This is a genomic window from Shewanella spartinae, from assembly GCF_019457555.1.
GTDB lineage: Bacteria > Pseudomonadota > Gammaproteobacteria > Enterobacterales > Shewanellaceae > Shewanella > Shewanella loihica.
Map to the genome: position 1 here is coordinate 689,615 of NZ_CP080418.1, position 230,686 is coordinate 920,300.

At 55.1% G+C, this 230,686-nt stretch carries 199 protein-coding genes and 2 riboswitches (1 of these 201 only partly in view); of the genes, 93 read left to right on the forward strand and 106 right to left on the reverse strand.

Annotated features, from left to right (window positions below):
• The first annotated feature begins 98 nt into the window (after positions 1-98).
• Together cydD and cydC are read left to right on the forward strand one after the other, a co-directional pair.
• A complete protein-coding gene (gene cydD / locus K0I31_RS03125; protein ID WP_220079864.1) occupies positions 99-1,862 on the forward strand; it encodes a heme ABC transporter permease/ATP-binding protein CydD in 1,764 nt (587 codons plus the stop codon).
• The gene (cydC, locus tag K0I31_RS03130) at positions 1,862-3,637 is read left to right on the forward strand and encodes a heme ABC transporter ATP-binding protein/permease CydC (RefSeq protein WP_220079865.1); all 1,776 of its coding nucleotides are present in this window, start codon (positions 1,862-1,864) and stop codon (positions 3,635-3,637) included. The genes cydD and cydC overlap by 1 nt, the downstream gene beginning before the upstream one ends.
• Before the next feature lie 116 nt (positions 3,638-3,753).
• On the opposite strand, the gene putA is transcribed toward cydC, so the two are convergent.
• From putA to K0I31_RS03150, 4 genes are all read right to left on the reverse strand, one after another.
• Entirely contained in the window at positions 3,754-6,933 is a 3,180-nt protein-coding gene (putA, locus tag K0I31_RS03135; protein ID WP_220079866.1) for a bifunctional proline dehydrogenase/L-glutamate gamma-semialdehyde dehydrogenase PutA, read from the reverse strand.
• 331 nt (positions 6,934-7,264) lie between these two features.
• Positions 7,265-7,813, reverse strand: a complete 549-nt coding sequence (locus tag K0I31_RS03140; protein ID WP_011864422.1) for a TIGR04211 family SH3 domain-containing protein — start codon at positions 7,811-7,813, stop codon at positions 7,265-7,267.
• Between the two features lie 256 nt (positions 7,814-8,069).
• A complete protein-coding gene (locus tag K0I31_RS03145) occupies positions 8,070-9,338 on the reverse strand; it encodes an inorganic phosphate transporter (RefSeq protein WP_220079867.1) in 1,269 nt (422 codons plus the stop codon).
• A gap of 24 nt (positions 9,339-9,362) precedes the next feature.
• On the reverse strand, positions 9,363-10,043 hold the full coding sequence (locus tag K0I31_RS03150; RefSeq protein ID WP_011864424.1) for a TIGR00153 family protein: 681 nt from the start codon (positions 10,041-10,043) through the stop codon (positions 9,363-9,365).
• A gap of 253 nt (positions 10,044-10,296) precedes the next feature.
• Between K0I31_RS03150 and K0I31_RS03155 the strand changes: the two genes are divergently transcribed.
• Positions 10,297-11,784 carry a CYTH domain-containing protein gene (locus K0I31_RS03155; protein WP_220079868.1) on the forward strand — a complete coding sequence of 496 codons (1,488 nt, stop codon included), beginning with the start codon at positions 10,297-10,299 and terminating at the stop codon, positions 11,782-11,784.
• Positions 11,785-11,904: 120 nt separating this feature from the next.
• Here K0I31_RS03155 and K0I31_RS03160 read toward each other — a convergent pair whose 3' ends face one another.
• The 8 genes from K0I31_RS03160 to K0I31_RS03195 all read right to left on the reverse strand — a co-directional run bounded on the left by K0I31_RS03160 (position 11,905) and on the right by K0I31_RS03195 (position 18,906).
• On the reverse strand, positions 11,905-12,708 hold the full coding sequence (locus K0I31_RS03160) for an ion transporter (RefSeq protein WP_220079869.1): 804 nt from the start codon (positions 12,706-12,708) through the stop codon (positions 11,905-11,907).
• An 80-nt stretch (positions 12,709-12,788) separates the two neighbouring features.
• Positions 12,789-13,121, reverse strand: a complete 333-nt coding sequence (locus K0I31_RS03165) for a hypothetical protein (RefSeq protein WP_220044206.1) — start codon at positions 13,119-13,121, stop codon at positions 12,789-12,791.
• A gap of 60 nt (positions 13,122-13,181) precedes the next feature.
• Entirely contained in the window at positions 13,182-13,826 is a 645-nt protein-coding gene (locus tag K0I31_RS03170) for a DUF4178 domain-containing protein (RefSeq protein WP_220079870.1), read from the reverse strand.
• Positions 13,827-14,037: 211 nt separating this feature from the next.
• The gene (locus K0I31_RS03175) at positions 14,038-14,724 is read right to left on the reverse strand and encodes a PspA/IM30 family protein (RefSeq protein ID WP_011864429.1); all 687 of its coding nucleotides are present in this window, start codon (positions 14,722-14,724) and stop codon (positions 14,038-14,040) included.
• Positions 14,725-14,794: 70 nt separating this feature from the next.
• Positions 14,795-15,208, reverse strand: coding sequence for a YjfI family protein (locus K0I31_RS03180; protein ID WP_041508415.1), 414 nt, complete (start codon positions 15,206-15,208; stop codon positions 14,795-14,797).
• 89 nt (positions 15,209-15,297) lie between these two features.
• Entirely contained in the window at positions 15,298-17,025 is a 1,728-nt protein-coding gene (locus K0I31_RS03185; protein ID WP_220079871.1) for a polyamine aminopropyltransferase, read from the reverse strand.
• Between the two features lie 13 nt (positions 17,026-17,038).
• Complete coding sequence (locus K0I31_RS03190) at positions 17,039-17,938, reverse strand: DUF350 domain-containing protein (protein WP_220079872.1); 900 nt, start codon at positions 17,936-17,938, stop codon at positions 17,039-17,041.
• Positions 17,939-17,949: 11 nt separating this feature from the next.
• A complete protein-coding gene (locus K0I31_RS03195) occupies positions 17,950-18,906 on the reverse strand; it encodes a hypothetical protein (RefSeq protein ID WP_011864433.1) in 957 nt (318 codons plus the stop codon).
• Between the two features lie 265 nt (positions 18,907-19,171).
• On the opposite strand from K0I31_RS03195, the gene glnE reads away from it, so the two are divergent.
• Positions 19,172-22,042 (forward strand): bifunctional [glutamate--ammonia ligase]-adenylyl-L-tyrosine phosphorylase/[glutamate--ammonia-ligase] adenylyltransferase, encoded by a 2,871-nt coding sequence (gene glnE / locus K0I31_RS03200; protein WP_434086909.1) that lies wholly within the window; start codon positions 19,172-19,174, stop codon positions 22,040-22,042.
• 47 nt (positions 22,043-22,089) lie between these two features.
• Positions 22,090-22,863, forward strand: coding sequence for a substrate-binding periplasmic protein (locus tag K0I31_RS03205; protein ID WP_220079873.1), 774 nt, complete (start codon positions 22,090-22,092; stop codon positions 22,861-22,863).
• Here the strand turns inward: K0I31_RS03205 and K0I31_RS03210 are convergent.
• The 29 genes from K0I31_RS03210 to K0I31_RS03350 form a co-directional block, all read right to left on the reverse strand.
• Positions 22,860-23,678: an ABC transporter permease gene (locus K0I31_RS03210; RefSeq protein ID WP_258406562.1), complete on the reverse strand. Its 819-nt coding sequence runs from the start codon at positions 23,676-23,678 to the stop codon at positions 22,860-22,862. The genes K0I31_RS03205 and K0I31_RS03210 overlap by 4 nt on opposite strands.
• Before the next feature lie 3 nt (positions 23,679-23,681).
• Positions 23,682-24,848, reverse strand: a complete 1,167-nt coding sequence (gene zapE / locus K0I31_RS03215) for a cell division protein ZapE (protein WP_220079874.1) — start codon at positions 24,846-24,848, stop codon at positions 23,682-23,684.
• Positions 24,849-24,934: 86 nt separating this feature from the next.
• A complete protein-coding gene (locus K0I31_RS03220) occupies positions 24,935-26,380 on the reverse strand; it encodes an OmpA family protein (RefSeq protein WP_220079875.1) in 1,446 nt (481 codons plus the stop codon).
• A gap of 67 nt (positions 26,381-26,447) precedes the next feature.
• A complete protein-coding gene (locus tag K0I31_RS03225) occupies positions 26,448-27,854 on the reverse strand; it encodes a hypothetical protein (protein WP_220079876.1) in 1,407 nt (468 codons plus the stop codon).
• Between the two features lie 97 nt (positions 27,855-27,951).
• Positions 27,952-28,353 (reverse strand): hypothetical protein, encoded by a 402-nt coding sequence (locus K0I31_RS03230; protein WP_220079877.1) that lies wholly within the window; start codon positions 28,351-28,353, stop codon positions 27,952-27,954.
• Between the two features lie 233 nt (positions 28,354-28,586).
• A complete protein-coding gene (locus tag K0I31_RS03235; protein ID WP_220079878.1) occupies positions 28,587-29,282 on the reverse strand; it encodes a hypothetical protein in 696 nt (231 codons plus the stop codon).
• A gap of 137 nt (positions 29,283-29,419) precedes the next feature.
• Positions 29,420-29,890: a hypothetical protein gene (locus K0I31_RS03240; protein WP_220079879.1), complete on the reverse strand. Its 471-nt coding sequence runs from the start codon at positions 29,888-29,890 to the stop codon at positions 29,420-29,422.
• A gap of 29 nt (positions 29,891-29,919) precedes the next feature.
• A complete protein-coding gene (locus K0I31_RS03245; protein ID WP_220073070.1) occupies positions 29,920-30,597 on the reverse strand; it encodes a hypothetical protein in 678 nt (225 codons plus the stop codon).
• A gap of 182 nt (positions 30,598-30,779) precedes the next feature.
• Positions 30,780-35,003 carry an IPT/TIG domain-containing protein gene (locus K0I31_RS03250; RefSeq protein WP_220079880.1) on the reverse strand — a complete coding sequence of 1,408 codons (4,224 nt, stop codon included), beginning with the start codon at positions 35,001-35,003 and terminating at the stop codon, positions 30,780-30,782.
• A gap of 78 nt (positions 35,004-35,081) precedes the next feature.
• The gene (locus K0I31_RS03255) at positions 35,082-35,729 is read right to left on the reverse strand and encodes a pilus assembly protein (RefSeq protein ID WP_220079881.1); all 648 of its coding nucleotides are present in this window, start codon (positions 35,727-35,729) and stop codon (positions 35,082-35,084) included.
• Positions 35,730-35,761: 32 nt separating this feature from the next.
• Complete coding sequence (locus K0I31_RS03260; RefSeq protein WP_220079882.1) at positions 35,762-36,244, reverse strand: tetratricopeptide repeat protein; 483 nt, start codon at positions 36,242-36,244, stop codon at positions 35,762-35,764.
• On the reverse strand, positions 36,232-36,576 hold the full coding sequence (locus K0I31_RS03265; protein WP_220079883.1) for a DUF192 domain-containing protein: 345 nt from the start codon (positions 36,574-36,576) through the stop codon (positions 36,232-36,234). Before K0I31_RS03265 ends, K0I31_RS03260 begins: the two co-directional genes overlap by 13 nt.
• Position 36,577: 1 nt before the next feature.
• Positions 36,578-37,441: a type II secretion system F family protein gene (locus K0I31_RS03270; protein ID WP_220079884.1), complete on the reverse strand. Its 864-nt coding sequence runs from the start codon at positions 37,439-37,441 to the stop codon at positions 36,578-36,580.
• A gap of 8 nt (positions 37,442-37,449) precedes the next feature.
• Entirely contained in the window at positions 37,450-38,301 is an 852-nt protein-coding gene (locus K0I31_RS03275; RefSeq protein ID WP_220073074.1) for a type II secretion system F family protein, read from the reverse strand.
• The gene (locus tag K0I31_RS03280; protein ID WP_220079885.1) at positions 38,294-40,006 is read right to left on the reverse strand and encodes a TadA family conjugal transfer-associated ATPase; all 1,713 of its coding nucleotides are present in this window, start codon (positions 40,004-40,006) and stop codon (positions 38,294-38,296) included. The genes K0I31_RS03275 and K0I31_RS03280 overlap by 8 nt, the downstream gene beginning before the upstream one ends.
• Before the next feature lie 9 nt (positions 40,007-40,015).
• Entirely contained in the window at positions 40,016-41,266 is a 1,251-nt protein-coding gene (locus K0I31_RS03285) for a type II and III secretion system protein family protein (protein ID WP_258406563.1), read from the reverse strand.
• A 56-nt stretch (positions 41,267-41,322) separates the two neighbouring features.
• Complete coding sequence (gene cpaB / locus K0I31_RS03290; RefSeq protein ID WP_220079886.1) at positions 41,323-42,219, reverse strand: Flp pilus assembly protein CpaB; 897 nt, start codon at positions 42,217-42,219, stop codon at positions 41,323-41,325.
• A 14-nt stretch (positions 42,220-42,233) separates the two neighbouring features.
• Positions 42,234-42,425, reverse strand: a complete 192-nt coding sequence (locus K0I31_RS03295; protein WP_011864453.1) for a hypothetical protein — start codon at positions 42,423-42,425, stop codon at positions 42,234-42,236.
• Between the two features lie 7 nt (positions 42,426-42,432).
• Positions 42,433-43,104, reverse strand: a complete 672-nt coding sequence (locus K0I31_RS03300) for a hypothetical protein (protein WP_220079887.1) — start codon at positions 43,102-43,104, stop codon at positions 42,433-42,435.
• Positions 43,105-43,108: 4 nt separating this feature from the next.
• Positions 43,109-43,969: a hypothetical protein gene (locus K0I31_RS03305; protein ID WP_220079888.1), complete on the reverse strand. Its 861-nt coding sequence runs from the start codon at positions 43,967-43,969 to the stop codon at positions 43,109-43,111.
• A complete protein-coding gene (locus tag K0I31_RS03310; RefSeq protein WP_223294758.1) occupies positions 43,969-45,369 on the reverse strand; it encodes a hypothetical protein in 1,401 nt (466 codons plus the stop codon). Before K0I31_RS03310 ends, K0I31_RS03305 begins: the two co-directional genes overlap by 1 nt.
• A gap of 32 nt (positions 45,370-45,401) precedes the next feature.
• Complete coding sequence (locus K0I31_RS03315; protein WP_220044236.1) at positions 45,402-45,710, reverse strand: Flp family type IVb pilin; 309 nt, start codon at positions 45,708-45,710, stop codon at positions 45,402-45,404.
• 102 nt (positions 45,711-45,812) lie between these two features.
• Complete coding sequence (locus K0I31_RS03320) at positions 45,813-46,088, reverse strand: Flp family type IVb pilin (RefSeq protein WP_011864458.1); 276 nt, start codon at positions 46,086-46,088, stop codon at positions 45,813-45,815.
• 123 nt (positions 46,089-46,211) lie between these two features.
• Positions 46,212-46,832 (reverse strand): helix-turn-helix transcriptional regulator, encoded by a 621-nt coding sequence (locus K0I31_RS03325; protein ID WP_011864459.1) that lies wholly within the window; start codon positions 46,830-46,832, stop codon positions 46,212-46,214.
• Between the two features lie 361 nt (positions 46,833-47,193).
• Positions 47,194-48,636 (reverse strand): M16 family metallopeptidase, encoded by a 1,443-nt coding sequence (locus K0I31_RS03330; protein ID WP_220079889.1) that lies wholly within the window; start codon positions 48,634-48,636, stop codon positions 47,194-47,196.
• A complete protein-coding gene (locus tag K0I31_RS03335; protein ID WP_220079890.1) occupies positions 48,633-50,063 on the reverse strand; it encodes a M16 family metallopeptidase in 1,431 nt (476 codons plus the stop codon). The genes K0I31_RS03330 and K0I31_RS03335 overlap by 4 nt, the downstream gene beginning before the upstream one ends.
• A gap of 24 nt (positions 50,064-50,087) precedes the next feature.
• Positions 50,088-51,623: a nitric oxide reductase transcriptional regulator NorR gene (gene norR / locus K0I31_RS03340; RefSeq protein ID WP_220079891.1), complete on the reverse strand. Its 1,536-nt coding sequence runs from the start codon at positions 51,621-51,623 to the stop codon at positions 50,088-50,090.
• Positions 51,624-51,797: 174 nt separating this feature from the next.
• A complete protein-coding gene (locus K0I31_RS03345) occupies positions 51,798-54,089 on the reverse strand; it encodes a nitric-oxide reductase large subunit (protein ID WP_220079892.1) in 2,292 nt (763 codons plus the stop codon).
• A gap of 291 nt (positions 54,090-54,380) precedes the next feature.
• Positions 54,381-55,307, reverse strand: a complete 927-nt coding sequence (locus K0I31_RS03350; RefSeq protein ID WP_220079893.1) for an LpxL/LpxP family Kdo(2)-lipid IV(A) lauroyl/palmitoleoyl acyltransferase — start codon at positions 55,305-55,307, stop codon at positions 54,381-54,383.
• A gap of 105 nt (positions 55,308-55,412) precedes the next feature.
• Between K0I31_RS03350 and hldE the strand changes: the two genes are divergently transcribed.
• Positions 55,413-56,843, forward strand: coding sequence for a bifunctional D-glycero-beta-D-manno-heptose-7-phosphate kinase/D-glycero-beta-D-manno-heptose 1-phosphate adenylyltransferase HldE (hldE, locus tag K0I31_RS03355; protein ID WP_220079894.1), 1,431 nt, complete (start codon positions 55,413-55,415; stop codon positions 56,841-56,843).
• Positions 56,840-57,676 carry a hypothetical protein gene (locus K0I31_RS03360; protein WP_220079895.1) on the forward strand — a complete coding sequence of 279 codons (837 nt, stop codon included), beginning with the start codon at positions 56,840-56,842 and terminating at the stop codon, positions 57,674-57,676. The genes hldE and K0I31_RS03360 overlap by 4 nt, the downstream gene beginning before the upstream one ends.
• A 70-nt stretch (positions 57,677-57,746) precedes the next feature.
• On the opposite strand, the gene K0I31_RS03365 is transcribed toward K0I31_RS03360, so the two are convergent.
• From K0I31_RS03365 to K0I31_RS03380, 4 genes are all read right to left on the reverse strand, one after another.
• Complete coding sequence (locus K0I31_RS03365; protein WP_049766562.1) at positions 57,747-58,031, reverse strand: hypothetical protein; 285 nt, start codon at positions 58,029-58,031, stop codon at positions 57,747-57,749.
• Between the two features lie 264 nt (positions 58,032-58,295).
• Positions 58,296-59,678 (reverse strand): NAD(P)(+) transhydrogenase (Re/Si-specific) subunit beta, encoded by a 1,383-nt coding sequence (locus tag K0I31_RS03370; protein ID WP_220079896.1) that lies wholly within the window; start codon positions 59,676-59,678, stop codon positions 58,296-58,298.
• 6 nt (positions 59,679-59,684) lie between these two features.
• Positions 59,685-59,960, reverse strand: a complete 276-nt coding sequence (locus K0I31_RS03375) for an NAD(P) transhydrogenase subunit alpha part 2 (protein ID WP_220073088.1) — start codon at positions 59,958-59,960, stop codon at positions 59,685-59,687.
• Positions 59,960-61,129 carry a Re/Si-specific NAD(P)(+) transhydrogenase subunit alpha gene (locus tag K0I31_RS03380; protein ID WP_220079897.1) on the reverse strand — a complete coding sequence of 390 codons (1,170 nt, stop codon included), beginning with the start codon at positions 61,127-61,129 and terminating at the stop codon, positions 59,960-59,962. The genes K0I31_RS03375 and K0I31_RS03380 overlap by 1 nt, the downstream gene beginning before the upstream one ends.
• A gap of 331 nt (positions 61,130-61,460) precedes the next feature.
• Between K0I31_RS03380 and K0I31_RS03385 the strand changes: the two genes are divergently transcribed.
• The 4 genes from K0I31_RS03385 (at position 61,461) to K0I31_RS03400 (ending at position 67,962) form a co-directional block, all read left to right on the forward strand.
• Positions 61,461-63,245 (forward strand): assimilatory sulfite reductase (NADPH) flavoprotein subunit, encoded by a 1,785-nt coding sequence (locus K0I31_RS03385; RefSeq protein WP_220079898.1) that lies wholly within the window; start codon positions 61,461-61,463, stop codon positions 63,243-63,245.
• Between the two features lie 77 nt (positions 63,246-63,322).
• The gene (gene cysI, locus K0I31_RS03390; protein WP_220073091.1) at positions 63,323-65,020 is read left to right on the forward strand and encodes an assimilatory sulfite reductase (NADPH) hemoprotein subunit; all 1,698 of its coding nucleotides are present in this window, start codon (positions 63,323-63,325) and stop codon (positions 65,018-65,020) included.
• The gene (locus tag K0I31_RS03395) at positions 65,013-65,765 is read left to right on the forward strand and encodes a phosphoadenylyl-sulfate reductase (RefSeq protein WP_258406164.1); all 753 of its coding nucleotides are present in this window, start codon (positions 65,013-65,015) and stop codon (positions 65,763-65,765) included. Before cysI ends, K0I31_RS03395 begins: the two co-directional genes overlap by 8 nt.
• Before the next feature lie 481 nt (positions 65,766-66,246).
• Positions 66,247-67,962: a hypothetical protein gene (locus K0I31_RS03400; protein WP_220079899.1), complete on the forward strand. Its 1,716-nt coding sequence runs from the start codon at positions 66,247-66,249 to the stop codon at positions 67,960-67,962.
• A 115-nt stretch (positions 67,963-68,077) separates the two neighbouring features.
• Here K0I31_RS03400 and K0I31_RS03405 read toward each other — a convergent pair whose 3' ends face one another.
• The 3 genes from K0I31_RS03405 to K0I31_RS03415 all read right to left on the reverse strand — a co-directional run bounded on the left by K0I31_RS03405 (position 68,078) and on the right by K0I31_RS03415 (position 71,123).
• Positions 68,078-68,608, reverse strand: a complete 531-nt coding sequence (locus tag K0I31_RS03405; protein ID WP_220079900.1) for a peroxiredoxin — start codon at positions 68,606-68,608, stop codon at positions 68,078-68,080.
• Between the two features lie 77 nt (positions 68,609-68,685).
• On the reverse strand, positions 68,686-70,152 hold the full coding sequence (locus K0I31_RS03410; protein ID WP_220079901.1) for a S41 family peptidase: 1,467 nt from the start codon (positions 70,150-70,152) through the stop codon (positions 68,686-68,688).
• Positions 70,153-70,196: 44 nt separating this feature from the next.
• Positions 70,197-71,123: a phospholipase A gene (locus K0I31_RS03415; protein WP_220079902.1), complete on the reverse strand. Its 927-nt coding sequence runs from the start codon at positions 71,121-71,123 to the stop codon at positions 70,197-70,199.
• 232 nt (positions 71,124-71,355) lie between these two features.
• Here K0I31_RS03415 and cobA point away from each other — a divergent pair, with 232 nt between their 5' ends.
• Positions 71,356-72,177, forward strand: a complete 822-nt coding sequence (cobA, locus tag K0I31_RS03420; protein ID WP_220079903.1) for a uroporphyrinogen-III C-methyltransferase — start codon at positions 71,356-71,358, stop codon at positions 72,175-72,177.
• A 38-nt stretch (positions 72,178-72,215) separates the two neighbouring features.
• Here cobA and K0I31_RS03425 read toward each other — a convergent pair whose 3' ends face one another.
• Positions 72,216-73,052, reverse strand: coding sequence for a TIGR03899 family protein (locus tag K0I31_RS03425; protein WP_011864479.1), 837 nt, complete (start codon positions 73,050-73,052; stop codon positions 72,216-72,218).
• Between the two features lie 110 nt (positions 73,053-73,162).
• A complete protein-coding gene (locus tag K0I31_RS03430; protein WP_220044251.1) occupies positions 73,163-74,329 on the reverse strand; it encodes an MFS transporter in 1,167 nt (388 codons plus the stop codon).
• Positions 74,330-74,531: 202 nt separating this feature from the next.
• Here K0I31_RS03430 and K0I31_RS03435 point away from each other — a divergent pair, with 202 nt between their 5' ends.
• From K0I31_RS03435 to K0I31_RS03455, 5 genes are all read left to right on the forward strand, one after another.
• Positions 74,532-75,977, forward strand: a complete 1,446-nt coding sequence (locus K0I31_RS03435) for a hypothetical protein (protein ID WP_220079904.1) — start codon at positions 74,532-74,534, stop codon at positions 75,975-75,977.
• Positions 75,978-76,010: 33 nt separating this feature from the next.
• A complete protein-coding gene (locus K0I31_RS03440; RefSeq protein ID WP_220079905.1) occupies positions 76,011-77,159 on the forward strand; it encodes an imelysin family protein in 1,149 nt (382 codons plus the stop codon).
• Positions 77,160-77,273: 114 nt separating this feature from the next.
• Positions 77,274-78,905 (forward strand): di-heme oxidoredictase family protein, encoded by a 1,632-nt coding sequence (locus tag K0I31_RS03445; RefSeq protein WP_220079906.1) that lies wholly within the window; start codon positions 77,274-77,276, stop codon positions 78,903-78,905.
• Between the two features lie 194 nt (positions 78,906-79,099).
• Positions 79,100-79,621: a menaquinone-dependent protoporphyrinogen IX dehydrogenase gene (hemG, locus tag K0I31_RS03450; RefSeq protein ID WP_220079907.1), complete on the forward strand. Its 522-nt coding sequence runs from the start codon at positions 79,100-79,102 to the stop codon at positions 79,619-79,621.
• A 64-nt stretch (positions 79,622-79,685) separates the two neighbouring features.
• Entirely contained in the window at positions 79,686-80,210 is a 525-nt protein-coding gene (locus tag K0I31_RS03455) for a cytochrome b/b6 domain-containing protein (RefSeq protein ID WP_220079908.1), read from the forward strand.
• A 76-nt stretch (positions 80,211-80,286) separates the two neighbouring features.
• On the opposite strand, the gene K0I31_RS03460 is transcribed toward K0I31_RS03455, so the two are convergent.
• A complete protein-coding gene (locus tag K0I31_RS03460; RefSeq protein ID WP_220079909.1) occupies positions 80,287-81,159 on the reverse strand; it encodes a LysR family transcriptional regulator in 873 nt (290 codons plus the stop codon).
• 109 nt (positions 81,160-81,268) lie between these two features.
• Here K0I31_RS03460 and K0I31_RS03465 point away from each other — a divergent pair, with 109 nt between their 5' ends.
• Positions 81,269-82,348, forward strand: coding sequence for a linear amide C-N hydrolase (locus tag K0I31_RS03465; RefSeq protein WP_220079910.1), 1,080 nt, complete (start codon positions 81,269-81,271; stop codon positions 82,346-82,348).
• A 75-nt stretch (positions 82,349-82,423) separates the two neighbouring features.
• Here the strand turns inward: K0I31_RS03465 and K0I31_RS03470 are convergent, their stop codons facing one another.
• Positions 82,424-83,527: a DUF2955 domain-containing protein gene (locus K0I31_RS03470; RefSeq protein ID WP_220079911.1), complete on the reverse strand. Its 1,104-nt coding sequence runs from the start codon at positions 83,525-83,527 to the stop codon at positions 82,424-82,426.
• A complete protein-coding gene (locus K0I31_RS03475; RefSeq protein ID WP_258406165.1) occupies positions 83,517-84,551 on the reverse strand; it encodes an HlyD family secretion protein in 1,035 nt (344 codons plus the stop codon). Before K0I31_RS03475 ends, K0I31_RS03470 begins: the two co-directional genes overlap by 11 nt.
• A 426-nt stretch (positions 84,552-84,977) precedes the next feature.
• Between K0I31_RS03475 and K0I31_RS03480 the strand changes: the two genes are divergently transcribed.
• Both K0I31_RS03480 and K0I31_RS03485 read left to right on the forward strand, forming a co-directional pair.
• On the forward strand, positions 84,978-85,385 hold the full coding sequence (locus K0I31_RS03480) for a hypothetical protein (protein ID WP_220079912.1): 408 nt from the start codon (positions 84,978-84,980) through the stop codon (positions 85,383-85,385).
• A gap of 177 nt (positions 85,386-85,562) precedes the next feature.
• A complete protein-coding gene (locus K0I31_RS03485) occupies positions 85,563-86,159 on the forward strand; it encodes a DUF4328 domain-containing protein (protein WP_258406564.1) in 597 nt (198 codons plus the stop codon).
• Positions 86,160-86,247: 88 nt separating this feature from the next.
• On the opposite strand, the gene K0I31_RS03490 is transcribed toward K0I31_RS03485, so the two are convergent.
• The 3 genes from K0I31_RS03490 to nfsB all read right to left on the reverse strand — a co-directional run bounded on the left by K0I31_RS03490 (position 86,248) and on the right by nfsB (position 88,570).
• Positions 86,248-86,910 carry a thiol:disulfide interchange protein DsbA/DsbL gene (locus K0I31_RS03490; protein WP_220079914.1) on the reverse strand — a complete coding sequence of 221 codons (663 nt, stop codon included), beginning with the start codon at positions 86,908-86,910 and terminating at the stop codon, positions 86,248-86,250.
• A gap of 184 nt (positions 86,911-87,094) precedes the next feature.
• The gene (locus K0I31_RS03495) at positions 87,095-87,754 is read right to left on the reverse strand and encodes a DNA-J related domain-containing protein (protein WP_220079915.1); all 660 of its coding nucleotides are present in this window, start codon (positions 87,752-87,754) and stop codon (positions 87,095-87,097) included.
• 162 nt (positions 87,755-87,916) lie between these two features.
• Positions 87,917-88,570: an oxygen-insensitive NAD(P)H nitroreductase gene (nfsB, locus tag K0I31_RS03500; protein WP_220079916.1), complete on the reverse strand. Its 654-nt coding sequence runs from the start codon at positions 88,568-88,570 to the stop codon at positions 87,917-87,919.
• Between the two features lie 318 nt (positions 88,571-88,888).
• On the opposite strand from nfsB, the gene K0I31_RS03505 reads away from it, so the two are divergent.
• From K0I31_RS03505 to K0I31_RS03525, 5 genes are all read left to right on the forward strand, one after another.
• Complete coding sequence (locus K0I31_RS03505; protein ID WP_220079917.1) at positions 88,889-89,719, forward strand: hypothetical protein; 831 nt, start codon at positions 88,889-88,891, stop codon at positions 89,717-89,719.
• 174 nt (positions 89,720-89,893) lie between these two features.
• Positions 89,894-90,973: an endonuclease/exonuclease/phosphatase family protein gene (locus tag K0I31_RS03510; RefSeq protein ID WP_220079918.1), complete on the forward strand. Its 1,080-nt coding sequence runs from the start codon at positions 89,894-89,896 to the stop codon at positions 90,971-90,973.
• A gap of 189 nt (positions 90,974-91,162) precedes the next feature.
• A complete protein-coding gene (locus K0I31_RS03515) occupies positions 91,163-92,296 on the forward strand; it encodes an AI-2E family transporter (RefSeq protein WP_220079919.1) in 1,134 nt (377 codons plus the stop codon).
• Positions 92,297-92,300: 4 nt separating this feature from the next.
• Complete coding sequence (locus tag K0I31_RS03520) at positions 92,301-93,221, forward strand: hypothetical protein (RefSeq protein WP_220079920.1); 921 nt, start codon at positions 92,301-92,303, stop codon at positions 93,219-93,221.
• 191 nt (positions 93,222-93,412) lie between these two features.
• Entirely contained in the window at positions 93,413-93,616 is a 204-nt protein-coding gene (locus K0I31_RS03525) for a hypothetical protein (RefSeq protein ID WP_220079921.1), read from the forward strand.
• Here K0I31_RS03525 and K0I31_RS03530 read toward each other — a convergent pair.
• The 4 genes from K0I31_RS03530 to rihA form a co-directional block, all read right to left on the reverse strand.
• Entirely contained in the window at positions 93,613-94,554 is a 942-nt protein-coding gene (locus K0I31_RS03530) for a DMT family transporter (RefSeq protein ID WP_220079922.1), read from the reverse strand. The genes K0I31_RS03525 and K0I31_RS03530 overlap by 4 nt on opposite strands.
• A 181-nt stretch (positions 94,555-94,735) precedes the next feature.
• Entirely contained in the window at positions 94,736-94,951 is a 216-nt protein-coding gene (locus K0I31_RS03535) for a ribosome alternative rescue factor ArfA (RefSeq protein WP_220044274.1), read from the reverse strand.
• A 225-nt stretch (positions 94,952-95,176) separates the two neighbouring features.
• Complete coding sequence (gene rbsK / locus K0I31_RS03540; RefSeq protein WP_220079923.1) at positions 95,177-96,091, reverse strand: ribokinase; 915 nt, start codon at positions 96,089-96,091, stop codon at positions 95,177-95,179.
• 43 nt (positions 96,092-96,134) lie between these two features.
• Positions 96,135-97,142 carry a pyrimidine-specific ribonucleoside hydrolase RihA gene (rihA, locus tag K0I31_RS03545; RefSeq protein ID WP_258406565.1) on the reverse strand — a complete coding sequence of 336 codons (1,008 nt, stop codon included), beginning with the start codon at positions 97,140-97,142 and terminating at the stop codon, positions 96,135-96,137.
• 628 nt (positions 97,143-97,770) lie between these two features.
• Here rihA and K0I31_RS03550 point away from each other — a divergent pair.
• Complete coding sequence (locus tag K0I31_RS03550; protein WP_144199540.1) at positions 97,771-99,153, forward strand: Na+/H+ antiporter NhaC family protein; 1,383 nt, start codon at positions 97,771-97,773, stop codon at positions 99,151-99,153.
• Positions 99,154-99,288: 135 nt separating this feature from the next.
• Here the strand turns inward: K0I31_RS03550 and nhaD are convergent, their stop codons facing one another.
• Together nhaD and K0I31_RS03560 are read right to left on the reverse strand one after the other, a co-directional pair.
• A complete protein-coding gene (gene nhaD, locus K0I31_RS03555; RefSeq protein WP_220079924.1) occupies positions 99,289-100,764 on the reverse strand; it encodes a sodium:proton antiporter NhaD in 1,476 nt (491 codons plus the stop codon).
• 306 nt (positions 100,765-101,070) lie between these two features.
• On the reverse strand, positions 101,071-101,931 hold the full coding sequence (locus K0I31_RS03560) for a pirin family protein (protein ID WP_220079925.1): 861 nt from the start codon (positions 101,929-101,931) through the stop codon (positions 101,071-101,073).
• A gap of 358 nt (positions 101,932-102,289) precedes the next feature.
• Here K0I31_RS03560 and K0I31_RS03565 point away from each other — a divergent pair, with 358 nt between their 5' ends.
• The 5 genes from K0I31_RS03565 (at position 102,290) to K0I31_RS03585 (ending at position 106,558) form a co-directional block, all read left to right on the forward strand.
• Complete coding sequence (locus K0I31_RS03565; RefSeq protein ID WP_220079926.1) at positions 102,290-102,871, forward strand: hypothetical protein; 582 nt, start codon at positions 102,290-102,292, stop codon at positions 102,869-102,871.
• A 14-nt stretch (positions 102,872-102,885) separates the two neighbouring features.
• Positions 102,886-103,968: a rhomboid family intramembrane serine protease gene (locus K0I31_RS03570; RefSeq protein ID WP_220079927.1), complete on the forward strand. Its 1,083-nt coding sequence runs from the start codon at positions 102,886-102,888 to the stop codon at positions 103,966-103,968.
• A gap of 183 nt (positions 103,969-104,151) precedes the next feature.
• Positions 104,152-104,514: a response regulator gene (locus K0I31_RS03575; RefSeq protein WP_220079928.1), complete on the forward strand. Its 363-nt coding sequence runs from the start codon at positions 104,152-104,154 to the stop codon at positions 104,512-104,514.
• 186 nt (positions 104,515-104,700) lie between these two features.
• On the forward strand, positions 104,701-105,297 hold the full coding sequence (locus K0I31_RS03580; protein ID WP_220079929.1) for a hypothetical protein: 597 nt from the start codon (positions 104,701-104,703) through the stop codon (positions 105,295-105,297).
• 304 nt (positions 105,298-105,601) lie between these two features.
• On the forward strand, positions 105,602-106,558 hold the full coding sequence (locus K0I31_RS03585; protein WP_220079930.1) for a hypothetical protein: 957 nt from the start codon (positions 105,602-105,604) through the stop codon (positions 106,556-106,558).
• 83 nt (positions 106,559-106,641) lie between these two features.
• Here the strand turns inward: K0I31_RS03585 and K0I31_RS03590 are convergent, their stop codons facing one another.
• From K0I31_RS03590 to K0I31_RS03600, 3 genes are all read right to left on the reverse strand, one after another.
• Entirely contained in the window at positions 106,642-107,319 is a 678-nt protein-coding gene (locus K0I31_RS03590; protein WP_220079931.1) for an SDR family NAD(P)-dependent oxidoreductase, read from the reverse strand.
• A 143-nt stretch (positions 107,320-107,462) separates the two neighbouring features.
• Positions 107,463-107,942: a YbaK/EbsC family protein gene (locus K0I31_RS03595; protein WP_011864513.1), complete on the reverse strand. Its 480-nt coding sequence runs from the start codon at positions 107,940-107,942 to the stop codon at positions 107,463-107,465.
• Positions 107,943-108,106: 164 nt separating this feature from the next.
• Positions 108,107-108,934, reverse strand: coding sequence for an SseB family protein (locus K0I31_RS03600; RefSeq protein ID WP_220079932.1), 828 nt, complete (start codon positions 108,932-108,934; stop codon positions 108,107-108,109).
• Between the two features lie 844 nt (positions 108,935-109,778).
• On the opposite strand from K0I31_RS03600, the gene katG reads away from it, so the two are divergent.
• Both katG and K0I31_RS03610 read left to right on the forward strand, forming a co-directional pair.
• Positions 109,779-112,049, forward strand: a complete 2,271-nt coding sequence (gene katG, locus K0I31_RS03605; protein ID WP_286670329.1) for a catalase/peroxidase HPI — start codon at positions 109,779-109,781, stop codon at positions 112,047-112,049.
• A gap of 651 nt (positions 112,050-112,700) precedes the next feature.
• A complete protein-coding gene (locus K0I31_RS03610) occupies positions 112,701-114,545 on the forward strand; it encodes a hypothetical protein (protein WP_220079933.1) in 1,845 nt (614 codons plus the stop codon).
• Between the two features lie 473 nt (positions 114,546-115,018).
• On the opposite strand, the gene metH is transcribed toward K0I31_RS03610, so the two are convergent.
• A complete protein-coding gene (gene metH, locus K0I31_RS03615) occupies positions 115,019-118,741 on the reverse strand; it encodes a methionine synthase (protein ID WP_220079934.1) in 3,723 nt (1,240 codons plus the stop codon).
• 596 nt (positions 118,742-119,337) lie between these two features.
• Here metH and K0I31_RS03620 point away from each other — a divergent pair.
• The 18 genes from K0I31_RS03620 (at position 119,338) to K0I31_RS03705 (ending at position 138,691) form a co-directional block, all read left to right on the forward strand.
• The gene (locus K0I31_RS03620) at positions 119,338-119,949 is read left to right on the forward strand and encodes a histidine phosphatase family protein (protein ID WP_220079935.1); all 612 of its coding nucleotides are present in this window, start codon (positions 119,338-119,340) and stop codon (positions 119,947-119,949) included.
• Between the two features lie 51 nt (positions 119,950-120,000).
• Positions 120,001-120,179, forward strand: a riboswitch (cobalamin riboswitch).
• A gap of 203 nt (positions 120,180-120,382) precedes the next feature.
• On the forward strand, positions 120,383-121,264 hold the full coding sequence (locus K0I31_RS03625) for an ABC transporter ATP-binding protein (protein ID WP_434086915.1): 882 nt from the start codon (positions 120,383-120,385) through the stop codon (positions 121,262-121,264).
• Positions 121,251-122,294: a FecCD family ABC transporter permease gene (locus tag K0I31_RS03630; protein WP_220079937.1), complete on the forward strand. Its 1,044-nt coding sequence runs from the start codon at positions 121,251-121,253 to the stop codon at positions 122,292-122,294. Before K0I31_RS03625 ends, K0I31_RS03630 begins: the two co-directional genes overlap by 14 nt.
• Before the next feature lie 168 nt (positions 122,295-122,462).
• Positions 122,463-123,491 carry a nicotinate-nucleotide--dimethylbenzimidazole phosphoribosyltransferase gene (gene cobT, locus K0I31_RS03635; RefSeq protein ID WP_220079938.1) on the forward strand — a complete coding sequence of 343 codons (1,029 nt, stop codon included), beginning with the start codon at positions 122,463-122,465 and terminating at the stop codon, positions 123,489-123,491.
• 41 nt (positions 123,492-123,532) lie between these two features.
• Positions 123,533-124,300: an adenosylcobinamide-GDP ribazoletransferase gene (locus tag K0I31_RS03640; RefSeq protein WP_220079939.1), complete on the forward strand. Its 768-nt coding sequence runs from the start codon at positions 123,533-123,535 to the stop codon at positions 124,298-124,300.
• The gene (cobU, locus tag K0I31_RS03645) at positions 124,297-124,830 is read left to right on the forward strand and encodes a bifunctional adenosylcobinamide kinase/adenosylcobinamide-phosphate guanylyltransferase (protein WP_220079940.1); all 534 of its coding nucleotides are present in this window, start codon (positions 124,297-124,299) and stop codon (positions 124,828-124,830) included. Before K0I31_RS03640 ends, cobU begins: the two co-directional genes overlap by 4 nt.
• Before the next feature lie 26 nt (positions 124,831-124,856).
• Positions 124,857-126,461, forward strand: a complete 1,605-nt coding sequence (locus K0I31_RS03650) for a cobyric acid synthase (RefSeq protein WP_220079941.1) — start codon at positions 124,857-124,859, stop codon at positions 126,459-126,461.
• Positions 126,462-126,475: 14 nt separating this feature from the next.
• Positions 126,476-127,105 (forward strand): cob(I)yrinic acid a,c-diamide adenosyltransferase, encoded by a 630-nt coding sequence (gene cobO, locus K0I31_RS03655; RefSeq protein WP_220079942.1) that lies wholly within the window; start codon positions 126,476-126,478, stop codon positions 127,103-127,105.
• Between the two features lie 781 nt (positions 127,106-127,886).
• Complete coding sequence (locus K0I31_RS03660; RefSeq protein ID WP_220079943.1) at positions 127,887-128,534, forward strand: hypothetical protein; 648 nt, start codon at positions 127,887-127,889, stop codon at positions 128,532-128,534.
• Positions 128,535-129,274: 740 nt separating this feature from the next.
• Entirely contained in the window at positions 129,275-130,099 is an 825-nt protein-coding gene (locus K0I31_RS03665) for a cobalamin-binding protein (RefSeq protein ID WP_220079944.1), read from the forward strand.
• Between the two features lie 60 nt (positions 130,100-130,159).
• The gene (locus K0I31_RS03670) at positions 130,160-130,543 is read left to right on the forward strand and encodes an MAPEG family protein (protein ID WP_220080769.1); all 384 of its coding nucleotides are present in this window, start codon (positions 130,160-130,162) and stop codon (positions 130,541-130,543) included.
• A gap of 349 nt (positions 130,544-130,892) precedes the next feature.
• Positions 130,893-132,155, forward strand: coding sequence for an efflux RND transporter periplasmic adaptor subunit (locus tag K0I31_RS03675; RefSeq protein ID WP_220079945.1), 1,263 nt, complete (start codon positions 130,893-130,895; stop codon positions 132,153-132,155).
• Between the two features lie 11 nt (positions 132,156-132,166).
• Entirely contained in the window at positions 132,167-132,403 is a 237-nt protein-coding gene (locus K0I31_RS03680; RefSeq protein WP_220044297.1) for a hypothetical protein, read from the forward strand.
• A gap of 64 nt (positions 132,404-132,467) precedes the next feature.
• Entirely contained in the window at positions 132,468-133,190 is a 723-nt protein-coding gene (locus tag K0I31_RS03685) for an ABC transporter ATP-binding protein (protein WP_011864529.1), read from the forward strand.
• 11 nt (positions 133,191-133,201) lie between these two features.
• Complete coding sequence (locus K0I31_RS03690; RefSeq protein ID WP_220079946.1) at positions 133,202-134,512, forward strand: ABC transporter permease; 1,311 nt, start codon at positions 133,202-133,204, stop codon at positions 134,510-134,512.
• A gap of 10 nt (positions 134,513-134,522) precedes the next feature.
• Entirely contained in the window at positions 134,523-135,719 is a 1,197-nt protein-coding gene (locus K0I31_RS03695) for an ABC transporter permease (RefSeq protein ID WP_220079947.1), read from the forward strand.
• 114 nt (positions 135,720-135,833) lie between these two features.
• Positions 135,834-137,318 carry a sigma-54-dependent transcriptional regulator gene (locus K0I31_RS03700; protein WP_220079948.1) on the forward strand — a complete coding sequence of 495 codons (1,485 nt, stop codon included), beginning with the start codon at positions 135,834-135,836 and terminating at the stop codon, positions 137,316-137,318.
• Positions 137,318-138,691 (forward strand): sensor histidine kinase, encoded by a 1,374-nt coding sequence (locus tag K0I31_RS03705; protein WP_220079949.1) that lies wholly within the window; start codon positions 137,318-137,320, stop codon positions 138,689-138,691. The genes K0I31_RS03700 and K0I31_RS03705 overlap by 1 nt, the downstream gene beginning before the upstream one ends.
• Before the next feature lie 86 nt (positions 138,692-138,777).
• On the opposite strand, the gene pyrC is transcribed toward K0I31_RS03705, so the two are convergent.
• Positions 138,778-139,806, reverse strand: coding sequence for a dihydroorotase (gene pyrC, locus K0I31_RS03710; RefSeq protein ID WP_011864534.1), 1,029 nt, complete (start codon positions 139,804-139,806; stop codon positions 138,778-138,780).
• A gap of 248 nt (positions 139,807-140,054) precedes the next feature.
• Here pyrC and K0I31_RS03715 point away from each other — a divergent pair, with 248 nt between their 5' ends.
• From K0I31_RS03715 to K0I31_RS03730, 4 genes are all read left to right on the forward strand, one after another.
• The gene (locus tag K0I31_RS03715; protein ID WP_220079950.1) at positions 140,055-141,755 is read left to right on the forward strand and encodes an FAD-dependent oxidoreductase; all 1,701 of its coding nucleotides are present in this window, start codon (positions 140,055-140,057) and stop codon (positions 141,753-141,755) included.
• Positions 141,756-141,843: 88 nt separating this feature from the next.
• Positions 141,844-142,272, forward strand: a complete 429-nt coding sequence (locus K0I31_RS03720) for a YeeE/YedE family protein (protein WP_220079951.1) — start codon at positions 141,844-141,846, stop codon at positions 142,270-142,272.
• An 8-nt stretch (positions 142,273-142,280) separates the two neighbouring features.
• Positions 142,281-142,751, forward strand: a complete 471-nt coding sequence (locus K0I31_RS03725) for a YeeE/YedE family protein (protein ID WP_220079952.1) — start codon at positions 142,281-142,283, stop codon at positions 142,749-142,751.
• A 354-nt stretch (positions 142,752-143,105) separates the two neighbouring features.
• Positions 143,106-144,374: a diguanylate cyclase domain-containing protein gene (locus K0I31_RS03730; protein WP_220079953.1), complete on the forward strand. Its 1,269-nt coding sequence runs from the start codon at positions 143,106-143,108 to the stop codon at positions 144,372-144,374.
• Between the two features lie 21 nt (positions 144,375-144,395).
• Here the strand turns inward: K0I31_RS03730 and K0I31_RS03735 are convergent, their stop codons facing one another.
• From K0I31_RS03735 to yjjX, 6 genes are all read right to left on the reverse strand, one after another.
• Positions 144,396-145,151, reverse strand: coding sequence for a phosphatase PAP2 family protein (locus K0I31_RS03735; protein ID WP_220079954.1), 756 nt, complete (start codon positions 145,149-145,151; stop codon positions 144,396-144,398).
• Positions 145,152-145,346: 195 nt separating this feature from the next.
• Positions 145,347-145,799 (reverse strand): SufE family protein, encoded by a 453-nt coding sequence (locus tag K0I31_RS03740; RefSeq protein ID WP_220079955.1) that lies wholly within the window; start codon positions 145,797-145,799, stop codon positions 145,347-145,349.
• Positions 145,800-145,819: 20 nt separating this feature from the next.
• Positions 145,820-147,031 (reverse strand): cysteine desulfurase, encoded by a 1,212-nt coding sequence (locus K0I31_RS03745; RefSeq protein WP_220079956.1) that lies wholly within the window; start codon positions 147,029-147,031, stop codon positions 145,820-145,822.
• A gap of 104 nt (positions 147,032-147,135) precedes the next feature.
• Positions 147,136-148,176: an NADP(H)-dependent aldo-keto reductase gene (locus K0I31_RS03750; protein WP_220079957.1), complete on the reverse strand. Its 1,041-nt coding sequence runs from the start codon at positions 148,174-148,176 to the stop codon at positions 147,136-147,138.
• 123 nt (positions 148,177-148,299) lie between these two features.
• Positions 148,300-149,268 carry a bifunctional helix-turn-helix transcriptional regulator/GNAT family N-acetyltransferase gene (locus K0I31_RS03755; protein ID WP_258406566.1) on the reverse strand — a complete coding sequence of 323 codons (969 nt, stop codon included), beginning with the start codon at positions 149,266-149,268 and terminating at the stop codon, positions 148,300-148,302.
• 136 nt (positions 149,269-149,404) lie between these two features.
• Positions 149,405-149,977, reverse strand: a complete 573-nt coding sequence (yjjX, locus tag K0I31_RS03760; protein ID WP_220079958.1) for an inosine/xanthosine triphosphatase — start codon at positions 149,975-149,977, stop codon at positions 149,405-149,407.
• A 454-nt stretch (positions 149,978-150,431) separates the two neighbouring features.
• Here yjjX and K0I31_RS03765 point away from each other — a divergent pair, with 454 nt between their 5' ends.
• Together K0I31_RS03765 and K0I31_RS03770 are read left to right on the forward strand one after the other, a co-directional pair.
• Positions 150,432-151,703 carry a serine/threonine transporter gene (locus K0I31_RS03765; protein ID WP_220073150.1) on the forward strand — a complete coding sequence of 424 codons (1,272 nt, stop codon included), beginning with the start codon at positions 150,432-150,434 and terminating at the stop codon, positions 151,701-151,703.
• Positions 151,704-151,759: 56 nt separating this feature from the next.
• The gene (locus tag K0I31_RS03770; RefSeq protein ID WP_011864546.1) at positions 151,760-153,127 is read left to right on the forward strand and encodes an L-serine ammonia-lyase; all 1,368 of its coding nucleotides are present in this window, start codon (positions 151,760-151,762) and stop codon (positions 153,125-153,127) included.
• Between the two features lie 87 nt (positions 153,128-153,214).
• Here the strand turns inward: K0I31_RS03770 and K0I31_RS03775 are convergent, their stop codons facing one another.
• The gene (locus K0I31_RS03775; RefSeq protein WP_220044314.1) at positions 153,215-153,658 is read right to left on the reverse strand and encodes a GNAT family N-acetyltransferase; all 444 of its coding nucleotides are present in this window, start codon (positions 153,656-153,658) and stop codon (positions 153,215-153,217) included.
• Between the two features lie 141 nt (positions 153,659-153,799).
• On the opposite strand from K0I31_RS03775, the gene K0I31_RS03780 reads away from it, so the two are divergent.
• Both K0I31_RS03780 and K0I31_RS03785 read left to right on the forward strand, forming a co-directional pair.
• Positions 153,800-154,105, forward strand: coding sequence for a DUF4234 domain-containing protein (locus tag K0I31_RS03780; RefSeq protein ID WP_220079959.1), 306 nt, complete (start codon positions 153,800-153,802; stop codon positions 154,103-154,105).
• Between the two features lie 167 nt (positions 154,106-154,272).
• On the forward strand, positions 154,273-155,571 hold the full coding sequence (locus tag K0I31_RS03785; RefSeq protein ID WP_041406394.1) for a dicarboxylate/amino acid:cation symporter: 1,299 nt from the start codon (positions 154,273-154,275) through the stop codon (positions 155,569-155,571).
• 90 nt (positions 155,572-155,661) lie between these two features.
• Here the strand turns inward: K0I31_RS03785 and K0I31_RS03790 are convergent, their stop codons facing one another.
• Positions 155,662-156,075, reverse strand: a complete 414-nt coding sequence (locus K0I31_RS03790; RefSeq protein ID WP_220079960.1) for an META domain-containing protein — start codon at positions 156,073-156,075, stop codon at positions 155,662-155,664.
• 212 nt (positions 156,076-156,287) lie between these two features.
• On the opposite strand from K0I31_RS03790, the gene K0I31_RS03795 reads away from it, so the two are divergent.
• Positions 156,288-156,527: a hypothetical protein gene (locus K0I31_RS03795; RefSeq protein WP_220079961.1), complete on the forward strand. Its 240-nt coding sequence runs from the start codon at positions 156,288-156,290 to the stop codon at positions 156,525-156,527.
• Positions 156,528-156,540: 13 nt separating this feature from the next.
• On the opposite strand, the gene K0I31_RS03800 is transcribed toward K0I31_RS03795, so the two are convergent.
• Complete coding sequence (locus K0I31_RS03800) at positions 156,541-157,485, reverse strand: GGDEF domain-containing protein (RefSeq protein WP_220079962.1); 945 nt, start codon at positions 157,483-157,485, stop codon at positions 156,541-156,543.
• 220 nt (positions 157,486-157,705) lie between these two features.
• Complete coding sequence (locus tag K0I31_RS03805) at positions 157,706-158,662, reverse strand: nucleotidyl cyclase domain-containing protein (RefSeq protein ID WP_220079963.1); 957 nt, start codon at positions 158,660-158,662, stop codon at positions 157,706-157,708.
• A 121-nt stretch (positions 158,663-158,783) separates the two neighbouring features.
• Between K0I31_RS03805 and K0I31_RS03810 the strand changes: the two genes are divergently transcribed.
• From K0I31_RS03810 to K0I31_RS03820, 3 genes are all read left to right on the forward strand, one after another.
• Positions 158,784-159,359, forward strand: coding sequence for a GNAT family N-acetyltransferase (locus K0I31_RS03810; RefSeq protein ID WP_220079964.1), 576 nt, complete (start codon positions 158,784-158,786; stop codon positions 159,357-159,359).
• A 14-nt stretch (positions 159,360-159,373) separates the two neighbouring features.
• A complete protein-coding gene (locus K0I31_RS03815) occupies positions 159,374-159,775 on the forward strand; it encodes a hypothetical protein (RefSeq protein ID WP_220079965.1) in 402 nt (133 codons plus the stop codon).
• Between the two features lie 62 nt (positions 159,776-159,837).
• Positions 159,838-160,281, forward strand: a complete 444-nt coding sequence (locus K0I31_RS03820; RefSeq protein ID WP_220080771.1) for a VanZ family protein — start codon at positions 159,838-159,840, stop codon at positions 160,279-160,281.
• Between the two features lie 69 nt (positions 160,282-160,350).
• On the opposite strand, the gene metK is transcribed toward K0I31_RS03820, so the two are convergent.
• A complete protein-coding gene (gene metK / locus K0I31_RS03825; RefSeq protein ID WP_011864557.1) occupies positions 160,351-161,502 on the reverse strand; it encodes a methionine adenosyltransferase in 1,152 nt (383 codons plus the stop codon).
• Positions 161,503-162,025: 523 nt separating this feature from the next.
• Here metK and tkt point away from each other — a divergent pair.
• The 6 genes from tkt to K0I31_RS03855 all read left to right on the forward strand — a co-directional run bounded on the left by tkt (position 162,026) and on the right by K0I31_RS03855 (position 169,321).
• A complete protein-coding gene (gene tkt, locus K0I31_RS03830; protein WP_220079966.1) occupies positions 162,026-164,020 on the forward strand; it encodes a transketolase in 1,995 nt (664 codons plus the stop codon).
• Between the two features lie 133 nt (positions 164,021-164,153).
• On the forward strand, positions 164,154-165,170 hold the full coding sequence (epd, locus tag K0I31_RS03835) for an erythrose-4-phosphate dehydrogenase (protein WP_144199445.1): 1,017 nt from the start codon (positions 164,154-164,156) through the stop codon (positions 165,168-165,170).
• Between the two features lie 102 nt (positions 165,171-165,272).
• On the forward strand, positions 165,273-166,448 hold the full coding sequence (locus tag K0I31_RS03840; protein WP_220079967.1) for a phosphoglycerate kinase: 1,176 nt from the start codon (positions 165,273-165,275) through the stop codon (positions 166,446-166,448).
• A 153-nt stretch (positions 166,449-166,601) separates the two neighbouring features.
• Positions 166,602-167,666, forward strand: coding sequence for a class II fructose-bisphosphate aldolase (fba, locus tag K0I31_RS03845; protein ID WP_220073162.1), 1,065 nt, complete (start codon positions 166,602-166,604; stop codon positions 167,664-167,666).
• Positions 167,667-167,877: 211 nt separating this feature from the next.
• Positions 167,878-168,618, forward strand: coding sequence for a DUF481 domain-containing protein (locus tag K0I31_RS03850; protein ID WP_011864562.1), 741 nt, complete (start codon positions 167,878-167,880; stop codon positions 168,616-168,618).
• Positions 168,619-168,865: 247 nt separating this feature from the next.
• Positions 168,866-169,321 (forward strand): winged helix-turn-helix domain-containing protein, encoded by a 456-nt coding sequence (locus K0I31_RS03855; protein WP_011864563.1) that lies wholly within the window; start codon positions 168,866-168,868, stop codon positions 169,319-169,321.
• 158 nt (positions 169,322-169,479) lie between these two features.
• On the opposite strand, the gene K0I31_RS03860 is transcribed toward K0I31_RS03855, so the two are convergent.
• Positions 169,480-170,001 (reverse strand): hypothetical protein, encoded by a 522-nt coding sequence (locus tag K0I31_RS03860; RefSeq protein WP_220079968.1) that lies wholly within the window; start codon positions 169,999-170,001, stop codon positions 169,480-169,482.
• An 11-nt stretch (positions 170,002-170,012) separates the two neighbouring features.
• Positions 170,013-170,834 (reverse strand): cytochrome c3 family protein, encoded by an 822-nt coding sequence (locus tag K0I31_RS03865; RefSeq protein WP_220073164.1) that lies wholly within the window; start codon positions 170,832-170,834, stop codon positions 170,013-170,015.
• Between the two features lie 458 nt (positions 170,835-171,292).
• On the opposite strand from K0I31_RS03865, the gene K0I31_RS03870 reads away from it, so the two are divergent.
• The 3 genes from K0I31_RS03870 to K0I31_RS03880 all read left to right on the forward strand — a co-directional run bounded on the left by K0I31_RS03870 (position 171,293) and on the right by K0I31_RS03880 (position 174,119).
• The gene (locus K0I31_RS03870; RefSeq protein ID WP_220079969.1) at positions 171,293-172,114 is read left to right on the forward strand and encodes a winged helix-turn-helix domain-containing protein; all 822 of its coding nucleotides are present in this window, start codon (positions 171,293-171,295) and stop codon (positions 172,112-172,114) included.
• The gene (locus K0I31_RS03875; RefSeq protein WP_144199433.1) at positions 172,107-172,628 is read left to right on the forward strand and encodes a hypothetical protein; all 522 of its coding nucleotides are present in this window, start codon (positions 172,107-172,109) and stop codon (positions 172,626-172,628) included. Before K0I31_RS03870 ends, K0I31_RS03875 begins: the two co-directional genes overlap by 8 nt.
• 69 nt (positions 172,629-172,697) lie before the next feature.
• Positions 172,698-174,119, forward strand: coding sequence for a hypothetical protein (locus K0I31_RS03880; protein ID WP_220079970.1), 1,422 nt, complete (start codon positions 172,698-172,700; stop codon positions 174,117-174,119).
• Between the two features lie 1,034 nt (positions 174,120-175,153).
• Here K0I31_RS03880 and K0I31_RS03885 read toward each other — a convergent pair.
• The 8 genes from K0I31_RS03885 to K0I31_RS03920 all read right to left on the reverse strand — a co-directional run bounded on the left by K0I31_RS03885 (position 175,154) and on the right by K0I31_RS03920 (position 187,085).
• Complete coding sequence (locus K0I31_RS03885) at positions 175,154-175,486, reverse strand: hypothetical protein (RefSeq protein WP_220079971.1); 333 nt, start codon at positions 175,484-175,486, stop codon at positions 175,154-175,156.
• Positions 175,487-175,612: 126 nt separating this feature from the next.
• Positions 175,613-175,867 carry a hypothetical protein gene (locus tag K0I31_RS03890; RefSeq protein ID WP_220079972.1) on the reverse strand — a complete coding sequence of 85 codons (255 nt, stop codon included), beginning with the start codon at positions 175,865-175,867 and terminating at the stop codon, positions 175,613-175,615.
• A 1,489-nt stretch (positions 175,868-177,356) separates the two neighbouring features.
• Positions 177,357-179,573: a PAS domain-containing protein gene (locus K0I31_RS03895; protein ID WP_220079973.1), complete on the reverse strand. Its 2,217-nt coding sequence runs from the start codon at positions 179,571-179,573 to the stop codon at positions 177,357-177,359.
• Positions 179,574-179,713: 140 nt separating this feature from the next.
• Entirely contained in the window at positions 179,714-180,316 is a 603-nt protein-coding gene (locus K0I31_RS03900; RefSeq protein ID WP_220079974.1) for a TatD family nuclease-associated radical SAM protein, read from the reverse strand.
• Positions 180,317-180,453: 137 nt separating this feature from the next.
• Positions 180,454-183,603 (reverse strand): efflux RND transporter permease subunit, encoded by a 3,150-nt coding sequence (locus tag K0I31_RS03905; protein WP_220079975.1) that lies wholly within the window; start codon positions 183,601-183,603, stop codon positions 180,454-180,456.
• Positions 183,603-184,817 carry an efflux RND transporter periplasmic adaptor subunit gene (locus K0I31_RS03910; RefSeq protein ID WP_220079976.1) on the reverse strand — a complete coding sequence of 405 codons (1,215 nt, stop codon included), beginning with the start codon at positions 184,815-184,817 and terminating at the stop codon, positions 183,603-183,605. Before K0I31_RS03910 ends, K0I31_RS03905 begins: the two co-directional genes overlap by 1 nt.
• Before the next feature lie 238 nt (positions 184,818-185,055).
• The gene (srmB, locus tag K0I31_RS03915) at positions 185,056-186,276 is read right to left on the reverse strand and encodes an ATP-dependent RNA helicase SrmB (RefSeq protein WP_041406410.1); all 1,221 of its coding nucleotides are present in this window, start codon (positions 186,274-186,276) and stop codon (positions 185,056-185,058) included.
• 89 nt (positions 186,277-186,365) lie between these two features.
• The gene (locus tag K0I31_RS03920) at positions 186,366-187,085 is read right to left on the reverse strand and encodes a tRNA1(Val) (adenine(37)-N6)-methyltransferase (RefSeq protein ID WP_220079977.1); all 720 of its coding nucleotides are present in this window, start codon (positions 187,083-187,085) and stop codon (positions 186,366-186,368) included.
• Positions 187,086-187,614: 529 nt separating this feature from the next.
• Here K0I31_RS03920 and brnQ point away from each other — a divergent pair.
• From brnQ to K0I31_RS03950, 6 genes are all read left to right on the forward strand, one after another.
• Complete coding sequence (gene brnQ / locus K0I31_RS03925) at positions 187,615-188,925, forward strand: branched-chain amino acid transport system II carrier protein (protein WP_258406167.1); 1,311 nt, start codon at positions 187,615-187,617, stop codon at positions 188,923-188,925.
• A 78-nt stretch (positions 188,926-189,003) separates the two neighbouring features.
• Complete coding sequence (gene xerD, locus K0I31_RS03930) at positions 189,004-189,915, forward strand: site-specific tyrosine recombinase XerD (RefSeq protein WP_220079978.1); 912 nt, start codon at positions 189,004-189,006, stop codon at positions 189,913-189,915.
• Between the two features lie 220 nt (positions 189,916-190,135).
• A complete protein-coding gene (dsbC, locus tag K0I31_RS03935) occupies positions 190,136-190,861 on the forward strand; it encodes a bifunctional protein-disulfide isomerase/oxidoreductase DsbC (protein WP_220079979.1) in 726 nt (241 codons plus the stop codon).
• Positions 190,862-190,980: 119 nt separating this feature from the next.
• Positions 190,981-192,705, forward strand: coding sequence for a single-stranded-DNA-specific exonuclease RecJ (gene recJ, locus K0I31_RS03940; protein WP_220079980.1), 1,725 nt, complete (start codon positions 190,981-190,983; stop codon positions 192,703-192,705).
• 556 nt (positions 192,706-193,261) lie between these two features.
• Positions 193,262-193,606, forward strand: coding sequence for a hypothetical protein (locus tag K0I31_RS03945; RefSeq protein ID WP_220079981.1), 345 nt, complete (start codon positions 193,262-193,264; stop codon positions 193,604-193,606).
• A 65-nt stretch (positions 193,607-193,671) separates the two neighbouring features.
• Positions 193,672-194,700, forward strand: a complete 1,029-nt coding sequence (locus tag K0I31_RS03950) for a DUF2157 domain-containing protein (RefSeq protein WP_220079982.1) — start codon at positions 193,672-193,674, stop codon at positions 194,698-194,700.
• Between the two features lie 82 nt (positions 194,701-194,782).
• On the opposite strand, the gene K0I31_RS03955 is transcribed toward K0I31_RS03950, so the two are convergent.
• On the reverse strand, positions 194,783-195,772 hold the full coding sequence (locus tag K0I31_RS03955) for a class 1 fructose-bisphosphatase (RefSeq protein WP_220079983.1): 990 nt from the start codon (positions 195,770-195,772) through the stop codon (positions 194,783-194,785).
• Between the two features lie 206 nt (positions 195,773-195,978).
• Between K0I31_RS03955 and K0I31_RS03960 the strand changes: the two genes are divergently transcribed.
• Positions 195,979-198,231, forward strand: a complete 2,253-nt coding sequence (locus tag K0I31_RS03960; protein WP_220079984.1) for a S9 family peptidase — start codon at positions 195,979-195,981, stop codon at positions 198,229-198,231.
• Between the two features lie 496 nt (positions 198,232-198,727).
• Here the strand turns inward: K0I31_RS03960 and arcA are convergent, their stop codons facing one another.
• The gene (gene arcA, locus K0I31_RS03965) at positions 198,728-199,447 is read right to left on the reverse strand and encodes a two-component system response regulator ArcA (RefSeq protein ID WP_011864583.1); all 720 of its coding nucleotides are present in this window, start codon (positions 199,445-199,447) and stop codon (positions 198,728-198,730) included.
• Between the two features lie 577 nt (positions 199,448-200,024).
• Between arcA and K0I31_RS03970 the strand changes: the two genes are divergently transcribed.
• From K0I31_RS03970 to K0I31_RS03980, 3 genes are all read left to right on the forward strand, one after another.
• A complete protein-coding gene (locus K0I31_RS03970; RefSeq protein WP_011864584.1) occupies positions 200,025-200,456 on the forward strand; it encodes a DUF3293 domain-containing protein in 432 nt (143 codons plus the stop codon).
• 103 nt (positions 200,457-200,559) lie between these two features.
• Positions 200,560-200,736, forward strand: a riboswitch (Lysine riboswitch).
• 129 nt (positions 200,737-200,865) lie between these two features.
• A complete protein-coding gene (lysC, locus tag K0I31_RS03975; RefSeq protein ID WP_011864585.1) occupies positions 200,866-202,224 on the forward strand; it encodes a lysine-sensitive aspartokinase 3 in 1,359 nt (452 codons plus the stop codon).
• On the forward strand, positions 202,221-203,327 hold the full coding sequence (locus K0I31_RS03980; RefSeq protein WP_220079985.1) for a succinylglutamate desuccinylase/aspartoacylase family protein: 1,107 nt from the start codon (positions 202,221-202,223) through the stop codon (positions 203,325-203,327). The genes lysC and K0I31_RS03980 overlap by 4 nt, the downstream gene beginning before the upstream one ends.
• A 119-nt stretch (positions 203,328-203,446) precedes the next feature.
• Here the strand turns inward: K0I31_RS03980 and K0I31_RS03985 are convergent, their stop codons facing one another.
• The 6 genes from K0I31_RS03985 to K0I31_RS04010 all read right to left on the reverse strand — a co-directional run bounded on the left by K0I31_RS03985 (position 203,447) and on the right by K0I31_RS04010 (position 210,120).
• Positions 203,447-207,298: a S8 family serine peptidase gene (locus K0I31_RS03985; RefSeq protein ID WP_220079986.1), complete on the reverse strand. Its 3,852-nt coding sequence runs from the start codon at positions 207,296-207,298 to the stop codon at positions 203,447-203,449.
• 220 nt (positions 207,299-207,518) lie between these two features.
• Positions 207,519-207,980, reverse strand: a complete 462-nt coding sequence (gene asnC / locus K0I31_RS03990) for a transcriptional regulator AsnC (RefSeq protein ID WP_011864588.1) — start codon at positions 207,978-207,980, stop codon at positions 207,519-207,521.
• A gap of 134 nt (positions 207,981-208,114) precedes the next feature.
• Complete coding sequence (rluA, locus tag K0I31_RS03995) at positions 208,115-208,792, reverse strand: bifunctional tRNA pseudouridine(32) synthase/23S rRNA pseudouridine(746) synthase RluA (protein WP_220079987.1); 678 nt, start codon at positions 208,790-208,792, stop codon at positions 208,115-208,117.
• Between the two features lie 93 nt (positions 208,793-208,885).
• Complete coding sequence (locus tag K0I31_RS04000) at positions 208,886-209,173, reverse strand: hypothetical protein (protein ID WP_011864590.1); 288 nt, start codon at positions 209,171-209,173, stop codon at positions 208,886-208,888.
• 25 nt (positions 209,174-209,198) lie between these two features.
• Complete coding sequence (locus K0I31_RS04005) at positions 209,199-209,729, reverse strand: class I SAM-dependent methyltransferase (RefSeq protein WP_220079988.1); 531 nt, start codon at positions 209,727-209,729, stop codon at positions 209,199-209,201.
• The gene (locus K0I31_RS04010; RefSeq protein ID WP_220079989.1) at positions 209,704-210,120 is read right to left on the reverse strand and encodes a hypothetical protein; all 417 of its coding nucleotides are present in this window, start codon (positions 210,118-210,120) and stop codon (positions 209,704-209,706) included. The genes K0I31_RS04005 and K0I31_RS04010 overlap by 26 nt, the downstream gene beginning before the upstream one ends.
• Before the next feature lie 218 nt (positions 210,121-210,338).
• Here K0I31_RS04010 and K0I31_RS04015 point away from each other — a divergent pair, with 218 nt between their 5' ends.
• A complete protein-coding gene (locus K0I31_RS04015) occupies positions 210,339-211,328 on the forward strand; it encodes a 2-hydroxyacid dehydrogenase (RefSeq protein WP_220073186.1) in 990 nt (329 codons plus the stop codon).
• A 99-nt stretch (positions 211,329-211,427) separates the two neighbouring features.
• Positions 211,428-212,165 (forward strand): dienelactone hydrolase family protein, encoded by a 738-nt coding sequence (locus K0I31_RS04020; protein WP_220079990.1) that lies wholly within the window; start codon positions 211,428-211,430, stop codon positions 212,163-212,165.
• 89 nt (positions 212,166-212,254) lie between these two features.
• Here K0I31_RS04020 and K0I31_RS04025 read toward each other — a convergent pair whose 3' ends face one another.
• Both K0I31_RS04025 and K0I31_RS04030 read right to left on the reverse strand, forming a co-directional pair.
• Positions 212,255-213,223, reverse strand: coding sequence for a magnesium transporter CorA family protein (locus K0I31_RS04025; protein ID WP_220044351.1), 969 nt, complete (start codon positions 213,221-213,223; stop codon positions 212,255-212,257).
• Positions 213,224-213,239: 16 nt separating this feature from the next.
• A complete protein-coding gene (locus K0I31_RS04030) occupies positions 213,240-213,791 on the reverse strand; it encodes a mechanosensitive ion channel domain-containing protein (RefSeq protein ID WP_011864596.1) in 552 nt (183 codons plus the stop codon).
• A gap of 360 nt (positions 213,792-214,151) precedes the next feature.
• Between K0I31_RS04030 and K0I31_RS04035 the strand changes: the two genes are divergently transcribed.
• From K0I31_RS04035 to K0I31_RS04050, 4 genes are all read left to right on the forward strand, one after another.
• Entirely contained in the window at positions 214,152-214,895 is a 744-nt protein-coding gene (locus K0I31_RS04035) for a spermidine synthase (protein ID WP_220079991.1), read from the forward strand.
• 197 nt (positions 214,896-215,092) lie between these two features.
• A complete protein-coding gene (gene ahpC, locus K0I31_RS04040; RefSeq protein WP_011864598.1) occupies positions 215,093-215,662 on the forward strand; it encodes an alkyl hydroperoxide reductase subunit C in 570 nt (189 codons plus the stop codon).
• A gap of 176 nt (positions 215,663-215,838) precedes the next feature.
• Positions 215,839-217,404 (forward strand): alkyl hydroperoxide reductase subunit F, encoded by a 1,566-nt coding sequence (ahpF, locus tag K0I31_RS04045; protein WP_220079992.1) that lies wholly within the window; start codon positions 215,839-215,841, stop codon positions 217,402-217,404.
• A gap of 112 nt (positions 217,405-217,516) precedes the next feature.
• On the forward strand, positions 217,517-218,701 hold the full coding sequence (locus K0I31_RS04050; RefSeq protein WP_220079993.1) for a GGDEF domain-containing protein: 1,185 nt from the start codon (positions 217,517-217,519) through the stop codon (positions 218,699-218,701).
• A 27-nt stretch (positions 218,702-218,728) separates the two neighbouring features.
• On the opposite strand, the gene K0I31_RS04055 is transcribed toward K0I31_RS04050, so the two are convergent.
• The 4 genes from K0I31_RS04055 to K0I31_RS04065 form a co-directional block, all read right to left on the reverse strand.
• Positions 218,729-219,133 (reverse strand): hypothetical protein, encoded by a 405-nt coding sequence (locus K0I31_RS04055; RefSeq protein ID WP_220080772.1) that lies wholly within the window; start codon positions 219,131-219,133, stop codon positions 218,729-218,731.
• 260 nt (positions 219,134-219,393) lie between these two features.
• A complete protein-coding gene (locus tag K0I31_RS20095) occupies positions 219,394-219,591 on the reverse strand; it encodes a hypothetical protein (protein ID WP_011864602.1) in 198 nt (65 codons plus the stop codon).
• 106 nt (positions 219,592-219,697) lie between these two features.
• Complete coding sequence (locus K0I31_RS04060) at positions 219,698-221,116, reverse strand: cytochrome C biosynthesis protein (protein ID WP_220079994.1); 1,419 nt, start codon at positions 221,114-221,116, stop codon at positions 219,698-219,700.
• A 269-nt stretch (positions 221,117-221,385) separates the two neighbouring features.
• Positions 221,386-221,823: an OmpA family protein gene (locus tag K0I31_RS04065; RefSeq protein WP_220079995.1), complete on the reverse strand. Its 438-nt coding sequence runs from the start codon at positions 221,821-221,823 to the stop codon at positions 221,386-221,388.
• 322 nt (positions 221,824-222,145) lie between these two features.
• Here K0I31_RS04065 and ohrR point away from each other — a divergent pair, with 322 nt between their 5' ends.
• The 4 genes from ohrR to chrA all read left to right on the forward strand — a co-directional run bounded on the left by ohrR (position 222,146) and on the right by chrA (position 226,427).
• Positions 222,146-222,613, forward strand: coding sequence for a transcriptional regulator OhrR (gene ohrR / locus K0I31_RS04070; protein ID WP_258406567.1), 468 nt, complete (start codon positions 222,146-222,148; stop codon positions 222,611-222,613).
• Positions 222,614-222,646: 33 nt separating this feature from the next.
• Positions 222,647-223,888 carry a glycerol-3-phosphate dehydrogenase/oxidase gene (locus tag K0I31_RS04075; protein ID WP_220079997.1) on the forward strand — a complete coding sequence of 414 codons (1,242 nt, stop codon included), beginning with the start codon at positions 222,647-222,649 and terminating at the stop codon, positions 223,886-223,888.
• 42 nt (positions 223,889-223,930) lie between these two features.
• Positions 223,931-225,070, forward strand: coding sequence for a 23S rRNA (uracil(747)-C(5))-methyltransferase RlmC (gene rlmC, locus K0I31_RS04080; RefSeq protein WP_220079998.1), 1,140 nt, complete (start codon positions 223,931-223,933; stop codon positions 225,068-225,070).
• Positions 225,071-225,218: 148 nt separating this feature from the next.
• A complete protein-coding gene (gene chrA, locus K0I31_RS04085) occupies positions 225,219-226,427 on the forward strand; it encodes a chromate efflux transporter (protein WP_220079999.1) in 1,209 nt (402 codons plus the stop codon).
• A 34-nt stretch (positions 226,428-226,461) separates the two neighbouring features.
• Here the strand turns inward: chrA and K0I31_RS04090 are convergent, their stop codons facing one another.
• The 4 genes from K0I31_RS04090 to K0I31_RS04105 are packed head-to-tail and all read right to left on the reverse strand — an operon-like array spanning position 226,462 to position 229,619.
• Positions 226,462-227,700, reverse strand: coding sequence for an ATP-binding protein (locus K0I31_RS04090; protein ID WP_220080000.1), 1,239 nt, complete (start codon positions 227,698-227,700; stop codon positions 226,462-226,464).
• Positions 227,697-228,401, reverse strand: a complete 705-nt coding sequence (locus K0I31_RS04095; protein WP_220080001.1) for a response regulator transcription factor — start codon at positions 228,399-228,401, stop codon at positions 227,697-227,699. The genes K0I31_RS04090 and K0I31_RS04095 overlap by 4 nt, the downstream gene beginning before the upstream one ends.
• Positions 228,398-228,793 carry a DUF3019 domain-containing protein gene (locus tag K0I31_RS04100; protein WP_220044365.1) on the reverse strand — a complete coding sequence of 132 codons (396 nt, stop codon included), beginning with the start codon at positions 228,791-228,793 and terminating at the stop codon, positions 228,398-228,400. Before K0I31_RS04100 ends, K0I31_RS04095 begins: the two co-directional genes overlap by 4 nt.
• Complete coding sequence (locus tag K0I31_RS04105; protein ID WP_258406568.1) at positions 228,783-229,619, reverse strand: MipA/OmpV family protein; 837 nt, start codon at positions 229,617-229,619, stop codon at positions 228,783-228,785. The genes K0I31_RS04100 and K0I31_RS04105 overlap by 11 nt, the downstream gene beginning before the upstream one ends.
• Before the next feature lie 770 nt (positions 229,620-230,389).
• Here K0I31_RS04105 and K0I31_RS04110 point away from each other — a divergent pair.
• Positions 230,390-230,686, forward strand: partial view of a S8 family serine peptidase gene (locus tag K0I31_RS04110; RefSeq protein WP_220080002.1) — the start only. It continues 4,821 nt past the right edge of the window; only the first 297 of its 5,118 coding nucleotides appear in the window; the start codon lies at positions 230,390-230,392; the stop codon falls past the right edge of the window.

Consider the following 230,686-nt stretch of genomic DNA (forward strand, 5'->3'; position numbering starts at 1 on the left):
ACTAACAATTCCCTATCCGCTGGTTTATTCCTGTGCGCGAGCCTGCGATACTCTTGCCATCGAACTTAGTGTCCCTGCCTGATATCGCGCGGAGCTCAATGGATAAAACCCTCGAAAAAGTCCTCGGCCGCTGGCTTAAGCAGCAAAAATCGGCCTGTGGCGCCTACCTCAATCTGACCGTACTGTTTGGTGTGCTTACCGGCTTCGCCCTGGTGGCCCAGGCCTATCTGCTGGCGACCATGCTCCACGGTTTGATCATCGAAAACCTGCCCCGTGAGGCCTTTACCAGCGAGTTCATCGCCCTGATAGCCGTGATCGTGTTGCGGGCGGCGCTGGCCTATGGCCGCGAGCGCATCAGCTTCAAGGCGGGCATGTTGCTGCGCAGCCAGATTCGCCAGAGTGTGCTGGATAAGCTGGTGGAGCTGGGACCTGTGTTTATCAAGGGGCGTCCGGCGGGCAGCTGGGCCAGCATAGTGCTGGAGCAGGTGGAGGACCTTCACGACTTCTATGCTAAATATCTGCCGCAGATGATGCTAGCGGGCTTCATCCCCTTGACCATATTGGCCGTGGTGTTTCCCATAAACTGGGCGGCGGGGATCATTCTGCTGGCCACCGCGCCGCTGATCCCCCTGTTTATGATCTTGGTGGGCATGGGCGCCGCCGATGCTAACCGCAAAAACTTCGGCGCTTTGTCACGCCTCAGCGGCCACTTCATGGATAGGCTGAGAGGGCTTGGTACCCTGCGTCTGTTCCACGCGGGTGAGCGGGAGCAGCAGGCGATCGAGAGCGCCTCGGAGGAGTTTCGCAGCCGCACCATGGCGGTGCTGCGCATGGCATTTCTCAGCTCGGCGGTGCTGGAGTTCTTCGCCGCCGTCTCCATCGCCGTGCTGGCTGTCTATTTCGGTTTTAGCTTTTTAGATCATCTCGATTTTGGTCACTACGGCGCCGGTATGACATTGTTTATCGGCCTGTTTGTGCTGATTCTGGCCCCTGAGTTTTATCAGCCTCTGCGGGACATGGGCACTCACTATCATGCCAAGGCTCAGGCCATAGGCGCCGCCGAGGCCCTGATGGAGCTGCTGAATCATAGAGTGGATGAAGCTGATGACGTTCCGCGATCGACCTTTGCCAGCGAGACGCCTTTGAGCATTAAGCTGCAAGGGGCCGAGGTGTTGAGCCCGGACGGCCAAGTGCTGCTGGGGCCGATAACGGCGGAGATCAGCTGCGGCGAGCAGCTTGCCATCGTCGGGCCGAGCGGGGCGGGCAAGACCAGCCTGCTCAACATGCTACTGGGCTTCTTATCCTATCGCGGCAGCGTCCTGATAAATGGTATGGAGCTGAGCAGCTTAGACAGGGAGAGCTATCGTCATCACCTCGCCTGGCTGGGGCAGGAGCCGCAGCTGTTTCACGGCACCATTGGCGACAACGTCGCCATGGGTAAGACGATGACGGAAGAAGCCATTTATACATTGCTGGACGATGCTCATATCGGCGACTTCGTGCGGGCACAACCTCTTGGGCTATCTCACCCCATAGGGGAGCAGAGCGCCGGGGTCTCGGTGGGGCAGGCCCAGCGCCTCTGTCTGGCTAGGGCCCTCGGTCAGTCGGCCAAGCTGTTTGTGCTCGATGAGCCGACCGCTAGCTTAGATAGCCATAGCGAGGCGGCTGTGATGCAGGCGCTTATTGATGCGCGCCAGGGCGCCACCAGTCTGTTGGTTACCCATCGCCTGGATGCCCTCATCGATATGGACAGGATCTGGGTGCTGGATAGCGGCAAGCTGGTGCAGCAGGGGGATTATCACACCCTGATGGCCGAGCCCGGACTGTTTAGTGACCTGTGCCATCGACAGGAGGAGGCGTAATGAAACACCTGCTGCCTTTTATCAAGCTGTTTAAGCGCCAGTGGCTGATGATGCTGGTGGGGCTGCTGCTGAGCCTGACTACACTGATGGCGGGTATTGGTCTGCTGTCGCTGTCGGGCTGGTTCCTGTCGGCCACTGCCGTGGCCGGACTGAGTGTGGTGACCGCCCAGGCCTTTAACTATTTCACGCCGGCCGGAGGGGTGCGTTTCCTCTCCATCGCCCGCACCGCCAGCCGCTATGGCGAGCGTCTGGCGACCCACGAGGCCACCTTTCGCCTGCTGACAGAGCTGCGCACCTGGGCCTGGGGCAAGCTGATGCCATTGAGCGCCAAGGAGCTCAGCCATCTGCGCGGTGGCGACCTGCTCAATCGCCTGGTGGCGGATATCGACACACTAGATCATCTCTATCTGCGGCTGATAACGCCGCTGCTGGCTTCGCTCTTGATGATCGCCGCCCTGTATGGTTTTCTCGCCTGGTTCGATAGCGAGCTGGCGCTGACCCTGTGTGGCGTGCTGCTGAGTTTATGGTTCCTGCTGCCTCTGGTCTTCTACCGTTTGGGCCACGGGCCGGGCATCGCCCAGCTGGAGAGCCGCCGTCAATATAGGGTGCTGTTGCTGGAATACCTGCAAGGCCAGGCGGAGCTGACTCTGTTTGGCGCCGAGAAGCGCTTCAGGGCCGAGCTGGATAGTGCCCAGGCCAAGCTGTTTACTAGCCAGTCCACCATGACGGCGGTGACTGCCCTGAGTCAGGCGCTGTTGATCCTAAGCCATGGGCTGGCGCTGGTGCTGCTCTGTTATCTCGCCGCCGATGGGGTGGGGGACAAGGTGCCGCCTGGGCCGCTGCTGGCGCTGGTGGTGTTTATGACCCTGGCCTGTATCGAGATGCTGATGCCGCTGGCTGGCGCCTTTCAGCATCTGTCGGCCTGCGTGCAGGCGGCCGAGCGGGTGAGTGAGATCACCGAGCGTCGCCCCGGCATTGGCTATGGCGAAGAGGCTAGCCTGGCGGCGAGTCGCGGCGCCCTGTCTATCGCGGGTGTCAGCTTCGGCTATCAGCCGGGCCAACAAGTTTTGGACAATTTGAGCCTGGAGGTGAAGCCGGGCGAGAAGCTAACCCTACTGGGCCAGACCGGCTGCGGCAAGTCGAGCCTGCTGTCGCTTATCACCCGGGAGTGGACGCCCGAGTCGGGCACTCTCTTGCTCGATGGCCGCCCAATAGAAAGTTACAGCGAGCAGGCGCTGCGCCGCGCCATGACGGTGGTGAGTCAGCGTATATATCTGTTTGCCGGCACCCTGCGCGACAACCTGACTCTGGCGCAGTTTGAGCAGGCGCCCTCTGGTAGCCGCGCCGAGCACAAAGCATGGCGTGAGGCCAACGATGCCAAGCTGATTGAGGTGCTCCAGCGTGTCGGCCTGGGCACGCTCACTCAGGGCGACAAGCCGCTGGATAACTGGATAGGCGAGGGCGGTAGACAGCTCTCCGGCGGTGAGCGTCGTCGTATCGGCGTGGCCAGGGCGCTGCTGCGCGATGCGCCATTATTGCTGCTGGACGAGCCTACCGAGGGGCTGGATCAACGCACAGAGCGGGAGATCATGGCGCTGCTGCTGGAGTTTGCCAAGGACAAGACCATGGTGATGATAAGCCATCGACTGACGGCCATGGACAAGATGGATAGCATCCACCTGATGGAGGCGGGCAAGATCCGCATCAGCGGTACTCACCAAAGCCTGCTGGCCGAGGATGCCCACTATGCCAGCCTGAATCGGGTATTGAGTTAGGCGTCTACTTAGTATTGAGTCTTTGTGACGGGTAATAAAAAAGCCAGTGGAAATCCACTGGCTTTTTTGTTTGTCACTTAACGAGAGCGCTTAACTAAAGCGCTTAGCGAGCGAGATTACTCCTCGCTGTCACCCAGAGAAAGCAGGGTGGCGTTACCGCCGATGGCGGTGATGTTGTTGGTGCGGGTCTTCTCGGTGACGAAACGGGTCAGGTAGTGTGGACCACCCGCCTTAGGACCCGTGCCCGACAGGCCTTGGCCGCCGAATGGCTGCACGCCAACCACGGCGCCGATCTGGTTACGGTTGATGTAGACGTTACCCACGTTGACCTTGTCGGCCACTTCCAGGGCATGGCCCTCGTTGCGGCTGTGGATGCCCAGGGTCAAACCGAAACCGGTTGAGTTGATGTCGTCGATCACCTTAGGCAGGTCGGCTGCCTTGTAGCGGATCACGTGCAGGATAGGACCGAAGTGCTCCTTCTCCAGCACCTTGATAGAGTCGATCTCTACCGCAGTCGGCGCCACGAAGTGACCATTCTCGGTACCTGCTGGCAGCTCCAGCTGGTTGATCAGACGACCCACCTGCTTGATATGGTCTATATGGGCGTTGAGGTTCGCCTTGGCGGTGGCGTCGATAACCGGGCCGACATCCGTCTTCACCGAACCTGGGTTGCCTATGGTCAGCTCGTCCATGGCGCCCTTCATCACGTCGATCACGCGATCGGCGATATCTTCCTGTAGATAGAGCACGCGCAGGGCCGAACAACGCTGACCGGCGCTGGTGAACGAAGAGGAAACCACGTCGTTAACCACCTGTTCTGGCTGTGAAGTCGAGTCCACCACCATGGCGTTCTGACCACCTGTCTCGGCGATCAGCGGGATGATGGCGCCGTCACGCTGGGCCAGTGTCAGGTTGATGCGCTTAGCGGTCACGGTAGAGCCGGTAAAGCAGACGCCGCCGATACGCTCATCGGCCGTGATGGTCGCGCCAACGGTTGCACCCGTACCTGGTAGGAACTGCAGGGCTTCCTTCGGAATACCGGCTTCATGGGCCAGCTGCACTGCGCGGTAACCTACGATAGAGGTCTGCTCGGCAGGCTTAGCAACCACAGTGTTACCCGCCGCCAGGGCTGCGGTGACCTGACCTAGGAAGATCGCCAGTGGGAAGTTCCACGGGCTGATACAGACGAATACGCCGCGGCCTTGCAGGAATAGCTCGTTCAGCTCACCCGTTGGGCCAGGCAGTAGTTCAGGTTTGCCCATCATCTTCTTGGCTTGTACCGCGTAGTAGCGACAGAAGTCGACCGCTTCGCGCACTTCGTCGATGCCGTCTTGAATACTCTTACCCGCTTCACGGGTACAGAGGGCGATCAGCTCTTCGCGGTTCTCTTCAAGCAGATCCGCCAGCTTCTGTAGCGCGTTGGCACGTACTTCAACCGGGGTTGAGCACCAGCTGCCGAAGGCGTTGTGGGCGCTGGCCAGAGCCTGCTCGATCGCCTGATTGTTGGCGAAGGCAACCTTGCCGACGATCTGTGTGGTGTCGTACGGGCTCTTCACCTCAATGGTTTCACCGCTGAGGGTTTCGCCATTGACGATAGGGCCGGCAGACCACTGCTGGTCTTTGAACTTGTCCAGCGCGGCGAAGAAAGGCTCAGATTCTGAGATGATGTTCATGTTGATTCCCTTGGAGTTTTTACGCTCGGCGCCGAAGATGTCGATCGGCTGAACGATTTTATTGTTGGCTAGGGTTTTATAGCTTTGTAGGGTCGTCAATGGGTGGACAACCAAAGATTCGATCGGTGTCTTAGGGTCGACCAGCTTATGTACGAACGAGGTGTTGGCGCCGTTTTCCAGCAGGCGACGCACCAGGTAAGGCAGCAGATCTTTGTGGGCACCCACAGGGGCGTAGATACGAACCGTGCTTACGCCGCTCTCGGCCAGTAGGGTGTCGTACAGCTCTTCGCCCATGCCGTGTAGACGCTGGAACTCATACAGACGATCGCCGGCCATGTCGGTGATGGCGGCCACTGTCTGGGCGTTGTGGCTGGCAAACTGCGGGTAGATGGCGCCGCGGGTGGCGTCAGACAGCAGGTAGCGAGCACAGGCCAGGTAAGAGACGTCGGTACCTGCCTTGCGGGTAAACAGCGGGTATCCGCCTTCGCCGGCGACCTGAGCCCATTTCAGCTCGCTATCCCAGTAGGCGCCTTTCACCAGGCGTACAGGGATCTCATCGCCCTGATCTTTGGCCAGACGGGTGATCCAGCACAATACGGGGAGCGCGCGCTTAGAGTAAGCTTGTACCACGAGACCCAGCAGGCCCCAGCCCTTGGCAGCGTCTGAGTTATACAGCTTCTGGAAGAGTTTCAGTGACAGCTCGAGACGGTCAACCTCTTCGGCATCGATAGAGACGCCCACGTTGAGGCTGCGCGCCTGAGACACTAGCTTGACGAGCGTGTCATACAGCTCTGTCATGGTTCTGTCTTCGTTGGCCACCTCATAGCGAGGGTGCAGCGCCGATAGCTTGATAGAGATGGTCGGGCGTGGCGCCTCGCTCTCATCATATTGCTGGGCGCCCAGTGCCGCGATGGCATTGGAGTAATCTTGGTAGTACTTCTGCGCGTCTTTCATGGTCAGGGCGGCTTCGCCCAGCATGTCGTAGCTGTGGGTGTAGCCCAGCTTGCGCTTGTCAGTGCTGTTCTTCAGCGCCTCTTGGACCGTGCGGCCGAGCACGAACTGCTTACCCATGATCTTCATCGCCGCCAGCATGGCTTGGCGGATCACAGGCTCACCCAGGCGGTTGACCAGACGATTCAGCAGGCTGCTTGGCTTGCCGTCTATGCTCTTGTCCAGGGAGATGATCTTACCCGTGAGCATCAGGCCCCAGGTAGAGGCGTTAACCAGGGTAGAGTCACTCTTGCTCAGGTGCTCATCCCACTTGGCGCCCGAGAGTTTGTCGTCGATCAGGGCGTCGGCGGTGGCCGCATCAGGGATACGCAGCAGAGCCTCGGCCAGACACATGAGGATGATCCCCTCTTGGGTCTCCAGGCTGTACTGTTGTAGGAAGGCGTCGATACCGACCATGAGTCCTTTCTTGTCGTATTGACGCACCTTGTGCACCAGGTCATGGGCACGCTTGGTAATACGTTGAATCTCGTCGTCGCTCGAGGGAACAAGCTTAATCAGTTCAGAGAGGTACTGCTCTTCGTCGACAATATAGTTGTTGGTGATCGCTGTAAATAGCTCATCTAGGGTAGCTGAGTCGTAACGACCAGTCAGAACTTCACTTGCTTTGAACATAGTAATCACTTCCACCTGGACCTAAATAGGGACAGTTTTGGCTTGAACAAAAGGTAAGTTTTCAGGCGTTTAGTATTATTTTTGTATACAATCTGGCGCCATTTGCGCGCCGATTATACCTCCAAAATGTGACGAGGGACACTCTTGTGTGGGTGAATGTGACCTTTGTTTGATCTCGTCCGGCCAGAAGGCGGCTAAGGCCACTGTTTATGGGGGGTGTGGCAGCGTGCTATGAATAAAATTCAGGGTGTTTTATGGCTAAAATAGCCATAAAAAAAGCCAGGGACTCAGCCCTGGCTCATTATGCTCGTTCGCGGTAATGCCTAGATGATTACCAACGGTTCTTCTGGCGACGACGTGGACGCGGTAAGTAGACCAGAATTACACCGATCAATACGCCGATACCGGCAATCATGCCGCCTTGCTTCATCAGCTCGAAGCGCTCGTCGTTTTTCAGCTTGGTCAGCTCGCGGGTGGCGCTGTCGCGCTCGCTCGAGGCCTTGGCCAGGGCTTCTTCGGCATTGGCCAGTTGTGAACGTAGCTGGCGGATCACCTGAGTGCTGCTGTCGCTCTCGTTGGTGATGTTCTCAAGCTCGGCCTTGACTCTGTCGAGTTCGGCCTGAACTTCTGGCAGCTGCACTCGGAAGCTCTTGCCAGAGTCCAACATCTTGCTGTCGACCCAGCCTTCGCGGCCCTTGTGGTCGACGACCTTGGCGTAGTCGTTTTGCATCTCTCCCAGGTAGGTGACCGGTTGACCGGCTTCGACGCTGCCCAGAATACGGTATTGGGTGCCAGGACCACCGTGAATGAAGGTGTAGACGTTATCTGAGATATAACGGGTCTGCTCTGCCGCCATCAGGGTCGATGATATTAGCATCATGGCGAGAATAGATAGGAGTCTTAACACTTTGAGTTCTCTTCAGCGAAATATTGGCACATGCTAGGGATTTAGCCACCTATTTGCAAGTGCAACATGGGAAGTGTTACCAGGAATTAATCTTTGTAGCTGCCCAGTTTGGCAAACAAGTTGCACAGAAAAGATAAGCCCAAACCGCATGGCTAAAAGTCAGGGTAAATGGAAACAAAAAAGGAAGCCCTTAGGCTTCCTTTTAATTCTCTCATGAATAGGGCTTAGCTTAGCTAAAGATCCCCTTGATCATGAAGAAGAAGATGATCGACAGACCCGCGCCCGCAGGCAGTGTGACTACCCAAGAGACCACGATGTTACGTACCACGCCGATGTTGATGGCGGCGATACCACGCGCCATACCAACACCCAACACGGCACCAACCAGTGTCTGAGTGGTCGAGATAGGCAGACCCGTACCCGAGGCGATAACCACGGTAGAGGCTGCAGCCAACTCGGCGGCAAAACCACGGCTAGGTGTCAGGTGAGTGATGTTCTTACCGATAGTCTGCATCACGCGCTTACCGAAGATAGCCAGACCCATGACGATACCGAAGGCTCCCAGTGGTAGGATCCACCATACTAATTCGGCCTTGCTGGCGATCTCGCCACCGCTATTTACCACGGATACCACGGCGGCCAGAGGGCCAATAGCGTTGGCGACATCGTTAGAACCGTGGGCGAACGCCATACAACAAGCGGTCACAACCATCAGAATAGCGAATACCTTCTCCACGTTACCAAACTGCGTCTGACGATCGGCGCTCTGGCTCATCTTAAGACGTCTGATGGCAATCATACCGCCAATACCTACCAGGATCGCGATAACGACAGCCAGTGAGTAGGCTTCGACGTTGGTGAAGTGCAGACCTACGTGCTTCAGACCCTTCTTGATGGTCACCAGCGACATGACGAAACCGGCCAGTGCCATGTAGAAAGGCACGTAACGCTTGGCGTTTTCCAGCGGGTTGTCGGTGTTGAAGATCAGCTTCTGTACGCTTTGGAAGATGGTAAAGGCGATAAAGCCAGAGATCGCCGGGGTGATGATCCATGACCCCACGATACCCAATACCTTGCTCCAGGCAACAGAATCGGCGCTCACACCCACGGCGGCGAAACCTACGATAGCGCCAACGATAGAGTGAGTGGTCGATACCGGCCAGCCCAGGGCTGACGCGACAACCAACCAGATTCCGGCAGCCAGTAGCGCCGAGATCATGCCGTATACCAGCAGCTCAGGCGAGTCGACAAAATAGGCCGAATCTATGATCCCTTTACGGATCGTGCTGGTCACTTCACCGCCTGCGAGGTACGCCCCGGCAAATTCGAAGATCATCGCGATGATGATCGCTTGTTTAATGGTGATCGCGTTTGAACCTACTGAGGTTCCCATAGCATTAGCGACATCGTTTGCGCCAATACCCCACGCCATTAAAAATCCAAATGCAGCCGCAATGGCAATTAGCCACGGGCCATTGGTGATTAATACATCAACCATGTTGATACCTTGATAACTTTGTTTTTAGACGCGAGCTAACATTAGCTCTAGGCGGGAACCGACACGCTCGGCAAGGTCTGCCAAGTCTCCAACCCACTCAATTATCTTATAGAGGAACATCACATCCACAGGGTTTAGCTGATTCTCGATGCTAAACAACTGACGACGGATTTTGATTTGTAGATCGTCGGTGTCCTCTTCAATTTTGTCGAGTTCCACGATCATTTTAGCGACAAGATCGACCTCACGGCCTCTGAAACCTGTTTCTAGCAGGTCGTCGAGTTCGTTAATGGCTTGCTTAGCCTGAGCCACTGCATCGAGACAGCGTGCCAGGTAGGCATTAAAGGTATCTTGAATTGCTTCTGGGACAAGTAGCTGACGGCCGATAACGCGACCTGAAATGTCTTTCGCCTTGTTGGCGATTTTATCTTGCTGGGTAAGTAGCTCCAGTAAGTCAGTTCTTTCAACTGGCATAAACAGGCCGCCGGGAAGCGTTAAGCGGATCTCACGCTTGAGTTCGTCTGCTTCACGTTCTGATTGGCTGATTTGTTTACGGAGTTGAACCGCTTTGTCCCAGTCACCTGCGACAGTAGCGTCAAAAAATGGTACAAGGATCGAGGCACAATCGTGCACCTTGTCGATATGATCTTGTAATGGTTTAATTGGCGATTTTGCAAACACGCCCAAAATAGAGTTTACTGGCATTGCCGTGTACCTATTTAGGTTATTCCACTGTTGGAAAATGCGGGCGCATGTTAACCCAAGCGTCCGCGTATTGAAACTGTGTTTTTATATAAAAACCCACAGTTTTTATTCTAACGAGTTATATATAAACTGCAATGCGAGATACTAATGGCCGATTATGACATTAATATGACATTGTGAAATTTTCATTAAAGTATAATGACACATTCATTACAGTTCCGAGTCCTAGATTAAAAAAGTGAGCAGCTGGCGAATGGAAGCTGAGATAGAGCTAAAACTATTTTTCCCCGAAAACAAACGCGAAGCCTTGGTATCACTGCTTAACAGTCTACCCCATAGCGATGCAAAAGGCGCGATTCATCTGACCAACAGTTACTACGATACCCCAGATCTTCAGCTCAGACGCTGGGACATGGGACTGCGTATTCGTGGCCGAGACGGTCAATTTGAGCAGACGATCAAGACCGCCGGCACTGTGGTAGGTGGGGTGCACTCCCGCCCCGAGTACAATATTGATATCGATCAAGCAAAGGTCAATTTGTCGCTTTTCCCCACTGAGATCTGGCCAGAGGGCGCCGAAATCGGCCCGGTGCAGGATGCGCTGGTCTCGCTGTTTGACACAGACTTTACCCGCATGAGCTGGCATATCTATCTCGATGAGAGCCTGGTGGAGGTGGCGCTGGATATCGGCAGCATCAGCGCCAATGGCCAGTGCGAGCCTATCTGTGAGCTGGAATTTGAGTTGCTGGCCGGCGATGCCCAGGCGCTATTGGCGCTGGCCGAGCGGGTAACAGAGCAGATCCCGGCGCGGCTTGGGCGCGCCAGCAAGGCCCAGCGCGGCTATCGCCTGGCGGCCATGGCCAGTCCCCTGCAGCTCGATACCCTGGCCTTTATCGCCTTGCCAAAGAAGGGCACTCCGAAACAGGCCCTGGTGACCCTGCTGGAAACCGGTCTTGATCGCTGGCAGCTGCTGGAAGAGATGCTGCTGGACTCCCGTCAGGCGGCGCGTCAGCTGCCGTTGCTGGGCTATCGTCTGCGCGCCTGCATTCGCCTGCTGCGTTGCACCCTGGCGCAGTTTTCTCTGCTGGATGACAAGTTGCTGCAGGCCTTCGATGCCATAGAGTCGCAGCTGAGCTTCGTCGACAAGGGGCTGAGTCTGTGTGAGCTGCTGGACGGCGACGGTGCCCTGCTGAGTAACCTGAGTGAGCCCGAAGGCTTGCTTGATGCGGTGCGCCATGAGCTGGCCGCCCTGGAGATGCCGCAAAAGATAGACGCCATGCTTAACCATGTGACCTATGGTCAGTTGCAGGTGCGTCTGGTGAGCCTCTTGATGGCGGTGAATGCCGGGCAGGTATATATCAGCGAGCAGCAGAGCCTGCAGGCCTTCGCCGATCGGCTACAGGAAGCTTCTTGGCAGCAGATTGTCGATTTAATGCCTTCCAATGCCGAGCTGAGCAGCGAAGATTATCAATCTTTCGCCAAGGCGCTGGATGAGAGCATCCTGGTCGGTGTCGCCTACGGTGAGCTGTATAAGCATAAGTCGCGGGATCAGTTCCGCGCCCCTTGGCAGGACCTGGTATTAGGCATACGCACCCTAGGAGCCTATCACAGTCTGAGGCAAACCGCCGCCACGCAGGGGCGGGATATCGGTGACTGGCTCGATAGCAAGGAGCAGAGCCTGCTGTTTGCCATGGAGCATTCGCGCCGCTCGGCCCTCAAGGTGCAGCCTTATTGGCGTTAAGGCTTTTAGCGGTTAGTGGGCAGGGGGTTAAGGTGTTAGTGCGCTCGGCTTATGCGCTAATACTTACACACTTCCACTCAAACTCACATTCGCACCCTGACTCGGCGCCTAGGCGCCGAGTCAGTCTTTAGCCTCTTTCTTCTCATCCAGCTGGTGCTTGAGGGTTGCTATCTCCGCCAGCAGGGTCTCCTGATTCTTCTCCATTCGCTGCAGTACCATCTCTAACTCATCACGCATCTGTTGGCTCTGGGCCTCCTGTCGCTGCTTGCTGTCGGGGGCGATGAAGATGGACGCCATGTAACCCGAGATCACCCCGAAGAAGCTCACGCCACAGATGATCACCAGGCCGCCGATGAAGTGACCCACTGTGGTGACAGGATAATAGTCGCCATAGCCCACGGTAGAGATGGTCACCAGCGCCCACCAGATGGCGTTTTCTGCTGTGTTGATATTGGCGTTGGGTTCGCCGCTCTCCACCAGGAGGATCATCACCGAGGCCAGGGTGAGTATGGTCACCATGGCCACCAACAGGCTGGCGAGGGTGGTCTCCTGACGCTGGCGCATCAGGGGGATAAGAATAGAGCGGGTCATGCGGATCAGGCGGATCACCCGCAAAATCTGGAAGAAACGGGCCAGCCTCAAGGCCTCGATGGCGGGGATACTGGCCACCAGGTCGATCCAGTGGTGCCTGAAGTAGTCACGCTTATCTTCGGCGCGAAACAGGTTGATAAAGAAATAGCTGATGAAGATGACGCAGATGCTGGTGTCGATGAAGAAGAGTAGGCGACGGGTCTCGCCATCCAGCTTGGCGAAGGTCAACATGAGCACCACGATGACTGACAGCAGGGAGAGCAGCATCATCGCCAGCTCGAAGGGAGTGGGGTTCTGGTTGATGGGCAGAAGCCAGCGCTTTCTATCGATCATGATATCGATTCCTTTTTGGCGGCGGCGCTCAAGCCGAATTTCCCTGTGAGTCGCCCTTGATTTGTGATCAGCCCATGATCTTATTCGTTTTTGTCGACAAAATGAACCAGGTCATCCAATACGCGGCGTTTTATTTCCAGTTGTTCATCGGCGGCCAGGCCATATTTCTCCGCCAGCAGTTGATAATCTTCCGGGCTGAGGGAGACGGTGAGACGCGGACGCTTGGGCCGCTTGGTGGTGGCCAGCCCTAGAATGCTGCGGATCTGATCCGAGGGGCTGACACCGGCATCTAGCGCGGCCTTGCGGATAGAGTATTGAAACTTCTCGTCCAGATCGAAGGCAACCTGGGTGGCCTTGGCGGCTTTCTGATTCTGCTGCCACTGTTCGGGAAGCAGCTTCTTATTCTTGGTCATTAGCTTGCCTTAAGGTGCTGTGAATCTTGCAAAGTGGGCGGCAAGACCGCCCTGTGTTGTTTATAGCTGTCCCGGCCAATATTGGCGAATATCGCTCAGGGGACGGTAAATAGTGAGGCTGACATCTGTGTCGCCCCCTTCATATACCTCGACCTCGACGGCGTGGTTTTCCTCTTCATCCAGCAGCAGATAGCTCTCGAATGGCTCGCCTGAACTCATCCCCTCATCTTGAGGCGGACGCATGCCGCGATAATCGACGCGGTGGAAATAGCCAAACTGGGCGAAGTTTACCTGATGATAGCGCTCACCCAGCCACCCCATGAGGGCGGCAGGGGTCTCTTTGACCTCAAGCTCGGCGTGCGTATCCTCTTCGAAGATCTCGCTGAAGGCGTCGAGATCGAACAGCTGCTCCACCTGGCTGCGGGGGATCTTGATGGAGAAGGCCAAATAGGTCTCATCGTCTTCATCCAATGAGAGGCAGAGGCTGTCGTTGCCGTGGCCCTTGAGCACCCATTCGCAGAGCTGTTTGCGCTGGTATTCGTAGGTGTTGATCCCTTCGACTCTCAGCTGTTGGCCTCGCAGTTGCTCTGGCAGGGCGAAGCTGTCATCCAGGCTGATAATATCGCCTTTTTGCAAATGATTAGGATGGTTGAGTTGGCGTTTGGGCGCCTCTTTCTTACCAAACAATCCTTTTAAGAATCCCATGAACTACCCTCGAGAAGAATAATGGTTGATACCAATCCTAGTAAATCACTGCTCATGCTGGTTTGTTAAAACCTTCGATAATTGCTTATCGAAAAATCCTGCCTTGTTAGCAAGCGTTTTCCTGCGCCATTGCAGAACGCTTACCGTGATTGGCACAAAAGCACCTTGGGCTGGGCCGCAAGGTGCTTTGATTTCGCTAGTCGCCTATGACTTACTTACGTGCCTTGAGGCGATCCAGTACCGCGTTGGCATTGGACTTCTGCTCGCCGATACCTGCTTCGGCCAGCTTGGCCTGTAGCGACTTGTCGCTGTTCTCGTCGGCCAGAGTTTCGGCGGCCTTGAGACGGTCGTCGAACTGTTGCTGACGCGCCTTGATGCGTTCCAACGAATCCTTGGCGTTCAGCAGTTTAGAGTTGCTGCTGGCGAAGGAATCGGTAATGGTCGCCGTGGCCTTCTGCACGCTTTCCGTGGTCTTGACCATGCTGAGCTGACGTTGGTAGTCGGCCAGCTGGCGCTCTGTCTTGCGCACCAGGTCTTTCAGACGGGCGGCGTGGGCGCTGAAGCTGTCATTGGCGCTCTGGTGTTCAGAAAGCTCTTGCTCAAGCTGAGCGATCTTCTCGGCCACTTCCAGGGCCAAGGCTTCGTTTTCTTTCTCCAGCGCCTGAGTCGCATAGCCTTCGTGCTCTGCGATGGCGCGCTTTAGGCGATCCACTTCGCGGCTGGCTTGCATCTCTTTGGCCATGACGTCGGTCAGCTCGCGCTTGGCTTTGGTCAGGTGTTTCTCTGCGTCACGGATCTCTTGTTCGAAGATACGTGTCGAGTTGGCGTCGACGATACTCTGGCCAACTTCGGTGGCGCCACCGCGAAATGCGGTGAGGATCTTGTTCAGTATGCCCATAATATGACTCCTCTTGGGGTAATGGCGTCGCCTTATGCGTAAACCATCACATGACTAAATTGGTTAGCGGTTACTTTAAGAAATCGGCCAGCTCGTCGATCACTTCCAGACAGTTGTCGGACAGGACTGACAGCTCTTGCTCTATCTCTAACATGCTCGATTGCACAGACAGGGCTCCATAGACCACATACTTGTCGTCGACCTTAGCGAAGGAGGACAGTGGCATAGGGATGTTGAGTTCGAGCATGGTTTCAAACATCTCGCTGCGACGTTCTTGCTTAACTTCGTCTTCGCCCCACAGGTAGCTGATGCACAGGATTTGGTTGTCCGTTACCGATACAAACACAGGGATCTCTTCGCGTCCCACAACGTTGACTTGCAGTACTTCGACGTCACCATCTATGGGATAACAATCGAATTGAAAGCCGGTGTGGCTGTTGTCGCCAAGTGCATTGAGGTGGTTGGCAATGTTGTGAATGTTCATATTTATCCTCTTTGACATATTATGTCTGCGATTAAAGATAGCACTGCGACATAATATGTCAAGCGCTATTTTTGTGTTCCATTTTACCGTCAGTCGAGCGTCAGGTTTTCATCCTCTGACCAGGCGCGCTGATGGTAGCGATACAGATGCATTGAGCCTATATCGTTGACCTTCACCTGGTCTGCATGTTCATAATAATTTTTAGGAAATTCAAATGCGGCCCTGATAAGCCCTGGCGTGAGCCAAGGGTCATCGACCGGCAACTCTGTCATACTCGACAGCCGCTGCTTGGCGTTTTGGCCCCTTAGGGTGCCTATGCTCCAGCCCCACTCGCCGAAACTGGGCACGTTATGGTGATACTGCTCTACCTGAAAGCCCGCTGCTTGCAGCGTCTTGCCGACCGAGATGAAGGCCTTGGCGGCGTGATAGGGGGAGGTCGACTGCACCGAGATCGCCCCGTCGCTGCTCAGCAGCTCCTTGAGCTTGCGATAGAAGAGATCCGAATAGAGCTTGTTGAGATCCGGATGGCTGGGATCCGGCAGATCCACGATTATGGCGTCAAACTTCTCGCCGCGTCTGATCAGCTTGTCGGCGCCGTTAAAGGCATCGTCTATCAGCAGCTCGACCCGCGCATCGTTAAAGGCGTCGCCATTAAGCGCTAGCATCGCATCGGCAAGCCGCTGTGGCATCTCTGGGTCGCCTTCCTTGAACAGCCTCACGAGATCCGCATCCAGATCCATCAGGGTGACCTGCTTGGGCTGCCACTTGAGCACCTGCCTCAGGCCCAGACCGTCGCCGCCGCCAATGATCAACACCTTATCGTGACGGGCACTGGCGGCCATGGTTGGATGTACCAGGAAGGCGTGATAGATATGCTCATCCTGGCTGGAGAACTGCAGCCGGCCATTGATATACAGAGAGTAGACAGGCGCCAGGTGATTGCCCCGCAGACGCTCGGTAAAGGTAAGCTGCTGAAAACGGGTCGCCTTGGCATAGACCACCTTGTCCTTGTAGAGCAGGTTGTTGAAGGCCTGATCCCACTTGGGGCCATGAATGGCCAGTACCAGCAAAATACCTGTGGCGAGCAGATGGCCTGCCAACAACAGTCGGTTAAAGCGGATCTTGGACCAGAAACGCCAGATAAACAGGAAACCCGCCAGCAGGTTGAAGCTGGCGGTGAGCGCCGCGGCCAGCTGGATATCCAGCGCCAGCATGAAGATCACCCAGATGGCTGCGCCGACGCCGGCACCTATATAGTCGGCGCCATAGATGGTGCCGGCGTTATGCATCAGGTGCTCGTCACAAAGGGACTGACGTACCCTGGCGATCAGGGGAATTTCCATGCCGATCATCAGGCCAAGCAATACGCCCCAGGCGTAGGGCAGGTATTCGCTCAGCTTCTGCAGCGTGCCGATAAAGCCGCCCTGGGGTAGCTGATCCGGCGGCAAGCCTATGGTACTGGCGATGATGATGGGCAACTGCTGGCCAAAGCCGATAACGGCGGCGGTGATCAGAATCGCCAGGGCGCCGCAGAGGGCGACGCACAGCTCCAGCATGGCGAAGCCGGTGAAGGCGCAGCGGATCTTACGCGCGGCGAAGGCGCCGACGCCCATGGAGACGATCATCAGGCCGATCATAGTGTAGATGGCGGCTTCCAGGGCCCCGAGGATCCGCCCCGCATAGTGGGACAGCAGATATTCGTAGATGAGGCCACAGGCGGCCAGTACCGCCATGATCCCCAGCAGCAGGAGATCGTCGAGCCAGCTTAATGATTTAACGCCTGCAGGAGCAGGCGTTGTGGTGTTTGTCGATTGCATTAAGGGTAGTGTCTTAGGCCATCAGGCTGGTGAGGATCAGGGCGATGGCCACGCTGATGGCCAGCTCGACGGTGGCGATACCTATGTTGTGCTGCTCTTCGACCTCTGCTTTCAGGTTGATATTGGCCAGTACCAGTTTCTTCACCAGGGCCAGTAGCAGTGAGAGGGCGAGCAGCATGATCACCGAGAAGATCAGCCAGCCGAGTATGTTGGTGACATAGGCGGTCGGCATGAAGACGATGAAGTGGCTGGCGGCGTTGAAGCTCAGTGCCATGGCGAGCATATAGCCGCAGTGACGAATCGCCACCGCGATATGCCCTTTGGCCAGGGCCTCTTGCATCGAGCTGTCGTTGTGGCGCTTGGCATAGCTGCGCTCACGCAGACGGGTCAGCAGCACCAACATCAGCTGTGAGATGGCAAAGGCGCTGAAGATGGCGATAAAGGTGTCCAGGGTCAGATCTTCGGCCCAAAGCAGTACGGAACGTATGATGATGGCGGTGGCGATGGCGGCTGTGGCATCTACTATGGCAACAGAGATATTGCCCTTTAAGATCATGGCGTTCTTATCTATCTCGTTCAACGCCACCTTGTCGTGCAGGAAGCGGCCGAGTTTGATCAGAATCAGGCCGAAGATGCCGTAGGCGCTCATGCCGATGGCCTCGACGAGATAAGACTGGGCCGCCTCACCTGTGATGGCGCCGGTAAGTACGATACCCAGGCCCGCCACGGCACCAGCTGTGCTGATGCCGAAGGCGAAGTTGTCCCGCTCGGACAACTCATGGGTGCTGTTGACCTTAACGGTCCAGCCCTGCAGGTAACGCATGGCCGTGAGCAAGACGATGGCGATAGTCAGATCTATGGCTAAGATGATCGCCAGTTCCTGGGTCAGACCGTAGTGTTGAAAAAATGTCATCTTAATATCCTTTATTTGCCCCGACGAACACTGCGCGTCGTACGACTGCTAGAGTTTCTGAAGTTACTGTTCTTAGAGTAGTTTGAGCGGAACTTGCTGCCGCCAGTTGCCCGTCCTGTGGTGCTGGCCTTAGGCGTCGAGGCGCTTTGACGCGACAGGCTGGTGGAGCCAGAGCGAGACTTGGCGTAGGGGCTGTCAAATTGCTTACCCTGACGGTTGAACTGCTTCTTGGTGCGCTCGAAGGTTTGGTTCTGGGTGCGAGCCTGTTTGGGCGAGGTGTAGCGATAGCGGCCCACATCGTTGTAGTAGCTGTAGTTGCGGCGACTCGACCATCTGTCGTAGTAGATGGGGCCGCGTACCAGGTTGGAGAACATGGAATACATGCCATACCAGGCCCAGAAGGACATGCCGTTGCTGCCAGTCTGCCAACTGCCGTAGGCCGGGTTGCCCACAAGTTGGCTGCCTGCGCCAAAGTCTTCGCCGCCGTTGGCGAGAATATCCGCCTCACGGCTGATGGCATTTACCCTGGCGAGGGCGCCACCTGACATGTCGGCGACCACGTTCACCGGGTCAGACAGCATGTCGTTATACAGGCTGGGATCGGCCGCCTGGTAGAGGTTTTCCGCCTCGTCGAGCTGCTGGTCGAGATCGACGAAATTGCTCTCGTTGCCCAGCTCCTGTAGACGCCGCTTGAGCGAGGCATACATGGGGCCCTGGCTGCTGGCGTCTTTAGACAGCTCCTGTAGTAGGGGGGCGACGTCTGGCTTGGTTGATGCGAGGATATCGGCATACTGCTTGAGTAGGTTGGCGTTGCGCACCTCGCCGTTATCCAGCATCTGGCCTAGGGTGTCGACCCTGGCCTGGGCCAGCTGTTGAAACTTGGCGATCTTCTCTGGCCTGTCGTCGCCGCATCCCGCCAGGGCGAAGACCAGGGTCAGCGCGAGAACACGCATTAGCATCACTGCCATGTTTTCTCCATAAATTTAGTTGAGATTGAGACCGATAAATGAGTGATCAGTCTGCGACTTCTTTGCATAATATAGCGATAAGCTGGGTTATAGTAACCTGTAGTGCAGGATAAAAAGCCATCTTTACTCCCCCTGATAATATGGATGAGTAATTTGGGTGACAATTTTATGCCAAGATGATTACCGCTTGGTTGCATTAACAGCTTATCTATAGCATTGATGACATAATATGTCGACCGTTTAAGGCTGAAGGATTTTTCTGGCGATGGAAAACATGAGCGAGCAAGCGTTACCCCATGAAGTCAATCAGGTTGCCGAGCAGCATTGGCAACGCCTCGCCGAGGCCTGGCCGGATATCTCCGAACAGCTCACCCCGGAGCAGACCAAAGAGCTGAAAACCATCTTCGGTCTCAGCGACTTTGTCGCCGAGCAGCTGTGTCGCCACCCCAACTGGATAGTCTCTCTGTTCGAGGGGCAACTGAGTATGCTGGCCCGCGACAGTTTCAGTAGTGAGCTGCACTCCATTCTGGCAGGCGCCAACGACGAGGAGCAGGTCAAGGCGATACTGCGCCGCTACCGTAACCGTCAGATGGTGCGTCTCGCCTGGCGAGATTTCTTAGGTTATGCCGAGCTGAACGACTCCCTGCTGGATCTCTCGGCCCTGGCCGAGGCACTGATCATCGCCGCCCGCGACTGGCTCTATGGCCAGATGTGCCAGCAGTATGGCACCCCTTGCGACAGCGAGGGCAATCCTCAGCCCTTGATGATCTTGGGTATGGGCAAGCTGGGTGGCCGCGAGCTCAACTTCTCTTCCGATATCGACCTTATCTTTACCTTCCCCGAACATGGCGAGACTCAAGGTGGTCGTCGCAGTCAGGACAACCAGCAGTTCTTTATTCGCATGGGACAGCGTCTGGTTAACCTGCTCAATCAGGTGACGGTCGATGGCTTCGTCTACCGGGTCGACATGCGCCTGCGCCCCTACGGCGAGAGTGGCCCGCTGGTGGTTAGCTTCAGCGGCCTTGAAGACTATTATCAGGAGCAGGGCAGGGACTGGGAGCGCTACGCCATGGTCAAGGCTCGTGCCCTGGGCCCCTGGAGCGCCTACAGCGACGAGCTGCACGACATGCTGCGTCCCTTCGTCTATCGCCGCTATATCGATTTCTCGGCCATCGAATCCCTGCGCAAGATGAAGCAGTTGATCACCCAGGAGGTGAGACGCCGTCGCCTGACCGACAACATCAAGCTGGGGGCCGGTGGCATCCGCGAGGTCGAGTTCGTGGTGCAGAGCTTTCAGCTGATCCGTGGCGGACGTGAGCCGGCGCTGCGTCAGCAGAGCCTATTTGGCGCCATAGACACCCTCTATAAGCTGGGGCAGTTGGAATACCTGGCGGTGGATGAGCTCAAGCAGAGCTATCTCATGCTGCGCCGAGTGGAAAACCTGCTGCAGGCCATAGGCGATCAACAGACCCAGACCCTGCCGCAACACCTGCTGGATTGGCAGCGTCTCTGCTTTGCCTTGGGCATGGCGGGGGAGGCCGAGCTGCGCACCCATATCGAATCGGCGATGGCCAAGATCCATCGCTACTTCAAGGAGACGGTGGGCGGTCAGGAGAGCGACGAGGTGGCCGAGCAGTGGACCGCCCAGCTGTGGAGTCTGGTTGAGGATGAAGACGCCGAGGCCCTGCTCAGGGAGCATGGCGTCGAGGAGAGTGAACTCTGGCCCGCCCTGAAGAACTGGCGTGGCACAGTCGCTAAACGTACCATAGGCCCGCGCGGCCGAGAAACACTCGATAAATTAATGCCCTGGCTGCTGCAGGAGTTTATTCAGCTGCCGACGCCCACCAAGGCTTTTCTGCCGGTGAGTAAGGTGCTGGATCAGATCCTCACCCGTACCACTTACCTCGAGCTGCTGTTTGAGAATCCAGGTGCCCGCCAGCAGTTGGTGAGCCTGTGTATGGCCAGCCCCTGGATTGGTGAGCAACTGGCCAAGTTCCCTATGCTGCTGGACGAGTTGATCGACCCCGCTCAGCTCTATGACACTACCTCGCTCGATGACTACCCCAGCGAGCTGCGCCAATACCTGCTGCGGGTGCCCGAGGAGGATATGGAGCAGCAGATGGAGGCTCTGCGTCAGTTTAAGTTGTCGCAGCAGCTGAAGATCGCCGCCGCCGATGTGACCGGCGTGCTGCCTGTGATGCAGGTGAGTGACCATCTGACCTTCCTCGCCGAGGCGATCATAGAGCAGGTGGTGCTGCAGGCCTGGCAGCAGGTGAGCAAGCGTCACGGAACGCCGCCTTATCTGGCGCCTGAAGAGATGGGCTTTGCGGTGATAGGCTACGGCAAGGCGGGGGGCCTGGAGCTGGGTTACGGCTCAGATCTGGACCTGGTTTTTCTGCACAACTATACCCGCGACAAGTACCCCGAAGCGCAGCAGACCAACGGCGATCGCCCGATCGACATTGGCCATTTCTATCTCAAGCTGGCCCAGCGGATCTTGCACCTCTTCTCCACCCGCACCACCTCAGGAGAACTCTACGAGGTGGATATGCGTCTGCGCCCCTCGGGCGCCTCTGGACTCTTGGTGAGTGAGATCGAATATTTCGGTAGCTATCAGCGCGAAGAAGCCTGGACCTGGGAGCATCAGGCGTTGGTGCGGGCACGCTTCCTGTTTGGCGATAATCGCCTGGCCGCCCGCTTCAGCGAGCTGAGGGCCGACGTGCTCGCCATGGAGCGGGACAAGGCTGAGCTGGCTAAGGAGGTGCGTGAGATGCGCCAGAAGATGCGCACTCATCTGCTTAAGGTCGATGAGGGCTGCTTCGATCTCAAACAGAGCCCAGGCGGGATCGCCGACATCGAATTTATCGCCCAGTATCTGGTGCTGGCCAACACCCATGACCATCCAGAGCTGGCGATCTGGTCCGATAATGTGCGCATCTTCGAAGTGCTGTCTGAGCTGGAGCTTTTGCCTCACCTGAGCGCCCAACACCTGACCCAGGCCTATTGCTACCTGCGCGACGAGAGCCATAGACTAACGTTGCAACAGGCGCCGGGACAGCTGCCTCAGGAGAGTGTTGATCTTCATGTGCAGCGGGTGCTGGCCATCTACGAACAGGTGCTCAATAGCGGCCAATAGCCTTTCTGCTACACTCAAATTAGGTCGGTGACTGATAGGGTGGGCATGTGGCTATATGTCGGGCGTTGATCCTCTCTGTTGTGGCATTTTTTAGCTGCAATGGCGAGCTATTGGCCCTGAACAAGCTATCGCAGCTCAGCTATTACACCGAATCCTACCCGCCCTATAATTACCGTGAATCCCATCAGCTAAAGGGGATCGCCGTGGATCTGCTGGCCGCGGCGGCCCGCAGGGTCGACGGTCGTTTCGACATTCACAGCATACAGCTGGTGCCCTGGGCCAGGGGCTATAAGCTGACCCGCACCGGCAAGAATACCGTGCTCTTCTCCACCACCCGTACTCCCTATCGCGAGCCGCTATTCGACTGGGTCGGCCCCATCTCGGCGACCCGTGTCGTGATCTTCGCCCGCGCCGATCGCGTCATTCATATCACGGATGTGGAGCAGCTCAATCAATACAGCATAGGGGTGATCGCCCAGGATATCGGCGAGCAGGCCTTGCTGGCGGCCGGTATCGCCCGAGAGCAGTTGCGCCGCGCCCATGAGGCCACTTCTCTGGTGCACATGCTCAGGCGTGAGCGGGTCGATCTCTGGGCCTATGAGGAGGTGGTGGGTCGTTACCTGATGAAACAGGAGGGGATTGACACCGACGAGTTTGAGGTGGTCTTTACCCTCAAGGTGAGCGAACTTTATTACGCCTTCAGCCGGGATAGCGATCCCGAGCTGCGTCGTCACCTGCAGCAGGGGATAGATAAGGTGAAGGCCACCATAGAGGCCAACGGCAAGACCCAATACGAGAACATTCTAGCCAAGTATCGTTAGTATGAGTTCTTGATCGATTCGACGCGTTTTATCAGTAGCTTACCGCTGTGATTCAGGCATTGGCGTACCGCCAGACTGAGGGCGCTGGCGACGCTCATACTCAGCATCACCATGATTGCCAGCATGATCACCACCTGATATTTCACTGCGACTAAGGGATCGCTGCCGCCGAGGATCTGTCCCGTCATCATGCCGGGCAGGGTCACCAGTCCCATGGTGCTCATGGCGGCGATACTGGGCGCGAGGGCCTGTTGCAGCGCGCCTTGTATGAAGGGAAAGGCCGCCTGCCAGGGTGTTGCGCCCAGGGCGAGTCGCCCCTGATAGTCCTCCTGTTTCTCCTCGAAGGCGTTAAACAGACGCTGTAGCGCCAGAATATTCCCCGAGAGGCTGTTACCCAGTAGCATGCCCGCCAGAGGGATCATGTACTGAGCCTGATAGACTGGTGAGGGTTGCAGCAGCGCTAGTAACAGCAGTGCCAGCAGGGGCAACAGGCTGACGCTAAGACTAAAGAGCAGTGGCAGCATTAACCTGGCCTTAGGTAGTCGGGCACCTCCCAAGATGGCGCTGGTGCCCACAAGCAGCATGACACTCAGCCAGAGCAGATTGACCCAGAGACTCTCCAGGCTAAAGAGAAACTTGAGGTAGAAGCCGACTAGCAGTAGCTGCGCCGTCATGCGTGCGGCGGCCAGCAGCATCTCGCCACCCAGTTTTAGGTTAAACAGCCTGCCTATCCCCAGGGGCACAAGCAGCACCAGCATGAAGAGCGCAAGCGCTAGCCAGCCGATATCCAGACTCGCCTGCATCTGGTTTGCCATGGTTTAGGCCTCGCCCGCGGAGCGGTTTGCGTTTAGGTATTGGCGCGACTGCATCTCAATGAGGCGACTCATGGTGCGTCTGAACTCGAAGGCCAGGGCGCCCGGGGTGTAGAGCTGCTCAAGCGGCAGACTGGCCTCTAGGTAAAGTTTGACCCCTTGATCGTAGAGCTCGTCCACCAGGGCGATGAAGCGCCGGGCGGGATCATCGTTGGGCGCGTAGTTGAGCTGGCGATCCCCCGCGGCCACAGCGGCGGCGCCATCTTCTGTACCCCTGGCGCGGATCCAGCTGCGCGGCGTGCCCCCAAGGGGTGGTACCTGGCTCAGGAGCAGGGTATCGAACTGGCTGGCGATGGCGATATAGTCGAGCTGTGAGCGTGGGCCGCCGCACAGGGCGTCGAAGTCGAGCCAGAGGGTTGAGGTGCCGCGGCGAATAACGCTAATTTCCCTGCCTAAGATGGTCAGCGGTGTGTCGCTGCCACCACCAGGTTCCAGGGCATCGAAACGCCTGGCAAACTCCCCCTCATCTTGCCAAAAATAGGTCTGTACCTTGTCGAGGTGGCGCAGGCGATGGTCCATGCCGCCATCCAGGTGCAGGGCATCCGTGTGGGCTTCTAACAGGGCGATGCAGGGCAGAAATCTGTCTCTTGCCAGCCCATTCTCATAGAGGCGCTCTATGGGGGTATTGGAGGTGGCGACCAGGGTGATCCCGTGATCAAACAGGGCCTCGAACAGGCCGGACAGTATCATGGCGTCGCCTATGTCGCTGACGAAGAACTCATCGAAGCAGATCACCCGATAACTCTGAGCAAGTCTGCCGGCGATGCGCCTTAGGGGATCGCGTTTGCCGCTCTCGGCCTTGAGCTCATTATGAGCCCGCTCCATGAAGCGATGAAAATGCAGCCTGAGGGCCATCCCATCGGGTAGGCTTTGACAGAAGATATCCATCAGCATTGTCTTGCCGCGACCGACGTCGCCCCATAAATAGAGCCCCTTAGTCGGCGCCTGATTACTTGGATGTAGAGTGCCTGGCTTTTGAGCGCCAGAAGGCGTTGCTTGCAAGGCCTGATAGAGGGCTTCCAGGTGCAATATGGCCTGCTGCTGAGCCGGGTCGTCGACAAAGTTCTCCTGGGTGAGTTGATGTTGAAAACCTTGGAGGGGAGAGCGCGACATGAGATGACCCAGGTAGTGAGCGGACGGTCATTATATCAAGATGTTATGAATTAAACAGCGCCCACAGGGGGCGCCGTTTTGATGGACTATTGCATGTCTGAGCGCAGTACCAGTTCCACGCGACGATTACGCTGTCTGCCCGCCTCATCCAGGTTGTTGGCTACAGGCACATATTCGCCCACGCCCATGGGGCTGAGCTGAGCCTTGTTGATGCCATGAGATTGGGTGAGGGTGGCGACCACCGCCTTGGCTCGCTGCTCCGACAGCCCCTTGTTGTAGCCCTGTTTGCCTTGGTCATCCGTGTGACCCACCACATAGAAGTGCTGCTTGGGATGGCTCTTGAGGTAGGTGGCTAGGGTGGTGATCACTTCGTCTGCCTCGGGCAGCATCTGATCGCTGTCGAACTTGAACAGCAGGCCATCCAGCGCCACGTGGCCCTGTTGGGCTATCTTATCCTTGAGCCCCTCGAGATCGATGACCACTCTGTCGTCGACGAGTTTGGTCTCTTCTACCACCTTTATCTCGCTCCACAGGCCGCCATGATAACCTGTGATAAAGACCATGGCGTGCACAGCGCCCTCGGGGCGATCGAGTCGATACAGGCTGTAATATTGGTTTTCATCGAAACCTATGCTGATCAGGGTCTTGATGCGACGTTCGATGAGATCTGTCTTACCACAGGCTAAGCCCTGGCAGTGAAAGCCCCGGACAAACCCCAGCTTTTCCAGCGCCGCCTTATAGTTAGCGTCGACCTCATACTCCGAGTAGCCCCTTGGGAGTTTATAGCCGATGTCGGTGACCTTACCCTCTAATGTCTTAATCTTGTGCTGGCCCTGTTCGACACCGTCAAATACCAAGGTCTGGGCATAGCCCTGCTGCTGATATTTTTGGATGAAGGCGCCGGGCAGCCTGGCGATCATAGGGTGGTCCTTCGAGCCTTGGGTATCCTTGTTGCCTCTGTCCTTAAATTCGCTCTGGCTGACCTTGCTTGTCAGGTAGGCCTGGTTGGTGGTAAGCAGATCCAGAGGCTCGTCAATCACCTCGACGATATCCAGCTGCAGGCCGGCGCCGTTGTGCCAATTAGCGCCATAGACAGAGAGGTAGAGCTGTTTCTTGGCAAGCGTGAGCTTGGTGGTTAGCAGTGCGGGTGTCTTCTTGGGGATGTCGCTGAGCGGCGCTATCTGTTTTGAGAGTTTGAGATCATCGCCGCAGGCCTTCTCCTGACACTCGAACAGTATTGTGCCGCCGAGCTTCTCTATTTGTGCCTTATAGTTGTTGATGGCGTGGGAGGCCAGATAGCTGCTTGGCAACTTGTAATAGACCCGTTTCAGCTGACCGGCAACCGTCTGCGTCTGATAAGTGTTCTTGTCGACGCCAATCACCAAGTCGAAGGGAGTGTAGTGGCGATCTTCTTGCTTATAAAGTTTACCTTCTGGCAGGGGCTGAAAGGGGAGGTCATTGGCCAGTGCCAGGCTGCTAAGGCCTAAGCCGCCACATAAGGCGAGTGTGCAGGCGAGAGTTTGGGGTTTCATCTTAATTCTCTTTAAGTTTCTGAAAGTCGTTTTATCAATATCTGCTTGGTCATATTGCTTGCACCAGCTAAGGCGCGGGGCAATCGGTCATTATGGTAGGCCCCTGCATAGATGCCTGACGTTGCATCAGGTCGGCCATGGCCTGTGGCGATAGGCCTTTGTAGAGCAAGGCAACATTTGGCTGATTTGCTAATGGTTTTAAGGCGTCGCAGCGCGTCGGCGACATTATGGCGATCGACTCGGCCTGAGCGTTTGCCAGTGCCTGCCAGTCTTGGCTATCGACCTCGCTGAAGCTGAGGTTGCCCTTAAGCGCCTTGAGATCGCCAAAGTTGGTGATTTGACTCTGCTCTATGCTCAGCAGACTGAGATGGCTAAGGCCAGCCAGCGCCGACAGGTCAGCCAGCACGCCGCCCTGTAGGCTCAGCATCTCCAGGTTAGACAGCTTGCTCAGGGCTTTTAGGCTGACCGAGTCGCTGGATAGGTGGCAGCTCAATACAGTGAGCGCCTGTGCCGATGTCAGCCCCAGTTGCGAGACCTGTTGCTTGATACATGCATCGAGCGCCTTGTCTTGCTGGCTAAGCTTGTCACTGTCGGCAGATTTTGAGTCAGAAGTGCTTGGAACTGCTGCATTATCATCGGGGCGGCTAGCATCCGCGCTTTCAATATCAGTCCCGTTAAGATCTGGTGCGTTAATGCTTGATTCGGCCGAACTAATTTCGTTAAGGCGAGATTCTGAATGCTCTAGACCTTCAGGCTCGGATGCCGACAGATTGGCCGCTTCTACTATATCGGGGAGCCGTTCGGCCATCAGCCCTTCGAGCAATAAGATATCCTGGGCAACCGCCGGCATGGCCTGGGTAACATAGCAAAGCTTGCTGGTTTCCAGAAGGTTGACCAGCACGGCCGCGCGGCTCTGGCCGATATTTATCGCCATCAGCGCCGCGTAAGCCTCCCCCTGCTCCTGGGTCTGAGTCAGGCTTTGCAGTTGGTTGAGATAGTCTTGTACCTCGTCTCTGGTCTGCTGAAATTGTTCGAGTCGCTTGGGTTGATAACAGCTGGAGTTTTTGTCGATTCGGGTGAGGAAGGCGCGATAGCGAGGCAGATACTCATTGGTCAGGGTTAACATCTTGTTCGCGGTGAGCGCCATCTCACCGATTAAGGCATCTTGCAGTAGTGGCCTAGCATCTTGGTATTGGTCAAGCTTGTTAGAGAAAGTCTCCATCTGCTCTCTGTGTCTGCGACTCAGCTGACGGGCACGCTCGGTCAGTGGCGTCGTTTGGAGTTGAAACTGTTTGATGGCATCTCTGTCGGTTACTTTGTCGGTGTCTGTGCCTGTTCCTGTGCCGGTATCGGCAGAGGCTAGGCCGCTAATCGATACTAAGCTAAGCGCCGAGGTCAGCGCCAGTGCGCGCAGCACCTTGCTGCTGAAATTGGAGATGCTTTGGGGGATCCTAAGGTCTTGATCAAATAACACGACTTAGCCTTATCAGATGGCGAGCGTTGAGGGGCGTCAATCTTGCGATTGAGCCGCCATGGCATAGACGCTCCTGCCTATGCCATGGCGATTAACTTTAGAAGTAGAGGTTGTCTACTAGCTTTTCGTTGACATAGAGTTCGCACTTATCTGCGGTGCTGCTCTTAGAGGATTGCACTATACCCGCGATGGCGCCGAAGGCACCGCCTTGCTTACCCAGCACAGACCCGAAGTAGCAGTGGCTTTTAACGGCAAAGTCTTTGTAGTTGGCCTTAAGGTTTTGGGTTGGGGTGTAAGGGGGGAATCGGCCCTGCATGATAGGATCGCCGTTGATGCTAAGGATCAAGATGTTCTTCTTGTCGTGGTAGCTGCCGTTAAATTTAAGCACTGTGCCATCGACTTCGACCGTCTTTTCCAGTGCCATGCGCGGGCCTGGATCTGAGGCGCAGGCGGTCAATAACAGGGCTAGGGTCAGGGCAGAGAGTGAAGCAATTTTCATTGATATAGTCCTTTATATGGGAAGAAATAGTCCTGAGTGGTTGAATGGTTTTGAGGATGAAATGCCTCTCAATATGCTTTATTCACAACCACTTAAAATAAGCCTTTAGGTTTATTCGTAGCGATCCTATCGCAAAATATCGGCCGGAAACATTATTCTTTCGGGTGTATTTTGGCGGTTTTATCGGCGAAAAATATTTCTCGGATCTCTGCTTATGCCCTTTCAACCTCAGGTTAAGGGCAGATGAAAATCATCCATAGACTCAGCAGCAAGACGCTTGCACCCAGGACGAGGAGAAAGCTACCCAGTCGCTCCTTGGGTGGCGTGCTTTCCTCCATGACGATAGGGTAATCGAAGAAGATGGCCAGATAGAGCAGGCTTCTGAGGGGATAGGCCATGCTGGATAAGCTATAGCTTTGTCCTCGCTTTAGCTTGATGACGAGCCTGTGGGCGCGCTTACACTCTATCTGGTTGCTGTTTTGGTAGCTGTGCCAGTCGAACTGCAACTGGGCTATCTCATCTCGGCTTATGTTTTGCGACGACCCAGAGTTGCTGGTGAGAAAGGGGGGCAAGGTGATGCCAGATTGGCTAATGATGATCTGCTGATTTGCCTGGCTATCGGCCTCTATCCCCAGGTGTGTTTTAACCTGGCGTTTACGGAAAATGGCGTAAACCAGCAGGCCTATTACGGTCAATATTGGGAAGCGCAAAAAATCGAACCTGGGGTCGACAGAAGGCATGAACAGTGTCAATAGAATGAACGGGAGCAGACTTGTGGCGAGCAGGGACTCTTTCTTAAGCGGCAGGGCAAAGAAGTTAAACGAGATGGGAAGCTTTTTCTCGCTCTGCTTGTCGAGACCTAGGTATTGGCTCAAGAAGACGGTATCGAACCATTTCAGGTTTTCCAGTAGGTGATTGAGTGAGTTCATCTCGATGAAAAGTCCCTTTTTCTTAGCATTTGTGTCGAGCATCAATGCTCTGATTGCCGCGTAATAGATCAAAAAGGGCAAACAAGTTGCCCAAGAAGATGCTGAAAATATCTCAGATAATCGCTGTTGACTCAAGGCTATAGCCGTAACGAGCGGAAATACCAGCTGTCACCTATTCGCAAGTACTTGCAAGCCGTCGCGCTACTGTTGCCTTTGCCACTGGCGATATAAAGGTCGATCTCCTTGGCCTCTAGCGCACCTAACTTCTCTTGCTCTATTTTGGCAACCTTGGCTGGTGTTATTGCCTTAATTTTTATGGTGTCAGGCTTAGCTTGGTATTCTTTAACATATTTACCATGGCGATCGGCGAGCTGTTTCCTCAAGGTTTTTTCACCGAAGATGCCTAGCCAGGGCTCGGGAAATTCTGCCACATAGGCGTCGAAGTCCTCTGCGGCGTAGATATCCAGCATCTTGATGCAGCGCTGAGCCAAGGGGTCATCACTGAAATTTTGCTCGGTCGATGCCTGGAGGTTGGTTGATATTAGCGTTCCCGCTAATGTTCCGGCTATGGTTCCAAATAATGCTATTGCCGTCCATGGTTTGTTCATCTGGTTAGTTCCTTGTTAAGTTGATGGGCTTACAGAAAATACTCTTTAAACAGCAAGCCAGTTACCGCCACAAGCGCAACGATAGGAAAGGCGACAAACAGGCTACGAGCGACGATGGTCAAAGAGTGTCGACGTTTTTGCGTTGCGATGGGGTAGTCGAAATAGACCAGCAGGTAGAGTAGCGGCTTAATCGGGAAGTAGAGGCTCTTCAAACAGATTGATTTACCCGATTGCACCGTGATGATGAGTTCGCTGACATCGTAGGTGGTGCGCAGGTCGCGCGTGCTGGGCCAATAACGCACGCCTATCTCCTTTATGTCTCGTCGCTGCATTTCCAAAGGGCCCGCTTTGATATCGATAAGGGGACTGCCGGGAATACAGACCCTTTCAGCGTTAATCTGGCAAACATGGGCTTTCGCCCGACCATAAATACTATTGATAAACAGTTTCTTGAGAAGCAGATAACTTATGATGGCGCCGATATTTAGCATCAGCCAGGCCTCTGGAAGCATAAGGCTAGGATTGATAAAGGGCAGAATGGCCAATGTCAGTGGGCCAATGAAAAAGAGTATTTCTAACGGCAAGGGCAGCGGGTAGAGCAACCTGGATGACTTGAGGCGAACGTCGCTGTCGCTAGTTAGTTGGTTCTTTCCCTTGAAGTCTGTGGTACCAAACCAGGGAGTGTCGTCAAGGGTTAGCTTTTCCATGCTTATCGGGTTCCTTTTATGCCAAGTGAGCCTGTGAATGCCGCTATTTGAGTAAATAAATCATGTCGTGACTGTCGCCTTGTGGAGCGCCGCGGTAGCTAACCAAAGTTATCAATACCACAAGTGGTTTTAACATTTTTTTATCAGGGATAAAAAATGGCCCCTAGGGGCCATTTTGTCCTTTATTGGTTGGCCTTGGGACACTCTGTTGGTGTCTCGGCTGCCATATTGGCATACTCGGGTTGCAATATCATTGGCTGTATCTGTGCTTTTAACGAAGCCGATTGCCCTGAGCTGTCAGCGCCGCTGGCGATGGTGACTTTATAGGTCTTATGTGTATTTGGACATAAGTCTCTACCCGTTAACGCATCACCGCTGACATTGACAACATCACCAGCAAATTCAATGTAGTAGGTGGCAATACCGTCGTCGGCGCGAATACCTGTTAACTGGACTGTATGTTCACCTTCCTCAAGCGAGACGTTTAGTGGGCCCACCTTGCGTTGAGGTTGGTTGTTGTCATACATCACCTTGTTATTGACCGATAATTTAAACACATCGTCGTTAAAGTTACCATTGTCACCAAAGGTGATCAGTAGCTGGCTTGGTCCAACGAATGGGTATTGATTACTCAATATATTGGCGACCTCCACGGTGATATACCCAGTCACCGCACCATTAGGCACGATAATCACTAGGGTATCTGTGGTGGCAGACTTTACCGCAGCTCTAATACGTTCCCCATTCGCACCGCTAAAGGTGACGATATTGCCCATTGGTTGTTTACTAAAACCAATGCCACTTATCTCTAACTCTGTGCCGGGAGAAGCCTTGTTAGGCGTTATGTTAGTGATCGTGAGATCTGTGCCGATTAGAATTTCATAAGGTACCTCGGCCACCTCATCTCTGTGGTGAACCTCAACCTTTAAGGGGCCTACAGCATTCTCGATTTGGCTTATGTCATTAAGGTCAAAGGTCAGTTCCGTGCCCAGTTTATTGACGCTTACGAAACTGGTGTCGAGCTGCTTCTCACCCTTGCCCAGATCGAAGACTTTCACTTCTGGTTTGGTATCACCAAATACCCCTTTAACGACGGCCATGCCACTTCCGACTATGGTAAATCGCTTAGTTTCTTGGGTCTTCTCAATGGCTCTTGGCGTGATATCTGAGGCCTTTAGTCCCCAGGTAACGATATAGTCGAGCTTGGTCGGCACATCGACCAGATCGTCTATGGTTTTGGCCATATCGACCATAGAGTCCGCAAGCTTACTGGCTTCATATACCGAGGTAATAGTCCCCCAGCCAGGAATAAATTTTTGGGCGACCTTTTGCAGCATTTTGTTGATGAAGTATTTCTCGTCAACCTCTAATGCAGTCAGAAGTGCCATGGTGACTGGGCCGTAGGAGGCACGATTGGTTGGATCTGAGATCACCGCCTTGATCTCTTTGCTGTATAACTCCTTCCCTAGATTAGCCGCAAGGGTCTGCCAGTCGTCAAAACTTGGCTTATCCTTGGCCATTAGTTTGTCGATCTCTGTGCTGATGGCTGGCAGGTATTGATAAACGGCCTTGACGATTGCCAGGGCTGTTGCCTGTTTCTTGTATTTGCTGTCGTTGAGGTCTATGCCCGCCGCATCGAATAATATGGAGTAAAACCGAATGACGACATTATCTATAATGGTCCTGATCGCCAACATCTTACGGGCATCTTGAGCTCGCTTATCGTAGGCCTCTAGTCCCCTGAAGCTGAATGGGCTGGGGCCGAAAATGCCATCAACGCCAGGTGTGATGATCTGGTATAGGCAATCTGTATAGACGCACTTGTCGATAAGGGAATCACTCGACCAGAGCGAAATGCCTAACCAGGTACCAGATTGCGGCCCCATCATGCCCGAATCCCAAGGGGTAGTGATATGGTCGGCAATCGGTTTGTTGAGAGAGGCTAGATCTGTTTTTATCTCTCCTGTTTTGGAATCGATAGGATAGATTCTGGCGCTTAGGTAGAGCTGACTGCGATTTCTTATTTCAACGCAGCCATCGGCATTCAATACTTGGTACCACTTGGGATCGACCCCTTCGCCACAGTTATTCATTATCTCTGTACTGTTTTCGGCGAAGGTTGTGGCCGCCATCGACATGTCGAAGGCTTGCCAAGTGCCATTAGTCTCTGGATAGGAGACTATGCTGGGTTCAATAGCCGATAGTGCCTGGTTGGTACTCGATCCCGCGGCACCGTCATCTAGAGGAGTTAACCTAGCCTTGGATGGTGACAACGAGGATTTCAGCAAACGCTTTGAGGTTAGCTCTTCCTTGATTTTGGACTCAAACCGGTTGAGTAGATCGTAAGCTTCAGCTTTTCTCGCCTTATAGCCGAAGAAGCTCGTATCTTTGGCTAGTGCCGCTTTGGCCTCTGCGAGGTAAGCTTGGTATGCCTGTGTTGTCTGCACTATTTGCATGAACTTCTCTGTGCCGACACCTTTTGCCTCATAGTAATAGTTCATATGAAGTACCAAGCTTGCCAAGGCTGTCGATTCGAAGCTCAATGAGATACTGTCTTGGTTCATGGAATAGACTGTACTCAGGTAGGCTTCGAGTTGGCCGTCGGCACCCTGGGTATAAGAGAAGATGACTTCCGCCTCACTCCCCATTTTCTCCAATTCGAAGCTATTACCATTAAGCGCCTTGGCCATCTCGGGATAGATGCCCCCTATCGCAGCTAAAGGTTTGGCTGAAGGTTCGAGGACGTTAACGGCTATCTCTTGTGTGATGATGAAGGTGATGGGGTTACTCTGTCCGTGAGCATTGCTGACAGAGTAGCTACCACCACTCAATGTCTCTGGCACTGTGGTTCGAACAGTGTTTTCATCGACGAACTGGGCATTGACAGGTTGGTTGTTGAAGAAAACGCTGGTGTCTTCATCAAAGTTGTCACCACTAAGTGTTATCTGTTGGCCTGGTTTGAGGCTTCTAGGGTTAGAACTCATGAGTAGTGGCAGTTCAGCGTCGCCAATTTCAATTGGAAATGGGTCTGATTTATTTGTGCCGATAACAATCGAGAGCGCGCCCTTACCCATATCTTGGGGAAGTAAAAACCTTAGGTGGCTTCTTTGCGATGCGTGTTCGACCTGCTTTGGAAATAGGTTGTAAATTCTGCCATTTATGTTCACCACTAACAGCGTGTTTTCAGACGCACTAGACACTCCTTCGACGGTGAGTTCGAATTCATCCCCGGCTCTGAGATAGTTTTTGATCTTATTCTGCTGGAAGAGGGTGTGCAGAGATTCGATAAAGAGATCGCCTGGCTTGGTCCAGGAGACAATAGTGGCCGGGATTAAACGTTGAGCGTCATTCTTGTCGAAGATATCGTCGTTGTCGTCGTCGTTGTCTAAGTGATCAATAAATTTATCGTTATCCGTGTTAGTGGGATCATTGCTGTTGCCACTTTCTAGTTGATCATCAATACCGTTACCGTCGGCATCGCGCTCAAGGAAGTTGGGGGCGCCGTCATTGTCCAAATCTTCCATGCCTTCGATGGAATCGTTGAAACTATCGCCGTCTGAGTCGGTATCTAACCAATTGGGAATGCCGTCCCGGTCTGTGTCTAGTCCTAGACTCTCCAAGGCCATACTGAATTCGATACCGTCAATGATCTTGTCTTTATCTTGATCATTTTCATTGATATCTGCGCCTAAGGCGGGCTCTTTCGTATCGTCGAATCCGTCGATATCCTGATCGTTAAACATAGTCACTTGATAGGTGAGGTCGCTACCGCCAGCATAGTTCTCATCTATGATACTGAGCTGATAAGTACCTGGTGTATAGACGGGAAAGTTCACTACATAGGTATTTGCACGAGTGTATCGATATAGTTGAATGTCATTAATGACCAAACCATTGGCATCTGAAACATAAACCTGAGGTTTAAACCTTGCCGAAGGTGAAGTGAAATAGGCTGTGTAAGATTGCGGCTTATCGACATGGAATTTAAACAGGTCGCCTTTATCAAACTCTGAGTCAATGACACCTTGTACCCTGACGCCGAGATCGATTTCGATTGGGGTGGCTACCGCAGGATTGTCATTTGGCTCTTGTTCTACAAACAGAGGATAAGCATGCTTGCTGGCATCAAACGGATAGTCATCCAATTCATCTACCACGCCGTCGCCATCTTCATCCCTGTTTTCCCAGGTGCCCACCTGAGGGGGGGCTGTGGGATCGGTAGGATCCGTAGGTTCGGTCGGCTCAGTTGGATTGGTGGGATCAACAGGGTCCACAGGATCTGTCGGTACCTGAGAGTTAGGGCCTTCTCCCTCTTTGAGTTCGCCGTTACACCCCGTTATTGCCAGGGTCGAGGTCAGCATGAGTGCCAGCCAATGTTGCTTGGTCAGGCGAGACGTGTGTTTCATTTTATATATCCCTATGATTTTACAAGGTCCAGAATTCTTGTTTGGTATTGAATATTCGGTTTAGCTGTTTCGCTGAGCTTACATTCGAAATGGTGTCTGCATACGCATCAGTCCCTGAGCCGTGATTGCCAAATACGTATCACCCGTTGCCAATCCCAGCACGTTGCATGCCAGCTGTTCCCGGCTTGGGTTATAGAAGGGGGAGGTGACTATCTCCTTAATGAGGTAGTTGGCAAAGGGGACGATCAGCTTTTGGCACCAGCGCACCTCTATCTGCAGCAGGTTGGCGTCCTGCACATTCAGTTGTCGGTTATTGCCCACATTCTTGGGGGCAGGGTCACGAAACATCAGGTTGTTGTTGGGGATCTCATAGTGAGAGCCTGTGTCATATCGACTTCGCACCTTGAAACGGTCGAAGGTTTCCCTGTCAGGGCTGAGTATGGTTATTTGACTTTGTACCAGGGTGGCGAGTCTTGCCTTGGCGAAGGCCTGTACCGTGTCACTCGTGCCCGTGCCGTGGGCAAATAGCGGCATCATTCCCTGGGCCAGCCCTTTGCGCATCTCGTCAATATTGCCATGGTGTAGGGTGCCGGCCCGAACGGCGGCAACCGTGGCCGCATCCAGGGTGCTCTTGCTGGTATAGATAAAGGCCCACTGCACGATCAACATCATGGCAACCAGAATGATGGGAATAAGAAACGGCAGGGCAAGGCTGAACTCAAACATACTCTGCCCTCGCTGTTTCGATCGTGCCGCTATCATAGCCCCGCCTGTGCCGTCGTTTGTGGCTGGCTCTGCAGCTGATTGAGGGCGTCGAGCAGCGCCTTGATTTGACGGCCCACGGCAGAGTCGGCATCGCCCTGGTTGCTGGCGGTATTGAGCAGATTGGTGGACTGCTTGATACGCACCAATCCCATGTTGTACCAGGCCTTCTGGTTATTTGGCTCTAGCTCGATGCAGCGTCGATAGGCGGCGATGGCCGCTTCATGACGGTTGGTACGGGTATAGATGTTACCCAGGCGAAACCAGGCGGGCGCATAGTTAGGTACGCTCTTTAGTACCTCGAGATAGAGGCTCTCCGCCTGATCCAACATGGCCAGTTTGTAGGCATGCTCCGCCTGAGACTGAATCGCCATGATCTGCTCATTGCCCTTGTGCTCAGGCTTCTGAGGCGTCGATGAACAGGCGCCGAGTAGCGCGGTAACGGCGACGAATAGCGAGAGGCGTATTAGTTTGCCCATGTCAAAATATCTCCGGGTTTTATCTGTTTGTGGGTGGAGTTGCCTGCCGCCAACTCCAAAACCTGAGTGGCACCTCGACAAGCACTGCTGCGCCAGGGCTTAAGATTTCGGGTGATCTTAAGCACCTTGTTGTTTTTATTGAGGTAGACGATATCCAGCGCATAGCGCATCCCTAAGGTATGCACAGAGCTGCAGGGAGCGATAAGCATCCCTTGCTCGTGAGAGAGGGGGCGACGACCTAACAGTCCCCTGAGTCTGAGCCAGGGAGTATCGGCCACGAAGACTTCGGTGATCGCCTGTCCGTTTGGGGTTTTCAGTATGGTTTTCTTCATGTTAGAGCTCGTACATAAACTTCATGGCAATCGGAAAGGCCAAGATCATAAAGGTCACGGGAAAGATGAAGACGATCAGCGGGAAGACCAGCTTGACCGGTGCCTCCAGAGCCTTCTTCTCGGCGCGCTGAAAACGCTCTATTCGGCGTTGATCCGACTGGATCCTCAGTGTCTGGCCCAGGCTGGCACCGGTTCTTTCCGCCTGTGCCAGGGCGCTGACCAGGCTGTTGACCTCGGTCACCTGTACACGATCGGCCATGTTACGAAACGCCTGGGCACGTGACATACCGGCGCGCATGTCACGAATTACCTTCTCAAATTCGATGCGCAGTGGTCCGGCTGGGCCGCGCTCGACCGCCTGGCTGAGGGCGCCCGTCATGTTCAGGCCCGCCTCGATCGACATGGTGAGGTAGTCCAGATACACGGGTAGGCTCTTGACGATCAGCCCCTGACGTTTCTTACGCAGATCGTTGAGAGTCATCACAGGCAGAAAGTAACCGAACACGGCGGCCAGCAGCAGATATTGAGGCACATAGGCGTCGAGCATGGCACTACATATGAGCGTCAGCCCCAGGCTAAACAGGGTGCTCAGAATGCGGATGGCAAAGTATTGCTCGGCGGTCATTATGTAGGATAATCCAGAGACCTGGAGCTTCTTGGAGACCCGCTCCAGATAATCGACGCTGAGGTTCTCACTGACATAGAAGGCCAGCAGGCGTACCAGGGGCCAGATAAGCTTGAGACCCGGCGATAGCGGGTCCATAAATTCACGGTTTTCCTTCGGTACTCTGTGGTAGATGCGGGCGCAGCTTACAATCAGAAAAACGAAGGAGATCACGAAGCAGGCGACAATAAGATTGACCATGATTTTCCCTATACGTCTATCGCGACGATCTTACGGATCGACAGGTAGCCACTGGTGAGCATGATGATGACCAGGGCAATCAGGGCCCACCCCATAGGCTCGGTGAGAATACGGCCCATGGCGGAGGGCTCCATGTGGTAGAGCACAACGCCGATAAAGACGGGCAGCAGTGTCATCACTATCCCTTGCATCTTGCCCTGGGAGGTCAGGGCATCTATCTTGCCTTCCATCTCTATCTTGCGTCGCAAGGTGGCTGAGAGGCGTTGTAACACCTCCGCCAGGTTGCCCCCGACCTCACGGGAGATCTGCATGCCGGCGGTCACCAGCTGAAACTCCTCTTCGGGGATGCGTTTAAACATGTTGTCCAGCGCCGTGTTGAACTCCACCCCCAGGCGCTGCTCGCGCAGGAAGAGCTGAAACTCTTGCTTGATCGGCGCCTCCATCTCTTCGGCCATAAACTCGATGGCGTTGCTGACGTTGGCCCCCGACTGCATCGAAGAGGCGATCATATTGAGTGCATCGGGCAGCTGGTGGACAAACTTGCGGCGACGGCGCTTATGCAGGAACTGATAGGCGAAGCGTGGCAGCAGCGCCAGCGCGATACTCAGTAATATCCCCAGCACCCAGGAGCCGAAGAAGAGCCGCACCAGGAAAGGCACCGCCAACAGAGTCAGCATGTTGATGACAAACAGCTGCCTTGGCTCGATAAACAGGAACATATCGAACAGGTTGGTGCGGGCCGAGCTGGTAAAGGTTTCCTGATAGCGTTTGGCGAAGCGTGTCGACAGATGCTTAAGCGCCCACACCAGCATGGTGACCGAGGCGAACGCCAGTATGGCGGCAATCAACGGACTACTCATAGCGGCTATCCTTGTCGAAGATATCCAAACGTACGGCGATCCCTTGTTTTCTTAGCTGTTCGTAAAACTCGGGCAGAGTGCCGGTTGCGGTGTAATAGCCCTGTACCTTGCCCTGTTCGTCGAAGCCAGTCTGCTGGAATTTGAAGATCTCCGACAGTTGCACCACAGTGCCTTCGATGCCAGTAACTTCACAGATGCTGGTAACTCGGCGCGAGCCGTCACAGAAGCGCGACTGCTGCACTATGATGTTGACCGCCGAGGTGATCTGCTCGCGGATCGCCGTGACAGGTAGATCCATTCCCGCCATCATCACCATCACCTCGAGACGTGAGATACAGTCTCTTGGCGAGTTGGAGTGGGCCGTGGTGAGCGAGCCGTCGTGACCCGTGTTCATCGCCTGCAGCATATCGAGCGCCTCACCGCCACGGCATTCACCGATCACCACGCGATCGGGACGCATCCGTAGGCAGTTCTTGACCAGATCGCGGATCTCGATGGCACCTTTGCCCTCCTGGTTAGGGGGACGGGCCTCGAGGGAGACCAGGTTAGGCTGATAGAGTTGCAGTTCGGCGGCATCTTCCACCGTAACGATACGTTCGTTGTCTGGGATGAAGTTAGACAGTACGTTCAGCAGGGTAGTCTTACCCGAGCCTGTCCCCCCGGAGATGACGACGTTGCGCTTCTGCTTCACGGCGATTTCAAGAAACTCCGCCATGGCCTGGCTCATGGAGCCAAAGGCCACCAGATCGTTGCAGCTCAGGCGTCGCTGCATGAATTTACGTATGGTGATGCAGGGACCCTTGAGTGCTAGCGGGGGGATCACCGCATTCACGCGGGAACCATCCTTGAGGCGGGCATCCACCATGGGGGAGCTCTCGTCGATACGTCTGCCAATGGGGGTCACGATTCGTTCGATGGCGCCGAGTACCGCTTGATCGTCGGAGAAGGCGATATCCGACAGGTAGAGGTTACCCGCCTTCTCATAGAAGATTTGATCATGGCTGTTGACCATGATCTCAGTGACATCTGGGTCGGCAATCAGCCCCTCGAGCGGCCCTAAGCCTATGGTCTCGTCCAAGACCTCTTTGGTCAGCGCCGAGATCTCGATATCGTCGGGTAACTTGAAGTTGTCGATGATCTGTTTGAGTAGTACCTCACTCTGGGCGCGCAGCTCGGTATCACTCATCTCGTTAACGTTAACCCGGCGCAGATCCATCTGCTTGAGTAGCTCGGTATGCACCTTGCGGCGCCACTCGTTGCGTCTCTGAATCTGGGCGCTCTGCTCCGTCACTATTGGAGGCTGCGCCTCGGCAGAGGTTACGGCTGCAGCGGCCACGGGAGCGGCTGGTGCCACGACGGGCGCTGCAGGTGGCGGTGGCGTCTCGGCGGGGGCACTTGCCTGAAATTGCGGATCGCTGCTCTGTACCCTGAGCTGGTAATCGCCCACCTGAATCTTGTCGTTGAGGGTGAGGGGACCGAACTCCTGATGTTTCTCGTCGTTCACGCGCACGCCGGTACGGCTCTTGTTGTCGACGATGAAGATCCCCTCCTCATTTTGCCGCAGGGTGGCGTGATGCTTGGAGATCTTAAAGCCCCGAAGGACGATCAGCTGATCGGGATCTTTACCCACACGGCATTCGCGGTGGATACATTGAAACTCGCCGACCTTGGTCCCCTTGGTGGTGCTGACTAAGATGTTAAACATGAGCTGCTCCTAGTCCAAGATGTAGAAAGCTTCGAGCTTGGTGGCTTCTTCCGCCATCTCCAGGCCGCGATTGAGTTGAGTGTCATGCTCCTCCTGCCCCGGATAGACCACCACAGGGGTGACGAAGATGACCAACTCTGTCTTGTCGTCTTTAAAGTCGCGGGACTTGAAGAGTTCACCCAGGATGGGGATATCGCCAAGCAGAGGGAACTTGTTGACTATCTTGGACATTTCACTGTTGACCAGGCCAGAGATCACTATGGTCTCGTTGTTCTTCACGTTGATCACAGACTCGGTGCGGCGGGTCAGCATACCTGGCACACCATCGACGGCTACAGAAGGATCGATTGAGCTGACTTCGGCCATGACCCGGCTGACGATATTTTGTTGCTCGTCTACCACAGGCTCGATGTCCAGCTTGATGCCGTACTCTTTATATTCGACATCCACGGCGCCCAGGCCGCTGACGCTGCGGATAGGGAACTCGCCACCGGCCAGGAAGCTGGCCGACTCGCCGCTGCGGGTGGTCAGGTTGGGCTGGGCCAGTAGGCGGGCATCGCCCTTTTCAGATAGCAATTGGATCTGGCTGCCGATACCCGAGACGATACCCAGCGAGCTCCAGCCACGGGTATCTAAGACGCCTATGTTCTCGGTAATGGATTTGGTGATCGCCTCTGTGTATTGGCCGGGTGAGGCGACGTTGAAGATAGGGTTGGCAGTAAAGCCCTTAGCTACCCCATATGCCGGACCAGCCATGGAGGTTTCCCACTTGATGCCGACGTTGTTGAGGGTCGACTTGTTGAACTCGACTATCTTGACCTGCATCTTCACCATGGGTGACATTGTCTTGGCAAACTTGAGGTATTTCACCAGGGAGACGACGTTAGGATCGCCTTCGAGGATCTTCTCCAGCTGTTCTTTCTGGGCAAGGTCGGCTTCGCCCTGAACTATGATCAGGCCATCGCTCTCTGAGACAGTGAGCGACGGGAAGGCGGCGAGCATCTTCTTGACCATGGTCGTGGTACGCAGGCTGTTGTCTGGGGTGACGGTGAGGCTGAGCTTGATCAGCTTGCCATCTTTTTGCCATAGCTGCAGGTCGGTATTGCCCGGAGCCTCGCCGATCAGCAAGACGCCCTTGTTATCGACGACCTTGGCGCTGAGCACCTTGCCGTTACCCACGACGATACGCTCGACGTTGGCGGCCTTATAGAGTTCGACTGCACCGACATAGAGCTTCATGGGGCGATTGTTGTGTGCCATGCTGGACGCGGGCAGCAGTAGGCATATCCAAAAAAATGCGACAATTTTCAATGTTTTCATAGTACGGCTTTATCTTTTTGTTGGCTGAGTTGCTCTAGCATCTCTTTGTGAAGCGGGTAGGTTTGGGTACTGGTCTTGATGCCACTGCCACCGGTGATCACCTCTACGGCAAGCTCGTGGTTTTCCTCTTCGCGATTAAACAGCTGGCCTTCATGCATAGAGATAAACTCCAGCGCGCTAGACTCCTTCTGGTTTCTCAGCAGGGTGACGAAATCGCCTTTCTGTTTTGCCAGTGAGACGCGCGCCGCGTCGTTGACCGATAGCGCCAGAGTCACTGTGTTATAGGCGTTGGGGTTGTCGTAAAGGGTGTCGACCAACTCGGGATTGACATCTATGCTGCGTCTGCCTGTGGCCAGCACAGTGACATCTTCCAGTAGTAGCTGAAGTCGTTTTCGCTCGCCATCGCGTCCCTCTTCTTTGAAGGAGAGCAGCAGGTCGATATGATCCGAGGGCACCAGCATGCCGGCACTCGAGTTAATCTCATCAATATCTATGGTGACGGCACGTTGGCCCTCTTTAAGAATGTCGGAGAACTGCGCCACGCGCATGCCGGGCAGATAGGTCTCGATCAGCGGGCGGCCCGGTGCCATGGGTTGTAGCAACATCTGACCTGAGACCTCGCCGAAGCGGCTGGGGTGTATGGCGTCCAGGGGCAGGGTATCGGCGCGGATCTGACGCACAGACATGTTGGCCTGGGAGATGATGTCGCCCTTTTTCAGAGGCTGGGTGGCGACGATGACGTCGGCCATCGCAATGTTGTCCTTGGTTAACTCATCTCTGAGTTCCTGCTCTTTGGTTATGAAGTAGTTCTTGGTCGCCCAGGCCGAAATACCACCTAAGATCAAGGCAATAACTAGCAGCACCCAATTGAAGTCAATTGATTTTAATTTCATCGTTAAACCTGAAGTTAGTTGGGGAGTATCGAGAGCGATTTCGTATAGGCAAACGCCGTATACCACTCGGTGAGGGCATCGGCGCAGAGGTCTAGCACATTGTCATCATTGCTGACGGGGGTGAGCAGGGCGGCGACTAAGGCGCCGCATACCACCAGGTATTCGACGCTGGCCTGGCCCCGACAGCGGGTGTTGCTTAACTGCATGGGTTCATCATCCTTGTTTCACTTGATTGGCAACTATGTAAACTTGCGAATTTCGGGTGTCGAAACTGATATCGACGCTATTGGTTCCCTGGCTCATCTGAAGGGCAGCCTTGCCCGATTGGGTATCGAGTATGGCGGTCTCTTCTACCCAGCCCCGCTGCTGATAGTGACGGCGGTAATAGTGATAGTTGCTGGAAAGGCTGCGAGTGCTGCTGAGCACGATAGTGCGCCCCTGCTTGTAGAGGTCGGTTGAGGCGATATCAGATAGCACGGTCGCGCCGCTGGGCTGAGGAAAAGTGTTGCGTCTAACCTTAGCCAGTTCATTTTCTTCCATGTTCTTAGTGATGCCGACAAAGGCGGTGACGCCATCAAATTGCTGGCTGATGCGGGCGGTCAGCAGATAAGGGGGTTGCAGGCTGTTGATCACCAGATCGCCGTTAAAGGGGCGGGAGTCGAAGCGTTCGCTCTCCTTCTGCCAGGCCTTAGTAAAGAAGGCCGCCAGCTGGGCCTGGGTCTGAGTGTCTTTGACCACCCAGGTCTTCATGGGGTAGCCGTTGTAGCGCATCTCATCGGCGACTATCTCTACCTTGGCGGTGTCGGGAAAATTTACTTCAGGCCAGTCGCTTGCCTGTGTAAGGCCGGTGAATAGGACGAGAATAAGAGGGAAAAGCGATTTCATGGGGTCAGCCTCCACAGTTCTTGGTGCCATAGGTACATAGGCGGTTGGCGGGCAGCACATCGGGCTCGACGAAACCTAGCTTCAGCGAGTTGGACTTGATCTCCTTGCCGAAGGGGATAATGCCGATGAGGTTCTGGGCGGTGCGGATCACGCCAACGTCCATATAGTTGGTCAGCACCAAGCGTCTTACCCGGCTCTTCACATGGTAGGGGCCGGCGGCGTTCCAGCCTGAGGCGAGCAGGGCGCTTTGACCCTCGACACTCAGGTTTAGTTGGTCGAATGGACTCATTTCGAGGTTTTCCAGATCTGTCTTGACCTGGGTGCGATAGAACTGATCTCTGGGCAGTTTAAAGCCGGTAAAAGAGAGCATGCCGACGGCTCGCTCGACACTTGCGCCATAGGTCCCAGGTGTTCCAGAACCTTGCTGGCTACCGCTAATTCTGGCCAGTTCCTGTTCATCCTTGGCCGACTCCTGCAGGTTCTTTAGCAGAAGGCTATTTGTGCCGTCGCGCTTGAGGGGATACTTGAGGAGCGGGTGGACATTGTTGTCCCAGCTCCATTGATCCTTTTGACGAGTCGCTATCTTGCGGCCATCTTGCTGATAGATGCGCCAGGGCAGGTATTGCATCTGCTCTTCATCTGAGCGAATGGCCACATAGAGGCCGCTGCGGCTTGGCATTCTGTCGGGGCGACCCTCTTTCCAAACGGTGCGCTCCCAGGCGTTATAGTGCGCGGCCTGATCTGCCCTGTGCTGGGCGCTAGAGACCTTAGCCAGTAAGGGGAAGATGATCAGCAGGGGGACAATCACAAAGCTTAGCCCTACGACACTCTCGACCAACGCCTGGCCCTTTTGTCTGTTGGCCATTAGAGCATCCTCGTTAAGGCCAGCACTGTGCTGCGCTCGCCGTTGGTGGAGTCGGTCAGACGGGTCTGCCAGAAAGGGTTATAGAGGTTGCCATATTCGTGGCGGCCATCTCGTCTAGCCCAGGAAGAGGTGATTTGCATCAGATCTCTTGGGCGTGAGTAGTAGGCCTGAGCTGTCGCCAAGGCCGTCATGCGATTGCCGAGCATCTCTTCGTCTTTTGCCGGGTTAAGGCCATCGCCAACCAGTTGCACACTGCTTGAGGTGCCGACATTGTTGCGTTTCTTAGAGACCACAATGGCGATGTTATCCGTCTGACTCTTCTTGTTGGCGCTGCTTGAAAGACCGAAGAAGGGGCGGACACCATTGTAATCGCCGCGAGTTTCCTGGGCGTAACCCGCGTATTGGGATGCAGTACGGTTGATGCGGCGACTGCTGCCCCAGGTTTGGCGATCACCTTCGCGGGGAATATCGGCGCGATCATCCGAGCTGGTCGAGCCCCAGCCGAGCGGGATCTCTCTGTATCCGCGCCAACGGCAACCGGACCAACTACAACGAAACTTGGAGAGGTGGAAGCTGATGGTATCCATAGAAGTCCAGGATTCAGCCTGCCTATCGTCGTAGGCTATCAGATCGCTACCACCGGTTTTCTGGGTCTTCCAACGTATAGGGAAGACGGTCATCGACCAGATCCCCCCAAGTTTATAGGTTCTGTTTTTACTGAAGGGATCGCGTGACGCCAGAGTCACACCGATGAAATCTCTAAACTGGGTCTCTTTGCTATTGGGGTTGCGGCTATGGCGCTTCTGGAACGATATCCAGGTATCTTTCACATCGACAAACAGTAGTGGATTTTGCGCCAGATCCAGCCTGGCATCGCTATCATTGGCCTTGACCACCTTGCCGGCGGATTCGATGCTGGAGGCCATGCCAGCGTAGTGGATAACCTGTTGTGAGCTGCTCAAGGTCCAGAGAATGGCGTCTTCGGCGTAGATCAAGCCTTCAAATACGGGTTGCGCCACCTGGTTGATGGTGCCGACCGCCTTCTCGATACCAGCAAGTACCTGGCCAAGATAAGGTACCCAGCAGAGGGTTGTGCAGGCATTTTGTGCGAATTGGTCTGTCATGTTGAACCAGGAGGAGAGCCCGACCATCTGGGCGATGGCGACTTGATTCGCGACAGATGCACGGTTGGTATAGGCCTTGAAATTGAAATCTCGGGCGGCAAAGGTCGCGACGCTGTAGGCCGTGTTGTCGGCAGTATTCTGCAGCTTGGTTGCGTTGAGATTGACCTTGGTTGTATTAAAACTGTAGAGCACAGACATGAGTGCGAGCGACATCAGCATTAAAGACAATGCCATGGCCTGCCCTCGCTGTTTGGAGCGCATGGTATTTGGTTTCATAGGAGTCTCTTGGCTAGTCGAAAAGGCTGGGGTTAATCTACGCCGCTACCTGAGCCACTACCTGAGCCGGTACCACCACTGGCACTATTCGCCCCTTGGTCATAGTTACCTAGGTTGTAATCCTGGTTGGCAACACCGTTTGCTGCGGTGGCTGCGCCTTGTGCTTGACCTATTTGACCGTTAGCACTCTGCCCTGAGACCTCGGCGGAAAGGCCGGCAACCTGGTTACGCACCGTCTTGCCGAAGAAGCTGTAGACGCCAATTGCCGAAACGGCGATTAAGGCGACTATGATGATATATTCGGTCATGCCCTGACCTTGTATGTGTATCTTTTTCACCATAAGTTCCTTTTATGATTTATGGAAAGGCAAGTGCCTTGGCACTTGCCTTAGTCTTGACCCCAAAACAGTCTTGACCCCAAAACAGGTTTAACGCTTATAGGGTTAGTTGGTACCACCAGCGCTGCTGTTTGCAGCTTGGTCGTATGTACCTAGGTTGTAATCCTGGTTGGCAACACCATTTGCTGCGGTGGCAGCTCCTTGTGCTTGACCAATTTGACCGTCGGCGCTTTGACCTGACATTTCGGCAGACAGACCGGCAACCTGGTTACGGATCGTCTTACCGAAGAAGCTGTATACCCCGATGGCAGACACGGCAATCAGTGCGACAATGATGATATATTCGGTCATACCTTGACCACGTTGCTTTTTCTTTAACATCTCTTTTCTCCTTGAGAATATATAATTAAGACTCGGTTATTTTATCGTCATACCTTAGTGTCTCAATTATCCCTAGGAATAATATTGCCTCGCTGAACCTACCCGTTGTTATTATTTTCCTGCCTATAACTGATTATATTTAACCAGGAGTTGTCCTCGGCTCTTACAATCGGTTTTTTTGTAAATGTTTTGTAAATGCATCTTGATGGTATTTATTGAAACGTTCATTTTATTTGCGGCTTCTGAGTTGCTCAGGCCTTTACAGATAAAAGAGAGCACCTCTTTCTCTTTCTTGGTGATCCCTTGAAACAGTGCATGTTGCTCTGAGGCTTTAGCCGGTTTTTGCTGTGTCTGAATATAGTGCGACAGGGCGCTCAGGCTAAAAAACAGGTTGCCCTCGAGCACATTGTCGAGCATCTGCATGATGGCGTGTGCCGGGCTGCACGCCTTGGTTGCACCACTAAACCCATGTTTTATTAGGGTTAACTCATCATCCATCGAGAGGTTTTCGCAGATGGCGATATGTTTGCCTGCCGACAGAAGCTCAGGATCTATCTGACCGAGTTCGCCGTGAACGTCTTTGAGGAAATGAAACAGAATCTTGGGGGCTTTCTGTGGATTGTGCCAGGCCGCTAGCGGCGTAATACTGGCATTAACCTTTAAATTGAGTAGCCCAGAAATATTCTTTAACAGCTGAATATTTTTCGGCGACCGGCTTAGGGTAAATAATTCACCATTATACATTTCACGTCCTTATGAGATTTATAATGTACTACTTTGTTACTAATAGGGTTTGTTTATTTTTTCGAGCGTAAGACTTTATTATGACTAAATTATTAAACGCTCGTTTATTTGTTCATATTCTATATAAGAAGGATTTAATATCAAGAGGCGATAACTTATGACTTATATCCTTTCGGGCAGGCATCAGGCCCCCTGCACTCGTGATCAGGCATAGCTTGTCCTGTGTCTTTGGATCAGACGACAGCTGATGGGGGATGAAGTTGTGGGGAGAAGATGTTGGTAGAAGATGAGCAGCACAGAGGCGACGGCTTGTCGCCTCATTTTAGCGCCCTCTCTTTAGCACCTGATTATTGAAATGAGATTAGTCTACCCAGGTGACCTTGAGCTGCCACTCGGGTAACTTCTCTTCGAGATCCGGCCTGATACGTGCTAGATCGCCGCGGATGACAATTACGGGCTCTTGGCCAAAGTGCGCTTGTGCCAAGGCTTGCAGCACCTCTGGGGTTAACGTTTGCCAGCGTTTGAGTCGCGCTGTCATAGCGTCGCTGCCTGCTTGGCGTGCAATGGCCTGGCTGTAATCTTCGATGCGATGGCCAGGATCGTCTTGGCGCAGGGCGATCAGGCTAAACTGCGAGGTCTTCAGCGCGGCGAGCTCGGCCTCTGAAGGCGGGGCTTCTGCCGCCAGTGCCAGGTGATCTAAGATGCCACGAATAAAGGCGCCAGTATGCTGATGTTGGGTGGCGCCGTAGTATTTGAGGATTCGCGCCATAGGATTGTTGAAGCAGCGGCCATAGATGCCATAGGTTAGACCCCTCTGCTCCCTGAGATCGAAGTAGAGGCGCCCGGAGAAGCTACGTCCGAGCCAGCGACTGAGGGCTTCGCAGGCAAACGCCGAATCCTCTTGGTCATCTAATCCCATAGGCAGGTGATAGCCGATCCGCACCTGAGTCTGTACCGTGCCCGGCGCATCGATGACAAATAGCTGCTTGCCATAGGGGCTAAAGGTATCGACAAAGCGCTCTCTCTGCCTCTGCTGAGCACGCAGTTGGCTCAGGCTCGCGGTAAGTTGCTCCCTTAAGCTGTCTTCCACCTGAGGGACGCCCTCCAATAACAGATGCCATTGGCTCTTTGCCTTGGTTTGTTCGAGTAGGGCCAGCAGCTGAGGCTTGTCCAGGCTTTGCTGAAGCTCCCTGTTATTCAGGGCCTTATTGTAGGGATGAGCGCTGCCAAGAATCTTGTCGGCCCAGACCTCTTCTATCTCGCTGCCATTAAAGGCTCTGATATGTTTATCCAGGGCCAGCTGGCGTTTGAGTCTAGACAGTTCCAGCTCGCCGTAGGCGTCTGACGACCAGCTCTGGGCCAAGACATCGACCGCCTGCGCCAGTGCCGATGCCGGGCATTTGAGGCTGAGCCTGAGACCATGGATGCTGGGGTGTATGGTCAGTCCTTCTATGCAGGGCAGGTCGTGCTGGTTGGCCAGCTTGACGCTAAGCTGCTGCAGCGCCGTATGCATAATATCGAGATTCTCATAGGGGGCGTCTGGGCTCACAGCCAGCAGGTGTATGCCCACCAACTGGGAGGGCGTGCCGGGGAGTAGATGCAGGCTGAGCTCGTCTGACAACGAGATAACCTCAGGCGGCGCCAAAGGCGTAAACTCTTTTTTCGCCAGTGTCGGCGCATTGGTCGGCGCGGTAAAACTCGGCACCTTTGGCGCTTCAACCTGGGTGAAGCTTAAGCGGGTCTGCTGACAGCCACCACTCCAGAGGCAGCCAATGAGGATGAGGAGTAAACTTATGGGTCTCATAGCACCTTCTCCTCCAGTGAATCGGACAGGCCGTCGGGCAGCCACTCTAATATCGTCTTGCCCCAACGAATATACCAGGGGGGCAGCAGGTCGAGGCGAACATACCCTGGGCTCAGATAGTGCTGGGTGACCCGTTTGATATCCTCTTGAGTTACCGCCGCAATTCGCTCCCAGGGGGCGGTGAGGGGATGCTCTCTATCTCTAAGTTGGCTGGCGCTGAGCAGATTGGCCAGGCTGACATCATTGTCAAGCTTGCTCAGCTGGGTGAGTAGCCAACGGCGTTTGAGTTGATCGAGTTCGAGCGGCGTTATTCCCTTGCTTGCCAGAGTATCCACCATGCCAGTGATGCGCTGGCTGAGAGCGTCGAGGGAGATCTTGGCTCTGGGCACCAGGATCAGGTTCATCACGCCAAGATGCTCCATGGAGAGGGGGACAGAGTAATGCAGCAGGGTGTCGGGCGCCTTGAGGTTCATCTGCTCCAGCATGCTGGTGCGGTTTTGCAGCAGATAGTCTTCGACCAATGTGATGGCGGCGGCATCTGGATGCAGGGCGCCAACCGTGTGCCAGGCCAACATCAGCCCGGGCCAGGGGCCGCGGCTATCGACTATCTCGCCTCGCACCGGCTGGCGCTCGACGGCTAGCGGTGAGAAGTGTGCCAGGGGACGCTTGGGTTTCTGCCAACTGCCGAAGTACTTATCTACCCAAGATAGAGCTTGCGGCGGCAAGTCGCCGACGATGGCCAGTTGCATGGCATCGGGGCGGTAGAAGTCATGGTGAAACCGATTCAGGCTGGCGGGCGTGGCCGCCGACACATCGTCAACTGAGCCGATCACCGCATGGCCATAGGGGCTGCCCTTTACCTGATTGAGCAGAAAGGTCATGGCCGGGCGGATATAGGGCTGGTTGTCTATGGTGGTGGCCATCTCCTCGAGCACCGTCTGCTGCTGATTACGCACCGTTTCGTCGCTGAGCAGGGGACGGATGAAGCGGTCCGATTCGAGCCAGAGCGCCAGCTCTAACGCCTGACTGGGGAGGTTGACATAGTAGTTGGTGGCATCGAAGAAGGTGCTGGCGTTGAAATAGCCGCTGTTGGCGCTCATGGTCTGGCCATAGCTGTCGCCCGGGGCATTTTCGCTGCCCTTGAACAGCATATGCTCGAACAGGTGGGCGTAGCCCGACTCCCCCTCGAGCTCGTTGCGCGAGCCTACCGCAAACTGGCTGGAGAGGGCGACGCTTTGCTTGTTGGGCAGCGGCAGTAGATAGAGGCTCATGCCGTTATCCAGTTCGTGCCGGCTCAGTTGCTGCTCCAGCTGATAGAGGGGCGCGGCCAGCGTCTCCAGGCTGGGCTCGCTGGCCATGGCGCTCATGCTCACGCCTATGAGGCTGAGTAGGCAGGCGAGCAGGGAATAGCGTGTCGGGCTTGGCATCTTATTGTATTTTCTGAAATTGACTTACTTTAACCCTATCCGTTTTGCCAGGCGGTGTAAATTACCCGAATCGACCTCGAGATCCCTGGCGGTGGCGGCCCAGTTATTATCGTGCTGGCTCAGGGTTTGGCGTATGTAGTCGGCCTGAAAGGCTTCGGTCGCCTGCTTGAGGCTGCCGCTAAATTGCGGCGCCAGGGTTTTGCCGCTGCTTTGAACGGTGCGCGGTGCCTGGTTGGCGAACTCGAAATGCTCGGGGTTGATGACGCCGTTACTGCCGGATGACTGGGCCCTCGCGAGAATGGCCGCTCGGTAGATGCTGTGCTCCAGTTCCCTGACGTTGCCGGGCCATTGGTAGCACTCCAGCATGGCAAGACTGGTCGGGCTGAGCCTCAGGGTCTGTAGCCCAAGTTGCTGACGGCAGCGTTCGACGAAGAAGCCGCTCAGCAGGGTGATGTCCTGCTCACGCTCTCTCAGTGGCGGCGCGATCAGCGGGAAGACGCTGAGTCTGTGATAGAGGTCGGCGCGAAAGCGTCCTGCCAGCACCTCGTTCTTCAGATTCTTGTTGGTGGCGGCGATGATTCTCACATCCACCTTGAGGCTGCGATCGTCGCCGACTCTTTGCAGATCGCCATATTGCAGCACCCTCAGCAGTTTAGCCTGTAGGGTCAGCGGCAACTCGCCTATCTCATCGAGAAACAGCGAGCCCTTGTCGGCCATCTCGAACTTGCCGCTGCGATTGCTGACGGCGCCAGTAAAGGCCCCTTTGACATGACCGAACAGCTCGCTCTCGGCCACAGATTCGGGCAGGGCGGCGCAGTTGAGGTAGACCAGCGGCTGGCCGGCGCGCATGGAGCCCTGATGGATCTCATGGGCGATCAACTCCTTACCTGTGCCCGTCTCGCCCATGATGAGTACGTTGAGATCCGTCGGCGCCACCACGGCGATCTCCTGCTTGAGGTTGTTCATCACCTGTGACTGGCCGATGATCTCCTTGGTGCCTTCCTTACTCTGGCTGGTGCTGTCGCCCTTGTCCCATTGGGCCTGCAGCGCCTGCTTCTCTAGCTTGTCGATCAGTAGGGCGTTGTTGAGCGACGCCGAGGCGATGGCGCTGATCCCCCGTAGCTGCTCGTTGGTGAAAGACTTAAACTGATCCGGATCGAAGCCATCAATGGTGACGGCGCCTATCAGGCTGCCATCGGCCAGCAGTGGCAGGCCGATACAGGCGTGTACCGTGAGGTTATCCCCCTGGTTGGGGATTAGGCCGTCGTAGGGATCGGGCAGATCGCTGTCGGCGGGAAAGCGCACCACATCACCGGCGCGGGCGATGGCCTCCAGTCTTGGGTGTTCATGGAGCACGAAGCGGCGGCCAAGTACATCTGGGCTCAGGCCGTTGATGGCCAATGGGGTAAACTGCTGACCCTTAAACTCCAGCAGCGCGGCGGCGTCGCACTGCATGCTTTCCCTGATGGTGTCGAGCAGGCGTGAGAACCTGTCATGATTGGACAATCCCGAGGTGATATCTAACGCCATCCGCGTTAATTGGGTTTGACTTAATGCCATGGGGTCTCCGAAATATCGCGCCAGTGCCAAGGGACATCCTTCTTCATCGGCAGGCTGCGGCTGTACTAGGAATTAGTATATGTCAATTTAACAGTAATGTTTATTGTCATTTTTACACTTGTTGTGAGAGTAAAAAGGGGTCGATATGACCCCTTTGTAGAGTGATGTCAGGCGTTATGCGTTGGCCGACAGCGGCGCATCGGCAATGGCCTGAGTGCCTTTGGCGCCAATGGCTTTTCTGATGATGTCGAACAGGAAGGCGCCGAGGAACAGGCCGCCTGCACCGAAGATGACGTCACCAGGGACACGCATCCATACCAAGGTTTCAACCAGTGGGCTGTGGATCACCTCTGGTGAGCGGGCGAACCAGTAGCCATTTTCGATGACGGCGAAGAACTGGGTCAGGCCCACAGGCAGCAGTGACATGAAGACCATGGCCGCCAGACCGATATTCAGGCTCCAGAAGGCACCCTTAAGCAGCTTGTCGCTCCACTGGATCTGGCCTGTGAGACCGCGCAGACAGAAGAGCATCAGGCCCACACCCAGCATGCCGTACACACCCATGAAGGCGGCGTGGCCGTGGGTCGCGGTGGTGTTTAGACCCTGGATGAAGTAGAGCGAGATAGGTGGGTTGATCAGGAAGCCCAGCACGCCGGCACCCACTAAGTTCCAGAAGGCGGTAGCCACGAAGAACATGATGGCCCACTTGTAGCGGATCATCCAAGGGCTGGCGTTACGCATACGGTAACTCTCGATGGCTTCGAAGCCGATGAGGGCTAGCGGAACCACTTCCAGTGCTGAGAAAATGGCGCCCCAGGCGATCACACCCGTTGGTGTACCTGTGAAGTAGAGGTGGTGCAGGGTACCGATAAGACCACCGGTGAGGAAGATAACCGTGGCGAATAGTACGGCGCCGTTGGCGCTGCGGGCACGGATGAGTCCCAGACGCACCAACATCAGGGCGATCACCGAGGTCGCAAAGGTCTCGAAGAAGCCTTCAACCCATAGGTGAACGACCCACCAGCGCCAGTATTCGGCGATGGCCAGGTTGGTGTGTTTGCCCATGAATAGGCCTGCACCGTAGAACAGGCCGATGGCGACACACGAGGCGTACAGTACCCAGATCACAGGGCGCATCTCGCCTTGAATCTTAAGGGCTGGGCGCATGGCGGCGGTGACCAGGGTTAGCCAGATCAACAGGCCAGCCAGTAGCAGTACCTGCCAGACACGGCCGAGGTCGATATATTCATAGCCTTGGTGGCCGAAGAGGAAGTTGGTATCCAGGTCGAAGTACTGCTGTACGCCGATCCATTCACCGGCCATAGAGCCCAGTACCACAACAACCAATGCTACCCAGAGGACGTTGACGCCCAGGCGTTGGAACTTAGGCTCATATCCAGATAGCGCAGGCGCTATGTAGAGGCCTGTGCCGAGCCAGGCGGTGGCGATCCAGAATACCGCTAGCTGGGTATGCCAGGTACGGGTAACCGAGTAGGGCAGTATCTCTGCCAGTGGGATGCCGTAGAAGTTTTGCCCTTCTACCGCGTAGTGCGCCGTCACGCCTCCTAAGAGGATCTGCAGCAGGAAGAGGCCGACCGCGGTGACGAAATACTTACCCACGGCCTTCTGTGAGGCGGTAGGCTTCTTAAGGAACAGAGGATCTTGCTCGGCTGGCTTAGGCAGCTCTTCATGCTTGCCAGAGGCGTGGTGCCACACTAGGGCGCCGATACCAGCGATCAGGGTGACGATACTCAGGATAGACCAGACGATGTTGTCTGAGGTTGGGGTGTTACCCAGCTGCGGATCGAAAGGCCAGTTGTTGGTGTAGGTATACTCTTGTCCTTTACGCTCTGTGATGGCGGCCCAGGCGCCCCAGAAGAGGAAGGCGTTGAGCTGTTGGCGACGCTCAAGGTCAGGCACTGTGCCTTCCTTCATCGCATACTGTTCGCGCAGAGTAGAGAGCTCAGGATCGTCGCCAAACAGAGACAGATAGTGGTCTGATACCTGGCCGATGGCCTGAATACGGGTTTCAGACAGGCTGATGCGTATCTCGCCATTGGCCGAGGTAGTCAGGGTGTTGCGACGTAGGTCGTCACGCAGCGACTGCTCAAGACCGGCCTGTTTGATAGAGTCCAGCTCGTTGAAGCTTCTGCCATACTGCGCCTTGGCGGTGATATCTAACCAGGCCTGCGCCTCACGGTGCAGCCAGTCGGCGGTCCAGTCTGGGGCGACGTAAGAGCCGTGACCCCAGATAGAGCCTAGCTGGTGTCCGCCCATAGAGCGCCAAACCAGTTGACCACGCTCTATATCGTTTTGGGTGAACAGAGGTTGACCCTGCACATCGGTAAAGGCGGTGGGGATTGGGGGTTTTTCGCGATAAATCTGACTGCCTATGCTCAGCAGTACAGAGAAGGAAGCGATAAGTACTATCAAGAGTGCTATCGCCGTTAGCCGTTGTTTATTCATAGAGCCTCTCAGCGCAATATATTGTAGGTGTGGAGTACCCTGCTATAGCAGCTAACGTGCCATACTTGTAAGTTATTGATTATTTGCAAATAAGCCTATATTAGTGTCTTATTAAATTGTCATAATGACAATCTCACATAAGTGTAGAAATGACACTGAATGTCAAAAGGACAGTGTGTGTTTTGTCTGTGTCGATTTGATACTTGTTGGGTTATGGGGAGATGTGCGGCAAATAAAAAAGCCAGCCTAAATGGCTGGCTTTACCGAGCGACTAACCCTTTCGCAGTCGGGTTAACGATAGAGCGACGGGTCATCCTTATTGGGACGGGTCTTGAAGCGTCTGTGCAGCCACATGTATTGGGCTGGGCTGCGTTCGATGATCGTTTCTATGATGCGGTTACCCCGCTTCGCATCTTCCAGCTCGTTTTCGCCGGGGAAGTCTTTTAGCGGCGCTTGTATCTCTATGGTGTAACCCTTGTCATCTTCGTTTCGCACCACAATGAAGGGCAGCACCTTGGCCTTGCCGAGTTTGGCTAGGGTGGTGGCTCCCGTGATAGTCGCGGCCTCAGGCACGGCGAAGAAGGGGATAAAGACGGCGCTGGAACGGCCGAAATCTTGATCCGCCGTATACCAGATCACATCGGGATTGCGCAGGCTGCGCACCATCTGTCTGAGATCCCGCTTGGGCACCAGCCCCTTGTTGGAGCGCAGACGTCCCTTAACCTGAAGGTATTCCATCAGCGGATTGTTGTGGGGGCGGTAGACGCCTATGCCCGGCTGAAACTGGCCAAAGATGCGAGCGCCCATCTCCAGAGGTAGACAGTGTACGGCGAAGAGGATCACGCCCTGTCCGGCGGCCAGGGTCTGCTCAACATGCTCGCGGCCTTTAATGGTCATGTGGCGCTGAATGCGCTCGTCACTCCACCACCAGGCGTTGGCGATGTCGAAGATCGCCTTGCCCGTCTCTTCGAAGTTGCGGGTCAAGAGTTGCTGCTGCTCGGCCTGGCTCATCTCGGGGAAACAGAGTGCTATATTGCGCTTGGCGGTATTGACGCGACTGCCGGCTATCGCCATGGCCAGGCGGCCTATGCCTTGTCCCAATTTCATCTGGGCCCGCAGGGGCAGCAGCTGGGTCAGACGCATAAAGCCGACACCTAACCAGATGAGCCAATACTTGGGATGGAAAAATTGAGCGGAGAATTGAGCGTTTTCGACCACGGTTGACCCTATGGGGTTTACAAAAATTACTGCTTATTCTAACTCAATTTGTTGGGAAAATTAGGTATAATCAGGGATTAATTTTCGCAAAAAGATAAGTGCCATATGAAGATTTCTCTGCCAGCTTTCGAAAAAGCAAACGTTCTGGTCGTCGGTGATGTGATGTTAGACAGATACTGGAGCGGTCCTACGGGGCGCATTTCGCCCGAGGCGCCTGTGCCCGTGGTACGAGTGAATCAAATTGAAGACAGACCCGGCGGGGCGGCCAACGTGGCCTTGAATATCGCCACCCTGGGCGGTCAGGTGAGCCTGGCGGGCATAGTGGGTGAAGATGAAACCGCCGCGGCCCTGACCCAGGGCATAGAGGCGCTTGGCGTCGTGCCTAAGTGGCACACAGTTGCTGAGCTTCCCACTATCACCAAGCTCAGGGTGATGTCGCGTAATCAGCAGCTGATTCGCCTCGATTTCGAGGAGGCCTATCCGGCCGAGCAGAGCCTGGCCCTGTTGGCGAGCGCCGAGAAAGAGCTGGATAAGGTGGCCGTGGTAGTGCTGTCCGATTACGCCAAGGGCGCCATCGACAAGCCCGAGGCCTTTATCGCCAAGGCCAAGGCTAAGGGAGTCATGGTGCTGGTGGATCCTAAGGGTAGCGACTTCTCCCGTTATCGCGGCGCGACCTTGCTGACGCCTAACATGAGCGAGTTCGAACAGGTGGTCGGTAAGGTTGCCGACGAGGCGGATCTGGTGGCTAAAGCCAAGGAGCTACTCAAAGAGTTCGACTTCGAGGCCCTGCTGGTGACGCGCTCCGAGAAGGGGATGACGCTGATCACCGCCGATGCCCCCGAGCTGCATATTCCAACCGTTGCCCACGAGGTCTATGACGTGACCGGCGCCGGTGACACAGTGATCTCGGCCCTGGCCACCTCGCTGGCGGTAGGTTGTGAGCTGCCAGTGGCCTGCGCCCTGGCCAACACGGCCGCGGGCATAGTGGTTGGCAAGCTGGGCACCTCGACCGTGAGCCGTATTGAGCTAATTGCGGCGCTTAATCTGAGCCATGGCGAGAGCGGCTATGGGGTGGTGAGCGAAGATCAACTGGCCTATGCCCTGGAGCAGGCCAAGCTGAAGGGTGAGCGCGTCGTGATGACTAACGGCTGTTTCGACATTCTCCATGCCGGCCATGTGAGTTATCTGCAGCAGGCGAGGGCGCTGGGTGACAGGCTTATCGTGGCGGTTAACGATGATGACTCGGTGAAGCGCCTCAAGGGCGATGGCCGTCCGGTCAACAAGCTGGAGCGTCGTATGGCCGTGCTGGCGGGGCTGGCCTCGGTCGACTGGGTGGTGCCATTTAGCGAAGACACGCCGCAGCGCATCATCTCCAGACTGCTACCCAACAAGCTGGTGAAGGGCGGCGACTATAGTGTCGAGGATATCGCCGGTGGCAAAGAGGTGATCGCGGCTGGTGGCAGCGTCGAGGTGCTGGGCTTTGAAGATGGCGTCTCTACCACGGCCATCATAGAAAACATCATGGCCAAGCAGTGATCCCAGAGACGTTACTGATCGCCAGTGCCTGGTTCTGGGCGCCTATGCCCCAAGGCCAGGCCCTGGTGTGTCAAACGTCTCACGTTCAAGAGTGCCTCGCGCAGTTACCGAGTAATGCAAGGGCACAATTACCCCTCAATCCTCAGACGCTTTTGAGCCAGATGGGTCGGCGCGGCGCCATGGTCAGGCCGCTGACCGATCCCTATGTGACCGGTCTTGTGCTGCTGCATGATGAGCGGATCCCCAAGGCATATTCGGCGCTGTGGAATGGCCAGGTCTATGCCCTGCCGATAGAACAGGCCTATCAGATGACCCTGGCCCATGAGCTGGGGCACCTGGCGGTGAGCCGCTCGAACTCCACCTACCTAAAATCCGACAAGCTAACCTCCTATCAACACGAGTGGCTGGCGGACTTCTATCTGCTCTGGTCCCTGGCTAGAGCGGGCAAAGCCGAGACCCTGGCCTGGCAGCAGTATCACAGGCGTAACCTAGAGGTGTTTGAGAGCGTGGCGGCCATCTCTCACTGGTCGACGCCCATGCTCGCACAGCTTCTGGACAGGTACAGCTGGCAGGCGCTTGGGGCATTTGAAAATTTCGATTCGCTTATCGATGCCATCTACCCAGATCTGGTTCAGTATGATCAAGAGACACTCGATGAGTTTGCCAGCCTGCTGCACTGGCTGTTCGGCGCCGCAAATCAGGCTAAGTTACCCCAGTATATGTTTTGGCGGAGATCTGAGATGGGGGCGTTTATCCGCCCGACCCTGAAGCAGTTGATGGGTGAGCAGGCCGCCGAGAACTGGATGACGGAGCAGGCGATGCAGGGGGAGTAGTCGCTTGGTTTTAGCAATCGTTTGCGAGTCAGATAGAAAATAAAAAGGAGCCAGAGGCTCCTTTTTTTGCTTATTGCTTTCGAGGTGGACGGCGTTCGCGCAGGACGACATCTGGATGAAAGTCGATATCACCTTCGTCGTCAATGGTAGCGAGTTGATCTTCCTGTTTGGCGATAGCGGTACTCGTTGTTGGGGTTTGCCTCACAAAGAGCAGCTGATAACCAAGTTTCGCTAAGGTGTAGAAGGCGAATCGCTGCGCCGTCGTCAACCTGTCCCAATGTTCGTTAGCGTGAGCCTGAGAAACGCGCCTATCCTCGAAAGATAGCAGTCCATTATTTAGCACTTGAGTTTGCATTTTCAAAGCCTCTTTAGGAAACGCTAACATTGTTACATGATGATTATATAATCAGATGTTAATCCAATATGCAAGCGATTCACTCGGCCAAAGCGCGGCCTCTCAGGCTAAGTATAGCCGAAATGTTTAGATAACTTTCCACCAAAAAGCAAGGCTGTGGCGGGTAAAAAATAAACTGCAAACTAATCAATAAGATTTATCTAATTTTATTTTCAACAGGCAATAAAAAAGGCCGTTAAACGGCCTTTTTTCGATTTTGTGCGCTTAGTCCGCTTCTTTGAGGGACTGGGTCAGATCGACAATCGCCTTCTTGCCGTCGCCAAACAACATCAGGGCGTTGTCCTTGGCAAACAGCGGATTAGGCAGGCCGGCGAAACCCGGGCTCAGTGAGCGCTTGACGACCACCACGGTACGGGCCTTGTCGACGTTGAGAATAGGCATGCCGTAAATAGGGCTGCCCTTGTCTTCACGCGCCATAGGGTTGGTCACGTCGTTGGCACCGATAACGATGGCCACGTCTGTCTGCTCGAACTGGGGGTTGATCTCATCCATCTCGATCAGCTGCTCATAGGGCACCTCAGCCTCGGCCAGCAACACGTTCATGTGGCCAGGCATACGACCGGCAACCGGGTGGATGGCGTACAGCACCTGGGCGCCGCGCGCCTCCAGTACCGAGGCCAACTCACGCACCGCATGTTGCGCCTGAGCCATCGCCAGACCATAACCTGGAACGATCACCACGCGCTCTGCGGTTTCCAGTAACATGGCCACCTCTTCCGGCGAGGAGGAGGTCACCTTACCCGCATAGACCTCGTCGGCATCTACCGTCTCGCCGCCTTCGGCCATGACGCCAAAGAGCACGTTAAACAGTGAGCGGTTCATCGCCTTACACATGATCTGAGTCAGGATGATGCCCGAGGCGCCAACCAGAGAACCCGAGACGATCAGTACTGTGTTGCCTGTGATAAAACCTGTGGTCGCCGCCGCAATCCCCGAGTAGGAGTTCAGCAGAGCGATAACCACTGGCATGTCGGCGCCGCCGATAGGTACCACCAGGAAGAGACCCAGTAATAGCGATACGGCGACTAAGGCGTAGATGAAGGTTGGATTGCTCGGCGTGGTGACCACGGCAACCGTCAGCACCAGGGCGGCGATCAACAGGCTAGCATTGATAAACTTGTTGCCCGGTACCCGGATTGGGTTACCCGAGATCAGCTCCTGCAGCTTAGCAAACGCCACGAAGGAGCCCGACAGTGTAACAGAGCCGATGAGCACGGTCAGACCGATAGAGATCAGCGCCACCACATGGGTCGCCGAATCGTGATCCAGGAAGCTTGCCAGGGCGATAAACAACGAGGCGCCGCCACCGAAACCGTTAAGCAGGGCCACCATCTGCGGCATGGCGGTCACCTGGATCTTGGTGGCCATCACGGCGCCTATGGCACCCCCCAGCAAGATACCTGCGATGATCCACTCATAGCTTAAGATGCTCTTATCCAGCAGAGTCACCACCACGGCGATAAACATACCCAGGGCCGACAACTGGTTACCACGCACAGCGGTACGCGGCTTGGTCAGCCCCTTGATCCCTAAAATAAACAGACTCGCAGCCACAAGGTAGGCGAGATAGATAATCGTCATACTCATGTTGGCTTATTTCCTCTTAAACATGGCAAGCATACGGTTGGTGACCATGTAGCCACCCACAACGTTGATGGTGGCTAGTACCACGGCGATAAAGCCCAGCACATTGACCCAGACTCCCGCACCTGAACCGGCGGCGAGCAGGGCGCCGACCAGGGAGATCCCCGAGATGGCGTTTGAGCCCGACATCAGCGGGGTGTGCAGGGTCGGCGGCACCTTAGTGATCAGCTCAACCCCAAGGAATACTGCCACCACGAACAGGGTCAGTAGTAATAAAATTTCCATTATTGAGCCTCCTCTGTTGCCGCCAGTGGCGGCAGTGATAACAGATCACGTAATCTGGCGTTAGCCACCTCACCCTGATGGGCCACGACTGTGTCGCGGACAATCTCGTCGTCGAAATCCAGGTTTAACTGGCCTTCATTGTCGACGAGCAGTTTGAGCAGGTTCTCTATGTTGGTGCCATACATCTGGCTGGCGTGGGTCGCGGCGCTGCCCGGCACATTTGATGGCCCGAGTATGGTAACGCCGTTGTGGACAACGGTCTGGTCCAGCTCCGTCAGCTCGCAGTTACCACCGGTTTCGGCGGCAAGGTCGACGATAACCGTGCCAGGTTTCATGGCATCCACCATCTCCTTGGTGATCAGTACGGGCGCCTTGCGGCCTGGGATAGCGGCCGTGGTGATGACGATATCCTGCTGGGCCAGCACATTGGCCATCGCCTGTTGCTGACGCTTGAGGAAGTCATCGCTCTGCTCGGCGGCGTAGCCACCCTTGGTTTCAGTGTTCTCGGTTTCCAGATCTAGCTCAACCGGTTTGGCACCTACAGAGAGGATCTGCTCCCGGGCGGCCGGGCGAATATCATAGGCTTCTACCACGGCGCCCAGGCGCTTGGCGGTGGCACAGGCCTGTAGACCGGCGACGCCGACGCCCATGATGAAGGCGCGGGCGGGTTTGAGCGTACCGGCGGCCGTCATCATCATAGGGAACATGCGCGGCGCCTCATGGGCGGCCAGCAGCACGGCCTTGTATCCGGCTATGGTGGCCATGGAGGAGAGGATATCCATGCTCTGGGCGCGGGTGATCCGCGGTACCAGCTCAAGTGCCAAGGCGCTGGTACCTGTTTCGGCCAGGGCGGCGGCATTTTCCGGTTGCGCCAGGGGATCCATCATGCCGATAAACAGCTGCTGGGGCTTCGCCTTGGCCTTGATCTCCTCGAACTGCTCACCCTTAAGGTTGACCAGGGTGATGATATCGGCGCCGAGTACCTCGTCTCTGTTGGCAATAACGGCTCCTGCTTCCTGATAGGCTTGATCGCTAAAGCCCGCAGCGAGACCCGCTCCGCTCTCCACGAGAATTTGGAGGTTTTTTTTGATTAACCGAGTCACATTGGCCGGGATCAACGCAACGCGTTTTTCGTCGGCATGGCTCTCTTTAGGTAGACCTAGTTTCACTGAGAAACCTCTTAGTTGGGGACAGACGTCGTTTGAATTGTTGGCTCGCTATTGTGGCGAGTCTGGACTTAGACACAAGCGCGAATTTTTCATAATCAGCGCTGGTGCACTGGTCGGAGCAAAAAGTTTGCGCCAGTCCACAAAATTTCATTTCAAATTCTGTGGTTAAGGGCACAGCTTAAGCAAATATCGCTCACCACTCTCACTTTTGTAGCTCAAATTATGACCTTTGCATATTCCAAAAATGAATTAAAAATTAGATTTTATTCTTTTTTGCTTTTCTCTTAAGCCACTAAGCTAGGCTAATTACACTGTTATAGGGCCGTCTTCCATGCTGTTAAAAGAGCTTTCATCACTGGCTTCTCCCCTGTCTGCGACGCAGGTGGATAAGCTTAAGCAACTCACCTCTGAACTCAACGCCGTGCAACTCGCCTGGGTAGGCGGTTACCTGTCGGCCACGGCCGAACTGAGCGGCGTGGCCGGCGAGGTGCAGCAAGCGCCCCAGCAGACTATCACCATTCTCTACGGCAGCCAGACAGGTAACGGCCGCGGTATCGCCACCGAGCTGGCAGAGAAGGCGCAGGCCCAGGGCTATAGCGTCAATCTGGTCTCTATGGCCGACTACAAGACGCGCCAGCTCAAGCAGGAGACACTGCTGCTTGCCGTGGTGAGCACCCATGGTGAGGGCGAGGCGCCGGACGACGCCATCGAGCTGCACAAGTTCCTGGCCTCTAAGCGCGCCCCTCAGCTAGACAGCCTTAACTACGCCGTGCTGGCGCTGGGAGACTCCAGCTATGAGTTCTTCTGCCAGACGGGTAAAGATTTCGATGCGCGCCTGAGCGCACTGGGCGCCAAGGCGATCGTGCCGCTCACTGAGTGTGATGTGGACTACGAGAGCGCGGCCAGTCAGTGGCAAGAAGCCGTGTTGGGCGCGGTAAAGCCATTGGTGGGCACCGGCGCCAGCGTGGTCTCCATCGGCAGCGCAAGCAGCACAGTCAGCAGCTCGGCCTTCAGCAAGCAGAAGCCTTACAGCGCCGAACTACTGGTGAGTCAGAAGCTCACCGGCCGTGATTCGGACCGCGACGTACGCCATGTGGAGATAGACCTAGGCGAGTCGGGCCTGAGCTATCAGGTGGGTGATGCCTTGGGCGTCTGGTTCAGTAACAGCGACGCCCTGGTGGCAGAGATCATCCAAGGCCTGTCTCTGGATGGTGAGGCTGAGGTGACTCTGGGTGACGCTACCCTGAAGTTGGCCCAGGCACTTAAAGAGAAGCGCGAGCTGACCCAGCTCTATCCTGGCCTGGTGCAAAACTGGGCGCAGCTGAGCGGCAACGAAGAGTTGCAGGCGATCAGCGAAGACAGAGAGCAGACCCGCCAGTTTATTCTCAAGCATCAGCTTGCCGACCTGGTGGCCAAGTATCCTGTGGATATCGGTGCCTTCCAGCTGGTGGAGCTGCTGCGTCCAATCACTCCAAGACTCTACTCTATCGCCTCGAGCCAGTCTGAGGTGGAGAGCGAGGTACACCTGACCGTGGCCCTGGTGGCTGATGAGCGCGACTCGGGCACCCGCTTTGGCGGCGCGTCTCACTTCCTGGCAAGCGCCAAGGAAGGCGCCGAGGTCAAGGTCTATGTGGAGCCGAACAACCACTTCCGTCTGCCGGAAAACCCAGACACGCCTGTGGTCATGATTGGCCCTGGTACGGGTGTAGCGCCGTTTCGTGCCTTCATGCAGGAGCGTGCGGCCCAAGGCGCGCAGGGCGACAGCTGGCTCTTCTTCGGTAATCCGCACTTCGAGCAGGATTTCCTCTATCAGACCGAGTGGCAGCAGTATCTTAAAGATGGCGTACTGACCCGCTTAGATTCCGCCTTCTCGCGGGACCAAGCCCATAAGATCTATGTGCAGCACCGCATCCTGGAGCAGGGCGAGACCTTGTGGCAGTGGATCAAGCGCGGCGCGCATCTCTATATCTGCGGCGACGCCGAGCGCATGGCCAAAGATGTGCATCAGGCGCTGATCGAGGTGATCAAACAGCATGGTGGCAAGAGTGAAGAGCAGGCCGAGGCCCTGCTCGAGAGCCTGCGCAGCGACAAGCGTTACCAGAAAGACGTTTATTAATTGAGACAGGCGCCAGTCGCCGACAGATTAACTTGCATGGGCAGAGCCGGTGCAAAAGAGACAATAGGGCAGCAGCCATGAGCGACCAGAAATTATCAGTAAACGAGTACCTAAAGACCGACAGTAACTACCTGCGCGGCACTATCGAAGAGGGGTTAGACACCTCGCTGACCGGTGCCTTCAACGACGCGGATCAGCAGCTGATCAAGTTCCACGGTTTCTACCAGCAGGACGATCGCGATCTGCGCAACGAGCGTAAGGAGCAGAAGCTTGAGCCTCTCTACAGCTTCATGCTGCGCGCCCGTGTGGCCGGTGGTGTCTGTACGCCCAAACAATGGCTGGGGGTGGATAAGATAGCCTCGACCCTGACTAGCTCCAACAGCATTCGTCTGACGACCCGCCAGACCTTTCAGTACCACGGTATCCCTAAGCGGAACCTCAAGACGCTGATCCAGGATCTGGACAGAGAGGCGCTGGATTCTATCGCCGCCTGTGGCGACGTGAACCGTAACGTCATGTGTAACCCTAATCCGGTAGAGTCCAAGCTGCATCAGCAGGCCTACTACTGGGCCAAGAAGCTGTCGGACAACTATCTGCCACGCACCAAGGCCTACGCCGAGATCTGGCTGGGTGACGACAAGGTGGCGGTGAGCGAGAGCGAAGAGGTGGAGCCTGTCTATGGCAAGACCTATCTGCCCCGTAAGTTCAAGATGGCCGTGGCCGTGCCGCCGGATAACGATGTGGATGTCTACACCAACGACCTTGGCTTCATCGCCGTGGCCGAAGACGGCGAGCTGGTAGGCTTTAACATGGTGGCCGGTGGCGGCATGGGCTCGACCCATGGCGAGGTCGCGACCTTCCCACGTTTGGGGGATGATTTTGGTTTCATCAAGGCCGAAGACTGCCTGAAGTTTGCCGAGGCCGTGCTCAAGGTACAGCGAGACTGGGGGAACCGCTCAGATCGTAAGCAGTCGCGCCTCAAGTACACCATAGTCAAGCATGGTTTTGAGGCCTTCAAGGCAGAAGTGGAGCAGCGCGCCGGGGTAAAATTTGAGCCTAAGCGTGAGGTGGTGATCGGCGATCGCGGCGATCGTTACGGCTGGATCAAGGGCGTGGATAACCACTGGCACCTGACCCTGTTTATCGAGGGTGGCCGTATAAAAGATCTGCCGGGACAACCGCTGCAGACCGGCCTGCGTGAAATAGCTCTGGTACACAAGGGTGATTTTCGCATGACAGCCAACCAGAACATCATCATCGCCGGTGTGGCCGAAGAAGATAAGGCGCAGATCGAGGCTCTTGCCCGCAGTCATGGCCTGATGGGCAAGCTGATCAGCCCGACCCGTGGCCACTCTATCGCCTGTGTGGCGCTGCCGACCTGTGCCCTGGCGATGGCAGAGGCAGAGCGTTACTTCCCGGACTTCATGACCAAGGTGGAGGCACTGCAGGAGAAGCATGGCTTCCTGGAGCAACCGATAGTGATCCGCATGACGGGCTGCCCTAACGGCTGTGCCCGTCCATTTGCCGCCGAGATTGGTCTGGTGGGTAAGGCGCCTGGACGCTACAACCTCTATCTGGGGGCGAGTTTCGAGGGTACGCGCCTCAATAAACTCTATCGTGAGAACATTCAGGAAGCCGAGATTCTGGCGGCCCTAGACGAACTGTTTGCCCGCTACGTCAAAGAGCGTGAAGCAGGCGAAACCTTTGGTAACTTCACCGTGCGTGTCGGCGTGGTGAAGGCGGTTATCGATGCCGCTAAGGATTTCCATGGATAATTCAGTGATCTCTGCCCAAGCGCTGCAAGCATTGCTTAGCGCGCCCAAGGCTGAGCAAGATGCAGAGCTGGCTCGAGTCAACGCCTTCCTGGCGGGGCTCACGCCCGCCGAGCGGGTGATCTGGGGCCTGGCTTACCTGCCGGGCACCCATGCGCTGTCATCGAGCTTCGGTATTCAGGGGGCCGTAATGCTGCATCTGGTCACCCAGGTACAGCAGGATATCCCGGTGATCCTCACGGACACTGGCTATCTGTTTCCCGAGACCTATCAGTTTATCGATGAGCTGACCGAGCGACTCAAGCTCAATCTTAAGGTGTACCGCGCGCCCATGACCAGCGCCTGGCAGGAGGCCCGTTTCGGTCGCCTGTGGGAGCAGGGGCTGGATGGCCTGGAGCAATACAATCGCCTCAACAAGGTGACTCCTATGCAGACGGCGCTCAAGGAGCTGGAAGTAGGCACCTGGTTTGCGGGCCTGCGCCGGAGCCAGTCCAGCACCCGTGAGGATCTGCCGATTCTGGCGATCCACGGCGATCGCTATAAACTGCTGCCGATCCTGGAGTGGAGCAACAAGGATGTGCATGAGTATCTCACCAAGCATGACCTGCCATACCACCCGCTTTGGGAGCAGGGCTATGTGTCGGTTGGCGATACCCATTCCAGCCGCCCACTGGAGCTGGGGATGACCGAAGAGGAGACCCGCTTCAACGGCCTCAAGCGTGAGTGCGGTCTGCACTATGAGATCTAACGCTGCGGAGTAAATCTCACTGCACTAGCAGTATGATTAATTAGTACTTTTTTCTGATTTGTGCACTTTTTTTACACAGGGTTATGCACAGATCAGAAATTTGAACTATAGTGGTAAGTTCCCGTAGATGGTTTTGGATTGTTGTCTGTATCGGATCCCACTTGGATCCAGTCGCTTTCTCTTCCTCTTTGATGCGACAGGCAGAGCCGCCGACAAGATCGAAACCCAACTCGCTTGGCGAGAGCTAGATGTTTGATTGGTCTGCTGGCGCATGCTAATTAATAGCCATAGGCCCTGGATAGTCCGCTGCGGCTATCCAGGGATATCCCCGCTAATCTTATTTCCCTTTTTATTCATCTATATAGTAATATCGACCCCATTCTTTTCTTATACCAATCAAAGTAAGTCATTGATGGGTATTACGTGCTTGCCAGCTTGGGATAGGCCCGACTGCCGCGCGAATTAACAGGGAGTTTAGTGAATGAAGAAGGCATTAGTGGCGGCGGCGATCCTTGCCATAGGCGCGGGGGGCTACTGGGCGATGCAACAGGCGCCTAAGTCGGTGGATAATCAGGTATTGGCCTATGTACCTGCCGATACACCGCTATTTTCCGCACAGTTTGAGCCTTTTCCCATAAAGGACTATATCGATGCGCTTCCAGAGGCGCAGAAGCAATATCCCGTAGAGATGAAGACCCTGCTGTCTGAGGATGATGATCCCAGAGCCCAGTTTATCTTCAGGGTGTTGGAGCGTTACTTCGACGCCTCTAAAGATGGCCAGCAGCTGATCGATACCTTCGGCCTGCCCGAGAAGATCACCAGTTATTTCTATACCTTAGGCGTATTGCCCGTGATCAAGCTGGATATCGCCAATCCAGATCATCTTTGGGCGGTGCTGGATAAGGCCGAGGCTGAAAGCGGCCTGACGCACACGGCGAAGCAGCTTGGCGAGGTTAAGTACCGTGCCTATCGTCTTACCGACGAGGGCGAGAACGAACGCGTTGATCTGGTGTTTGCCATCGACAAGGGCATGCTGACCTTGACGCTGGAAACCAGCTTCCTCGAGCCTGAACTGCTTGAAACCGCACTGGGGCTAAAGCCGGTTCAAGACTCGCTGGCCAAGGCTGGTACGGTCGATGAGATCATCAAGAAACACGGCTTTAAAAAGGACAGCGTCAGCTATATCAATCATCAGGAGTTAGTGAAGGCGATCACCACCCTGGATGCTAACCAGATGGCGCGTCAGCTGACCAAGATCTTCAAGTTGATTCATGATGATCCCTTCGTTGAGCTGCGCTCTCAGGCCTGTCAAAGCGAGCTGGCCGGCATCGCCGCAAACTGGCCACGCACAGTGATCGGTTATACAGATTTTGAGGTGAAGAACAAGCGGGCCAAGATAGGCTTTAGCACTGTTATCGAGAGCAATAACCAGGTGATCCTCGGCGCCCTGAGTCAGATGCGCGGCTTTATTCCGGCCCATACCAAGCGCATAGACGCTGGGGTGTTCTCCATGGCCCTTGGTTTGGATGTGAATCAGTTTGTGCCTAGCATCTCTAAGATTTGGGATGATCTGCTTACCCCAAGCTATCAGTGTGAGCCGTTGGCGCAGCTACAGGGTGAGATGGAAGGGCAGAGCCCGGCCATGCTGGGTATGTTTACCGGTATGGCCAACGGCGTGAAAGGGGTCTCCTTCTCGCTGCTGGATTACGCCCTAGAGCAAGACACCCAACAGATCTCGCTCAAGGATCTCGACGCCATAACAACCCTGACGGCGGACGACCCGGCGACTCTGTTTAACATGGTGAAGCCGTTTGCCCCCGAGCTGGCCAATGTCAATCTGCCTAGCGACGGTAGCACGGTCGATCTTGGCGCAGCGCTGCAATTGCCGCCATCCCTCGGGGTGCGGGCGCAGATGGCGCTTAAGGGTCAACACCTGACCATCTACACGGGCGAAAAGAGCCAGGCGATCGCCGACAAGCTTGTCGCTGAGAAGCCAACGGCGAATGGTCTGTTTTCTATGACGGCCGATTACGCCAAGCTGTTCACCCCAGCCATGAACCTGATGGCAATGAGCGGCGAGCCTATTCCTGAGGAGCTGGAGGCGCTGAAAGATTATCGCACCCAGCTGAAGGTCGGGATGGATATCAATGCCAAGGGCATAGTCATCGACAGCCTGGTGGAGACCCGCAACGACTAAGGTTTATTCATCGTTGCAAATCAGTCATTGCACATAAGTCATTGCACATAAGTCATAGCAAATAAAAAGCCCCGAGGCCTGAGCGCACGGGGCTTTTTTATTGCTACCTTTTTACTTATTCGGTCTTGGCGATGCCTAAAGCAGCCAGGTTGGCGGCGATATCTTCGGCGGCCGTCTTAGGATGAATATCTTCATCGATTTTCAATATGGTGCCGTCCTCGCCTATGTAGAAGGTGACTCGGCTGGCGACGCGCACCAGGTTGAGCACGTCATAGGCCTTGGCAGTCTCCTTGTTGGGGTCGCTGAGCATAGGGAAATCGGCCTTCTGCTCCTTGGCAAACTTCTGGTTGTCTTCGAGATCATCGACGCTGGCCATCATGTACACGGCCTTGTACTGACGGATAAGATCGCCTTTCTCCACCAGAGATTTGCACTCTAGCGTACAGCCTCGGGTGTTGGCCATGGGGTACCAGGCCAGTACCAGGGTCTGTTTGCCCAGGTAATCGCTGAGCTGATAATAGTGGCCGTCGGTGGCCTGTAGGCGGAAATCTGGCGCCTTATCGCCCACCTTGAGATCGGTGGCGTTGGCCTGTGCGGCGAGCAGTAGGCTCAGGCCGAGCAGGAGTCTGGTGACTAACTTATTCATGTGGGGTCCTTTTTTAGTGAGTTGGCTGTGTTAGTTGTAGGCTTGGTTATATTAGCTGCTTGTATCAATTACTTGTATTAGTTACTTGTATTCGTTGAAGCTGGCGCCTGGCTGTCTGTATCCGGCGCAAACAGGGCGATCAGGTTTTCCCAGTAGACGGCATCATCCAGTGGCTGATCAATATCCGGCTGGGTCGGCACGCCGGACAGCGCCTTGCCCGTGGCGTCATATACCTGGGTGGCGTTGAAACTTATCTTAAAGCCACTGTTTGGCAGGGTGAGCTGCTGCTGTCTGCCATATTCCCCCCGCGTCGCCTCACCCACCACTAAGGTGTCTGGCCAGGTCTTGGCGAAGTGGGCTACCCACTGGCACTGCTGACGACAATCTGGGCCGATCAGCAACATCAACTTACCCCGTTTAGGACGGGGAAGATACGACCAGGGTAAGCTGGCCAGGTGCCAAAACTTGGCCTGCCAGGGGCTAAAACCGGGTTCCTCTTCGGGCAGGTGTGGGCGTAGTAGTTCCAGCTGTAACTGCTCCGCCTGACTCAGGCTAGCGGGCGGCAGGAAGCCTAGGGGCTTGAGGTAGTCGCTGCGCAGATTGGGCCCCTTCTTGTAGCGTGCCACCGCCTGCAGGGAGTCTGGCCAGCCCGCCAGTAGCGGCGGTCTGATGTCCGGGCTGAATGTCTGGGCCAGCATTTTGAGGAGTTCATCGCCCGCGCCATGAGCCTGGCGCAGATCCAATATGGTGACAGGGCTGGTCAGCGAGCGCTTGAGACGTTGCCCTTGGGGGCTGCCTGGATTGAAGCTCGACAGGTCATGGAGGCTAAACACCCCTTGCAGGTCGACACTGACCTGCTCATTGTCATTGCTACTGAGCGCCTGAGGTGGCTGGCTGGTCAGCGCCAGGCTAACTTGGTGGCCGTTGCCCTGCTCATCGCTCAGGGTGAGGCGACAGCGCTCGCTGGGCGCCAGGCCTATCTCGCGCCTGAGCATGGCGATCATCCCAAGATAGCTTGCCTGTTCGCTTACCATGTTGGCCAGGCTGGGGGGCAGAAAGGCTTGGGTGGCTGCTACCCAGAGGGCGATGGGCAGGCCATCGATATGGGTGATAAAGGGCGCCTCACTGTCCAGCGGGCGATTGTCCTGGGTCAGCGCCAGCCACTTATCGTCTAACTTGCGCAGCTTGATCGGCAGGTAGGCCTGGGTGGTGACACCCTCGAGCCGGGCGCTGGGATCGTCTATGGCCGTCAGTATCTTAAGCAGTTGCTGGGCAAACAGCTGACGTTCACCGCCCAGGGGCAGCTGGCCCCGGGCCTTGTTGATCTCAGTCTCCAGGCTCACTAAGCGCTGGGGTGAAGCGGCTGCGCTGGCGGAGTATTGGCTGAGATGCTGTTGCAGATAGTTAAGATCCGACTGCATCTCCCGGGTCGAGAGCTGCGGCTTGGGCGGCTCCTCGCGCAGGGCGATCACCGTCAGCTGAATACAGCTCAGTAGCATGATGAGGCCGAAGCCATTGATGATGCTCTGGTGTCCGAATTTCATTCTGCTTCCTAATACGAGCGGCGAGCATAGCGCGCCGCCTATGGTTAGAGAATGTCGTTGATCGCGAAGCCGATGCCGATCCGCTGGGTATGGGCGTTGTAGTCGATAAGACTCTCGCCATAGCCATTAAAATATTGCGTATAGAGACGCAGATTGCCAATGATGGGATAGCTCCAGGTAAACTCCACCGCGCCGCGGTTAGGGCTCTCTAGGTTGTTGCGCAGCATCAGCGAGAATCTGTGTTTGTCTACACCATAGACCCCCATGAGCTCGAAGTTGCCCATGTAATCCAGGATATCCGGGTTATCGTCTCCCTTGGGTGAATCGGGTGTCTCTTTCTCATCTTCGGGAATCCGCCACCACACCTTGGCGGCGAGGGCGAAGGGGCCGCTATCGAACACCATGGTGCCATAGATGCGGTTCCAGCTGCGGGAGAGGGAGCCTGAATTGCCGTTGGACTGATGCACGGCGCCGACGCCCCAGAAGGAGTTGGTCAGCGGACCTATCTGCCAGTCGTTGTTGAACAGCATGAAGATCTCTGGCTCATGGTTGGTTTCGCGGAACGGCGAGGAGATATCCTTGTTATACACCTGCCAGTAAGACTGGTTGGTGTAGGCGAAAAACAGATGACCGTTGTCGCCGAACACGTTGTACATCAAGGGAAACTTAAAGCTAATCTGAAACTTGGCTTCCAGGTTGTCGATTTCCGAGTTGTTCTTGGACAGTTTCTCATCAAAGGGATCCCTATTGGGTGAGCTGTTATAGGTCACGGGCAAGATGTAGTTGACCTTGTGCGGCGTGATCACGAAGGGCCTCTCCGAGGTGGCCAGCTCATCTTCGACGCGCTGGTCTAGCAGCGAGCTATCCTCTGTGGTTTTCTTCTCTTCTGTGGGCTCGGCGCCCTGGCAGGTTGCAGGCAGTGAACATAGGGTGATTAGGGGAAGCCATTTAAGGTATTGGGTGGTTTGCATCCTTGTTTCCTCTCGTGTCGCAAGCTTAGCGCGTCGTCTCCAATCTAGGCTATGTTGTAACATTTGAGCCCGCCGCGCGCACCTATTTTAATTCTGTCTACTTGATTTATTTCATGAAAATTTCGTCAAACGCCACTAATAACTAAAAAGAATAAAACCTAATAAACTTCTATTTTTTATGGAATAAGAATGACGCTATATTAACCTCATCACTATTGTACGAGATGCGGATATGGAACTATTTACTCTACCCGGGCAGCAGGCACAGGGCAAAGTCTGGCTTTTGGGCGCCGGTCCTGGCGACATTGAGCTATTAACGCTCAAGGCCTACCGCATCCTGAAGAAGGCCGATGTGGTCTTGTTCGACGCCCTGGTGAGCGACGAGATCCTGGCTTTAGTGCCGAAAGAGGCGGAGCTGATCGCCGTGGGCAAGCGCGCCGGTAAACACAGCGCTGCCCAGGAGGAGATCAACCAGCTGTTGGTGACCAAGGCTTATACCCGCAAGAATGTGGTGCGTCTCAAGGGGGGCGATCCCTTCATCTTCGGCCGTGGTGGCGAAGAGCTGGAGACCCTGGTAGAGGCGGGGGTTGAGTTCGAAGTGGTGCCAGGCATCACGGCGGCCAGCGGCACCGCTGCCTACGCAGGTATTCCCCTGACCCACAGGGACCATGCCCAGGGAGTCACCTTTATTACGGGTCACTGCAAGTTGGAGAGTCGTCCCATGGACTGGCAGTCCTATGCCAACAGCGCCAATACGCTAGTGGTCTATATGGGGATCCTCAACGCCGCCAGCATTCAACATGGACTTATCTCGGCTGGGCGCTCGCCCAAGACGCCGGTGGCTATCGTCTCTAAGGCGACTACGGCGGCGCAGCAGCGCTTTATTGGTACCCTAGGTGAACTGGCGGAACTGGCGGCGGATCCGGCACTGGAGATGCCGGCGCTGATTATCATAGGTGAGGTGGTTGGCCTGGCCGATAGCCTGCACTGGTTCAACCCTGAGACCAGCCCTAAGACCCTGGATGCTGCTGTGAAGCAGTCGTTGGGCCAATAATCTACTTTTCAGTAATCTACGTTTCAGTAATCTGCTTTTTAGTAGTCTACTTTAAAGTCTTTCTTGAAAAGTGCCTGCAGCGCGCGGGCATACTCTTCATCTGCCTTGGGGCGCACCAGCTGTGCCAACTCGTCGCCGGTCGGCGTCAGTCGATAATAGCTAAACACTAAGTGTCCGTGCTTGGGTGTCAGCGTCATACGCTTGCCCGACAGGGTAAAGCTGATGGGGTTCTTGGCGTTGAGCTGCCCCGTCTCAAACTCGCTCCTGTGCAGCAGGCCTGCATCTACCAGGGTGAGCACAGAGGAGTAGGGCAGACCAAACTGCGACAGGGCGATCTGGGTGGTATCCGTCTTGCGAAACAGCTGGCCTATGCCGCCGGCGTGGCGAAAGCCGATCACTAACTTGAGCTTAGATTCGTTGTTGAAGGTGACCGCCATTCCCAGGGCCTTCTCGAACATCTGCGCCTCTTTGTGGGTCAGCTGCTTCAGGGTCGCCAGACTCCTGAGACTAAAGCTGCCTGGGCTGGTGATCTCGTTGGCCAGGATCCGGCCCCACAGGGCCTGCATGTTGCGGTTGTGGATCTGCTCCGCCAGCTGAAAGAACTGGTGGATCCAGTCGGGGTCGAGATCCGCCCCGGTCACATCCGACGGCGTGTGGGAGAGGGCGATGGCGTAGATGTTTTCCAGGTTAGCCTGATACTGGCTGGCGAGCTTGCGCAGACGATGGTCCGATCGCTCTGCCACAGAGGCCTGAGAGGGACGGTAATCCTCGTCGCTTCCCAGACCGATCAGGCGGCCAAGCAGCAGGGCCTTGCGGCGGGCAGATACATCGGGTTGATTGGACCCTGAGTTGGATAGCTTAACGATCTCGGCCATAATCTTTTCTTGTGAATAATCTTATCTTGTAAATAGTCTTATCTAGTGAGTGACACTATCGTCCGATTCTATCTGAATTTCGCCCTAGGCCCTAGCCCCAACCCCTAGCTTCAAGCGTTGGCCGGCCAGTTGACATGCTTGTCCTGGGCCGGATGGCGCGGAATGTTGAAGGCCAGCACCAGTGAGCAGAGGGCGAAGCCTGCCCCGATAAAGAACACCCACTTGTTGGAGTAGAGCCAGAGCATCCCCAGCAGCGCCGGGATCACCACGGCCGCGATATGATTGATGGTGAAGCTGACCGACATGGTGGCGGCGATATCCTTGGGCTCGGCGATCTTCTGGAAATAGGTCTTGATGGCGATGGCCATGGCAAACAGCAGATGATCCAGCACATAGAGCACGGCCGCCATCTCCGCCTGCTGGACGAAGGCGTAGCTGGTGAAGATCACTATCAGGCCCACATACTCTATCATCAGGGCGTTACGCTCGCCGATGCGGCCGATAAAGCGGCCAATGGCGGGGGCGAACAGCAGGTTGACCACATAGTTGATCAGAAACAGCGCGGTGATCTGGCTGACGCTATAGCCAAACTTCTCCACCATCATGAAGCCGGCAAACACCATGAAGATCTGTCGCCGCGCGCCGGAGAAGAAGGTCAGCAGGTAGTAGAGCCAGTAGCGTCGTCTGAGGATCACCTTCTTGTGCTGCACCTCGCCCTGGGGAAACTGCGGGAAATAGAGGGTCAGGGCGATCACCATCAGCAAGCCCAGGCCCCCTATGATGGCGTACATCCACTGATAATCCAGCTGCAGATAGGTCATCACTACCCAGATGCTACCATAGCCTGTGAGGGCCGCCGCCGAGCGCCAGGCCAGCGCCTTGCCCATGAAGCCTGCGGTGTCGGCCTTGTCGACCCACTGCAGGGTGAGGGACTGATTGATGGTCTCGTAGTAATGAAAGCCCACCGACATGAGTATGGTGGTCAGGTAGAGGCCCAGCACCTGAGGGAAGAAGCCTGTGATGCCGACCCCTATGGTCAGCAGGGCGAGAGAGACCAGGGCGAAGGTCTGTTCCCTGAGCAGCAGCAAAATGAAGATGGCGGTAAAGGCCAGAAATCCGGGTACCTCGCGCAGACTCTGTAATATGCCTATCTCGGCGCCGGTAAAGCTGGCCCGCTCGATGACGAAGTTATTCAGCAGCACCTGCCACACAGAAAACACCAAGGACATCACGAAGGTCATCAGCAGTAAGAGGGTTTGGGGGTTCTTCTTTAACATTCCATTGGCTTCCAGTCTTTCCCGGGGCGATCAGTCTACCCCATAGCTTGGGCGGCACAAACTGGTTTCAATCATTACGCCCTAGCATGCTTTGTCATCAATTTGTTATTAACAAATGTAAATTGTAATGCAAATTATTCTCATTTGAAATATTGTGCCCGCAATTTAATGGGGGATGCTGTTTATTCAGCATGGAGAGAAGATGACACTGAAATTAACCACCTTAGGGATGGCTATCGCCGGCTTGCTGGCGGGCAATGCCTATGCCGACACTCAACTAAATAACACAACCAATACCGCCACCAATACCGCGACCTTAGCCGAGTCGATCGCCAGGCAGGAGCAGGCGCTTATCCAGCTGAAACAGGAGCTGGCCCAGCTTAAGGCGCAGCAGGCCGACAAACAGGTAGAGAAACAGGCCGAGCAACAGATTGATCGGCAGGCGTTGACCAAGGTGGTACAGGAGCAAGTTGCCCTGGAGGCCGCTAACAGCCCCTGGAACCGGTTCAAGTTTGAATCCTACGGCAGCATGAATTACACCAGCGACGAGTATTTCGATAACGTGCAGGACACCTCGCCCGAGCGTCGCGGCCGTCTTGATCTGGAGCGGATCGTCACCGAATTTGGCTACCAATTCAACGACGAGTGGGACATGGAGGTGGAGATCGAATATGAACATGGCGGCACGGGCAGTGCCCTGGAATATGACGGTTTCGACGAGTTCGGCGAGTTCGAGTCGGAGGTCGAAGCCGGCGGCGAGGTGATGATCGAGAAGGCCCAGCTCAGATATCGCCCGAGTAAAGCCTTCGGCGTCAAGTTCGGTAACATACATCTGCCTGTGGGGCTTTCCAGCGTGCTGCATAAGCCAAACCAATACTTGACCGTACTGCGTCACCGCAGCGAGGCGGCCATGTTACCCGCCGTGTGGAACGAGACGGGTATCGGCTTCTTCGGCGACCTGGGGGATTTCCATTATCAGGCTCAAGTCGTTAGCGGCCTCAACTCTGAGTATTTCCGCACCTACGACTGGATAGCATCGGGCCATCAGAAGCGCTTCGAGCACATCAACGCCGACGAGCTGGCCTATGTGCTGCGTCTCGATTACGGCAGCTTCAAACAGCCAGGGCTGGCCCTAGGCGCCGCCTACTACTATGGCAATACCAGCGGTAATCGCCACAAGAGCAACAAGCTGGCCGGTGACGGCAGCGTGAGCCTGCTGGCACTGTCTGGTGCCTATGTGGACGGCCCTTGGATACTGCGCGGGCAGTATTTGCAGGGCACCCTGGATGATGCCGATGCGATCACTCAGGCCAACAAGACCACCCCGGGCCTCAAGCCAGGTAACTTCGCCCAGCTGGGCAGCAAGGCAGAATCCTTCTTCGTCGAGGCGGGGTTGGATCTCAACCACTTCTTCTCTGTGCCGCTGACTGTGTTTGCCAACCTGGATTATGCCAACCCGCTGAGCGAGGTGGAAACCGGTACGGCCACCAAGCGTTATGAGAACACCTGGACCAGCGTCGGCATCAACTACTCGCCGATCCCCGAGATAGTGATCAAGGCCGAAGGTGGCCTGCATCAGGTGGCGGTTGCAGCCATCCCGGATACCCATTTCTTTGCCCTGGGCGTGGGATATCAATTCTCGCTCTAACGGCCGACAACTTTGATTCTTATGGAGAGACAGATGAAACACTTTAAATATGGCGCGATCGCATTGGCACTGATTTCGGCCCTGGCGGCCTGTGGTGGTTCGGGCAGCGACGAGCCCGAGGTGGTGGTGCCCGAGACAGGTTTTAGTTTCGATGCCGACGCCCTGATCGTCAACTTGAGCGACGAGGTGATCGTCAAGGGTTACAGTACATTGGCGGATCGCGGCGAGGCGCTGCTGCAGGCTACCCAGACCCTGGTTGCCACTCCGACCCAGGCAAACCTTGAGGCGGCACAGTCGGCCTGGAAGGCGGCCCGTCAGCCCTGGGAGCAGGGCGAGTCACACATCTTTGGCCCGGTGGACTCGCTGGGGATCGACCCACACCTGGATAGCTGGCCGCTGAACACCACAGATCTTAAGACGGTCTTAATCAACAGCAGCGGCTTCGATGCCGAGACCATCAAGGGCTGGAACGATGACGTGCAGGGCTTCCACACCATGGAGTTTCTGCTGTTCGGTGACGGCATAGACGACAACGTCAAGCAGATCGACGAGCTGACCGCCAATGAGCGCGACTACCTCATGGGACTGGCCGAGGTGTTTCGCGACTACACCAAACAGCTGGCCGGTGCTTGGCTGGTCAGCCATGACGGCCAGAGTGGCAAGGCCTATGGCGAGTTGCTGAAATCGCCGGGCGTCGATGGCAATACCTTCTACAGCTCGCATGTGGGCGTGTTGGAGGAGCTGATCAAGGGGATGATCGGCATAGTCGATGAGGTGGGCAACGGTAAGATTGCCGATCCCTTTGGCGGCTCGCTGGCCAGCGCCGACACCTCCAAGGTGGAGTCGCAATACTCTTGGAACTCGCTGACCGACTTTAGCGACAACATCATAGGGGTACGCAACGTCTATCAGGGCGAGTTCACCGGCGAGGCCGACAAGCAGGGGATCATCGACTTCGTGCGCGCCGCCGACAGCGAGTTGGCTAGCCGGGTCGCCGCCGAAATAGACGCTGCCATCTTGCAGATCCGCGCCATCGAAGGCACTGACAAGATGCCGTTCCGTCAGGCGATAAAAGATGAGGCGGGCCGCGCGCGCATCCAGAAGGCGGTCGATGCCCTGGCCACCCTGCAGGCGAGTCTGGAAAACCAGGTGCTGCCGCTACTCAAAGAGTGGAAGGTATAAGGCCAGTTAAGAAGAGAGCCCAGGCTCTCTTTTTCTTGCCTATATAACCATATAAAAACAAAGGCTAAATGGCAAAAGGCTTATTTAGCCCGACTGCAATAAAGTGTGATAAAGATGATGAATTGCTTAACCAAACCCTCCGCCCTGTTGGCGGCCTTGACCCTGGCTCAGACATTGGCGCTAAGCGGCTGTGGCGGCTCGGGTGATGAGATAGAAGTGCCAGAGCCCGAGAAGCAGTATCCCGACTATACCCAGGTGACGGCATTGGGCGGTGACACCACCACCTTCGATGCCTCGAGTTCGGGCCACGGCTACTCTACGCCGGCGCTGAATCTCAACCAGGCGCAGCTCGCCCAGCACCTAAGCGGTGACTTGAATTTTGAGACCGCCTTTACCACGGCGCCCAACGAGGAGCATCCCGAGCTCGACGGCCTAGGGCCAGTGTTCAACAACGCCGACTGTAACTCCTGTCATCAGCGCGACGGTCGTAACTCGACGCCGATAGTGCCAGCAGGTCAGGCGCGCATAAAGCTCGGCTCCGAGGCGGGGATCTTCCTGCGTATCAGCAAGGCGCCGGACCAGCCCTGCCTGCAAGGGACGGCAGCGAACAACTACTGCGCGCCTATTCCTGTGCCCAACTTCGGCACTCAGCTGTTTCACCGCGGGGTGCTTAAGGCCAGGGAAGATTGGCAGCAGAACCTGTTCGGCGGTCAGGCGGATGTCTACCTCTCCTACGAGCTAAAGACGGTTACTTATCCTGACGGCACCGAGGTGACGCTCAAAAGGCCACGGTTTGCGGTGGAGAACCCTTTCGATGCGCCGGGTGAGCACCTCAACAGCAGCAATATGACCTCTGAGCTTTTGCAGAGCGATGTTTTGATGGGCTGGCGTAACGGCATGCCAGTGTTTGGTCTTGGGCTGCTGGAGGCGATCCCCGAGGCGAGCATTCTGGCGCTGGTGGATGAAAACGATGCCGATGGCGATGGCATCTCAGGGCGGGCAAACTATGTGTTCGACGCCGTCAAGGCCCGGCGCGGCGAGAGCCATCCCGTTTCTTTGGGGCGTTTCGGCTGGAAGGCCAATACCCCCAGCGTGCGGGTACAGTCATTGGGCGCGCTACGCGGCGACATTGGGATCACCAATCCTCTGTTTCCCGAGGAGAGCATCCAGGGCACCAGCATGCACGACAGCTACCTAACCCGCACTGGGTTTATCGATACCGGCAGCGGCCTTGACGGTGAGCCGGAGGCGAGCGCCGAGTTTAGCGACGACGTGGTCTTCTACGCCGAGACCCTGGCGGTGCCAGCGAGACGTCAGGTGGATGATATTAAGGTGAGGGAAGGGGCGCGCCTGTTCGAGCAGGTAAACTGCAGCGGCTGTCACCAGCCCAAGTTTGTCACCAAGACTAGCGGTGAGATTGGCGGCCTGCCCATGATAGATGCCCTCAAGGGGCAGACCATCTATCCCTTCAGCGACATGTTGCTCCATGACATGGGTGAAGGCCTGAGTGACGCTCGTCCCGACTTCCTGGCCAGCGGCAGTGAGTGGCGCACCCGGCCGCTTTGGGGCATAGGCCTGACCCAGACGGTCAATCCCCAGGCGGGCTTCTTGCACGATGGCCGCGCGGCGAGTGTGGAGGAGGCGATCCTCTGGCATGGCGGCGAGGCCCAGGCCAGTACAGATAAGTTTATGGCCCTGACCCAAGAGGAGCGCTCGCAACTGCTGGCCTTCGTGATGTCCCTCTAAGGTAAGAAAGGCGATGAGGAGCGCGGTCTAGGCCGCGCTTTTTTATGACAAAATGTATCCAGGAGGCAATTTGTGACCTCGGTAAACTTAAGCCGGATTTTGCCCTTAGTCCTCGTGATCTGTTTCAATTAAATATTGCCCGATTTCCCCTATCATGGTGCTATAGCAAGAATTAAGTCGACTTAGGGGCCTTCGTGAGCAAAATATTAATCATCTATTCCAGTGTGCATGGACAGACCCGTAAGCTGTGCGATTTCATGCAGCGCGAGCTCGAGGCGCTGGAACATAGCGTCACCTGCGCCAGCATAGACAACCCGCCCGCCCTGGAAGGGTTCGATAAGATAGTCCTGGGCGCCAGCATTCGTCACGGCAAGCATAATCCCAGGGTGTATGACTTCATTCGCGAGAACATCAAGGTGCTGCAGGAGAAGGCCAGCAGTTTCTTTTCGGTGAGCCTGGTGGCGCGCAAGCCCGCCAAGAATACCCCTGAGACCAACCCGTACATGCAGGCGTTTCTGGCCAAGTCGCCCTGGCAGCCAAAGCTGCTGGCGGTGTTTGGCGGTAACCTGGATTATCAGGGGTATAACGCCCTGGACCGCAACATCATACGCTTCATCATGTGGATCACTAAGGGGCCGACGGCGCCGGATACCAAGGTCGAGTACACCGACTGGGACAAGGTGAAATACTATGCCCAGCAGGTCGATGCGCTCTAGTATTGCGCGCTTTCGTAAAGTCCAAGCGTCAACCTAGCGTGAGTCATATCAAGGGGAGAGCAAGATGAAGACACTGACCAAGCTGCGCGAGGTGCTGGAGACCTATCAGCATCTGTTTGTCATCCTGTTAACCCTGTTTCTGGTGAGCACCAGCGGCTGGCTCATGATGGGGCGGGCGCTGCGGGCCAACGCCTCGGTCTGGGATATCCTGCATGTCTACCTCGGGCTGCTGGCGGGGATCTTCTCGGTCACCATGTTGGCGATCAACCTGATGCGCGGTCAGTGGCGACAATATTTTCCCTATCTGGTGGGCGACTTTACCCAGCTGAGTAACGATGTATGCGGCCTGAAGCGTGGCAAGTTGCCCCTGGCCGGTGGCCGCGGCCTGTTTAGCGTGGTCGAGGGGATAGGCATGCTGCTATTTGTGGCGGTATCCGTTACCGGCCTTATGTGGTTTCTCACCCAGGGCTGCAGCGAGGCCCTCAATTGGCGCAGCTATCATCACAGCCTGGCCCATGGTTTCATCGTCTTCATGGTGATCCACGCCCTGTTTGCCCTGTCGCACCTGCTGGACTTTATTCGTCGCTAGGCCAGTGCTAGGCCAGAGTTAGGCCAGTGTTAGCGCCCGCGAGAGTTTAAGCACCGCAAGACAAGGTTAGAGTTGATCACTCCTCATCGATTAACTGCTCGATAAACCAGTTGCCCGCCTGGCCCAGTCCCTCCTGCCAGATGAGATCTATGGGCCAGTGATTGCCCTGCTTACCATAATCGAAGTTCAGATCCTTAAGCTTGCCCTCCTCGATGAGCGGCTGGGCGAGCGCCTCTGGATACATGGCAAAACCACAGCCCGCCAACAGTAGCTCCCGCAGCTGATAGAAACGCTCGACGGTCACCAGCTTGCTGGAGTAGCGCATCACCTCGAGGTAATGGGGCAGTATGATGTTGCCCGCAGGCGGCATGAGTTGGTGATGGTGATCGAAATCTTCCAGTTCGGGGGCACTCCTTAGCTGCGCCAGTGGATGCTGGGGGGCGCTCACCAGCAGCCATTTAATACGGCTGATGGTTTGGATGTTGACCCCCCTGAGGTTTGCCAGGCGATTGGGCGCGATGATGATATCGCACTGAAGATTTTGCCAGTCCAGGGTCTCCGCCTCGACTATGTTGATTTCCAGATCTGGGTAGCGCGCCGCTAGCTCGCCGATGAGCCGGGTGTATTCGGGGTAGCAGGTATAGGGATGCAGGCAGATGGAGAGCTGGCTCTCTATCCCTTCGCTCATCATCTGTGCCTGACGCTCCATGGCGATAAGCTTGGGCAGTATCTCCAGCGCCTTCACATAGAGGCGTTTGCCCTCCTGGGTGAGCTGTGGTTTCTTACCGCCATGGCGCTCGAACAGGGTCAGCTCAAGATCAAACTCCAGATGTTGTATCGCCTTGTTGACCGCGGCAACGCTGACCCCCAGCTCCTTGGCGGCGCCTGAAAAGCTGCCATGCTGGGCTACGGAAACAATGTATTGCAATCTCTCTGTGGTGATGATCATCGGCGAACCTTTAACTTTAGGTTGATAGTTCTTAGCGTAGCACTTTTTTCGCCTTTGGTACGATTAACCCGTCAACGAATCAACATCCTTAGTTACGGAGATTGTTACCATGAAAAAAGTACTACTAAGCACCACTATCGCAGCCCTATTTGCCACTACTATGGGCGCCGCCATAAACGCCGAAGCCTGTTCTCGTCTGGTGACAGAGACCCAATACGGCACGATGTTAATGCGCACCGCAGACTGGGTGAGCACTGCCCCCTTCGACGGTCACATGTCTGTCTTCCCAGTTGGCACCGAGCGCACCATGCGCGGTCAGGTTGCCGAGTACCAGCAGGCCATGACTAAGTGGCAGACTAAGTACCACACCCTCTCTATCGAAGAGCATGGTGCCTTTGGCGGCCTGTCGGGTCAGACTTCTAACGAGAAGGGACTCAGCGTGATGGCACTATCTCAGCATGACAGCGAGCCTTATCTGAGCCAGCACAAAGATAATGGCGCGCCAGCGGTCAACACCGCCGATGTAGTGAGCTTTATCACCGAGCGTTATGCCACCACCGCCGAGGTGAAAGCGGCCCTGGATAATGGTGAGTTCCAAATCGCCTGGGCCTCTGCGCCAAATGGTATGGAGCACGCTGCGCCGCTGCACTACTCTGTGGTTGATGCCGACGGTAACATCATGCTTATCCAACTGGTGAAGGGCGGTGAGCAGAAGATCTATCTGGGTGATGCCGAATCGGATCTGCGTGTCAAGACTAACGACCCGCTGCAGGAGAAGCACAGAGAGTATATGCAGCAGTTCGACCTTAAGGATCCTAGCGTTGCCACTAAGATGCCTTGGAGCATCGGCGGCCTGGAGCGTAACTCACGCCTGCTGGCCATGTCGACTCACATGGACTTAGAAGGGCTGAGCTACACAGAAACCGTTGCTCGTCAGAAGAGCACCTTCGATGCGGCGGCGCTGGTGCCATTCGGTGTGCAGGACCCTAAGACGGGTAAAGACTATCCAAGCTTCTTCAGCATGCAGTACAACCTGGATAACGGTGATATCTGGTTCCGCAGCCTGATGAGCGGCAAGGAGATCAAGTTTAACCTGGAAGACACCAAGCAGTTCAAGACGCCAATGCATGCCGATATCATGGCTCAGGTAGACAAAGGCGCTCAGACCATCACCTGGTCTAAGATGTAAGCTAGGCGAATGCCTTAACAAAATGGGTTTAAAAAAGCGCGGCTTAGGCCGCGCTTTTTTTATCTGCTCCTATGGCTAGTTGCCAGCTTGGGCGGCCGCCTCAGGTTCCTTTGTGGGGGCATTGCTAGACGCCTCCTCTGAGCGCTTCTCATCATCCGTGCCCGTCTCATCAGTCAATTCCGTTTTATCAGTTGATCCCGTCTCATGGTGCAGAAGGCTGAGCAGCAGGCCACCAATAATGATGGCGATACTGATAGAGATAAGGCGCACCAGCTGGGCATAGAGGGCATCGGATCCTATGTGAGTGATGATCTGATACACAAGCACCACAAAGTTGGTAAACAGCAGCTGATAGATGGCCAGGGGAGTGGCTCGCCTGATGGCAAAGCCCGCCAGTTGCAGGCCGCAGAAGATGGCCATTCCCAACACCACCCAGGTCGGCAGACCGAAGGCGAAGGTCAACATCACGGGGAAGGTGAAGAGGATACCTATGGCCGTGGTGATCAGACGATTCTGCTTGAAGCTCTTATGCTCCTTGGGATCCGCCAGCTTGATCATGCTGCCTATGGTGATAGCAATCAGCATGCTCTGGGAGCTGCCGATGCCGATCAGCGCCGCCAACACTATGGTCATGGCGGTGGTCTTAAATAAGATGGTGCCCATATGGGTGCTGCTGCCATCGGCCTGGGTCTCATCGGGCAGTATATCTTGCTCGTCGCCGGGAAACAGCAGGAAACTCAGATAGGTGAGGATCAGTGCCAGCACCGCCGATTTCATCAACAACCAGGGCAGCACCTCGATGGGCGCCTGCATCTGCTTACTCATGATGGTCATGATGATCACCACGATCAACATCAGAGTGGCGAGCAGATCTTTGCCGTCGTTGTGGCTGCGATAGAAACTCCAAAACAGCAGCGACCAGCAAAACAGCAGGTAACCGCTGGGAGAGTCCAGCAAGAGTCCGCCGATAAACACCAGCCCCAGGCTGACAAACAGGACGATCAGCAGCAGCTTGAGCATCAGGCTTAGGGGCGGACGCGAGGGCATCAGGGTGAGAAAGATCACCATGAACATGGGCGCCAATATGGCTAGCGGCGCCGCCTGGGACCAGAGGTAAAACAGCAGCGCTAGCGGGCCGAATACCAGGCGTATGATAGGGTTGGCTGGGCTATGAAACATAGGTCCAGATACTCACTATCTGCATCCAGATGCCGGCTAGGAACTCGCCTATGCTGCTCTGCTCTGTGTAGAAGGCCACTGTGGCCTGAGAGCCGTAGCGAATATTGCCTGGCGGCTTGGTGCCGGTGAAGACTATGTTGACCGGGTAGCGCTGGGCCTTGATGCCATTGCTGTCTGCAGTGAGAAACCCTGTATTCTGGTCGATATTGTTACTGCCGCCCGTACCCCAGCCTATGCTGTCGACCTTGCCTTCTAGCACTCGTCCCGGCAGGGCGTCGAGGACTATCTCCACCTTATTGCCCACCTTGATATGCTCCAGCGAGTTCTCTCTGACCAGGGCCGAGATCCACACGCCCCTTGGATCGATAAAGGTCAACATGGGCGAGCCGACGTTGGCGCGCTGTCCCAGGGTGAGCTGAAGGTTGGTGACCACGCCCTTAGAAGGGGCCTTGACCTGAGTCTTTTGCAGATCCAGCTGAGCCTTCTCCAGGTTTGCCATGGCAGCGAGGATCTGCGGATTGTCCTGACCCGCCGGGCCCAGGGCCTGTCTGGCCTGAACTAGCGAGGCCTCGGCCGCTTCGAGATTCGCCTGGGTTCTGTCTCTGGCCTCGATGGCGTTATCCAGCTCTGCCTGACTGAGTACGCCCTGTCCGGCCAGCTCGCTGACGCGCGCGGCTTGCTCCTTAGCGTTGTTGCGCGCCGCGATGGCATCCACCACCTTGGCCTGGGCCACCTCTACCGCCGCCGTGCTGGCACCGATATTCTGCCCCGCCAACGATAGATTGGCCTGCGCCGATTGCATGGCGAGACGATAGTTGCGCGGATCGATCTGAAACAGGGGCTCGCCGGCCTCGACGATCTGGTTATCTCTGACGCTCACCTCTGTGATGTTACCGGCGACCTCTGAGGCCACCCGCACCAGATAGGCATGCACCCTGGCATCGCTCGTCATGGGCGTTACCCTGTCGGCCCACAGGCTATAGAGCCAGACCGCTAAGATTAAGCCTATGATGTAAAAACTCATTTTCCGTGATGATTGTTCCGCAGCAGACATGCCTTCGCCTCGATGAATAGAGATTGTTTCATGGTAAACCTCGATCCTGTTACCAGCAAGTAACAAGTCTCGTTTTAGTGGTGTTTATATGACCTAGGTATCTAAAAAGGCGGGGAAAGTGGACTAGCCTGATTTAGTTTAGGTCTTGGCAAGCTTATTGTGAAGGGCTAAGAGCAGAGCTAGGCATAGCCTGCTTTGCAGAGCATTGCGAGTATGTTAGCTTGGGAGCATATCGCCATGGCGAGCGGATAAACGTCTTCGTCGGTGCGTGCAGGGAATGGGTCAATTCATGGAAGGCATCTGGGATCTCTCCTAGCAAATACACTCCTTCAGCTGTCTAGATTTACCGACATTACCTAATGTTTTTCGCTAAAAAAATTAAAGGATTAATTAGATATGCCTAGATTGAGCAAGGTGAATTTGCTGTTTCTACTCGGCCTTGGCGGCTGCCAGGTCTCCCTTAACGGTATCCCTCCTATGCCCGAGGTGATCGAGCTAGCCGATGGAACCTATAAGGTGTTTGTTGCCCACCCCAGTAAGACACAGGTGGTGAAAACCTCTAAAGGATTCATGAATAAGATATGTAGTGATAAGGGACTGAGTTACGACATCATCTCTGAAAATATCGAGATGACGGGTGAAGCCATCGACCAAACCAAGAAATCTTCCTCTGTATCAGTCTTGGGCGTGAGCCGCACCGAATCAGAATATGAAACTAAACATATGCAGGAAGGGGAGGTGCATTTCAAGTGTGTCCCTGAGGATGAAGCGGCCTCAAGCCTGGTGCATCGCACGACGCCTTGAGCTGGTGCCTTACAATTAGCGCTTTAGTAAACGGATAATGCCAGAAATCATAATAGGAAAATCAAAATGTCAGGGAATATCTTTAAATTTAAAGACGCAAGACTATTAACTCAATGGGTGCGTTATCTGCTTTATGCCCAAGTCTTTGTTGCATTGCTCGCGATTAGCTCCAATTACATGGAATATCAGTTGCTGATGGATTATCAGTCTGGGGCTTATTCTTCAGAGGAGCAGGCGATTGCCGATGGTGACGAAAATGATCGACGCCAGCTGGGGGTGGCAGGTCTCTATTTTGTTGTCTTTATCGTTTCGGGGATCATGATCCTCAAGTGGATATACAGGGCGAACTTCAACGCGCGTCAGCTGGGCGCCACTGATATGAGCTTCACTCCTGGCTGGTCCATCGGTTACTTCTTCATTCCCATCTTCTGCATCTGGAAACCCTATCAGGCGATGAATGAGATCTGGCAGGCGAGCCATGATCCCGAGAACTGGAGTTTGAGCGGCTTCAACTCCAGCATCAGCCTGTGGTGGCTACTATGGATCGTCAGTAATGCCCTGGGTCAGGTGGTATATCGATTAACAGATAAGGCAGAGGAGTTACAAGATTTCATTAATCTCAACATGCTAGCTCAAGTATCAGAGGTTTCCACTATCTTATTGGCCTTCGCTACCCTAAGTGTGATTAACACTATTTACCGGGCACAGACCGAGGCGTTGGCGCGGGGGGAGCAACAGACCTATCAGGGGGCGCAGCAGGTGGTTGTCGGCTAACGCCACAAGGTTAAAGCCAATGCGATTAATAACAACGAGAAACGAAAAAGGCGCCGTAGGGCGCCTTTTTTATGTCATTTTGCCGAGCCTATTTGTGCTCGACGGCTAGGTAGTTGATCAGATCGATCAGCTCACCCAGGGTGCGGATCTGGCTTAGGTTGACCGCATATTTATCGTTAACGATAAAGGTGGGTACACTCTGAATGCGGAACTCACGCTGCTGGGCGCGCCACAGGTCGAGCTTGCCACTGACCGTCTTACCATCGGCGATCTCGTCATACTTGCTGATATCGATCCTCTGATCGGCGAACACCTTCTTGATGTCGTCGCGGGTATTAATAGCAGGTTTCTCATGGGCGCTATGGTCATGATCATGGCTGTGTCCGTGGCCGCCTTGCTCGCCCTGAATGGCGCTAAACATGGCGTGGACCATCTTGTCTTCGACGCCCAGCTCCTGGATCACCCCAAGTGAGCGCATTACCTCTGTGCCTATGTCTGAGTTCATGAAGTCCACATGCTTGCTGTCGAAGCTCACTCGCTTGTCCAGGTTAGCCTTGATGTCTCCCAGGAACTGAGTCTCCATGTTGAAGCAGTTGTGGCAGTAGAAGGAGTAGAACTCGGTCAGCTTAGGGCTGGCACTTGGGGCCTTGTCAGACACCGTCATGAAGTGTTGCCCCTCGACAAACTGGGCGGCAAAACTGGTGAGCGGCGCCACGGCTAGGGTCAGGGCGAGTGCGATATGTTTAATCATGATGATCCTTAAATTGATAGCGTCGTTGTGCAATCAATGGCTAACGTCAATCGACAATAGGGTTAGCCTAAATGCCAAAGCTTAATTATGACTGAAGGCGCAGTTAGAAACAGTGACCAGAGTGTGACCTGAGCTGAAGTTCTGAGTATTGTTTGTCGGTAGAAAGGGCGGATCTGTGACGGGGCTAGCGCGACTCTCTCAGTGTCTGCCAGGCCTCGCAGACCCGCTTAAACTGAGTGGCGTCGCCGCCGTCACGGTCGGGGTGCCATTGCAGGGCCAATTTTCGCCACTGCTTGCGTATCTCTCTGTCGCTGGCGTCTTGAGGCAGCTTAAACACCTCCAGCGCCTGACGTTTGGGCAGGGCGTCGTGGCGGGTGCCAATATAGTCCTCATAGCGCTGCCAGAAGGATTCCAGCATCTCCTGAATGATATCCGGGCAGGTGTCGTAGTGCTGCCAGTCCTGATAGTAGCTTCTTAGGGCGTCATCCTGACTCAGCTGGCTATCTAAATTGCTGGGAGGGATGCGAAAGATCTGTATCTCCATCGCCCTGACCTGCAGGTAGCTGCCGGGCAGTAGCATGGCCTGTAACTCGAACAGGGCGTTCATCAGCAGGAAGTTCTGCTTAAACAGGGCCTTCTGTGGGTCTGTGTCCAGCGCGCGCATCAGGCCTTTCTCTTGTAGGGCGGCGGCCAGGTGATGCACCTTCCAGCTTCGGTTGCTGCGCTGCAGCAGGGTGAGGAGCGGCCAGATGAGCGGGTTATCGCCTTTGATGGCGAAGCATTGGCTGGACGATGAGGCGTCTTGCAGCCTGGCGGCTGTCGGGGTCGATTTGGCAAGAAGCATACAGAGAGTCTCATCCGTGACTGGCGATAATTTCTACTATGACAATGGTGAAAATAGAACGCAAGTCTTATTGGTTAAGCCTGGGCTTGTCGGGCCAGCAACCAATGAAAAGGCGATGCATGGCATATGCATCGCCCTATGGCAGATCATGAGTTGAGACGCTTAGATCTCGGTGAAGAGCGTCTCGATAGGCAGGCGCGACTTAGGCAGCTTGGCATTAAAGTCATCCTCGCTGTGATAACCCAGGGCCACCACCACAGAGGCGGCGTAGCCTTTGGCCGGCAGATCCAGTACCTGGTTGAGCTTAGTGGCGTTGAAGCCTTCGATTGGGGTGGCGTCGATATCCAGCAGGCTGGCCCCGAGCAGCAGGGTGCCCAGCGCCAAGTAGACCTGCTTCTCCATCCAGTGCTGGCTGTCTTTCAACTCGATTCTGTGCATGTTGGCGAAGAAGGAGCGACCATTGTGCTGACCCTGTTTGGCGGCTTCGTCGGCGAAACGGCCATCCGCATCTTCCTGCTCGAGTACCTTTAATAGGTGGGCCTCATCCATGTTGGTCTTAGTGCAGAGCACCAGCACGTGGGAGGCGTTGAGGATCTTGGCGGTGTTGAAGGCGAAGTCGCTGGTGGCCTCGGCGATCTGCGCCTTACCTTCCTCGGTCGAAGCGAGCACGAAGTGCCAAGGCTGTGAGTTGGTCGACGAGGGGCTCATGCGAAGCAGTTGCTTGATCTCCTCGATCTTGTCGTCGGCGATCTTGCGGCTTGGGTCGAATGCCTTAGTGGTGTAGCGCTTATTGGTGTAGAAACTGAGTTGTTGCATGACAAGCATCCTGTAATTGAGTCGACTCTTTATGTCGATTCTTTATGTCGAGAGTGAGGCTGATTCTACGTGACTCTTTCACCGATAAAAACAGAGGAAAGTCACATATACTTTCAAAAAAATATTGATAATAGGCGGTCGCCAGTTAGGAGGTGCCAATATGATCGTTTAGGTATAACCCTTAGCGATTGCTCAACGGATAGCAGTCGCATAAGTTAAGCTAATTACCTGACAAAAAAGATGATTTATGCTTAACTTTCAGAGCTGTCATCTTGAGTCGAGCGCTCTGTCCGACTCGCCTACGCCGGAGAAGAAACCATGGCTTTTCAAATCGATTCATCCACCATCGCCTGGCCCCTGATGGGGGCATTGCTGAGTGCGCCCGCCATGGCCTTGGACTGGCGCCTGGGCATAGGCGGACACGACTACTATGTGGATGAGGCCGACTCCCACACCTTAGGTGCTGGGGTGAGTATCGGCCTGACTCATCTTACCGAGAGTGAGATCAAGCTTACCGGCGAGCTGAATATCTTCGTGGATCATGATGTGGACGAGCTCGACCCCGACCATATTCCCGTCTGGTTTAGCTCCTACTACAGTGCCAGTGGTGACCTCTTCTCGCTATCCCAGCACTCTCGTCTCTTTTGGGACATAAGCCTGGGGGGCAAGCGTAATACCGTTAGCTCGGTGGAGAAACAAGTCAGGCTGTTTCCGGCCCTGGGTTATGGCTATCAGAGAGAGGGTTTTCAGGCCGATGTTAAGCTGGGAGGCGGTTACTACTTCCTGGAGATCGACGACGATGTGCCGCGCATGCGTGGCTATGACAGGGAAGATTTCCAGAATAAGACCGGCGCCTATACGCTGGCCGCTGCGACCCAGTTTGCCCTGGGTACAGATTTCGACCTGAGCCTGGCGGCGCAGCAGTGGCACGATGGCAGCGATTGGCTGGAGAACCAGCTGGAGGCGCGCCTCAGCTATGATGCCGACCATTGGTCATCTAAGAGTCAGCTCGTCTTCAGCGTGAAATATAACGAGTATAATCTGGATCCCTATGCCAGGGTGCCAGTGGACTCGCCGGACTATTTGCCGATCTTGCCCTGGAACAAAGATCTCTTCGTCAGAGTCTATTTCGACATGCCCTGGGGTTAAGCCTGATTGCACCTTAGTTAGAATAGATGCGTAATGGTGCTAGCGGCAGGGCTTGTCTACTCATGATGGCTTTTTCGCGAGTAAGGGCCTTGCCGTTAGTATAGGTTTGGCCGTTAGTATAGGTTTAGCCGCTAGTATAGATTTGGCAGTTAGTAGAGGCGTAGAGGAGGGGACGTGACCCAAACGTCAGCAGCGGCGGGCCAAATACGGATCGCCAGTTTCAATCTGTACAACTTCATCGCGCCGCCCGACGCCTATTACGATTTTAATAACATCTACACTCAGGCCCAGTGGCAGCAGAAATGTGACTGGATAAGGCGCTACCTGGCGAGCAATGACCCCTGCGTCATCGGCTTTCAGGAGGTGTTTTCGATAGAAGCATTGCAGGCCCTGCTGGCCGAGGCGGGTTATCCCTATTTTGTTACCGTCGACCGGCCCGAGGTCAGCGACGACTTCATCTATCGCCATCCCGTGTTGGCCCTGGCCAGCAAGTACCCCATCCTTAGTTATGAGCCATGCGATATAGATCAGACGGTCGCCAGCCTCATGGGTATTGCCCCCGGTTTCCAATACAGCCGCCTGCCCTTGAGGGCGACCATAGCGCTGCCGCATCTTGGCCCCTGCGACTGTTATCTGGTGCATTTTAAGTCCAAGCGGGCTCAGTTTGAGCCCGAGTTAGCGGTGACGCCAGACTCCGGGAGCGAGCCTGCCGCAACGGGGGCTCAGAGCGATAGCCTGACCATTGAGAAGCGTGGAGCCCTGTTTGCCATCGAGGCGGCGGCCAAGTGGGCTTCTTCTCTGATACGCGGCAGTGAGGCGAGCTTGCTGCGAGTCGCCATCGCCAGGCGTCGTATCGATACCCGCTACCCTGTGATCCTGATGGGCGATTTTAACGATAGCCTGGCCGGTGGCGTGTTGTCGGCCCTGGTGAGCGAGGATAGTCGCCTGCTTGGGGTCTTGGGTGAGGAGGCGTTTCAGGACTATCGTCTGCAGGATGCCTACCTGCTTCATGAGCGCTCTGAGTACAGCCCTACCTCGGTGGCGCGGGCCCCGACCCACTATCACCTTAATCGCGGCGAGGTGATCGACTATATCCTGCTCTCCAACGAATTCGATCCCCATAATCATCAGTGTCTGGCACAGGTGAGTCAGTATCACACCTATGATAGCCACCTGATCAATCCGCAATATGATCGCGACAGCCACAGCACAGATCACGCCCCCGTGATGGTCAGCCTCAAGATCAGGGAATAGGGCGAGGTCCAAAGAGGCAAAATGTGGGCTATATTCTTGTTTTACTTGTGGGATTAATTAACACTATCGGCTATATTTTGCTCAGACTAGGTGGTGAGGCCTAAAGCAAAGATTCTAGTTTAGCGTTTAACGCTTTGGGCCTTGGTCGGGTTATCGGTACGCACTTACACACGCTGGGAAGGGAAAGTTATGGACAATGAAGCCAAGGCGCAGCAGCGCAAAGAGTTTATCGGTAATATGACGGAATCGGCGATTCGCATCGGCCTACTCGCCATCTTAGTGATCTGGACCTATGACATAGTGCGGCCCTTTATCGTGCCGGCCCTGTGGGGCGCCATCATAGCCGTGGCGCTGATGCCGTTGACCCACAGGCTGGAGCGCATGTTAAAGGGTCGTCGTGGCCTGGCCGCGACCCTTATCGCTCTGGTGGGGATCGCCCTATTGGTGACCCCTTTCGTGGTCGTCTCGGGCTCCATCTTCGAGGGGGTCTCCAACACCCTTAAGGTGCTGCAGAGCGGCGAGATCCACCTGCCAGAGCCGACCCAGCGGGTGGCGGAAATTCCCATCATAGGCGAGCGACTGTTTGAGGTGTGGCATAACATCGCCAGCAACCTGGAGAAGGCGATATTGCACTTCCTGCCGGAGATCAAGGCGGGCTTCTCGGCGCTGGCCGGAGTGATCGGCAGCAGCCTGGCCACTCTGGTGATGTTTATCATCTCGCTACTGATCGCCGCCGGCTTTATGGCGAACTCAGAGCAGTGCGCCGCCGCCATGAGTAAAGTGGCGGTGCGGGCTGTAGGCCCCAATGCCCACGCCTGGACCAGTCTGACAGCCGCCACCATACGTAGCGTGCTCCTCGGGGTGGTCGGTGTGGCCTTCATCCAGGCCATGCTGATCGGCTCGGCTCTGTTTGTCTTCGGCTTGCCCGCCGCCGGACTGCTCACCCTGGTGGCCCTGTTCCTGGGAATTGCCCAGCTGCCGGCGCTGATCATAGTGTTGCCATTGATTGGCTATGCCTACTCCTCCATGGAGGGCACCTCGGCAACCATCTTCAGCGTGTGGATCTTCCTCGGCGGCATCTCGGACAATATCCTCAAGCCTATCTTGATGGGCCGGGGCGTGGATGTGCCCATGCCTGTGATATTGATAGGTGCCATCGGCGGCATGCTGTTTGCCGGGATCATCGGCCTCTTCCTGGGCGCCGTGGTGCTGGCCATCTGGTATGAACTCTTCATCGCCTGGCTAAATGGCGGTGAGCCCGAGGCGGTATTGGCTCAGGCGGAAGCGCCTGAGTCACCGGGCGATGTCGAGACGGCGGAGTAGGTCTATGCTGGATGCCGTCTGCCGGGTCGAGGGCCAGGCCGAGAAAACCTATTCGGTATTTACCTTTCAGCGCCTCAGCGAGCAAGAGATAGAGGCGCTACGCCAGCAGCTCTATTGCCCCGTGTGTGACGGCAAGGCCTATTTTCGCAAGGCCTCGCGTGACGGCAAGGCCGCCTGTTTCGGCTCTCGCTATCATCAGGTGGACTGCAGCGAGTTTAATCCCTCGGCCAGTCGCAAACAGGAGGAGCAAGATGCCCTGGAGGTGAATCAGCAGCTGCTGGAGAGTGACGCCCTGAAGATAGACTTCAGCATGCCGCCCAGGCGTAAGAGTCAACCAGCGCAGCAGGCTCAGGCCAAACAAGCTCAGGCGGAAGGCGTGCAGAGCCCCAAGGGGAGTTATCTCGCTAACGCCGAGTCTAAAGCCGAGGCTGAAACCGAAAATCAAGCCGAGGCAAAAGCTGAATCTGAGTCCCAGTTGAAGGGCTCGCCAGAACCTAAGATAGCGACCCAGGGGCTACAGAAACTCCTCCACAGCCTGCTGCGGGGCAGCGATCTGGCCAGCTCAGATCTCTGGGTCTATACCGACGACAAATATCGCTGGCGGGCCAAGAACCTGTTCGTCAACTTTGCCGAGGCCGAGCCCAACGAGCGTCACGCTCCACGCATGTATTGGGGCACCATCTCCCACGCCGACAAGGCGCTGCTCTGGCTCAATCCCGCCGACTGTAAGGATGTGGGCATCCCCATCGAGGAGGTGAAGGACGAGCTGTGTAAGAAATACGATATCCAGCAGCGGGAGGATCTCGAAGGGGCCGGTATCATCCTCTTCGGCAAATGCTTCTGGAACAAGGACAAGACCCGCAAGATCATCCAGCTGTGGAACAAGGACCTTAGTCGGCTGCATCTGGTGAAGGCCGAGGATTAGGAGGCGTTTTGCATTGCAAAGCGCATTTTCTTGACGCTGCCAGGGCTTTCCCCTCTGCTAAGCACCGCTAAATCATATTAACAACCCCTGCCGATTGAACCACTTGAGTGGCTTTCTCATGGATTGGTACGCCTTATGCTCAGCTAGGTTATCGAACCAGGTACCTCGAGTATGAGGATAAGGAGTCGGCGATGAGGTTATGCAATCAAGCTCCCCTGCTGGGATTTGTGGTCAATCAGACCCTGTATGCCAGCAGCGAGGCCTACCGGCAACGTATCGACTATATCTGCCAGTTAATGCGTCTGGCGGGCGCGGACAGGCGCCAGGCAGATTGCGGCCAGGCAGACAGGGGCTGCACCCGACGCGAGCGCCAGGCCAGCCTGATAAAGGGTTAGAGCTGTGAGGAGATCCTGGCTCTTCGTCGGGCCAGCAGGGTATCGCCCCACTGAAACAGGCCGAGCCCCGCCAGCACCAGGCCGGCACCTATCATCAGGGTCTGGGAGATCTGCTCATGATTCACCAGGGCGCCCAGGGCCATGGCAAATACCGGGGTGATCAGTGTGACCAGGGCGACCGTGCTGGCATTGAGGTGCTGCAGAATATAGAAGTAGCCGATGAAGCCTATCAAGGATCCGAAGATCCCCAGGTAGAAGATGGCGGCGATGGAGCGCGTCGACCAGGTCTCCACCGGCAGGCTGGAATCGAATATCAACCAGGCCAGGGCAAACAGGGGGGTCGAAAACAGCAAGGCACCGACTGTGCTGGCGATGGGGTGAATCGCCAGATCCACCGTCTTGATCAGCACGCCGCTGAGGCTGAAGAGAAATACGGCAAAGAGGATCAACACCAGGCCTATCCAGGTATCACTGCCCAGGGCGAGCTTGGCCGAACAGACCACGCCAAGGCCGCAGAATGCCAGAATGAGCGCCATGATCCGCATGGGGCTGAATTTAGGTTCGTTTAGCAGCCGCTGTGCTAACAGGCCTGACACCAGCGGGGAGAGGCCGAACAGCAGCGACATGGTGCCCGAGGCCAGATAACGGGCGGCAAAATAGCTCAGCAACATGCCGCCCACTATGCCTATGGCCGAATAGGCGTAGAGCTTGAAGGCGGTGCGATGCCAGGGCAGGCGTATGCTGCTAAAGAGGATGATCAGGCTGCCAATGATTAGGGCGATCACCATGCGCGAGAGTACCGCCATGGTGGGATGTACTGTCTCGCTGCTCCAGACGATCCCCAAGGGGGTGGTGGACCAGATGAGCACCACGGCCAGAAACGAAACAGGTACCAGGCGCGGCAGTTGCGCGGCGTCGGCTTGAGTAGGGGAAGACATGCTAGCAGGGCCCTGGTACAAAAATAAGCAAAGAGTGATGGAGGCGATTTTGACCCAGTTCGCATCGGAAAGCTATGGCCAAGTGTGGCCTTGAGAAAAATTTATGATGAATGGTTTATGGCAAAGGCTAAAGCGAGATGTAGGCCGAGTCGGATCTTTGGTATCGACTCATTTGTTGGTGTCAAACGCAGGGGCTTAATAAGTCAAAAGGGGCATTGCCCTTTAACATATGCCCCTTTTGTTGTTGGCGTTTGTATGACCCTTTGCCTTTCTTGGGTTTCTCGACGCGCATCTTAAACAGTTCGCTGGTGACTATCGCCTTTAAGGCGTTGTCCTTGATGACGCCACGGCCGCTCTCGTGGGGAGCGTGCGCGTTGCGGCGCGATTGCTTGCTCATGATTTTTCCTCTTACTATTAGTATTAAACTGTCTGTATTGTCGTGCCTGACTCTGTCAGGCGGCGCAAGATTACTTCTTGATTGCTCAAAAAGCAAACAGTATTTTATCACAAATTAGCAAATAATGTTTTATTCTTTAATTCAGTAACTTATGTCTAACTGTATTGGGTGAAATAGGGTGGCCCCTGCCTCAAAGAAGAGGGCAAGGGTCAACCCCAAAGCTTGCTAGATATCTGCCAGTTCGTGGCGATAGGGGATGGCGCGCTGGGCACCGGCGCGGGTTACCGAGATGGCGGCGGCGCGGTGGGCAAAGGCGACCGCCTCCTCGACAGACTTGCCCTCGCCAAGAGCCACCATGAGGGCACCGTTGAAGGTATCGCCGGCGGCGACCGTGTCTACGGCTTTCACCTGAACGCCTGGGATCAGGGCGCAATAGTCCTTGGTGCTGAGCAGGGCACCTTGCTTGCCCAGGGTGATGATCACCGTCTGCGGCCCGAATTGATGCAGCATCTGCGCTGCCATTCTGGCGCTCTGCTCATCGGTCACCTCTATGCCTGTGATGGCTTCGGCCTCTGTCTCGTTGGGGGTGATCACATCCACCAGGCGGAACAGATCTTTGCCGATCACCATGGCTGGTGCCGGGTTGAGTATGGTGGTCACGCCATGCTTCTTGGCGTGCTTTAAGGCATCCAGCACAGTCACCGCCGGGGTCTCCAGCTGCACCAGCAGATAATCGGCCTTTTCGATAAGCTCAAGATGGGCCTTGAGCGCCTTGGGGGTCAGGGTCGCGTTGGCGCCGGCTGAGACGCCTATGATGTTCTCGCCCTTATCGGCGACGAAGATCATCGCCGTGCCCGTGGGTTGCTCGTCCGTGTAGGTGATGCCGTCGGGGGCGATGCCGTCTTGCTGCCAGGCCTGGGCCATTGCCTGACCTATTGCGTCCCGGCCCAGATGACAGATGAAGTCGACCCGGGTCTCGTCCTGGCTAAGGCGTGCGGCAGCCACCGCCTGATTAGCCCCCTTGCCGCCGTGTTCCAGCCTATAGCCGCGACTCATCAGCGTCTGTCCGGGGCTGGGCAGGTGTTCCAGGTTCATCACATGATCGGCATTGGCACTGCCGAGGATTAACAGTCTGGTCATAGTGTCCTCTCGCCTGAGGGGAGGGCGAACCCTCCCTGGGCTATTAATTATAGGCGCTGAGACAGTCGACAATCAGGTCGACGAAGCCTTGGCGATCTAAGTCAAACAGCACAGTGGCGTTAGCCGTCTTGCCTGTGAGCTGATAGCGATCCACCACCGTCATCCCTTGGGTATGTTCCCCCTTGGTCTCGACGCCGACCCAGCACTCCTGGGCGGTGAACAGCTCAGGTTTTAGCAGCCAGGCGATGGTGCAGGGATCATGCAGCGGCGCGCCGGTGAAGCCCCACTTAGGATCTCTGTGGTAGATCATGAAGAAGTCCAGCAGCTCGGCGACACACTGGGCCACAGGGTTGGGGATGGCGCGGATCCGCTCGATATCCTCATCCATGATCTGTGCCTCGTGGGTCACATCCAGGCCGCACATGGTGATAGGGATGCCCGACTTGAACACCATATCGGCCGCCTCTGGGTCGACGAAGATGTTGAACTCGGCGGCGGGCGTCCAGTTGCCAACTCCCGCGGCGCCGCCCATCAGCACGATACGCTCCACCTTGCTGTGCAGCTCGGGATAGTTAGCGATAAACAGGGCGATATTGGTCAGTGGCCCGGAGGGTACTAAGGTCACGGGTACTGCGCTCTGACGCACCTTCTCGGCCATCAGCTCGATGGCGTTTTGCGTTAGGGGATCAAAGCTGGGATCTGGCAGCTTAGGGCCGTCGAGGCCGCTCTCGCCGTGGACGTTGTCGGCGATAATCAGCTCCCTGGCCAGAGGCTTCACCGCGCCGCCGGCTACCGGCATGTCGGCTCGATTGAGCAGGGTCAGGATGCGCAGGGCGTTGTTGAGGGTCTTGTCCGGCGTCTGGTTACCCGCGCTGGTGGTGACCGCCAGCGGATTGAGGCGCTCGCTGCTCATCGCCAGGATCAGGGAGATCGCATCGTCATGGCCCGGGTCGCAGTCGAGAATAATCGGGGTCGCAGAGGCGAGCGGGCGGATGGCTTTTGGAGAAGCGTTTGCTGCGTGAGAATGTGGGGCAGCGTTTGATTGAGTCATGGTCATGCTCCTTTGATTGACACCTGTGGCAGAGTAACACGCTTTAGGTGTGTGTCATCTTTGAGATGAAAATTTGTGATTAAGCAGACAAAGCATGTCTCTGGCCGCAAGGATAAACTGAAACCGGCTCAGTGGCTTATCTATGCGCGGCTTATCGACATGCCGGCTTATCGAGTTGCTGACGATGGCATTAGCCGCTTATCGAGTTGCTGGTTAATGGGGTTAGCGGTTGATTGGCCTTTTTGAGTTGCAATCCCGCCTTCGAAGATTAATTGAGCATAGCCTTATTAATTAAGCGCTTTCGCTGCATAAGCTTAATTTTGAAGGTGTGCGAAATTAGCGCATTCTATTTTGCTTATATTGTTGTTTATCAATGGTTTGGCTTGTTTGTATTTGAGGCCGAAAAATTATTTATCGCCGGATAACTATTTCTGATTGACTCAGTCTCCAATGCAGATTATTTTGCGCCCGATGTTTTAGCTGGGGTACAAAAATAAAGGCATGGTTCGCTAAGGGCGAACGTCGTTATGTCCATAATAAAGCAGCAATTAAGCGTATAAACTTTGGGGTTTTACGCCGAGTAAAATGAGTTTGCCGTATCGGCTCAATTTTAGAAGGACCTTAAGCCATGTCTGACGCGACAGCCTTAAGTCTTATCCCACCTGTGGTGGTCTTGGTGTTAGCGGTTTGGCTACGCCGTCCAATCCTTTCGTTAATCATAGGTGCCTTAGTGGGTCTGGTCTTGTATCAACCCGATCAGGTGCTGAATAACTTCTCCGATATCTCGCTCTCTGTCATGGCCGATGAAACCATAGGTTGGTTGATTCTGGTCTGTGGCGGTTTTGGCGCCCTGATCGCCCTCCTGGTTAAGACGGGGGGCTCCATGGCCTTCGGTCGCCATGCGCTCAAGTATGCCAAGGGGCCTAAGTCATCCCTGCTGATGACCTTCATCCTGGGCGTGGTGATCTTTATCGACGACTACCTCAATGCCTTGACCGTGGGTTCAACCATGAAGTCGGTGACCGACAAGTTTAAGGTGTCGCGGGAGATGCTGGCCTATGTGGTGGACTCTACCGCCGCGCCCATCTGTGTGCTGGTGCCGCTATCGACCTGGGCCGTCTTCTTCGGCGGCCTGCTGGTGGACAACGGCGTGGCGGGCGAGGGCCAGGGGATCAGCGTCTATATGTCGGCCATTCCTTACATGCTCTACGCCTGGTTGGCGGTGGCCATGGTGCTGCTGGTGATCCTGGGCATAGTGCCTGCTTTCGGTCCGATGAAGAAGGCGCAGCTGGCGGCTTTGGCGGGTAAACCGGCCAAGGCGGTCGATGCCATCGACGAGGTGCAGACCTCTGATGATTATAGCGTCAAGGCGATCGAAGAGGAGTTTAAGCATGCCGATAATCTGGGCAAGCTGCATAACTTCATGGTGCCAATAATCTTGCTGGTGGGCTTTACCGTCTACTTCGATATCGACGTGCTCAAGGGGCTGATCGCCACGTTGGCGGTGACCCTGCCTTACTATGGCGTGCAGCGTCTGATGCCTCTGTCAGAGATGATGGAGCAGATGCTCGACGGCTTTAAGTCTATGCTGCCGGCCATAGGCACGGTTATCGCCGCCTTCGTGTTTAAGGATGTGTGCGATAAGCTGATGCTGCCGCAATATGTGATTGGTAACCTGAGCCCCTTCATGACCTCACAGTGGCTGCCGGCAGTGGTCTTCCTGACCATGTCTATTCTGGCCTTCGCCACCGGCTCTAGTTGGGGGATCTTCGCGGTGTCTATCCCTATCGTGATGCCTCTGGCCCAGGCGGTGAATGCTGATATTCCTCTGGTGATCGGCGCCTTGCTGTCGGCCTCATCCTTCGGTAGTCAGGCCTGTTTCTATTCTGACTCTACCGTGCTGGCGGCCCAGGGCTCAGACTGTAACCTGGTGAGCCATGCGGTGACTCAGCTGCCCTACGCCCTGTTGGCGGCGGGACTGACCTTTATCGGTTTCCTTATCTTGGCCTAAGTCAGTAAGAGTACTGCAAGAGAAAGGGGCGTTGACTAGTCTAGTCAACGCCCCTTTTGATTAACCCATAGGGTGACTACAGGTAATCTAACTTTTTCATTCCTTCACGCTACATGCTACATACGACACTCGGACTTAGAACAGTGAGCTGTTCAGCCAGAGATGCACCAGGATACTGGCGATGTAGCCCAGGGCGATCACGGGTGTCCACTTGAGGTGGCTGGCGAAGGTGTAGATGCCGCGGGCCTGTCCCATCAGGGCCACACCGGCGGCGCTGCCGATAGAGAGCAGGCTACCGCCCACACCTGCGGTCAGGGTCACCAACAGCCACTGGCCCAGGGCCATCTCAGGGTTCATGGTCAGCACGGCAAACATCACAGGGATGTTATCCACGATTGAGGAGAGTACACCCACGGCGATGTTGGCATAGGTGACGTCCCAATGGGTATACATGGCCTCGGAGACCAGGCTCAGGTAGCCCATGAAGCCCAGGCCGCCGACGCAGAGCACCACACCGTAGAAGAAGAGCAGGGTATCCCACTCGGCGCGGGCGATGCGGCTGAACACATCGAAGGGCACCACGTTACCCAGCTGCTCCAGGCGCTTGAGGTTGTTGTCGCGCTCCGCCTGCTCTTTGGCCTTGAGCACAGCCTTGGGGAAGCTCTTACGCAGGTAGAAACCGAAGAACTGCAGGAAGCCGAGGCCCGTCATCATGCCTAGCACGGGTGGCAGACCCAGCACGCTGTGGGTGCAGACGGCGGTGGCTATGGTAAGCAGGAATAGGCCGACTATGCGTCTGGCGCCGCGTTTCATCATCACCTTCTCCTTTTCCGCTTCTTGCACCTGATTGACGATGAAGGCGCTCATAATCGCCGCCGGCACCAGGAAGTTAACCAAGGATGGGATGAAGAGGTCGACGAACTGCTCGAAATGCACCACGCCTTTTTGCCATACCATCAGGGTGGTGATATCGCCGAAAGGACTGAAGGCGCCGCCAGCGTTGGCCGCCACCACTATGTTGATACAGGCCAGGGCGATAAACTTCTTGTTGTCGCCGCCCACCTTCATCACTACGGCGCACATCAACAGGGCCGTGGTCAGGTTATCGGCGATGGGAGAGATAAAGAAGGCCATGAAGCCGGTGAGCCAGAAGACGGTGCGCTGACTAAAGCCCTTGCCCACCATCCAGGCCCGCAGGGCGTCAAACAGGTTGCGCTCCTCCATGGCGTTGATATAGGTCATGGCAACCAGCAGGAAGAGCAGCAGCTCGGCATACTCCAACAGGTTGTGTTTGAAGGCGGTCTCGGAGAGTTCCGACATGCCATGCTGCACATAGATGTAACCTATGATGCCCCAGATCAAACCGGCGGCGACCAGCACTGGCTTGGATTTGCGCAGATGCAGCACCTCTTCACCCATCACCAGCAGATAGGCCAGGACGAAGATCACCACGGCGACATAGCCGGCGCCGGTGGCGGTGAGATCTAACAGCTGCCCATGGGCCTCGCCACTGCTGGCAAAGACGGCCGGGCTAAACAGTGCGGCCAAACATATAACTAAGCTTGCTAAGGTACTGGCAAGGTTGCCAAAGTGGGGCTTAAGGTTTCTCATTAAGTATTCTCTGTGTTAGGAATAGCTTAAAAATTACCACAGCTTTCCTGCTGTAAATTTTGATGCGCCTCAAGTTTATGTGTATTAGTTACGGCTAAGTCACATAAAATTGACAAAATTATGTATGAAAAATAAATATTTACCTACAAAGTGGTAATAAACCTATCATCAGAATTGTGACGATTGCGCGTTTTGCGTTGTTAGAAACTTAGCACAGGATCACGCTTTTGGCGCCTGCGGATGCTGCTGAATTTACATAAAAAAAGAGGACCCTAGGTCCTCTTTTTGTGTGGTTTATCTCAGGCATCAGGCCTTGATGCTGCCAAATCGCCCCGCCTGATAGTCGGCGATCGCCTGCTGGATCTCCTGTTCAGTGTTCATCACGAAGGGACCCATGTGCACTATCTTCTCGCGAATGGGTTGACCGGCAAACAGCAGGGCACCGGCGCCTTGCTCGCCCGCCTTAAGCGTGATGAGCTGCTGGCTATCGACAATCAGATATTGCCCCGCGCTATAGACTTTCTCCGGCGCCGCCTGGCTGACTATCTCTCCCTGATAGAGATAGAGGCCGACATATTCGCGTTCATGCAGATCCAGCTGGGCCGAGCCATTTGGCGCCAGCATAAGATCGGCAATCTTGCCTGCACCTGCCAAGGTTTGAATCGGCGCCTCGATGGGAGCGGCCCCCGTTAGCTGCCAGCTGCCGGCCAGGGCGCGCAGCTTAGCGCCGCTGTCGTTTTCGGTCTCGGGCAGTGGCTCATCCGTGCTGTCGCGATAGATGGCGGGGCGCATCTTCTCCTTGGCGGGCATGTTGAGCCAGATCTGGAAGCCGTGCAGACCATCCTGGACGTCGGCCAGGGGCATCTCAGAGTGCACCACGCCGCTGCCGGTGCTCATCCATTGCACATCGCCGGCCTTGATCGCCTTGACGTTCCCCAGCTGATCCCTGTGCTCGAAGCCGCCCTTGCGAATATAGGTAAAGGTCTCTATGCCGCGGTGAGGGTGTGGCGGGAAGCCACCAATATAGTCGTTGGCGTCGTCTGACTTGATCTCGTCCAGCATCAGGAAGGGATCGAAGCGGGTATTCATAAAATCGGCCACACGGCGGATGTTGACGCCGTCGCCATCCATAGCCGGGCGGGCGGTAAATTGGCTGATCACTTTCATCGTTAGTACCTCATGATTAGGAACCGCCTGGTGCTGCTTCAGTACTGCTTTAGTGCTGCTTAAGTGTAGCTGGCGGGAATGGGAACAGCCTATCACTGGATTAATCGAACGAATATCGCTAAATACCGCATATTAGCCTCTAAAAAATAGGATGGTTAGTCAGGTTATGATTAGCCAATTGGCGAAGTCCGAGTGAGGGTTTTATCAAGAAGAAGATTGGTAATCCTTGTTTTTGTTATCAAAATTTAATCTCTCTGTACAAAATCATCATTGGCCTGTGGTAGTATCCGCGCTTGCCTCGCTTCCCCCATTATTGCCATGGGCAGGCGAGCCTGTTATTTGTTACCGGAGCCTGGATATGGATGTTAATGACAAAGCCGCCTTTGATGAGGGCAAGCGTTTTCCCCGTTTAGACAATAGGGAGCTGGTAAAGACCAGCTTCTGGATCAGCCAGATCTTCATGATCATCGCCACGGTTGCCGGCGTCTATCTGGCGGCTCAGGAGGGATTGTCTCAGGCGATTACCTTCGATAATCTGACCAACAAACAGAACAACTATTACCTGCGTCATGCCCTGTATGACGAGGTGCAGGACAATGTTGGCATCATCAACGAGTACGCCGAATTTATCGCGGGTAAGGCGCCTTTTGACATCAAGAATCACAGGCCTGCGCTGGCCACCTTCGTGTGGGAGAATATGCGCTACTCGCCCTATACCCTGGAGACGCCGCCTCAGCTGCTATCGCAGACGCGGCGCTTCTACCTGCAGGTGAACGATATCATCGGTAAGATTGAGGGGCGTGTCTATGGCGCCAAGTACGGCGGCGACCTGCTCAAGGCCCAGACCAAAGCGATGAGCGACAACACCCTGCCTGCATTGAAGGCTAACTACACTGCGCTGGCCGATGAGCTGAGACGCAACGACATCACAGTAGATTAGGAAAAGAACTCCCCATGACCAATATCTGTCCGGGTTGCCACGATGGGCGACTGAGAGTGTTTAAATTTCACGGCGAAGAGGTGGATTGCTGTCGCCAGTGCGGCGGCCTCTGGTTCGAGAATGGTGAGCTGAACGCCGCCCTGTCTAAGGCCGATAACGGCGACGATAACGTGCGCATCGAAGAGACCCTAGGCGATCAACTGGGGATCTCCAGTCGCTGCTGCCATCGTTGCGACCTCGCCATGCAGCGCTACCATCTAATGGCTGGCTATGAGATTGAGGTGGATCTGTGTCACGGCTGCTGTGGCATCTGGATAGACGAGCATGAGCGCACTAAGGTGGTACAGTCGCCCAAGGTGCGCCAACTACTGGAGGAGTTGAATGGCAGCATCAGCGTCAAGACCTGGCTGTTCCAGTTCCTCTCTAAGATGCCGGTGGAGTTTAACCTCAAGCCTAAGTCGACGCCCCTGGTGACCTATCTGCTGCTGGCGCTCAATATCCTGATCTTCTTCGCCTACGGCTTTAACCTGAGCACCACAGATATGGTGTTTGAAAACTTCGCCATGCGTTCCAACGAACTGCTGGCGGGTCATCATCCCTGGACCCTGTTGAGTCACATGTTCCTCCACGGTGACATCATGCACTTGGCGGGCAACATGTATTTCCTCTATGTGGTGGGGGATAACTTGGAAGATGTGCTGGGCCGCGCCAAGTTTCTCGCGCTCTATCTCCTGTGTGGCCTGGCGGCTGCGGCGGCGCAGATAGCCGCCGATCCTGGCTCGGGCATCTATATGGTAGGCGCCAGCGGCGCCATCGCCGGCCTGTTCGGCATGTACCTCATGTGGTTCCGCCATGCCAGCCTGACCTTCATGTTTGTGGTGTTTCAGAAGAAGCTCAGTCCTATGGCCTTCTTCGCCATCTGGCTGGGTTTCAACATCTTCGGTCTGGTGATGGCCGGTCAGGGCGTGGCCTACTGGGCCCATATAGGTGGCTTCGTGATGGGGCTTATCCTGGGGGTGACCTTAAAGACTCGGGTGATGAATAATAACCCTATGCTGGCGCTGCTCAACGAGCCAGAGGTGAAGATCGCCCGCTAGCTATCTTATGGTGATTTAAGGCCCCGTCTTTGGATGGGGCTTTTTTATGGGCGCGTTTTTTGTGGCTGAAACTTAAGCGAAAAAGCCGGGTCTAAGCTGTAGGCTTAACGAGTCGTGGCAGGCTGGTATTCCGGCCAGACTTGGATACAATGTAATCAAATCAACAGCGAGAGCGAGAGATAAATGTCCAGAGCGAAAATCTTGATCATAGATGACGATCCCGTCTGCACCGGGATATTACTCGCCATGCTGGGGGACGACTATGACGTGACCTCGGTGAACTCGGGGAGCGGTGGCATAGAGGTGCTGAAATCCCTGAGGCCGGATCTCATCCTGCTGGATATCACCATGCCACATGTCAACGGCTATCAGGTGATCCAGTATCTTAAGGGCAGCGAAGAGACCGCCAAGATCCCCCTGGTGGTGATAAGCTCGCTGGCGGAGCAGTCGGACAAAGACTTTGCCCTCAAGCTGGGGGTGGATGACTATATCACCAAACCTGTGATGCCAGATGCGATCCAGGAGATGATAGAGGCCTATCTCTAATCCATATTCAGGCCTCTGTCTCGATTAGATCTGCATGCCTGAGCCTTTTATCTATCGACTTTTTTCTCACTAGACAGGCCAGACTGGGCTGAGCTATCTTATGGCGGCAACAAGGAAGTCACCGCCTGGTCGACCGACCATCACCGGCTCTTAACATCACCGATTTTTCACATCAATAAGGGATTAATGATGAAAGCAACACTCTTACTACCACTGTTTTTTATCCTCACCAGCGCCCAAGGCACCGAGCTGCCCGACAACGCCCCCTATGACTTGGCCAGCATGGAGGTGGACGTCGATAAATTTATCGAGATGAATGTTTCGCATATGAAAGCCGGCGGCGACTTTACCGCCATGGAGCAGGTATCTGGGATCGACAGCGGCAAGCTGGAGCGTGGTTACCGCAGCGCCATGAAGTTTTGTTTCGATAAGTATGAGCAGATGACAGAAGAGAACGCCGACGCCTTGTCCAACTGTTTCATCGACCAGACCGCCACAGAGGTGGGCGTGACTAATCAGCAGTTTTACGCCTGGCTGGATGAGCTCGACCGTCAAGACGCCGCTAATCCCGACCCTTTGGATGCTATTTTTGATGAGATGGATAGGGTTAGCGAAGCCATCTATGTCCTGCAGGATAAGCCCGAGCGCAGCGCGGCGGATGAGGCGCAGCTCGAGGCGTTAGAGCGTCAGCTTATCGAACTCACCGAGAAGCGTGACCGGGTACAGGCCCAGGAGACAGAGGCGGTAGCCGCTGAGATGGAAGCCATCTTCAAGCGCAAGTAATCCAAGGTTAATCGCGCGGCAAACTGCGTGAATAGCCTAATCGATAACAGGCTCGGTACTGAATTTGTCTTCAGGCCGAGCCTTTCTCTTTATGGATAGGGTTAGCAGTATCTCGAATGCCAATTCGAGTGCAAGTTCTAGTGCTAGCTTTAGTGTCTGCTTTTGTTTAAGTCTCGCTGATTCTTGCAGCCGCCTTGCCTGGCTATTTTCCAAGAGTATGCTTGGCATAATCGGGAAGTATTACAGCGCAGATTTTCTAGTATGGATTTGTTACGGATGACAAACTCAAATCAAGGAGATTGCGATGAAAAAAACAATTGCACGCTGCCTATGCTTAACCGCCCTCTATTGCGTAAACCTCCAGGCGACTCAGCTATATGTTTGTGATGATTGTACTCAGACGAAACTTAACGCCCTGATAGAGATACATGTGGAAGCGACTCATTCCCTAGAGACGAGTGGCTCTGAAATAAGTGGCGCTGAAATAAGTGGCGCTGAAAAAAATGCTTATGAGAGTCTGGTTGTCCTGGACAGAGAGAAGGCGACGGCGACCGAGTTCAGGCTGCGCTACGCAGAAGATAGTCCGGCGACCGCTTCGGCCCCCTATGTTGTCGAGATTAATAGCGACAAGCCACATCTGCTCGAAGCCGCTAGCGCATTGGCCGAACTCAAGGCCATCAATTTGCAGCTAGCCAAACAGGCAAAGCAGGGCATTAAATTGCCGCCAGATACGGGGTTTATCACGGTTGCCGACGCCTTAAGGGAGACCGCCGATTTTGAGGGCGTTCTAGCGACCGACTTAAGTAGCGCAGATCTCTCAAGACTCAATGAACGGGTCACCCGGTTGAGTCATCAGGTGCAACGACTCGGTAATGCGCTCGGTTTTAGCTACCGAAATGTTGCGACCATCTTGGGGCTTTTGACGCAAGAGCGTTCCTGGGTCGTCAGTTTATCAGACTCCTCCCAAATCCTGGTCGATATCCGTCTAAAGGCATTCGATGATCAATTGCGATTAGCCTTCAAAGCCATTCCCGAACTGGCAAGAGACAACCTAGGTAAACGAGTGCCGCTTTCTGAGATAGCCAGTGACGGTTATGGTTTCGGTGGAAGTCTGGCTCAGGCACAGAGTTACGCCGAGCTGATGCGAGGCATGGGGATCGAAGGTTCGGTTCCTAACAAGCACGGCAAGATCTACTGTACAGTTACCAAGCAGGCAGGAGCCCGGCCGGATAAGACCAGCTATGGCTTCGCCTGTAACTAGGGGGTAACAAAGGCTCGGTACTGAATTTGCCTTCAGTCCGAGCCTTTGTTGTTCTTCTGCTGTTAGTCTAACTTAGCGCTAGCCTAGCCCCTAGCGATGGTGATATCGGCTATATGGCCATGGGCGGTGGCCCTTAGGGCTCCCTGTAGCATCTCGGCGGCCTCCTCGGCGCTCATGAAGCTCGAGGTGTCGAGGGACTTGCCGCTGCTGGGCCAGAAGCCGGTATCCATGCCGCCGGGATAGACGGCGATGATCTTCATTGGCTTACCCTTGAGCTCCAGGCGTACCGACTCGATGAAGCCGCGTACCGCCCATTTGGCCGCGCAGTAGGTCGACTCCCCCGCCTTGGGCTGCTGGGCCGCCGTGGACATCACCACCACCAGATTCAGCGGCGTGTCCTGATAGCGTTTCACCAGTTCGCGTACCAGTAAGATACTTGAGGTGACGTTGTTCTGCATCAGCTTGTGGATCTCATCGGCCTGCTGCTCGGCGATGGGACCGAAGTAGCCGCTGCCGGCGCAGTGAACCACAGTGTTGAGTGCGGCGCCGCCGCTCATGGTCGCCAGGGTATCGAGTAATGTCGCGACGCCCTGCTCATCACAAAGATCGGCCGCTAGCGGGTGCAGATTCGTTGACGCTTGTGCGACGCCGGCCAGTCTGGCCTGGTTGCGACCCGAGATCATCACCTGCTCGCCCAGATCCGCATATCGTTTAGCCAGGGCGGCCCCCAGGCCGCTGCTGGCGCCGGTAATTAATATCATGATTCATTCACTTAGAAGCTGTGTTAGGTCGACCTATTATGCCGCAACTGGCTCTCGATGCCAGTGGGCGGATTCTTGTAATTGGGATGAACGTGAACCTGGACAGAAAAAAGGGAAGCCGCAGCTTCCCTGGCAAGAGGGCGCTAGTGGATGCTCTGATAGCTGAATCTCAGGTGTTTTGCGTCTTTGATTAGCTTGATGAAATCTTCGCGGCTGAGCCTGACCAGGCTGGTGTGATCGCCGGCCTCTAGGTAGAGCTCCTTGGCCTCTATCAGCAGGTCGTCATAGATGGTCTCGATATTATAGGCCGCGCCGAGGGAGGGGATGGCGCCATGCTCGCAATCGTCAAACATCTGATACACGGTTTGCTCCTTCACCAGATGCAGATCGCGGTTGAGCTTGTCGCCCAGCGCCTTGAGGTTGATCTTATGATTGGTGGGGAGCACTGCCATGACCCTGCGTCCCTGATGATCCTCCAGAATCACCCCTTTAGCGACTTGGGCGGGGGCCAGCTGGGCGGCAATGGCCGAACTGATGGAGTTGTGGCTGTGGCGGTGCAGCACTATCTCATAGTTCACTTCATGTTCCGCCAGGTAGTGATTTAAGCGGTTTGAAATACTCATATACTTGCCTCGTTAACGTTGTGAAACGTTATCGCTAAGTATAGTTCAGCCAGGCTCCAATGCTGGCTGAGTAGCACTTTTCACCGCTGACTTAAGGCCGTTTTTTCAGCTGGCTGAGCAGCGCTTTTCATCGATTAAGTCACCCGCAGAGCCTGGCTTGCCGATCAGCTAAACCAGGTCTTGAATTTGCTCAGTAGCGAAGGGCGATAGAAGGGCTCAAGCTTCTTCAGGCAGAAGTCGCTTATCTCATCATGTTTGTCACTTCTTAGCAGGTAGGGGCGTATCTCCCAGCCATGAAGCTCAATCTCTCTATGTAGGTTGCGGCAATCGCTGCGAATGCGGCTGAAATCATCGCTAATCCTGTCTCCCTCTAGGGTGAGCGCCAGGGTGAAGGCACTGTCTGTGCCGCCGCGGCGAATATCCAGCTCGCATGACTCGATGAAATAGCCCGCCTTGACGCTGGGGTAGTTAGCCAATATTTGACGCACCGCGCCGAACATGGGCAGATCGCTTGCCAGTACCTTGCCTAGCAGCAGGAGGTGATTGCCCTGGGGGAGTAGCGCCATGTCGGGCAGCAACATATAGCGGATCTCATCGCTGCTGACGACTTTCGACAAATTACTATTGGGGTTGAGCGCCATATCCATCTGATTGGTCAGCAGCAGCTGAAATGCCTGAGGGGCATCTATCTCTATCTGGCCGTGAAATTCGCTGCCCTCCGCTTCCATAACCGCCTTGGCCTGATCGACTGCCTCCTGGGAGGTAAACAGCGGGACGAAGTAATGCACCTGCTCATCGCTGACGGGAATATGCCACTGCATTATGGAGAGCTCAGTGGTGCCATCGGCCTGAGGAGCTTCTTGGCCATCGCTCAGCAGGTAGAGCCTGGCCTTGATCAGCTGTTCATAGAGGGCTTTGGCCTGGGTGTGATCGGCAAGTGCCGCCTGTAGGGCGGTTTCGAGTGCATTGCTCGGGGTGAGTGTGACTTCCATTTTCTTAAATCCTTGTTGCCAGCTGGTATAGACCAGACATCCTGGTGAGTAGGCATAGTAGATCAAGGTGTTAGCTGGGTCTAGAGGGGAGTGGGGGCAAACTTAGTTTGGGGAAATAATGTTGTGGGTCTTCAACCTATACCTGGGTATGTGCGGCCTTACGGCCGAGGTAAGTCGTGGAACTCCGTTCCACACCAGGGCAAGGAGGACTGCTCGTCCTCGCCAAATACTTCCTTGTAAAAAGCCAGTTCGGCATCCCTGCCTCTCGCTCAAAACGGTCATTGACCTGACCTTCGCCCTTGCATCCACCCTGACGCCCCGACGAAGTTGTACTCCTTCGTGTCTTTTTGAAAATCCCTATCGCCTTATATTCGCCATCCATGGCTCACCTGAGGCTATCTCGGCGTCCTTGCCTCAATCACGTGATTTTCTGCAATCCACTCGGCTCTGGCATCCTGCTTCGCTCTACCTTCTGCATCCATGCAGTCGTCGGCAACTTCGATGGGGATTGTTGTAGCCACAACCTTTATTGTTTCTTCGCTGAGATGGTTGTGCCGATCTTTTCGAGACGGGGTGGGGCTGAGGTTTGTCGGGCTATGGTCAGAACTGTGGTTTTTGCCACTAAAAAGGCTTTATTATTTTCGATTAAGATAATCGTTTTTATTCGATATATGCTTTTAGCATCTTGCTTCTAATATATTCCTGATGACTAAATAATGCCCTGGAAATTTAGCCTTGCCGCTTGCTGTCTCTTTTTTGTTTTTTTGCGGCTTGGCGAAATCCACTCTGGGCTGACAACAGGCTTCGCCTTGGCGAAGCGCAATTAACCTGAAGGAAGCTAACCATGAAAGGAAAAACAGTAAACAAGCAAACGCTCGCGGCGTTAGTGAGTGCCTTGTTGGTGTTTAACCCTGCCGTCGCCGATGAGCAAGAATCCGCACAGATGACAAAGCCCAAAGGGGCTGCTGCCACTGGTACCGCCAAAGCGTTTCAACCCAAGAGCAAACAGTTTTGGTGGCCCGATCAATTGGATCTTTCCCCGCTGCGGGATCACGACTCCCGCTCCAATCCCTACGGTGAGAGTTTCGACTACGCCAAGGCCTTCAACTCGCTGGATCTCGACCAGGTAAAAGCCGATATCGACCAGCTACTCACCCAATCGCAGGATTGGTGGCCAGCCGACTACGGCAACTATGGTCCTTTCTTCATCCGCATGACCTGGCATAGCGCAGGTACCTATCGCACCCTGGATGGCCGTGGTGGCGCCGGTGGCGGTCAGCAGAGATTCGAGCCGTTAAACAGCTGGCCCGATAACGCCAGCCTAGACAAGGCGCGCCGCCTGCTCTGGCCGGTGAAACAAAAATATGGCGAGGCACTCTCCTGGTCAGACTTAATTGTACTTGCGGGCAACGTCGCCCTGGAAAACATGGGATTTAAGACAGTTGGTTTTGCCGGTGGTCGTAACGACGACTGGGAGCCAGACATGGTGTACTGGGGACCGGAGGTCGAGATGCTCGCCAGCGATCGTGAAGACAGAGACGGCAAGCTGCAAAGGCCGTTAGGTGCGACCCACATGGGGCTCATCTATGTTAATCCGGAAGGCCCGAAAGGGGTGCCAGATCCGCTAGGTTCGGCCAAGAATATCCGCACAGCCTTCTCTCGCATGGCGATGAATGATGAGGAAACTCTGGCACTTATCGCCGGCGGTCATACCTTCGGTAAGATGCACGGCGCCCACAAGCCGAAAGATTGTCTGGGGGCAGAACCTGCCGCGGCAGGCATCGAAGCCCAGGGGCTGGGCTGGCACAACAAGTGTGGCAAGGGCCACTCAGAAGACACCATCACCAGTGGCCTAGAAGGGGCCTGGACTCAGGCGCCCACCAAGTGGACCTCGCTCTATCTGAGTAACCTGCTGACCTACGATTGGCAGCAGACCCGCAGTCCTGCCGGTGCGATCCAGTGGATCCCAACCGACGAGTCGGTGCACAAGGCCGTGCCCGATGCTCATGTCAAAGGTAAGTTTCATGCGCCCGTGATGACCACGGCGGATCTCGCGCTCAAGTATGACCCCGAGTATCGAAAGATCGCCGAGCGCTTCCTGGCCGACCCGGAAGAGTATCGTCTCGCCTTTGCCAAGGCCTGGTACAAGTTGACCCATAGAGACATGGGGCCTGCCCGTAACTTCCTCGGTAAAGAGGTGCCTCAGGGTAGCTTCATCTGGCAAGACCCAATTGATGATAAGACCCAATCGCGTCTTAGCGCAGGCGATATCAAGCAGCTTAAAAAGGCCATCAGCAAGTCTGGACTGAGCGTTGCCGAGCGTGTGCGCCTGGCCTGGGCGTCGGCGGCCAGCTATCGTCAGTCAGATATGCGTGGCGGCGCCAATGGTGCTCGTATCGCCCTGGCACCGCAGAAGGATTGGGCGGTGAACAACCCAGCCGAAACTGCCAAGGTGCTTAAGACGCTGGAGGCGATTCGCGCCGACTTTAATAAGGGCGCCGGCAAGAGTCAGGTTTCCTTGGCCGACCTTATCGTACTCGCGGGGGCTAGCGCCCTAGAGCAGGCCGCCAAGCAGGCGGGCTTTGAGGTCGCCGTGCCTTTCACCCCAGGACGAGGTGATGCCACACAGGCGCAGACGGACGAAAACTCCTTTAGCCTGCTGGAGCTGCATGCCGACGGCTTTAGAAACTACTTCGACGTAAACCACAGCTATAAGTCGCCCACCGAGATGCTGGTGGATAAGGCCGACCAGCTGGATCTGACGGTGCCCGAGATGACAGTGTTAGTCGGTGGCCTGCGCGCCCTCGATGCCAACTATCAAGGGGCGAAGCACGGGGTGTTGACCCAGCGTCCCGGCACACTTAACAATGACTTCTTCGTCAACCTGTTAGACATGTCGACCCTGTGGCAGAAGTCAGATGTCGATGGCATCTATCAGGGACTGGATCGTAGCAGCGGCAAACCTAAATGGACCGCCACCTCGGTGGACCTCATCTTCGGCTCTAACTCTGAACTGCGTGCGGTCGCCGAGGTTTATGCCTTCGATACCTCTAAGCAGAAGTTTGTCGATGATTTCGTCGCCGCCTGGGTCAAGGTGATGAATTTAGATAGATAACAGGGGAGTGTCGGTCTGATGACCGTTGTAAGTCTTGGAACTCCGTTCCACACCAGGGAATGTGAGGCCTTACGGCCGAGATAAGTCGTGGGATTCCATCCCACACCAGGGCAAGAGGGGGATCTCCAGCAATCCCCCTCTTGCATCTCCCCTTGCCGCCCCAGACGAAGTTACATGCATTGATTAGGAGCCTCATACTCCAAAGAAAATCGCCTAACGACTCGGATGGGACTCCTGTCCCCCCGAGCCTTAGCCATCGTCCATGATGGCTATACGGCATTTTCATCTGCGTATTTCGGCAACTTCGATGGGGATTTGTTGTAACCACAACCTTCAATTTCCAATATTTATTATAACTTTAGGTTTAACTTAACTGACCGCATTATCGTAAAATACCTGGACAGGTTATTTTTTGAGCGCTATGTTGAGTGTTGTCGATAGAAGGTGCTGCAGGGATGGATTAGTACACTTAGATAGTTATATCTTAAGTTGATTTCATGGAAGACGACGAATAAGAAATAGTTTTCAATTGCCTCCCAATGAACGTATTTCATTCTTTGCAATCATTTTAGGTTTTTTAAGGCTTTGGATAGTTAAATTGTAGTTGTCTCGTTGCTATCTAGAAGCCTATTGTAGAGAGTCGAGATATCTATGAAATTATCCCAAGTTTTATCAAGTATTAATCAGGTTGAAAAGTCTAAGTTTATTTCATGTTTAGATAAATTATGTACCAGTGCATTGCCAAATGATAAGCAATTAGCGAGATCAGTAAGCAAGATCGATGGACAGATAAAGAATGCTTCTGGCAGCGAAATTACTTCATTGTTTGCTTTGGTTTCTTGTATCTATAAAGAGTCTATTCAAGAACAAATTGCTATGTCAGATGCCCAAATTGGTCTTTTGATAAATATTCTTACTCGAGATGGAAATTGTATTGCTCGTATCTCATGGATTGAGCATTTGTATAATAAAGAGTGGAAGGATTTAAATGATTCTGCAATAGAGATCAGAAGTTTGATTGAACAAAGCAAAGACTCTGAAGATATGTGCAGGGGAAGACAGTTAGCCATTTATCATGATTGCTTTAGTGTTGCATTTCTGAATGATGAGAAAATTAATCGAGAGGCAAGAATTACTGATGATGAAAGAAGTATCTTAAACACATTGGCTGATCGTCTAGGTATATCTATGGATGAGGCTTCTGCAATAGAACATCTGATTAATCCCATACCTCAAAATAATGTATTAGAAGGGCTGAATTCTCTGAGGGAGATGGGGGTTTTATTTATCAATAGGAAACGCTCGGAAGTGTTAGTTGCGGATGAAGTCGTTGCTATTTTAAATGAGCTTCAGGGTAAAGAGTTAGCTAACAAACATACATTGAGAATACTTAGGTCTCTGTCTGATGCAGAATTGTCAAATGTATTTAAACACTATAATAAGAAGATTAGAGGTGTTGAGCGTTATAAAAAAATTAGTGAAATAATTCATTCTAGAATCCCTATTAGAAATATCCTTCAACGAGATATATTTAATCCCGGTGAAGCCCTTAATCAAAGGAAGGATAGGTTAAAGGCGCTAATACATGACTTAGATCTTAATGTAGATAAAATTGGCGCTACGTTGGATGATAGAATCAATGTAATTGTATCTAAGTTAAATAATTCAACTAACCAAGAGTTCGAGTGCCTTAGTGCTGCAGGATTCAAAGAACTTTATGTAACACTACAAACTCATTTTCCTGATTTCGAATCTTTACTCAGAACAGAGTTTGAACTGGAAGAGTCAGAGGATATTGATACAGAGAAGTTAAGGGCTTTAAGCATTACTCCTGTGGATATACTCTATTTGCTTAGCAATGAACAAGTAAAAGTAGTTAGAGACAAGATGTCGCTGTCTAAAAGAGGAAATCCAAGGCAGTTAATTTTGGAGTCTTTTGCTAATGCAAATGAAAAGTTGATAGAGAACTATCCTGCTCTGGCTCGAAGAGATTTAGCTGCCTTGAGAAAAGCTGCTATTGATATATCAGAGGCGGAAGTTGGTGTTAAGTTTGAGGAAATAACCAAGGAGATTTTTGAGAATTTGAATTTGGTTGTTGATGAAGATGTTAGAAAATCAATTAATACAGCTAAAGATAAAGCAGATATTGTTATATCTTTAAGTGATGATGATGTCATTATTGGTGAGGCTAAAACTTTTAAAAATGGTGATTTTGCAAAATATGCGACGACATCCAGACAGGTTAAGTCATACGTAAATCGCTGTGAAAACCAAGGGAAAAGAGTTGCTCAGGTATTGATTATTGCCCCTAGTTTTTCACAGGACTTTGTTGAAAGTGCTGAAATGGATACCGAAATTAATATATCACTATTGGAAGCTGAAGGATTGAAGATGATCTATGACGCTTACAGATCTCGCCGTAATCCTAAGTTTTCGGCAAAGTTGTTAACTAAAGGTGGCTTGTTAAAAGCTGAGTTAATTGCAAAGAATATTTAAATGTTAGAGAGGTTAATTCGGGATTTTTGTAAGCTGTCATTATTAGTTTTCAATGTGGGTTAAAGCTACAACAAGTCCCCATCGAAGTTGCCGAAGGGCGTTGGAATAAATCGGGTGAGGCGGGCATGGATGCCCGACTAGCTTCCGCAGGTGCATGGATGCATCCTTCGGAAGCGCTAGCGATTTATCCATAAGCACGAGGCTCCTAACCAATGCAGTTAACTTCGTCTGGGGCGTCTGGGTGGATGCAAGGAGGGCGAGGACGAGCAGTCCTCCTTGCCTAGGTGTGGGATGGAATCCCACGACTTACCTCGGCCGTGAGGCCGTATCCGCCAAGCGGTGTGAAATGGAATCCCGCGACTTACCTCGGCCGTAAGGCCGTATGAGTTAGTTAGGCGAAGCCTCTGAACTAACGTTCAAACGAAGTTTGCGTAATCAAAGGAGTCAAGGTGATGACTCCAGATCACTTCCCGTTACACATCATAATCGAGTACTGGTGCCAACCAGCGCTCTGTCTCCTCGACACTCATTCCTTTGCGCTTGGCGTAGTCCTCTACCTGATCCCGGCCGATATTGGTCACGCCGAAGTAGCGCGACTGCGGGTGGGCGAAGTACCAGCCGGAGACGGCGGCGGTGGGGAACATGGCGTAGCTCTCGGTGATCTTGAGATCTATGGTCTCGTCGGGCTTTAGTAGCTCCCACAGCAGGCCTTTCTCTGTGTGATCCGGGCAGGCGGGGTAACCGGGGGCCGGACGTATGCCCTTGTATTTCTCGCGGATCAGCGCCTCGTTATCCAGGTTCTCATCGGCGGCGTAGCCCCAGAACTCCTTACGCACCCGCTCGTGCATCCGTTCGGCGAAGGCCTCGGCCAGACGGTCGGCCAGACACTTGAGCATGATGGCGCTGTAGTCGTCATGGTTGGCCTCGAAGCGGGCCACGTGCTCGTCTATGCCGTGTCCTGCGGTGACGGCGAAGCCACCCATGTAATCGGCGATGCCAGAGTCTTTCGGCGCGACGAAGTCGGCGAGACAGAAGTTGTCGTTGCCCACACGTTCTATCTGCATCCGCAGATGGTGAGTGGTCATCTCAACCTTGCTACGGCTCTCGTCTGTGTAGATCTCGATATCATCATAATTGACCGTGTTGGCCGGGAAGAGGCCGATGACCGCCTTGGCCGTGAGCCACTTCTCATCGATTATGGTCTTGAGCATCGCCTTGGCATCTTGATAGAGCTTGCGGGCCTCTTCGCCCACCACCTCGTCGTCGAGGATCTTGGGGAAGTGGCCATGTAGCTCCCAGCTGCGGAAAAATGGCGTCCAGTCGATGCGATCGACTAGGTCTTCCAGCGGATAGTCGTCAAACACCTGTCTGCCCAATTGATTTGGCACAAATGGCGTATGAGTGTTCCAGTCTTGCTGGCAGCGATTTTCCCGTGCGGCCTCCAGGGAGACGATCTGCTTGCGCTTGGCTTGTGAATTACGTTTGTCGCGCATCACCCGGTATTCCTCGTAGGCGGCATCTATGGTCGCCTGACGGGTCTCCTTGTTGATCAGCTTGGCCACCATGGGCACGGCGCGCGAGGCGTCGGCGATATAGATGGCGCCTTCGGGGGCGTGGGGTGCGATTTTCACTGCTGTGTGGATCTTGGAGCAGGTGGCGCCGCCTATGATGGAGGGAATATTCAGCCCCGCCTTGTGGAAGGCTTTGACGTTGTGCACCATTTCATCCAAGCTCGGGGTGATAAGCCCCGACATGCCGATGATATCTACCTTCTCGGCCTTGGCGACCTCTATGATCTTCTCGACCGGCACCATGACGCCGAGGTCCACCACCTCGTAGCCGTTACAGGCTAGCACCACGCCGACGATGTTCTTGCCTATGTCGTGCACGTCGCCTTTAACCGTCACCATGAGGATCTTGCCGTTGGATTCGCCCTCGACTTTTTCCGCCTCTATGTAGGGGTTGAGGTAGGCCACCGCCTTCTTCATCACCCGCGCCGATTTCACCACCTGTGGCAGGAACATCTTGCCCGAACCAAACAGGTCGCCGACCACGTTCATGCCATCCATCAGCGGGCCTTCGATCACATCCAGAGGACGGCTGGCCAGCTGGCGCGCCTCTTCTGTGTCCTGGTCGATAAAGTCGGTGATCCCCTTGACCAGTGCGTGTTCCAGCCGTTTGTTGACCGGCCAACTGCGCCACTCGAGATCTTCCTTCTTGGCGCCCGTGGCGCCGTCGCCACGGTACTGCTCGGCGATCTCCAGTAGCTGTTCTGTGTTGTTGGACCCTTCCACCGGGCAGGGCAGGTTCTGCACCACGGCCTCTACCCTGGCCTTAAGCTCGGGATCGATATCGTCATAGATCGCCAGCTGCCCGGCGTTGACTATGCCCATGTCCATCCCCGCATGAATGGCGTGATAGAGGAACACGGCGTGGATCGCCTCGCGCACCGGGTTGTTACCGCGGAAGGAGAAGGAGACGTTGGACACGCCGCCGGAGATCATCGCATGGGGCAGGGTACGCTTGATCTCGCGCGTCGCCTCGATGAAGTCCACCGCATAGTTGTCATGCTCGTCGATGCCGGTGGCGATGGCGAAGATGTTGGGGTCGAAGATAATATCTTCCGGTGGGAAGCCTACCTTATCCACCAATACTCTGTAGGCGCGGGTACAGATCTCTATCTTGCGTGCCATGGTATCGGCCTGGCCAACTTCGTCGAAGGCCATGATGATGGCCGCCGCGCCGTAGCGCTTCACTAGGGTGGCCTGCTCGATAAATTTGGCCTCGCCCTCCTTGAGGGAGATGGAGTTCACCACGCCCTTGCCCTGAATGCACTTGAGTCCGGCCTCGATCACCTCCCACTTGGAGGAATCGATCATGATGGGGACCCGGCTGATGTCGGGCTCGGAGGCGATAAGGTTGAGGAACTTCTGCATCACCTCGACGCCGTCCAGCATCCCCTCGTCCATGTTGATATCGATGATCTGGGCGCCGTTTTCCACCTGATCCCGAGCGACCGACAGCGCCTCTTCATATTCGCCTGTCTTGATAAGGCGTAGAAATTTTGCCGAGCCGGTGACATTGGTGCGCTCGCCCACGTTAACAAACAGCGAGTCGGCGTCTATGGTCAGCGGCTCAAGGCCCGACAGGCGACAGGCCACCGACAGATCCGGCAGCTCGCGGGCGCCGTGCTTGATGACGGCGGCGCGGATTGCCTTGATATGGTCTGGGGTGGTGCCGCAGCAGCCGCCGATAATGTTGAGCAGGCCTTCCTCGGCCCAGGGGCCGATCACCTCGGCCATCTGCTCTGGGGTCTCGTCATAGCCGCCAAATTCGTTGGGCAGGCCGGCGTTGGGGTGCGCCGACACATAACACTCGGCGATCTTCGACAGCTCCTCCACATAGGGGCGCAGCTCCTGCGGCCCCAGGGCGCAGTTGAGACCGATGGAGAGCGGTTTCACGTGGCGCAGCGAGTTGTAGAAGGCCTCAGTGGTCTGGCCCGTGAGGGTGCGGCCCGAGGCATCGGTAATGGTGCCCGAGATCATCACGGGCAGACGCTGGCCCAGCTGGTCAAACAGGGTTTCGATGGCAAACAGCGCCGCCTTGGCGTTGAGGGTATCGAAGATGGTCTCTACCATGATGATATCGGCGCCGCCCTCGATAAGGGCCTGGCTCGATTCGATATAGGCTTCCACAAGGTCATCGAAATGGATATTGCGATAGCCAGGATCGTTCACATCCGGGCTGATAGAGCAGGTGCGGTTGGTGGGGCCGAGAACCCCGGCCACATAGCATTGACGGCCGGTTTCGGCGGCCACCTCATCACAGGCGGTGCGGGCGAGTCGGGCGCCTTCAAGGTTGATCTCCCGTGACAGCTCCTGCATCTCATAGTCGGCCATGGCCACCTGGGTGGCGTTGAAGGTGTTGGTCTCTATGATGTCGGCGCCCGCCAGCAGGTAATCTCTGTGGATCTGCTTGATAAGCTCGGGTTGGGTCAGCACCAACAGGTCGTTGTTACCCTTGAGATCGCAGGGCCACTCGGCAAAGCGTTCGCCGCGAAAGTCGGCCTCCTCTAGCTTGTGGTTCTGGATCATGGTGCCCATGGCGCCGTCGAGGATCAAAATTTCCTTATTGAGCCGCGCGCGGATCGCGTCGTTAATCTGCCTTACGTTTCGAACAGGGGATTGGGTCGCCATAACTTTCACCTACTTCAACTGACCTATTGCCTAAACTGCCGCGTCTATCGATTTGACGTGCTATTTTTATTTTGGATGTATAAACGTATAGACGTCTATACTAATCGACTTATAATACCCAGGGCAAGTCTAAAGAGTATAGGGGAAGGTGCGAACAGGTCCCATCTGCTCTGCGTCGGCTTACAGACCTAGATGCAAGGCGTGGTTCGCAGCAAATGGCCCAAGTCCTTTGTAAGAAGCACAACACAGCAGATAGGCCTGTAAGCCACGCCCTTAGGGGCTTACACAGCAACCGGCTCTCTGCGTTATCTGACTTAGACAGGCCCCGGCATGCCCTGCGTCAGACGCCTTGAACGCCAATTGCTGTGTAAGCCAGAGTACCATGAGGACTTATTCGCAACTTCCCTAAGCTTAAATCTGGTTTGGCTTCGAGGAAGAATGCTGGTTAAGCCGCGTTCCCATGGCATAAGGCTCATGTCGCGAGAGTGGGTGAATCTGAAAGTTTTTCAATGCCTTATTTATCTTTCATTGCCAAGGGATACTTCCAGAGAGTATCCTGCTAACCATCTAGATTTTAAAGGTTTAATGCTGCAGTTATGACGCAAACGACACTCTATTTGATGCGCCACGGCGAATGTGAAGGCGGCAACCTGCTGCGCGGCCATAGCGATCAACCTCTCACCGAGATAGGCTTCGCCCAGATGCAGCTGGCCTATGCTAAGCTGCCCCAGGCGGTGGACAGGGTGATCAGCTCGCCGCTCAAACGTTGCCGCGTGTTTGCCGAACATCTGACGACTAAGAATCAGGTGAAGGTAGCCCTGGATGCCGGGCTCAAGGAGATCTACTTCGGCCGTTGGGATGGCCAGCCTATCCCTGAGCTGCATGCCGATCACGGTGAGGAGCTGAGTGCCTATTGGCGGGACCCTTGGGCCAATCCGCTGCCCGAGGGGGAGCCCATGGCTGATTTCGAGCGGCGTGTCGACGAGGTGGTCGAGCAACTTGTACATCAGCATAGCGGCGAGGCCTTGTTACTGATCACCCATGGCGGCGTGATACGTCACCTGATGGCCAAGGCCCTGGGGGTAGAGCGCGCCGTAGGCTTCTATACCCGGCTGAGTCTGGACTATGGCAGTGTGGTCAAGATAAGTCACTATCGCGACAAGGCGGGAGAGGGCTACTGGCGTCTGCACTGGCATGACGCCGAGTGAGTCTGGCCTTGTGTCGGCGGCAAAATTTAGCATAATAACCGGGCGCAGGGACCGCCTGCGCCGGGAGTATGGTGTCGAGATCGCCAAGGCGATAACTCGGACTTAATAGGGAATTGGGGAAGGCCCAGCGCCGCTAGCCCAAACTGTGCCCGCAACTGTGAGTGTGCCGCTAGGTCTAAGTCGACCGGTTGGCCACGAGTCAGGATACCTGCCTACTCTCTAACCACTATCTCAAGCGGGTGACTTGAGGGAGCCAATAGATGAAGAATACCTCGGGGCCGAGTCTGGCCCAAGGGAGAGGGCGCCTCGGCGCTGCTTCCCGGAGGGCGCGACCTTGAGCGCCCCTAGTCAGCCATCACAAACAGAATCACTCCTGTCTCACGGCGCCAGTGACGATGCAATTTTAGGTACAGACACAGGTGCTGGTGCAGCCATCGGCGATGGCGCCTGCGCGCGCCCAGCGCTGTCGGTACGGGATCTCAGCTGGCGCTGCGGCGAGCGCACCATCCTCTCTGGGGTCAAGTTGGATCTGCCAGAAGGCAAGATGCTGGGGATCATAGGCCCCAACGGCGCCGGCAAGTCCAGCCTGCTGCGCTGCCTCTATCGCTTCCTCACCCCAAGTAGTGGCGAGATCCAACTGTTTGGCCAGCCCATCGCCAGCCTGAGCGCCAGGGCCTTTGCCCGCGAGGTGGCCGTGGTGCTGCAAGACACGCCCCAGCATTTCGACATGACCACGGCCCAGCTGGTGGCATTGGGGCTTACGCCACACAAGGCCGCCTTCTCCATGACCACTAAGGCTGACCGCCTGGCGGTGAGTCAGGCCCTGGAGACAGTGGGGCTCAAGGATCGCGCCGGACAGACCTACGCCTCCCTGTCCGGGGGCGAGAAGCAGCGGGCGCTGATCGCCCGCGCCATAGTGCAGCAGCCTAAGCTGTTGATCCTCGATGAGCCCACCAATCACCTGGATATCCGCTATCAGATCCAGATCCTCGAGCTGCTCAAGGCCCTGGGGGTGACTGTGGTGATTTCGATTCACGACCTCAATCTCGCCAGCGCCCTTTGCGATCAACTTTTGCTGCTGGACCAGGGTAAGGCCGTGGCCCAGGGCTCGCCCAAACAGGTGCTGAGCGAGGCGCAGATCGCCAGGGTATTCGGCGTCTGCTGTCAGGTATCGCCCCATCCACAGCACGGCAACCCGCAGATTAACTATTTCTATGGCTATCACCTTCAAGATGGCGGGCATAGTACTCAGCACGGCAATGGCTTGGGTGACCAGGCCTTTGAGGCGAAGGAGGCTAACCATGATGAGCGCTAGCCTGAGTCTGGGAAGAGGCTATAGCCCGCAACAGTACCTGGCCTTCGTCTGTCTGGGATTGTTGACCCTGGCGACTCCTGTGTTGGCGGTGAGCTTCGGCGCGGCGCAGATAGGCGTCGCCGAGGTGCTTGAGGTGCTGCTGGCCAAGCTGAGCGGCGCCGATCCCGGCGGCGTGACCGCAAGAATATTGATTGAGCTGCGCCTGCCGCGCATCTTGCTGGCCTTCATCGCCGGCTTCGGCCTGGCCCTGGCGGGCGCCGTGTTGCAGACGGTGACTCGCAATCCCCTGGCCGACCCCTATCTGTTTGGCATCTCATCGGGCGCCAGTCTGGGGGCGGTTGTGGTGATCACCCTGCTGGGCGGTGTCGGCGGCACTTTGGCCAGTGTCGGCCTGCCGCTCGGCGCCTTTATCGGCGCCAGCCTGGCGGTGCTCATGGTGCTGGCCCTGTGCGGGCGGGATTTGAACACCCAGATAGAGCGCATGTTGCTCTCCGGGGTGGCGATCTCCTTCCTGTTTGGGGCGCTGGCCAGCCTGATGCTCTATTTCTCCGGGCCGCAATCGGCCGCCTCTGTGCTGTTCTGGAGCCTGGGCAGCTTTGCTAAGGCGAGCTGGCAGATGCTCTGGCTGCCCTGGCTGCTGGTGTTGGCGGCGAGCGCCATTTTGCTGCTGCTCAAGCGGCAGATCCTCGCCATTCAGGCGGGGGATGAGACCGCCCACACCCTGGGCATTCGGGTGCAGCGCCTGCGTCTCGTCAGCCTGCTGCTCTGCTCGCTGATCACCGCCGTCCTGGTGGCCAACTGTGGCGGCATCGGCTTCGTCGGCCTGATGGTGCCCCACATGGTGCGCCTATTGCTGCCCGGGCGTTTCGCCCTGCTGCTGACGGCCTTGGTGGGCGGCCTGTTTATGATCTGGGTGGATGTGCTGGCGCGCTGCCTGCTCAGCTATCAGGAGCTGCCGGTGGGGATCATTACGGCTGTGATAGGCAGCCTCTTCTTTCTGTTTATCCTGGGCGGTAAGCGTAGCAACTAGCCTAGGTTCCCTATGCATCGAAGGAAAGGTGCATTGAAGGAAAGGTGTATCGAAGAAAGGTGCATGGAAGGAGAGAGCATTGAAGGCAAAGCGTATTGAACTATGCCTGCTAAGAAGGCGTGGATTGCAATGAATCGAGAACGAGGGCGAGCGATATGAGGTACCAGTATGTTTGAAGTCACTGAGGTAAGTAGCGAGTTCGATGCCAAGATCCAGCAGAAGATAGACACTAAGACCAAGCCCCTCGGCGCCTTGGGCGCGCTCGAGACCCTGGCGATGACTATCGCCCGGGTGCTGGGTCCAGACAAGCCGCAGATCGTCAAACCAACCCTCTTGGTGTTTGCCGGCGATCACGGCATCGCCGCCTCCGGGGTCTCCATCGCGCCTAGCGAGGTGACTACCCAGATGGTGATGAATTTCCTCAAGGGCGGCGCGGCCATCAATCTGTTCTGTGCCCAGGGAGGGATCACCATGGAGGTGATCGACTGCGGCATCGCCCAGGAGATCCATGATCAACCTAAGCTTATCAACCACAGGTTGGGGGCTGGCACAGGTGCGATTCATCGCGAGCCCGCCATGACCCTGGGCGCGGTCAAGCAGGGCTTCGCCATGGCCAGGGAGCGGGTCGCGCTGCATCACGGCCGCGGCTGTAACCTAATAGCCTTCGGCGAGATGGGCATAGGCAACACCAGCTCGGCGGCGGCCATCATGGCGGCGCTGATGGGGCGCGAGGCGGCCGAGTGTGTCGGTCGGGGCACTGGCATAGATGCCGCCACCTTGGCACGCAAACAGCTGCTGGTGGAGCAGGCGCTGTTTTTGCACCGTGAGCAACTAGGAGATCCCTATGGCGTATTGGCCTGCCTGGGTGGCTTCGAGATAGTGCAGATGACCGGCGCCATACTGGCGGCGGCAGAGCTGAAGATGCTGGTGCTGATCGACGGCTTCATCGCCACGGCGGCGGCCCTGGCAGCGGTGACCATAGCGCCCCACGCCCGGGACTATATGATCTTCGCCCACGAGTCCTGCGAGCGCGGCCACAAACTGATGCTGGAGCATCTCAATGCCCAGCCGCTCTTGTCCCTCGGACTGCGTCTCGGTGAGGGAACCGGGGCGGCGCTGGCTGTGCCTCTGGTGCAGGCGGCGGCCAAGTTTTACAACGAGATGGCCTCCCTCGAAGAGATGGGCATTTCGATTTAGCGGCAATAGCAATCTAAGGATCAAAAAGGGAAAGCGCGACGATGTTTGCCAGAGAGTTAAACCTGTTTTTTATCGCCATGGGCTTCTTTACCCGGATCCCCATGCCGACCTGGGTGAAGGTCGACAATGAGCGGCTCAATCAGGCCAGCCGTTACTTCGCCCTGGTCGGCGTGCTTGTCGGTGGCCTCTGCGCCCTGGTCTATAGCCTGGCGACTCAGGTATTGCCCATCAGCGTCGCCATCTTACTCGCCATGGTGGCCGGGCTGCTGCTCACCGGCGGCTTCCACGAGGATGGCCTAGCGGATACCGCCGACGGGTTCGGTGGCGGCTGGCAGGTGCAGGATAAGCTCACCATAATGAAAGACTCGCGTGTCGGCACCTATGGGGTGCTGGCCCTAGTGATGAGCCTGCTGTTTAAGTTTGTGCTGCTCAGTGAAATTGCCCTGTTCGATGGCGATCTCGTGATGGCAGCCTTGGTGGTGGGCCACTGCCTGAGCCGTATGGTGGCGGCCTCACTCATCTTCACCGAGACCTATGTTCGGGATGACGACAGCAGCAAGAGCAAGCCTCTGGCCCAGTCGCAGACCCCAAATGAGCTCGGCATTTTGCTGCTGACCGGCATCCTCACCCTCTGGCTCAGCGGTATCGCCTCGGCGCTCTCGCTCTGTTTGGTGTTGCTGGCGGCCCGCCAGCTGCTGGTACGCAGTTATCGCCGTCAGATCGGCGGTTATACAGGCGATGTGCTGGGGGCGACCCAGCAGGTGATCGAGCTGCTCTGTTACCTGTTTATCCTGGTGATCAGCCTATGATACACCTGGTTCTAGGCGGCGCCCGCAGTGGCAAGTCTCGCCATGGCCTTTCCTTGGTGGCCGATTATGTGGCCAAGGGTTATGAGTGCCTGTTTGTGGCCACCGCCCAGGGGCTGGATGAGGAGATGCGCGCGCGCATCGCCCGACACCAGGATGAGCGCCGTGAGGATGGTTTGCCCTGGCAGACCCTGGAGTGTCCGCTACACTTGAGTGCCTGTATCGAAACTCACGCCAGGGAGAAGCGGGTAATCCTAGTCGATTGCCTCACCCTCTGGCTCACCAATCAGCTGCTTGAGGGGGATGACTGGCCGGCGGCCAAGGCGGCGCTGCTGCGCGCCTTGGAAACGGCGCCAGGGGCTGTCGTGCTGATCAGCAATGAGGTGGGCTGTGGCGTGGTACCGGCCGACCCCTTGAGTCGACGATTTGTCGACGAGGCGGGCTGGCTGCATCAGGCAATCGCTCAGCGAGCCCAGCAGGTGGTCTTGGTCACCGCGGGTCTGCCGCTGATCCTCAAGGATGAGACGAGCTAGGGCGCCAGGGAATAGGAAGCAAAGTAATGACACCAGATAACTTAAGTAATCAGCGAAACCAGAGTAAACAGTGCAAGCAGGGCAATAGCAATCAAGAGGCGAGTGGCAATATCTTGATGGTGCAGGGCACCACCTCGGATGCGGGTAAGAGCACCCTGGTGGCGGGCCTGTGCCGCTATTTCGCCCGTCAGGGGCGCAGGGTGGCGCCCTTCAAGCCGCAAAACATGGCGCTCAACAGCGCGGTGACCCTTGACGGCGGTGAGATAGGCCGTGCCCAGGCGCTGCAGGCCGAGGCCTGTTACCTTGCGCCCCACACAGACTTCAACCCCATACTGCTTAAACCCAACTCGGACACCAGCTCCCAGGTGATAGTGCAGGGCAAGGCTCTGTCCCACATGGAGGCCCAGACCTATTTTGGCAAAGACAGCCAGGGTTATCGCACCAAGGCGATGGCGGCTGTGCTGGATTCACTGTCACGCCTGGAGCGGCAGTATGAGCTGATCCTGGTGGAAGGGGCGGGTAGCCCGGCGGAGATCAACCTGCGCGAGGGGGATATCGCCAACATGGGCTTCGCCGAGGCGGTGGACTGCCCGGTGATCCTGATCGCCGACATCGACAAAGGCGGGGTGTTCGCCCATATCGTCGGCACCCTGGCACTGTTGTCAGCATCCGAGCAGGCCAGAGTCAGAGGCGTGGTGATCAATCGCTTTCGCGGCGACATCTCTCTGCTTAAGCCTGGCCTAGATTGGCTAGAGGCCAGGATAGACAAGCCAGTGCTGGGCGTCTTGCCCTACCTTAACGATCTGCACCTGGAGGCCGAAGACGCCCTGGATGCCCGTCAGGTGAGCAGTGGCAACGCCCGCTTTCGGGTCTTGGTGCTGGTCTTTCCCCGCATCAGCAATCACACAGATTTTGACCCCCTCAGGCTGCACCCAGACATAGACTTTCGCTATCAACAGGTAAACGAGGCCTACGACGGTCAGGCAATTGATGCCGATCTCATCATACTGCCCGGCAGTAAGAGTGTGCGGCAGGACCTGGCCACCATGGTCGAACAGGGCTGGGATCGCGCCCTTAAGCGCCACCTGAGATATGGCGGCAAGGTGATCGGCATCTGCGGTGGCTATCAGATGTTGGGGCTGGCCATCGAAGATCCCCAAGGGGTCGAGGGGGAGGCAGGTGACAGCGATGGCCTGGGGCTACTGCCCATAGTCACAGAGCTGACCCCTAACAAGCGTCTGGCTCAGGTGACAGGCACGATAAAACTGGCGGGCGAGCGCGCAAGCATTGCTGGCTATGAGATCCACTGTGGCCGCTCCACGCTGTTATCTAAGGCGACCAAACCCCTCACCCTAGAGAGTGACGAGGGCAATCGGTTTAACGAGGGCTGTCTGTCCCATGATGGCCAGATCCTGGGCAGCTATCTGCATGGTCTGTTCGACAGCCCTGAGGCCTGTGCGCTGCTCCTTGGCTGGGCCGGGCTCAGCAGTGCGGCCGCCGTCGATCCCGAGGCGATCAAACAGGCACAGTTAGATCGCCTCGCCGATACCCTGGCCGGGCATCTGGACATGGCGAGGCTGAGCGCCATCCTCGCCGAGACGCCACTAAGGCGCCCAAACAAGAATAATTAACTAAAGGAAAGAAGATGAGCGCGGACAAGCAGGCGGAAAATCAGGCGGAAAATCATAAGGCCGAGCGTCATAAGGCGCGTCAGCAGAAGGTGAAGGAGGCGGTGGACGCCAAGATCGCCAAGGCCCAGACCGAGAAGGGCGTGCTGCTGGTGATGACCGGCAACGGCAAGGGCAAGACCACGGCGGGTTTCGGTAACATCACCCGCGCCGTCGGTCATGGTAAGAAGGCCGCCGTGGTGCAATTTATCAAGGGCAACTGGCCCTGCGGCGAGCGCGCCGTGCTGGAGAAGGTGGGGGTCGAGTTTCATGTGATGGCCACCGGCTTTACCTGGGAGACCCAGGACAGAGAGGCCGATACCCTGGCGGCGCAGAGTGCCTGGGAGGCGGCCGAGACCCTGCTGAGCGACGACACCATAGACATAGTGCTGCTGGACGAACTCACCTACATGGTGAGCTATCACTATCTGGATCTGGACAGGGTGCTGACGGCGCTTAAGAACCGTCCGCCCATGCAGCATGTGATTGTCACGGGGCGTGCCTGTCATCGGGCGATTTTGGAGCTTGCGGATACTGTGAGTGAGGTGCAGCCCATAAAGCATGCATTTGAGAGCGGCGTTAAAGCCCAGCTCGGCTTCGACTACTGAAAATTGCTATTGCAGTGCTCAATTGCGGCGTTGCGTCCTCATTCACGGCTCGCCTACCTATAGGTATGTCTTCGCCGTTCATTGCGGGGCGCCTTGCACTGGAGCACTTCATGACGCAATTTAGATTTCTTCCTGTTTGCTCCTGTGGCGGTATTGTCTGCGCTGACTCACCCAATCACATACTCATGTATGCTCATGGACTGAGCCAGCTTGACGGCTTAGCCACAGAAGCAAACCGTTTGAAATGAAGGATATGGGCTTCATGACGCAACTTGGATTTCTGCCTGTTTGCTCCTGTGGCGGTATTGTCTGCGCCGGCTCACCCAATCACATACTCATGTATGCTCATGGGCTGAGCCAGCTTGACGGCTTAGCCAAAGAAACAAACAGTTTGAAATGAAGGATATGGGCTTCATGGCGCAATTTGGCTTTCTGCTTGATTGCTCCTGTGGCGATATTGTCTGCGCCGGCTCACCCAATCACATACTCATGTATGCTCATGGGCTGAGCCAGCTTGACGGCTTAGCCACAGAAGCAAACAGATTGAAATGGGCGAGTGGATTTCCTTCGAGCTCACCACGGTGGCGGTATTGTCTTCATTTCTACTGCCAGTTACATGATCATGTATGTGATTTAGCCTGCTGTAGCTTAAAGACTGAGATGATGAGTTACTTGTCTCTATATATGAGAAAATTTTTATTAACCTGGTTAGCTATCAAATGTTAAAGTGAGCAAGTCTTATAAAACGCTAAATAAATTATCCGAGGGAGTTAGGGGTGAGATGAAGATAAAATTTGTTGCACTATTAATATCCCTCGCGACCTTTGTTTCTCAGGCTGGTCAATTACTCGATTATCACGGTAAGGTCTCAGTATACGCCAAGAGCCAAGATCGTCTCGCGCTACATAGCCACTATAGATATTATGATAAGGATATAAATGAATTAAAAGATGTCTCATATCTTGAACTATATGATGGTAATAGTTTAGGTCTTACTCCTTTTTATCAAGAAAGCTCACCAAGGTTTCTCGCATTGACTTGGACTACAAATGGGGACTATCTCATTGGTATGTCAACGCATAGTCAAGCAGATAATTATTTGTCGGTGTATTCAAATGCTGGTATTCCATTGAGAACATTTAGCATGGATTGTTCCTTCTGGTTTGACGAATCAAAAGAAAAAGAGCTTGAAAATAAATCACAAATTTTCATTGGTATGTTAGGTGCGTTTTGCGATACAACACCTGAATTATTCTACATGCTTACTGATATCAATTCATTTAAGGCTGTTTATTTAGGGGGAGGCGTTAATGCCGTTGGGAGTTGCATTCGAGAAGATTGTGTAGTCTTACCTTTAGATGAAAGAAAACAGGAAAGTTTTATGACCCTATATGAATTACGAGATAAGTATAAGCTCAATGAATTTTAGATTAGTATTACATAGATACTCATAGTTAATACCTAACTACTGGAGAAATCTTTGTGAAATATCTTCTGTTTACAGTATTGCTTTTGTCATCGTTCGTCACAGCAGTTGAATTGAATGATAGAAATCCGTTCTTGGAAAATGTTCATGATTTATGTATGAAAAAAAAGATGCTTTCAAGTGTGATATGAGGGATTTGACAGAAAATATTGTCTATGTTGAAGAACCGGAATTAGTATTTGATAATTACTGCGTTAAGTTTGAAAGTAGATGTGAGATTTTGGGAATAACATATATTTTGAGTCGACACGCATATGTTGGTAGAGGTGACGGTATACAGTGTTCTGATTATATTCGTTACTCTAAATGATATGGTGTCGAATATTTTTATGTGGATGCTAAAGTATTGGGTTTTGTTTTTTTCTAAAAGATAAGGTTTTAAGTGGAGAGTTCAGGAGTCGCTGTTTAAAGAAATCCAGGACGTTTTATGAAGATATTAATGTTTTTGGGGTTTATGTCTATCAAAGCAGTGTGGATGGCGTGAGTAAATATGAGGTGAAGTTAAGTGAAGGTGATGTACTGTACTCTGTATATTTTGACTCAGCAATGGAATTTGAAGAGTGTGAAGGGGAAAGAGGGCTAAAACCTTAGAATCATTATTTGACGGCTGAGCTGCCTTTGTTAGAAAAATGCGCAGTCCGCTCAGGTATCTCGATATTTGTAATATAAGGAAAGAAGAAAGAATGAAGATAAGGGTTAAGCTGTGGCTGTTGTTGTCCTTGTTGCTGTGTGTGCCTGGGCTTAAGGCGGCGCCTGCGAAGCGGATCATCGCCCTGTCACCCCATGGGGTGGAGATGCTGTTTAGCATAGGGGCGGGGGAGAGTGTGGTCGCGACCACAGATCATGCCGATTTTCCCGATGCGGCCAAGGCGATCCCGCGGATCGGCGGCTACTACGGCATACAGATAGAGAAAGTTATCGAGCTCGACCCGGATCTGATTGTCATCTGGGGCGGCGGCAACAAGCGCGAGGATATCGAGCGCCTGACCCAGCTGGGTTATCCCATCTATAACAGCGACCCTAAGACGTTGGAGGCGGTGGCAGACGATCTGCTGGCGCTGGGCAAGCTGACCGGCAAGGAGCGCGAAGCGGAGCGGGTGGCCGAGCAGTATCTTATCGGCCTCAAGGCGCTCAGCAAGGAAAATCGGGCCAAGGCGCCGGTGCGGGTCTTCTATCAGCTCTGGTCTGTGCCCCTGATGACGGTGGCCGAGGGTAGTTGGATAGAGCAGATCATCCAGGTCTGCCACGGCGAGAATGTGTTTAGCGACGCGGGGAACGAGTATCCCCAGGTGAGCCTGGAGGCTGTGCTGCTCAAGCAACCTCAGGTGATATTGCAGAGTCAGGACGAGGGTAATGTGCGCGGCATCGACTGGTCTGCCTGGCAGGAGATCCCGGCGGTGAAGCAGCGCCACATCTATCAACTGGATGCCGACCTCTTGCATCGGGCGACTCCAAGGGCCATCTTAGGGATTGAATCTTTGTGTAAGGCCTTGGACAAGGCGAGATAAACACAAACTAAAATTAAAACTAAAGCTAAAACAATGCGCTAAACAATAAGGAGATAAATGATGACTATGCTACTGGCCTGCCTACTCTTTGCCATGTTGCTTCCCTACCTGGCCAAGGTGCCCGTGGCCATGGCGATGGCAAAGCAGGGTGGCTATGACAATGCCTATCCCAGAACTCAGCAGGCGCAGCTGACCGGCTTCGGCGCCCGCGCCTTGGCGGCCCACCAGAACGCCTTCGAGTCCCTGCTGGTCTTCGCCGTGGCGGCGCTGACCGTGATTGCACGCGACAAGGTCGACGACACTGTCGGTCTGTTAGCCCTGGTGCATGTGCTGGCAAGATGTGCCTATCATCTCCTCTACCTGCTGGATAAGAGCACCCTGCGTTCCCTTTCCTGGTTTGTGGCCATTATCGCCGCCTTCGCCATCTTCGCCCGGGCGTTTTAACTCCTTCCTCAATGCCCACTCAGTGGGTTCGACATGAGCGCAGCTCTTTACCCTCTGTGGTTGGGGCTGACGCTTACTAGCTCGCTAATCTTTCAAGCGTTTTAACGCTCTATCCGGCTTTCTCCAGTGTCCGTACTTTTTCACGTGTCCGGCTTTCCTCATATGCGGACACTCGGGGAAAATGACCGGACACTTTTGCGGGTGTCCGCGGACACTTTCATGGAATGCTTAGCGGACATCCTTATTTAAGTCATTGAAAATTAGTGAATATAAAAGTTGGCACGGCAATTGTAATCCTAATGGGCAGAAATCGACTCGGTCGAGTAACGGACACTGTTAGGGATAAACAATGATTAAAGATACCAGCGCACAAGATAAGCAAGTTGCCCCCAGCCTGGGACGTCGCATCAAATGGCCTGTCACTATCGGCGCAGGCGTTCTCCTGGTTTCTGGTCTGGTGTGGGCCAGCGTCAGTGGCAGCAGCGTGAGCGAGTCTATCGACCGTAGCGAGCTGCGTTTTGCCACTTTGGAACGCGGTACCTTAGTGCGTGATATCGCCTCTACCGGCAAGATAGTCGCCGCCAACGCCCCTATCCTCTACGCCCCAGAGAAGGGCACAGTGACCCTAATCGCCAACCCGGGTGACAAGGTGGAGCAGGGCCAGGTGGTCGCCACCATAGAGAGCCACAGCCTGACCAACAACCTCAAGCAGCAACAGGCGCTGCTGGAAGGGATGCAGAGCAGCCTGGAGCGTGCCCGTCTCGACGCCCGCCGCGATCAGCTTAAGGCGATACAGACCCTGGACATGGCTAAGGTGGATCTCGAGGCGGCGGATCGCGAGAGTCGCCGTGGCGACCAGCTGATCGAGTCTAGCCTGATCTCTAAGATAGATTATGAGAAGAGCAAGGATGAGCTGCACAAGGCCAAGCTGCTCTACGCTCACGCCCTGCAGGAAGCCGAGCTGATGAAAGATACCTTGAGTTTTGAGCTGAAAAACAAGGCCTCAGAGGTGGATCGTCAGGCCCTGGTGGTCGCCGAGCTTGAACGTCAGGTGGCGGCGCTGAACATCACGGCCCCCGTCGGCGGCATCATAGGTAACTGGTTGACGGAGCAGAAGGCCCGTATCGGCCAGAGCCAGCCCATATTGACCGTGGTGGATCTCAGCGCTTTCGAGGCCGAGCTGGCGGTGCCTGAATCCTACGCCGACGAGCTGGGGATTGGCATGGATGTCGAGCTTAACTTCGGTGGCCAGCTGGTGATGGGCAAGCTGTCGGCCATCTCTCCCGAGGTGCGTAACCGTGAGGTGACTACCCGAGTGCGCTTCGAGCAGCAAGCTGCCCTGCACCTGCGTCAGAACCAGCGTTTGTCTGCCCGCGTCCTATTGGAAAATCGTCCCGACGTGCTCATGGTCAAGCGTGGTCCCTTCGTCAACAGTGGCGGCGGCACCCTGGTCTATGCCGTCAAGAACGACCTGGCCGAGCGCACCGAGATCCAACTGGGTGCCCGCAGCATGAGCCACATAGAGGTGGTCTCGGGCGGTGAGGTCGGCGACCAGTGGATCATCTCCTCTACCGACGCCTTTAAGAATGCCGAACAAGTATTGATCCGCTAAGGAGCGAAGCGATGAAGACCCTGATGATAAAGCTACATCCAGAACGAGTGGTCGCAGGACTGGCCTTACTGCTCCTGCTGGTGGCGACTCAGGTCTATACCCAGGATGCCTCAGACTGGTTTCTGCTCGGGCTCAACATATTAGAAGCGACCGGCATGCACGGGCAGCCGGTCGATAGTAACCAACTTCCCGACGTCGCCAGAGTTGGCGGTGATTTAACTCAATGGTTATTGGCCCGATTGTCCTAGTTCGTCCGGGCATAGGCGCAATAACAAACTGAATAACGCGATACAAAAACAAAGGAAACAACCCATGTTAACGATGAAAAATATCAACAAGGTGTTTAAAACGGATTTGGTGGAAACCCATGCGTTACGGGATTTCAATCTCGAGGTTAAGGAAGGTGAGTTTGTCGCCGTCACCGGGCCGTCTGGTTCGGGCAAGACCACCTTTCTCAACATCGCCGGCCTGTTAGAGGGCTTTACTAACGGCGAATATCATCTGGACGATGTCAACATCTCCAACCTGAGCGATAACAAGGCGGCCGCCATTCGCAACGAGAAGATAGGCTTCATCTTTCAGGGCTTTAACCTGATCCCTGACCTTAACCTGGCGGAGAATGTCGAGGTGCCACTGCGCTATCGCGGCTTCAACGCCAAGGAGCGTCAGCGCCGCGTGAAGGCCGCGCTGGAGCAAGTGGGCTTGGGGGCACGTATGAAGCATCTACCATCGCAGCTTTCCGGTGGTCAGCAGCAGCGTGTGGCGATTGCCCGCGCCCTGGCTGGCGAACCAAGATTTCTCCTCGCCGACGAGCCAACAGGTAACTTGGACAGCCTGATGGCTCGTCAGGTGATGGAGCTTTTAGAAGAGATCAACAAGGCGGGCACCACCATCATCATGGTGACTCACGATCCCGAATTGGCGCGCCGCGCCCAGCGCAACATTCAGATCGTCGACGGTCAGGTGTGTGACTTCACCCTGTACCAGGGCGGTCAGTCGCACCTGGTCGATACGGCCGAAAAAGTGGCCAGCTAAGGAGAGCAAGCATGTTTCTATATTACGTCGATCTCGCCTGGCGCAGCATACGCAAGACGCCGATTCTGTCGCTGCTCATGGTGCTGGCCATCTCTGTGGGGATAGGCATCACCATCACTACGCTGAACGTCTACAGCATGATGGCCTATAACCCGGCCGGTGAGCGCTCCGAGCAGCTCAACGCGATTCAGCTCTGGTCACAGGGCCCGGATTCCTGGGACGACTTTCATCGCCTGGTCACCTATCAAGATGCGATGAACCTGCGTAAGGGCAATGTGGCTAAGGCCCAGGCGGCCATGTTCCGTAGCGGCATGGCGGTGCAGACAGACGATCCTGAGGTGTTGCCAAGGTTGCAGGGTATCAGGGTAACGGATGGCGACTTCTTCAAGATGTTTGAGGTGCCCTTTGTCTTTGGCAATCGCTGGGACAAGGCGGTGGATCTCGACCCTGCCTATCAGGCGGTGATCGGCGAGAAGCTTAACCAGAAGCTGTTTGGCGGCGAGAATAGTGTGGGCAAGACCATCTACCTCAACCGTAAGCCCTATCAGGTGGTGGGTGTGATCGGCGACTGGAATCCTCAGCCTAAGTATTACGATCCGACCAGTGGCGCCTTCGCCAAATCGGAGCAGATCTATATTCCATTTTCGCTGGCGGCAAACGAAGAGTTTAGCGTCTGGGGCAACTCGTCGGGTTGGAAACATGAGCCGATGAACAACTATCAGGACAGGTTGAATTCGGAGAAGGTGTGGTTGGAGTACTGGACCTATCTGCCAACGAGTGAAGATCGCGCCGCCTACAAGAGCTATCTGGCCAACTATGTGGAGCAGCAGAAGGAGTTGGGCCGTTTCACCGATAACAAGTCACCTGTGGATTCAGTGCTCATGTCTGATGTCGCCGGCTGGTTGGAGCGCAGCCATGTGGTGCCTGAAGATAACAAGATTCTGGTGGGACTGAGCGCCTTGTTCCTCAGCGTCTGCCTGATCAATATTCTCGGCCTGATGCTGACCAAGTTTCTCAAGCGTGCGCCCGAGGTGGGTGTCAGACGTGCCATCGGGGCCAGCCGGGGACAGATCTTCTCTCAGTACATGGTGGAAGTGGGCGTCATCGGCCTGTTTGGTGGCCTGGTGGGACTGCTATGGGCCTGGGGCGCCCTCTACGCCCTGTCGGCACGCTTCGGCGTCTCCGAGGGACTGACCCATCTCTCGATGAGCATGTGGTTGATCACCCCAACCATTGCCGTGGGCACCGCACTGCTGGCCGGACTCTATCCTGCCTGGGTGGTGTGTCGCACTAAACCAAGTGTCTACTTGAAGAGCCAATAAGGGATTGAAAATGCTTAACATTAAACCAATTTTTAGCAGCTTGCTCCGCAGTAAGAGTGGCCCGGTATTGCTACTGGTGCAGATTATCCTGTCGGTGGCCATAGTCGCCAACGCCAGTTTCATCATCCATGAGCGTCTCGAGCTGATGCAGCGTGACTCAGGGATTAATGAAGAGGAGGTGTTGACCTTTAGTGTGTTTAACTTCGATCCCAGCATAGATATCGAGCAGCAGAACAAGATAGATCAGCAGATCCTGCGCGGTTTGCCTAACGTGCAGGCGGCCACCTCTACCAACATGTTGCCCCTGAGCGGCAGTGGTTGGTCGAGTACCCTTAACCTGGGGCCGGATCCTGAGACAGCCAAGTCGACACCTCAGTTTGCCATGTACCTGGGCACAGAGCATACCGTTAAGACGCTTGGGCTCAAGCTCATCGAGGGACGCAACTTCTATGCCGATGAGATCAATAAGAGTGTTAACGATCCCGGTAAACTGGCGATCATCTCCAAGGCGTTTGGTGAGGCTGTATGGCCGGGTGAGTCGGCCATCGGCAAGTTGCTCTATGTGGATGATGAGCAGCTTGAGGTGATAGGCGTGGTGGAGAAGTTTCAGGGCGCCTGGGTCGACAGCGATGAGCTGGAATACAGTGTGATCCATAATGTCGATTTTGCGGGATATACCTACATGGTGCGCGCCGAAGTGGGTCAGCACAAGGCGTTGCAAGATGCCATCACCAAGGCCTTGATGAAGGAGAACCCTAACCGGGTGATCGATGACTTCCAGTCTGTCGCCGAGGTGAAAAAGCGCTCCTACCGGGATCACGAGCTGATGATAACCGTGCTCTCCATGATGGTGGTCCTGCTGCTGTTGATCACTAGCCTGGGCCTGACAGGTATGGTGATGTTCAATATCCAGCGCCGTACCAAGCAGATAGGTACTCGCCGCGCCCTGGGAGCGACCAAGGGGGATATCCTCAGCCTCTTCCTGGTGGAGAACTACCTCATCTGTCTCTCGGGTGGCGTATTAGGGGCCAGCCTGGCGGTGCTGCTGGGGCAGCAGCTGATGAAGTACTATGATCTGCCGCAGCTCAACCTGCTCTACCCGCTCATGACGGTAGTGGGCATGATGCTGGTGACCACAGTGGCCGTGGTACTGCCGGCGCGCAAGGCGGCGAACATCTCGCCGGCCATGGCGACCCGCAGCGTCTAAGCCTAGTCTTTAACTCACGGCGCTAAACAAGAGACACCGAAAGCGTTTGCCCTTTTCATCGGCGGCGCTTTCGGTTAGTTTGTTGCTCTGCAAGTAAAAAGTTAATAAGAATATATGGATACGATTCTCATCGTCGACGACAATCAGGCAGTATGCAGCGCGCTCTCCCTGATGCTCGAACTCAATGGATTTAAGACCCTAACTTGTTTCTCCCCGGAGGACGCACTGGGCCTGGTGGCCGAGCAGGAGATCGCCCTGGTGATCCAGGACATGAACTTCACCCAGGACACCACCTCGGGCGAGGAGGGCAAGCGCCTGTTCTACGATATCCGTGCCTGCCAGCCCCAGCTACCCATCATACTCCTGACCGCCTGGACTCAGCTGGAGCTGGCGGTGGAGCTGGTGAAGGAGGGGGCCGCCGACTACATGGGCAAGCCCTGGGACGACGATAAGCTGCTCAACAGCGTCAACAACTTGATATCGCTCCACGCCCTGTCGCGGCAGAATTCGCAGCTGGCGCGCTCCGAGCATGAGCGGATGTCGGCGATCAAGGATGCCGATCTGTGCGGCATCGTCTTCGGCAGCGGCGCCATGCAGCGCTGTATCGATCTGGCGCTGCAGATAGCCAAGTCCGACGTATCTGTGTTGATCACCGGCCCCAACGGCGCCGGTAAGGACAAGCTGGCGGACATACTGCACGCCAACTCCCCCCTCAAACATAAGCCCTTCATCAAGGTGAATATCGGCGCACTGCCGATGGAGCTGCTGGAGGCAGAGCTGTTTGGCGCCGAGGCGGGCGCCTTTACCGGGGCCAACAAGGCGCGCATCGGCCGCTTCGAGGCAGCCGACGGTGGCACCCTGTTTCTCGACGAGATAGGCAACCTGCCGCTGTCGGGTCAGGTGAAGCTGCTGCGGGTGTTGCAGACCGGCGAGTTCGAGCGTCTGGGCAGCCATCAGACCCGTAAGGTCAAGGTGCGGGTGATCAGCGCCACCAATGCGGATCTTGCCGAGGATATCGCCAGCGGTCGTTTCCGCGAGGATCTCTTCTATCGCCTCAATGTGATCGAGCTGGCCTTGCCGCCTCTCAATCAGCGCCAGGACGATATCCTGCCCCTGGTGAATCACTTCATCGGTCAGGACTTTAGCCTGAGTAAGCCGACCCAGCAGGCGCTGGTCGGCTACCCTTGGCCGGGCAATGTGCGCGAGCTGGAGAACGCCTGTAAGCGGGCGGTGATCCTGGCCGCCAGCCCCACGCTGACCATGGCCGATTTTGGTTTAAAGCCTGTGAGTGGTTTAAATCCTGTGAGCGGCGCGTCAGCCACCGCCTCTGAGTCCACGCCGAGTTCGGTCATTGCGCAGCAGATTCCAGCTCAGCAACCGGCTCAGCAAGAGTCTCTGCAACAGGTCGGGGGGGCGCAAGTCTCGACTCCCGCCGAGTCCCAGGAAGTTAACAGGTCTCAAGCCTACGAGCCTACCGGGGCCGATATCGAGCTGGCGCTGGCGGAGCATAATGGGGTGATCGCCCGGGTGGCCAAGTCCCTGGGGCTGAGCCGTCAGGCGCTCTATCGCCGCATGGAAAAATTTGGGATCGAGAAATAATGCCGACGCTGCGCACTAAGCTCATCTGGGGCAATGTGATTGTCAGTCAGCTGGCCCTTGCCCTGTTTATCCTGCTACTCAAGATGCTGGCGCCAGAGCTGTATCAGGAGGTGGCGCCTGAGCTGATAGTCGCCTGCCTGCTGCTGTCCGGCGGCTTTGCCTGGCTGCTCAGCCGCTGGCTCACCCGAGGGCTGTCGACCAGCCTCAAGGCCCTGGAGGTTGGGCTGCTCAACATCAAAGACAATGATTTCAGTGTGAACATTCCTGTGACGGGGGACAGCCAGCTTAAGGCGCTGGCCAGCCTGTTTAACGAGTCGGCGGCCGTGCTGCGCCGCGAGCGTCAGTATATCTATCAGCGTGAGCTGCTGCTGGATAAGGTGATCCAGAGCTCGCCTAACGTCATGGTGCTGCTGGACGATCGCCAGCGCATCATCTACGCCAATGACGCCGCGCGCCACCTGTTTGCCCAGGGGGCGCGTATCGAGGGCAGCATGTTAGATGAGTTGCTGGACGGCGTCAGCGAGGAGCTGGCCGGCGCGGTCAACAATCCCAAGGGCGGGCTGTTTACCCTGGCGAGTGTGGAAGAGGGCGGTGAAGATGAAACCTGGCATCTCTCCCGTGGACGCTTCCTGCTCAACGGTCAGTATCACCATCTCATTCTGCTCAAGCAGATGACCCGTGAGCTGAACCGTCAGGAGGTGGCGGTATGGAAGAAGGTGATCCGCATCATCAGCCACGAGCTTAACAACTCGGTGGCGCCCATCGCTTCTATGGTCAACTCGGGCCGCAAGCTCACCGAGCCGTTGGATGACCCTAAGCTTAAGCTTATCTTCGACACCATAGAGGACAGGACTAGCCACCTGAGCCAGTTTATCTTCAATTATGCTCGCTTCGCCAAGTTGCCCCTGCCCAAGAAGAGCGAGGTGGATTGGCACAAGTTGGTGACTCAGCTGGCCGAGTATTTCCGTTTCAGTCTGGTGGGGGAGCTGCCACTACGCAGCGGTTATTTCGACCTGATTCAGCTGGAGCAGGTGCTGCTGAATCTACTCAAGAACGCCCATGAGTCGGGCTCGCCCGAGGAGTCGGTAAGCCTAAGCGTCAGGGAGCAAGGCCTGGCCGATGGCAGCGACGGGGTGACTATCGAGATAACCGATGAGGGTAGCGGCATGTCGCCGGAGGTATTGACCCAGGCGCTGCTGCCTTTCTACTCCACCAAGCAGTCGGGTACCGGCCTTGGCCTGCCATTGTGTAGGGAGATCATCGAAGCCCACGACGGCCGCATCAGTCTGCACAATCGCGAGCACAAGGGGCTGCTGGTACGGATCTGGCTGCCCTATGATCTGGCTCAGCAGCTCGGGCAGGCAAGCGCCTAAACAAGCTGCTTAAACAAGAATCTTAGAGACAAAAACACCGCCAATTGGCGGTGTTTTTTATCTGGCAAAGCCGTTTACTAACGCTGTTAGTCTTCTACCTGCCAGTCGATGGTTTCACCGGCGCGGATCGGCACTACACCTGTGTCGCCCAGCGGATAGGTGGCGGGCACCTCCCAGCTGCGTTTCACTAGTGTGATGCTGTCTGTGTTGCGCGGCAGACCGTAGAAGTCTGGGCCGTTGAAGCTGGCGAAGGCCTCTAATTTGTCTAAAGCGCCCACCGATTCGAACGCCTCGGCGTAGAGCTCGATGGCGGCGTGAGCCGTGTAAGAACCGGCGCAGCCACAGGCGGCCTCTTTACGGTCCTTGGCGTGGGGCGCCGAATCTGTGCCCAGGAAGAACTTCTTGCTGCCACTGGCGGCCGCCGCCAGCAGAGCCTGCTGATGGGTGTTGCGCTTCAGGATAGGCAGACAGTAGAAGTGCGGACGAATACCACCGGCCAGCATATGGTTACGGTTGTAGAGCAGGTGATGGGCCGTGATGGTGGCGGCCACGTTGTCGGAGGCGCCCATGACGAAATCCACCGCATCTTTGGTGGTGATATGTTCCAGCACTATCTTGAGTGACGGGAAGTCGGCAACCACCTGCTTGAGGGTGTTGTTGATGAAGGTGGCCTCGCGATCGAAGATGTCGATGCTCGAATCTGTCACCTCGCCGTGTACCAGGAAGAGCATGCCCACTTCCTGCATCGCTTCCAGCACAGGGTAGATGTTCTTCACATCAGTGACGCCCGAGTCTGAGTTAGTGGTCGCGCCCGCAGGGTATAGCTTGGCGGCCACCACCTTGCCCGACGCCTTGGCGGCGCGGATATCCTCGGCCGTGGTGTTGTCGGTGAGGTAGAGCACCATCAGCGGCTCGAAGTTGGTGGTGCAGACCGCCTTGATGCGCTCGTAGTAGGCCAGTGCCGAGTCGACATTGGTGGCCGGTGGCACCAGGTTAGGCATGATGATGGCGCGGCCCATGTAGCGGCCAGTGTCTCTTACGGTATCGGTCAGCACGTCACCATCGCGTAGGTGAACATGCCAGTCGTCGGGTCGGGTAATGGTTAATTTGGTCATCGAGGACTCTTTCTTTTGCGTGGACTGGCTGGATCTTATGTGGCTGGCCAGGGCCTGTAAAGGGCAAACTGAGTTTTATCCTCGGGATAAAGGTGGACAATATTTAATAAAGTCTTGCTCACTTTGCCATCGAGATCACTGTTTTTATCATTCGCTTAGATTTTTCTAATAAAAGGAATTTGCATGTAATGGCGAATGTAATACACTTTCGGCCAAGGTCTGTTTAGTGCAGTAGGAGAAGCATTGAGATGAAGAAGATACTGATCATTGGCGGCGTCGCGGGTGGCGCATCGGCGGCGGCAAGGGCGCGTAGACTCAGCGAAACTGCTGAAATCATTATGTTTGAGCGCGGCGAGTATGTCTCCTTTGCCAACTGTGGCCTGCCCTATCATATCAGTGGTGAGATCGCTCAGCGCAGCGCCTTAGTACTGCAGACGCCAGAGAGCTTCAAGGCCAGATTCAATGTCGAGGTGCGGGTTAAGCATGAGGTGGTCGCCATAGATCGCGCCGCCAAGTTGGTGACCGTCAGACGACTGCTCGATGGCAGCGAATACCAGGAAAGTTATGACACCCTGCTGCTCAGCCCTGGCGCGGCGCCAATCGTGCCGCCGATACCGGGTGTGGATAATCCGCTCACCCATTCCCTGCGCAATATTCCCGACATGGATAGAATCCTGCAGACGATCCAGATGAATAATGTCGAGCATGCCACAGTGGTTGGCGGCGGCTTTATCGGCCTGGAGATGATGGAGTCACTGCATCATCTGGGGATCAAGACCACTTTGCTTGAGCTTGCCGATCAGGTGATGACGCCTGTGGATCGCGAGATGGCAGGCTTTGCTCATCAGGCAATCCGTGACCAGGGCGTAGATCTGCGTCTGGGTACGGCCCTGTCAGAGGTGAGCTACCAGGTGCAGACCCATGTGGCCAGTGACGCCGCCGGTGAAGACACGGCCCATCAACACATCAAGGGGCACTTGAGTCTGACCCTGAGCAACGGCGAGCTGCTGGAGACAGATCTATTAATCATGGCCATCGGCGTGCGCCCCGAGACTCAGCTGGCCCGCGATGCCGGGTTAGCCATCGGCGAGCTTGGTGGCATCAAGGTCAACGCCATGATGCAGACCAGTGATCCCGCCATCTACGCCGTGGGTGACGCCGTCGAAGAGCAAGACTTTGTGACCGGTAAGGCCTGCCTGGTGCCGCTGGCGGGCCCGGCGAACCGTCAGGGCCGTATGGCGGCCGACAATATGTTTGGCCGCGAGGAGCGGTATCAGGGCACCCAGGGTACGGCGATCTGTAAGGTGTTCGATCTCGCGGTGGGTGCCACGGGCAAGAACGAGAAGCAGCTCAAGCAATCGGGTATCGCCTTCGAGAAGGTGTACGTGCATACCGCCAGCCACGCCAGCTACTATCCTGGCGCCGAGGTGGTCTCCTTCAAGCTGCTGTTTGACCCGGTTAAGGGCACCATCTTTGGCGCCCAGGCCGTGGGTAAGGATGGTATCGACAAGCGTATCGATGTGATGGCGGTGGCCCAGCGCGCCGGCATGACGGTCGAGCAGCTACAGCACCTGGAGCTTAGCTACGCGCCGCCCTATGGCAGTGCCAAGGATGTGATCAATCAGGCGGCCTTTGTGGCCAGCAACATCATCAAGGGCGATGCGACGCCGATCCATTTCGACCAGATAGACAATCTCAGCGAAGATCAGCTGCTGCTGGATGTGCGTAACCCTGGCGAGCTGCAGAATGGCGGCCTGGAAGGCGCGGTTAACATTCCCGTGGATGAGCTGCGCGATCGCATGCATGAGCTGCCAAAAGATAAGGAGATCATCATCTTCTGTCAGGTGGGTCTGCGGGGCAACGTGGCCTATCGTCAGCTGGTCAACAATGGCTACCGCGCCCGTAACCTGATCGGCGGCTACCGCACCTACAAGTTCGCCAGCGTGTAAACGCTTTATTGATAAATGATTTAGTAATCAATAGGCGGGGCGCATAGCCCCGTCTCTTTCCCTTTGCGACAGATGAAAGAGGTACTCGATGTTTTCATCACTCGCTATCGCCCTGTGCGGTGGTCTCTTGATTGGCTTGGCGGCAAGCCTGCTCCTGGTCGTTAACGGCCGCATCGCCGGTATCAGCGGTATTATTTCTGGCGGCCTGTGGCGCCGCGGCTCGGGCCTGTTTGGCTGGCAGTTCTATTTTCTCGCGGGTCTGGTGCTCAGTGGCCTGCTGCTGGCCGAGCCGTTAAAGGCCTGGCTGGCTATCGAACCAGTGGTGCTGAGTGAGCTTGGTATAGCCGCGCCGACCCTGCTGCTATCGGCGCTACTGGTTGGACTCGGCTGCAGCCTGGGTAACGGCTGTACCAGTGGCCATGGCATCTGCGGCATAGGTCGTCTGTCGCCGCGCTCCATCGCCGCGACCCTGGTCTTCATGCTGGTGGGTGTCATCGCCGCCGTGCTGCTGAACTAGGAGGGGCTATGCGTAACTTATTTGCCTTACTCTCTGGCCTGCTGTTTGGTGCCGGTCTGCTGCTCTCCGGCCTTGCGGATCCCGCCAAGGTGCTTGCCTTCTTAGATATCAGTGGCGTGGTCAACGGCCATTGGGACCCTAGCCTGATGCTGGTGATGGGCGGCGCCCTTGGGGTCTATCTGCCCGTCTATCTGCTGTGGGTAAAACCCAGAATGGCGCGCAATCAAGGCCCTGTGCTGGACAGCCAATATCATCTGCCTAGCAAGACCCGCATCGATGGGCCGCTCATCGTTGGCGCCGCCCTGTTTGGTCTGGGTTGGGGGATGCTCGGCATCTGCCCCGGGCCTGCCGTGGTCAATCTGGCGAGCCTGGATCCCATGGCGCTGGCCTTCATGGCGACCATGGTCTTGGGGGCCTACCTGGGACGCCTGATAAACAAAATGATCGCCCGCAGGTTGCCAGGGCCGGTTGAGGCCTAAGCGGCTTATTTTTATGTAAAAGTGCTTGGCAGTATCACGCTTTGATGCTTAGCTAGTAGGCAGAAGTTAGGCTGGATCTATAAGGCTATTGCTTTAATTCCTGACACGAGTGACGGCATGAGTATTAGCATGAGTTCTGGCCAGCTACCCTGGTGGAGGCTGCTATGCACTCGTTTCTGTTTCGACAACCCTTTGCTACGCTGGCGGCGAGCCGGTTTGCTTTTGCATTAGCGATTCCGTTAATTATTTCTTCAGCGATTTTATCTCAGTCAGGCCTGCGCCATGGCTGAGATGTCGCTTCCGCTCCTCCTCATCATATTCCTGGCTATCGGCCTGATAGCCGTTGCGGCATGCATGCTTGTTTTGCGCTTTATCCGCAGGCGCCCCGGCGTCGACTTTTCTACCTTGGAAAACTCTATCGAGGATGGTCTGATCCTTATCGACGAGCAGGCGAAGATCTTGGCCCATAACGCCCAGGCCGCAGCCTTGATGAAGGCCGAGGGAAGTGACCTCGCAGGGCTGCCCCTCAGCCTCTGGCTCAAGGATTCTAGCGGCGAGCAGCTGCAGGTGTTCGCCGACCGTCAGCTTGGCACTAGCCAGAACCTAGGCCTTGAGATCTTAAGCTTTACCCGACTGGCCTGTGAGCCCAGGGGGCTGCTGCTCTTGGTGCGTCATCACAACCTGGAACAGGACATTCGTCAGGATATCGCCCGTTATCACCACAGCCAGTATTTCGCCAAGATAGGCACCTGGGACTGGCAGGTGGGCACAGACACCCTCTATTGGTCCGATGCCATCTTCGGCATCTTCGGTTATAAGCTGGGGGAGGTCACCCCTAGCTATGAGTTCTTCTACTCCAGGGTGCATCCCGAGGACCGTGACAAGGTGAAGGCGGGGGAGGCGCGCTGCATCGCCACCGGCGAGAACCATGACGAGGAGTATCGCATCCTCTGGCCCGATGGCTCTGTGCACTGGGTGCGCGAGACGGGCAACCTGGTGAAGGATAGCGATGGCCAGCTGCTGAAGATGGTGGGCGTGGTGCGCGATATCACCCAGGAGAAGGCGCTGCATCATAAGCTCGAAAAGATGGCCCACCAGGACCCCTTAACCGGACTGCCAAACCGGCTGCAACTCGAGCTGCGCCTGAGTGAGGCGATTCGTGAGGCGTCGCAGTGTGGTGGTCGCCTGGGGCTTATCTTCATCGACCTTAATCAGTTTAAGGCGATCAACGATAGCCTGGGGCATCAGGTGGGGGATCGCGTCTTGATGACGGCGGCAGCTAGGCTGCAGAGCCTTAAGGGGTCAGAGGATCTGGTGGCTCGCATCGGCGGCGACGAGTTTGTGATGCTATTGCCCCAGTGGCCAGCTGATAAGCCGTTAGATGAGGAGGCGGCGCGTCTGGCCGAGGCGCTGTTTGAGCGATTCGCTGAGCCTGTTATTCAGACCGGCAGGGGAATAGCGGCCAGCATAGGTTTCGCCATCTATCCGGATCATGCCGGCCACATGGATGCGCTGCTGCATGTGGCCGATCAGGCCATGTATATCGCCAAGGGGCGCGGGGATAACCAATATCATCTGGGGCCGGATCACCGCATGGATCTCGGCCACCGTCTGGCCCGTTAAGGGGGATTACCCCCTATCCTGTTAGCCTTGAGCGGTTTCCAGTGCCGGGCTAATTGCGGGCTCAGGCTGGCGACGCAGGAAGAGGGCGTAATACCAGGTTAGCGCCGAGAACCAGGAGATGGTGAGGGTCCAGACATCGTGGGAGATGAAGTGGGCGCCCCTGAGCTGCTGGGCGATGCCGAAGGTGAGCCCAAGCAGCAGACCGAAACCAAGGCCGAACCAACGATAGCGCGGCGCGTAGGCCAGGGCGAAGAAATAGAGCGCCACCCAGGCATAGCCGCCGCTGGAGTGACCGGCAGGGAAACACTGACCCGGCGAATTGGCATCAAACTGACCCGAGAACAGCGAGAAATAATCCGCGCGGCCACCGAAGATCTTCAGATGCCAGGGGCAGTCCAGGTGTACGAACGACTTGCCTAGCCTCACCAGCAGTACGCTGCTCAGCACACTCATGAAGAGAAACACCAGGCCTCTGCGATAGCTGGCCAGGGCAGGTCTCTTATAGCTAAGTCCCAGCAGGGTGAGGACGGTGACTCCAAGTAAGATCACTAAGTTACGACCGCCGACATGGATCAGATTCTCCGTGACCCAGGCGTTGCGTAGCGGCCAGCCATCGACGCCGCCCTCGAGACGAAACAGCCACTGACCCAGGGCGATATCCAGATGAAATAGTTCTATCAGGCTGACGGCCAGTAGGAAGCAGACGGCGGGCAGCATGAGATGATAGCGCCAGAAGGCGGGTGAGCTAGCAGTGTCCAATGACTTAGCAATCGACATAGAAAAGTGTCCCATCGGCACCTAAAGTCTGGTGCAAAGATAAAAAAATTCAGGCTAGGACAAGAGTCTAGGGGGAGGGGCGTGAATTATATGTGAATTACCCGGCCCCATGGGGGCCGGTTGGTGCCTAGGGTCGGGATTTAGCTGTGGCGCTTAATCTGTTACTTGGTTTGGCTTGCCAGTCGAATTTAGCCGCTAGCTGGGCTGGTTGGCGGCGGCTTTGATCGCCTCTGCCAGCGCCAGCACGCCGTTGGTGCGCGATGGGCTCAGCTGACCGCTCAGCCCCAGTCGGTCGAAGTACTCGTGTAGATCTAAGGCGGCTATGGTTTTCTTATCCTGCCCCTGCACTGCGGTGAGCAGCAGGGCGATCAGCCCCTTGACGATGCGGGCATCGCTGTCGGCCAGGTAGTAGTGTCTGCCATCTATCTCCTTGTGATAGAGCCAGGCGTTGCTCTCGCAGCCTCTGACCTGGGCAGACTCTTGTCGAAGTTTCTCATCCAGCGGCGGCAGGCGTTTACCCAAAAGCATGAGGGCGCGGTAGCGCTCCTGCCAGTTGGCGGCCTGGGTGAAGCTTGGCAGTATCTCCTGGGGATCCAGAATTAGGCCGGTAAAGGCCTCAGTGGATGGGCTTGGCTTGTTATCATTCATTTGGACATTGTCTCATACATTTAAAGCAGCAGCTCTTTTACCGATTTTAGTGCCTGGATGAAGCGATCGACATCTTCATCATTGCTATAGACGCCGAGGGAGGCTCGGCAGCAGCCTGACAGCCCTAGGGTCTGCATCAGGGGCATGGCGCAGTGATGGCCGCAGCGCACAGCGATCCCCTGTTGATCCAGCAAGATCCCCACATCTTGGTGATGCTCGCCGGTGAGGTTAAAGGCCACGGCGCCGATATTGTCCTGGTGGGCGCCGTAGAGGCTGATGCCACCCAATGCCCTGAGCTCATCCTGAAGACGGTTCAGCAGGGCCTGCTCATGGGCCCTGAGTTCGGCGCGGGGCAGGGACTGGATAAAGTCGATGGCGGCCCCCAGACCTATCACCTCGGCGATGGGCGGTGTGCCTGCCTCCAGACGGTTGGGCAGGATATTAAATGTGGTGCCTTCGAAGCTCACCTGCTTGATCATCTCGCCGCCGGTGAGCAGGGGCTCGAGCTTGTCGAGCGCTGCATAGCGGCCATATAAGATGCCTATACCCGTCGGGCCATACATCTTGTGGCCGGAGAAGAGGTAGAAGTCGCAATCCAGGGCCTGCATATCCACCTCTAGATGGGCGATCGCCTGGGCGCCGTCGATAAGCGTCAGTGCGCCGACCGCCTTGGCCTGAGCGATCATCTCTTTAACGGGATTGACCGTGCCCAGCACGTTGGAGACATGGCTGAGGGCGACGACACTCGGCTTACGGGCAAGCAGCTGTCGGTAGGCCTCCTGGTCGAGGCGCGCCTCGTCCGTGAGCGGAATGGGCACTATCTCGGCGCCGGTTTGCTTGGCCAGCATCTGCCAGGGCACTATGTTGGCGTGGTGGGCGGCGCTGTCTAACAGAATCAGATCCCCAGCCTTTAGCTGGCTGGCCAGCCCCAGGGCCACCAGGTTAATCCCCTCTGTGGTGCCATGGGTAAAGATGATCTCTTCGCGGCGGTCTGCCTTAATGAAAGCCTTTACCTTGTCGCGCACCGCCTCATATTGGCTGGTGGCGCGGGCAGACAGCTGATGGGCGGCGCGGTGCACGTTGGCATTATCCGCCTGATAGTAGCGGCCCATGGCGTCGATCACCCCTTGGGGTTTCTGACTGGTCGCGGCCGTATCCAGATACACCAACGGATAGTCGCCGAGTGACTGGGTGAGGGCGGGAAACTGGCTGCGCAGCTGGCTAAATTCCATCGATTGGGTCCGTCGCGTGGTTCAAACAAAAAAGGCGCTCAGATCTTGGGAGATCTCAGCGCCTAATGCAAGTTCAATTAGCCTTTTAGGGCATCTCTACGGATTTAGGGGCAGGGAATGCGGTAGATGGCCGCCAACTCGTCGATTCGGCCCATCAACTCGTCGCTTAGGCTGACCGAGGTGCTGTCGATATTCTCTTTCAGCTGCTCTAGGTTGGTCGCGCCTATGATGTTACTGCCGACGAAGCGGCGGCCGTTGACGAAGGCCAGCGCCATCTGCGCCGGGTTGAGGTTGAACTCCCGCGCCAGCTCCACATAGGCCTGGGTGGCATCCAGGGCCATCTGCGAGCCTGTGTAGCGGGCGAAGCGCTTAAACAGCGTGAGTCTCGCCCCCTCTGGCCATTGGCCGCCTATGTATTTGCCGCTCAAGGCGCCAAATGCCAGTGGCGAATAGGCAAGCAGTGGCAGCTCTTCCCTGTGGGCGATCTCCGCCATGCCCACCTCGAAGCTGCGATTAAGCAGGTTATAGGGATTCTGTACGCTGATGATGCGCGGCAGGCCATGCTTCTCCGCCAGCTGCAGATACTTCATCAATCCCCAGGGGGTCTCGTTGGAGACGCCTATGTAACGGATCTTCCCGGCCTTGATCAGATCGGCCAGGGCCTCCAGGGTCTCTACTATAGGGGTGAGCTTCTCATCATCCTGCTGCTCATAAAAGAGCTCGCCGAAGAAGTTGGTGTTGCGATCCGGCCAGTGCAGTTGATAGAGATCTATGGTCTCAATCTGCAAGCGTTCCAAGGAGTCGTTGACCGCCTGGTGGATGTTGCGCCAGTCCAGCGCCATGTTCTGGCGGATATAGTCGCTCTTGCCGCCGGGGGCCGCCACCTTGGTAGCGATAATGAGATCGTCACGCTTGCCCCTGGCCTTGAGGTAGTTACCCAGGATACGTTCTGTCTCGCCCTGAGTCTCGGCCTTGGGCGGCACAGGGTACATCTCGGCGGTATCGATAAAGTTGATGCCCTGTCCGATGGCGTAGTCGAGCTGCTCGAAGGCCTGGGCCTGAGTATTCTGTTCACCCCAGGTCATGGTGCCCAGGCAAATTTTACTGACGTCTAAGCTGGAATGGGGGAGTCTTGTATAGTCCATTCAAATCTCCAGAATGCGCAAGGATTACCCCAGAGGCTAGCAAGCTTTTTTAGGAAACACTAGATAAATTACTTCATGGTGAAGTAACAAAATATCTCAATGATTTTCTTGAATTTTTAATGGCTAAAGTTTAATCAGCATAGGCATTTCACAGGCATCGTGGCCCGTGTTGCCAAGGGGGGCATCCAGGTGCTCGAACCCCAGTTTCTCATAGAGGCAGACCGCTTCACTCAGGCAGGCGGTGGTCTCCAGATAACACTGGCTGAATCCCTGGCTACGGGCAAACTCGAACGCCTGCAGTGCCATGCGTTTGGCAAAGCCCTTGCCCCTGAGTTTGGGATCGAAATACATCTTCTGTAGCTCACAGACCTCATCGTGACCCGGTAGGGGAGCGATCCCCACGCCGCCCAGCACCAGGCCCTTGTAGTCGACCACCCAGTAGTGGGCCTTGTCGGCCTGATAGACGCTGTAGAGATCGTCTAGGGTCGGGTCGGCGACGCTGTAGCCCTTATCCGGTGTCAGGCCATATTCGGCGGAGACGTTGCGGATCACCCGGGCGATATGGGGGTTATCCTCCTGGGTGAGGCTGCGGATAGTGTAGCCCTGCTGGGCGCTGGCCAGATCCATGGCGCGGGTATATTGGCGCAGGCTGGCTTCCAGCTGGGCGATCTGCTCGGGCGAGAGTTGGGCCAGGATCTCCTGGTACATCTTGTTCTGTTGCTCGTTCAGGCTGTTGAGTTGGCGTTTACCCTGAGCCGTGAGTTGGCACAGCGAGCTGCGACTGTCTCTGGGGTTGTTGCGACTCTTGGCAAAGCCCTTGTCACACAGCTGGCTCACGGCGCGGCTGGCATTGGACTTGTCGATATTCAGGGCCAGGGCCAGCTGCTTTATCGACAGCTCCTGGGTGCTGAGCTCGATCAAAGCGTGGGCCTGCACCGGCGACAGCGGCTGATCGCCGCAGGCGGAGTTGAGCATGCCCAGCTGCCTCACCAGTTGCCTCGACAGGCTGCGCAGTGACGAGCAGGTCTGGGGCAGTTCGACGGCCTGAGCGAGACAGGCATCATCGAGCATCGAAGGACAAGATTGTGACATGGTTAAGATCCGAGTGAGCTATATAGTTGCGATATACATCTAACTTAGATCCCTAAAAAGAGAAATGCAAGTTTTTGCTAATGTAGATAAATTCGGCAGGCTCATCAGGGTTGGCCTGCCTTGTCCTGGCGCCGAATTAGCCAAAGATCTCCGGGTTGAGCAGCGGCGCCATCGCCAGCACGATCGCCTGGGTGTAGACGCTCTCGCGACTGGCCTTGCCCTGGGTAAAGAGGCCGATGGCGCCCCCCTTCTGCTTGATATTGACCGTGTTGAACAGCCTGTCCATTACATCGCCAAGTTCCTCGCCGGCCACCAGGGCATCATACACCGGGGCTGGCAGGGGCATCTGCGCGCTGCGACCTATGCTGAGCCCACCTCGATGGACGATAGCCATGTAGGCGTAGGTGGCCGCGCCGTGGTCGAACAGGTCGACGCCGCCCTCCATGGCGATATAGAGATTCGCCGTAAGGCGCTCATCGCTCTTGCCTTGCAGCTCGCAGTAGCGGGCGCGGTTGATGGCACCTTCGCGGGTCTCTGAGTCCGTCATCGGCTGGGCCGCGACTCCAGAGGGGGCGTGCATGCCCTGGCAGAGGATCTCGGCGTCTGGAAACAGCAGGGAGAGGGCGTTGCGGGCCGCGCCTATCTTGACCGGATTGGTCGAACCGACCGTGATACGAATGATGGCTTGTTGGCTAAGAGCGCTGGGCATGGGTATTCCAAAATTGAATGAATCGACAGGGGCCATTTTGCCATAAAGCGCCTCGGGATGCATGGGCGGGCAAGCACCAGGCGCGGCGTGATATTTAACCTAGTGGATGCGCGCAAATGGCATCTTACCGCGGCGAAACAGGGCTAAGCGGCAGAGCGGCCGCCATAGCGCCGGGTTAACAGATGTAAAAAAGGGTAACGCGCTTGTGATGTTCTGGTTCGCTTTGGTTAGCGTGAGATTGCCGTTATGAAAATTTACAACACAATAAGTTAGATTCGGCTCACAAAGCCGATTCATTCTGAAAATTCATTACAAAAAGAGGTGTCAGATCAATTTCTCGTGTCCTGCCTGCTATATGCTACGCCCGAATTTTAGTCGTGCTCGTCAGGCGGAAAAACGCTGCGGGGCGGGGCGTCGAAACACTCAGATGCTAGGGCATCGATAAGGTTATTTTATGCAAAACGAAGCGACAATCTCTGATGTAAACCTCGCGCAGCGCCAAGGTTGGACTCGCAGCGACACGACCTGGATGTTGAGCCTGTTCGGCACCGCCGTCGGCGCCGGTATCCTGTTTCTACCGATCAATGCCGGCATGGGCGGTTTCTGGCCCCTAGTGCTGATGGCCGTGATTATCGGCCCCATGACCTACCTGGCCCACAGAGGCCTGTCTCGCTTCGTCTGCTCCTCTCAGCGTCAGGGCAGCGACATCACCCACGTGGTCGAAGAGTATTTTGGTGTCGGCGCCGGTAAGGCGATCACCTTGCTCTACTTCTTCGCCATCTACCCCATAGTGCTCATCTATGGTGTGGGCATCACCAACACGGTCGACAGCTTCATCGTCAACCAGCTGGGCATGGCCTCGCCACCACGCTTCCTCCTGTCCGGCATCTTAGTGCTGGGCATGATGTCTGTGATGGTGTCTGGCGAGAAGTTTATGCTCAAGGTGACTCAGCTGTTGGTGTATCCGCTGGTGGGGATCCTGGCCTTTATGTCGCTGTACCTGATCCCAAGCTGGAAGATGGACGCCCTGATGGAAGTACCTGCCGCCGGTGAGTTTCTCGGTACCGTCTGGCTGACTATCCCTGTGCTGGTATTTGCCTTCAACCATTCGCCAGCCATCTCGCAGTTCTCGGTATCGCTGAAGAAGCAGTACGGTAGCAACGCTGCCAGAAAGGCCGATGTGATCCTGCGTAACACCAGCATGATGTTGGTGGGCTTCGTGATGCTGTTCGTCTTCTCCTGCGTACTGTCGCTGAGTCCAGCCCAGTTGGCCGAGGCCAAGGCGCAGAACCTGCCGATCCTCTCTTATCTGGCCAACGTACACGCCAGCGGCTTCGTCAGTTATTTCGGCCCCATCATCGCGGTGATCGCCATCGTCTCCTCTTTCTTCGGTCACTATCTAGGCGCTACCGAAGGCCTTAAGGGGATCATCACCAAGCAGCTGCGTAGCAGCAACAAGGAAGTGTCGGACGCCAAGATCGACAAGTTTATTCTCGGCTTCATGTTCCTGACCATCTGGGGCGTTGCCGTGATCAACCCGAGCATCCTGGGGATGATCGAGGCCCTGGGCGGCCCTATCATCGCCGCGATCCTCTACCTCATGCCTATGTATGCCGTCTACAAGGTGCCTGCGCTCAAGGCCTACCGTGGTCGCATCAGCAACATCTTCGTGATCCTGGCAGGCTTGCTGGCGATGACGGCCATACTGTTTGGCATGCTCTCTTAATCGACTCATGTTACGCCCGGCGACTCTCCGCCGGGCGAATCTAAGTGGAAGCATTTATGGTTAGCGCATTTGATATTTTTAAGATAGGTGTGGGTCCCTCCAGCTCACACACAGTCGGGCCGATGAAGGCCGCCAAAGGTTTTGTTGACGATCTGCGTCAACGTGGAGAACTGCTGAGCATCACCAGTGTTAAGGTGGATATCTATGGCTCCCTGTCGCTCACCGGCAAGGGCCACCATACAGATAGCGCCATCATCATGGGGCTGGCGGGCAACAGCCCTGAGACGGTAGATATCGACCTGACCCCTGAGTTTATCCGTCAGGTGGCCATGACCTCCTGTCTGCCACTGGGCACAGAAGGGCATGGGGTCGACTTTCCGCCCGAGGCGGTAGTGTTTCACCCCGAGGCCCTGGCGCTGCATGAAAACGGCATGACGTTGAGCGCCTATGTCGGTCAGCAGTGTGTCTATCACAAGACCTATTACTCCATCGGCGGCGGCTTCATCGTCGACGAGGAACATTTTGGCATGACCGCCGCCAACGAGGTGGTCTTGCCCTATCCCTTCGCCAATGCCGAGGAGCTGCTGGATCTATGTCAGGAGACAGGCATGAGCATCAGCGCCATCATGATGGCCAACGAGCGGGCGCTTCACAGTGAGGCCCACATTGCCGAGGGTTTCGAGGCGGTATGGCATACCATGAAAGAGGCGATCGAGCGCGGCTGTCACACCGAAGGCGTGTTGGCCGGGCCATTACGGGTGCCACGTCGGGCACCGGCGCTGTTCCGTCAGCTGGCTACCGGTGAGCGCCTGTCGGCGGATCCTATGATGATCGTCGACTGGGTCAACATGTTCGCCCTGGCGGTGAGCGAAGAGAATGCCGCCGGTGGCCGGGTGGTGACCTCGCCGACCAATGGCGCGGCGGGGATCATCCCGGCCGTGTTGGCTTATTTTGACAAGTTCATTCAACCCGTGGGGCCCAAGGAGTACAGCCGCTACTTCCTCGCCGCCGCGGCTATTGGTGGCCTGTATAAGCGCAACGCCTCTATCTCTGGCGCCGAAGTGGGCTGCCAGGGTGAAGTGGGGGTTGCCTGCTCCATGGCGGCCGCCGGGCTGGCTGAGCTGATGGGGGGCAATCCGGCTCAGGTCTGCATCGCCGCCGAGATCGGCATGGAGCACAACCTGGGACTGACCTGTGATCCTGTCGCCGGTCAGGTGCAGGTGCCCTGTATCGAGCGCAACGCCATCGCCTCGGTGAAGGCGATCAACTCGGCGCGCATGGCGCTGCGGCGCAACAGCGAGCCCAGAGTCAGCCTGGATAAGGTGATCGCGACCATGTATGAGACAGGCAAGGATATGCATGTGAAGTACCGCGAGACCAGCCAGGGCGGCCTGGCGATCAAGGTTACCAGCATCTGCGCCTAAGCTTTTGTCTGAGCAGTTAGCTTAAGCTATGCGCCGGAGCCATAAAAAAAACGCCCATCGGGGCGTTTTTTTATGTTTGGTTATCGGCTACTTTTCCTCATACATCAGGTAGTAGCTCTGCTTCATGCCGAGGGCCTCATAGGTCTTCTGCGCCTTATGATTCTCCTGCTCCACATAGAGTCTGAAGCTGGCGGCGCCGCCATTGTCCTCGGCTATCTGTTTCACCGCCTCATACAGCTTGCCATAGATCCCCTGGCGACGATTCTGCGGGCGGATATAGACGCTCTGGATCCAGTAGTAGTCCTTGGCGCGCCAGTCGCTCCATTCGAAAGTGACCATGAGGGAACCCAAGATTTCGCCTGCTTCCTCGGCGACCAGGTAGAAGCCGCGGGCGGGGTTTTCGAGTAGCGTCTGTACGCCTAGGGTGAGGGTCTGTTGATCTAGGCTGAGCCCCTCGGTTTCGTTGGCCATGGCCTGATTAAACTGCACCAGTGCGGTGAGATCCGATTGTTGGCCTTTTCTTATTTGCATTATCGCCTCCTTAAATTTGGCCATACTCTAGCACGCTTCATGGCCAAGCCAAGGCAGAATTTTTTCGATTGCTCCTTAGACTAAAGTCTAACTCTGCTATGCTTTGAAGAAGGGAGTGCTAAGTGTCTATGGGGTGAGGCGATGAGTGATTCTGACCAGAATGATCTTACTAAACTCAATCAAAATCAGCGTGATAGCCTGGCGCTTTGCCGGGAGCAGGAGACGGTAAATCATCTGCTGCACTTTCTGCTGACCCTGGTTACCCTAGGCCTCTGGGGCCTGGTCTGGTGGCACCTTATCCTAAAGTCCCAGGGCAAGGCGGAGCGGCTGTTTCATGGCTTCGACGACGCCTACTGGAGCCACCTCATCGAGCGCGAACAACCCCCTGCGGCCCTGCATACCTTCAGGGTCGATGCCAAACAGGAGTCTGCCTACTTCGAGGCCTGATGGGGCCTCTCTTGATATGAATCACAGCTTACTCCAGGTTTATCTGATATTATCCCCGTCCCATTTGCGTCTGCCGTCTGCTGCGTTGCTACTTGCTCCGTTGCGACAGGCTCCTCTGTCATAGGGCGGCAGGACGAAACCACTCTCGCGATTCAAGGTTATTAATGATGCGTCAACAAACCTCTTCTTGGCTGGGCCGTGCCTGGTCTGGCTGGATGTCTGTGCCCCTGTGGCTACAAATCCTTATCGGTATGCTGCTGGGTATCTGCGCCGGCCTGGGCCTGGGCGAACAGGCGGTGCTGCTCAAGCCAATCGGTACGCTTTTTGTCAACACCATCAAGATGTTGATTGTCCCCTTGGTGTTCTGCTCCCTAATTGTGGGGGTGACTTCGATGCAGGACACTGCCAAGATGGGCCGCATCGGTTTTAAATCTTTCGCCTTCTATCTGGGCACTACCTCAATCGCCATCACGCTCGGTCTGGCCGTGGGTCATATCATGCAACCCGGCGCCGGACTGGCGATGACCTCGGCAGAGAGTCACAACGCGGTGAAAGAGGTGCCTTCTATCATGGAGACACTGATCAACATAGTGCCAACCAATCCTATCGCGGCGCTGGCCAGCGGGCAGATCCTGCAGGTGATCGTCTTCGCGGTGGCCCTGGGTATTGCCCTGGTGTTGATCGGCGACCATGGTAAGCCGGCCATCAAGGTGTTCGAGAGCCTGGCCGAGGCCATGTATAAGCTGACCGACATGGTGATGAAGCTGGCGCCATATGGGGTATTTGGCTTGATGGCCTGGGTAGCCGGTGAATATGGCATGGATATGTTGATGCCGCTGATCAAGGTGATTCTGGCGGTTTATATCGGCTGCGCCCTGCATATCATAGGTTTCTACAGCCTGGTGCTGACCTTCGTGGCCAAGCTCAACCCCATGCAGTTCTTCAAGGGGATCAGCAATGCACTGGCGGTGGCCTATACCACCTCGAGCAGCGCCGGCACCTTGCCTGCCAGCATGAAGTGCGCCAGCGAATCCTTAGGGATCAACAAGAAGATCTCAAGCTTCGTGCTGCCCCTGGGTACCACCATCAACATGGATGGCACCGCCCTGTATCAGGGGGTTACGGCGCTGTTTGTTGCCCAGGCTTTTGGGATCGACCTCACCTGGGTCGACTATATCACCATCATTCTCACCGCGACCCTGGCCTCAATCGGTACCGCAGGGGTGCCGGGTGCGGGTCTGGTGATGCTGACCCTGGTATTGACCACGGTTGGCCTGCCGCTGGAAGGGGTGGCGATCATCGCGGGTATCGACCGTATTTTGGATATGGCGCGTACCGTAGTGAATGTGTCCGGAGATCTGGTGGCCACCACAGTGATCGCCAAGTCTGAAGATGAGCTGGATCTCGAGCACTACAACGCCGATGCCGAGCAGAGCCAGATACTGGCAGAGCGTCTCGATAGTTAGTGTTAAATAGCTAGTTTTAAACAGCCAAGCCGAGTTTGAGACACAAAAAAACCGCCAATCCGGCGGTTTTTTTTATGTCGGCAATAGTGCTTACTGCTTGCTGAGGATCAGCTGGGTTTCGCCATCGGCGTCGCTGAGCAGCAACTTGCCTTTGACCAGCTTGGCCTGGGTGACCTGAGACATGGCCTGCATGACATTACGCTCTTGCTGCATCAAGGCATCGACACAGGCCTTCATCGTGCTACCGGCGGGGGAGAGGGTTAGGGCCTGACCGTTAAGCTGATACTGGCCGAAGAACTGGTTACAACTGTTGTTGCCGCTCAATGCGCCATCTTCTGCAAACACCAGCTGGGCCGGGCTGTAGTCGATAACGGCCTTACCCTGGGCGGCCTCGATATGCCAGCTACCTAAAATATCCAGATCCTCGCCGCCTGTGAGGGATGCGCTTTGACAGGCAGATAAGCCGAGCAAGGTACCGGCGATAAACATTAACTTCTTAAACATGGGGAAACTTCCAATTCTGTGAGACAGATATTTTGACAAGCTTACGCCTAATTAAAAAGCCTTATTCGGGGTTTTTCCATGATATTTTGTTCATGGTAAGCTGTTTCCACTGTTGGCCCAGCTGCTTCGACGACAAACTAGGCTGACGACAAACTGTGCCGACGACAAACTGTGCCGACGACAAGCTTTGCTGAAAGGGGAAAGACGAAGCTATGATGACAGGATTAAAACTGGCCCACTGGTTGGGACTCGCCATGGTGCTCGCCGGCCTTGGGATCTATGGCCTAACCTCCTGGACCGAGCAGATCCAGGGGATACTCTTGGTTTCAAGCCTGATAGGCCTGGGGCTGGTGATGATGTCGCCTTTCCCCATAGTGCTCTTTTTTCAATGGGCAAAGGCGCAGGATCAGAGCCAAGACGCACCTGAGTGCGAGAGCCAGCGCAAAACTTAAGGCTAAACTCGCCCTAGGCCTTTACGCCGCCTTGCTGTTTCAGCTCTCGGTTGGCATGTAGATTCTGTCTCGCCGCCTCGACCATGGGCTCGATGGCAAGATGTGTGGTGGGGGTGAAGAAGCTCACGCCTATGGCTATCTCCGCCTTGATCTCCTCCTTGGCGATCTGCTTGAGCAATCGCTTGGTGAGGGATTCGAGATTAGCCTGACTGTCGACGAAGGCCAGTATGGCAAACAGGCCATCTTCGATGCGCGCCGAAACATCGGCGTCACGCATATTATGGTGTATCACCCGGGCTAACTGCCTTAGTCCCTGACTCTGTTCCATCACTCCCTTATAGGAGGTCATGTCCTGCAACAGGACGATACCCGCATGGGAGCCGAAGCGGCGACTCAGGCTCAGCTGCCTTGGCGCCATCAGGTTGAAGCCGTAGGGGTTGAGCATACAGGTGAGATCGTCCTGTACCGACATCATCTGAATCTGCTGCATCAAAAACAGGTGCTTGAGCTCCGCCTGGATCAGCGCCTTGGCGTTTTCCATCAGGGGCAGGAGTCGCTGAAAGTGTTTACTGCGCTGGCTGTCGCAGATCAGCATGACGCCGAAGGGTTGACCGTCTGACCAGTAGAGGGGCAGGGCCAGCAGGCTGTTAAAGCGTGCCAGGTGACTCTTGGGATCTTGGCTCTTGGTCAGATCCAGCAGGCCGTAGGCGGTGTGGCTCTTGAGGGCCTGGGTGAGGCTGGCATCATGAAACTGAGTGCCGGCATAGAGATTAAGATCTGTGTGCTGGCGACTACAGACCACCTGATACTCGCCGTCGATAAACTGCAGCACCAGACTGGCCTGGGCCTGATAGAATTCATTAAGTAGATCAACTTGTTGCTGCCAACGTGGCAGGGTAATGGCTGGGTGGTCGGCTTCCCTGAGCCAAAGGCTGGTATCGGCGCATTCTAATAGCATAGTAGTGCTCGCTTATTGTTATTATTAATTTGCATAACTCGCTAGTTGCTGTGGGGTCAGCCGAAAGACTGACGACACAAAGTGTTTACATCATACTCAAAAATCATATGTTGTGAGAATGTAAATTTTCAATTTTGCGAGCAAAATCTGTTTTTTCGTTTTCCTAACCGAATCTCTAACGCCTGTTTCTAATGCCAGTTTCTAGCGCTAGCCTCTAGCACTAGGCCTCAGTCTGAATTTCATCGTCCTTCTGCTGAGACTTGAGTTGCTGCTTGGCCTTCTCCAGCATGGGCGCCAACTTGGCCGAGGAGTCGGGGGCGAAGAAGGAGTGGCCCGAATCCAACTTGAGGCGATCATTTTGTTGTAGCAGCAGTTTCTCGACCCTGTGGCTGATGTGGTTGAGATCCCGCTCGGTATCCACAAACACCAGCACCACGAACTGGCTGTGGCTGTAGTGGGCGGCGATGTCGGCGGTGCGTATGGTGTCCTGAATGATGTTGCCCAGCAGGCGGATATGCTTGTCCTCGATCTCGTCAATCAGCGGCGGATTGGGGTAGAGCTCGAAGAAGAGGATGCCGGCATGGGCACCGAAGCGACGGCCCAGATTGAGCTGTCGCGGCGCCATCATGATGAAGCCATAGTGATTGAGCATGCCCGTGTCGCGATCCCGCATCGACAGCGACTCGATGCGCTGGCTCTGACACAGGAGTGCCAGGTCCTGTTGCAGTAAGATCTGGAAGGGCTCCAGCATGAAGGCGTTGGTGCTGGCGGTCTCCTTACTGGCGGGATTGATCACACACAGACAGCCGAACACTGTGCCGTCGGGCCAGAGGATCGGCCTGGATAGCATGCTGCTGGCGGTGGCGAGATCTTTGGGGAGTTCGGCGTTGGATTCCCGGCTCAGATCCAGGTTGACCCCTTCGGGCTGACTGTTGGACAGGCGGGTGAAGAGCTCGAATTTCTCGTTATATAGGGTGCCGGAAAGAAACCTGCGGGTATCGTTGATGGAGCTGACGATGATCTCAAAACCCAGGTCCGTCTGTTGGGCGACAAAGGCGACATCGGCTTCGAAATAGCGTTTCATCAGTTCGCACTGATGCATCCACCTGACTAAGTTGATTTGCGCGTTATCGTTTTCAAGTATACTCACACCCGTGTGAATGTTTTCCGGCAGCATGATCGGCTCTAACCTATTGGTGTTTCAGGTGTGTTAAGTGTGGTAGTCGATTAGCTATTTTGCAAATAACCCGAAGATTTAAGGGGATATTCTTGTTTCTTCACAGCATAGTGAGTCCGTCATGGTGATCCGTCTGGCAACCCGCGCCGACCTTGATGCCATCGCCGCCCTGGAAGCGAACCAGTGGGAGGCCGAGCTTGCCCCAGATCAGCGCGGCGGCATGATGACGGGCCAGAGTTTTAGTCGCCAGCAGCTAGATGAGCTGATCCAGCATCATTGGTTGTTGCTGGCCGACGTTGGCGGTGAGATTGCCGGCTACGTGCTCGCCGGTCGCTGGCCTTTCTTCGGTGACTGGCCCCTGTATCGTTATCTCTTGAAACGACTCGAGGCAGGCCGTTTCGAGATGGGTTGCTTCGAGACTGGCTCGGGTATAATCAATAAAGCCAACAGCTGTCAGTATGGTCCCATCTGGATAGCGCCGTCCCAGAGGGGGTCTGGCCTGTTTGCCGACATGGTGACCGAGCTCAAGAAAGAGGTGGCACCTCAATATTCCTACATGGTTACCTTTATCGCCGAAGAGAACGAACGTTCATTCGCCGCCCACACCCAGAAGGGGGGCATGCAGGTGCTGGACTTCTTCGAGTTCGATGGCCGCGGTTACTACCTGCTGGCGGTCGATACCGCAGGCGCTATCTAGGGGAGGGCGACCTTATGACGAGCAATAATACCGAGAGTGACATGAATGAGAGCAAGATGGCTGAGAGCAAGATGCAAGGCTTCCCACCGCGTCTCGCCGAGCTGCTTGAGCCCTATGCCGGCGTCAGCCTTAGCGCCCTGGATAACCTCAAGCTGCTCAAAGCCTTGGCGGACCAAGCGGCGCTTAGCTGCGAGTGTCTCGAGCTCAGCGGTGAGCCCCGCGCGCTTTACGTCGCCAAGTGGCATGAGCATTGGTTTGATTGCGGCTTTAGTAATGCCTATAGCGCCGAGATACGGCCTATGACGCCGCCATCAGAGACGCAGTTGGCGACGGCTAACAAGGTCGAGGTGCCACTGTTAAATGCGCAGCAGCTGAGTTTCATGTGCATGCAGTATGCCCACTTCGATCACTGCTAGCCGGGATTGAAGAAGGTGAAACAGAGAAGTGGAATGAAGATATCAAGGATGAGTCGTTTGTGATGGTGAGAACCTTTGCCCTGCTGGGCGTGTTATTCAGTGGTTTCCTGGTCTGGCTGATCGTCAGCGCCGATGCCGGGCGCACTAACCCCTTGTTTGAGCTGGCCCATGCGTTGCCCTATGGCGATAAGCTGGGGCATATGCTGCTGTTTGGTACATTGACCCTGTTTGCCAATGTTGGCAGCAACTTCAGGCGCGTCTCTTTCGGAAGGCTTTCTTTAGGGCGACTTTCTTTAGGGAGAATGAGTGTAAGGCCTTATCTGGGGGCTGTGGTGGTGGCGATTGTGGTGATCATCGAGGAGTGCAGTCAGCAGTATTTTCCCAGTCGCACCTTCGATGGCTATGACTTACTGGCCGATGGGGTCGGTATCTTGCTCTTTAGCCTAGTGAGCCTCTATCTTGAGAAGCGAATCTCTACTGGCAATGAGACCTCTAGTCGCAATTAATATATCTCATTGACCAAGATGCAAAAAAGCCGCCAAAGGGCGGCTTTTTGCTGACTGGCAAAACCAAGCTTATAGCTTAGCGTCTGCGCGCAGGGCTTCAGCCTTATCGGTGCGCTCCCAAGGGAACTCGTTACGACCGAAGTGACCGTAAGCCGCAGTTGCCTTGTAGATAGGACGCGCTAGGTCGAGCATTTCGGTCAGGCCGTAAGGGCGCAGATCGAAGTGTTGACGAACCAGGCCGATAAGCACTTCTTCAGAGACCTTGCCTGTGCCGAAGGTTTCGACGCTGATAGAGGTTGGCTCGGCCACACCAATAGCGTAAGAAACTTGGATTTCACAGCGATCCGCCAGACCGGCAGCCACTATGTTCTTCGCCACATAACGGGCCGCATAGGCCGCGCTGCGGTCAACTTTCGATGGGTCTTTACCCGAGAATGCGCCGCCGCCGTGACGAGCCATGCCGCCGTAGGTGTCGACGATGATCTTACGACCCGTCAGACCACAGTCACCCATAGGACCACCGATAACGAAACGGCCGGTTGGGTTGATGAAGAACTTGGTCTCTTTGTTCAACCACTGTGCCGGTAGCACAGGCTTGATGATGGTTTCCATCACGCCTTCGATCAGATCAGACTGGCTGACGCTGTCGCAGTGCTGGGTAGAGAGAACCACGGCGTCGATGCCGACGATCTTGTTGTCTTCGTAGGCGAAGGTCACCTGGCTCTTAGCATCTGGACGTAACCAAGGCAGGGTGTTGTCTTTGCGCACTTCTGACTGACGCTTCACCAATGCGTGAGCATAGGTGATAGGGGCTGGCATGAGGACGTCAGTTTCGTTGCTGGCGTAACCGAACATCAGGCCCTGGTCGCCGGCGCCTTGCTCTTTAGGATCGGCGCGATCGACACCCTGGTTGATGTCTGGAGACTGCTTACCAATGGCGTTGAGTACCGCACAAGAGTCGGCATCGAAGCCCATGTCTGAGTGGGTGTAGCCGATCTCGCGAACCGTCTTACGGGTTAGCTCTTCAATATCGACCCATGCAGAAGTGGTCACCTCACCACCTACCATCACCATGCCGGTTTTGACGTATGTTTCACACGCCACACGTGCCTTAGGATCTTGCTCTAAGATCGCGTCGAGTACCGCATCAGAAATTTGATCGGCGATTTTATCTGGATGACCTTCTGAGACCGACTCAGAGGTAAACAAGTGCTTTGCCATAATGGAAAAATCTCGTCTTTAAACAATTTGAATGTGTAGAAGTATCTACATCTAGACGGCCATTTTAGTGGAAATCAGATCGGATAACACCCTTTTCGATGAAAATTGTGGAGTAAAACCGGGTAAATATTCTAATGCTTCGGATGAGTTTAAATAAAAGTGCAACTTAAAATATTGTTAATGTTGGATTTTTATTGTCGTTATAAGGCCGCTATTTTTTATTGCCAAAGGATCGCTCAGGCCAGTTAGATGAAGATCGTGGTGAGTCGGGTCTGCCTGCTCAGTCTTGTGCTCGCAAATTTTGGTGAGGGCGACGGAGAAGTTAAAGCGGCGAGGTGAGGTTTTGCCTGGGGTCATCTTGAGTGTCACTGAGGTGCACTTTTTCGCGTCTAGATGGATTTAATCTAAGCTAAAGGGCGAATTTTATTTGCGTCCCATCCACGAGTAGGGGAAAATATGCCCCCATTGTTGCCCGCAAAATCGGCCCGCAAAATCCCCAACATTCAAATCAGCAGGAGAGAGCATGTCATCTCGTAAAGAACTCGCAAACGCTATCCGTGTGTTAAGTATGGATGCCGTTCAGAAAGCCAACTCTGGTCACCCAGGTGCGCCATTGGGAATGGCCGATATCGCCGAAGTGTTGTGGAATGATTTCCTGAAGCACAACCCGAACAACCCAGAGTGGGTCGACCGCGACCGTTTCATCCTTTCAAACGGCCACGGCTCTATGCTGATTTACTCTCTGCTTCACCTGACGGGTTATGCATTGCCGATGGATGAGCTGAAGAACTTCCGTCAGCTGCACTCTAAGACGCCGGGTCACCCTGAGTATGGTTACACCCCAGGTGTTGAAACCACTACAGGTCCACTGGGCGCGGGTATCAGCAACGCCGTAGGTATGGCGATTGCCGAGAAGACTCTGGCGGCGCAATTTAACCGTCCTGGCTATGACATTGTCGACCACTACACCTACTGCTTCCTGGGTGACGGCTGTCTGATGGAAGGTATCTCTCACGAGGCCTGTTCACTGGCGGGTACCCTAGGTCTTGGCAAGCTGATTGCCTTCTGGGATGACAACGGCATCTCTATCGACGGTCACGTCGAAGGCTGGTTCACCGACGATACCGCCAAGCGTTTCGAATCTTACGGCTGGCATGTGATTGCCGGTGTCGATGGCCACGACAGCGATGCTATCCGCAAAGCAATCGAAGAAGCCAAGTCAGTTACCGACAAACCAACCATGATCTGCTGCAAGACCATTATCGGTTTCGGTTCACCAAACAAGTCTGGCAGCCACGACTGTCACGGCGCGCCACTGGGCGATGCCGAAATTGCGGCGGCTCGTGAGTTCCTGGGTTGGGAGCACGGTCCATTTGAGATCCCTGCAGACGTTTACGCGGGTTGGGATGCTAAAGAAGTGGGCGCGGCCAACGAATCTAGCTGGAACGAGAAGCTTGCTGCCTATGAAGCCGCTTACCCAGAACTGGCTGCTGAATATAAGCGCCGCGTGATCACTGGCGAACTGCCAGCCGACTTCGAAGAGAAGGCACAGGCCTTCATCAAAGAGTGTCAAGAGAAGGGCGAGAACATCGCCAGCCGTAAGGCATCACAAAACGCTATCGCGGCCTTCGGCGCTATCTTGCCTGAACTGCTCGGCGGCTCGGCTGACCTGGCCGGTTCTAACCTGACCCTATGGTCTGGTTCTAAGGGCATCCAGGAAGATCCAGCCGGTAACTACATCTACTACGGTGTGCGTGAGTTCGGTATGAGCGGCATCATGAACGGTGTGTCGCTGCACGGTGGTTTCATCAACTACGGCGCGACCTTCATGATGTTCATGGAATACGCGCGTAACGCGGTACGTATGTCTGCGCTGATGGGCATTCAAAACATCTTCGTTTACACCCACGACTCTATCGGTCAGGGTGAAGATGGCCCGACTCACCAACCGGTTGAGCAGCTGGCTAACCTGCGCATGACACCAAACATGATGGTATGGCGTCCATGTGATGCGGCGGAAACTGCCGTAGCTTGGAAGATGGCTATCGAGCGTCGTCAGGCACCGACTTCGCTGGTATTCAGCCGTCAGGGTCTGCCTGCACAGCCACGCAGCGAAGAGCAACTGGCTAACATCGCCAAGGGTGCTTATGTGTTGCAAGATTGCGCCGGTACACCAGATCTAATCCTGATTGCAACCGGTAGTGAGGTGCAGCTGGCACTGGATTCGGCTAAGGCGCTGAGCGAGCAAGGCAAGGCGGTTCGCGTGGTCTCTATGCCATCTACCGACGTGTTCGACGCGCAAGACGCCGACTACAAAGAGTCTGTACTGCCTAAGTCAGTCACCAAGCGTGTGGCCATCGAAGCGGCTCATGTCGATTACTGGCACAAGTATGTCGGTTTCGACGGCGCCATCGTTGGCATGACTACCTTCGGTGAGTCTGCGCCAGGCGGCGCGCTGATGAAGCACTTCGGCTTCACCGTTGAGAATGTGGTTGCTAAGGCAAGCGCTATTCTCTAAGGCTTAGTGCCTGCAAAAGGGCATAGGGCAAGCAGTTGCTCTATGCCATGATGACTCGGCTTATCGATAACGATAGGCCGTTGTCGCATCAAGAAAGCCTATCTCAGGACGGTGTTAGGAGTAGAAGCACTTAATGATTAAAGTTGCTATTAATGGTTATGGCCGTATCGGTCGCTCGATTCTTCGTGCTCTCTATGAGTCAGGCAAGCGGGATCAGATTCAGATTGTCGCCATTAATGAACTCGCCAACCCCGAAGCCATGCTTCATCTGACCCAATACGATACCACCCATGGTCGTTTTCAGTCTCCCGCGTCACTCGACGCCAACGTGATGACCATAGGGGATGATCGTATCCAATTGCTCCATGAGGCCGATGCCGAGAAGCTCCCCTGGCAATCCCTGGATATCGATATCGTGTTCGAGGCCACGGGTGCCCTCATCGACCGCCAGGCCTGTGAGGCCCATATCAGGGCGGGCGCCAAACAGGTGCTGATCAGCCATCCCTCATCCGGCGATGTGGACGCCACTATCGTCTACGGCGTGAATCATCAAGATCTCAAGGCCGAACATAAGGTGGTCTCTAACGCCTCCTGCACCACCAACTGCCTAGTGCCCATTATCCAGGTGCTGGACCGCGCCTTTAAGGTGCGCAGCGGCGCCATCACCACCATCCACTCGGCGATGAACGATCAGCAGGTGATCGATGCCTATCATGACGACCTAAGACGCACCCGCGCGGCGGGGCAGTCGATCATTCCAGTAGATACCAAGCTGGCCAGAGGGATCGAGCGGATCTTGCCCGAGATGAAGGATAAGTTCGAGGCGATATCTGTGCGCGTGCCGACAATTAATGTGACTGCAATTGACTTATCGGTCACCTTAGATAAACGTGTCGATATCGATACAGTGAACCAGGTATTATCTCAGGCGGCAAATGGCTCATACCAAGGGGTTGTGGGCTATACTAATGCGCCATTGGTATCGTGCGATTTTAACCATGATCCCAGATCCAGTATCGTCGATGGCACCCAGACCCGGGTGAGCGACGGCCATCTGGTGAAGTTGCTGTTGTGGTGTGACAACGAGTGGGGCTTTGCCAACCGTATGTTGGACACCAGTTTAGAGATGATAAAGGCCGTTAGAGCCTGATTTTAAAGATTTTAAACCTATGGCCGGTGAAGCGTCCCTGCGGTAGGTAGCCCAGTTTTGCTTTAACTTTTATTTTTAACTTTAAACTTAAGGAAACGTGAAATGGCGATTATCAATATGTCAGCGTTAGATCTTCAGGGCAAGCGCGTGCTTATCCGTGAAGACCTCAATGTCCCGGTCAGCAATGGCGTGGTCACCAGCGATGCGCGTCTGCGTGCCTCTCTGCCAACCATCAAGCTGGCGCTGGAGAAAGGCGCGGCCGTGATGGTGATGTCTCACCTGGGTCGTCCGACCGAAGGCGAGTACAACAGCGAGTTCTCTATGCAGCCGGTTGTTGATTACCTGGACAAGGCGCTGGATTGCCCGGTACGTCTGGCTAAAGACTACCTTGACGGCGTAGAAGCCAATGTCAGTGAAGTCGTGGTGTTCGAGAACGTGCGCTTCAACGTCGGCGAGAAGAAGAACGACGAGGCGCTGGCCAAGAAACTGGCTGCCCTGTGTGACGTGTATGTGATGGACGCCTTCGGCACTGCACACCGCGCCCAGGCATCGACTCACGGTGTTGGCCTGTACGCCCCTGTGGCCTGCGCCGGTCCACTGCTTGCCGATGAGCTGGAAGCTTTAGGTAAGGCGATGGACAACCCGGCGCGTCCGCTGGTAGCCATCGTAGGCGGCTCTAAGGTGTCGACCAAGCTGACCGTGCTCGAGAGCCTCTCTGGCATTGTCGATCAGCTCGTCGTAGGTGGCGGTATCGCCAACACCTTCATCGCCGCAGCCGGTCATAACGTGGGTAAGTCGCTTTATGAAGCGGACCTAATCGATGAAGCCAAGCGTCTGGTGGCCAATGCCCAGAGCCGTGGCGGTGACATCCCAGTACCGACCGACGTCGTCGTGGCGAGTGAGTTCAGCCCAACGGCGAGCGCGACCCTCAAGGCGGTCGATCAGGTGGCGGATGAAGATATGATCTTCGACATCGGCCCTGACAGCGCCGAGGCGCTGGCCGAGATCCTCAAGAACGCCGGCACCATCGTCTGGAACGGCCCGGTAGGCGTGTTCGAGTTCGACCAGTTCGGTGAAGGCACCAAGCGTATCGCTCAGGCGATCGCCGACTCTTCTGCCTTCTCTATCGCGGGCGGTGGTGACACCCTGGCGGCGGTCGACAAGTACGATATCGCCGATAAGGTCTCTTACATCTCTACCGGTGGTGGCGCCTTCCTGGAATTCCTGGAAGGTAAGGAACTGCCTGCTGTGGCTATGCTGGAAAGCCGCGGCGAATAAGCAAAAAAATAATTAGTATTATAAGAAACCGCCGATAGTCGGGTCGCAAGGAGTTCGCGCCCCGGTTGTCGGTATCAAAATCTGTCCAAACGATAGTGACCTCGGTGGCTAAACGGGCATAGCCCGATTACCACCCTATTATTGGAGTTAAAAATGGCCTTAATTTCCCTACGTCAACTGCTAGACCATGCCGCAGAGCACGGATACGGCGTTCCCGCGTTCAACGTTAACAACCTGGAGCAGATGCGCGCCATCATGCAGGCGGCAGAAGCCACAGACAGCCCAGTTATCGTTCAGGCGTCAGCCGGTGCGCGTAAGTATGCTCGTCCTCAGTTCCTGAAGTATCTGATGGCGGCGGCGCTCGAGCAGTACCCAGATATCCCTGTGTGTATCCACCAAGATCACGGTACTCACCCTGACGTGTGCCAGCGTTCTATCCAGCTGGGTATGTCTTCAGTCATGATGGACGGCTCGCTGATGTCAGACGGTAAGACACCGGCTTCATACGAGTACAACGTCGACGTGACCCGCAAGACGGTTGCCTTCGCCCACGCCTGTGGTGTGTCGGTAGAGGGTGAGATCGGCTGTCTGGGTAGCCTGGAAACTGGCCAAGCCGGTGAAGAAGATGGTGTTGGCGCCGAAGGTATCCTGAGCGAAGATCAGCTGCTGACCACGCCGGAAGAAGCGGCGCGTTTCGTGGCCGACACTCACGTGGATGCCCTGGCCATCGCTATCGGTACCAGCCATGGTGCCTACAAGTTTAGCCGTAAGCCTACCGGCGACGTGCTGCGTATCGACCGTATCAAAGAGATCCACGCACGTATCCCTAACACCCACCTGGTCATGCACGGTTCTTCTTCTGTGCCGCAAGAGTGGCTGGAAGTGATCAATCAGTATGGCGGCGCCATCCCTGAAACCTATGGTGTGCCACTGGAAGAGATCGTCGAAGGTATCAAGCATGGTGTGCGTAAGGTTAACATCGACACCGACCTGCGTCTGGCCTCTACCGGTGCGGTACGTAAGTTCCTGGCGGAGAACCCAAGCGAGTTCGACCCACGTAAATTCCTGAAAGCCTCTATGGAAGCGATGGCAGACATCTGTACCGTTCGCTACGAAGCCTTCGGTGCGGCGGGCATGGGTTCTAAGATCAAGCCTAAGTCACTGCAGGCCATGTATAAGGCATACCAGTCTGGCGAGTTAGATCCACAGGTGAACTAATTCGGTCTGACGACCCAATATGAAAAAGGCCCGCCAATTTGGTGGGCTTTTTTTATGGTAAAAACGCCACAAAGAGTAAGGACTAACTCTCGCCCTTAGCTGAGCTGTTAGTTCAAAATGCTGGAAAGGCAAGCGTAATTTTCATTTCTGTGCGCCGGATGATACTATTGCGCCAATTTTTAAGGGACTTAGATAAATAGGTAAACAGATAATGAAAAAATTGCTGACGGCTACGGCCATCCTGATGGCGGCCCCTTTTGCAGCGCACGCGGGCGCCGATTTCGTTAAGGGTGACAGAACCTTTGCCGCCGACGCCGAACTGGGTGCGACGGTGACTACGGGTAACACAGAGACGACCTCTCTCAAGGGCCGTCTGGACATGAAGCACGAGCTGGGTAACTGGGAAAACCAATACCTGCTAGAAGCCCTCTACAAAGAGGACAGCGGCGAAGAGACGGGTAAGCGCTACTACGGCCTGGTACAGGGCAACTACAAGTTCAGCGACGTGAATTACATGTTTGCTAATGCCAACCACGAGATAGATCCCTTTACCGGTTTCGATTCTAAGTCAACGATTTCTGCCGGTTATGGTCACAAGTTTGTCGATACCGAGAAGACGACCTTTGCCGTCGAAGTGGGTCCGGGTTTCCAGTACAAGCGTCTGGACGATGAGAGCGCCGCCGAAGCGGGTTACGACACCGAAGAGAGCTGGGTGGCTCACGGCGTGATGAACTTCGAAACCGAGATCACCGACAACTCTAAGTTCAAGCAGCTGTTTGTGGCCGATTATGGCGAGAGCCTGGAAGGTCGCTCTGAAACCTCTATCACGGCCAATATCGTTGGCGCCCTAGCGATGAAGTTTGCCGTCATCGTGCGTTACAACAGCGAGCCGCTGGATAACAAGAAGAGCACAGATACCGAAACCAACATGACGCTATTGTACTCTTTCTAATAGGGTTTTTATTGGACTTAAGAGACGCCTTTTTGGGCGTCTTTTTTTTGTCTGAAATCTGGCTGAAATTAAGCCTAAACGGGCTTAAATCTGTATCAGGGTGTATCATAATTATTCAGATAATTTAATGGGTTATGTGCTGATTGTCACGAAAGTTGGCCGGGTAAAATGTCACACTAACAACTAGACGCTAGCCTTAACAGGCATCGCGATATTTGTGTAATTCCCCCTTAAGTGTGAGACCCGGATGCAGATAGGTTGCTGTTGGTTTGAGCCGTCCCAGTCGACGCTGTCGAATCAGGACAATGACACCAGCTGGCTTATGCCAGGTGCGGAGTTTGCCGTGCTTAAACTATTGACCGAGCACCGGGGTCAGGTGATGTCCAATGCCGACCTGTTGGCCTGCCTACCCGAGGATGACGCCAACATGGCGCGTCTGGTGCAGGCGGTGGACCGCATCCGTTTCTTTCTCGGCAGTCCGTCGGGCAAGCTGCTAGAGTCGGTGGACGATCAGGGTTATATACTGCACAGCAAACTCTCGCCTCACCGCGAGCTGCTGGGCAACGGGCCTATCCGCCGCATGACCAAGCAGCAATACATACTGCTGATCTCTCAGCTGCTGCTTCTGTTTCTGCTCATCTATTCAGTGTTTGAGCCCTTCAACTATCTGCCCTCGTTAGCCGAGATCATCGGCGAGCAATAACCTCTTCTTCTATCTATGGCCGTGTCCCGCTTGCTGGGCAGGTTTAGCTTTAGGCTTTATTTAGCTGACAGCGCTCTGCTGTTGCCGAAAGATTGGCAGGAGCGGACATAAAAAAAGGGCCACACGCTAGGTGATGGCCCTCAAAGTGGTGCAGTGGGTTAAGTGGAGGGGAGCAGAACCAGTTCGTTGGTCGCCTTGGCACCCTTGATCTCGATACCTACCTTGTATTCCTTCACCGAACCAGGCGCCGTGTTGGCATCCCAGTTAAGATCCGTGGCATCGAAGCTGTATTGACCCTTGTCTGTCTCTTGCAGCACGCCCTGGCAATCGCCGGCGGCGCTATCACATGAGTAGCTCTGGGTCACGTGCCAGTGCTTCCACGCCTTGGCGTTACGTGAGGTGGTGGAGCTGTCAGGGAAACCGAAGTAGACGATACGGTAATCCGTGGCATTGGTGATGGCCAGGCCGGCGTCATCCTTCAGGGCAAAGTTGAGTGTGCCCGTCTCGCCGTCAAACTCGGCCAGGGTCAGGTTGATGGCCAATGCCTCACCGGCATCTATGGTGTCGGCAACCGGTGGCGGAGTGATCTCGCCGCCGTCGTTGTCATCATTGTCGTCACTACCGCAGCCGCCGCAGATAAGCGCCGTTGCCAGTAGGGCTGTTAATAACTTCTCATTCATGACCTGCTCCTTTAGTTAAAGTGGCCGGTATGGCAAGTCGTACATTCCATGTCAGACTTCACGCTGGCGGCGCTGCCCATGGTGCTCTCTACGCCGTGACAGCTTTGGCAAGCTTGTGCCTCGCTCGAAGGCTTTGATTCAGGCAGGGCAGAGATATCTTCGCCTTTGTAGGCACGGTTAAGCAGCTCGACCACATGGTAGGCCACAGAGGCCGACAGACGCTTACAACGCTCACCCTTCTGGCTGAAGGTAAAGCCTGAGGCCTTAGACCAGTTACTGATAGAGGAGTGACACAGTATGCTGTTGGCAACAGATGACTTACCCACAAGTGCCGTCTTCTCGGCGGTAGAACCGATACCGGCCACGAACTCGTCGCTGGAGAAAGGCAGCTCGGTCACTTCGTAGTAGCGGAAAGAGGCGCCGATCACCGCGGCGTTCTGGCCATTGATGTCGTCGAGAATGTTTACCAGCATACCTGTGGCGTTGTTGTTACCACACACAGTGCCCTGACCCACGATACCCGCCCAGCCATAGCCGGCCAGTGCGGTAGGAATCGTTGCAAACTTGGCGGCGTCGGCGCTTTCAGAGTTGGCCAACATGGTGACTAGCGCGTGAAACACCTGGTGCATACAGCCACCGCCTGTCTCATAAGCGAGCTTGGCCGTTGCCATAGGATCCAGGGGGACATACTTGAGTTTCTCACCCAGTTCCAGTTTGTAGTTACCTTGATCGTCGGTGGCGGCGAAGGCCGATGTGCCTATTAGGGTTGCGCCCGCCGCGGCGGTGCTGATGCCGATGATTTGGCTAAGTGCTTGGCGTCTATTGATGGTCATGACAATGTCCTCACTTGGATAGATGTTATTTTTGTTGTTGGCGTGGTTAAAGGGATACGCCGGTTTGAACTTGAGGCCAGTGTGGTCTGGGTAGATTGCAAATAGTGTGACCTGGGCTGGATGAAGCTTGGAGCTGGGCGCGCATCTGCCTGCGCCGATTTTTTCGGCGCCTTGTATCGATTTAATTAATCGATACCCTAATGAGTCATCGCTGAAGGGGGTTGCAGTGTGAGTCGTGTCACTCTATTTGTAGCATTCATGTTAATTCACGAGGTTTCAGCCAGGGATAAATATTGGGGCTTAGTGGATGAAGAAGGGGGCTGGGATCACAGAGCGCTTAACTCCCTAGCTATTGTAAGGGTATTTTCTAGATGACTTTCGAGGAGATAGAGGGGATCACAGATTTTTTTGCTGGGTTTGCATAAGCTTATGCACAGCGAAATGAAAGAGTAACCAAGATGCAACTGGGTGATTGCCGATTCGACAGACATGCAGGCGTGCTCACCAATGAGTTAACGGGTGAAGAGTGGCATCTACCGCGCGCCGAGCTGCAGGTGTTGCTGCTCCTGCTGGCCAATAGCGACAAGGTAGTGGCTAAGCGCGTCTTAGGGGCGGGGGATGACGAGCATCCGCCATTAAGCGATTCGTCGGTGGCGCGGGCGGTATTTATGCTGCGCTCCTTCCTCGGTCCGCTGCATGAACACATGATAGAAACCGTCAAGGGAAAGGGCTATCGCCTGCGCCTGGAAAGCGGCGTCCCCTCGTCTGCGCATCATACCGATAACGCCTCGGCAAACGGCGAACTCCATGGCCTGGGCGAGCGCATAGAGGCTGTGCTGGCCTGGCTGTTTGGCAAGCGTCATCGCTGGATCAAGCTCTGGATTGGGCTTATCGTCCTGCTGCTGGGGGCGCTGGTCTCCTTGCAGCTCTTCTCCTCGGTCAATTTCGAGGCGCAACATACCGAGCCCTATCTGCGCCATGGCATCACCTTAGAGTCGGGGCAGAAGGTGATGTTTATCAGCTACGCCAAGTCCAAGACCAACAACACCTCGCTGCTGCGCCTGTCGGAGAAGATGTCCCAGGCGTTCGAGCGCTGCGAGTCCTCGCCCTGGAAAGAGGTCTATATGTCGCTCTCCCACGATAAGCAGGTGTTTAACATCACCATGCGCGGCGAGCGGATGGGGCAATCTCTGGTGCGCAACCTTAAGTTAACCGATTACAGGCAGCAGAAGGTGTTTATCTCCGAGGCCTGGTTTAAAGAGGTATCTTTGTGTGAATAGAAAGGTGCTGTGGGCGATCAACATTATCGTGCTGGGGCTGCTGGCGATTAGCATCACCATCAGCTATCGCTACCTCAATCCCAGCGAAACCCTGATGCTTAGCTGTAGCTCTGAGCTGTTCGACCGCCGCGACGACGCCCAGGCGGAGGGGCGTCACTATCTCCTGGTGGATATCATGGCCAAGAAGCAGCAGGCGCAGATCAACTACCGCTACTTCAATCTCGACGGCACCTCGGCGGGGATCATACGCATGCAGGGCAAGTACCTCGAATTCGATGAGGCCAACGGCCGCTATAACTTCTCGGTTGAGACCAAGGAGGAGAGCGGCGCCGAGTCGACCGAGGCGATGCCAAGACACATGCAGTACCTCTCCTATATCAGCTCCTTTAACCTGGACAGCAAGGGGATGCACAATCTCTCTATCGAGCCGCTGGAATTAGATCCCCACAGGGACTATGCCGTGGTATTGTTCCAGCCGAGTAACACCGTCTGCGGCTGCCGTATAGTGCAATAGCCGCACTTGGGCTATACTCAGGGTGTGCATTTCTAAATTACTGAAATAATTCTATTATTCTGAGGTTTTGTGTCTAAGGTTAATATCAAGCAGGAAGAGTCTCTGTCGATCAAGTTTACCCATCAGATGAAGGTGGGCGACCATAGACGGCTCGACCTCTATTTCTTTCTGCCCAAAGAGATGGGGATCAATCCCCAGAGCCTCGACGAAGAAGAATATTATCACGCGGCCATCGCCGGCCGGCGCTCCTATTACTCCTCCGGACTGCACCTGCCGCTGGTGCAGGGCCGTTTCATCAGTCAGAAGAAGCGTACCGTCGAGGAGTTCAGGCTCTACCTCAACCTGTTTGCCTACCAGTTTGCCGTGGCCATCGAGACCGACAGCAAGGAGCTGGCGCAGGTGGAGGATGTGGAGCAGTTCTACGCCTCCCTCAAAGATCTCAGCGAAATCGTCACCCAGCTGCTGAAGAAGTTTCGCCGTAACGAGCCCAGCGATCCTAAGTGGAAGCACTACTTCGAGAACGCCGACAACTACCTCTCCTGGTTCTGTGAGCAGCGCCTGCTGAAACTCATGTCCCACGCGCCCCGCAGCAGCGACTATAGCGAGGTGGTGGAGGAGGTGATCAACCTGTGCCGCAGCGAGAACAGCTACCGCGACAGCAAGAACTACAACTCCTCCCAGACCCAGAGTGACCCGAACCGCATCTCCAACAAGATGTTACTGCTGCGCCGCTTGATCCAGCAAGGGGTTGTGTTAAAAGAGGAGCAGAAGCGTCTCGGCGTGGGCCTGAAGAAGATGACCACGGGCATCGCCACCGCCTTCGTCATGCTGGTGGTTTCGTCGCTCATTATCAAGGCCCAGGGGATCTTCAGCGGCCTCACCATGGCCCTGGTGTTCACCCTGGCGGTGATCTATGGCTTTCGCGAGATCTTCAAGGAAGATATTCGCAACGCCCTGTGGCGGGTGATCCAGAAGGGCCGTCCCCGCTGGAGCCGCATCCTGCGCGATACTACTAGCCAGGCGATGATCGCCAAGCAGCATGTATGGATCGATTTCGTTAAGTCTAAGGATCTCCCCGAGGAGATAGACGAGATATTGAAGCGCCGTCACAGCCAGAACAAGCTGGACGCCGACATACTTCACTATGGCATCAACTCGCGTATCGCCAGCAAAGACTTCCTCGCCGGCTACTCCACCATACAGGAGCAGGTGAACTTCAGCCTGGCCCCCTTCGCCCGTTACCTGGAGCGCGGCAAGGCCAAGATCTACAAGGAGGCGGACGGCAAGATCAGCAGCGACTCGGTAGAGCGCCGCTACCAGATCAACCTGGTGCTCTCCCTACAAGAGGGCCGCAAGCCGCCCCAGTTTGCCCGCTACAAGATCACCATGAATCGCTCCACCATAGTGGATATCAGTCAGAGTGAGATGCCGGATGGCATCGAGGCCATCGGGTTTGAACATGATGAGGAAGGCGCAAGTCCAAGCGCCTAGATTTGGGCTGGGGCCTAGTCTGGCTGATTTTGATTTGAATTTCGCTATTCGTAGCGTTAACCATCTTTGTTTTGAATTGCCTGCGGCAGGTGCAGTGCATGGATGCACCAATGTCGCAATCACATGGATGTGAATGAGCGACCTTATGTGCAGATACACCTAGTTATCCGTCTCTTCGATTAACCTATGCGGTTGATGGATAGGGTTTATTAGATAAAGCATTTAGTTTTTGAGCTTCAACTAGCTTTGACCAATTTGGCTATGTATAGCGTTAACCGTTATTGTTTTGAATTGCCTGCGGCAGGCTATACGTGCAGATACGCCTGTGAGACGCCGTGAATACTTCCTTGTAGGCTCTGCCGAAACATCCCTGTTTCGGAAGCTCACCGGCGTATCTACACCTATTTATTTATCTCTTCGATTTAGCCACATTTGGTATCCATTAGCTTGATTAAGCGCATATTTTGGGGATGAGGGAGTGTTAGATTTTCGGCTTTAGTCGTCATCAGATATGGAATAATCCTTGTGTGAATAACGCCTGTCTTAGAGGTGAAAGGTACTGGGCTGAAACTAGGGGAAATGAGTACAAGCCAAGTGTATTGTGTTAGTTTTTAAGGTGTTTGTTATAGATTCCTTCCACTAACTTCATTCCAAATTGCGTCTCTCGCTTCTGGAACAGTAATCAAGATCCAGGCAAGACCTAGGAGAATACAGCAAACGCAGATCGATATTAATCCAGCAACAACTCTTCTGCGCGTTTCATTTGCTAGATAGTATTTAGGAAAAAATACCGAGATTCCCGAGTACTTAAGCAGGAAGGGGACTTCTTTTCCACATTTGTGCAAAGTGGAAAGACCAATGGCTGCAGCTAGCCCTGTAATAAATCCAACTAACCAAATTCCGACAAAAATGTTCGCAATGAAATCCATGCTCATAAGATATAACGCCTTGCTATGGGACGAGTGTTGGCTTGCTAAACTTGGTGAGGAACGAACCTGAGCAAGCTATTTCGAGTCCCATCCATAAACCGCTTGTTATACGAACATTAGCATCAGAAAGGTGACCATTGTTGATGTTACTGCAAAACCCACAATAGACAACAGAACCATAGCATTAAACTTTTTAGGGTTTTCAGCCTTGTAGTATGTGCCAAATCTTGTCTGTATCAACTGCCACTTTAGCGCTAATAAGGTATGAACAAAGCCTGCTATTGAAGCAACAAGCAAAATTGTAATTAAAACTAACTTGCTCAACTCAATGTCTGTTGCAAAGCTAGCAGAAGTTAACAGCATTATTGCAGCTGGAAACAGCCACATTAACTTTGCTTTTGCTTGTGCGTAGTTTTTGGAGCGTAGGTGCTTATTCATCCGTGTTCGTATAACGCCCGCCTATGGGGCAAATGGAGTGGGCTAAACTTGAGCGAAGCGAAAAGCCCGCGAAAATTTGTCCCAGCGAGTTTACGAGCAACATAAGGCGCTTGTTATGTTGCGATTTCATAACTTCCATTTTTTATTGATTGCCTTGGTTATAGCTTCCTGAGGATCAACACCTAATTCTTCTAATTTACTGCGCAAAACCTCAATGTGAAGCCAAGGACAAGCTGGATCATCACATGCTACATCGGGATCACCTTCGTGCTCAAACACCAGGTGAAAACAAAGCCAATGCATTTGCTCAAAGACTTTGTAATCCTCGGAATACTTTTCTACTGGCTTCTTGCAGTGTACGCATATTTTAGGGTTACTCATGATGATTACTGCAAACTTTCCTTAGCTACATAACGCCTTGCTAGCCCGAAACATTGCGAGCGAGTCAGCGAGTAATTTTTGGGTTGAGCAAATTGTTATGCTCAACGTTCATATAAAACTTTAAAATTCGTTTCAAATGCGGGCTGCATTACTTCCGCATACCAATTTTCATCTATAGAGGGAAAGATTTTACTTAGTATTCCGATCAGATGTTCGAAACCACTTTGTTCTTCATGCGCGAGAAACACTTTTCCATTATTAAGCTCAAACTCCAAACAAATTAAATCGGTCGTGATTAGGTCGTCCTTATAGGTCACTATTTTTATGCATTCCTTCCACTCAAAGCTGCTCTCTTCAATACTATCTCTAAAGTATCGAATACCTATATCATTACTTGATAGCGAGCATTGAGAATTATTTCTCCTAGTAAAAAAGTTGCTTATCTTTCGGGAAATGTTCATCTATTTACTTAGCATAACGCTTATTAGCGAGAATGCCGCCTATGTAAATCACTTCCTACTAATGTACATCGCGGCAAACTTTTTAAATATCTGAAATTTATATCAATAACAGTATTACATAACAAGGAGAGAATAAGCAGCCCGAAAACAAAGCGAGACTTGGCTTATTTGAGAGGAAGGGCGAGACCTCCACCACTCCCTATTAAATGGCTGATGCTCAGTTTTTTACTAAATTTAATCAATTAGTTACGAATTTTCAAAAAACAAAGCGAGAACAGCAAGATTACATAGTAGGAAGCGAAAGGGGCGCTTTTTTGCAAAATCTGTATAGATGCGCAGTCTAGCGAGTAGAGTTTGGCAACCTGCCGAACACTCATCTAGCCCTCCTACTCACATCAAATGAAGCGAAATCGAAGAGACGTTGAATACCCAGTGTAAACACGATTTTGGCCTTCGAAATCAGGGATGATTTCGCAGAGCTCACAGGGAAGTGCTCGTGGCGTGCCAAAATAGTGTTTGCACGATCCCCGCCGGACAGGCGTTAGGTTGCCATGAAGGTACGACCTTCAACCAGCATCCCAACAACAAACCCGGTAGACGCTACAGCAGCAAAATGTGAACAAACGCTCCCAGCTGGGCAGGCGTTAGATTGCCATGAAGGTACGACCTTCAATCCCCTACTCAATTCAAGTAAGGGTAAAGCCTGAAACCCTTGAAGCAAATAATGACGTTAAATCGAAGAGGCGTTGGATACCCAATGTAAACACGATTTTGGCCTTCGAAATCAGGGCCAAAAATGTTCCCAACATTTTTTGGCATTCCCTCCATCCGTGGAGGTCAGATAATTTCGCAGAGCCCACAGGGAAGTGCTCGTGGCGTGCCAAAATAGTGTTTGCACGATCCCCGCCGGACAGGCGTTAGGTTGCCATGAAGGTACGACCTTCAATCTCTCGTTCAAACACCACTTCAGCTAAGGGCTGAAACCTTCAAAGGCTAAGCATACGCCGCTGAGTATGCAGATCAAAAACCTAGTTTTGCCTCGTAAACGCCTGGCAAATATTCTGCTCACCTATCTGCTTGGCGCGCTTGAGCGCCACCTCGGCGTTACTCAGGTATTGCTCCAGGTTCTGGCCTGTCTGGTAGCTGGCGATCCCCATGCAGATGCCTGTGCCCAAGCCTATCTCGTTGAGGCCGTTCAGGGACTTGACCGCGAAGTGGTGGGCGTCGTCCGAGCTGGTGTCCGGCAGTATGACGATCAGCTTGCCCAGCTGCCAGTGAGACATCTGGTAGTTGACCGGCAGGGTCCTGAGGATATGGATCTCCACCTCCCGCTGACGGTTCTCCAGCTGGCCGATATCACTCATGTGGCTCAGCATACTCTCGGCGGTGATGTCGATCAGCAGCAGGCTGGAGTGCTCGCGACTGACGGGGCTGAGTGACTTGAAGTAGTCGTCCAGATCCCTGAGGTTCACTAAGATGGCGCTGCGGTGGGGGATGAAGTCGCCGGTGTCTTGCAGCAGGGCGCGCTTCTGCGCCTGCTCCAGGGTGCAGACGATATGTTCTATCTCACCGGCGGCGTCCAGGTGGCCCTTGAGGGTCGCCTGTAGGCAGGTGTTCTCCTTGCTGTTGGGGTCACAGAGGATCTGCCCCTTCCAGCTGCCCTGCAGCAAGATCTGCTGGGTGATCCTCGGCCACTGGGAGCTGAGGTCGTTGTTGAGCAGATCGGTGAGGTTCTTGCCCTGAATGTCGTGGATGGAGACCAGCTGCATGAAGGCCTGGTTGGCCAGCTCCAGCATGCCGTTGGCCTGCACCAGGGCGCAGGGGATGGCGTTGTCGTTCAGCAGCTCGTTGAGCTTGGCCTGATGCTGGACCTTTCTCAGCTGAGATACATCCTCGAAGGTGACCAGATAATATTTTTCCTGACGGCTGCGGCGCGGTGAGCTGGTGACAGTGATCGCCAGATGGCTACCGCCGGGCGAGTCGAAGTCGATGACCCCTTGCCATTTGTTATTGGCCTCAAGCTGGGCCGCGACCTCGGCGTACTGCTCGTTCTCGAACTGCAGGATCCGCTGCAGGTTACGATCTTGCAGCTCGTCCAGGGGCAGGCACAGCAGCTCGGCGGCCTTCTCGTTAGCTGTCATCACCCGGTTCTTGTCGTTGATGATCACGCAGCCGATATCTTGGTGGAACAGGCGGTGGGCCAGCTCGATACTGTATTCCCGCGAGCGCTGACCGATGCGGTAGGAGTGGCTCAGCAGGATCAGCGCCAGGGCCAGCAGGGTGAGCACCACGGCGCCGACGATTAAGATGTTGCGCCACTCTGAGAATAGCTCGGCGATGGCGTCGTTGCGCACATAGGAGACCAGGTAGTATTCCCGGCGCGTCTCATACTGAGTGGTCAGCTCTATCTTGAGGTAGACGAAGGTGGCATCGTCGCCGTGGAACTGGCCGAAGTTGCTCATGGCCATCTTGCGCCACAGCGCCGGATAGGTCTGGCGCAGGCTGCCGCCCATGGTATCCGGGATGCGGTTGATGGTCGGCTTGCTCTCGGCGCCGGCGTACAGTAGCCCCTGGGTGTCGAGCATCATGAGCGGCGACTCGGCGCTGGAGTAGGCGGGCTTGATGCTTTTCAGCATACGGCTCATGGACTGATAGGTCAGCAGGTAGCCGCGCACGCTCTGATCGGGGTTCTCCAGCCAGGCCAGCTGATACAGGTAAGGCTCGAGCTTGCCCTTGATGGGGGTAAACTCCAGCGGCGAGGTGTAGACCTCGTTGCCGCCCATGTTGCGCGCGCCGCCGAGCAAGGATGGTGGTAGCGGGTCGCGGCTAAAGTCGTTGGTGGTGGAAAACTTATACTTGCCCTGGGGATCGAACAGGGCGATATCGAGCAGCTCGGGGATGTTGCGTATCATCACCTCCCAGCTCTGTTGTAGCTTGAGTTGGCGCACCTCGCTGGGGATGGTCAGATAGCGCTTGAGCAGCTCGTCGTTGGCAAACATCTGGGTGCGGAACTGCTGGAAGGAGACCTTGTCGGCGATTAGGGTGCCGACAGATTGCAGTTCGCTGTATCTCTGGGTGGCCCAATCTTCCTGCAGGCGACGCTCGCCCAGGGTGATGATGACGTTGGTGAGGAGCAAGACGCTGATCAGCAAGATGATGATCTGGGTGACCACCGAGAAGATGCGTTGCGCAGACCAGTGCAGCCCCTGTCCGGCGATCAGTTGTGGTTGTTTCTGCGTCAGCATTGCAAGCGGTGTTTCCCCAGTGATTTTGCGGCTATGTTAGCATGATTTTCGCCGCAGAACACAGTCGGTTACAAACCGGCAACGCCCCGGTAAATCATCGGATGACGCCCCGCTATTTCAACCTGCGGCGCCCAGATAGCTTAACCGACGACGCCGAGCTTTCTGTGTTTAAACTGCGCCTTGGCATCGAGCACCAGGGCGCGGCATCTGTCGATATCCACCCCTTCCAGGCCTTCGATGGCCGACACCTGCACCTGCTCGATATAGCCGGGTGCCATACGGATAAAGTCCCACAGTGACTCATAAGCACCTTTAAGCTTGGGCTGGCAGTGTTTGAGGTAGGCGGCTTCGGTATCGGCGTTGAGCGAGATGGAGAGGGCGTCGACCACCTCGGCTAACTCAGGCAGTATGTTGCGCCGGTGAAACAGGTTGCCCAGGCCGTCGGTGTTGACCCGCACCTTGCCGCCGCGGCGTTTTATCTCTCTTGCCACGCTAAGCAAGGTGGCTAGGTTGAGGGTGGGCTCGCCGTAGCCGCAGAACACATATTCGTCGAACTGGCTCACCTCGCCCAGCAGGGGGATGAGCTCATCGGCTCTTGGCTGATGGTCGAGATCCAGCTGGTACTCATGTACCTGCTTGCTGCCGTTATGTTTGGGGCAGAACTGACATCTAAGGGTGCAGCGACCCGTGATGTTGAGGTAGCGGCTGTTGCGAATGTCGTAGACTAAGGTGGACTGGCTCATGGTACTCGACGCTGTGATTGACTGGCCTTGGCAAAATGAGTTGCAAGGAGAATGGCAGGAGTCTAGCGCGTTTGGCGTAGCGAAAACCTCTGCTGGATCAAAAAGGGAGGCTAAGCCTCCCTTCGAATTTAGATTGGTTAGGACTGCTCGCCCTCGACGCTATGGCTACGGGGCTGCCACCACCAACGGAACACGCGGCCGGTGAGCTGCCTGATATCGTTGAGTATGATGTAGAGCACGGGCACCAGTACCAGGGTCACCACGGTGGAGAAGAGGATACCGAAGGCCAGCGAGGTGGCCATAGGGATCACAATCTGCGCCTGTAGACTGCGCTCGAGGATGATGGGCACCAGACCGACGAAGGTGGTCATAGAGGTGAGGATGATCGCCCGGAAACGATAACAGCCCGCGTCTATGGCGGCATCTTTAAGCGGCAGGCCCTGAGCGCGGGCGCGGTTGACAAAATCCACCAGGATCAGCGAGTCGTTTACCACCACCCCGGCCAGCGCCACGATACCACACAGGCTGAGCACGCTCATGGAGAGCCCCAGGATGAAGTGGCCGAACAAAGCGCCTATGATACCGAAGGGGATCACCGACATGATGATCAGCGGCTGGCTGTAGGACTTGAGCGGAATTGCCATAAGCGCATAGATGGTGAACATGGCGAAGAAAAAGCCCTGGATTAGGCCTATCATGGCGCTCTGCTCATCGGCGCTGCCACCATCGAGTGTGGTGGAGATGTGGCGATACTTGCTCTCAAGGTAAGGCAGGAAATCCTTCTGGATCTCACCCACCACCTTGGAGGGCTCGACCACATTCTTGTTGGCGTTTGCGATAACCGTGATGGCGCGGCGGCCATCGACACGGGTGATCGACGAGTAGGAATCACCCAGCTCTATGTCGGCCACGCTGGAGAAGGGCACCGAGGTGCCTTGGGGCGTACGGATCATCATGTTTTCCAGATGCCCCAGGGTGCGGCGCTGCTCGAGCGGATAGCGCACCATCACCTTGACTTCTTCTTTGTTGCGCAGAATACGCTGGGCCTCATAGCCGTAGAAGCCGTAACGCACCTGGCTGGCCAGATCCGACAGGGTCAGCCCCAATGCCTCGGCCTCGGGTTTGATTGCCAGGCGGATCTCGTGGCTGCCGGAGGAGTAGTTGTCCGAGATGTCATACACCCCCTCGTAAGTGCGCAGCTTCTGTTTCAGCTCGTCGGCGGCCTGGGAGAGCTGCTCGAGATCGCTCGAGGTGAGCCTGAAGGAGATATCGCCACCGGCGTCGTTGGTGCTGGCATTGATGTTAAGCTTCTTCACCGAGATAAGCTCTGGCAGCGCCTTGCGCCAGGCATCGGCGATGGTGACGCCGTCTACGTCCCTGTCTTCGCCCTTGGTCAGCTCGGCGAAGATGAAGGCGGAGGTGCGCGAGCCCATGTTGATGAAGCTGTGCTTCACAACCGGATAGCCGTACTCGTCTTCCATCTGATCGTTCATCACATAGAGGGCGTTCTCGATCTCCTTGACCACCTTGAGGGTGTTGGCCTCTGAGCTGCCCACATCCATCTCCAGCCGCACCTGAATGAAGTCGGACGGAATATCGGGGAAGAAGACCCAGCGCACCTTACCGCTGGCGACCAGCGCCACCGAGAGGATGAGCACGCCGACGAAGGTGGCGACCACATTGTATCTGTGCTCGATACAGCGACCGATGAAGCTGCGGTAGCTGTGGTGAATGAAGTGTTGCACCTTGTTGTTGAGCGCCGTCTTGAAGCGCACAAACAGGTTGGGGTTAGGGCTCGGGCGGCGTGGCTTTAGGTGAGCCAGGTGCGCCGGCAGAATAAGCTTAGATTCCACCAGTGAGAAGGCGAGACAGAGGATCACCACCAGGCCGATGGATTTCCAGATGATCGCCATGGGGCCAGAGACCATCAACATGGGGATGAAGGCGGCTATGGTGGTCAACACGCCGAAGGTGGCGGGCATGGCGACCTTATGGGCCCCCTTGATCACATTGTCCAGCGAGTGGCCGTGGCGCTCGATCTCCGTATAGGCACTCTCGCCGATGACGATGGCGTCATCCACGACGATACCCAGCACCAGAATGAAGGCGAACAGGGTCAGCATGTTGATCGACAGCGAGAAGGGCTCCAGTGGCATCAGCAGCATGGCGCCGAGGAAACAGACCGGCAGGCCCATCATCACCCAGAAGGCCAGACGCAAGTCGAGGAACAGCGCCAGAATGATAAATACCAAGAGGGCGCCGTAGAACATGTTCGACAGCATCATGTTGAGACGGCCCTTTAGGTAGTGGGTCAGGTCGCCCCAGGTATCTAGCTGAGCAGTGGCTGGCAGGGTGGCGCGGCGCTCCTCCACATAGGTTTTCACCTGGGAGGAGATATCCAGCGCGTTTTGATCGTCGACACTCAGCACCTCGATAATGGCCGCCGGTTTACCGTTGAAGCGGGTATATTCCAGACGCTCCTCGAAGTCGTCGCGAATGTTGGCCACCTCGGGCAGCATGATGCGGCTGCCATCCTTGCGGGTCTTGACCACTATCTTGGCAAAGTCGTCGCCGGTGTAGGCCTGGCCCTTGGTACGCAGTAGGATGTCGCCATCCTCCGCGCGAATCGAGCCGCCGGGCAGGTCGATGGAAGAGTTACGCACCGCCATCGCCACGTCGGCGAAGCTGAGACCATATTCACGCAGCTTGTCTTCGGACACCTCTATGCCTATCTCATAGTCACGCACGCCGGTGACCTGGGCGCGGGTGACGGCGGGTAGGGCGGTGATCTCTTCACGTATGCTCTTGGCCAGCTCCTTCATCTCGTGCAGGTTCATGTCGCCATACACTGAGACCCAGATAACGTTGTTTTCTGGCTTGATGCGGAAGATGTTGGGCTTCTCGATATTGTCGGGGAAGGTGGCGATGGCGTCGATGCGCAGCTTGGCCTCGTCCAGGATATCCTGGGCATCGAAGCCGTCCTCCACCTCTATGGTGACGCTGCCAGAGCCTTCGCTGGCGACCGAAGTCACCTTCTTGATGCCGCTGATATCCTGGATCGCCTCTTCTATCTTGATGTTGATCCCCTCTTCGATCTCCTGAGGGGCGGCGCCGGGGTAGGCGACGGTGATCTGCAGATAGTTCAGCTCGAAGGAGGGGAAGACCTCCTTATTGATCAGCACAGTGCTGAACAGGCCGCCGATCAGCAGCGCAAACATCAAGAGGTTGGCCGCCACGCTGTTGCGGGCGAACCAGGCAATGATGCCCTTATTGGTATTGGTCTCCATTACTGATCACCTGCTGCCACTAGGGTCTGCTGGCTCTCATCCTCTTTGTCCTGGCTCTGAGACTTGTCCTCTTCGCCGATCACCTTCACCAGCTGGCCGGTGGCCATGTTGTTGATGGTGGTCAGTGAGATGCGCTCGCCATCTTTGAGGCTGTCCTTGATATAGACCTTGTCGATATCGCTGCGCACCACATTGACCTCACGCATCTCTAGGGTGTTGTCATCGCGTACCACGGCGACCTGGTGATCCCGGACGATATAGCGAGGCAGCTTGACTATCCCCTCGACGGTGCGGCCCTTGATGATGGCGTTGACGAAGCTGCCGTATTTCAGCGGCAACTGGCCTTCAGTCTTGTTCTGTCTTAAGTAAGGGTCTTTCACCTCGGCCACCAGGTAGACCATGCGGTTGTCGGCGTCGATCACCCCTTCGCTGCGTACTATTTGGCCTGTCCAGTTTACCGTGCGGCCCGCCAGCTCGGCGCTCAGGGTCACCTGGGTATCGGGATTGTCGATAGATTCCAGGTAGGCCAGCTCATGGTTGGCCAGCGGCAGACGGATCTCGGCGATGCGGGTGTCGTACAGCTCGCCCAGATTAGTGCCCAGGGTGACATACTGGCCCAGATCCACGTTACGGGACTTGATGATGCCATCGAACGGCGCGCGTATGGTGGTGCGCTCCAGGTTGCGTTGGGCACGCGCCAGGGCGGCCTCGGCAAACTTGACGTTGGCCTGCTCCTTCTTGAGCTGTGGCACACGCAGACCAAGCTCTGGCGGCACGCCGCCGTCGTAACCTTTCCAGTCCTCTTTGGCCACTTCGCCGCGGGCGATCTCTTCATCCAGCGCCGCCTTGGCCTGGGCCAGGGTGGCCTGCGCCTGCATCAGATCCGCCTCGTAATCCGAGGGTTCGATCTGCGCCAGCATATCGCCGCGCTTGACTATGCCACCGGCGACAAACTTGTCCGAGATGGTCAGCATGCGTCCCTGCACCTCTGTGACCAGCTGGGTCTTGTTCTTGGGGAGCACCACGCCGTAGGAGGGCAGGTTTAATGAAACGGTTTCACTTCGTACCGGCATCACGTCCACTATGGGAACCGGCATCTCTTCCTCTTTCTGCTCTGGGGCTTCCTGAGTACTCATCAAGAGGGCGGCAAACAGGCCGAAGACGATCAGGATAAGAAAAGGGGGGAAAACTCTTCGTAGGATAATTTTTATCATTGACTTCATGCTATTCCGTGCTGAGCTGAATGCCCTATAAATTACCAGAGTCTCTGCTGTGCGCAAAAGTCTTTTTGTAAATAAAATGTGTCAAATTTACTCTGTTAAACCAATTTAACATATTGAAAATCAAGTGAAGCTGGTGACACTTGCTACCAATTTGTTAAATTGCCATAAAAAAAGCGCCCCCTAAGGGACGCTTAATTGCCGAGACGGCGGGCGTTTGGCGAGCCTAACGCTAGCGCTTCTTCTTGGCTTTCTTCGGGCTCTTCTTGTCGCTGCTCTTCACCTTCTTCTTGGTGGGCACCTTAGCTTCCTTGTGCTTAGGGCGCAGCGAGTCGATCACCCGGCGTTTCAGCGGCTGCTCGATATAGCGCTCAATTTTGGCGACGACGCGCATATCGTGGGCCTCGACCAGAGAGATGGCCGTGCCCTTGTTACCGGCGCGGCCGGTACGGCCGATGCGGTGCACATAGGTGTCTGCCGAGCGCGGCATATCGAAGTTGATCACATGGGTGATGCCGTCGATGTCGATACCGCGGGCCGCCACGTCGGTGGCCAGCAGCACGTTAACCTCGCCCTTGGTGAAGCGGCCCAGCGCCTGAAAACGTGCCTTCTGTTCCATGTCGCCACGCATGAAGGCGCAGTGGATACCGGCCTGTTGCAGCTGACCTTCCAGGCTGGCTACGACCTCACGAGTCTTGACGAAGACGATGGCGCGGCTGACCTCTTCACGTTTGAGGATGTCGCACAGCAGGGCAAACTTATGCTCTTTGTCGTCGGCCAGGTGCATCCATTGATGGATCTTGGCCTTCTCGCTGCGGGGCGGCTTGGTTTCTATGGTCACAGGATTGGTCAGCAGCATCTCGGCGAAGCGGCTCACGCCGCCGCCTTCCAGGGTCGCAGAGAACAGCATGTTGTGCTTACGCTGCTGCGCCTCGATGGCGATAGACTGCACCGCCGAGGAGAAACCCATGTCCAGCATGCGGTCGGCCTCGTCGAGTACCAAGATCTCCACCGATTGGGCGTCGAAGAGCTCCTTGTCCAGGTACTCCATCAGACGGCCGGGTGTGGCCACCAGGATGTCGATATTTTCCTTGAGCGCCTGCTCCTGTGGAGCGTAAGGCACACCGCCCGTGATGATGGCGATATCCAGCCCCAGGCCGGTGGCCAAATGGCTGGCGTATCTGTGTACCTGGCTGGCCAGCTCACGGGTTGGAGCGAGGATCAGCACGCGCGCTTGGCCCGAGTAGCGGCGGGGGAAGTCCAGCAGATGTTGCAGCGCCGGTAGCAGGAAGCTGGCGGTCTTGCCTGTGCCTGTCGGTGCCCTCGCCAGGATATCTTTGTGCTCCAGGGCTAGGGGGATCGTCTGTTGCTGGATGGTGGTCGGGGCAAGATGGCCCATCGCCTTGAGCGACTCGAGCAGGGTGTCGTCAAGGTGGAAATCTTCAAATTGCATGCGCTGCGTCTCTCTAAATAATAGCGGCGCATTATACACCCAAACCTGAGTAAAGTGCGAGGCCGCTCACCTAGCCTATTTGCTGCGGTTTAGAGCTTGAGGTAGAAGGCCTGGGTCAGGGCAATCATAGCTTGGCTGTATGCCCCTGAGGCATCGCGAATGCTGAGGTGCTCAGCCTCTATCGCTTCGCCAGACTCGGCGCTCGAGACGCCGTGGCTCAGGCAGAGCAGATGCCGTTGAGGCGCCTTATTGGGCGCTGTGGTGATGTCGACCCTGGCAATTAGCTTGAGCTCAAAATCGGCCAGCAGGGTTAGAAATCGTCCCAGGCTGGCATTTGGCAAGATCAGGCTCGCCTTGCCCTGGGGGGCCAGCAGCTGCTTGATGGCTGACAATAGCTGGTCAAACGCCAGGCTGTCCGTGTGTCTGGCCTGGGCGCGTTTGCTGCACTGAGACTGAGGCCCGTTGTCGAAATAGGGCGGATTGCAGAGGATATGGTCGAACTTCGTTTGTACGCCTGGATACCACTGCAGCAGATCCGCCTGGATCAAAGTGATGCGTGAGCCCCAGGGACTCTGGTCGATATTGTGCTGGCAGTCCTGCGCCGCCAGTCGGTCTATCTCCAACGCCTGTATCGCCGCCTCGCTGCGCTGGGCCGCCATCAGGCTCAGCAGACCACTGCCGGCGCCGATATCCAGTATGGTTTTGGCCTGGGTGAGTGGTGCCCAGGCGCCCAGCAGGACGCCATCTGTGCTGACGGGCATGCCGCAGTGGCTGTCATCGACGTGAAATTGCTTGAAGGTAAAGGGCATGGCCTGATGTTGGAGATTAGAGATGCGTGGGGCGCATTGTACGTGATCCCATCCAATGCAGAAACCCGCTAATGCCTGAAACTCGCTTGAGCCAGAAATTCGCTTGGCGCTGAAAGTCCGCTGTTACAGGGGCGCAAAACAGTGAATCTTGCTAGGGCCAAATGTTGCCTGGTGTGAAGGGTGAAAACAGCCTGTGGCGAGTTTGTTAAAATTAGGCTCTCATTTGCATCGATCTGGCGCCACAATCTTGTGTCTCGGCGGCCTTTTTGCTAATAGTAGGTCCTCCTATCGGGGCTGAAAGCCTTGATTTGAGCCAGGTAAGCCAGTTTGAATGCATTTTTAGCGTTAGTTAATCCTGCTGTCGTTCAAGAAGTAGCCAAGAATGGGCTAGATTTACCACGGAGACGTGTAATAAGAAGTTTACACGCAATGAAGGTCGCGGTCATTAGCCAATAATTTCCACTAAGCGATTAAGATCATTATACAAAGCAGATTAACGGGGCGTTGTGTGCAGAACAATAAATTGAGTATGACGGATACATTGGGCTTAGGTTTCATGACCTTTGCCTTCTTCTTAGGCGCGGGGAACCTGATCTTCCCGCCGCTGGCCGGATTCCTTGCCGGTGAGAATATGTCTTGGGCCATGATCGGCTTCCTGCTGACCGCGGTGACCCTGCCGCTGGTGACCCTGATTGCCGTGGCAAAGGCCAATGGCAAGGTGATGGGCCTGTTGCCACCGCTGGCCGCGACCATGCTGGCGATCGCCATCTACATCATCATAGGCCCAGCCTTTGCCGCGCCTCGTGCAGGCCTGGTGGCCTATGAGATGGGCTACAAGCCTTTTATCCAAGATGCTCAGGCGAGTTTTGAAGTCGCCGGTGTCGTCTTCACCAGCTCACAGCTTCTCTATACCAGCATCTTCTTCGGCATCGCCATGTTGCTGTCGCTGTTCCCCGGTAAGTTGCTGGACAGCGTAGGTAAGGTGCTTACTCCTATCATGATCATCCTGCTGGTGGGTCTGGCGGTCTCTGTGGTTGTGCTACCAGGCTCAGACGTGGCTGCTGCCGTGGGCGACTATCAGACGAACCCGCTAACCAAGGGGATCATCGAAGGCTATAACACCATGGACACCCTGGCATCGTTGATCTTCGGCATGCTGATCATCGACCTGCTGCGTAAGAAGGGCGTGGATTCGCCAAGAGAGCAGACCAAGTACCTGGTGCGCGCGGCCTTTATCGCCGCCGGTGGTCTGGCGTTCGTCTATGTATCACTCTTCTACCTGGGCGCGACCGCCGGTGATCTGGCCGTAGGCGCCGATAATGGCGGGGTGATCCTGACCAACTATGTGAACCACCAGTTTGGCGCCTCGGGTCAGCTACTGCTGGCGGCCGTGGTGACTCTGGCCTGTCTGACGACGGTTGTCGGCCTGGTGTCTGCCTGCGCCGAGTACTTCAACGAGCTGATGCCTAGCCTCTCATACAAGCTATTGGTAGTGGTGATGAGCGTCACCTGCGCCGTGGTGGCTAACGTAGGTCTGGCGCAGCTGATCAACATCAGCATTCCTGTGTTGGTGACCATCTACCCTGTGGCGATCGCCCTGGTGGCGGTGACCTACTTGACCGAGCGTTTTGCCCAGCCTGCCTTCGCCCACCGCATGGTGTTGAGTGTGGCCCTGGTGTTTGGCATCATCGACGGCCTCAAGGCGGCGGGTGTCAACATGAGCATGTTCGACGTGATGCCACTGTCGGCTCAGGGCATGGCCTGGTTAATTCCGACGGCAATTACCATCTTTGCCTGCTTGATGGTCAAACGCCCACGAGGTGAAGCGGTATTAAATTGATGCCAGCCTAAGCCATAGCGTAAGATAGCGGTGTTAACTCTAAGAGTTAGCACCGTTTTTGTATCTAAAGGATTTCCTGTGCTAGCTGAGAGCAACGAATATCAGACCGATCCCCTCATCGAGCCGTTTCTCGATGATCTCTGGGCCGCCAAGGGACTGAGCGATCACACGCTGCAGGCCTATCGCAGCGATCTCAGCCACTTCGACCGTTACCTTAATAAACAGGGCTCCAGCCTGCTATTGGCCAGTCAGGCTGAGGTGCGTGACTATCTCGCGCTACGGGTCGAGCAGGGCTTTGCCAAGACCAGCAGCGCCAGGCTGCTCAGTAGCCTGCGGCGCTTCTATAAATACCTGCTCGCCAAGAAGCTGATTGAGATCGACCCCATGGCGATGATCAAGCCGCCCAAGCTGGCGAGAAAGTTGCCCGATGCCCTGAGTGAGGCGGACGTGGATCACCTGCTTAACGAGCCCAACCGGGAAGATCCCGTCGAGGCCAGGGATCGCGCCATGTTGGAGCTGCTCTATGCCAGTGGACTGCGGGTGTCTGAGCTGGTGGGGCTGACGCTGGATCAGATGAGTCTGAGGCAAGGTGTGGTACGCATAGTGGGTAAGGGCAGCAAGGAGCGCCTGGTGCCCTTTGGCGAGCAGGCGGGCGCCGAGATAGAGGATTATCTTAAGGCGGCCAGGTTCGAGCTGTTAAAAGGCAAGGCCAGCGACGTGGTGTTTCCCTCCAAGCGCGGCAACATGATGACCCGCCAGACCTTTTGGCACAGGATCAAGCTCTACGCCCAGCGCGCCGGGATTGTGGTGCATCTGTCGCCTCACACCCTGAGACACGCCTTTGCCACCCATCTGCTCAATCATGGCGCGGATCTGCGGGTGGTGCAGCTACTGCTGGGTCACAGCGATCTCTCTACTACCCAGATATACACCCATGTGGCCAAGGCCAGATTGGCCCAGCTGCATCAAGCCCATCACCCCAGAGGTTGATGCGAAAGCCACAAAATTGCACTGTGAAGGCCTAAGTGATGGCCTCCATTGCGATTATTCGTTTGCTTTAACGGCCTCGAGCATGTAACTTTTCTGCCTCTAGGCCGGTCTATAACAATGACATCTTGGTCATAGCAAGTTTTAGTAACAATTTAGGTTGGAAAACCGGCAGCCTATTTTGCTTTAATGCTATTAGCCCTAACACCCTATAGGAATTCTAATGAAGTTTACCCGAGCGCTCACCTTAGTTGTTGCCATGGTGGCCACGCCCCTGATGGCGGCATCAAACAACGTGGTCGACAATGGCGACCAGTTGAAGCAGAAATTATCAGATACCCTAGGCGTCGAGGTGCAAAACCTTAGCCAGTCGCCAATCCCAGGCCTGTATGAGGCGATCACCAACCGTGGCGTGCTCTACATCAGCAAAGACGGTACTAAGCTGTTTCACGGTAACCTGTATGATCTCGACAATGGCATGAAGAACCTCACCGAGGCCGCCCTGGCTGGCCCACGTATGGAGGCTATTAAGCCGTTTGAGCCAAACATGCTGGTCTACAAGGCCAAGGATGAGAAGCATGTGGTGACAGTATTTACCGACATCACCTGTGGCTACTGCCGGAAGCTGCACAACCAGATAGACAAGTACAACGACCTTGGCATCACGGTTCGTTACCTGGCCTTCCCTCGTCAGGGCGTGCCATCGAAGAATGCCAGCGATATGGAAGCCGTATGGTGCTCGGCCGACCCACTTAAGGCGCTAACCGATGCCAAGGCGGGCAAGCAGATTGGCGGCGCCAAGTGTGACGCTAAGATCGCCCAGCAATACAACCTGGGTCAGAGCCTGGGGGTTAACGGCACGCCAGCCATTATCTTGGAAGACGGTACCATGATCCCGGGTTATCAGCCGCCTGAGCAGCTACTCCAGGTGCTGGACCGCATCCAATAAGTCGCTAGTGTGCGAGACAAGGTGAGCCTGGGCTCACCTTTTTTTTGGCCATCTTTTACTGTGTGTTCCGAGCTGGCTTTGTTATGCTAGCGACAAGATTTTTAGAGGTTGTTTGAGTCGTGATCCATAAGATAGTGCGCCGCCCCAAGGTAGATGACAGCCATCTGCCGAGTCATCTTTCTCCCATTCTAAAGCAAGTCTACGCCAGCCGAGGCTGCACAGTGGACGACTGCGAGTTGGCGCTGGCTAACCTGCTGCGCCCCGACACACTCAAGGATGTGGACAGGGCCGCGGCCATCATTGCCGATGCCATGGCTAAGCAGCAGTCGATTCTGATCGTCGGCGACTTCGACGCCGACGGTGCCACCTCCACCAGTGTCTGCTTGCTTGCCCTACGAATGATGGGCGCCGCCAATGTGGATTACCTGATCCCCAACCGCTTCGATTACGGCTATGGCCTCAGCCCTGAGATAGTTCAGGTGGCCCAGCAGAAGGGGGCAGAGCTGCTGATCACCGTCGACAACGGCATCTCATCCATCGAAGGGGTCGCCGCGGCCAAGGCGCTGGGGATGCAGGTGGTGATCACCGACCATCACCTGCCGGGCAACAGCGTGCCCGAGGCCGATGCGATAGTGAACCCTAACCAGCTAGGCTGTGGCTTCGCCAGCAAGGCGATCGCCGGGGTTGGCGTGGCCTTCTATCTGATGTCTGCCCTGCGCGCCGAGCTGCGTAGCCGTGGCTGGTATCAGGCACAGGGCATACAGGAGCCCAATCTCGCCACCCTGCTGGATATCGTCGCCCTGGGCACAGTGGCGGATGTGGTGTCGCTGGATACCAACAACCGCATCCTGGTGGACGCCGGCCTCAAGCGGGTGCGCGCCGGACGCTGCCGCCCGGGGATCACCGCGCTCTTGGAAGTTGCCAAGCGTAACACATCCCGCATCGTGGCCTCCGATTTTGGCTTCGCGGTCGGCCCCAGGCTCAATGCCGCCGGGCGCCTGGACGAGATGGCCTTAGGGGTCGAGACCTTGTTGTGCGACGACATGATGCGTGCGCGGCGCATGGCCAGCGAGCTGGACGGACTCAACGCCGAGCGGCGCGAGCTGGAAACTGACATGCAACAGGAGGCGCTAAAGAGCCTAGAGAGTCTGTCGCTTAATGAGGCCGAGCTGCCCTGGGGGATCGCCCTCTACCAGCAAGACTGGCACCAGGGGGTGATCGGTATCCTGGCGTCGCGAATCAAGGATAAGTATCACAGGCCGGTGATCGCCTTCGCCGAGGCTGGCGAGGGGGAGATCAAGGGCTCGGCGCGCTCCATAAAGGGGCTACATATGCGCGACCTGCTGGAGCTGGTCAATGCCCGCCATCCCGGAATGATCATAAAATTTGGCGGTCACGCCATGGCGGCGGGCCTGTCCCTGCGCGCCGGTGAGTTTGAACGTTTCGCCAAGGCCTATGATGAGGCGGTGCGCGAACTGCTTGCGCCCGAACAGCTGACCGGCGAGATCGTCAGCGACGGCGAACTAAGCCCGGCTCAGCTTAACATGGCACTGGCCAGGGAGCTTCGCAGTGCGGGCCCCTGGGGGCAGAACTTCCCCGAGCCGATATTCGACGGCGTGTTTCGTATCCTGCAGCAGCGGATCGTGGGCGAGCGTCACCTCAAACTCGTGCTCGAGAGCGAATGCGGCCAGACCATGGTGGATGCCATCGCCTTCAACGTGGATCTCACCACCTGGCCCGATGCCACCATCCAATACGCCGAAGTCGCCTACAAGCTGGATATCAATGAGTTTCGCGGCAACGAGAGCCTGCAGCTAATGGTGGAGCAGATCGAACCTAAGTAGCCTTGGTATTAAGGTTTAGGATTGCTTTGTCGACGGCCAGTATTTTTTGAAAAAGCATCTGACGGCGTGATTGTTAAGGCTCTTCTGAAAGGCTATAACTTAGCTGTTACCTAACGCCTGCCCCGCGGGGTCGCTATATGGAAGTACGAATGTCGTGATCACAAGGATGTGAGAGAACGACGTATCTACATCATCTTATCTAACATATTTTCGATTTGGCGGTGCTCTCGTATGATGAGGGAATGGAGCAACATGTCGCGAACATTCGATCCTGATTTCGCTCCTCTTCGCAATATTTAAACTCAGTATTCAACGCCTCTTAGATCGACTTATTGGTGCTACTGCGGTTTGAAGGCGGCTCAGTTTTTGTGGGCAAGTGAATTCCCCCTGCTAGCCGCTTTACCTATCGAAGCGGCAGCGTATCAAGATGATGCTTAAATTGTGATAATCTGGTGTGGAGCGTAGAGATGCAAAGATGCACAGAAGGTGCTGCTGCGAGAGGGCGCTATCATCAAATACTGATATTCACATCGATAAGGAAAGGAGACCTTAAATTATGCAAAGCGTTGTTGAAGTACTAGAGAGTGAAGGGTTCAACGTTCGTCAAAAGGATAGCAAAGCCATTGTGAAGCTCGATGGTCTCGCTAACCCTGTCACGGTTACCAAGGATATTGCGAAGGACGAGTATAAGCTTGGCAGCAACGATTGGGGCAAGTCGTTATCTGCTTCTTTGGCCCTTATGTTCGGGCTTTATGGATATCAACACCAGAGTGGCAGCTTTATTAGTTCCGTTTTTATTGCTGGAGGCCTGTGGCTGTTTGTCGTCGTGCTGCTTACCGAGCTTAAGTTGACAAAATTGCGTGCTCTTGTCGATAAGCTCAATCGAGAAAGGCAAAGATAACAAGTGATTATCGCAATATCACTGTAGCCACAGTGTTCGACAAAAATTAATGTCAGGGAGTAAACATGGATGTCAGTAAGAAGCAGTTAGATGCTGCGACGCGGGAAAATATCATTTCAGCTCAGCAAGCTGAAGCCCTCTATCAGTTCTTAGCCGCTCAGCCTAGTGCCAATCCCAAATTTACCTTTACCCATGTGCTCTATTACTTGGGTGGGCTTATCGCCATCGGCGCAATGACACTTTTCATGAACTTAGGGTGGGAGTCCTTCGGCGGCGCAGGTATTTTGTTTATCTCGATGCTCTATGCGGCTGTTGGTTTAACCCTGACCAACAGGTTTTCAGCAAGAGGCCTCATTATTCCCGCTGGCATTTGTGCCACCTTTGTCGTCTGTCTAACCCCTCTAGCGATTTATGGCCTGCAACAATGGTTAGGTGTATGGCCAGATGAGAGTGCCTACAGGGATTATCACAGAGTCATAAAATGGCATTGGTTATACATGGAACTGGGTACACTCGTCGTCGGCGTCATCACCGCGTGGCGATATAAATATCCCTTTTTAATCATGCCTATCGCGGTCACCCTCTGGTATATGACGATGGACATGACTGTGGTGATCTCGGGTGATGATATAACATGGGAGCTTAGGTCCTTAGTCTCAATGTATTTAGGCCTGTTAATGATAGGGCTCGCCTTTTGGGTCGATATCAGGTCTCACCATAAGGCTGACTATGGCTTTTGGATTTACATATTTGGGGTCATCGCTTTTTGGTGTGGTTTATCTTTCCAGCACTCTGACAGTGAACTATCAAAGTTCATCTATTTCTGCATTAACCTGTTGATGATTGGGGTTGGCGCGCTGTTAGTTCGAAGAGTGTTTGTGGTGTTTGGTGCCCTTGGCAGTTGCGGCTATCTCAGTTACTTGGCTTACGACGTCTTTAAGGATAACTGGCTGTTCCCGATCGCATTATCGTTTATCGGGCTCGGGGTGGTTTATCTCGGTGTGCTCTGGCAGAAGCATGAAAAAGCCATTACCGAAAAATCGAGAGCATTACTGCCGGCGCCACTTAGGGCATTGCTGGAATCGAAGTCGTGAATTGGCTTTTTACATGCTTGCCATGAGGCAATAAAAAAGTCGCCAATTGGCGACTTTTTACTTATTAAAGCAGCAGACTAGCTTACAGGCTTGGCTCTTCGCTGTAGTCCTGGCCATGGTATTCCAGGCAGGCATCGACTTCGTTGGCCGAGCCTAAGATCACAGCGACGCGCTGGTGGATCTCGCTTGGCTGAATGTCCATGATGGTTTCATAACCGGTAGAGGCCTTGCCGCCAGCCTGTTCAACTAGGAAAGACATAGGGTTTGCCTCGTACATCAGGCGTAACTTGTATGGCTTCTCTGGGTTCTTGTTGTCGGCCGGGTAGGTGAACAGGCCGCCGCGTGACAGTACGCGGTGCACGTCGCCAACCATGGCAGCGATCCAGCGCATGTTGAATGACTTTTCGCGCGGCCCTATCTTGCCAAGCAGCAGATCGGCAATATAGGTCTGCATCGGCGCTTCCCAGAAACGCTGGTTAGACATGTTGATGGCAAATTCGCTGGTATCCTTACTGATGGACATGGCTTCGTTGGTCAGCAGGTACTCGTTGGTCTCTGGGTTGAGGGTAAACAGCTGCACCCCTTGGCCTGTGGTGAGGGCCAGCATGGTCGATGGACCATACAGCACGTAACCGGCGGCGACCTGTTGACGGCCGGGCTGTAGGAAGCTCTGCTCGCTCAGCTCACCGCTTGGAGCCGGCAGTACCGAGAAGATGGTGCCCACCAGCGAGTTGATGTCGATGTTTGACGAGCCATCCAGTGGGTCGAAACAGACCAGGAAGTCGCCACTCTGACCCACCTCGACGATATGATCTTCCTCTTCTGAGGCCAGGCCTCGTACCGTGCTGTCGGCCGTGAGCGCCTCTTTAAGCATGTCATTGGTGATCACGTCGAGCTTCTTCTGGGTTTCGCCCTGAACGTTTTCCTGTTCTGTGGCGCCCAATACGCCGGCGAGGGCGCCGTGACGCACCGCGTGACTGATGGCTTTAGAGGTATCGGCCAGCGTGGTTAACAGCTGGGCCAGCGGGGCTTGAATTCCTTGAGAACTAAGGTGTTGTGCCAGAGTTTGCATGTTATTTCCTATGACAAATGGGAGCTAGGCTCGCACTGGAGATCAGATCTTGTTTATCTTGTTATGCGGGCGATTCTACCCCAGATGAATCATTTTTTCAGCGGCAATTTAGCCCGTCTGGATCGCGGTTTTTGTTTTGCGTCACTTTAGGGCACAATGCTAGCCTGCAATTTGACCTATACCTGTTTTCTATCCAGGACATAATAATGACTAAAAAATGGATAAGTTCAGCCTTGATGGCGGTGCCTATGTTTCTATCTCACGCGGTAAGTGCGTCACAACCCCAACTTGCGCAGCCTGTCGGCGGCAATGAACCTCTCACGATAGAAAGGCTCTACGCCTCTCCCGCACTGGCGGGCAGTAGCCCCAGGGGCTTAAAGCTGTCGCCCGACGGTAAGCGTGTGACCTATCTGGCTGGTCGGGCAGAGGATCAACACTTCTACGATCTCTGGCAGATGGAGGTGGCGACTGGTAAACAGAGTCTGCTGCTGGACGCCGACAAGTTAAAGAGCGGTGAGCTGTCCGATGAGGAGAAGGCGCGGCGCGAGCGTCAACGCATCTATGGTCAGGGGATCATGGAATATTTTTGGGCGGATGATAGCCAGGCGCTGCTGATCCCGGCATCGGGCGCCCTCTATTACTACTCGCTGGGCGATAACAAGGTGACGCCACTGCCTGTAGGGGAGGGTTTTACCACAGACGCCAAGCTGTCGCCTAAAGGCCACTATGTCTCTTTCGTCCGTGATCAAAATCTCTATGTCTTCGATCTGCGCACTCAGAAGCTGACTGCCATGACCACAGACGGTGGCGGCGCTATTAAGAACGGCATGGCAGAGTTTGTCGCCCAGGAGGAGATGGACAGAATGACGGGTTACTGGTGGGCGCCGGATGAGTCGGCCATCGCCTTTACCCGTATCGATGAGTCGGGTGTCGAGCTGGTGACTCGCAACGAGATCTATCCCGATGGAATCAAGCTAACCGAGCAGCGCTACCCCTATGCCGGCAAGAATAACGTGGCCATCACCCTAGGTGTGGTGACTCTGGCCAATAAGCAGGTACGCTGGGTCGATCTGGGTGAGGAGAAGGATATCTATCTGCCGAGAGTGAAGTGGTTGCCTGATAGCCTGCAGCTGTCGTTTCAGTGGCAGAGCCGAGATCAGCACAGACTGGATCTGCGGATCTTAGATCTTCGCAGTCAAGATGCGCCCATGACCATGATCCGCGAGGAGAGTGACGCCTGGGTGAACCTGAATAACGACCTATATTTCCTCAAAAAATCACCGCAGATGTTGTGGGCATCGGAGCGTGACGGCTTTAACCATCTGTATCTGTTCGATCAGCAGGGACGACTGCTTAAGCGGTTGACTAAAGGCGATTGGGCGGTGGACGAGCTGGTGCATGTGGATGAGCAGGCGGGTTGGGTTTATTTCACCGGCCGCAAGGCGAGTGTGGTCGAGCAGCACCTGTTTCGCGTACCGCTTAAGGGCGGCAAGATAGAACAGCTGAGCAAGCGTAGTGGCATGCACGCACCGGTATTTGCCGACAATCAGGCGATCTACCTGGATTACTTTAACAGCTTGTCGCAGCCGCCGCAGATCAGCCTTCATGACGAGCAGGGCAAACGCCTGGCCTGGGTCGAGCAGAACAAGGTGGACAAGAGCCATCCCCTTTATCCCTATTTTGGTCAGTGGCAGCTGCCTGAGTTTGGACAGATAAAGGCCGAAGACGGTCAGGCGCTGCAATATCGCCTGTTTAAGCCGACGCAGTTTGACGCCACTAAGCGGTACCCTGTGGTGGTGCGTGTCTACGGTGGTCCCCATGCTCAGCTGGTGGTTAACAGCTGGAGCGAGCACGACTACTTTACCCAGTATCTGCTGCAGCAGGGCTTCATCGTATTCCAGCTGGATAACCGCGGCTCGGCCCATCGTGGTACTAAGTTTGAGCAGGTGATCTACAAGCATCTGGGCGAGGCTGAGGTGAATGACCAAAAGGCCGGTGTCGACTACCTGCGTAGCCTGAGCTATGTCGATGGCAAGAATATCGCTATCTATGGCCATAGCTATGGCGGCTACATGGCGCTGATGAGCCTGTTTAAGGCGCCGGACTACTTCAAGGCGGCTATCTCGGGTGCCCCCGTGACCGACTGGTCTCTATATGATAGCCACTACACAGAGCGTTACCTGTCGCACCCGGCGACCAATGCCGAAGGCTATGAGGCCTCTAGCGTACTGCCGTACGTCAAAGGTTATCAGTCTGGCCTGCTCATGTATCACGGCATGGCCGATGACAACGTGTTGTTTGAGAACAGCACCCGTGTCTACAAGGCGCTGCAGGACGAGGGCAAGCTGTTCCAGATGATAGATTACCCCGGCTCTAAGCACTCGATGCGCGGCGAGAAGGTGCGCACTCACCTCTATCGCTCACTGGCCGACTTCTTCGATAGGCAGCTGAAGCACTAAGTTATCGGCGCTAGGCCTTAGCAAAACAAAAGCCCTGTTGCTTATCGAAAGCAGCAGGGCTTTTTGTGGGAATAGCAGTCTTGAAGGCAGATGAGTTGGTTTTGAATTAATTTTAATAAGGTATGAATAAACCTAACTAATCTTAGTTAGCCTAGTTTTAGAACCTTTGTGCACCTATCAAAAGAAGCGAAATCGAAGAGATAGAAGATACCAGTGTAAACACGATTTTGGCCCTTGACGACAGGACGTCGTCGCGGAGCCTCCAAGGATGGAAGTACGGCGTGCTAAAATTGTGTTTGCACATCCATCGCCGGGCAGGCGATTCAAAGCAATGCAGCGTGATGATGTTAATTAGGTGAGTGCGATAAAGTCTGTAGATGCAAATACCAAGTCTTTCCATCCATGGGCTCCGGGGATAAGTACAGTCCATGTACAAAAAAGCCAGTCGTTAGACTGGCTTTTTAATCGAATCACATTTGCGCTAGCTGGATGTGATTTATGCTTCTTCTAAGTTACCGCAGAAACGATAGCCTTCGCCGTGGATGGTGGCGATGATCTCTGGCGTATCAGGCAAGCTTTCGAAGTGTTTACGGATTCGACGAATGGTCACGTCCACGGTACGGTCGTGTGGCTTAAGCTCACGGCCAGTCATCTTCATCAGCAGGTCGGCACGGGTCAGGATCTTGCCTGGGTTCTCAACGAAGTGCAGCATGGCGCGGAACTCACTGCGGGGCAGCTTGTACGACTCGCCTTGTGGGCTCACCAGTGAACGGCTGTTGATCTCTAGGCTCCAACCGTTGAAGCGGTAGAATTCTACGGCACTCTTTTCTTCGGTTTCGCCGCCGGTGCTGTTGACGCGAGTCAGCAGGTTACGTGCACGGATAGTCAGTTCGCGTGGGTTAAATGGCTTGGTGATATAGTCATCGGCACCAATTTCCAGACCCAAGATCTTGTCAACTTCGTTGTCACGGCCGGTAAGGAAGATAAGGCCGATGTTATTGATTTCACGAAGTTCACGCGCAAGTAGCAGACCATTCTTACCTGGTAGGTTGATATCCATAACCACAAGATTGATCTTATTTTCCTGCATGGCTTTATGCATCTCTGCGCCGTCATTGGCTTCAGTTACCACATATCCTTCAGCCTCGAAAATACTTCTTAGCGTGTTCCGGGTAACGGCTTCATCTTCAACGATCAGAATGTGCGGGTTTTGCATATTTATTTACCTAATATTTGTTTAAAACTGTTCTAACCATGAGCGCTAGTTGGTGCTGCTGCGCCCTATCTGTCTTCGCGACAATTACCGAACTCACGTAGTGCTTTTATCAAACCCAATTGGTACAGCAACACACTTCATGATTAGTAAAGTATACGTATCTCTTTCAAAAGACACGCGAACTGTTACTCACTTCGATTAACAATAGTTGGGAATAGTTCCGTTAACTATGTAATATTTTCAAGTTTAAATGCTAAATCAGCCTAAGCTCACATTTTATACAGGAAATTGACTAACTTTTGATGACCTTGTCGTCGACAAGATGTAACAAAAAGTATTTCATCGTGAGATGAGTGGAAGTGAATCAACGAACTTATTGTACTCGTTTTAGTCATTTGTTAACAAATGAAATGTTAACAAAATTCCTTTGAGATTTGATGTAAATCACATTTGCGTACGTAAGATTCTGATTTTAATGGTATTAATAAAATTTAATAAAGTGACCTGTCTCACACCTCTAGGAAGGCGGAGGAATTTTGCTATAATCGACGGAATCTAATTTAGGAATATTTTAGTGATGAGCACAGCAAGCGAACACCTTTGGCAATGCTATCAGCAAACGCAGTTCTTACTTACGCAACCTTTCTCTCCTTCGTTATCATTTGCAATCATTACCGCTCATAATCCTAAAGGCCAACACCTTTCTCCCTCGCAAAACCGTCTCCTCGACAAACAGCTTCAACGTCATATTCAACGTCTCCAATATCCTTATCGTGCCCTGATCGGCGCCTCCAGTGACAGAGGTCATATGGAGAAGAGCTGGGCCGTGTCTATCGATAAGGCCGCAGCCGTAGATCTTGGCAAGGTGTTTAATCAAAACGCCATCTATTTTGTCGATGAGGACGAGCTGCAACTGGTGCCTTGTCTGGTGGAGTATGACGAGCTCACCCTGGGCAAGTTTTCTGCCCGGGTCTGTCTGGTTAGCGAGCTGCCCGACATCAGCCGCTAGCAGGCGGGGGAACTTGAGAGGCTTTCATCAAGACAAGCTAAAATATCGTTGACTTTTTATTCGGTTATTTGATAGTTTTCTTGCATCCTGACCTTAAGGTTAGTGATACAGAAGAGGAGCGTTAACTAGGTAGTAAGCCCGAGGAGTCCAAACTCCGTTGACGGTTTATGAGGGAGATTAACGCCGAGGTAAAGAGATGTTTGGTTTCATCTATTTATCGGTCGACTGGGCTGAATCCCATCGATTGTCACCTGTTTTTTGGTGGAGAGCTTCTGGTGGCAATCGCTGTTTCCCGTCTTGGGGTGCGTCATCTTTGCACCAGGCTCTTCGAACGAAGTAAGTTCGGAGCGTATTCAATGTTATCTATTTCTTTTGTGTCATCGTCAGCTACTTGGGTTGAGGTGCGCTAATGTCTATTGTTGTTGCTAAGTTTGGTGGTACCTCGGTTGCCGATTATGAGGCGATGAACCGCTGCGCCGATATCGTATTGGCCAATCCTGAAACCCGCGTGGTGGTCGTCAGCGCCTCGAGCGGTGTGACCAATCTGCTGGTGGAGCTGACTCAGGAGCATGTGGACTTTGAGCGTCGTCAGCAGCTGCTCAAGGCGATCGCCTCGATTCAATACAAGATCCTCGACGAGTTGGGTCAGCCCCATGATGTGGCCGCCCGTCTCGATGCCATCTTAAGTAAGATTGCCAGCCTGAGCGAGTCGCTCTCCCAAAACCGCAATAAGGCGACCACAGACGAACTGCTTGCCCAGGGTGAGCAGTGCTCATCTGTCTTGTTTGCTGCCGTGCTGAGAGAGAAGGGCGAGCGGGCGAGTGCCTTCGATGTGCGTCAGGTGATGCGCACCGACAGTCATTTCGGTCGCGCCGAGCCGCAGATAGAAGCGGTTAAGCAGCTTTGCACAGAGCATCTGTTGCCCCTGCTTAGTGAGCAACGAATCGTGACCCAAGGTTTTATCGGCGCCGATGAACAGGGAGCCACCACCACGTTAGGCCGTGGGGGCAGTGACTATTCGGCGGCCCTACTTGCCGAGGCGCTGGATGCGTCTGCGGTTGAGATCTGGACAGATGTGCCGGGGATCTTCACCACAGATCCACGCCTCGCGCCGAATGCGCGTCCTATCCCTGAAATAAGTTTCAACGAGGCGGCCGAGATGGCCACCTTCGGTGCCAAGGTGCTGCACCCGGCAACCATTTTGCCTGCGGTCAGACACAAGATTCAGGTGTTTGTCGGCTCTAGCAAGGCTCCTGAACTTGGCGGCACTTGGATACGTCATCAGGTGAACGACGAGCCTATCTATCGCGCCGTGGCGGTGCGACGCGACCAGACGCTACTCAATTTGCATAGCCTGCAGATGCTTCACGCTCAAGGCTTCCTGGCCGAGACCTTCGCCACCTTGGCGCGCCACAAGATCAGTGTGGACTTAATCACCACCTCAGAGGTAAACGTCTCTTTGACGTTAGATAAGACGGGTTCAGATTCTGCCGGAAACAGCCTGCTGAGCGAGGCCTTACTGCAGGAGCTGTCGCAGCATTGCCGCGTGCGGGTCGAAGATGGCCTGGCGCTGGTGGCGATAGTGGGCAATAAGATTGCCACCACGTCGGGTGTATGTCGCCGCGTGTTCGAGGTGTTAGAGCCCCACAATGTGCGCATGATCTGTCAGGGCGCCAGCCCACATAACTTATGTGTCCTGGTGGCCGAGTCTGAGGCGGCTCAGGTCGTCAGCGCCCTGCATCAAAACTTGTTTGAAGGGTCACTATGAAGCCGGGTCGTTCTACGCTAAAGATTGGCGAGCTCGCCACGGGTCAAGATCTCGAGCTGAATCTGTTTGAGTTTGCCCCTGAGGTGCTGACCGGGCCTAGCGTCTATATTCAGGCTAACGTCCACGGCGCCGAGGTGCAGGGCAATGCGGTGATCTATCAGCTGATGCAGGCCCTAGAAGGCTGTGAGCTGCGCGGCAAGATCACCTTGGTGCCCCTGGCCAATCCTCTGGGAATTAATCAGAAGAGTGGCGAGTTTACCCTGGGCCGGTTCGACCCCATAACAGGGGTAAACTGGAACCGCGAATATCTCGACCATAAGCTGGATATTGCTAGCTGGTATCAGGGCCATAAACACCTGAACGATGCCGAGCTGATCGCCCATTTCAGGGCCTTGCTGGTCGAGCGTTGCTATAGCCGTCTGCATGAGCCATGGGGGATCACTACGGGCCATCGTCTGGCGGTGAGCCTGCAGCAGATGGGCCATGAGGCGGATATCGTGCTGGATCTGCATACCGGCCCTAAGTCGTGCAAGCACCTCTATTGCCCCGAGTATGACCAAGATGCTGCCAAGTATTTCTCTATTCCCTATACCCTGCTGATCCCCAATGAGTTTGGCGGGGCCATGGATGAGTCTATCTTCTGCCCTTGGTGGCAGCTGAGCGAATACCTGGCCACTCAGGGGCGCGAGATTGAGGTGCCCGTATCGGCCTTTACCCTGGAGCTTGGTAGTCAGGAGAATGTCGACCTGGCAGATGCCCTGGTGGATGTCGAAGGGATCATGGCCTATCTGAGCAAGCGCGGCGTGATAAGTGAACGGGTTGAGCCAGCAGAGATGCCACGCTACGCCTGTTACCTGAAAGACTATAAGAAGTATCATGCGCCGCAAGGCGGTTTGGTGGAGTACAAGGCTAAGGTGGGGCAGCCGCTCATGGTCGGTGAACCGCTCGCTAACATCTTGCGTGTCGACAGATATGGTGAGGAGGATGCGATAGTGCCTCTGAGTTTGCCGGTGGACTGTGTGCCCGTACTACATTTTGCCTCGGCGTCAGTGTATCAAGGCACAGAGCTCTATAAGGTGATGACTAAGGTGTTTGCGCTTTAGGTTTGGCTTTTAGCCTGGTGGATTTGTACTTCATCGTTCAGTGCTTGGTTTAGTCGCCTTTCGCGTTATCAATAAAAAAGGGAGCCAAGTGGCTCCCTTTTTCTGTTCAAGCTATCTGCTTACTTGCGACGACGTAGCGCGGCAAATGGTAGCATCAGCAGAGCGAACCAACCCAGTGAACCACCACCTGAAGATTTCTCTTCCTTGGCGTTAACTGTGATAGTCGCCGTACCCGCTTCACTCTCTAGCTCACCATCGCTGGCAACGACAGAGAAGGTCAGGGTGTTGTTACCTGCTGGAGCAGTAAACTTAATTTCTGCGCCACCGTTGTTGAAGGTAACAGGTGTACCTGCAGTCTGTGTCCAAGTGTAGGTCAGGCTGTCACCATCAACGTCTTTGCCATTGGCCTTAGCGGTTACCACGAAGCCTTCGGTACTTGTCATACCTGTAGGAGCCACGGTAGGTGCATCGTTGATGTTGTTAACCATAACATTAACAGTGGTCGCTGCGTTCAGGTTGCCTTCGGCATCCTTAGAGGTGTAAGTGAATGAGTCTTTACCGAAGAAATCATCTTCTGGTGTATAGGTAATAGAACCATCTTTCTCTAGAGTCACTTCACCGTGTGCAGGCTCGTCAACCAGTGTTGCTTCACCTAGTGCACCAGCTGGCGCAACATCGATGATGCGTTGTGCGTTAGCTGTCATGCCGTCACCAGTTACAGAGACGCGAGCTACTTTCTGGCTAACAGTGTCGTTTTCTAACACGTTTGCTTCCAAGGTCGCTTCTTCGTCAACAGAGAAGTTGTCTGTTTGACCTGGGTTGAAGCTAGTTGGCGTCGCCAGATAGTCGATCTCTACGCTGCCTGAAGAGGTCGCTTGCAGTGCAACATAATCGTCAGTAGTGACAGTGCCACCTTGTCCGTTGTAGTGGAAGGTTGTACCTACGCTACCGCTGATGTTTTCTGCACCGATAGTGACATTGCTTGGCATGTTAGGGATATCTAGGTAGTTGAACCAAATATCTTCTACGTCACCAGTTTGGATCCAAAGGCTGAAGCTGTACTTGTTGCCAGAGGCGTCAGCATATAGCTGGGCATCTTTCCACTCGACAACAATCCACTCGTTACCACCAGCAGAAACAACCTGGATACCTAGCTGTCCGCCACCCGTGTCGCCGACAGTGCCGTCGCTCAGGTCGTAGTCACTCCAGAACGGTGCCAGGATGTTGTTTGGATTCGCGCTATCTGGCAGTTCCTTGTTGTTCCAAGTACCAGATGCTGAACCGCCACCAACGATTGCGATACCGTTATCAGAGATGGTTAGCTGGGTGTAAGTTGCACCGTTGTACTTGAACTCAGGTAGGTTGAAGGTGAATGATTTCTCATCACAACCATCAGCACAAGCTGGTACATAGGCCAGGTCTAGGTCGAAGATACTTGGGCTAGCGCCAGTACCTTTGGCAGACTTAATCTGTGGCAGATCCAGTTGACCTACCCAGGTGATGCGACCAAGCGCTTCATCAACTTCGAAACCGTTTTGCGTTGCGCCGTTTAGCGTAACTTCAACGTCATCGGCAGAAGTAAGTTTAGTGCCTTCTGGTGCCATAGCGGTAACAGTTACAGTGTTTTCAAATACTGTGTTGTTTACAACGGCTTTGATTGGCATATCTTCAGCAGCTGTCAGATCAGCCTTGGTTGCCATGGTAGAGATCAGTGAAGAATCACTTGATTCTTTAGCCAGGATAGCAACTGGTAGGTGAGCGTCTTGGTGAGATGCGCTCTTGATCATGACGTTACCGAAGATCCAAGCACCGTATTCGCTGAAGGTTGAATCAACAGTCACAGTGAAGGTTGCTGATTCGCCAGCTTCCAGTTCCAGTGATGAAGGCGATACGCTGATACCTGCGCTGTCAGAAGAAGCTGAAAGCTCCCAAGAGGTCTTCTCGTCACTCTTGTTGTATACGGTACGAGTGAAAGTACAAGGACCGACACAAGAGTCAGAAGCAATTGAAGGCTTGTCGAAGGTCAGTACTGCTTTAGCCGCAGCATCTAGATCCATACGACCCGCGCCCATTGCAAATGGATCGGCAGGAGTCGCCGCATCATCATCGAGTACGCCTGCCATGTGAGCAGTAGAAGTTAGCGCTGTCTTGATGTCATTTGCTGACCAATCAGGGTGTAGCTGGCTCATCAGTGCAGCAGCACCTGCAACGTGTGGGCTCGCCATACTGGTACCAGACATAGTGGTAAAGTCAGTACCATCTTCATCAGGAGAAGTTGCCGACAGGATAGAGGTACCTGGCGCAGCAAGATCTGGCTTCAGAATGTTTTGGTTACCGTTAGGACCACGAGAGCTAGACTGGTTCAGGATATCGGCAAACTTGCTGTTAACGATACGAGTCACTTCAGCCGCGATAGTACCTGTGGTGTCATCACCCAGATCTTCAAGGATAGCTGCGCCGTCGGCGTCAGAAACCATCACTGCTGGCAGTGTTGAATCTGGCATGAACATAGAGATTGGAGCGCCTGGTACGCTGTTGTAAACGACCATAGCTTTCGCGCCCGCAGCCTCGGCATTTTCAGCCTTGGTTGCGAATGAACATGAACCGCGAGAGATCAGGGCGATACCGTCTTTGAAAGAGTCGGCAGCAAATGGCGTACAGCCAAGGGTGTTCTCTGCGTCAATGTTAGCTGCAGCGATGATAGGTGCAGTGATATCTGCCTCTAGCAGGCCATTGTTGCCCTGCAGTGCAAGAATCTCTTCACCATCAACGGTTAGGGTGTTAGCAAAGAAACGACCAGTAGTAGTGTTAGCAACGGTAATACCTGATTCGATACAGGCTGGACAACCGATAGTTTGTGGGCCGTTACCATCGTTACCTGCAGCGGTAACAACGACTACGCCAGCCGCTTCAGCAGCTTCATACATAGCCTTGTATGGGCTGTTGGCTGGGTCGCCACCAGCGCCGCCACCCCAAGAGTTGTTGATAACATCTGCACCATCGTTTACGGCGTGCTCCATTGCTTCCATCAGCATGATGTTAGAGCCGCTGCCGCGTGCACAGTCAGTCTTAGTAAATAGTGCCTTATAAACCATCAGGTAGGCTGCAGGTGCAACACCAGATAGTTCAACTTCAACACCTTCGTAGGTAGTGGTGACTTTGTTACCTACAGAGGTACCGGCAACGTGAGAGCCGTGACCACCGTAACCCAGTGGGCTCATATGCTCGTCGGCACACACTTCAAAAGTAGGTTGTGACCAACGGGCAACGATTAGTTTGTCGTTACAGAAGCTTGCATCTACTGTCGAACAGTAGTCGTCGCTTGGCATTCCTTCGGCTGGTTTTGTGAAACCTTCGCCAGCAAACATTGGGTTTTCTGGGCGAATACCTGTATCAATTACCGCTACACGAATGTCTTTACCGGCGTTTTCCATGCCAGAAACCGCTTCCCACATCGCTTCAGTGTTAATGACGTCGTGAGATGAGTCCATGTTAGCTTCGTACATAGTCTCAGGGTAGACAGACTTAACGTTTGGCATGGCCGCTAGCTGCTCGATGCTCAGACCTTGACCAACAATAGTCACACCATTGAATAGGGTCTTGAAGCTTTGCTCAACTTTGGCGTTAGGTACTTTCTTCGCCAGTTCACTCACAAATTGTGACTGCTCTTTGGCTAGGAAACTGGCGTAGCTTTGAGCTGGCGCAGACTGTACGTTAACTTTTTGGCCTTTCTTAGGGGCTGTGGCCGCCATTGACTCGATGCCGCCTTGGTATTTAGCAACGGCAGGAGAGTTCAGTTCGATGATGAAGCGCTGCGGAGCCACTTGTGAAGGCTGAGAAGCTGCTGGCTTCTTGTAGCTATCAGCAGAAGTGATTTCCGGAGCATAGGGATTTGCGGTGTACTGGTTGCTGGCTACAGCCGCACTCGAGATCAGCGCCGCTGAAATGGCTAGAGATAATTTAGTTTTCACAACTTCTTCCTTGTCAAATAGAAGTGTTTTGAGACACAAAACACTATTGGTATTGCTGTAACTTTGGTTACTAATCTTTTCTTATTTTGTTGCCGCTATGTTGACGGCTTGTTCTTTTTAACACAAAAGATTACCAAAGTTAAAGCTGGTAGAAGAAAAAGTTGTAAGCGGTTTTTAAATAGTAGTATCCACTAAGGCTGTAAGCCCCAGTGGTACTGGATTAAGGCTTCACGGCGCGGCTGATAGGATTTTGTAAACTGATGAGTGTCTCGGTGGATTGGATCTCATCGATGGATTGGATACGGTTGATCAGTACATGTTGCAGGCCATCGATCGACTGGCACATTACCTTGACGAAGATGCTGTAGTTCCCCGTGGTGTAGTAGGCTTCGGTGACCTCTTCTAAGGCGTTGAGTTTGGCGATGGCGGCGGGATAGTCGCCGGCGCTCTTGAGGTTGATGCCGATAAAACAGCAGACGTCATAGCCGAGGGCCTTAGGGTTTACCGTGATCTGGGCGCCCGTGATGATGCCCGCCTGTTTCATCTTTTCTACCCGCACATGTATGGTGCCGGCGCTGACGCCGAAACGTTTGGCCAATTCGGCGAAGGGGGTGCGCGCCTCTTCCATAAGCGCCGAGAGGATCTGGTTGTCGAGCTGATCTCGCTGAAATGAACTATCCATTGCTACATACCGTTTTAAGTCAACATTATGAGGTAATTTACGGTATTGGTTAGCTAACGGCTAATCTTTTAACGAATTAAGTAGATTTTATCGCGAAGCAGGCCCAGTGAATGCCGATGAGTTAACACCGGGCTCTATTGCTCCTCGGTGACATCCGTGAAGGGGATTGGCGTGCTGAAGGTCATAGGCTGTTTGCGGTAGGGATGAGTCAGACTCAGCGACTGGGCATGCAGCAGCAGACGCGGTGCTAGGCGTTTGGCCAGTGGGTCGGCGTAGAAGTTATCGCCCAGGATGGGGTGCCCTATGGCCATCATGTGCACGCGCAGCTGGTGAGAGCGACCTGTGATCGGCGTGAGCTTAACCAGGGTCGAGCGCTTGGCACGGCTGACGACTTCGAACAGGGTCTTAGATGCCTTACCGATTTGATGATCCACCTTCTGTTTCGGGCGGTTGGGCCAGTCGCAGATCAGCGGATAGTCGACGCTACCTTGCTCCGCCTTCAGATGACCGGCGACCCGGGCATAGTAGATCTTATGGGTCTCGCGATCGCGAAACTGGCGCTTAAGTTCCCGCTCGGCGCTGCGCCTGAGGGCCACCACGATAACGCCTGAAGTCGCCATATCCAGGCGGTGAACTATCTGGGCGTTGGGGTGATCGCGTAGGACGCGGGTGTAGACGCTGTCATAATAGGCGGGGTCGCGGCCAGGCACGGACAGTAGGCCTGAGGGCTTGTTGACCACCAGAATATCTTTATCCTCATGAAGGATCTCGAGCCAGGGCTCGGTGGGCGGCGCATACACAAAATCAGACATGGCAAACCTTGGGTGTTAAATCGGGCTGCAAAGATACCTTTAGGGCGCGGGCGGCGCAAGTGCTACCCACGAACCCTGCGTGGTTTAGCGGGCCTAAAAGCTGTGGCCATTGACATGCATGATGGCAAAGGTCCAGACCACGAACGCCAGGCTGAGGTGGATAAAGGCGTAGATGCTCTGATCCAGTCGCTCAATCCCCTTGGCCTGCCAGATCAACTTGCCATGCAGCAAGATGTTGAGGGGAAACAGCATAAACAGCGGGTAGAAGGCGATGGCGCTGTCGTCACCGAACAGGGCGCGAGACACTATCGACCATAAAACCATGAGGGCGGTGACCAATGGCGGCGCGGCGAGTCGGTACTGTTCGGGATAGGGAAACATCTATCGTCCTTAACGCTGTGAGATCCTAGTTAGCCGGTTTACGGCCAATATATTGCGCCTTGAAGCAGGGCGTCTCTTCACAGCCTACATTACCTTCGAAAGCGTGCAAAGTCTCCCAGCCACAAAAGCACTGCGATAATTCGCCTTCGGCCAGCAGGAAGTTGGGGTTCTTGGGCCTGCCCACCTCGGCCTGCTTCTCTATGAAGGTCTCGTAGATGATGAGACCGCCGGGTTTGATATTCGCTTTGATGAGCTCAAACAGCGGGCGGTGCAGGTAGTTGAACACCAGGACTATGTCATATCGCGACTCGGGGAGTCGTGGCTCGCCGCTTTCCAAGTCGAGCGCTAACGCCTGACACTGCTTAGGTACAGCCGCGAGTCTGCCAAGGTCTCTGTCGAGAAAGGTGACATGGGCGCCATGGGCGGCCAGCCAGAGGCCATTACGCCCGCTGCCGCAGGCTAGGTCGAGCACCTCGGGATGGCTATCGAGTTCGAGAAGCTGGCTGCTTTGCGTCAGCAGCGGAGCGGCTTCAGCCTTTAATCTCTTTTTGTCCATCGAGGCGTCGTCCATGAATTACTGAGAAATGTCTGAGCCCGGCCGGGCCGTGGGAGACGATCACCGACAGCAAAACGATGGCGATCAGCAGCTCGGGCTTGTAGTTAGCGAGGGGAATAAACAGCGCCAGCAGGCAGAGTTTCACCAGGGTCAATACGCCCTTTAGTTGGATCAGCCAGCGCCAGTCTCTGACCACTTCCCAGAGCATCAGCAAACTGCCTGTGCTCATGGCCAAGATCCAGTAGTTGCACCACAGGCTTTTATCCACCCCGAGTAAGATGCCGCCACCGGCACCTGTTATGCCTAAGATGTGCAGGGCGCGCAGGCTGGTCTTGCTCAGGCGTTGCAGCCAAAACTGTTTCTCGGAAATCTGTTTGTGCTTTTGACTCATGGGGCGAAAGAAGACTGAAAATTTGCGCCAGCTTAGCAGGAAATCGGCATAAAACACATTGACGGCTCACAAAGTTAACTATTTCGTGATCTAAGCGCGATTTATCTTTGCTAAGTCACATATTTCATTAGCTATAATGGAGCCAAGACAGGCAGGGGCTTTGTGATACTAGGGTGACAAATCTCTGTCTAATGTTGAATCACTTTTAGGTAGCTAAGATGAGAATAGGTTTTTTTAGTGCTAAGCACTATGACATGGAACATTTCAACCGCACCAACCAGGCCTTTGGCGCTCAGATTGAGTATTTCGACTATCGCCTCTGTATGCAGTCGGTCAAGCTGGCCTATGGTTTCGAGGTGATCTGCGCCTTCGTCAACGATTCGCTATGTGAAGAGGTATTGGTAGAGCTAGCTAAAAATGGCACTAAGATCATTGCGATGCGCTGCGCTGGATTTAACAACGTCGATCTCGAGGCGGCCAAACGCCTGGGGATCAGGGTGGTAAACGTTCCCGCCTATTCGCCCGAGTCGGTGGCCGAGCATACTGTGGCCCTGATGCTGACCCTCAACCGTAAGGTGCACAAGGCCTACCAACGTACCCGCGATGCCAACTTCTCCCTTGAGGGGCTGGTGGGCTTCAACATGCATGGCCGCACCGTCGGCGTGATCGGCACGGGTAAGATTGGGGTGGCGACCATCAAGATCCTCCTGGGCTTCGGCTGTAAGGTGGTAGTTTACGATCCTTATCCTAACCAGGCGGTGCTGGATATGGGCATCGAATACCTGTCGCTGGATGAGCTCTACGCGGTGAGCGACATCATCAGCCTGCATTGTCCGCTGACCAAAGAAAACCATCACCTGCTCAACAAGGCGAGCTTCGATAAGATGAAGCCTGGTGTCATGGTGATCAACACCAGCCGTGGCGGTCTTCTAAATGCTTTCGATGCCATGGAGGCGCTCAAGACGGGGCAGATAGGTTCCCTCGGGCTGGATGTGTACGAGAATGAGAAAGAGCTCTTCTTCGAGGATAAGTCGAACCAGATCATCCAGGACGATGTGTTCAGACGCCTGTCGGCCTGCCACAACGTGATCTTTACCGGTCACCAGGCCTTCCTCACCGAAGAGGCGCTGGGCGCCATTGCCCACACCAGCCTGACCAATGTGCGTCAGCTGCTCGATGGCGAAGCGTGTCCTAACCAGCTATTTTAACTTCTTTCGCTACTTTAATTTCGTCAGCCGGGTTTCACCTGACAAGGGGAGCCCAGGCTGATAACTTAAGGATAAGTTTATTGGCCTGAGGGCAAGATTATGATGGTAAAACAGGAAGTTCACGACATAGACACGCCCACGGGCACCATGCGCTGTTATCTCTATCGTCCCGACAGCGAGGGCTTGTTCTCGACGATCATCTTCTACTCGGAGATTTTCCAGCAGACCGCGCCAATCGCCAGGGCCGCGACCATGTTGGCCGGTCACGGTTTCGTGGTCTTGGTACCGGAAGTCTTCCATGAACTCAACCCCATAGGCACTGTATTGGCCTATGACGATGAGGGCAAAGACAAGGGCAATCAGGATAAGTTTACCAAGGCGCTGGAACATCACGACAGTGATACCCAGGCCCTAGTCGACTTTGCCATGAGCCAGCCCTTCTGCACCAATCAGGTTGGTGCCATGGGTGTCTGTATCGGCGGTCATCTGGCCTACCGTGCCGCGCTCAATATCGATGTGGTCGGTGCCTTCTGTCTCTACCCCACGGACATTCATTCAAGTACCCTGCCGGCCAATCCGGGTAATGACTCCCTCAGTCGCACCGGGGATATCGAGGCGGAGTTGGTACTGGTGTTTGGTAAGCAAGACCCCCATGTGCCGAGCGAGGGGCGTAGGCTCATCTACGATAGACTCACTGAGACGGGGCGCAAGTTTACCTATCTCGAGGTCAATGCCCAGCATGCCTTTATGCGTGATGAGGGCGACAGATACGATCCCGCGTTGGCGCTACAGATCTATCAGCAGGCGGTGGCCTTCTACCATCGGGTGCTGCGCTAAGCTGCGTGCGTAAAAAGTGAATAGAACAAAAAGGCGAACCTAAGGTTCGCCTTTTTACTTTAGTCGAGACAATCCGCGCTAGAGGCTAGCTAGAGCCATTTGCGGCGCCTGAATAGCCAGATCAGTACTGCCGTGATGGTGAGCATCACCCCCCAGACGATGAAGTAGCCATCTTTGTGTTTTAGCTCTGGGATATACTCGAAGTTCATGCCATAGATGCCGGCGATAAAGGTCAGCGGCACGAAGATGGCGGTGATGATGGTCAGCACTTTCATGATGTTATTTAGCCTGTGGGCGCTGATGGAGATATAGCCATCGATCAGATCGCTGGAAACCTGATAGAAGAGGTCCGCCAGGCTGGCCGCCCTGTGTTGATGCTCGCAGACGTCGTTGATCTCATGGTAGAGGCTGTCGTCGAAGGGGATAGAGGGCTCGCTGCGTAGGCTGTCGAACAGCTCCACATGGTAGTGAAAGTTGCGTCTCAGGCGGGTGAGATCTGTCTTGTAGAGCACCACCTCGGCCAAGATCTTATCGTCTGCGGTGGTGAGCATCACGGTTTCCAGCTCCTCTAACCGGCTCTCGAGGTCGAACAGGATCTTATGATAACGCTTGATCACGTAGCGGCTGAGCTTCAGCGCCACGGCGCCTGTGTTTTGCAGCGACAGCTCGCCCGCCTCCAGCGAGGTCATGGTGCGCTCGATGGAGAGGGAACGCTTGCTGTGGCGGGTCACGATAAAACGCGGCCCCACAAACAGCGCCAGCACTATGTTGTCGCAGTTGATGGAGTCAGAGTCGGCCGACAAGCCCCTGAGCAGAATAAAGGTATGGTCATCGAAGTCCTCTATCTTAGGAGGATGGCGATCGCGCGAGGCGTCCTGCAGCGCCAATGGGTGCAGGCCGAAATCCCGCTGCAACGACTCGCTCAGCTCGCTGTCTATCTCGCCGTCGATGTTGAGCCAGAGTATGGTGTCGTCCCTCTGCTGCCAGCTGGCGACCTGAGACGCGTCGCCCCGGGTGAGCGAATTATTTTGCGGATCATAGAGTAATGTCGTGAGCATCGCGGCCCCCTGTCGGTTAATCGCTTTGTACTTGAGTATGGTCTTTCTCGGGCGATTCGCTCAAGGGCTTGGCCTGAGTGTGCGCCTGAGTCAGTTTCAATACCCCTTTCTGTAGCATCAGGTTGTTAGGGTAGGTGATGGTGATGCCGTCGCTGCGCTCGATCAGCACATGAAACAGGCTGATCTCGGCGATGATGCCGCTGACATCTTCATCCTTGTCGATAATCTTGATGCGATCGCCAATACGATAGGGGAAGACGAAGAAGATCAAGATCCCGGCGGTGATGTTACTCAAAATTGACCACTGGGCCACCAAGGCTACGCCGAGCACGGCAAATACCGAGGAGATAAACAAGGAAACCTGCTGATATTCGATGCCGAGTGAGATCACCCAGAGACAGGCGATGATGATAAACAGCAGGTAGGTAATATATTGGGTCACCATCTTGGTGCGTTTAAAGGAGACCTGTTTGGACTCGGCCAGCTTGGCGATCCAGTTGGTGAGCAGACGCTGGGCGAAGATGAAGATGCCGATGTAGAGACAGCTGACGAGTAGGGTTTGTGTCATGGTAAATTGCAAATGAGCCAAAGATTTCAAACAAATACTACAAGGCTTGCCCGATTGCAACGCGAGAATGATGGGGCGAATGAGCGTAGGGGGCTTGGCATCGGAGGAGGCTGCTTAGTTCTTACCCTTAACTCACAAACTAAACCCGCGTGCCTGCCTCACGTTTTGTATAAGGCTCTGTAAAAGGTTTCAGGAAAGGGATCTGCCTGCTGTTGTGTGCGCAGTTGCCTTTGCTGTTGCCTTTGCTGTTGCCTTTGCCGTTGTGGGGGCTTTTGCGGCATACTAGCGCCTTTATTTCGCCTAACCTTTATTGCGTTTGAAAACCTGCGCCTAAGATGAGGCGTTCCTGCGGAGAGACAGATGTCAGACTATACCACCCTATATACCGGCGAAGATGACCACGGCCCACTGCTGGTCATGGAAGATAAGGAGGTTCGCCTGCTCTCCTTTGGGGATAACGATGAGCAGAGCAAGCTGCTCAAGTCGGCGCTGCATGTGCCCATGCATACCTATCTGCAGGCCATGTTGCTGGTGCTGCTTTTTATCAAGCCTAAACGCGTCATCGTACTCGGCCTGGGTGGCGGCGGCCTCATTCATGCACTGCGTAACTTCGACCGCGGGATTAATATTACCGCGGTAGAGCTGAGGGAGGCAGTGATCGAGGTGGCCAAGCGTTACTTCTGGTTGCCGCTGGGTAAGAAGCTCAACCTGATTCATCAAGATGCCAATGCGTTTCTGGCAGACGGGGATCATAAGAAGGCTGACGTGATCTTCGCCGACATTTACCATGGCGACGGCGTGGACGAGCAGCAGCTCAGCGAGACCTTTATCGCCAACGCCGCCGCCCTGCTCAAGAGTGAAGGTTATTTGGTGCTTAACTGCTGGAAGGAGCATAGCCGTAACGCCACCCTACTGGCCCTGTTACAGAAACACTTTAGCGACGTGCGCGCCTGTCTGACGGGTGGTGGGAACTGGGTGGTACTCGCCGGTAAACAGGCGCGTCAGATAAGCGCCAGCGGCCTTAAGGCCGAGGCGCAGCAGTTGTCGCTGCTGCTGGACTTTCAGTTGGGTCGCAGCCTGACCCGCTTCGAAACCTGGGAGTGAGACCGACTCGCTCCCCTTAATCGGTTTTATGTCGTCATGCCAATGATAATCTTAAAAACCGATTAGTATGATAGTTTTTATCCGTTATATTTAATTATCCAGTCTCGTTATTATCTCCTCATCGACAACGAACACGGGGTCAAGGCAAACGCCTCACCCCACAAATTTACTGTTAATAACGAGCACTGGAGCAAGCAATGACTCAATCTATCATCAACACCGAAATCAAGCCTTTCTCAGCCACCGCATATCACAAGGGCGATTTCGTCTCTGTGACTGAGCAAGACCTACTGGGTAAGTGGTCTGTGGTTTTCTTCTACCCTGCCGACTTCACCTTCGTCTGCCCAACAGAGCTGGGTGACATGGCTGACCATTATGAGAAGCTACAGTCTATGGGTGTTGAAGTTTACTCTGTGTCTACCGACACTCACTTCACTCACAAGGCGTGGCACGATAGCTCAGACACTATCGGCAAGATCAACTACCCAATGATCGGCGACCCAACGGGTGTTATCTCACGCAACTTCGGCGTGATGATCGAAGAGGAAGGTCTGGCGCTGCGCGGTACCTTTGTGATCAACCCAGAAGGTCAGATCAAGGTTGCCGAGATTCACGACCTGGGTATCGGTCGTAGCGCTTCTGAGCTGGTTCGTAAGATCCAAGCGGCTCAGTATGTTGCGACTCACGACGGTGAAGTTTGCCCGGCAGCATGGCAGCCAGGTGAAGAGACTCTAGCGCCTTCACTGGACCTGGTTGGTAAGATCTAAGATCTTCCTCCTCAAGGTCGCCCGGGTCTCATCATCTCGGGCGACCCGGCGAAAGCCAAAGTAGTTTAATCATCATTCTTTTTCATTGCCGGTTCACCTCCCCCTGCATGCGAGCCGGCAATTTTTCCCTATGTTTTTGGCTCCCTTATGGGGGCCACTTTTTCCTAGGAGTTATCATGTTAGATGCGAATGTGAAAAATCAGCTGACTACCTATCTGCAAAACCTCAAGCGCCCAGTTGAACTTGTCGTATCGGCAGATGAGCGTCCTAAAGCAAAAGAGTTATTGTCGCTGGCAACCGATATTGCCGCGCTTTCAGAATTAGTGTCATTGACCGAATCCGTGGGTGAGCGTACCCCGTCGATGACTGTGACTAGCCCTGACACCGGCAGCCAGATCCATTTCGCCGGCCTGCCAATGGGCCATGAATTTACCTCACTGGTGCTGGCCCTGCTGCACACAGGCGGCCATCCGATCAAGCTCGCACCTGAGGTGATAGAGCAGATCCGCGACCTGCCGGGCGAGTATCGCTTCGAGACCTATGTATCTTTGAGCTGTCAAACCTGTCCCGAGGTGGTGCAGGCGCTCAACATGATGTCGGCGATCAACCCTAACATTCAAAACACCATGATAGACGGCGCCCTGTTCCAGGATGAAGTGAACGAGCGCAACATCATGGCGGTACCCTCTGTCTACCTGAACGGCGAGCCGTTTTCTGTCGGTGGTATCAGCGTGGTCGAGATCCTCAATAAGCTGGACGTCAACGCGGCCAGCCGTCAGGCGGAAAAGCTCAGCCAGAAAGAGGCTTTCGACGTGCTGGTGGTCGGCGGCGGCCCGGCTGGCGCATCGGCGGCCATCTATGCGGCCCGTAAGGGACTGAGAACCGGCATCCTGGCGGATAAGTTTGGTGGTCAGGTGGCCGAAACCGTTGGCATCGAAAACTTTATCTCGGTCAAGGCGACCGAAGGGCCTAAGCTGGTGGCCAACCTGGAAGCCCATGTTCACGACTATGATGTCGATATCATGGATAACCAGCGCGCCCTGAGCCTCAAGTCAAGCGAGCTGTTTGAGATCCAGACCGAAAGCGGCGCACTGCTGCGCAGCAAGACGGTACTTCTGGCCACGGGCGCTCGCTGGCGCGAGATGAATGTGCCGGGCGAGAAAGAATATCGCGGCAAAGGCGTCGCCTACTGCCCACACTGTGACGGCCCGCTGTTTAAGGGCAAGCGCGTCGCCGTGATTGGCGGTGGTAACTCGGGCATAGAGGCGGCCATAGATCTGGCCAATATCGTTGAGCATGTTACCGTGCTGGAGTTCGACAGCAAGCTACGCGCCGACGAGGTGCTACAGCGTAAAGCGGCCTCCATGGGCAACATCGAGATCATCACCCAGGCGATGACCACAGAAGTGGTGGGCGATGGCACCCGGGTACAAGGCCTGAACTACACAGACAGAGCCACGGGTGAGCAGCACCATGTTGCCCTGGCGGGTATCTTCGTACAGATAGGTCTGGTGCCTAACGCCGAGTGGCTCAAGGGCACAGTTGATCTTAGCGAACGCGGCGAGATCATCGTCGATGCTAAAGGCCAGACGTCATTGCCAGGCGTATTCGCCGCGGGCGATGTGACCAACTCTGCCTTTAAACAGATCATCATCGCCATGGGCAGTGGCGCGACAGCCTCTCTGGGCGCCTTCGATTACCTAATCCGTCTAGGCGAGCCGGCGGACGCGGAAGCCGCTTAAAGGTACAAAATGCCACAAAATAAACAGTCAGCTTTATGCTGGCTGTTTTTTTTTTCGTCTTTATAATTACTTAAGCTTATGACGAAAGCAGAAGAGGGCGGGCACAGACACGATGAATAATAAGCCAAAAAGCTTTGACGAACTCCTAGTCCAAGAAACCCACATCTATCTTTGCCGCTCGGTAAAATGGACCGCCTATCTCTCCGTGTTTCTGCTTGTCGCCATCTTCTTTGCGTCCATGCTACAGATGAATAGCCTTCTGACGCTGCAGGATCTTCTGGTGCTGCAGATGCCGACCCTATGCATCGCCCTGTTTGGTCTGGCCGGGATCCTCTATCGTCAGCCAGAGCAGCATCGCATGGGGCTGGTGCTGGCCTATCTCTTGGTGTTAGAGGTCGCCTGGATCTACTTTGTGGTGGGCCATTACTGGCTCACCAGCTCCTATAACCTGTTGGGTGAATATGGCTCTCTTGCCACAGTCGATTCGGTAACCGACGTGCTGGTATTTACCTTCGCCATCTCTCTTTTCCCGGTGCGCCGCTGGCTCCTAGTCAGTGTGGTGCCTCTGCTGTTGGTCAGCCTGGTGACCCGGCTTATCGAGATCCCGGAAAATCCTATCTTTGCCCTGACCAAGTTCGTCTGTCTCTTGGTGATCATCATTACCGGGCAGAAGGTGCTGCTGCAATGGTTTCGTAAGGCAATCTTGCGCGACGCCGAGAAACAGCAGCTGTTGCAGCAGTTTAAGCGAATGGCGCTCATCGATGGTCTAACTGACCTGAGTAACAGGCGTCATTTCGATGAGGTGCTCGCCCTGGAGATCAAGGCCGCCGAGCGCACTGGTGACCCCCTGAGCATGATCCTGTTGGACGTGGATTTCTTCAAGCGCCTCAACGACAGCCTGGGCCATAGCGATGGCGATCGCTGTCTGGTAAGGCTGGGTGAGGTGTTACACGGGGTGGCCTCCCGGCCTCGGGATCTGGCGGCACGCTACGGCGGCGAGGAGTTTGCCATCATTTTGCCCGATACAGATCTCAGCGGTGCGCGTCATATTGCCGAGCAGATACGTTATGAACTCAAGGACGCCGAGATCCCCCATCCAGACTCGACGCTAGGCGCCTATGTCACCGTCTCTCAGGGCGTCTGTTTGTGGCAGCCGGGCTTGGATGCGGATGAGCTGCTGGCCAGCGTCGATCAGCTTCTCTATCAGAGCAAGGCGCAGGGACGGGATAGATTCAGCGCTGGGGTGGCCAAAGGGGAGGCGGCCGAAGATAAGGTCGTCAGTTCCTACCAGTCGTGACGGCGCCTCTGTAAGGCGCCCATAAGGCTAGCTGTATTTGGCGTCTATGGCCTTGAGCGAGCGTAAAAACAGCCCCAGACCGCCAATTGCCAGCACCAGTATGACCAAGAGATCGAAGGTGGTCATGGCCCTGAGGTTGAATCTGACGCTGGAGAGTACACCGAAGATTAGTGCTGTGAGCGAACCTAGGGTCAAGAGCCAACCCAGCAGGTTTCTGGCGTTATAGAAGATGATGCCTATGCCGAAGATAAGCGGGATCAGTATGGTGCCGCCGGTGATCCCCATGCCACCGACGTTGTAGAGTCGATAGCCAAGGCTAAAGTTTGAAGTCACTGAAATGGCGTTCAGCAGCAGGTAGAAACCGCCGCACATCATCACCAGGCCCACTAAAAACAGGCCTATCCCTCCGGAACTGCCGCCGGCTCCTCGCATCTTGTTATCCTCCATAATTAATCTTCCACTATTTGTGACCAGCAATCTGTAACCAGTTTTGCCAGATTTGCACGCCTGGGCATATCACAAGGTCGGCCCAGCTTAGTATTTTTTACCTCGTTAGCCAAATATCTTTGTCGGATGTTGGCAGCCCTTTAGCCTGATACAGGGAGGTGAGCCTGAGATCAGATCAAAGCGGCAACAATCAAGGGTCATAAAAAAAGCCCTCATGATGAGGGCTTTGCGAAGTTCGCTCTGATCTAAGCTGTGGTATTAATGTTGTGACCACTATTTCCCACAGGCCCAGCGCTAGGCGCCGAGTCAACCGCTTCAATCAGTTGTAGTGCAATCTCTCCCTCTGCCTGCTGCTGCTCTTTGGCGAGCTGTGCAACTTTAACCCCAACGCTTCCATTGCTTAGATTAGGTTGTAGATTACTGGTTCCAACTGTTATTGCCATGATTACCGCCTTAAACTGGGTGAGAGCCTATAGTTAACCGAAAAATTCGCTTAGGTTAACTATAGTGCTATCGGCAGCGTTTTGGAAAACTTTAGCCTTTGCCAAATTAACTGGTGGCGCCGCGTCTCTCTATCAATTTGCGTCCCATGCTGATGATGAAGGTCAGGCCGATGGAGGCGAAGATCAAGCCAATGGCCAGGCCGGCATTTTGCAGTGCGGTCGGATCCAGGGCCAGCATGCCACCCAGGCCAATCATCATGATCCCCGACATCAGCTTCAGGGTCTGTCCCTCTTTCTCGGTGAGCTTGCGCTTACCCAGGGTAGCGCTGAAGGCGATCACGATAGCCGCCAGCGGGATCACATAGACTATGTTGTAGAAGGCCAGGTAGAGGTAGCGCTCGAATGCCGGCAGCTCATGCATAGATAAGACGCTGGTGTAGATCATCGGGAAGCCTGCGGTGCACAGCAGCTCATAGGCGTTGGCCAGGATGGCCAAGACCACAGTGCCGGCAATCATCGCCGCCATGCTACTGGCGCTGGTGAGTTTACCCATGCGCTTGATAAGTCCGGTGCGGTTTTCCGCCGACATGGAGAGGCTGACCTCGCCCTTGGTGAAGAAGTATTCCTTGATGTTGATGGCACCGGCGACCAATGCCATCAGGCCCGCCCCGAGTATGATGAGGCCGCCATCGCTCCCCGCGCCCAGTAGCTCGAAGATGTTGAGCCAGGCGATCATAAACAGGAAGTAGATAAAGCCCGAGAAGAAGACGAAGATGCCGCCGACGATCAGCATGCGGCTGCGGCTCTTGGCGTTGACCATGATAGAGAGTAGAAACAGCAGTACGAAGAAGGCGCAGGGGTTAAAGGCATCGACCCCGGCGAGCACCACGGTCAACACTGGCAAGGAGAGCTGCTCTGGCGCCACCACGCCGATCAGCGGCAGCTCTATGGGTTGTACCTTAGTGACGGGCGCTGCAGGTGCGCTCTCTTCCAGCCCTAGGTCACAGGTACCGGATTCGCTACTGGCGCTACAGGTGGCAAACAGCGGTTCGCCCTCAGCGGATGCAGTCCCGGTCTGGGTCACCTGATCATCGTCTGCGACCACACCGCCCAGGGCGCGGTAACAGGCCTTGAGCTGCTGCAGAATAAATTGTCCCGTCACGGCTTCGCTGCTGTAGCCTACGGTCGCCTGTTCACAGGCGGCGATATAGGGCACGGAGCGGGCGGCAACCTTGGTCTGCTCGGCGATTTCCTGCCATTTTTCCTGAGTCCCCGCCTGAGACACCATGTGTGACTCCAGTTCTATCCAGGGATACTTTTCCGGCAGACTGTCGATGAAGGGGTGCGCCTCGGCGCAGTGCGGACAGGTCTTAGACCAGAAGAAATAGAGCTTAATCTTCAGCTGGCCGTCGGCGTCGACATAATGCCAGGTGGCATTCTGAGACGCAGTGTGTTCCTCGGCTTGTGCGAAGCTGGGTAGTGCGCTCGAGAGTAACAGAAAACAAAACATCAGGGCTCTAAACATAATCCCTCCCCGGGGCTGACTTGCCAAAAGACGATGACAAAGGCGTTCTAGGGACAGTTTACTGCGGGTGCTGGGGGAGACTAAGTTTATGTTTAAGATTTGCAACACAAATCTTGAAATGTACAGGAAGTGTTAACTGGCGCGGATTTTTATCTATCGTCAAGCTGCCGCCTCGCCAATTTTGAGGGAGACGGCCTGCCGACTAGCACCTATTTAGCTAGGGCTTACTTAGCTCCAGCCTATTGGCTACAGCATACCCCTTGAGGCGCTTACTTTAACTGGTGACGGCTTGGGTCTACCGTGCTGGCGATGGTGGTTTCGCTCTCGCCCTGCTGGCACCAGTGAAGGCTCAGGGTACGGGTATCTTCCTTGCTGGCCGTCAGCAGCTTAGTGACTACAGGCTGGTTGTAGTCGGCCTTGGTCAGGAAGGTCTTGACCCGTTCGATGCGGCGGTTGGCGAGCCAGAGGTTATAGTCTCTGATCTTCTTATCTGTCTCGCCCTTGTAGAGGGGAAACTCCAGCAGCAGGTAACCGCTGTCGGCTTGAGTCTTCTTTATCAGCGCCTGCAACTGTTTGGCATATCGGCTATCGAAGTAAGAGCTGTTTTTCTCAAAGGGAATGTCGCCAAAGCTGATGTTTTGCGGGCAGGCGGCACTGACTTGGGCGGCAAAGAGAAATGACAACATCACTAGCAGCAATTGCTTCATAGTGAACACCTCCATTGTGTTTTTTAGTGTATCGAGCTGAATAGTGGGGGGAATTTAGGGGATTATCGCTCGAAAAGCAACCATCTTTGTTGGTGGAAAGGTGCGGAAATTTCAGCCTTTTTGAGTATTTAACCTAGCGTCAGGATTCAGTCGAGCCGCATCTAGATGGTTTTACTTAGTTATTTGATTAAGTCTCTGTAAAGATGACAGATTATTGACTAACTATGCAGTGAAAAATTTTTTTGATAATTTTTCACTTTGGCCTGCACATGGCGTAAACTTGGTAAAAGTTGTGTGCAATTTAATGATGGCGTTTCAATTCATGAGTCAATCCACGAGCCAAGATATTCAGCCTAATCCCCTGGCCCTCGAAAACCAGGTCTGCTTCTCGCTTTACAGCGCCGCCAATGCCATGGTGCGTGCATACCGCCCTCTGCTGGAGGCGTTGGACTTGACCTATTCCCAATATCTGGCGATGTTGGTGTTGTGGCAGGAGCCGGGGATCAGCGTCAAGACCCTGGGTGAGCAGCTACACCTGGACTCGGGCACCCTGACACCTCTGCTAAAACGATTGGAAAGCAAAGGCTTGGTGACCCGTGGGCGCAGCGAAGCCGACGAGCGGGTGCGGGTGTTGCAGCTGACCGACGCAGGCCGTGAGCTGCAGCAGCAGGCCCGGTCGATCCCTAAGCAGATGCGCTGCAAACTTGGGGGCGAGCCCGAAGAGTTTATTGAGCTCAAGCGCCTGTGTGACAAGGCCTACCGCTACCTAGACGCGGCGAGTCAGGGTTAATCTAATTAGATTCATTAAGCGAAAGGATGCGATATGCAAGCAGTGGATTTAGTGGTGATTGGTGGCGGCATAACTGGGGTGGGCATCGCCCAGTGTGTCCAGGCCGCCGGCTACTCTGTGGTGCTGCTTGAGAAGGATAATCTGGGCGAGAAGACCTCGTCGAACTCCAGTAAGTTGATCCATGGCGGCCTGCGTTACTTAGAGTCGGGTCAACTTGGCCTGGTGCGCCAATCCCTGAGTGAGCGCAAGGCGCTGCTGACACTGGCGCCTGAGCTGGTAAAGCCAGTGCCTTTCTATATCCCTATCTATCGTGGCAGTCAGCGCGGCCCGCTGGCCATTCGCGCCGGGCTGAGCCTGTATGCCTTGCTGAGCGAGCTAGATCCCCTGGGCCAGTTTCAGTCTGTGCCGGCCAGTCGCTGGAGTGAGCTTGCTGGACTCAAACTCAAGGGGCTGCGCGCCGTATTTCGTTACTGGGACGCCCAGACCGACGATGGCGCATTGACCCGAGCAGTGGCCCAGAGTGCCAGGCTGTTAGGCGCCGATCTGCTGACCCAAGTCAGCCTTGAGCAGATAGAGCACAGGCCAGACTCCTGTATCGTCAGCTTTAGCCATAAGGGTGAATCGCGGCGCCTCAGCAGTCGCTGCGTCATCAACGCCACCGGGCCCTGGGTCAATCAGACGCTCGAGCGGGTCATCCCTAAGGTAGAAGTATCGCCGGTAGAGCTGGTGCAGGGGAGTCATCTGGTGCTGGATATCCCAGCGCCCAGCGGCATCTTCTACCTGGAGTCTATCTTCGATAAGCGGGTGGTGTTTGTCATGCCCTGGCAGGGTAAGACAATGATAGGCACCACAGAGACCCCAATCGATGCGGTGGACGCGGCGGGTGTGACGCCGGCCGAGGAGGCCTATCTGCTGGGGATCTACCGCCACTACTTCCCCCTGAGTGAGAATGATGGCGCGCTCGAGGAGCGCATCACAGGGCGATATTGCGGCGTGCGTGTGCTGCCCAAGCAGGGCGGCGAGGCGTTTGATCTGCCAAGGGATACGATGATGCTGTCGCGCGATACCCATCCGAACCTGCTCACCGTCTATGGCGGTAAGCTGACCACCTTCAGGCACACGGCCAAGGAGGCGCTGGCCTGGGTCAAGAATCGCCGCGGCCCCAAGCCGATACGTGCCGATGTCGATAAGTTGCGCCTCACTCCCGTGACAGATGAGGCACCATCAAGCGAATCGCCCACGGCGAAAGGTGATTTTTCTCCTCAAAAAGGCTAAAGTAGGGCGCCTTTTTTAAGCCAAGCTGCGAGCAAACCATCCGTGAAGTGTGCCTATTTCGATGCTAATCAGTGTCTTTCCTGTCGTCATCTCAAGACGCCCCTGAGTGATCAGGTGGCGGCGAAAACGGCGACCCTGGAGGCACTGCTCAAGGATCTGCCGGTGGAGCAGTGGCTTCCTCCCGTGGTGGGGCCAGAGAGCGGTTTTCGTAACAAGGCCAAGATGGTGGTGTTGGGCGCCGCCCATCAACCTATATTGGGGCTGGTGAGCCCGAGCGGCGAGGCGGTGAGCCTGTGTGATTGCAGCCTCTATCCTCAGGATATGCAGCAGTTGCTGCACCGATTAGAGGCGTTCGTGCGCCAGGCTGGCATCCCGCCCTATAGGGTCGATAAGGCCAAGGGCGAGCTTAAATTTATCCTGCTGACCCGCAGTCAAGTACGCGGCGAGTATATGCTGCGTTTCGTGATGCGCTCGGAGCAGGCCATTCCCCGCATCGAACGTGAACTGCCAAGGCTGTTAGCCGAGTACCCTGAGATCAAGGTGGTGTCGGTGAATTTGCAGCCCGTACATATGGCAATTTTGGAGGGAGAGGAGGAGATCTTCCTCACCGAGGCGACTCGGCTGGAGGAGGAGTTTAATGGCGTGCCCCTCTACATTCGTCCAAAGAGCTTCTTCCAGACTCATCCCGAAGTGGCGGCCAAGCTCTACCTGAGCGCGCGGGAGTGGACCCGTGAATTGGCGCCTACATCGATTTGGGATCTCTTCTGCGGCGTCGGCGGTTTCGGCCTGCACTGCGCCTCAAAAGAGGTGGCCCTCACCGGCATAGAGATCGAGGCCGAAGCGATCGCCTGTGCCAAGATGTCGGCCGAGACGCTGGGGCTTGATAAAGTGCGCTTCACCGCGCTGGACTCGACCAGCTTTGCCAGTGACAGCCGCGGCGAAGAGAAGCCAGAGCTTATCATAGTCAACCCGCCCAGACGCGGTATCGGCGAGGCCCTGTGCCACTCCCTGAGCGAGTTTGCCCCTAAGGCAATTCTCTACTCCAGCTGTAATCCCAAGACGCTGGCCAAAGATCTACATTGTATCTCAGGCTACCGGGTGACCAAGGTGCAGCTGTTTGACATGTTCCCTCACACAGATCATTTCGAGGTGCTGGTGATGCTGCAGCGCATCGGCGAGTAACCGCTGAGTCTCAATTATCGAGTCTCTATACGTCTGTCATCAGACGGTCACCTGTCTGTCATAATCTAATTAACCAGTATTTCAAAAGGCTGCGCGCAACTTAGCGGCGCGGCCAAATCTCGGCTCGGGCTTGACGGAGGATGACAACTTGGGTGAGGTATTTAAGCAGTTTCTGCTCCTGGGGCTGATGAGTTTCGGCGGGCCGGCGGCGCATATCGGGTATTTCAAGCGGCGCTTCGTCGATGATCTCGGCTGGCTGGACGCCGAGCGTTTTGGCGCCATAGTCGCCATGAGCCAGGTGATCCCCGGGCCGGGCTCGAGCCAGGTGGGTTTCGCTATCGGCCATCACAGGGCAGGACTTCCCGGTGCGATCGCTGCCTTCCTGGGCTTTACCTTGCCCTCATTTCTACTCCTCTATTTTATGGCGGTGGCTAGCCTGAGCTGGCTGGATACCAGCTGGTTTCAGGGGCTGATCCATGGCCTAAAGCTGATGGCGGTCGTGGTGGTAGCCGATGCCGTGCTGAGCATGTTTAAGCAGTTCTGTCGTCGCGGCGCCACCCGGCTACTTATGCTGCTCTGCGCCTCGCTCACCCTGTTTGTCGGCACCCTGGCCAGCCAGTCAGGCCTGTTGATCTTGGCCGCAGTTATCGGCGCCGTCTGGCTGGCACCATCGGCGCTTCAGGGCATAGAGCAGGATGCAGGGCAGCAAGCTGCGAAGGGAGGTGAGGGCGTCTCAGTGGATACCTTACGGCCCCAGATGCTGCCGCTTATGCTGTTTATCTTGCTGTTTGGTCTGTCGCTCTTCTGGCTAGGGACTGGCCATAGCCTGTCTCAGCTGTTTGCCCAGTTTTATCAGGCGGGTGCCCTGGTGTTTGGTGGCGGTCATGTGGTGCTGCCGCTTCTTGAGGCCAGTGTTGGCCAGCAGCTGACCAGCGAGCGATTCCTGACGGGTTATGCCTTGGCTCAGGCGGTGCCTGGCCCCATGTTTACCCTGGCGGCCTTTCTCGGCGCCGAATCCTGGCTGGAGTCGCCCCTGCTGGGGGCCCTGGTGGCGACTCTCGCCATCTTCCTACCGGGATTCTTGCTGCAACACTCTTTGCTGCGCAGCTGGCATGGCCTGATGGGGCGGGCGAGATTTCGCGGCGCCATCATGGGACTCAACGCCGCCGTGGTGGGCCTGCTGCTGGCGGCGCTTATCTCGCCTGTGATAACCAGTGCCATCCTCGCCTGGCCCGATGCGCTGCTCGTGTTAATAGGACTGGCCTGGCAGTTGCGTTATCGGCCCAGCATTCTCATGCTATTGATGAGTTTCGCGCTGACGGGAATGCTGCTCGGCGTGCTGGGTGGGCTTTCTTAGGATGAGACAAGTTTAACGCAGCGGCGAGCCGAGTCTATTTTGCTGGCTGATTGCGCCAGACCAGGGTGAGGCTAGCGCCGCCGAGTTCATCTGACTTTGCCACCTCTAGCCGGCCCTGATGCCAGATGGCGATCTTGCGTGCTATGTAGAGCCCAAGACCATAGCCCGAGCCGTCGGACTGTTCCTTGTCCCTTGCAAAAGCGGCCAGCAGCTGTTTGCCCTTGCCTTCGAAGCCTGGGCCATCATCCTCTACGGTTATCTGACACAGATCGCCCTCGCAGTGAAAACGCACCTGGATGTTTTGCTTGGCGAAGCGAAGGGCGTTCATGATCAGGTTCTGGGTGGCTATGCTCATGGAGCTGGCATCGAATACCGCAAGCCTGTCGTCGGCAATAAAAGTGATGCCTATCTTGTCCTGGTAAAGGGCAAACTTCTCCTCTAACTGGTCGAGGAAGGCCTGGGTGCTCACCGCTTCTTTCTTTATCTGCGCCTCCCTGTGTTCCAGCTTGGCGAAGGAGAGGTAGTTGTTGGCCAGCTGCTCTATCTCGTCTATATCGGCGTTGAGTCGCTGCCAGTATTTCTCATCCAGCTCCGCCTTGCTTAGCTGTAGCGCGAAGCGCATGCGCGCCAAGGGCGTCCTGACTTCGTGGGAGATGGTGCGCGACAGCTCCTTGTGCATCTGCAGGAAGTCGACGATCTGCACCGTGACCTCATGGAACACCTTGGCCAGGGGATAGATGGCCGAGCGCTTGTTGATCGTCTGCTCCATCTTTCTCGGATTGGCACCAAACTCCACTGCGGATGCCTGCAGCTGGGAGAGATCCCGAAACAGGGGCCAGATCAGCAGTAGCGCCAGACAGCCCAGGCTGGCGTAGAGGGCGAAGATGATAAGTTCTGTGGGCACCGCCTGAGTGGGCTTGCGCAGTACAGGGCCGAAGGCGATCACCTTGGGCGGCTCTTTGTTGTTTGAATCGCTAATCTCGGGGGCCTGGCGATAGTAGTAGGTCTTACCGCCGCTGAGGGTGAGGGCGATGGTTTCGCCGCCATCCAGTTTATCGGCCAGGTCTTGGGGCAGTGCCAGTTCATCGCGGGAGAGCTGGCGGAACAGCACGCTGCTGTCTTCCTCGCTCAGGCCGCGAAACACGCTGTCGACATCTATCTGGTAGGACTCCACCTGGTGCTGCAAGGCACCGTGGATCTCGCTGAAAGACCAGATGATCAGGGCACTGCTTAAGATCAGCAGGGCATAGAGTCGGTAGAATTGAAACTTCATTCCTTGTCCGACAGCTGGGGCTGATAGTTAAACAGATAGCCCTGACCATGCACCGTCTTGATGGTGAGGCCGTCTATCTGATAGCTGTCTATCTTCTTTCTCAGGCGGCTGATCTTAAGATCGATCGCCCTGTCCAGGCCGTCGTAGGGTCGGCCCACATACTGCTCGAACAGGTACTCGCGGCTGAGCACCTTGCCCGGATGCTGGGCGAATATCCATAGCAGGTCAAACTCCTGGGTGGTCACCTTCTGTTGTCGGTCGCCTATGGTCAGCTGTTGATGGGTATGATCTATGGTGAAGTCGTGCAGGGTGACACTCTGGGGCGGCGCCTCGCTGGGGAGCTTTCTCAGGTTGGCCTTGATGCGAGCCACTAAGAGTTCGGGGTTGACCGGCTTGACGATATAGTCGCTGGCGCCCAGCTCTAAGCCCTTTATCTGTTCCTGCTGGCCGTCGAGGGCGGTCATGAAGATGATCACACACTGGTAGCGCGCCTGTAGCTCGGCAAACAGGCTAAAGCCGTCGCTGTCGGGCAGCATGATGTCGCAGATGATGAGATCGAACCTTAGATCGGCGGGCAAATTAGCCACCGCCTGGGCCGATTCGCTGTGGGTCAGGTCGAAGCCTTGCTGTGTCAGGTAGAGCAGGGTGAGCTCCGCCAAATCCAGATCGTCTTCAATCAGGAGAATCTTAGGTTTGCTCATAACAGGTTCCAGTTGAGTCCTCGTCGTTTGCGGGTGTTTACGGGCTGATAGGTGGCGATCTGTATGGTCACCTCATCGAGCACCTTGTTGTTGAGATCTTTGATCAGCACCTGGGTATCCTTGGTGAGCGTCAGCTCCAGCAGGTGATCCACGCTAAGGCGATCGAAACACTGCTCCGGGGCTTCCTTAAGGGCTATCCAGATACAGGTCTGCTCCAATGCCTCGAGTTTGTAGCTGATCTTGAGCGTCATGTGGCAGGGCGTACCTGCCTCGAGAACCGCGCAGGTCTTGGGCTTAATATTGACCTGGGTGCTATTGGCCTGGCAGTAGAAGCTGGTGGCCAGGGCCAGCAGTAACATGCACTGTATCAGCTTGATGGCGTTAGAAGGCATAGCTGACTCCGATGAACCCTGACAGGTATCCATCCTTCTCTATCATGCGGTTCTTAGTGATCTCGTCTCCTAACCAAGTGTAGGTGATAATGGCTACAAAATTAATGTCTTGCCACAGGGGCACATTGACGACGCCGCTGGTGTGGTAGTTGATGGCCGCCGACTGAGGTTGCTGCACCCGGCTGCGGCCGAGCTCCTCCTCGGTGAAATGGTAGTAGTAGCTGATCAGCTGGCTGCTCTTGCGAATCGCGCCCACCTCGAAGCCCAGGGCGCCCCAGGAAAATGCCATGTTCTTCTTGGCCTTGAGATGGATCTCGTTACCCTGATGGACGCCGCTGATGTCGTGAAAATAGCCCAGGGTGAAATCGCTGTAGGGAGTGAGCCAGGTGGTGCTGAGGCCGCCGAGATAGGAGATGTTACGCTCGATCGGCACCTCGGGGATCGCCGGGCCGAATATCGGCTGCTTGTTGGGTTTAAAGCCGAGGATGTCGCTTAGGAAGACCTTGTTCCAGCCGTCGAGTTCGAAGAAGAAGCCATCTTCGTTCAGGCGGGTCTGTAGATCGACCAGCAGGCTATCGGACTCATACAGGCTGTAGCCCAGGGTGAAGTTTTCCACATAGAAGCGGTCGTCATAGTAGGACCAGCTCGGCAGGGCGTAGGTGGTGATATCGTCCGACTTGGCCCTGGGGTTCTCGATTCCGCCATAGCCTAAGGCGAGGGTGAAGTGAAATTCGCCCGTGGTAATATCATCTATCTGCTCTTCGGCCCTAGCCTCGCACAGGAAAAAAACCGTGAGGAAAATAAGACCGGACAAGAGGTACTTCATGGCCTTCATCCACATCCCGAAACTGAAATTAGCATCTAAAACCATCTCAGGTTAAAAGTCTGTAAAAATATTTATAAGTGTACAAAATGCTACATGCCTTGGAGAGTTTTTTCGAGTAGAGGCCTTGGGTTAGCTCACATCGAATCCTCAAGATATGCCACTTGCCAAATTTCCAGGCTGCAAAATTTTAAGCTTGGCAAATTTTAACTTTGGCAAATCTGCGCTATCGCTTTGCTGGCATCAGTGCTCGAAATCAATGCTCGAAATCAGTGCGCGAAATCAGAGTCATCCGGTCGATTTTTTTCATTCTTGATGAGTCCGCTGGGCGACTCATGCCTATTGAATGAATAATCATGCTTCAACCACTTAATGCCGCCAGAGCATAACATCATTTTGCTATGTCGCAAGCATGGGGCTAAGCAGGTGATGTTCCTCACCAGCCTATCGCTTATGGTCTGCCCTGTCTTACTTTGTAGCGGCTTTGTTATCACGTGTTGTTACGAGTGATTTTCGCGAATGACGTTTTACTTGATTGTTTTTAAGTAATTTTATTTGTTTTTGAAGCTTGTTAAATAACTCTGGTCTGACCTTGGGTAAGCCAAAAATACCTTGTGTTAACCAAATGTTTGTTTTTTAACAAAACTACAAAATGCTACACCAAAGCTATCCACCTTAGTTAAGCCATCATGATTATATGTTAGTCCGCTGGTGAATAAGTATGCAAACAACAAGCTTCATCAGGGCATAACTACAAAAAAGGTGGAAGTTCCATGAAGGTGAAAACATTAGTAACAGCCGTGGCAGCCGCACTCTACAGTGCCGGTATGGCCCATGCGGCGATACAGCAGGCTAAGGTCGAAAGACTCGAGCCGCTGAAGATCACCGCCGAACAGGCGAAAAAACTCAATGCCGCTAGCACGCAAGAGGTTAACCTGTTGCAAAATGATGGCCTGAACGTTCAGATCAGCCATCAGAACCAGAAGTTCGTTGCCGAAGAGGGACTGACTGGTGAGCACGTCTACATCGTCAGACTCTATCAGAAGCCTTTGGCTCAGGCGGGCGCTAGC

Coding starts and splice junctions, on each gene's coding strand:
- fba (WP_220073162.1), top strand. CDS start 166,602: ATGGCCTTAATTTCCCTACGTCAACTGCTAGACCATGCCGCAGAGCAC.
- putA (WP_220079866.1), bottom strand. CDS start 6,933: ATGTTCAAAGCAAGTGAAGTTCTGACTGGTCGTTACGACTCAGCTACC.
- cydD (WP_220079864.1), top strand. CDS start 99: ATGGATAAAACCCTCGAAAAAGTCCTCGGCCGCTGGCTTAAGCAGCAA.
- nhaD (WP_220079924.1), bottom strand. CDS start 100,764: ATGAGAAACCTTAAGCCCCACTTTGGCAACCTTGCCAGTACCTTAGCA.
- K0I31_RS03410 (WP_220079901.1), bottom strand. CDS start 70,152: ATGAAATTCGGACACCAGAGCATCATCAATGGCTTCGGCCTCATCATG.
- K0I31_RS03665 (WP_220079944.1), top strand. CDS start 129,275: ATGAAGATAAGGGTTAAGCTGTGGCTGTTGTTGTCCTTGTTGCTGTGT.
- K0I31_RS03895 (WP_220079973.1), bottom strand. CDS start 179,573: ATGCTGACGCAGAAACAACCACAACTGATCGCCGGACAGGGGCTGCAC.
- K0I31_RS03675 (WP_220079945.1), top strand. CDS start 130,893: ATGATTAAAGATACCAGCGCACAAGATAAGCAAGTTGCCCCCAGCCTG.
- K0I31_RS04020 (WP_220079990.1), top strand. CDS start 211,428: ATGATGGTAAAACAGGAAGTTCACGACATAGACACGCCCACGGGCACC.
- norR (WP_220079891.1), bottom strand. CDS start 51,623: ATGGCATTAAGTCAAACCCAATTAACGCGGATGGCGTTAGATATCACC.
- K0I31_RS03705 (WP_220079949.1), top strand. CDS start 137,318: ATGCCGACGCTGCGCACTAAGCTCATCTGGGGCAATGTGATTGTCAGT.
- K0I31_RS03890 (WP_220079972.1), bottom strand. CDS start 175,867: ATGAGTAACCCTAAAATATGCGTACACTGCAAGAAGCCAGTAGAAAAG.
- K0I31_RS03800 (WP_220079962.1), bottom strand. CDS start 157,485: ATGCTATTAGAATGCGCCGATACCAGCCTTTGGCTCAGGGAAGCCGAC.
- metH (WP_220079934.1), bottom strand. CDS start 118,741: ATGGCGACCCAATCCCCTGTTCGAAACGTAAGGCAGATTAACGACGCG.
- K0I31_RS03240 (WP_220079879.1), bottom strand. CDS start 29,890: ATGAACAAACCATGGACGGCAATAGCATTATTTGGAACCATAGCCGGA.
- K0I31_RS03220 (WP_220079875.1), bottom strand. CDS start 26,380: ATGAAACCCCAAACTCTCGCCTGCACACTCGCCTTATGTGGCGGCTTA.
- K0I31_RS03650 (WP_220079941.1), top strand. CDS start 124,857: ATGACACCAGATAACTTAAGTAATCAGCGAAACCAGAGTAAACAGTGC.
- K0I31_RS04060 (WP_220079994.1), bottom strand. CDS start 221,116: ATGTTTAGAGCCCTGATGTTTTGTTTTCTGTTACTCTCGAGCGCACTA.
- K0I31_RS03210 (WP_258406562.1), bottom strand. CDS start 23,678: ATGGCAAACCAGATGCAGGCGAGTCTGGATATCGGCTGGCTAGCGCTT.
- cobO (WP_220079942.1), top strand. CDS start 126,476: ATGAGCGCGGACAAGCAGGCGGAAAATCAGGCGGAAAATCATAAGGCC.
- asnC (WP_011864588.1), bottom strand. CDS start 207,980: ATGGATAGTTCATTTCAGCGAGATCAGCTCGACAACCAGATCCTCTCG.
- K0I31_RS04075 (WP_220079997.1), top strand. CDS start 222,647: ATGCAAGCAGTGGATTTAGTGGTGATTGGTGGCGGCATAACTGGGGTG.
- K0I31_RS03485 (WP_258406564.1), top strand. CDS start 85,563: ATGGAATATCAGTTGCTGATGGATTATCAGTCTGGGGCTTATTCTTCA.
- K0I31_RS03905 (WP_220079975.1), bottom strand. CDS start 183,603: ATGGAGACCAATACCAATAAGGGCATCATTGCCTGGTTCGCCCGCAAC.
- K0I31_RS03155 (WP_220079868.1), top strand. CDS start 10,297: ATGGAAGCTGAGATAGAGCTAAAACTATTTTTCCCCGAAAACAAACGC.
- K0I31_RS04050 (WP_220079993.1), top strand. CDS start 217,517: ATGAATAATAAGCCAAAAAGCTTTGACGAACTCCTAGTCCAAGAAACC.
- K0I31_RS03855 (WP_011864563.1), top strand. CDS start 168,866: ATGCAGATAGGTTGCTGTTGGTTTGAGCCGTCCCAGTCGACGCTGTCG.
- K0I31_RS03550 (WP_144199540.1), top strand. CDS start 97,771: ATGTCTGACGCGACAGCCTTAAGTCTTATCCCACCTGTGGTGGTCTTG.
- K0I31_RS03725 (WP_220079952.1), top strand. CDS start 142,281: ATGCGTAACTTATTTGCCTTACTCTCTGGCCTGCTGTTTGGTGCCGGT.
- K0I31_RS03190 (WP_220079872.1), bottom strand. CDS start 17,938: ATGACATTTTTTCAACACTACGGTCTGACCCAGGAACTGGCGATCATC.
- cobA (WP_220079903.1), top strand. CDS start 71,356: ATGGAACTATTTACTCTACCCGGGCAGCAGGCACAGGGCAAAGTCTGG.
- srmB (WP_041406410.1), bottom strand. CDS start 186,276: ATGCAATTTGAAGATTTCCACCTTGACGACACCCTGCTCGAGTCGCTC.
- K0I31_RS03430 (WP_220044251.1), bottom strand. CDS start 74,329: ATGTTAAAGAAGAACCCCCAAACCCTCTTACTGCTGATGACCTTCGTG.
- K0I31_RS03590 (WP_220079931.1), bottom strand. CDS start 107,319: ATGATATTAATTACCGGCGCCAGCAGCGGCCTGGGGGCCGCCCTGGCT.
- K0I31_RS03820 (WP_220080771.1), top strand. CDS start 159,838: ATGGTGAGAACCTTTGCCCTGCTGGGCGTGTTATTCAGTGGTTTCCTG.
- K0I31_RS03335 (WP_220079890.1), bottom strand. CDS start 50,063: ATGCCAAGCCCGACACGCTATTCCCTGCTCGCCTGCCTACTCAGCCTC.
- K0I31_RS03455 (WP_220079908.1), top strand. CDS start 79,686: ATGAAGACACTGACCAAGCTGCGCGAGGTGCTGGAGACCTATCAGCAT.
- K0I31_RS03495 (WP_220079915.1), bottom strand. CDS start 87,754: ATGCTTCTTGCCAAATCGACCCCGACAGCCGCCAGGCTGCAAGACGCC.
- K0I31_RS03505 (WP_220079917.1), top strand. CDS start 88,889: ATGGCTTTTCAAATCGATTCATCCACCATCGCCTGGCCCCTGATGGGG.
- K0I31_RS03150 (WP_011864424.1), bottom strand. CDS start 10,043: ATGCCAGTAAACTCTATTTTGGGCGTGTTTGCAAAATCGCCAATTAAA.
- K0I31_RS03275 (WP_220073074.1), bottom strand. CDS start 38,301: ATGAGTAGTCCGTTGATTGCCGCCATACTGGCGTTCGCCTCGGTCACC.
- K0I31_RS03160 (WP_220079869.1), bottom strand. CDS start 12,708: ATGATCGATAGAAAGCGCTGGCTTCTGCCCATCAACCAGAACCCCACT.
- K0I31_RS03245 (WP_220073070.1), bottom strand. CDS start 30,597: ATGGAAAAGCTAACCCTTGACGACACTCCCTGGTTTGGTACCACAGAC.
- K0I31_RS03445 (WP_220079906.1), top strand. CDS start 77,274: ATGATGAATTGCTTAACCAAACCCTCCGCCCTGTTGGCGGCCTTGACC.
- K0I31_RS03195 (WP_011864433.1), bottom strand. CDS start 18,906: ATGGCAGTGATGCTAATGCGTGTTCTCGCGCTGACCCTGGTCTTCGCC.
- cobT (WP_220079938.1), top strand. CDS start 122,463: ATGTTTGAAGTCACTGAGGTAAGTAGCGAGTTCGATGCCAAGATCCAG.
- K0I31_RS03415 (WP_220079902.1), bottom strand. CDS start 71,123: ATGCAAACCACCCAATACCTTAAATGGCTTCCCCTAATCACCCTATGT.
- pyrC (WP_011864534.1), bottom strand. CDS start 139,806: ATGACCAAATTAACCATTACCCGACCCGACGACTGGCATGTTCACCTA.
- K0I31_RS03370 (WP_220079896.1), bottom strand. CDS start 59,678: ATGAGTATGACGATTATCTATCTCGCCTACCTTGTGGCTGCGAGTCTG.
- K0I31_RS03515 (WP_220079919.1), top strand. CDS start 91,163: ATGGACAATGAAGCCAAGGCGCAGCAGCGCAAAGAGTTTATCGGTAAT.
- K0I31_RS03670 (WP_220080769.1), top strand. CDS start 130,160: ATGACTATGCTACTGGCCTGCCTACTCTTTGCCATGTTGCTTCCCTAC.
- K0I31_RS03385 (WP_220079898.1), top strand. CDS start 61,461: ATGCTGTTAAAAGAGCTTTCATCACTGGCTTCTCCCCTGTCTGCGACG.
- K0I31_RS03175 (WP_011864429.1), bottom strand. CDS start 14,724: ATGGGCATACTGAACAAGATCCTCACCGCATTTCGCGGTGGCGCCACC.
- K0I31_RS03950 (WP_220079982.1), top strand. CDS start 193,672: ATGGATGTCAGTAAGAAGCAGTTAGATGCTGCGACGCGGGAAAATATC.
- K0I31_RS03780 (WP_220079959.1), top strand. CDS start 153,800: ATGAGTGATTCTGACCAGAATGATCTTACTAAACTCAATCAAAATCAG.
- K0I31_RS03685 (WP_011864529.1), top strand. CDS start 132,468: ATGTTAACGATGAAAAATATCAACAAGGTGTTTAAAACGGATTTGGTG.
- K0I31_RS03280 (WP_220079885.1), bottom strand. CDS start 40,006: ATGTTTAACATCTTAGTCAGCACCACCAAGGGGACCAAGGTCGGCGAG.
- K0I31_RS03680 (WP_220044297.1), top strand. CDS start 132,167: ATGAAGACCCTGATGATAAAGCTACATCCAGAACGAGTGGTCGCAGGA.
- K0I31_RS03910 (WP_220079976.1), bottom strand. CDS start 184,817: ATGATAAAAATTATCCTACGAAGAGTTTTCCCCCCTTTTCTTATCCTG.
- dsbC (WP_220079979.1), top strand. CDS start 190,136: ATGAAGTTTACCCGAGCGCTCACCTTAGTTGTTGCCATGGTGGCCACG.
- K0I31_RS03285 (WP_258406563.1), bottom strand. CDS start 41,266: ATGGCACACAACAATCGCCCCATGAAGCTCTATGTCGGTGCAGTCGAA.
- K0I31_RS04010 (WP_220079989.1), bottom strand. CDS start 210,120: ATGAGTCAAAAGCACAAACAGATTTCCGAGAAACAGTTTTGGCTGCAA.
- arcA (WP_011864583.1), bottom strand. CDS start 199,447: ATGCAAAACCCGCACATTCTGATCGTTGAAGATGAAGCCGTTACCCGG.
- K0I31_RS03305 (WP_220079888.1), bottom strand. CDS start 43,969: ATGGCCAACAGACAAAAGGGCCAGGCGTTGGTCGAGAGTGTCGTAGGG.
- K0I31_RS03900 (WP_220079974.1), bottom strand. CDS start 180,316: ATGAGCCAGTCCACCTTAGTCTACGACATTCGCAACAGCCGCTACCTC.
- K0I31_RS03165 (WP_220044206.1), bottom strand. CDS start 13,121: ATGACCAAGAATAAGAAGCTGCTTCCCGAACAGTGGCAGCAGAATCAG.
- K0I31_RS03375 (WP_220073088.1), bottom strand. CDS start 59,960: ATGGAAATTTTATTACTACTGACCCTGTTCGTGGTGGCAGTATTCCTT.
- K0I31_RS03840 (WP_220079967.1), top strand. CDS start 165,273: ATGGCGATTATCAATATGTCAGCGTTAGATCTTCAGGGCAAGCGCGTG.
- K0I31_RS04055 (WP_220080772.1), bottom strand. CDS start 219,133: ATGCGAGGAGCCGGCGGCAGTTCCGGAGGGATAGGCCTGTTTTTAGTG.
- K0I31_RS03235 (WP_220079878.1), bottom strand. CDS start 29,282: ATGAACTCACTCAATCACCTACTGGAAAACCTGAAATGGTTCGATACC.
- K0I31_RS03535 (WP_220044274.1), bottom strand. CDS start 94,951: ATGAGCAAGCAATCGCGCCGCAACGCGCACGCTCCCCACGAGAGCGGC.
- K0I31_RS03815 (WP_220079965.1), top strand. CDS start 159,374: ATGACGAGCAATAATACCGAGAGTGACATGAATGAGAGCAAGATGGCT.
- K0I31_RS04100 (WP_220044365.1), bottom strand. CDS start 228,793: ATGCCTTCTAACGCCATCAAGCTGATACAGTGCATGTTACTGCTGGCC.
- K0I31_RS03315 (WP_220044236.1), bottom strand. CDS start 45,710: ATGGTGAAAAAGATACACATACAAGGTCAGGGCATGACCGAATATATC.
- K0I31_RS03400 (WP_220079899.1), top strand. CDS start 66,247: ATGAAGAAGGCATTAGTGGCGGCGGCGATCCTTGCCATAGGCGCGGGG.
- cydC (WP_220079865.1), top strand. CDS start 1,862: ATGAAACACCTGCTGCCTTTTATCAAGCTGTTTAAGCGCCAGTGGCTG.
- K0I31_RS03520 (WP_220079920.1), top strand. CDS start 92,301: ATGCTGGATGCCGTCTGCCGGGTCGAGGGCCAGGCCGAGAAAACCTAT.
- K0I31_RS03770 (WP_011864546.1), top strand. CDS start 151,760: ATGGTTAGCGCATTTGATATTTTTAAGATAGGTGTGGGTCCCTCCAGC.
- K0I31_RS03885 (WP_220079971.1), bottom strand. CDS start 175,486: ATGAATAAGCACCTACGCTCCAAAAACTACGCACAAGCAAAAGCAAAG.
- K0I31_RS03565 (WP_220079926.1), top strand. CDS start 102,290: ATGGATGTTAATGACAAAGCCGCCTTTGATGAGGGCAAGCGTTTTCCC.
- K0I31_RS03300 (WP_220079887.1), bottom strand. CDS start 43,104: ATGAAATCGCTTTTCCCTCTTATTCTCGTCCTATTCACCGGCCTTACA.
- K0I31_RS03810 (WP_220079964.1), top strand. CDS start 158,784: ATGGTGATCCGTCTGGCAACCCGCGCCGACCTTGATGCCATCGCCGCC.
- K0I31_RS04065 (WP_220079995.1), bottom strand. CDS start 221,823: ATGAAGCAATTGCTGCTAGTGATGTTGTCATTTCTCTTTGCCGCCCAA.
- K0I31_RS04000 (WP_011864590.1), bottom strand. CDS start 209,173: ATGTTTCCCTATCCCGAACAGTACCGACTCGCCGCGCCGCCATTGGTC.
- K0I31_RS03850 (WP_011864562.1), top strand. CDS start 167,878: ATGAAAAAATTGCTGACGGCTACGGCCATCCTGATGGCGGCCCCTTTT.
- K0I31_RS03595 (WP_011864513.1), bottom strand. CDS start 107,942: ATGAGTATTTCAAACCGCTTAAATCACTACCTGGCGGAACATGAAGTG.
- K0I31_RS03180 (WP_041508415.1), bottom strand. CDS start 15,208: ATGAACATTCACAACATTGCCAACCACCTCAATGCACTTGGCGACAAC.
- cysI (WP_220073091.1), top strand. CDS start 63,323: ATGAGCGACCAGAAATTATCAGTAAACGAGTACCTAAAGACCGACAGT.
- epd (WP_144199445.1), top strand. CDS start 164,154: ATGATTAAAGTTGCTATTAATGGTTATGGCCGTATCGGTCGCTCGATT.
- zapE (WP_220079874.1), bottom strand. CDS start 24,848: ATGTCGCGCTCTCCCCTCCAAGGTTTTCAACATCAACTCACCCAGGAG.
- K0I31_RS03695 (WP_220079947.1), top strand. CDS start 134,523: ATGCTTAACATTAAACCAATTTTTAGCAGCTTGCTCCGCAGTAAGAGT.
- K0I31_RS03140 (WP_011864422.1), bottom strand. CDS start 7,813: ATGATGCTAATATCATCGACCCTGATGGCGGCAGAGCAGACCCGTTAT.
- K0I31_RS03260 (WP_220079882.1), bottom strand. CDS start 36,244: ATGGGCAAACTAATACGCCTCTCGCTATTCGTCGCCGTTACCGCGCTA.
- K0I31_RS04035 (WP_220079991.1), top strand. CDS start 214,152: ATGTCAGACTATACCACCCTATATACCGGCGAAGATGACCACGGCCCA.
- K0I31_RS03345 (WP_220079892.1), bottom strand. CDS start 54,089: ATGAATAAACAACGGCTAACGGCGATAGCACTCTTGATAGTACTTATC.
- K0I31_RS03785 (WP_041406394.1), top strand. CDS start 154,273: ATGCGTCAACAAACCTCTTCTTGGCTGGGCCGTGCCTGGTCTGGCTGG.
- cobU (WP_220079940.1), top strand. CDS start 124,297: ATGATACACCTGGTTCTAGGCGGCGCCCGCAGTGGCAAGTCTCGCCAT.
- K0I31_RS03145 (WP_220079867.1), bottom strand. CDS start 9,338: ATGGTTGATGTATTAATCACCAATGGCCCGTGGCTAATTGCCATTGCG.
- K0I31_RS03945 (WP_220079981.1), top strand. CDS start 193,262: ATGCAAAGCGTTGTTGAAGTACTAGAGAGTGAAGGGTTCAACGTTCGT.
- K0I31_RS03185 (WP_220079871.1), bottom strand. CDS start 17,025: ATGCAATCGACAAACACCACAACGCCTGCTCCTGCAGGCGTTAAATCA.
- K0I31_RS04095 (WP_220080001.1), bottom strand. CDS start 228,401: ATGAGCAAACCTAAGATTCTCCTGATTGAAGACGATCTGGATTTGGCG.
- K0I31_RS03660 (WP_220079943.1), top strand. CDS start 127,887: ATGAAGATAAAATTTGTTGCACTATTAATATCCCTCGCGACCTTTGTT.
- K0I31_RS03440 (WP_220079905.1), top strand. CDS start 76,011: ATGAAACACTTTAAATATGGCGCGATCGCATTGGCACTGATTTCGGCC.
- K0I31_RS03525 (WP_220079921.1), top strand. CDS start 93,413: ATGAGGTTATGCAATCAAGCTCCCCTGCTGGGATTTGTGGTCAATCAG.
- K0I31_RS03805 (WP_220079963.1), bottom strand. CDS start 158,662: ATGCTGCCGGAAAACATTCACACGGGTGTGAGTATACTTGAAAACGAT.
- K0I31_RS04030 (WP_011864596.1), bottom strand. CDS start 213,791: ATGACACAAACCCTACTCGTCAGCTGTCTCTACATCGGCATCTTCATC.
- K0I31_RS03715 (WP_220079950.1), top strand. CDS start 140,055: ATGAAGAAGATACTGATCATTGGCGGCGTCGCGGGTGGCGCATCGGCG.
- K0I31_RS03365 (WP_049766562.1), bottom strand. CDS start 58,031: ATGCAAACTCAAGTGCTAAATAATGGACTGCTATCTTTCGAGGATAGG.
- cpaB (WP_220079886.1), bottom strand. CDS start 42,219: ATGAAATTAAAATCAATTGACTTCAATTGGGTGCTGCTAGTTATTGCC.
- K0I31_RS03560 (WP_220079925.1), bottom strand. CDS start 101,931: ATGAAAGTGATCAGCCAATTTACCGCCCGCCCGGCTATGGATGGCGAC.
- K0I31_RS03255 (WP_220079881.1), bottom strand. CDS start 35,729: ATGTTTGAGTTCAGCCTTGCCCTGCCGTTTCTTATTCCCATCATTCTG.
- K0I31_RS03755 (WP_258406566.1), bottom strand. CDS start 149,268: ATGTCACAATCTTGTCCTTCGATGCTCGATGATGCCTGTCTCGCTCAG.
- rihA (WP_258406565.1), bottom strand. CDS start 97,142: ATGACTCAATCAAACGCTGCCCCACATTCTCACGCAGCAAACGCTTCT.
- K0I31_RS03250 (WP_220079880.1), bottom strand. CDS start 35,003: ATGAAACACACGTCTCGCCTGACCAAGCAACATTGGCTGGCACTCATG.
- K0I31_RS04015 (WP_220073186.1), top strand. CDS start 210,339: ATGAGAATAGGTTTTTTTAGTGCTAAGCACTATGACATGGAACATTTC.
- rbsK (WP_220079923.1), bottom strand. CDS start 96,091: ATGACCAGACTGTTAATCCTCGGCAGTGCCAATGCCGATCATGTGATG.
- K0I31_RS03170 (WP_220079870.1), bottom strand. CDS start 13,826: ATGGGATTCTTAAAAGGATTGTTTGGTAAGAAAGAGGCGCCCAAACGC.
- K0I31_RS03620 (WP_220079935.1), top strand. CDS start 119,338: ATGACGCAAACGACACTCTATTTGATGCGCCACGGCGAATGTGAAGGC.
- K0I31_RS03475 (WP_258406165.1), bottom strand. CDS start 84,551: ATGAGTTTTTACATCATAGGCTTAATCTTAGCGGTCTGGCTCTATAGC.
- K0I31_RS03750 (WP_220079957.1), bottom strand. CDS start 148,176: ATGGACTATACAAGACTCCCCCATTCCAGCTTAGACGTCAGTAAAATT.
- K0I31_RS04005 (WP_220079988.1), bottom strand. CDS start 209,729: ATGGACAAAAAGAGATTAAAGGCTGAAGCCGCTCCGCTGCTGACGCAA.
- K0I31_RS03425 (WP_011864479.1), bottom strand. CDS start 73,052: ATGGCCGAGATCGTTAAGCTATCCAACTCAGGGTCCAATCAACCCGAT.
- rluA (WP_220079987.1), bottom strand. CDS start 208,792: ATGTCTGATTTTGTGTATGCGCCGCCCACCGAGCCCTGGCTCGAGATC.
- tkt (WP_220079966.1), top strand. CDS start 162,026: ATGTCATCTCGTAAAGAACTCGCAAACGCTATCCGTGTGTTAAGTATG.
- K0I31_RS03310 (WP_223294758.1), bottom strand. CDS start 45,369: ATGAAACCAAATACCATGCGCTCCAAACAGCGAGGGCAGGCCATGGCA.
- K0I31_RS03480 (WP_220079912.1), top strand. CDS start 84,978: ATGCCTAGATTGAGCAAGGTGAATTTGCTGTTTCTACTCGGCCTTGGC.
- K0I31_RS03330 (WP_220079889.1), bottom strand. CDS start 48,636: ATGAGACCCATAAGTTTACTCCTCATCCTCATTGGCTGCCTCTGGAGT.
- K0I31_RS03720 (WP_220079951.1), top strand. CDS start 141,844: ATGTTTTCATCACTCGCTATCGCCCTGTGCGGTGGTCTCTTGATTGGC.
- K0I31_RS03700 (WP_220079948.1), top strand. CDS start 135,834: ATGGATACGATTCTCATCGTCGACGACAATCAGGCAGTATGCAGCGCG.
- metK (WP_011864557.1), bottom strand. CDS start 161,502: ATGGCAAAGCACTTGTTTACCTCTGAGTCGGTCTCAGAAGGTCATCCA.
- K0I31_RS03265 (WP_220079883.1), bottom strand. CDS start 36,576: ATGAAGAAAACCATACTGAAAACCCCAAACGGACAGGCGATCACCGAA.
- K0I31_RS03730 (WP_220079953.1), top strand. CDS start 143,106: ATGCTTGTTTTGCGCTTTATCCGCAGGCGCCCCGGCGTCGACTTTTCT.
- K0I31_RS03860 (WP_220079968.1), bottom strand. CDS start 170,001: ATGAATGAGAAGTTATTAACAGCCCTACTGGCAACGGCGCTTATCTGC.
- K0I31_RS03570 (WP_220079927.1), top strand. CDS start 102,886: ATGACCAATATCTGTCCGGGTTGCCACGATGGGCGACTGAGAGTGTTT.
- K0I31_RS03295 (WP_011864453.1), bottom strand. CDS start 42,425: ATGCAGTTAAGCAACACCCGCTGTCGGGGCCAGGCCAGCGTCGAATAC.
- K0I31_RS03640 (WP_220079939.1), top strand. CDS start 123,533: ATGTTTGCCAGAGAGTTAAACCTGTTTTTTATCGCCATGGGCTTCTTT.
- K0I31_RS03745 (WP_220079956.1), bottom strand. CDS start 147,031: ATGGAATTTAGCCAGCTGCGCAGCCAGTTTCCCGCCCTCACCCAGTCA.
- K0I31_RS03870 (WP_220079969.1), top strand. CDS start 171,293: ATGCAACTGGGTGATTGCCGATTCGACAGACATGCAGGCGTGCTCACC.
- K0I31_RS03790 (WP_220079960.1), bottom strand. CDS start 156,075: ATGTTTAAGAAGTTAATGTTTATCGCCGGTACCTTGCTCGGCTTATCT.
- K0I31_RS04090 (WP_220080000.1), bottom strand. CDS start 227,700: ATGAAGTTTCAATTCTACCGACTCTATGCCCTGCTGATCTTAAGCAGT.
- ahpF (WP_220079992.1), top strand. CDS start 215,839: ATGTTAGATGCGAATGTGAAAAATCAGCTGACTACCTATCTGCAAAAC.
- K0I31_RS03435 (WP_220079904.1), top strand. CDS start 74,532: ATGACACTGAAATTAACCACCTTAGGGATGGCTATCGCCGGCTTGCTG.
- K0I31_RS03460 (WP_220079909.1), bottom strand. CDS start 81,159: ATGATCATCACCACAGAGAGATTGCAATACATTGTTTCCGTAGCCCAG.
- K0I31_RS03470 (WP_220079911.1), bottom strand. CDS start 83,527: ATGTTTCATAGCCCAGCCAACCCTATCATACGCCTGGTATTCGGCCCG.
- K0I31_RS03575 (WP_220079928.1), top strand. CDS start 104,152: ATGTCCAGAGCGAAAATCTTGATCATAGATGACGATCCCGTCTGCACC.
- lysC (WP_011864585.1), top strand. CDS start 200,866: ATGTCTATTGTTGTTGCTAAGTTTGGTGGTACCTCGGTTGCCGATTAT.
- K0I31_RS03920 (WP_220079977.1), bottom strand. CDS start 187,085: ATGCCCTTTACCTTCAAGCAATTTCACGTCGATGACAGCCACTGCGGC.
- K0I31_RS03405 (WP_220079900.1), bottom strand. CDS start 68,608: ATGAATAAGTTAGTCACCAGACTCCTGCTCGGCCTGAGCCTACTGCTC.
- K0I31_RS03865 (WP_220073164.1), bottom strand. CDS start 170,834: ATGACCATCAATAGACGCCAAGCACTTAGCCAAATCATCGGCATCAGC.
- ahpC (WP_011864598.1), top strand. CDS start 215,093: ATGACTCAATCTATCATCAACACCGAAATCAAGCCTTTCTCAGCCACC.
- K0I31_RS03795 (WP_220079961.1), top strand. CDS start 156,288: ATGATGACAGGATTAAAACTGGCCCACTGGTTGGGACTCGCCATGGTG.
- K0I31_RS04105 (WP_258406568.1), bottom strand. CDS start 229,619: ATGAAGTACCTCTTGTCCGGTCTTATTTTCCTCACGGTTTTTTTCCTG.
- K0I31_RS03325 (WP_011864459.1), bottom strand. CDS start 46,832: ATGTATAATGGTGAATTATTTACCCTAAGCCGGTCGCCGAAAAATATT.
- glnE (WP_434086909.1), top strand. CDS start 19,172: ATGGAAAACATGAGCGAGCAAGCGTTACCCCATGAAGTCAATCAGGTT.
- nfsB (WP_220079916.1), bottom strand. CDS start 88,570: ATGCAACAACTCAGTTTCTACACCAATAAGCGCTACACCACTAAGGCA.
- K0I31_RS03630 (WP_220079937.1), top strand. CDS start 121,251: ATGATGAGCGCTAGCCTGAGTCTGGGAAGAGGCTATAGCCCGCAACAG.
- K0I31_RS03735 (WP_220079954.1), bottom strand. CDS start 145,151: ATGTCGATTGCTAAGTCATTGGACACTGCTAGCTCACCCGCCTTCTGG.
- K0I31_RS03580 (WP_220079929.1), top strand. CDS start 104,701: ATGATGAAAGCAACACTCTTACTACCACTGTTTTTTATCCTCACCAGC.
- K0I31_RS03465 (WP_220079910.1), top strand. CDS start 81,269: ATGAAAAAAGTACTACTAAGCACCACTATCGCAGCCCTATTTGCCACT.
- K0I31_RS03765 (WP_220073150.1), top strand. CDS start 150,432: ATGCAAAACGAAGCGACAATCTCTGATGTAAACCTCGCGCAGCGCCAA.
- K0I31_RS20095 (WP_011864602.1), bottom strand. CDS start 219,591: ATGGCAATAACAGTTGGAACCAGTAATCTACAACCTAATCTAAGCAAT.
- K0I31_RS03530 (WP_220079922.1), bottom strand. CDS start 94,554: ATGTCTTCCCCTACTCAAGCCGACGCCGCGCAACTGCCGCGCCTGGTA.
- ohrR (WP_258406567.1), top strand. CDS start 222,146: ATGAGTCAATCCACGAGCCAAGATATTCAGCCTAATCCCCTGGCCCTC.
- K0I31_RS03775 (WP_220044314.1), bottom strand. CDS start 153,658: ATGCAAATAAGAAAAGGCCAACAATCGGATCTCACCGCACTGGTGCAG.
- K0I31_RS03980 (WP_220079985.1), top strand. CDS start 202,221: ATGAAGCCGGGTCGTTCTACGCTAAAGATTGGCGAGCTCGCCACGGGT.
- K0I31_RS03320 (WP_011864458.1), bottom strand. CDS start 46,088: ATGTTAAAGAAAAAGCAACGTGGTCAAGGTATGACCGAATATATCATC.
- K0I31_RS03490 (WP_220079914.1), bottom strand. CDS start 86,910: ATGATTAAACATATCGCACTCGCCCTGACCCTAGCCGTGGCGCCGCTC.
- K0I31_RS03600 (WP_220079932.1), bottom strand. CDS start 108,934: ATGGAAGTCACACTCACCCCGAGCAATGCACTCGAAACCGCCCTACAG.
- K0I31_RS03395 (WP_258406164.1), top strand. CDS start 65,013: ATGGATAATTCAGTGATCTCTGCCCAAGCGCTGCAAGCATTGCTTAGC.
- brnQ (WP_258406167.1), top strand. CDS start 187,615: ATGACGGATACATTGGGCTTAGGTTTCATGACCTTTGCCTTCTTCTTA.
- K0I31_RS03960 (WP_220079984.1), top strand. CDS start 195,979: ATGACTAAAAAATGGATAAGTTCAGCCTTGATGGCGGTGCCTATGTTT.
- K0I31_RS03610 (WP_220079933.1), top strand. CDS start 112,701: ATGAAATTATCCCAAGTTTTATCAAGTATTAATCAGGTTGAAAAGTCT.
- hldE (WP_220079894.1), top strand. CDS start 55,413: ATGAAGATTTCTCTGCCAGCTTTCGAAAAAGCAAACGTTCTGGTCGTC.
- K0I31_RS03970 (WP_011864584.1), top strand. CDS start 200,025: ATGAGCACAGCAAGCGAACACCTTTGGCAATGCTATCAGCAAACGCAG.
- K0I31_RS04025 (WP_220044351.1), bottom strand. CDS start 213,223: ATGCTCACGACATTACTCTATGATCCGCAAAATAATTCGCTCACCCGG.
- yjjX (WP_220079958.1), bottom strand. CDS start 149,977: ATGCCCAGCGCTCTTAGCCAACAAGCCATCATTCGTATCACGGTCGGT.
- K0I31_RS03740 (WP_220079955.1), bottom strand. CDS start 145,799: ATGAATGATAACAAGCCAAGCCCATCCACTGAGGCCTTTACCGGCCTA.
- K0I31_RS03230 (WP_220079877.1), bottom strand. CDS start 28,353: ATGAAAATTGCTTCACTCTCTGCCCTGACCCTAGCCCTGTTATTGACC.
- K0I31_RS03270 (WP_220079884.1), bottom strand. CDS start 37,441: ATGGTCAATCTTATTGTCGCCTGCTTCGTGATCTCCTTCGTTTTTCTG.
- K0I31_RS03955 (WP_220079983.1), bottom strand. CDS start 195,772: ATGCAAACTCTGGCACAACACCTTAGTTCTCAAGGAATTCAAGCCCCG.
- katG (WP_286670329.1), top strand. CDS start 109,779: ATGAAAGGAAAAACAGTAAACAAGCAAACGCTCGCGGCGTTAGTGAGT.
- K0I31_RS03585 (WP_220079930.1), top strand. CDS start 105,602: ATGAAAAAAACAATTGCACGCTGCCTATGCTTAACCGCCCTCTATTGC.
- K0I31_RS03690 (WP_220079946.1), top strand. CDS start 133,202: ATGTTTCTATATTACGTCGATCTCGCCTGGCGCAGCATACGCAAGACG.